Origin of the sequence: Salinicola endophyticus, from assembly GCF_040536835.1 — a bacterium.
In the GTDB taxonomy this organism is placed as follows: Bacteria; Pseudomonadota; Gammaproteobacteria; order Pseudomonadales; family Halomonadaceae; genus Salinicola; species Salinicola endophyticus_A.
In genome coordinates this window covers 1478444-1703465 of sequence record NZ_CP159578.1, presented here as the reverse complement: position 1 = coordinate 1703465, position 225022 = coordinate 1478444, and the positions used below count along the sequence as shown (strand labels likewise).

Genomic DNA, 225022 nt, shown 5'->3' with positions numbered 1-225022 from the left:
TGCGCGACAACCCGTGGACCAGCATCGGGATCGGTGCGGCTGCCGGCGTGGTACTGGGGCTGCTGCTGGGGCGGCGCTGATGGCGGGGCCCGCCGAGAATGTGATCGGCGCGGCGCGGCGGCTGATCGCCAACCTGATCGACACCGGTGAGACGCGCCTGCGTCTTGCCGTGGTCGAGTGGGAAGCCGAGCGCGAGCGTCTGCTCACGCTGCTGCTGCTGGCCGGCGCGGGGTTGATCATGCTCTCCTTCGCCGTCGGCATGCTGCTGCTGCTGATCGTGGTGATGTACTGGGAAGAGAATCGCCTGCAGGTGATCGCGATCTGTGCCGGCGCCCTGTTCGTGATCGCCGCCGGGCTGATCCTTGCGGCCCGCCGTGTGGCCCGCCGGCGCAAGCTGATGGCGGCGACCCTGCGCCACCTCGACCACGATCGCCAGGCACTGAGGCCGGAGCATGAGTGAACGCAGCCACCGTCAACGGATCGAGGCGCTGGAGCACGAGATTCTGCAACAGCGCCTGGAGATGACTGCCGCCATGCGCGAATGGCGCGATGCCACCGCCCCGATCGACAACGCCTGGGAAAAACTGGTGAGCTGGCGGGTGCCGCTGATGGCGGCCGGCAGCCTGTTCGCCCTGCGCGGCGCGCGCAAGCCCCGCGCGACCGGCCGTCTACTCCGGCGCGCGCTGACCGGGCTGATGATGTACAACCGCGGCAAGGCCCTCTACCGCGCTACTCGCGGACGTCGGCGCTGAGCCACGACCCGCACTCAGTCATGTGCCACACGCACGGCCGCCCTAATCGGCGGCTGTCGTCTCTCGCCTTACCCCGGATTCACAGCGCCTGACCGCAGGCCACCCCCGACGCCCACGCCCACTGGAAGTTGAAGCCACCCAGCTGGCCGGTGACATCCAGCACCTCACCGATGAAACGCAACTGCGGCAGCCCCTCGACGGCAAAGGTCTTGGAAGAGATGGCGCGGGTATCGATACCGCCCAGCGTGACCTCTGCCGTGCGCCAGCCCTCGGTGCCAGCGGGCTTGAACTGCCACCGTGTCAGCGCCTCGGCTAGAGCCTCGATCTGGGCATTGGAGAGATCCGCCAGCGGCGTATCCGGCCACCCCTGCCACTCACCCAGCGCCTGGGCCAGGCGACGCGGCAACTGCTCACCGAGCCAGCCAGCGAGACGCTTGCGCGGCGATTGGCGCCGACCCTGGCGCAAGGCCTCCGCCACCTCGAGCTGCGGCAGCCAGTCGATCGTCAGCGCCATGCCTGGCTCCCAGTGACTGGAGGCCTGCAGCATGGCCGGCCCGGAAAGCCCGCGGTGCGTGAACAGCAGCGGCTCGCGATAGTGGCCATCGCCACAGCTCACCGCCACCGGGCAGGAGAGCCCGGATAGCGCCGCGAGCGCCGTCTTCCACTGTGAGGTCACGGTGAACGGCACCAGCGCCGCCCGGGTCGCGGTCACCTCCAACCCGAACTGGCGCGCCAGCTCGTAACCAAAGCCGCTGGCGCCCAGGGTCGGAATCGACAGCCCGCCGCTGGCGACCACCACGGCGCCGGCGTCGAACTTGCCGGCAGAGCTCTCCAGGCGCATCCCCTCGCCCAGACGCTCGACCCGCTCGACCGTGGTCGAGAGCGAGACTTCGACCCCCGCCCAGGCGCACTCGGTGAGCAGCATCTCGACAATCGACTTGGCCGAGTCGGCGCAGAACAGCTGCCCCGGCGCCTTCTCGACATACTCGATGCCGTGACGTTCGACCAGCTCGACGAAGTGCTGTGGGGTATAGCGCTTGAGCGCCGAGATCGCGAAGTGTGGGTTGCGCGAGAAGAAGTGGCGTGGCGCGGTGGCGAGGTTGGTGAAATTGCAGCGCCCGCCGCCGGACATCAGGATCTTCTTGCCAGCCTTGTTGGCGTGGTCGATGACCCGGACCCGCTGCCCGCGGTAGCCCGCGGTGAGTGCGCACATCAGCCCGGCGGCGCCGGCACCGATCACGATGACGTCGTAGGATGGCATGACTTGGCGACTCCCGGCAGCATTGAGTGGGCGCGCATTCTAACAGGGAAACGCCGACTCTCTCGGCGGCGAAGACGAATCGGCAGGCGTCGCACCGCTGCCTTTTCGTCGCGCCCTTCTTCGTGTCGACCCTAGCGCGTCATGAAACTGCAACTACACTGAGAACGCGACGCTCTCGCCCGCGAGTCATCCACTTCGATTAAGGAAGATCCATGAGCAGACACTATCGAGACGACGCCCGTCACTACTATCGTGAGGCCAAGCAGCGCGGACGTGCCGGCGTGCAGCGTGCGCGTCAGCGCGCCGATGACATGGGCCAAGATCTGATGGAGCACGCCGAGGAGGCGTGGCGGGATACCGACGACTACGTCCACCGCAACGCCTGGAGCGGTATCGGCGTCGCGGCCCTGGCCGGCTTCGCGATCGGCTTCTTCGTCGGTCGTCGCTGATAACCGCGGCCCGACGACGAATGTCGCCGGGCTGCCGTCACCCCGCGAGCCCCAAGCGTGCGCCGTAGGATCCAACGTCAGCCGCGGACAGCGGTCACCTCTTCGTGGCTGCCTTGTCGCGGCTGGCGTCGAGCTCCGCGACCAAGCGCAGACGCAGTGCTCGCCTATCGGCGCTCTTGCAGGCGTCCGGCCATAACCACCAGTGCCGACCGTCGAGCGCCAGCCCACACACCCAGGGTGCCACGCGCAGCGGGCGACAGTGCACCTCGCGCCAGGTCCGCCCATCACCCGATATCTCCCACTGCTGCCGCCCGTGCTCATCGCGGCAGCGCAGACAGCGCCATCGTGGCTGACGGTTCCACTCCCAGACCAGCCCCGCCAACCCGGCGAGCCCCACGCCCAACGCCACGTCCGGGGCAAGAAAGCGCACGGCAAACAGCAGCAGCGCCACGACCCACCCGGCGCCGAGTGCCAGCGCCAGCCTAGAGCGCCTGACGCCGATCGCGGTCAGTGTTCTCGGCATGCTCGACGATCATCTGCACGATACGCCGCAATTCCGGGTCGCTGGGCCACTCGCGACGCATCAGCCAGACGAACAGATCCTGGTCTTCCTCGGCGATCAGCTCGCGATAGCGGGCCTGATCCTCGGCACTCAGCGCGTCGTAGCGCGCTTCGAGGAACGGCACCAGCAGAAGATCGAGCTCCCACATGCCACGACGCGAGTGCCAGTAGAGCCGCTTGCGCGCAATGTCTTCATCGTTATCGGCCACGAACGCTCCTCACTGCTGAAAATGGCCCGCCACGCCGGGGCCGCCCGACGGTGACGCGGTCTGGCGCCCCGGGCAGCGGGGTCGGGCGCCATTATAGCCGAGGCGCTGCGCACCCACTATGATCGCCACCGATACCGTCACCGGGCCACTGCCAGCAGGACAGCCACACCGGCTGGCCGCGTCGCCGCACCGGGGCTCGCGCGGGTAGCGGCCAGGCCCTGACCGCAGCGCACTTTGGGGCATTTGGTCCAACGCCCCCGGCGCCTGCTTTTTGCCGCGCGTAATGCGTTGTTTTCTCGAAACTTGCGCAGTATGCTGAAGCGACAATAATAGAGGTCGGATGCCCCTCGGGGCAGCGTCCGTCACCGCCGGGCAGACGGCTCACGGAGAGTGTCGATGACCAAGTCTGAATTGATCGAACAGATTGCTTCTCGCCGACCCGAACTATCGGCCAAGGAAGTCGAGGCGGCGGTGCGCGTCATACTCGACGATATCACCCATGCGCTGGCCGAGGGCGGACGCGTGGAGATTCGCGGCTTCGGCAGTTTTTCGCTTCACTTCCGGGAGCCGCGTACCGGCCGCAACCCCAAGACCGGCGATCCTGTCGATCTCGACGGCAAGTACGTCCCGCATTTCAAGCCGGGCAAGGAGTTGCGCGAGCAGGTCAATGCCAGCCGGGCGCTGGGCTATTGATCGATCAGTCACCGCGTCGTGACGCCGCCTACCGCCTCGACGGCGGGGGTGTCATTGCGGCTCGTCATTGGAAATCACTATGCGCTGGTTCAAAGGCGTCTTTCTCGCCATCGTTCTGATCATCGTGCTGCTGCTCGGCATCCTCTTCGCCGTCAACAACCAGCAGCCGTTACCGCTGGACCTGATCTGGGTCGAGCTGCCCCCGGCTTCGCTCTCGCTATGGCTGCTGGTGGCCCTGGCCAGCGGCGTTATCCTCGGGATGCTGGCGATGACCGGCATGTACCTGCGCCTGCGCACGCTGCTGACCCGGGCCCAGCGGCACAACCAGCAACAGCGCAAGGAACTCGATCGCCTGCGCACGCAGGAGTTCAAGGAAAGCACCTGACATGGCGAACGTTCTGCTACTGGCATTGCTGGTGGCAGCCATCGCCATTGGCTGGTGGCTGGGGCGCTGGGAGGGCAGCCGTCAACGCACGCAGCGTGCGCCGCCCGCTCACCCCCTGCCCCGCGACTACTTCGTGGGGCTCAACTATCTGCTCAACGAGCAGCCCGACCGCGCTATCGAGACCTTCACCCAGGCCCTTGAGGTCAACAGCGACACGGTCGAGACGCATATCGCACTGGGCAACCTCTACCGCTCCCGCGGCGAAGCCGACCGTGCCGTGCGCATCCATCAGAATCTACTCGCCCGCCCGGCACTGACCGCCGCCCAGAGCGGCCAGGTTCAGCTGGAGCTGTCACGCGACTTCCTCAATCTGGGCCTGCTCGACCGTGCCGAGCGGCTGCTGCTGTCGCTCAACAAGGCCAATGTCGACGACGAACAGAAACTCGCCGCCAAGCGCCTGCTGGTGGATCTGTTCCAGCGCGAGAAGGAGTGGAGCCAGGCACTCGAGATCGCCCAGCCGCAGCTGGTGCGCCAGGACCCCGACATGCGCCGCGCCGCCGCCCACTGGCTGTGCGAGCTGGCACTGCAGCACCGCCGCAACGCCAGCCCGTCGCTGGCGCGCAAGGCGTTGCGCCAAGCGCTGCACATCGACGAATCCTGCGTACGTGCCAACTGGATACTGGGTCAGCTGGAGTGGGATATCGGCCAGTACCGCAACGCGATTCGCTACTGGCAGCGCGTGCCAGAGCAGGATCCGAGCTTTACCACCCTGGTCCTGGAACCGCTGCGCGACGCCTATCGCCTGCTCGACGACGATGACGGCTGGTGGCAGTTCCTCGAGCAGCAGCTACAGCGCTCGCCACCCACCAGCGTCGTGATCATGGCCGCCGACGCACTGCATCGTCGCCAGGGTGCAGAGATCGCCTGTGCCTTCGTCAGCGATCAGCTACGCGATCACCCCAGTCTGCGCGGCGTCGACTACCTGATGGATCTCTATCTGGCCGACAGTGACCCTGGCGAGCGCGACCGCCTGGAGCTGCTCAAGCAGCACACTCACCAGTTGCTCAGCATCCGCCCACGCTACCGCTGCCATCGCTGCGGCTTCGCTGCCGAACAGCTCAACTGGCAGTGCCCCAGCTGCCATAGCTGGGGCACCAGCAAACCGATCACCGGCCTCGAAGGCGAGTGATCAGCCCGCTCCCAGCGCGCGTTCGATCTCGGCCAGCGCCGTCATCGGCTCGGCGGACTGGGTCACTGCACGACCGATCACCAGATGGGTGCTGCCTGCTGCCATGGCCGCCTCAGGCGTCATGACCCGGCGCTGATCCCCCGTCGCCGCGGTGGCCGGCCGGATACCCGGCGTGACCTTCAGAAATGTCTCGCCACAGATCGCGCGCAGCCGCTCGCTCTCACGTGCCGAGCACACCACCCCATCGAGCCCGCTCTGCTGCGTCAGCCGCGCCAGGCGTTCGACCTGGCTCATGGCGTCCCCCGCCACACCGATCTCCTGGAGTTCGTCGTCCGCCATGCTGGTGAGCACGGTAACCGCAATCAGCCGCGTCGACAGTCCGCGCTGGCGCAGCCGCTCGGCACTCGCCTCCATCATCCGGCGCCCGCCGGCGGCGTGGACGTTGACCATCCACACCCCCTGATCCGCCGCCGCCTCGACCGCACCGGCAACGGTGTTGGGGATATCATGGAACTTGAGATCCAGAAATACCTCGAAGCCGCGCCGGTGCATGGCCTCGATCGCCTGCGGCCCGACCCGAGTGAATAGCTCCTTGCCGATCTTGACCCGGCAGCGTGCCGGATCGAGCGTATCGGCGAGCGCCATCGCCGAGTTCAGGTCCGGGTAGTCCAGGGCGATGATGAGCGGCGACTGCGTGGCGGCCATGGGAGGCATCTCCGGCATTGTGAATTCGCGCCGGAGTATACCGAAGTTGTCACCGCGCTGCCGTGGCCCGGCGGTGGGGATTGGTCGCGAGTCGTAAGCCATCACGTACATCAATCGAGGGCGAATTCAACGTCAAGCGAGCGGGCGTCGCGTCGATAGCTTCATAGGCGGGGAGGCAGACTTGCCTCCCCCTCTCACGCCGGTCAGTGGGCCACGCTGACCGGCAAGCCTCGTCTTATCGACGAGATCGACACCAAGAGGAGATCGACATGAAAAAGCTGTTCGGTATCGCCCTGCTGTCGCTGTTCATGGCCGCCAGCCTGCCGGCGCTCGCCGACCCGGTGAATCTCAATCAGGCCGACGCCGAGACGCTGGCCACGCTACCGGGGATCGGTGAGGTCAAGGCCCAGGCGATCGTCGAGGATCGCAAGGCCAACGGCAAGTACGAGTCGCTCGACGACCTCACCCGCGTCAGCGGCATCGGCGAGACCACCGTCGCCAAGCTCAAGGACGACGCCACTCTCTGACCCCATCGGCAAGTCCGGTCGATCACCGCCAGGGAGCGGCGGTGCTTGTATTTCTCCGCGGTCGTCTCCATCTGAGGAAAATCGGTTTTTCCGGGAGACACCATGCCTCTGCTCTTTCTACTCGCGCTGTTTCTGCTGGCGGATGTCATCGTCCTGTTCACGCTGGGTGCCAAGCTCGGGCTGCTGCTGACCCTGCTCTGGATCGCCCTCAGCGCAGCCTTCGGCCTGCACCTGATCCGGCGCGAAAGTCTGCTCACCCTGCAACGCGCCCGCGAACGCCTGGCCCAAGGCGAACTCCCCTCGGACGACCTGCTGGCCGGTGCCACTTTCGTGCTGGCCGGCGTGCTGCTGATGGCGCCGGGCTTTCTCTCCGACCTGCTGGGCCTGGTGTGCCTGCTGCCAGGTAGCGGCCAGTTGGCGCGACGCTGGTTCCCGCGCGTCGCGGCCCCAGGCACGCACAGCGGCAGCCGTGCGCAAGGCCCCCGTGGCAGCGAGTGGGAACCCGCGGCACGCGCCTCCCACGGGGACTCATCAGCGCACGACGAGCCCGAGGTGCGCCCGCTGGAAGGCGACTATATCGGACGCGACGGCAGCGGGCGCGGTGGCGATTCGCGCTAAGCGCCACCGCGGCATGGTCTTTCCACGGACTGATCTGGACAAAAAATTTACGCTCTCCCCTTGAAAGCGTCTTGCCCGACCCAATCAAGGCAGCAGCGATAGCTTTAGGCCATCAGGCCCATTAACCGGAAGGCGCAAGCCTTCTCCCGCTGAGCAGCGCTCACCGGGAACGTGCATTTGCAACATGCAACCATCAGGAGAACGTGAGCAATGAAAATCCGTCCCTTGCACGATCGCGTCATCGTACGTCGCACAGAAGAAGAGCAGAAAACTGCTGGCGGCATCGTGCTTCCGGGCAACGCCCAGGAGAAGCCGACCCGCGGTGAAATCCTCGCCGTCGGCAACGGCCGCATCCTCGACAACGGCGAAGTTCGCGCCCTGGACGTCAAGGTCGGCGACACCGTCATCTTCAAGGAAGGCTTCGGCGTCGAGAAGCAGAAGGTCGACGGCGAAGAAGTTCTGATCATGAGCGAGAGCGACATCCTGGCCGTCGTCGAAGGCTGATCGATCGCTCGACTCGCTGATTTATCACGTTTCCACGTATCGCATTTAGGAAGATCGGACAATGGCAGCTAAACAAGTCAAGTTCTCTGATGATGCCCGCAAGCGCATGGTTCGCGGCGTCAACGTTCTCGCCGACGCCGTCAAGGCCACGCTGGGCCCGAAAGGTCGCAACGTCGTGCTCGAGAAATCCTTCGGTGCGCCGACCGTCACCAAGGACGGTGTCTCCGTCGCCAAAGAGATCGAGCTGAAGGATCGCTTCGAGAACATGGGCGCGCAGATGGTCAAGGAAGTCGCTTCCAAGACCTCCGACGCCGCCGGTGACGGCACCACCACCGCTACCGTCCTGGCCCAGTCGATCGTCAACGAAGGCCTCAAGGGCGTCGCCGCCGGCATGAACCCGATGGACCTGAAGCGCGGCATCGACAAGGCCGTCGCCGAAGCCGTCAAGCACATCCAGGCGCTCTCTGTGCCGTGCACCGACGCCAAGGCGATCGCCCAGGTCGGCACCATCTCCGCCAACGGCGATGCGCGTATCGGTGAGATCATCGCCGAAGCGATGGAGAAAGTCGGCAAGGAAGGCGTCATCACCGTCGACGAAGGTCGCGGCTTCGAAGACGAGCTGGAAGTGGTCGAAGGCATGCAGTTCGATCGCGGCTACCTCTCGCCCTACTTCGTCACCAACCAGGAAACCATGGCGGTCGAGCTCGAAGACCCCTACCTGCTGCTGGTCGACAAGAAGATCTCCAACATCCGCGAACTGCTGCCGGTGCTGGAGTCCGTCGCCAAGGCCGGCAAGCCGCTGGTGATCATCGCCGAAGACATCGAAGGCGAAGCGCTGGCCACGCTGGTGGTCAACAACATGCGCGGCATCGTCAAGGTTGCTGCAGCCAAGGCACCGGGCTTCGGCGACCGTCGCAAGGCCATGCTGCAGGACATCGCTATCCTGACCGGTGGCACCGTGATCTCCGAAGAGGTCGGTCTGAACCTCGAGCAGGCCAACCTGGACCACCTGGGCAGCGCCAAGCGCGTCACCATGTCCAAGGAGAACACCACCATCATCGACGGCGCCGGTGTCGAGTCCGACATCGAAGCTCGTGTCAGCCAGATCCGCGCACAGATCGAGGAAACTTCCTCTGACTACGACCGCGAGAAGCTGCAGGAGCGTGTCGCCAAGCTGGCTGGCGGTGTTGCCGTCATCCGCGTCGGTGCCGCCACCGAGTTCGAGATGAAAGAGAAGAAGGCCCGCGTCGAAGACGCCCTGCACTCCACTCGTGCAGCGGTCGAGGAAGGCGTCGTGCCTGGTGGCGGTACCGCCCTGGTGCGCGTGCTGACCATGGTCAACGGCCTGACCGGCGACAACGAAGACCAGACCCACGGCATCGCCATCGCGCTGCGTGCCATGGAGTCTCCGCTGCGCCAGATCGTCACCAACGCCGGTGAAGAGGCGTCGGTCATCATCAACCGCGTCAAGGACGGCGAAGGCAACTTCGGCTACAACGCGCAGACCGGCGAGTACGGCGACCTGTTCGAGATGGGCGTGCTCGACCCGGCCAAGGTGACCCGCACCGCGCTGCAGTCCGCCGCTTCCGTGGGTGGTCTGATGATCACCACCGAAGCGATGATCGCCGAGGATCCGGAAGAGAAAGCCGCCGGTGGCGGCGCGCCGGACATGGGCGGCATGGGTGGCATGGGTGGCATGATGTAAGCCTTCCCCGCCATCGCCTGAGACTTTCAGGTATCATGGAAAGCCCCGCCACTGGCGGGGCTTTTTTTGGTTCAGGGTCTTGGTTTCAGCGCGCGTTCCGCGATGCTGCCGCTCCCGCCGTCTCGTTTCAGGAGCCTTCTCGCATGCTCGAGCGTATTCGTATCGTCCTCGTCCAGACCTATCACCCCGGCAATATCGGCGCCAGCGCGCGGGCGATGAAGACCATGGGTCTGAGCGATCTGGTGCTGGTCGCGCCGCGCCAGTTTCCCGACCCCGAGGCGACCCGCCTGGCGGCCGGCGCGCTCGACCTGGTCGAGGGCTGCCGAGTGGTCGGCTCGCTGGACGAAGCGGTGGCCGACTGCGTGCAGGTGATCGGCGCCAGCGCGCGCCTGCGCAGTCTGCCGCTGCCCTGCTACCACGCCCCGGATGTCATGCTCGAGGCGGCCTGGCAGCGCCTTCCCGACGGCCCGGTGGCCGTGGTCTTCGGACGCGAGCGCTCCGGACTAACCAACGATGAGATCGGCCACTGCACGCATCAGCTCAACATCCCCGCCAACCCCGACTACGGCGTACTCAATCTCTCCCAGGCGGTCCAGATCGTCGCCTACGAGGCGTTCCGCCAGGCCAACCGTACTGCCGTCGCCGAGACGCCATCATCGCGAGAAACGATCTACCCGACGCTGGCGCAGCTCGAGCACTTCCACGCGCACCTGCATCGGGCGCTCGACAGCGCCGGCTTCCTCAATCAGCCCCACGCCAAGACCGAAGCACACCTGCGCGCCCTGTTCGCCCGCGCCGAGCCCAGCCGCAAGGAGCTCTCGATCCTGCGTGGGGTGCTCAATGCGCTCGAACGCCACGAATGACGACATCTTTTGACAGGAAGACCGAAGCCATAGAGAATGGTAATCACTCTCATCAATAGAGTGATGGCGACCGATGTCTTCAGAGCGCTCCCGACTCCACTATACCTGCGTCTTTCTGCTGGTCTCCTTTCAAGCCGTGCGTCACTCGCTGCCCACCGCCACCCCCTCGGCACCGCCCTGCTGGCTCGACGCCGAGATGCTGAAGATGCTGCTGCGCGAGCTCAAGCGCTGTCGCGAAGAGGCCTCGCCGTTCCCGCCGGTGCATGCCTCGCTGGACGTCGCCACCTACCACTGCGGCCTGCTGATGGCGCAGTGTCCGGCCGCGCTGGATCCCTCACTCTGCAGCTATCACCTGGATGCCATCATCCAGCCGCTCAGGCAGGCCATCGCCGAGCTCTCCGGCCACCAGGCCACGAGCGGGCACGCGACGCAGAGTGGACGAGGCTGGCGCGGCTGGCTCAAGCGTTGAGCGCTCATGGCCCCACCCTGTGAACATGGGCGCCGGGGGAGAGCAAAGCGAGGGTCCTTTGCCATGGATGGCAAAGGCAGCGCCCAGGGAGGGGGTCACAGCGCCCTCGTGACACCCTGCCGCCGGAGGTCTACCGGTTGAGCGAGACGCCCCTCGCCGAACACGGAGAGGCGCTGTCACCGCCCCGTCGATTGCCGAATGACAGACATAAAAAAACAGCGCCCGAAGGCGCTGTTTTTCATGGGGAGACCGAATCCGAAGGATCAGTCCTGACCCATCTGTTGCTTGATCAGATCACCGATGGTGGTCGGACCGTTGGTCTCGACATCCTGATCGCGCAGCTTGGTCATGTTGCGACGCGTGTCGACCTGATCCTTGGCCTTGATCGACAGGTTGATGGCGCGGCTCTTGCGATCGACGTTGACGATCTTGGCTTCGACGCTATCACCTTCGTTCAGCACGTTGCGCGCATCTTCGACGCGGTCGGCGCTGATCTCGGAGGCCTTGAGGATACCGATGACATCGGTGGCCAGTTCGACGTGAGCTTCCTTGGCATCGACTTCGATGATGCGGCCGGTGACCACGGAGCCCTTGTCGTTGACAGCCAGGAACTCGGAGACCGGATCGGTTTCGAGCTGCTTGATGCCCAGCGAGATGCGCTCACGCTCCGGATCGATCGAGAGGATGACGGCTTCCGCTTCGTCGCCCTTCTTGAACTGACGTACTGCTTCTTCGCCAGCTTCGCTCCAGGAGATGTCGGAGAGATGCACCAGACCATCGATGCCGCCTTCCAGACCGATGAAGATACCGAAGTCGGTGATCGACTTGATGGTACCGGCAACGCGGTCGCCCTTGTTGTAGCGTGCGTTGAAGTCTTCCCACGGGTTGGTAGTGCACTGCTTGATACCCAGGGAGATACGACGACGCTCTTCGTCGATGTCGAGAACCATGACTTCGACTTCGTCGCCGACCTGAACCACCTTGGACGGATGGATGTTCTTGTTGGTCCAGTCCATTTCAGAGACGTGAACCAGACCTTCGACACCCTCTTCCAGCTCGGCGAAGCAGCCGTAGTCGGTCAGGTTGGTGACGCGAGCGTTGACCTTGGTGCCTTCCGGGTAGCGGTCGACGATGTTGACCCAGGGGTCTTCGCCCAGCTGCTTCAGGCCCAGCGACACGCGGTTGCGCTCGCGGTCGAACTTGAGCACCTTGACATTGATCTCGTCGCCGACGGCCACGATCTCGCTCGGGTGCTTGATACGCTTCCACGCCATGTCGGTGATGTGAAGCAGACCGTCGACGCCACCGAGGTCGACGAAGGCGCCGTAGTCGGTGAGGTTCTTGACGATACCGTTGATCTGCTGGCCTTCCTGCAGGGTGGCGAGCAGTGCTTCACGCTCGGCGCTGTTCTCGGCTTCGAGCACGGCACGGCGGGAGACGACGACGTTGTTGCGCTTCGGATCGAGCTTGATGACCTTGAAGTCCAGCTCTTTGTGCTCCAGGTGCGCGGTGTCGCGAACCGGACGCACGTCGACCAGCGAACCCGGCAGGAACGCACGGATCGAGGAGACGTCGACGGTAAAGCCGCCCTTGACCTTGCCGTTGATCACGCCCTTGACGATTTCGTCTTTCTCGAAGGCCGCTTCCAGTTCTTTCCACGCTTCGGCGCGCTTGGCCTTCTCGCGCGACAGACGGGTTTCACCGAAACCGTCTTCAACGGCTTCCAGTGCGACCTTGACTTCGTCACCGACCGCGATGGTCATCTCACCGTTGTCGTCGCGGAACTGAGCCGCGGGGATCTGACCCTCGGACTTCAGACCGGCGTTGACGGTGATCCAGTCGCCTTCGATGTCGACCACGGTTGCCATGACAATGGCACCGGGCTCCATGTTGATGTCCTGGAGAGATTGTTCGAACAGTTCAGCAAAGCTTTCGCTCATGTGATTCCTACGTGATCAACGTTGATGGCGGGCGGGCCGCCTTCCTCCGTACCACCAGCGAGTACGGGCCTTATCGACATATCCCTGGGGATGTTGGCGCTGGTTCGACCTGCCGCGACTTGACTGTCGATGTCGCTGCACGTCTTCACATCTTGCCAGGGGCCCCGGGAGCGGAAGTGTGTCGTCATTCCACCGGCTGGCGCACGACCCGAGAAGCTCTCAGGTCAGGCCGCGCTCGGCCAGCAGCGTTTCGATACGCTCCACGACTTCCGGTATATCCAGCTGCGTGGTGTCCAGCTCGACGGCATCTTCTGCCGGCTTGAGCGGGGCTACCGCACGCTGCATATCGCGCGCATCGCGCGCTTGGATTTCTTCCAAAAGGGTCGCGAGTCTAGCATCTTCACCAGCCTCGCGCAATTGGCGCAGGCGACGCTGGGCACGCTCCTCGGCCGAGGCGGTGAGATAGATCTTCAGCGGCGCGTCGATGAACACCACGGTGCCCATGTCGCGACCATCCGCGACCAGCCCGGGCGCCTGGCGAAAGTCGCGCTGACGCTGCAGCAGCGCTTCGCGCACCGGCGGCAGTGCGGCTACCTGGGAAGCGGCGTTGCCCACTTCTTCGCGGCGGATCGCGCGGGTCACGTCGTCGCCCTCGAGCAGGATACGCGCCGCGCCATCCTCCACCGCGAACACCACGTCCAGCCGCTGGGCCTGGCGGGTCAGCCGCTCGAGGTCATCCAGCGCGACCTCCTTGCGCAGCGCCGCCAGCGCGGTGAGCCGGTAGAGCGCACCGGAATCGAGCAGGTGCCAGCCCAGGCGTTCGGCGATCATGCGGCTGATGGTGCCCTTGCCGGCGCCGCCGGGGCCATCGATGGTGAGTACGGGAGCGTCCAGACTCATGCCTCCACCTCCGCAAGGGTGAGCCCCACCCGCTCGGCCAGGGTCACGAAGCCGGGGAAAGAGGTCGCCACGTTGGCACAGTCGTCGATCTCGATCGGCGCACTGGCACGCAGCGCGGCCACGGTAAAGGCCATGGCGATACGGTGATCACCGAGGCTGTCGACCCGGCCGCCACCATAGTTGGCGCTCTCGCCGCCCTTGCCGACGATATCGATGCCATCCTCGAACACCGTGGCGTCGACCCCCAGGATCGCCAGGCCATCCGCCATCGCCTGAATGCGGTCGGACTCCTTGACCCGCAGCTCTTCGGCACCGCGCAGCCGGGTGGTGCCCTCGGCGTTGGCCGCGGCGACGAACAGCGCCGGGAATTCGTCGATCGCCAGCGGCACCTGGTCGACCGGAATGTCGACCCCCTTGAGCGGCGCGTAACGAATATGCAGGTCGGCCACCGGCTCGCCGCCCACCTCGCGCGGATTCTCCAGCCGCAGGTCGGCGCCCATCAGCTTGAGAATGTTGATCACACCGATGCGCGTCGGGTTGACGCCGACATGCTCGAGCACCAGATCGGCACCCGGCGTGATCGCCGCCGCGACCAGAAAGAAGGTCGCCGAAGAGATGTCCGACGGCACGTCGATCGGCGCGCTGGTGAGCTTGCCGCCGCCACTCAGGCGTGCCACGTCTCCCTCGCGAGTCACCGCGTAGCCGAAGCCGTTGAGCATGCGCTCGGTATGGTCCCGGGTCGGCGCCGGCTCGCGCACGCGGGTCTCGCCCTCGGCGTAGAGCCCCGCCAACAGCAGGCAGGACTTGACCTGGGCGCTGGCCATCGGCATGTCGTAGTCGATGCCCTTGAGCGGCTGCCCGCCATGGATCCTGAGCGGCGGACGCCCGCCCTCGGCGGTATCGATGCACGCGCCCATCAGACGCAGCGGATCGGCAACCCGCGCCATGGGACGCTTGGTCAGCGAAGCGTCGCCGGTGAGTTCGGTGTCGAAGGCCTGCCCGGCGAGCAGCCCGGCGAACAGCCGCATGGCGGTACCGGAGTTGCCCACGTAGAGCGGGCCGGCGGGCGGCTTGAGACCGTGCAGACCGACACCATGGATGGTCACACGGCCCTGGTGCGGCCCTTCGATCGCCACGCCCATGTCGCGGAACGCCTGCAACGTGGCCAGGCTATCCTCGCCCTCGAGGAAACCCTTGACCTCGGTCACCCCGTCGGCCAGAGCGCCGAGCATGATCGAGCGGTGGGAGATGGACTTGTCCCCGGGTACGCGGATACGGCCGCTGACCGACCCGCCGGGCGAGACCCGATACTGCACCTGTCGTGATTCCATGGCTTGATAACTCGTCTGATTCAACAGCGTTTCGAAATAGTGTCGGGCGTGACTGGCACGGTCGAAGGTGCCCAGCATGGCATCGCTGTCGCCCTGCTCGACCGCGCGACGCAGTCGCGCCAACCCGCTCTCGAAGTCGTCCAGCGCGCCGAGCAGCGCGTCGCGGTTGGCGGTGAAGATGTCGCGCCACATCACCGGATCGCTGCCGGCGATGCGGGTAAAGTCGCGAAAGCCGCCGGCGGCGTAGCGGAAGATCTCCAGCCGCTCGTCCTGGCGCGCCAGGGTATCGACCAGCGAAAAGGCGAGCAGATGCGGCAAGTGACTGGTGCGCGCCAGCACCTGGTCGTGGCGCGCCACCGGCATCTCCAGCACCTGGGCCCCGCACAGCTCCCATAGGCCGCGCACCGCCTGCACCGCCGCCGGATCGGTCTCCGCTTCCGGGGTCAGGATCACCTTGTGATGACGATAGAGCGTCGGATTGGCCGCAGCGACCCCGCTCTTCTCCGAGCCGGCGATCGGGTGACCGGGAACGAAGCGCGCGGGCAGCGTGCCGAAGACCCGCCGCGCGGCGTCGCACACCGCGCGCTTGGTGCTGCCGACATCGGTGACGATGCGCGACCCCAGCGCTGGGGCCAGCGCTTCGAACACCGCCGGCATCGCCAGTACCGGCACCGCCAGCACCACGATGTCGGCGCGCGCCACCAGCGGTGCCAGCATGCTGCCACCATCGTCGATCACGCCCATGGCCAGCCCGGTGGCGATCTCGTCACCATTACGGTCGCAGCCCAGCAGCGTGCCACGGTAATCTGCCGCCTTGAGCGCGGCGGCCAGCGAGCCGCCGATCATGCCCAGCCCGACGATGAGCAGCGTGGGCGCGGTCTCTCCCGACATCCTAGAGCACACCCACCGGGTAGGAGCCGAGCACTTTCATATCGGAGGCGTGCTGCTTCACCGACTCCAGCACGCCGGCGACAGCCGGGTCGTCGACATGCCCCTTGAAGTCGATGAAGAAGACATAAGTCCAGACGCCATTACGCGACGGCCGCGTCTCCAGCCGGGTGAGATCGATGGCGTGGCGATGGAAGGGTTCTAGCAGACCGTGCAGCACCCCGGGCTGGTTGCGCATGGCGACCACGATCGAGGTCTTGTCCTGGCCCGAGGGCGGCACCGACTCGTTGCCGATGATCAGAAAGCGCGTGGAGTTGTCCGGGCGATCCTCGATCTTCTCGGCGACATGGTCGAGACCGTAGAGCTGGGCGGCCATGTCACCGGCGATCGCCGCGCTGTGCCACTCGGTCTTGACCAGCCTTGCAGCCTCGGCGTTGGACGAGACCGCCACCCGCTCGGCGTGGGGATAGTGCGCATCGAGCCACTTGCGACACTGGGCGAACGACTGCGGATGCGAGTAGATCCGCGAAATCTTGTCCTGGCGCGTGATATTGGAGACCAGCAGATGGTGGTGAATACGCAGCACCACCTCGCCGCTGATGTGCAGGCCGGAGTCCATGAACGAGTCGAGCGTGTTGTTGACCACGCCCTCGGTGGAGTTCTCCACCGGCACTACCCCATAGTTGACCGCACCCGCCTCGACCTCGCGAAATACCTCGTCGATCGCCGCCATCGGCAGGCTGATCGCACTGTGGCCGAAGTGCTTGAGCGCCGCCTGCTGGGTGAAGGTACCCTCCGGCCCCAGATAGGCGACCTTGATCGGCTTTTCCAGCGCCAGACAGGCAGACATGATCTCGCGGAACAGCCGTGCCATCTCTTCGCCGTTGAGCGGCCCGGGGTTGCGCTCCATCACCCGGCGCAGCACCTGGGCCTCGCGCTCGGGGCGGTAGAACACGGCATCGGGGTCGTCGGCGGTCTTGACCTGGGCGACCTGGGCGGCGCATTCGGCGCGCTCGCTGATCAGGCGCAACAGCTCGCTGTCGATGCTGTCGATACGCTGGCGCAGGGAAGCGAGGTCCAGCGGCTTGTCGGTGTTGTCAGTCATGGGCATGTCCTGGCTGCATGCGGCCGCCACTCAGCCGCGGCGACGTTCGAAATCGGCCATGAAGGTGATCAGCGCCTGCACGTCGGCCTCGCTGACGGCATTGTAAAGGCTCGCGCGCATGCCGCCGACGCTGCGATGCCCCTTGAGATTGAGCAACCCCTCGGCTTCGGCATCCGCGAGGAAGTCGCCGTTGAGCGACGCGTCCGCCAGCGTGAACGGCACGTTCATCAGCGAGCGGTTGGCCGGCGCGATCGGGTTGGCGTAGAAGTCGCTGGCGTCGATCGCCGCGTAGAGCGCCTCGCTCTTGCGCCGGTTGATCGCTTCCATCTCGGCGACGCCGCCGATGTCGTTCTTGAGCCACTCGAACACCAGGCCGGCGAGATACCAGGCGTAGGTCGGCGGCGTGTTGATCATCGAATCGTTGTCGGCGTAGACCTTCCAGCCGAGCAGCGAGGGCGCCGAGGGCTGCGCCCGTTCGAGCAGATCCTCGCGCACGATGACCACGGTAATGCCGGCGGGGCCGATGTTCTTCTGCGCGCCGGCGTAGATCACCCCGAAGCGGCTCACGTCCAGCGGCGTGGAGAGGATCGACGACGACATGTCGCACACCAGCGGCACGTCGGCCTCGAGTTCGGGGATGTAATCGAAGGCTAGCCCGCCGATGGTCTCGTTGTGACAGTAGTGCAGGTAGGCCGCATCCGCGGAGAGCGCGATGTCGCCCTGGCGCGGCACCTGCACGTAGCCGCTCTCGCAGCTCGAAGCGGCAATGTGCGAGGCGGCCAGATGATCCGCCTCCTTGATCGCCTTGCTCGACCAGATGCCGGTATCGAGATAGTTGGGTGTCCCACCCTGCCCGAGCAGGTTGAGCGGCACGCAGGCGAACTGCATCGTGGCGCCGCCCTGCATGAACAGCACCCGGTAGTTGTCGGGGATCGCGAGCAGATCACGCAGATCGCGCTCGGCCTTGGCCGCGATTGCCTCGAAGGTCGGGCTGCGGTGACTCATCTCCATCACCGACAGACCCTGCCCCTGGTAGTCGAGCATCTCGGCGCGGGCGCGCTCCAGCACCGCCGTCGGCATGGCCGCCGGACCGGCACAGAAATTGTGCAGACGTGTCATTCTCGGAATTCCCCGTGGGCTCTTTCACTCGACCCGGGCGTTTGCGTTCGACCGGGCTTGTTCATCCAGACGTATCTTCAGGGGGTCACCACCCCCTGCATCCAATCCCATGGCACCGCCCCTGCCCGGCTCACGCATCGAGCCAGGTCGGCAATGCGCCCCCGACCCAAGGCGGGCGGGGGCGCAGCGGCCTCAGGCGTCGTCGTCCGCAGGCGGCGGCGTCTCGCCGGCCTCCGGCGGCACTTCACCTTCGGCCACCTCGGTCTCCTCCGGCGTCTCGAGCTCGTCGAGCGCTTCGTCCTGGGGCTCGTCGACCCGCACCGTCTTGACCAGGTGCTCCCCCTCGCTGGTGCGGATCAGGGTCACCCCCTGGGTATTGCGCGAGGTGATCGACACTTCGCCGACGCGGGTACGCACCAGGGTACCGCGGTCAGTGATAAGCATCATCTCGTCGCTGTCGCGAACCTGCATCGCCGCCACCAGGGCGCCGTTGCGCTCGGTGGTCTGCATCGCGATCACGCCCTGGCCGCCGCGACCACGGATCGGAAACTCCTCGAGCCGGGTGCGCTTGCCATAGCCGTGCTCGGAGGCGGTCAGAATGTAGATCTGCTCCTCGCTGCCATCCGCGCTGGTGGCGGTGTCGCCATCGAGCTCGTTGTCGGCATCGGCATCGATGGTCTGGCTCTGCGGGATGATCAGACTGATCACCTCGGCACCTGCGGCCAGACGCATGCCACGCACGCCGCGGGCAGTCCGCCCCATCGGGCGCACATGGCCCTCCTCGAAGCGGATCGCCTTGCCGTTGGACGACAGCAGCATGACGTGATCACTGCCGGAGGTAATGGCGGCGCCGATCAGGCGATCACCCTCTTCCAGGTCCAGCGCGATCAGACCGACGCTACGCGGACGCGAGAACTGGTCGAGCGAGGTCCGCTTGACCGTGCCGCTGGCGGTGGCGAAGAAGATGTAGCTCTCCGGGTTGTAGTCACGCACCGGCAGAATGGCATTGATCGACTCGCCATCGTCCAGCGGCAGCAGGTTGACCAGCGGTTTGCCGCGCGACCCGCGGCTGGCGTTGGGCATCTCGTAGGTCTTGAGCCAGTAGACCTTGCCGCGGTTGGAGAACAGCAGCATGGTGTCATGGGTCGAGGCCACCACCAGATGCTCGATGACATCCTCGTCCTTCATGCTGGTGGCCGACTTGCCACGCCCGCCGCGCTTCTGCGCCTGGTAGTCGGAGATCGGCTGGGTCTTGGCATAGCCGCCACGCGACAGCGTGACCACCATGTCCTCCTCGGCGATCAGGTCTTCCATGGTGAGATCGAGACGGCTGGTCTGGATCTCGGTCAGGCGGGCGTTGCCGTACTGATCACGGATGCCTTCGAGCTCTTCGCGAATCACCTCCAGCAGCCGGTCCGGCGAGGCCAGGATATGGTTGAGCTCGGCGATACGCTCGAGAATGCTCAGGTACTCGTCGAGCAGTTTCTCGGTCTCGAGCCCGGTCAGACGATGCAGGCGCAGCTCCAGGATCGCCTGCGCCTGGGCCGGCGAGAGCCGGTAGAGCGCGCGGTCGTCGGTGAGCCCGTAGCCCTCATCGAGATCCTCGGGCTTGCACGAGGTGGCGCCGGCACGTTCGAGCATGCCGGTCACCTGCCCCGGCTGCCAGTCGCGGGCGATCAGTTTCTCCTTCGCCTCGGCCGCGTTGGGCGAGGCCTTGATCAGCTCGATAACCTCGTCGATGTTGGAGATGGCGACCGCCAGCCCCTCGAGGATATGACCGCGCTCACGCGCCTTCTTGAGCTCGAACAGAGTGCGCCGAGTGACCACCTCACGACGGTGGCGAATGAACGCCTCCAGCAGCTCCTTGAGATTGAGCGTCTTGGGCTGACCGTCGTGAAGGGCGACGATATTGATGCCGAACACGGTCTCGAGCTGGGTGTGGGCGAACAGGTTGTTGACCACCACGTCGCCGGACTCGCCGCGCTTGATCTCGATCACCACGCGCAGGCCATCCTTGTCGGACTCGTCGCGCAGCTCGGCGATACCCTCGACCCGCTTCTCCTTGACCAGCTCGGCGATCTTCTCGATCAGCCGCGCCTTGTTGACCTGGTAAGGCAGCTCGGTGATGACGATCTGGTCGCGTCCGCTCTTCTTGTCGAACTCGACCGTGTGGCGGGCCCGCACGTAGATGCGGCCGCGCCCGGTACGATACGCCTCGAGGATGCCGGCGCGGCCGTTGATGATGCCGGCGGTGGGAAAATCGGGCCCGGGGATGTACTCCATCAGGTCGTCGACCGTCAGGGTGTAGTCCTGGATCAGTGCCAGACAGCCGCTGATCACCTCGACCATGTTATGCGGCGGAATATTGGTCGCCATCCCTACCGCGATGCCCGAGGCACCATTGATCAGCAGGTTGGGCACCTTGGTCGGCAGCACCTCGGGAATCCGCTCGGTGCCGTCGTAGTTGTCGACCCAGTCGACCGTATCCTTCTCGAGATCCGCCAGCAGCTCATGGGAGAGCCGTGCCATGCGCACCTCGGTGTAACGCATGGCGGCAGCGTTGTCGCCGTCGATGGAACCGAAGTTGCCCTGACCATCGATCAGCACGTGGCGCATGGAGAAGTGCTGCGCCATGCGTACGATGGTGTCATAGACCGCACTGTCGCCGTGGGGGTGATATTTACCGATCACATCGCCGACCACGCGCGCCGATTTCTTGTACGGCTTGTTCCAGTCGTTGCCAAGCTCGTGCATGGCGTAGAGCACGCGCCGGTGCACCGGCTTCAAGCCATCGCGGACGTCGGGCAGAGCACGCCCGATGATGACGCTCATCGCGTAGTCCAGGTAGGACTGCTTGAGTTCATCCTCGATGTTGACTGGCAGAATTTCTCTGGCGATATCACCCATGGGTCGTCAAATCCTTTGCGCCGCTGCCACGGCCGAAGGCGACCGTAGCAGCGTTAATGAAGCCCCGACAAGGCGACCGAGACCCTCGGCCGCACAATCTGTCGATCATACCATTTCAGGGCTTCCAAAGGCAGGCATTGACGTCTTTTACCCGGGTGGTGTAGCCAGCCGCTAGCGTGCTTCCGCCTCGGCGACCAGCAGCGGTTCGAGGCGCTCGCGCCACACCCCTTCGAGCGGCACCACCTCACCGCTGCGCTGATCGAGCAGCACGAAGGTCAGCAGCGCGCTCACCACCAGCTCGCCACTGTCGCGGTGCACGATACGGTGCGCCACCCGGGCGCTGCGCCCGCCGATATGCGACAGACAGGTCTCGATGTCGAGATCGTCGTTGATCACCGCGGCGCGGCGGTAATCGATGTTGAGATTGACCGCGACCAGCGCCACGCCCTCGGCCATGCCGGCGGCGAACGCGGGGTGCTCATCGGCGAAGGCCCAGCGACCCTCCTCCAGAAATTCGAGATAACGGGCGTGATTGACGTGGCCATAGCCATCCAGATGAAAGCCGCGGACGCGAACCTGGGTATGAGTGATGCGTGAATCCATGCGAATCTCCGGGTCATTGGCGACGCCGATCGCGCGCCGCTCCTGACATCGAAACATACGCTCGTTTGAAACACGGCTGCAAACGCCAATGGTCTACCTCGGTGGCAACACCTGGGTCCTTTCGACATAATGTGCCTCCTTTCAAACGGAAACACGGGCGTATGTGGTTCAAGCACTGTCATCTTTACCGCTGCCATGACGTCGAGGTTCTCGCGCTGGAGGACCTGGAGAGCGCCTTGGCAGAATTTGCGTTTCGCCCCGTCTCGCCTCGCGAGGCACGCCGGGTCGGCTGGAGCGCCCCGGCCGGCCGCGGCAGCGACCAGCGCGTACACGAGATCCAGGGCCACCGGCTGCTGTCGATGCTGCGCCAGGAGCGCCTGCTGCCCGCCTCGGTGGTCAATGAAGAGGTCGCCGAGCGCAGCGAGGCACGCGAGCAGGCCGAAGGCCAGCCGCTGCCCCGGCGCGAGCGCCAGCTGCTCAAGGAGCAGGTAATGGAGGAGCTGCTGCCGCAGGCCTTCACCCGCACCCAGCGCGTCGAGCTGTGGTGGGATACCCGTCGCCGGCTGATCGGTATCAACGCCTCCAGCCGCAAGCGCGCGGAAGAGGTGCTGGATCTGCTGCGCCAGACCCTGGGCTCACTCAAGGTCACGCCACTGGCGACCCGCACGCCGCCATCGCGCGGCATGACCCAGTGGCTGAGCGACGCCGGCAGCCGCCCGCCCAGTCTGCTGCTGGGCGATCAGGTCGAGCTGCGCGCTGCCGAGGACGACGGCGTGCTGCGTGCGCGTCAGGTCGATCTCGACAGCGAGGAGATCCAGTCGCTGCTCGAGGGCGGCCGCCAGGCCAGCAAGCTGAGCGTCGGCAGCGAGGGACAGCTGCGCACCGTGCTGCACGACGACCTGGCACTGAAGTCATTGCAGTTCGACGACGCCCTGCTCGACGAAGCCAGTCAGACCGAAGATGGCGACGACCCCGCGGTGGCGCTGGAGACCGATTTCGCGCTGATGTCCCAGGCACTCGCCACCTTCATCGAACAGCTGATCGACTGGCTCGGCGGTGAAGCCGAGACGTCGGCCCCGACACCATGACGCAGAGCTCCACCACGCCGCCCAATAGCGCCGAGGCCGCGATCGATCTCGATCGCTTCGCCGACATCCGTCCTTACCACGACGACGAGGTCGCCGGCGTGCTGGCACGCCTGGCACAGGATAGCGAGCTGCTCGACGCCATCACCCGCTACCGCCTGCCGCGCCTGGCACGTGTCGCGCCGCCGCTGGCCCGCTTTCTCGCCAGCCTGCGTCTGCGCCGTGAAGTGCGCGGGGTCGCCACCATCCGCGACTTCCAGCTGCGCATCGCCGACTACATGGCACACATGATCGCGCGCACCACGCAAGGCTTCAGCGTCGAAGGGCTCGATCGACTGTCGTCGGATCAGGCGTATCTGTTCATCGGCAACCATCGTGACATCGCCCTCGACCCCGCCTTCGTCAACTATGCGCTCTACGTCGAGGGACACGACACCGTGCGCATCGCGATCGGCGATAATCTGCTGCAGAAGCCCTTCGTCACCGACCTGATGCGGCTCAACAAGAGTTTCATCGTGCCGCGCTCGGTCAAGGGCAAGCGCGCCATGCTGGCGGCCTACCAGTCACTCTCGGGCTATATCCGCCACTCGATCAGCGACGACAACCACTCGGTCTGGCTGGCCCAGCGCGAGGGCCGCGCCAAGGACGGCGTCGATCGCACCGATAGCGCCATCGTCAAGATGCTGTGCATGGCCAGGCGCCAGGAGGAGAACGACCCCGACATCGGCCGTGCGGTGCAGGAGCTGCAGATCGTGCCGGTGTCGATCAGCTACGAGTACGACCCCTGCGATCTGCTCAAGGCGCGCGAGCTGCACGCCAAGGAGACCGCTGGCCGCTACCAGAAGGTCGAGTTCGAGGACATCCGCTCGATCGTCTCCGGCATCATCGGCAACAAGGGCCGGGTCAAGCTGGCCTTCGGCACGCCGCTGTCGGCGGACTTCGACTCCGCCGATGCGGTGGCCGCCGAGATCGACCGCCAGGTGCTGTCGAACTACCCGCTGTTCCCGAGTCATCAGCTGGCCCTGGCCGAGACCGGCCTCGCCCCCGATCTGGTCGACCTCTCTGCGGTCACCGCAGAAGATCGCGAACGCTTCCAGACGCGCCTGGCAGAGGTGCCGGCCGAGCTGCGCCCATGGTGGCTGAAGCAGTACGCCAACCCGATCCTCAACCGCGCTGGACGCCTGGATAGCGACGCTTCCTGATCGCGTCGCGTCAGACGATTTCGCCAACGACCGGTCTCAAAATCGGCGAACGCTAGACCGATAAACGCCAGGCCGGCGGCAAACGCAAAAAAGCAGACTGCCTCACACGGCCACGCCTCATTCGGCGTGGCCGTGTCTGTTTTCGCGCCCCGGCGCCCCCCCCTCCGGGCGACTTGCCCCGGCAAAGCGCCATCACTTGCGCCAGAAGAACGGCATCAGTAGCACCAGCACGGTGAGAATCTCCAGGCGACCCATCAGCATGCCGATGCAGAGAATCCACTTTGCCGCATCCGGCAGGCTGGCGAAGTTACCGGCCGGGCCGATGATCGGCCCCAGGCCGGGGCCGACGTTGGCCAGCGCGGTGGCCGCGCCGGTGGTCGCGGTGACCATGTCCAGCCCGAGGGCGGCCAGCGCCAGCGAGAGCATCGCGAAGATCAAAAAGAAGAAGAACGAGAAGGCGATGACCGCGCGCACCACCTCGTCGTTGAGCGGACGGCCGTTGTAGCGCTGGGCGAATACCCCGCTGGGGTGCACCAGATAGCGCAGTTGGTTGAGCAGCATCAGCCCACCGATCTGGAAGCGGAATATCTTCATCCCGCCGCTGGTCGAACCGCTGCAGCCGCCGACGAAGGTGATGAAGAAGAAGGTGGTCACCGCCAGCGGCCCCCACAGACTGTAGTCCTGGCTGGCATAGCCGGTGGTGGTCACCACCGAGATCACGTTGAAGGCGACCTCGGTCAGCGCGCTGAACGGCGCATCATGGAAGGCCAGCACCCGGTAGAGGGTCAGGGTGCCGATCACCACCACCAGCAGCGTGAGCAGGCCGCGCACCTGCTGGTCCTGCCACAGCGCGCCACGCGAATCACGAATCAGGCGAATATAGAGTACGAACGGCAATGCCCCGGCGAGCATGAAGGCGCAGCCCAGCCAAAGGATCAGCGGGCGACTCTCGTAGATGCCGAAGGAGGCATCGTAGTTGGCGAAGCCGCCGGTGGAGACCGAACTCATGGCGTGCACGATCGCATCCAGAGTCTGCATGCCCGCCAGCCGATAGCTGAGTATCGCCACCAGCGTCAGTCCCAGGTAGATCACTGCGGATGCCTTGGCGATCCCCCCAGCCCGCGGCAACACCTTGTCCGACCAGTCGGAGGACTCGGTCTGGAACAGCCGCATGCCCCCCACCTTGAGAAACGGCAGGATCGCAATCGCCATCACGATGATCCCGATCCCCCCCAGCCACTGCATCAGACCACGCCACAGCTTGAGGCCATCGGAGAGATGCTCGATGCCCGAGAGCACGGTCGACCCGGTGGTGGTGATTGCCGAGATCGACTCGAACACCGCATCGGTGAACGACAATTGCGGCGCGCCCAGCACCAGCGGCAGGCTGGCAAAGGCGCTGATCACCACCCAACTCGAGGTGGTCAGAATGAACATGTGCTGGGTCTTGAGCTCGACCGGCGTATGCCAGGTCCAGGCCAGCAAGCCTGCCGAGATGGCCGCGACCAGTGCCATCGACTTGAGAAAGGCCCACAGGTCGGGATCGCCCTCCAGCTTCAACAGCACGATCGGCGGGAGCATGAACACGGCCAGCACGATCAATAACAGCGCCAGAACTTTGACAATCGGCTTGGCGTCTCGCAACGTCTCTCTCCCCTTCGATGCGCCCTTCACTCACCGCCACGCCGCCATGCGTGATCGCCGGCGCGCCAAACGACTGGCGATGATAGGCCAATCGGGCACGCCGCGACACTGCCACCTGCCGCCGGAAGTACGCACCAGGCGCCGCGGGAGGGCCAGACAGGCAGCCACGACACCCGGCTCAGACGAGTACGGCGGCGCCGGCGGCTGTGCTATCGTGGCGCCATCTTCCCGACTCGAGCAAGGAGAGTGCCATGAGTTCCGCTTCGGAAATGCAGAAGGTTCGCGTCATTCACGAGCTGCGCGCCTTCATCAAGAAACTGCTGCAGGAGCCGGGCATCCTGGAAAACTCGCTGGCGATCGCCAAACGCCACTCGGATGGCAGCAACGACCCGCAGGCGTGGGCGCGTATCGCCAACGAGATCTCCGATACCACCAGCGTACATATCCCGGAAGACCCCAAGGAGCACTCCGATGCCGACCGGCTGTTCCTGGAAGTGCTGCGTGAGGTCGTGGGCGAGGAGAAGGCGCTCTACTGAGAGGCGGGCCGGCCGGCGCGCTGGAAAAGAAAAAGGCCGGCGACGGCCGGCCTTTCGCTCCGACTAAGATGGCATCAGGTGTCAGATGTGTTCTTCTTACAGCTGTCGGGCACAGAATCAAGCTCGTTATCCGTGAAATTCGTGCTGCACTGCCAACCACCATCTTTCTGCCGCTCCAGCGTAATTGCCTTGCCAGAGAAGTTCCCTCCTTGGTCGAAGGTAAAGCTGATCTCGGGATCCGCGGCATTACCGTCCGCGTCCTTGCGGCTAAAATTCGCGACGGTAATCTTACCGTTTTGAACCGCGTCGCTGGAAATCCCGAGATCCGACGGAGTTGTCACTGTATCGCCTTGCTGAAACGCCAACTCGGCAGGAGTTTGCAGCGACTTCAAGGTCGCGATGGCGGAACTGACTTCCGACCTCGCCACATAGTTCTGATACTGCGGAATAGCGATGGCGGCGAGGATGCCGATGATCGCGACCACGATCATCAGCTCGATCAGGGTAAAACCGCCCTGGCGGTATAGCGCTCGACGCTTGTGTTGCCCTTGCATGGAAATCCCCTAGTTTGTCGATGTTGTGCCGGTCGGCGTCGCCGCCCTGCCGTGCAAACCGAATCACGCCGCGCCTCCACGCGCAGCGTGCCAAAACGACACGCAACGTTACATTCGGTGACACTCAAGACGCTTATCGGCCATGTCTCAGGATTCTTAAAGAAAAAGTTGGCACTGCCGATAACGCGGGTACGACCTCCGCCTACGCTGCGGCCATTTCTATTCGCGAGAGGCGCCTCGACGTGCCGACCACCACCTCCTCCGGCATCCATCGCGGTATCGCCCGCCGGCTGATCGATCGTGGCCTGATCGAGGCGGCGACCTGCGAGCACGCGCTGCACTCGGCGAAGGAGGCCGGCCAGACACTGCTCGAGTTCCTGGTGCGCCAGGGCCGGGTCGATCCGCGCCAGGCCGGTGAGGCGGCGGCACGTGAGTATGGCCTGCCATTTCTCGATCTACAGCCCGTGGCATGGGAACGCCTACCGATCGTCGAGCCGATCGCAGAGAAGCTGATCAACCGCTTCCAGGTACTGCCGCTGGCGCGCGACGACCGCCGCCTCACGGTGGCTGTCGCCTTCCCCGCCACGCTGGCCAAGCTCGACGAGCTCCAGTTCACCACCGGGCTGGCGATCGATGGCGTGCTGGTGCCGTTCGATCAACTCGAGCGTGCCCTCGCCCGCCGCCTTCAGCACCAGGACACCTCGGGCATGCTCGAGGCGCTCGACGAGGCCAGCGATGCGGTGACGCTGGATACCAGCGAGATCGATCTGGAAGAGGAAGCCGCGGCCCTGGATGCTGGCGGCGACAACGATGCGCCTATCGTGCGCTTCGTCAACCGCGTGCTGCGCGACGCCATCCAGCGCGGCGCTTCGGACGTGCACTTCGAGCCCTACGAGTCGAGCTTTCGGGTGCGCTTTCGCATCGACGGCATGCTGCTGGAAGTGACCCGCCCGCCGCTCAACCTGCGCACCCGCATCGCCGCACGGCTCAAGGTGATGGCACGCCTGGACATCTCCGAGCGCCGCCTGCCCCAGGACGGCGCGATGAAACTGCGCCTGGAGGACCAGCGCGCCATCGACTTCCGCGTCAACAGCCTGCCCACGGTGTTCGGTGAGAAGATCGTACTGCGCCTGCTCGACGCCCGCGCCACCAGCTGGGGCATCGACGCGCTCGGCTTCTCACCGCCCCAGCGCGAGCTGTTCGAGAGTGCGTTGGCGCGCCCCCAGGGGATGATTCTGGTGACCGGCCCCACCGGTAGCGGCAAGACGGTGACCCTCTATACCGGGCTCAATCGACTCAATACCGAGGAGCGCAACATCTCCACCGCCGAGGACCCGGTGGAACTCAAGATACCGGGGATCAACCAGGTCAACGTGCAGACACGCATCGGGCTCGATTTCGCCAGCGCCCTGCGCGCCTTTCTGCGCCAGGACCCTGACGTGGTGATGGTCGGCGAGATTCGTGATCTCGAAACCGCCGAGATCGCGGTCAAGGCGGCCCAGACCGGCCACCTGGTGCTCTCCACACTGCACACCAACTCTGCCGCCGAGACGCTGACGCGGCTGCGCAACATGGGGCTGGCAAGCTTCAACATCGCCAGTTCGGTGTCACTGATCATTGCCCAGCGCCTGGCGCGTCGGCTCTGCCCACACTGCCGGGTGCCGACTCAGGTGCCTGACGAGGTGCTGCTCGGCGAAGGTATCACCCAAGCGCGCCTGGCCAGCGCCACGCTCTATCGTCCCGGCGGCTGTGACCGCTGCACGCTGGGCTACAAGGGCCGCCAGGGGATCTATGAAGTGGTCCCGATCGATGACGCCATGAGCCAATTGATCATGCGTGATGGCCACGCCCTGGAACTGGCACAGCTGGCGCGCGAACGCGGCTATCCCGGCCTGCGCCAGAGCGCCATCGAGCTGGCGCTCAGCGGCGTGACCAGCCTGGAGGAGGTCAACCGCGTGACCCTCGACTGAGCCACGCCCCACGGCGACCCACGCACCGACACCGCATACCAACCGACACGCTTCTCGACCTACCGCTTTCAGGAGTCCGACATGGCAGCAACGGCGAAGCCTCCCAAGCGACTGGTGATCCACCGCTGGCACTGGCGCGGCAAGAATCTGCGCGGCGAGACGGTCAGCGGCGAACTGATCGCCAGTGAGGTCAGCGAGGTGCGCCAGGAGCTGGCGCGCCAGAAGATCATCGTCAAGCGCATTACGCGCAAGACCAGCCCATTCGGCATCGGCCGGGTCCGCCAACGCGACATCACCCTGTTCGCGCGCCAACTGGCTACCATGATCCGGGCCGGCGTGCCGCTGCTGCAGGCGTGCAAGGTGGTCGCCGAGACGCTGCGCAACCCGGCGATGCGCAATCTGGTCGAAAACCTGGGCAACGATATCAGCGCCGGAGCCAGCTTCTCGCAGGCGCTGTCACGTCATCCGCAGCGCTTCGATCGCATGTTCGTCAACATGGTCGCCGCCGGCGAACAGTCGGGTGCGCTGGATCGCATGCTCGAACGTCTGGCCAGCTATCGCGAAAAGATCGATACCCTGAAAGGGCGCATCAAGAAAGCGCTGTACTATCCGGTCGCGGTGATTGCGGTGGGGATCGGCGTCACCGCGCTGCTGTTGATCGAGGTGGTGCCGCAGTTCGAGAGCCTGTTCGCCGGCTTCGGCGCCGAGCTGCCGGCTTTCACGCGCTTCACCATCGATCTCTCCGAGCTGGCCCAGGCGTACTGGTGGCAGGCACTGCTAGCGCTGGTGCTCACGGGTATCGGACTGCGCCGGGCGATCAAGCGCTCGCCGCGTTTCGCCTACCGGGTCGATCGGCTCCTGCTGCGCCTGCCAGTGCTCGGCAGCATCCTCGACAAGGGCTCGATCGCGCGCTTCTCACGCACCCTGGCGACGACCTTCAATGCTGGCGTTCCCCTGGTGGAAGCGCTCGAGACCGCCGCCGGTGCGACCGGCAACCGCGTGCACCAGCGCGCGATCATCGGCCTGCGCGACGATGTCGGTGACGGTCAGCAGCTCGCCTTCGCCATGCGCCGGGCGGGGATCTTCCCGATCATGGCGGTGCAGATGGTGAGCATCGGTGAAGAAGCGGGTGACCTCGACACCATGCTCGACAAGGTCGCCGACTTCTACGAAGAGGAGGTGGACAACCAGGTCGACGCGCTGACCTCGCTGCTGGAGCCGCTGATCATCGTGGTGCTGGGGGTGCTGGTGGGTGGTCTGGTGGCGTCGATGTATCTGCCGATTTTTCAGATGGGCTCGGCCATTTGAGCGAAGGCGCGCGAAGGGGCGGCCCTGATGGCGGCGATGCGTTACCCTGTGCCACCTTATCGACTGGATCAAGCGGGAGTCTGCGTTGTCCCAACTTTCCCCCTGGCTGCTGTGGCCCCTGGCATTCGTGCTCGGCGCCTGCCTGGGCAGCTTCATCAACGTGGTGATCGTACGCCTGCCGGTAATGCTGATGCGGCGCTGGCGCGCCGAGGCGCGCGCCGCGCTCGAGCTGGAAGCCGAGCCGCTGCCACGCTATGACCTGCTGCTGCCGCGCTCGCACTGCCCCGCCTGTCGCCAGTTCATTGCCTGGCACGACAACCTGCCGCTGATCGGCTGGCTCAAGCGCCGCGGCCGCTGTGCCACCTGCGCGGCACCGATCAGCCCGCAGTACCCGCTGGTCGAGCTGCTGGCGGGCGGCGTGAGCCTGGCCGCGCTGGCGATCCACGGCGCCAGCATCGAGACGCTGTGGCTGGTCGGCGCCTGCCTGGTGCTGCTGGCGCTGGCGGTGATCGACTGGCGCACCCAACTGCTGCCGGATGCGCTCACCCTGCCACTGCTATGGGCCGGCTTGCTCTACCAGTGGACTTACCACCCGCTGTGGCTCGGCAGCGCCGTGATCGGCGCGGCCGCCGGCTATCTGGTGCTGTGGGCGGTGTATTGGCTGTTCAAGCTGACCACCGGCAAGGAGGGCATGGGCCATGGTGACTTCAAGCTGATGGCGGCGCTGGGCGCCTGGCTGGGCTGGCAGAATCTGCCGCTGCTGCTGCTGCTCTCCGCCGGCGCCGGCACGCTGATCGGTATCGCGCTGATCATCGGCCGCCGCCATGAGCGCGGCCAGCCGCTACCGTTCGGCCCGTTCATCGCCCTGGCCGGTTGGGTCGCGCTGCTGGTGGGGGCGCCGCTGCAGGCCGGCTACCAGGCACTGCTGCTGGGAGGTGCAGGATGAAGGAGTCAGGCCAGCCCATCCCGGTGATCGGTGTCACCGGCGGTATCGGCTCGGGCAAGAGCGCGGTCGCCGAGGCCTTTGACGCCCTGGGGGTCCCGGGCATCGATGCCGATGCCGTGGCCCGCGAGGTGGTGATGCCGGGCGAACCGGCGCTGGCCGCGATCGTCGAGCGCTTCGGCACCGGCGTGCTCGCGGCGGATGGCAGCCTCGACCGCCGCGCCCTGCGCGCGCGGGTCTTCGCCGACCCCGCCGAGCGGCGCTGGCTCGAACACCAGACCCATCCGCGCATTCGCCAGCGCCTGCAGGCGCATCTGACCCGCCTGCGCGGCGGTGACGCACCCTACTGCCTGCTGATCTCGCCGCTGCTGATCGAGAGCGGCCAGCGCGAGATGGTCTCGCGGGTGCTGGTGATCGATGTCCCCGAGTCGCTGCAGATCGAACGCACTCTGGCCCGCGATGGCGTGCCCCGGGAACAGGTGGAAGCGATTCTCGCCGCCCAGAGTTCGCGGCAGGCGCGCCTTGCAGCCGCCGATGACGTCATCGACAATAGCGGCGACAGAGAGATGCTTCTCGATCAGGTCGCCCGCTTGGACGAACGCTATCGCCAGTGGGCGGCATCACCGCAACGACATGGCCACTCATGACCTCCGGTAACGACTCCCGCCAAGCCGATGATGGCACCACCGGCGGCGCGCTCAAGGTGCGCTGCCCGCAGTGCCAGACGCCGATCGCCTGGACCACAGACAACCCCTATCGGCCCTTCTGCTCCAAGCGCTGCAAGCTGCTCGATCTGGGCGCCTGGGCCGACGGCAGCCACCGCATTCCAGGCGAGCCGCATATGGACGAGACCCAGCTCGACGAGCTGATCGACCGCCTGGAGCGCGGCGAATAGCCGAAACCCGGCACCTGCCGAGCAGATCCAAGGCATCACCAACGCAAACGCCGCTCCTCAGGGAGCGGCGTTTGCGTGGGCAGCCAGGATCGCGCGGCCCGAGACGTCAGCGATCGTCGCGCCAGAAATCCCGGATCGAGGCGATACCCTGAGCCCCGACGCCGCGCGCCTGGTTGGCGTGATGCCGGGTCATCCCACCGAGGGCGAAGACCGGCATCGCCGCCGTCTCGACCATCTGCTGGAAATCGTGCCAGCCGATGGTGATCGCATCGGGATGCGAGGGTGTCGGCGCCAGCGGCGAGAGGGTGACGAAGTCGCAGTCGATCTGGCCGGCCTGGGTCAGTTGTTCGTCGCCGTGGGTCGACGCACCCAGCCACTTGTTGGCGGGGATCGGGCGCTGCTTGAGCGTCATCAGGCGCGCGCTGGTCAGATGGATGCCATCGGCGTCCACCCGTTCCAGCCACGCCGGGTCGGCGTTGAGCAGCAGCTTGGCCCCGTAACGCCGGCACAGCGCCAGCGTGCTCTCGGCCCGCGCCTGATAGGCGGCGTCGTCGAGAGTCTTGGCCCGCAGTTGGACCAGACGAATGTGGTCCTCGCGCAGCGCCCGCTCCAGACGCTCCTGGAACACCGCCTCGTCGGGCTCTTCGGCGGTGATCAGGTACTCCTGGGGCAACGCCACCGCACGCAGGATCGGCAGATTGGCCGCGGGGAACGGATAGTTGGGCAGGTCGTCGACCCCCACCCAGCGCACCGGCTGCCCCTCGCGGCCATAGGGCTCGCCGTCGTAGTCGCGGACCTGCCAGACGTCGAGCAGGATGTGCTTGTCGGGATACTCGTGATGCACCCGAATCAGCGGCTGAGCGCGCCGGATCTGAATACCCAGCTCTTCGCTCAGCTCGCGCTTGAGCGCCTCGAAGCCGGTTTCGTAGGGCGCCAGCTTGCCGCCGGGAAACTCCCACAGGCCGCCCTGGTCCGCGGTCGCTGGGCGCCGCGCGATCAGCACGCGCCCGTCGTCGCGGATGACGGCTGCCGCCGCTACGTGAACCCGTCTCTTCATCATCTTGCTAAATCTCTCGCACCTTGGGGTGTTGCTTCACTGAGTGTCACGTCTCGTGACGGTAGGCCGCGCTGCGGCCCGCCCTCAACTGCGGTAGTCCGCGTTGATCGAGACGTAGTCGTGGGACAGATCCGAAGTCCAGACGGTGGCCCGGGCCTCGCCCCGGCCGAGACGGATACGGATGGTGATCTCCGCTTGTGCCATCACCCGGCTACCCGCCGCTTCGGTATAGCTCTCGGCGCGCCCGCCGTGCTCGACCAGACGCACGTCGCCCAGATCGATGACGATGCGCTCGACATCGAGGGCTTCCACCGGCGCACGCCCGACCGCCGCCAGGATCCGCCCCCAGTTGGCGTCGGAGGCGTAGAGTGCGGTCTTGACCAGCGGAGAGTGGGCCACGGTGAAGGCGACTTCACGCGCCTCCTCGACGCTGGCGGCCTCCTCGACCTCCAGGGTCACGAACTTGGTCGCGCCTTCGGCATCGCGGATGATCGCCTGGGCCAGCTCGGTGAGCACCTGGGTCAGCGCAGCGCGGAAGCGCCGTTCGTCTTCCACCGAGGTCACCTGCGGTCCGCGCCCGGTAGCGATCAGCGTGCAGGCGTCGTTGGTGGAGGTGTCGGAGTCGACGGTAATGGCGTTGAACGACACCGTAACCGCCTCGCGCAGCCACTGATTCAGGGTGGCCGCGGGAATCTCGGCATCGCAGGCAACGAAGCCCAGCATGGTAGCCATGTTGGGCTTGATCATGCCCGAGCCCTTGCTGATACCGTTGAGCGTCACCGTGCCGCCGCTCAGCTCGACCTGCGCCGTGGCGCCCTTGACCCGGGTATCCGTGGTCAGGATGCCTTCGGCGGCTTCGGCCCACTGCTCGCCGTCGAGCCGCGCCAACGCCTGCGGCAGACCGGCGGCGATCTTCTCCACCGGTAGCGGCTCGCCGATGACGCCGGTGGAGAACGGCAGCACCTGCTGCGCGTCGACACCGGCGAGTTCGGCCAGCGCGCCGCAGCAGCGCTCGGCATCGGCGATCCCGCGGCTGCCGGTACCGGCGTTGGCATTGCCGGTGTTGATCAGCAGATAGCGTGGCGACGTCTGCGCCAGGTGCGCCTTGGCGACATGCACCGGTGCGGCGCAGAACGCGTTGCGGGTGAAGGTGGCCGCGACGCTGGCCCCTTCGGGAATCTCGATCACCACCAGATCACGGCGGTTGGGCTTCTTGATTCCCGCCATTGCGGCACTCAACCGCACGCCGTCGATCGCCGGCATCTGCGGAAAGCTCGCCTCGCCTACTGCCATCTCGTCTCTCCTCGCTGGCGCCGCGCAGCGCGGCGCCGTGTCATGCTCAGTTCAGTTTGCCGTGGCACTGCTTGAACTTCTTGCCCGATCCGCACGGGCAGGGGTCATTGCGCCCCACCTTGGGCCCTTCACGGCGCACCGGCGTGTTGTCGTCGGCAGACTGATCGGCGGACTCCTCGGCGCCTTCGGCGGTCTCACGCGCGGCGGCCACCGCCTCCTCGTGGAGCGACTGGCTGCCGGCCTGCTCGCGCTCCAGCGCTTCACGGCGCTGGCGCTCGAGATCCTCGACCTCTTCCTGACGGCGTACCTGAACGTGGCTCAGGATGCGCGTCACGTCGTGCTTGATGTTGTAGAGCAGCGACTGGAACAGCTCGAAGGCTTCGCGCTTGTACTCCTGCTTGGGGTTCTTCTGGGCGTAGCCGCGCAGATGGATACCCCGACGCAGGTGGTCCATCGACTGCAGGTGCTCCTTCCAGCGGGTATCCAGTACCTGCAGCATTACCTGCTTCTCGAAGCGCTGCATCATCTCGCGCCCGATCGCCTCGACCTTGGCGGTGTACTGGCCGCGGTGCTGATCCAGCAGCCGCTGGCGCAGCATCTCTTCATTGAAGTTCTGGTCCTGCTCGGCCCACTCGACGATCGGCAGGTCGAGATTGAACTCCTGCTTGAGCTGGTCCTGCAGATTGGCCAGCTCCCACTGTTCCGGCAGGCTCTGCGGCGGCACATAGGTGGAGATGGTCTGGTCGAGCACCTCATCGCGAATGCTGGCGATGTTGTCGGAGATCTCGTCGGCGGCCAGGATCTCGTCGCGCTGATCGTAGATCACCCGGCGCTGATCGTTGGAGACGTCGTCGTACTCGAGTAGCTGCTTGCGGATATCGAAGTTGCGCCCCTCGACCTTCTTCTGCGCGCGCTCGACCGCGTTCGAGACCATCTTGTGCTCGATCGCTTCGCCACGCTCCAGCCCCAGGGCACCCATCAGACGCTGCACCCGCTCGGAGCCGAACAGGCGCATCAGGTTGTCCTCCAGCGAGAGGAAGAAGCGGGTCGACCCCGGGTCACCCTGGCGCCCGGCACGCCCGCGCAGCTGGTTGTCGATACGCCGCGACTCGTGACGCTCCGAGCCGACCACGTGCAGGCCGCCGGCGGCGAGCACGGCGTCGTGACGCTGCTGCCACTCGGCCTTGATCGCTTCGATCTGGGCCTCGCTGGGCGACTCCAGCTTGGCCACGTCGGCCTCCCAGCTGCCGCCGAGCATGATGTCGGTACCGCGGCCAGCCATGTTGGTGGCGATGGTCACCGCCCCGGGGCGGCCGGCCTGGGCGATGATCTCTGCCTCGCTGTCGTGCTGCTTGGCGTTGAGCACGTTGTGCGGAATCTTCTGCGCCTGCATCAGCCGCGACAGATACTCCGAGGTCTCGATCGAAGCGGTACCCACCAGCACCGGGCGTTCGGCCTCGCGCTGGGTCTTGACGTCCTCGATGATCGCCTCGAACTTCTCCTCGGCGCTCATGAACACCAGGTCGTTGAGATCCTGGCGTGCCAGCGGGCGGTTGGTGGGGATCACCAGCACATCGAGGCCATAGATATGGTTGAACTCGAACGCCTCGGTGTCGGCAGTACCGGTCATGCCGGCCAGCTTGTCGTAAAGGCGGAAATAGTTCTGGAAGGTGGTCGAGGCGAGCGTCTGGCTCTCGCGCTGGATGGGCACCCCCTCCTTGGCCTCGACCGCCTGGTGCAGGCCTTCCGACCAGCGCCGACCCGGCATGGTACGCCCGGTGTGCTCGTCGACGATGACGATCTGGTTGTCGGCGATGATGTAGTCGACGTCGCGGTGGTAGAGGCAGCGTGCACGCAGGGCCGAGTGGATATGCTGCAGAAGCCCCAGGTTCTGTACCGCGTAGAGCGAGTCCTCTTCCTTGAGCAGGCCCGCCTCGCGCATCAGCCCCTCGACCTTCTGGTGACCCTCTTCGGTCAGCTCCACCTGCTTCTGCTTCTCGTCGATCAGGAAGTCGCCGCTGCTCGGGTCCTCCTCGTCACTGCACTGCTCGAGCCGCTGCGACAGCGTGCCGATGGTGCGGTAGAGCTCGACATCCTCTTCCACCGGACCGGAGATGATCAGCGGGGTGCGCGCCTCGTCGATCAGGATCGAGTCGACCTCGTCGATGATGGCGTAGTTGAGCGGGCGCTGGACCTTGTCCTCGAGCGAAAAGGCCATGTTGTCGCGCAGATAGTCGAAGCCGTACTCGTTGTTGGTGCCGTAGGTGATGTCGCAGGCGTAGGCCTTGCGCTTCTCCTCGTTGGGCTGCCCGGAGGCGATCACACCGACACTGAGGCCGAGGAATTCATACAGCGGGCGCATCCAGTTGGCGTCGCGGCTGGCCAGGTAGTCGTTGACCGTGACCACATGTACGCCCTTGCCCGGCAGTGCGTTGAAGTAGACCGCCAGAGTACCCACCAGGGTCTTGCCCTCACCGGTCTTCATCTCGGCGATACGCCCGTCGTGCAGCGCCATGCCGCCGACCATCTGGACGTCGAAGTGGCGCATGCCGAGCACCCGTTTGCTCGCCTCGCGCACCACGGCGAAGGCTTCGGGCAGCAGGGCGTCGTGCTTTTCACCGGCCTCTAGGCGGCTGCGGAATTCGGCGGTCTTGGCGGCGAGCGCGGCATCGTCGAGTGCGGCGATGGTCTCTTCCAGCGCATTGATCGCCGTGACCTGCTTGCGCATCCGCTTGACGTCGCGCTCGTTCTTCGAGCCGACCAGTTTCTTGACCAATACGTTCAACATGATGGAGTTCCTGCGTCATTCATGGGCGCCCCCGCGGCCTTCGGGCCGGCGATAGCGGCGCTGCGACAAACGATGAAAGTCAGGCAGGAAGCGGCGGGCCGCGGCGGGAAAAGGCATCGTGCGCCAGGCGCCGCACTGCGACCAGGGCCGGCAGCACACCGACCAGGGTCGGCAACGCCAGCCGCGGCGGCTGCGGGTGCGTGGTCGGCGCACGGGCGACACGGCGAGACTCGGCGCGGATCTCCTCCGGCGCCATCAGGTAGACCTGGGCCAGTCGCTCGGCCAGGCGCAGCGCCTCGGCCTGCACCAGTCCGGCTGGCAGCAGGCAACCCACCAGCACGCTGGCCAGCCACCAGTGCGCCCGCTGGCGCGGTCGCCAGCGGGCGCCCGTGTGGCCGGAATGCGAATGGGCCGATGTCATGCTGTCGACGAACTCCGCGTCGTGATAGGTTTGGGGGAACTTTCCCCACTGCGTGCAAGCCGATGAGTATAAAGGCTAAGCGTTTTCGAGCCCAGTCCGTTTCCCATCTGCTCGGCCAGCCCAGCGGCCTCGGCGACGTGGTGCGCATGGCCACGCTGATCGACCGTGCCCAGCGCCATCTACGCCGCCAGCTGCCGCCGGACGTGGCCGAGCACGTATTCGTCGGCGGCTATCGCGACGGCGTGCTGACCCTGATCACCGATCGCGCTGCCTGGCTCACCTGGCTGCGCTACGAGCAGCCGCGCCTGCTCAAGCTGCTGCATCAGCTGCCAGGCTTCGAAGCGGTGATGAAGCTGTCGCTCAAGGTGCGTCCGGTGCGCCCGGTCAAGGTCGCCCCGCGCCAGGTCCGACACCTGACCCCGGCCGGCGCCAACGCGCTGACCCAGTGTGCTGAGGGCATGGAGGAGTCGCCGCTGCGACGCGCGCTCACCCGCCTCGCCTCCCACGCCGAGCCAGAAGACGGCAGTGACAGCGGACACTAGGCCAGACGAGGCTGGCTCTCTCCCGTCGACGACCAGCGCTGCCTGCCCCCCCGGCCAACCGGATGAATACGCGCAATAGCTTCGAAAACGATGAAGCCGAAAACGCCGACGCCGACCCCTGGGGGTCGGCGTCGGCGTGAATCGTATCAGCTGTTGCCTGCAACTACCGGCGGCAAGGCGCTTGGTCAGGCCATCGCCGGCGCGGCGTAGGAGATCGGCGCCGGTTCGGCGGCCTCCTCGAAGGTCACGATCTCGAAAGCTTCCGGATGCGCCAGCAGCTCGCGGCACAGCTGATTGTTGAGACCATGGCCGGACTTGTAGCCACGGAACTCGCCGATCAGGCTATAGCCCAGCTGATAGAGGTCGCCGATAGCGTCGAGCATCTTGTGCTTGACGAATTCGTCCTCGTAGCGCAGACCATCCTGATTCACGATGCGGTAGTCGTCGACCACGATAGCGTTGTCGAGACTGCCGCCGAGCGCCAGATTCTGCGAGCGCAGGAACTCGAGATCGCGCATGAAACCGAAAGTACGTGCCCGCGACACTTCCTTGACGAAGGAGGTCGTGGAAAAGTCGACGCTGGCGGTCTGCTTCTGCTGGTCGAACACCGGATGATCGAAATCGATCGCGAAGCTCACCTTGAAGCCGTTGTGCGGCAGAAAGGTGGCCTGCTTGCCATCGTCGCTGACCGTCACCTCACGCTTGATGCGGATGAACTTCTTGGGTGCGGCCTGCTCGGCAATACCGGCGGACTGGATCAGGAACACGAACGGGCCGGCGCTGCCATCCATGATCGGCACTTCGGCGGCGCTCAGTTCGACATAGGCGTTGTCGATACCCAGGCCAGCGAACGCCGACATCAGATGCTCGACCGTGGCCACCTTGACCCCATCCCGTGACAGCGCGGTGCACAGTTTGGTGTCGGTGACGCGCTGGGCGTCAGCGGGGATCTGCACGACAGGGTCGAGATCGGTGCGCACGAACACGATGCCCGTATTGGGCGCCGCGGGACGCAGCGTCAGATACACTTTTTCTCCGGAGTGGAGGCCCACGCCAGTGGCGCGGATCGTGTTCTGCAACGTTCGTTGTTTGATCATCGGCATCGACCTGACAGTCAAATAGTTTGAAAACGGTGTTCACTATAACACCGAACGACCGTTTCACCAAACATATCGACGTGACAGAATGATGAGCGTCGTGTGACGCTCAGTTTTCAGTCCGCCTGGCGGCGCAGGAAGGCCGGAATGTCGAGATAGTCATCCATCTCGGCAGACTTGCGCTTCTCCTGGCTCTGCTGTTTCTTGGCTGCGGCCGCTTCCTGCTCGGCGCGGGCGGCCTGCTGGCGCATCACGGCGGGCTGCTGCAGCTTGCGGTAATCGGTCGGTTCGGGACGCGAGGCCGCACTCTCGCGCGGCAGCGCCTTTTCTTTCTGCGCATCCAGACCGGCGGCAACCACGGTCACGCGCAGCTCGTCGGACATCTCCATATCGATGGAGGTACCCACGACAATGGTGGCGTCCTGGGAGGCGAACTCCTGCACGGTCGCACCGACGTCGTTGAACTCACCGATGGAGAGATCCGGGCCGGCGGTGATGTTGACCAGGATACCGCGGGCGCCGTGCAGATCGATGTCCTCGAGCAGCGGGCTGCGGATCGCCTTCTCGGCGGCCTCGCGGGCGCGGTTCTCACCGGTCGCGGCGCCGGTACCCATCATCGCCATGCCCATCTCGGACATCACGGTGCGCACGTCGGCGAAGTCGACGTTGATGATACCCGGGCTGGTGATCAGCTCGGCGATCCCCTGCACCGCCCCGAGCAGCACGTCATTGGCGGCGCTGAACGCGGTCAGCAGGCTGGCGTTCTTGCCCAGCACCGAGAGCAGCTTCTCGTTGGGGATGGTGATCAGCGAGTCGACGTATTCGGAGAGCGCCTTCATGCCCTCTTCCGCCGCGCGCATGCGCTTGGGCCCCTCAAACGGGAACGGACGCGTGACCACCGCCACGGTCAGGATGCCAAGCTCCTTGGCCACCTGGGCAACGACCGGGGCGCCGCCGGTACCCGTGCCACCGCCCATGCCGGCAGTGATGAAGACCATGTCGGCACCCTGCAGCATTTCGGCGATGCGCTCGCGATCTTCCATCGCCGCCTGACGCCCGACTTCCGGATTGGCGCCGGCGCCCAGGCCCTTGGTGATCTCGCCACCCAGCTGAAGTACGGTCTTGGCCGCCACGCGCTTGAGCGCCTGGGCATCGGTGTTGGCGCAGATGAACTCGACGCCCTCGATGTTGCTCTCGACCATGTGGTTGACGGCATTGCCGCCACCGCCGCCGACACCGATGACTTTGATGACTGCACTACTGGAAGGTGCGTTATCTACTAGTTCGAACATTGCCCCGTCTCCAAGACCGCGTCGCGGCCTGTCAGAAATTTCCTTTAAACCAGCCTTTGAGTCGCGCCAACGCCGAAACCTCGTCCCTGGTTCCGCGTCGGGGAAGAAGCTCTTCCCGTTGAGGCTGGGCTGATACTGCGCGAGCGTGCTTGGCGTCTTGCATGCCGTAGAGTAGCAAACCTACCCCAGTCGAATAAATCGGGTTGCGCACCACGTCGGCCAGACCGCGCACATTGTGCGGGGAGGCGATACGCACCGGCATGTGGAAGATCTCCTCGGCCAGCTCGACCACCCCCTCCATGCGCGAGGTGCCACCGGTGAGCACCACGCCGGCGGCGACCAGATCCTCGTAGCCACTGCGCCTGAGCTCCTCGCGCACCAGCGTGAAGAGCTCCTCGTAGCGCGGCTCGACCACCTCGGCCAGGGCCTGGCGCGACAGGTCGCGCGAGGGGCGATCGCCGACGCTCGGCACCTTGATCATCTCGTCGCTGCTGGCCAGTTGGGTCAGCGCGCAGGCGTACTTGACCTTGATGTCTTCGGCATACTGGGTCGGCGTGCGCAGGGCCATGGCGATATCGTTGGTAACCTGGTCGCCGGCGATCGGGATCACCGCCGTGTGGCGAATCGCCCCTTCGGTGAACACCGCGATATCGGTGGTACCACCACCGATGTCGACCATGCACACGCCCAGCTCGCGCTCGTCTTCGGTGAGCACGGCGTGACTGGAAGCGATCTGCTCGAGAATGATGTCGTCGACCTCGAGACCGCAGCGGCGCACGCACTTCTCGATGTTCTGGACCGCATTGAGCGCAGCAGTCACCAGGTGCACACGCGCTTCCAGACGCACACCGGACATCCCCAGCGGCTCGCGGATCCCTTCCTGGGTATCGATCGCGAACTCCTGCGGGATGACGTGCAACACGCGCTGGCCTTCGGAGATGGCACGCGCACGGGCGGAGTCGATCACCCGCTCGATGTCACTCGGGCCGACCTCACGCTCCTTGATGGCGACCACGCCATCGGAGTTCATCGAACTGATGTGGCTGCCGGCGATACCGACATAGACGGAATGGATGTCACAGCCGGCCATCAGCTCGGCTTCCTCGACGGCACGCTGAATCGACTGCACGGTCGACTCGATGTTGATCACCACACCCTTCTTCATGCCACGCGAAGGATGCGAACCAATCCCGGCGATTTCCAACCCACCATCGTCGGTCGGTTGCCCCACGATGGCGACCACCTTGGATGTTCCGATATCCAGCCCGACCACCATATTGGAAGCGTTGGATTGTCCTGCCATAGGTCGGGATCGCTCCTCAAACACCGATAAAACCCGTCAAAAATGGGCCAATAAAGATCCTGGCTTATTATAGAAACAAGCGAGCCTTTTTCACCAGCCCATCGCTGAAACAAAAGCCACAGTAAGCCCTTTTTCTACAAAAGGGAAATCGTCACGCCAAGGGCCGCTTTTTTTGCCGCAAGTGTAGCGAGATGGCAACGCCGGTGGACATCTTGCAGCGTCTCTCGACACGAGTCGCAGAACCGTAATCAATGGGGGAAGCCAGGTCGCCAATGACCACACCGGCATCACCCCGCCACGCTAGTTGGCTCCGGCACTGGTGTCGGTCTCCCCATGCCAGGCCACCGCCACGCCATTGGGATAGCGCAGATCGATGTAGCGAATCTGCGACGCCTGCGCCCCCAACTGGCGCTGCCAGGCTGCGATGAAACGCGCCAGCCGGGCGTCGAGATCACTGCGCCCGAGAATGACCCAGACATTGTCATTGACCTGGAAGCGCCAGGCCCCACGCGCTTCCAGTCGCAGCTGGGTGACATCGAGCCCGAGATCGGAGAGCGTGCGCCGCAGCGAGTCGTAATAAGCCAGCACTTCGCGCCCGCTCCCCTCGGGACCACCGAGATCGGGCAGCCGCCGGCCGAAATCGTCGATCGGGCCGGGCAGGAACGGCTGGCCACGACTGTTGAGCAGCGCATCGTCATTCCAGCGTGCCACCGGATCCTGCTCATAGAGCTCGAAACGCAGCGCATTGGGCCACTCGCGGGTGACCTTGACCTCGCGCAGCCACTGGATCCGACGTGCCTGGTCACGCAGCGCAGGCAGATCGATGGAGAGCCAGGTATGGCCGCGTATCAGCGGTGCCAGCTGCTGCTGCAGGTAACTGGCACTGACGTACTCGAGATCGCCGCTGATCGAGACCCGGGCGATCGGCTTGTCCAGCCACAGCCACAGCGCGCGCCCCCCGGCGCCGAGCAGCACGAAGATCATCAGCACGCCGATCAGCGCACCCCGCGCATTGGCGTTCATCGCTGACGCCTCCGCACGAGGCTCGCCAGGTGGGTCGAGCTGGGGCTCAAAGCGTCACCTCGTCGAGATCGAGACCGCTACCAGCCAGCTTGAGCGCGATGCCACCGACGTCGCCGGCGCCCTGGGTGATCAGGATGTCGTCAGGACGCAACACATGGGAGAGCATATCGGGCAACGCGGCCTTGTCCTCGACGAACATCGGGTCGACCAGACCGCGCTGGCGGATCGAGCCGGCCAGCATCTTGCCTTCGGCACCGGGAATGGGCGCCTCGCCAGCGCTGTAGACATCCAGCAACAGCAGCGTATCGACCCCCGAGAGCACGCGCACGAAGTCTTCGTAGAGATCCCGGGTACGGCTATAGCGGTGCGGCTGGTAGACCATCACCAGACGGCGCTCCGGCCAGCCGGCACGCACCGCGCGGATCACCATCTCGACCTCGCGCGGATGGTGGCCGTAGTCATCCACCAGCATCACCTCGCCACCGCGCTTGAGCGGATAGTGACCATGCACCTGGAAGCGCCGGCCGACGCCGCCGAAGGAGGCCATGCCGGCGACGATATCGGCGTCGGCGACGCCGGCATCGGTGGCCACGGCGATCGCCGCCAGCGCGTTGAGCGCATTGTGCGCTCCCGGCATCGCCAACCGGATGCGCAGATCGGCATGCCCCTCGGGGCGCACCGCGACGAAGCCGATTTCCCCCGCCTCCTGCCAGAACTCGCTGACGCGAAAGTCGGCGTCCTCGCTGAAGCCATAGGTGACGAAGTGGCGCTGCACCCGCGGCAGCAGCTCACGCACGTTGTCGTCATCGATGCACAGCACCGCACGGCCGTAGAACGGCAGGTTGTGCAGGAACTCGATGAAGGTGTTCTTCAAGCGCGAGAAGTCACCATCGTAGGTCGCCATGTGGTCGGCATCGATATTGGTGACGATGGCGGTCATCGGCTGCAGATGCAGAAAGGAAGCATCCGACTCGTCGGCCTCGGCGACCAGGAACTCGCCGGCGCCGAGGCGCGCATTGGTGCCGGCACTGGTCAGCTTGCCACCGATGACGAAGGTCGGATCGAGCCCCGCCTCGCCCAGCAGTGTCGACAGCAGACTGGTGGTGGTCGTCTTGCCGTGAGTGCCAGCGACCGCGATGCCGTGGCGAAAGCGCATCAGTTCGGCCAGCATCTCGGCGCGCCGTACCACCGGCACGCGATGCTCCCGGGCCCAGGCGATCTCCGGATTGCTGGCGTCCACCGCGGTGGAGACCACCACCACGTCGGCGCCCTCGGCATTGACCTCGGCATGCCCGATCGCCACGCGGATGCCGCATTCGCGCAGATGCTGGGTGACCGTCGACTCGCGCAGATCGCTGCCGCTGACGGTATAACCCTCGTTGGCCAGCACCTCGGCGATGCCGCACATGCCGGCACCGCCGATACCGACGAAATGAATCCCGCGGATCCGCCGCATCCCCAGATGCGAGCGTACGGGGCGATTCTCGATGCTATCGCTCACTTGCCACCTCCATGCAGCCCTCGAGCATGCGCTCGACGGCGTCCAGATGAGCCACCCGGCGCGCCTGGATCGCCATCTGGGCGAGCACGTCGGGGCGCAGCAGCGCGTCGAGCGCCTGCGTCAGCCGCTGCGGCGTCAACTCGCTCTGCTGTATCAGTTCGGCGCCACCGGCCGCGACCAGATGGCGCGCATTTTGTGTCTGGTGATCGTCCACCGCATGGGGGAACGGCACCAGCAGCGACGGCTTGGCCGCCGCGCTCAGTTCGGCGATCGTCAGCGCGCCGGCACGACAGACGATCAGGTCGGCCCAGGCATAGGCCTCGGCCATGTCATCGATGAAGTCACTCACCTCGGCGGCCACCCCGGCCTCGCGGTAACCCAGCTGGGTGGCGGACTCCTTGTCGCGACCGGCCTGATGGCGTACCGCCGGGCGGGTCTCGGCAGGTAGCGCCGCCAGCGCCTCGGGCAGGCGCTCGTTGAGCGCCTGCGCCCCCAGCGAGCCGCCCAGCACCAGCAGCCGCAGCGGACGCTCGGCCATCCCCCCCGCTGCCCGCGGCGACTCGCCCAGGCGCGCGATCTCTTCGCGCACCGGATTGCCCACCACCTCGGCACGCGCAGCCGGAAAGGCACCCGGGAAGGCGGCGTAGGTGCGCGTCGCCAGGCGCGACAGGGCGCGATTGGTCAGCCCGGCCACCGCGTTCTGCTCATGCACCAGCAGCGGCTTACCGCAGAGCCGCGCGGCAAGCCCGCCGGGGCCGCTGGCGAAGCCACCCAGCCCGATCACCAGCTGCGGGTCGAAGCGCTGGATCACGCGCCGCGCCTGCGCCACGGCGCGGCTCAGGCGCCACGGGATCGCCAGCCAGCCAGCCAGACCGTTGCCGCGCAGGCCAGCCACGTCGATCTGGTGCAGCACCAGTCCGGCCGCCGGCACCAACCGATTCTCGATGCCACGCGGGCTGCCCAGCCACTCCACCGTGACGCCGCGCTGGACCAGCGCCCGCGACAGCGACAGCGCCGGCACCACGTGGCCGCCGGTACCGCCGGCCATGATCAGGACGCGCTCGAGTTGGCTCATGTCTCGCTCCCCTGCGACTGCCGCGACACGGATCCCGGCGGCGGCTCCTGCGCCGCCGCCGCAGCACGCCGCTGGCTGCGCCGCACTTCGGCGTCGACCCGGAACAGCATCGCCACCATGATGCCGCTGACGATCAGGCTCGAGCCGCCGTAGCTCAGTAGCGGCAGCGTCAGCCCCTTGGTCGGCAGCATGCCCGAACTTACCGAGATATTGATGAAGGCCTGGGCGCCGATCACCAGCGCGATGCCGTAGCACAGGTAAGCGGCGAACGGCATCCGCGCCAGCTCCGCCTTGCGCCCGATGCGAAAGGCGCGGAACACCAGCAGGGCGAACAGCAGGATCACCCCCACCGCCCCGAACAGCCCCAGCTCCTCGGCCAACACCGCGAACACGAAGTCGGTGTGCGCCTCGGGCAGATAGAAGAGCTTCTGCACGCTATTGCCCAGTCCCAGACCCAACCAGTGTCCACGCCCGAAGGCGATCAGCGCCTGGGTCAGCTGATAGCCGGTGTTGTACTGGTCCGCCCAGGGATTGGCGAAGCTGGTGATACGCTGCAGGCGATAGGGCTCGGCCACGGCCAGCATCACCGCGCCCGAGCCGACCACGATCAGGATCAGCAGAAAGCGCCACAGCGGCGCGCCCGAGAGCAGCAACATGCCCATCACGCAGCCGGTCATCACCACCACGGCGCCGTAATCCGGTTCCAGAATCAGCAGAAAGCCGATCAGCGCCATCACCGCTAGCGGCCGCATAAAGGCGCCCCAGGTGCGTCGTACCTCGGGCAGGAAGCGCTCGAGGTAGCCGGCGACATAGACGATCATGAACAGCTTGGCGACCTCGGAGGCCTGGACGTTGACGATGCCCAGCGGAATCCAGCGCCGGCTGCCGTTGATCTCGCGCCCCACCAGCAGTACCAGCACCAGCAGCACCAACCCCATAATCAGCAGCATCGGCCCCTTCTCACGCCACCACCACAGCGGCAGACGCACCGCCAGCAGCCCGACCCCGATCGCCGCGAGCACGAAGATGCCGTGGCGAATACTGAAATAGTAGGGATTGCCGGTGAGACTGGCGGCGATCTCGGTGGACGCCGAGGTGACCATGACCCAGCCGATCAGCATCAGCGCCAATGCCGATAGCAGCAGCCAGCCATCGAAGGATTGATGGCGGGTGGTAAAGCGTTGTTCCAGCCCTTTCAACATGTGGCTTCCTGCCCTTGCGCCAGAATCTCGCGGAACGCCGCGCCGCGCGCCAGATAGTTGGGGAACTGATCGAGACTGGCGCAGGCCGGTGACAACAGCACGCAGTCGCCGGGCTCGGCGATGGCGGCAGCGCGACGCATCGCCTCGGCCAGGGTCTCGACCCGAGTCACCGGCAGGTGCCCGGCCAGCGCCGCGGCCAGGCGCTCGGCATCCTGGCCGAAGACCACCGCCTCGCGCGCGTGGCGCGCCAGCGGCGGTGCCAGCGGGGTGAAATCGGCGCCCTTGCCCACGCCCCCGCCAAGCCATACCAAGCGCCCGGTGAGCCCTTCGCCGACGCCGGCGATGGCGGCCAGGGTCGCGCCCACGTTGGTGCCCTTGGAGTCATTGATCCAACGCACGCCGTGGCGCTCGACCACCACCTCTCCGCGATGTGGCAGCCCGGCGAAACGCGTCAGTACCTGACGCATCGCCGCCCACGGCAGCCCCATCGCCTCACCGATGGCCGCTGCCGCCAGCGCGTTGGCCTGATTGTGGCGCCCCGCCATGGCCAGCTCGGAGACCGGCATCAGCCCCTCGGCGCCGCGACACAGCCAGGGCGCGTCGGCACCGGCGGGCACCGCCACCCCCCACTCGTCGGCGCCGGCGGGCGCGGAGCGGGTGAAGCGCACGCAGGGCAGCTGCGGGTCGTCGGGCCAGGTGGCGCTATCTTCGGCATTGACCACCGCCCGCTCGGCGCCGCGGAAGATACGCGCCTTGGCGGCGCGATAGCCGGCCATGTCACCATGGCGGTCGAGATGATCCTCGGAGAGATTGAGAAAAGCCGCACAGGCCGCATCCAGCGTCTCCAGGCTTTCAAGCTGAAAACTCGACAGCTCGAGCACGAACCAGGCCGCCTCGGGCCGGTCGAGCAGCAGATCCAGCGCCGCTTCGCCGAGATTGCCACCCACGGCGACATCGAGCCCCGCCTGCTGTGCCATCTCTCCCACCAGCGTGGTCACCGTGGACTTGGCATTGGAGCCGGTGATCGCCACCAGCGGCGCCTGGCAGTAACGCCGGAACAGCCCGATCTCACCCACCAGCTTGTGCCCGTAGGGCGCAAGCCCGGCGCCGACGGTATCCACCCCCGGACTCACCGCGATCTCGCTGAAGGCGTCCAGATCCAGCGCCTCGAGGGCGCCCAGATGCAGCGACACCTCGGGGAAGTCGGCGCGGAAGGCTTCCAGGCCCGGCGGTGCGCTACGCGTATCCGCCATGACGAAGGCTTCGCCCCGCGCGCGCAGAAAGCGCGCGATAGCACGCCCGGAGATACCCAGGCCCACCACCAGACGCGGGCCGGCCGGCAGGTCGTTGCCACGCTGCGATATCGAGCTCATGGGATCAGCGCAGCTTGAGTGTCGCCAGCCCCAGCAGGACCAGCATCACGGTGACGATCCAGAAGCGCACGATGACGCGCGGTTCGGGCCATCCCTTGAGTTCGAAATGGTGATGCAGCGGCGCCATACGGAAGATGCGCCGTCCGGTCAGCTTGTAGGAGCCCACCTGCAGGATCACCGAGACCGTCTCCATCACGAATACCCCGCCCATGATGAACAGCACGATCTCCTGACGCACGATCACCGCGACCACGCCCAGCGCGGCTCCCAGCGCCAGCGCGCCGACGTCCCCCATGAACACCTGTGCCGGATAGGTGTTGAACCACAGAAAGCCGAGCCCGGCCCCGGCGATGGTGCCGCAGAAGACCGCCAGTTCGCCGGCGCCGGGTACCTCGGGGATGTGTAAGTAGTGGGCGAACACCGCATTGCCGCTGGCGTAGGCGAACACCGCCAGCCCCATCGACACCAGCACGGTGGGCATGATCGCCAGGCCATCGAGCCCATCGGTCAGGTTGACCGCGTTGGAGCTGCCGACGATGACCAGATAGCTGAGCACCACGAAGAAGCCGCCGAGGGGAATCACCACATCCTTGAACAGCGGCACGATCAGGCTGATCTCGACCGGGCTGGCGGCGGTGAAGTAGAGCACCAGCGCCGCGCCGAGGCCGATCACCGACTGCCAGAAGTACTTCCAGCGTGCCGGCAGGCCGCGCGGATTCTTCTCCACCACCTTACGGAAGTCATCGACCCAGCCGATCGCGCCGAAGCCCAGCGTGACCGCCAGTACCAGCCACACGTAATGGTTGGTCAGATCGCCCCACAGCAGGGTGCTCACGGCAATCGAGATCAGTATCAGCGCGCCGCCCATGGTCGGCGTGCCGGCCTTGGAGAGGTGCGACTGCGGGCCGTCGTCGCGTACCGCCTGACCGATCTGGCGCTCGACCAGACGCTTGATCATCTGCGGCCCCATCCACAGGCTCAGGAAGAGCGCCGTCAGCGTCCCCAGGATGATGCGCAGGGTAAGATATCCGAAGACGTTGAAGGCACTTTGAAAATGCGTCAGCAGTTCAGCCAGAAAAAGCAGCATGAGTCCAATTCACCTTGAGGCGTCGTCACGCAGCGCGGTCACGAGTCGTTCCATGCCGGCACTGCGCGATCCCTTGACCAGTACGCTGGCGTGGGAAGGCAACTGATCACGGGCGAAGCGTTCGAGCGCCGCCCAGTCGTCGAAATGGTGGCCTTCGTCACCGAAGGCCTCGGCTGCAGCACGTGCCGGTTCCCCGAACGTGCCCAGACAATCGATACCGAGATCGCGCGCGGTGCGTCCCACCTCGGCGTGCAGCGCGGCCGACGCCGCCCCCATCTCCCCCATCGCGCCGAGGAAGCACCAGCGCGGTGCCGGCAGGGTCGCCAGGGTCTCCAGCGCGGCGCGCATGGCGCCGGGGTTGGCATTGTAGCTGTCGTCGATCAGACGGCTGCCGCGCACGCCCGCCACCACCTGCATGCGCCCGCTCAGCGCGGTGGTGGCGACGAGCCCGGCGACGATCTCGTCCGGCGCAAAACCCAGCGCGTGGGCCGCCGCTGCGGCCACCAGCGCATTGCGTACGTTGTGGCGCCCGATCAGCACCAGCTTTACCGTCAGCGCCGGGGCGTCCGGCAGCGAGAGCGTGAAAGCATACCGCCCGGCGTCATCACAGACCAGATCGTGGGCGGTGACGGCGGCCGGGGCGTCGATGGCGATGTCGAGCACGCGAGCGCTGCCCGCCAGCGCCCGCCATACCGGAAAATAGTGCTGCTGGCGGTCGAGCACGGCGACGCCTTCGCTGCCCAGGCCAGCGAGGATCTCGCCCTTGGCCTGGGCGATCTGACCCATGCCGCCGAACTCGCCCACATGCGCGCCGGTGACGTTGGTGATGATCGCCACCTGCGGCCGGGCCAGCGCCGTGGTCCAGGCGATCTCACCGAGATGGTTGGCACCCAGTTCCACCGCGGCGTAGCGATGATTCGCGCGCAGCCCGAGCAGGGTCAGCGGCGCGCCGATGTCATTGTTGAGATTGCCGCGGGTGGCCAGGGTCGGGGCGCGTCGGGAGAGAATCGCCGCGAGCAGCTCCTTGACCGTGGTCTTGCCGCTGTTGCCGGTGACCGCCACCAGCTCGCCCGCCCAAGACAGACGGTGCGCGCGCGCCAGCAACCCCAGCGCCAGGCGGGTATCCGGCACCACGATCTGCGCCAGTGGGTCGGCCACCGGGTGGGCGACCACCGCCCCCACCGCGCCGCGCTCGCGCGCCGTGGCAAGGAAGTCGTGCGCATCGAAGCGCTCGCCCTTGAGCGCCACCAGCAGGTCCCCCGGGGCCAGCTCGCGGGTGTCGGTGACGATCCGTTCGACCGCGCGATCGGCGGCGCCATCCGGGGCAACCCCGGGCGCCCCCAGGAGCGCGGCGATGGCGTTCAGACTCAGGTTCACGCCTGGGCCTCCCGTAGCGCACACGCCGCCCGCGCCTGCTCGAGATCGTCGAACGGATGGCGCACCCCGGCGATCTCCTGATAATCCTCGTGCCCCTTGCCGGCGATCAGCACGATGTCGTGGGGTCCGGCCTCGGCGATCACCCGCCGGATCGCCTCGCCACGACCATCGATCGCCCAGACGTCGGCTGCCGCCGTGGGCGACAGGCCGGCGACGATCTCGACGCGGATGGTCGCCGGATTCTCGCTGCGCGGGTTGTCGTCGGTCACCACCAGGCGGTCGGCATGGCGCTCGGCAACTGCCGCCATCAGTGGACGCTTGCCGCTGTCACGGTCGCCGCCGCAGCCGAACACGCACCACAGCTGGCTGTCCGCCTGGGCCGGCAGGTGGTCACGCAGGGCGGTCAGGGCATTGTCCAGTGCATCCGGCGTATGCGCGTAGTCGATCACCACGCTGGGCAGCTCGCTATCCGGCTCGCGTGGCAACCGTTGCATGCGCCCGGGGACCGGCGACAGCGACTGTGCCACCGGCCACAGCGTCGCCAGCGGCACGCCCAGACCATAGAGCGTGGCCATTGCCAGCAGCGCATTGTCGAGATTGAAGCGCCCCATCAGCGGCAGTTCGAGCAGGTGCTCGTCTTCCGGCGAGGCGACCACCGCGTGGAGCCCCTGCGGCAGCATCTCGCAGCCGGCCACGCGCAGCGTGGTCGCCTCGGCCGTGCCGGTCGCCAGCACGCGCACGCCGGGGGCCAGCCCCGCCAGCATCAGCCGCGTCAGCGGATCGTCGGCGTTGACCACCGCCAGCCGCAGCCCCTCGCGGCGGAACAGCTTGGCCTTCGCCGCGGCGTAGGCGGCCATGCTGCCGTGATAGTCGAGATGGTCACGACTCAGATTGGTGAAGACCGCGACCGCAATCGGGGTATCGCCGAGACGCTCCTGGGCCAGGGCGTGGGAGGAGACCTCCATGGCCACGCTCTCGACCCCCTCGCTGGCGAGCTCGCCCAGCATCTGCTGCAGTTCGAGCGGCCCCGGCGTGGTCTGGCGCGCCGCCTTGAGCCGCTGCGGGCGGCCATAGCCGAGCGTGCCGATCACCGCTGCCGGGCGCCCCACGGCCTCCAGCAGGGTGGCGATATAGTGGGTGACCGAACTCTTGCCGTTGGTGCCGGTGACACCGATCAGCGTCAGGCTATCGGGCACCGCGAACAGCTGGCGGCCGAATTCGGACTGCCGCTCGGTGAGCCCCGGCAGCGCCAGCACGCGGGCGTCGTCCCGCCACGCAGCATCCAGCCCGTCGGCCTCGGCCAGCACCAGCGCCGCGCCCTGCTCAAGCGCCGCGGCAATGAACTCGCGCCCGTCGCATGCCACCCCGGGCAGCGCGACGAACAGCTCGCCACCGCCGCTCACCCCGCGGCTGTCGAGCGCCAGCGCCACGCTGTCGGCCTCGGCCAGACGTCGGCGCAGCGGCGCCAGGTCGGCCTCCGGCCACAGCGACGCGAGCGCCTGGATCAGACGCGGGACATCGGCTTGGAGTGTCATGGGGCCGTCTCCTCCTCGGGCTGGTCCGGCGGTACGTCGAGCAGGCGCAGGGCGCTGCCGACCACACGGCTGAACACCGGCGCGGCAACCAGCCCGCCGTAATAGTCGCCTTTCTTGGGATTGTCGATCATCACCACGGTGACGATGCGCGGATTGGTGGCCGGAGCGATACCGGCGAACAGCCCACGGTAGGCGGTCTTCTGATAGCCGGTGCTCGTGACCTTGCGCACCGTACCGGTCTTGCCCGCGATCTGATAGCCGGGAACCATTGCCAGATGGCCGCCGGCATTGGGCTTGACGATCTGCTCCATCATCTCGAGCAGCTCATGCGCCACCTTGGGAGTCATCACCTGGTCGCTCTCCGGCTCGCCGCTGAGCTTGAGCAGCGAGGGATGCAGACGCTTGCCGTCATTGGCGATCGCGGTGTAGGCGCTGGCCAGCTGCAGCGGCGTGACCGCGATCCCGTAGCCGTAGGCCATCGCTGCCTGGGCGCTGCGCGGCAGATTGGTCAGCGACGGCAGGCTGCCGCTGTTCTCGCCCGGGAAGCCGGTGCCCGGCGACTGCCCCAGACCGAGCTGGCGATAGCGATTCCAGATGGTGTCCTTGGGCAGCGACAGCGCGATATGCGCCATGCCGATGTTGGAGGAGTGCAGCAAAATGCCCGCCGGCGTGAGCTTGCCGTAATTGCGGAAGTCGCGAATGGTGTAACCGTCCACCACCATCCAGCCCGGCGAGGTATCGATGACACTCTGCGGGGTGTACTCGCCGGAGGCCAGCGCCGCCGACATCGCCAGCGGCTTCATCACCGAGCCCGGCTCGATGGCATCGGTGATCGCCTGGTTGCGCAGCCCGCGCACGTCGACGTCGGAGCGGTTGTTGGGGTTGTAGGAGGGCAAGTTGGCCATCGCCAGCACCTCGCCGGTGTGGGCGTCGAGCATCACCAGCGAGCCGCCGTCGGCGTCGTTCTCACGCACCCCGGCCGCCAGCTCGCGGTAGGCCATGTACTGCAGACGCAGGTCGATCGACAGCTTGAGGTCACCGCCGGGTCGGGCGTCCTTGATCAGGTGCAGGTCACGCACCAGCCGGCCCTTGCGGTCCTGCAGCACGCGACGCTTGCCCGGCTCGCCGGTCAGATAGCGGTTGTAGGCGAGTTCGAGCCCCTCCTGGCCGCGGTCGTCGACATTGGTCACCCCGACCAGCTGCGCCGCCACCTCGCCCGACGGGTAGTAGCGCTTGTACTCGTCACGGGCGTAGACCCCGGACATCTGCAGGTCGATCGCCGGCTGCGCCTGCGCCGGGGTGAGCTGACGCCGCAGATACATGAACTCCTTCTGGGCATAGCGGCCGACGCGATCGCGCAGCTCCTGCGGATCGAGCTTGAGCGCCTGGGCCAGCAGGGTGAGCTGGATCGGATCCGTGGGCAACTCCTGCGGGTTGGCCCACAGCGTGACCACCGGCGTCGAGATCGCCAGCGGATCGCCGTTGCGATCGCTGATCATGCCGCGGTGGGCACCAATCGACTCTACCCGCAGGGTCCGTGCATCACCCTGGTCCTGCAGGAAGCTGCGGTCGATCACCTGCAGATAGACCACCCGCCCCACCAGCGCGGCGAGCGCAACCAGAATGACGCCCAGCATGAACCAGTAGCGCCCGCCCCCCAGCGGCGCGCCGGGGGCACGCGACTTGGGTGTGGCGGTGCGTCGGCGCGTGGCGCTCATGGGGTAATGACCTTGACGTCACCCACGCTCGGCACGCGCATGTCCAGGCGCTTGCTGGCGAGCGCCTCGATACGCGCCGGCGATGACCAGGTGCTCTCCTCCAGCAGCAGGCGGCCCCACTCGGTCTGCAGCGCATCGCGCTGGTTTTCGAGCTTCTGCAGCCGGGCGTACTGCAGCCGGGTAAGGTGGGACGTGCTGATGATCGCCAGCGCGCTGGCGAGGAGAGCGACGATGAGCAGGATCAGGATGATCGAACGGGTACCCGTACGGCGGGCGAATGGCCAGTCCCCAAAGAGAGGGGGCCTGCGTCTTCCTTGAACGGCCATGGAGCTCCTTTACGCCAACTTCTCGGCGATGCGCATCACCGCGCTGCGCGCACGGGGATTGCCATCGACTTCGCGCTCACCGGGGCGCAGTGCCTTGCTCACCGGCTTGAGCCGCTTGTTGAGCTGATCCTCGCGTATCGGCATGCCGCGGGGCAAGTGGGTGTCGCCGCGGGATTGATCGCGAATGAAGCGCTTGACCAGCCGATCCTCGAGCGAGTGAAAACTGATCACCACCAGGCGTCCGCCCGGGGCGAGGGTCTCCAGCGCCGCGCTCAGCGCGCGCTCGAGCTGGCCCAGCTCGTCGTTGAGATGAATGCGGATCGCCTGGAACACCCGGGTCGCCGGATGCTTGCCCTTCTCCCAGGCAGGGTGCGCGGCCTTGACGATCTCGGCCAGCTGCTGGGTGCGCGCGATCGGGGCCTCGCGACGCGCCGCGACGATGGCCCGCGCGATACGCTTGGCGAAGCGCTCCTCGCCGTAGGTCTTGAACACCCGCGCCATCTCCTGCTCGTCGCTGTGCGCGATCCAGGCGGCGGCACCGACCCCGGAGTCGGGGTCCATGCGCATGTCGAGGGGGCCATCACGCAGGAAGCTGAAACCGCGCTCGGGGTCGTCGAGCTGCGGCGAGGAGACGCCGACGTCGAGCAGCACGCCATCGAGCCGGCCGGCCAGCCCTGCGTCTGCGGCGTGCCGATCCAGCTCGGCGAAGACCCCGGGGCAGATCTGGAAGCGCGGATCGGTGATCGCCGCGGCCGCGGCCAGCGCGGCGGGATCACGGTCGATCGCCAGCAGCCGCCCTTCGGGGGCCAGGCGCTCGAGAATCGCGCGCGAGTGGCCGCCGCGCCCGAAGGTACCATCCAGGTAGCAGCCGTGCGGCGAGCGCACCAGGGCATCGACGGCGCCATCGAGCAGCACACTGGTGTGGCGGTAGTCCGGCGAGCCGGCCGCGCCATCGTCGGGTGCCTGTGGAGCCTTGTCGCGGTGCAGCATGCGGATCTCGGTATTCGAACGGCGAAGAAAAGAGGTGGGAGTCGGCCGATAAGCCGGGTTCTGTCGAGGACAGTCATTCATCTAGGAGGCACGTCGCCATGCCTCTCGAGCAACCTACCCGGATCCAGCGCGGGCCGCGCCGAAGGATCCCTATTTGGTCTTGCTCCAGGTGGGGTTTACCGTGCCACGCACTGTTACCAGGCGCGCGGTGCGCTCTTACCGCACCCTTTCACCCTTACCGGCCGCCGAAGCGGCTTAGGCGGTCTACTCTCTGCTGCACTGGCCGTCGGCTTGCGCCGCCCAGGCATTACCTGGCACCTTGCCCTATGGAGCCCGGACTTTCCTCCCCCGGATCAACCGGCGGCGACTGTCTGGCCAACTCCCAAGCGCGCAAGAATAGCAGCACCCCCTGCCCCTCTCAACACTGGGCTTGAGCCATCGACTCAAGGCGCCCCGACTGTCGCCGAATGCCGACGCACCGAGCGTCTCTCAATATGCGTCGGACTGCTGCGCCAGGGCCAGCTGATACCACTGCTTGCGACGCCCACCGAGCACTTTCGTCGCCACCGCCGCCGCACTCTTGACGCCGACGCCTTCGGCCAGCATCGCGGCGATCAGCGCCTCGCCCTCGGCGGTGTCCGCAGCGCGCTCGGCGGGCTCGGCTCCGGCCACCATGACCACGAATTCGCCGCGGGTCTGGTCCGGGTCCGCCGCCATGCGCGCCAGCAGCTCGTCGGGTGTGCCCTCGAGCAGTGTCTCGAAGGTCTTGGTCAGCTCCCGCGCCAGCACCACCCGACGCGCGCCCAGCGTCGCTTCCAGATCGGCGAGCAGATCGCGAATCCGGTGCGGTGACTCATAGAAGACGCGCGTCTCGGTGCGCTCGGCATCCGCTTCCAGCTGGCGCCGGCGCGCCGCCGACTTGGCCGGCAGAAAGCCCTCGAACAGGAAGCGGTCAGTGGGCAGCCCGGCCACGCTGAGGGCCGCCACCAGCGCGCAGGCACCGGGCACCGGCACCACCCGGAACCCACTGCGGCGCAGCTCGCGCACCAGCACGAACCCCGGATCGGAGATCAGCGGCGTACCAGCATCGCTGACCAGCGCCAGCCGTTCGCCCGCCGCCAGCCGCTCGCGCAGCCACTCGGCACGGGCGGCCTCGTTGTGCTCGTGCAGCGAGACCAGTGGGCGCTCGATCCCCAGATGGCGCAGCAGGCGCTGAGTGTGCCGGGTATCCTCGGCGGCGATCCGGTCGACCTCGCCCAGCACCCGCGCGGCGCGGGCGCTCAAGTCCTCGAGATTCCCAATCGGCGTGGCGACCACGTACAATACGCCTTCATTTGTCTCGCTCATTCGGTAACATCCGGGTTGGGTGCATGGGGAAGATCCTGTGCCAGGTGTCGCGCGCCCGAGCTGCTCGTCGCTCGGGTCGACACCGCCTCACGTTGTCGCCGCGGGTGCCCCGCCTTCATCGCGAGCGCCCGGCAGCGAGAGTTCAGGGAGTCGTTCCGACGGCCGCCACCGCTGGCCGGCAGTCACCAGCGGAACGAGGGAACCGAGACCGGCCGCCGTCACCGCCAATGGGGCGCGACAGCGCACGGCCTCTCAGATACGGAAAAGGGACAGACACTATGCGTTACGCCCTGCGGCGACTTCTCCTGCCGGCGATGGCAGCCTTGATCCTGGCCGGCTGCGCCGGACCCGGCATGATGCCGGGCAGCAGCGGGCCCGACGCCCAGACACTGCTCGACCAGGCCCGCAGCCAGAGCGGCCAGCAGGCCGCGACCACGCGCCTCCAGGCGGCGGAGATTCTAGCACGCCAGGGGGATACCCGGCAGGCGCTGCAGATCGTGAGCCAGGTCGACGGCGCCCAGCTCGACCCCGCCCTGCGCGTGCGCTGGGCGCTGGTGATGTCGGACGCCGGCCTTGCCGAGAAGGATGGCTGGAGCGTGGTCCGCGCCACCGACATCCTCGACAGCGGCATCGCTATCCCCAGCGCCGACGCCCAGACGCTGCGCTATCGCCGCGGCATCGCGCTGGACATGATCGGCGAACCCGAGGCCGCCGCCGACCTGCTCATCGGCCTGCAGCGCGACAACGCCCCGTATGAGCTCAACGACGAGATCTGGAAACCGTTGTCACGCCTGAGCCCGGCCGGTCTCGACAAACTCGCCGCCAGCAGCAACGACACTATCACCCAGGGCTGGGTGGACCTGGCGCGCCTCTACCGCAGCGCCAGCGGCGATGTCGCAGGCCTGTTCGACCGTCTCGACCAGTGGCGCAGCCGCTATCCCGACCACCCGGCCAATCGCCGCCTGCCGCAGGAGCTCAGCGCCCTGCACCAGGTCGAGGGTCGCGATATCGACCGCGTCGCCGTGTTGCTGCCCGAGAGCGGCCCCCTGGCCAATGTCGCCAAGGCGATCCGCCAGGGCATGCAGGCGCGCCTCGACGACGCCCGCGCCCAGGGCGAGAAGGTGCCCGCGCTCACCTTCATCGATTCGAGCCAGCAGGACATCGATGCGCTCTATGCCCAGGCCACCCTCGACGGCGCCCAGGCGGTGATCGGGCCACTGAGCAAGGACACGGTCAATCAGCTGGAGACACACGCCAGCGTGCCGCTGCCGACCCTGGCCCTGAACTACGGCGAGCACGCGCGCAACCAGGCTTCCGGGCTGTTCCAGTATGGCCTCTCCGCCGAGGACGAAGCACGCCAGGTGGCCCAGCGCGCCTATCTCGACGGCCACCGCCGTGCCGGCATCATGGTCCCCGACAACGAGTGGGGCTCACGGGTACTGGCGGCGTTCCGCGACCGCTGGCAGCGCGACGGCGGCGAGATCGCCTCGGTGGTCAGCTACCCCCCCTCGGGCTCGGTTACCCAGGCCGTCAGCCAGATGCTCAAGAAAGGCCCGTCGAAACCGGACATGCTGTTCCTGCTCGCCCTGCCCAGCTACGCCCGCCAGGTGCCGCCGACGCTCGACTTCTACTACGCCAGCAAGCTGCCGGTGTATGCCACCTCGCAGATCTACGAAGGCACGCCGCAGCCGCGCGCCGACCACGATCTCAACGACGTTCAGTTCGTCGATCTGCCTTGGATGATCCCCGACGCCGCCGCCGGCGGGGTCGACGCCCTGCCCTACGCCACCACCTACCGCCAGCTGGCGACCCAGGACGACCCCGGCCTGCTCAAGCTCAACGCCATGGGCGTGGACGCGCTGGAACTGGCGCGTCGGCTGCCGCTGCTGCAAGCCCTGCCCAGCACCCAGGTGTACGGCGCCACAGGCAACCTGCAGGCGCGTGACGACGGGCGCATCCAGCGCACCCTGCCCTGGGCCGTGTTCCAGGCCGGCGTCCCTCAGCCGCTGCTCGCCTCCCCCGGTGCGACCCTGGGCGATGGCGGCCAGCAGACGCCGAGCGACGCCGGCACCAGCGGCAGCACACCGAACGCCAGCAGCGCGACCGCCGCCGGCGGCGATATTCCCGGCGACCCGCTCGGCCCGGCCGCGGGCAACACAAGCGATGCCGCGGCAGACTGACGCCCGCGCCCGCGGGCAGGCGATGGAACAAGCCGCCGCCCGCTGGTTGACCACTCGCGGCCTCACGCTGGTGGCCAGCAACCAGCACGCCAAGGGCGGCGAGATCGACCTGGTGATGCGCGACGGCGACACCCTGGTGTTCGTCGAAGTGCGCCACCGCCGGCGGTCCGACTACGGCCACCCGCTGGAGACGATCACCGCCGCCAAGCAGCGCCGCCTCGTCCGCGCGGCGCGTTTTTATCTCCAGGCACAGCGGCTATCATGTCCGTGCCGCTTCGACGTCGTCGGCGTCACCGGCAGCCAGCCCGATCTCGAATTCGACTGGATTCGTGCCGCATTCGACGCATATTAACCGTCCAATAGGCGATCCATGGACTTTCAAGCACGCATACTCGATCACTTCAACGCCAGCATCGACACCAAGACCTACGCCAGCGAGGTGCTTCCGCCCTTCATCGAGGTCGCCAGCCAGATGATGGTCCAGTGCCTGGTCAGCGAGGGCAAGATTCTGGCCTGCGGCAACGGCGGCAGCGCCGGCGACAGCCAGCACTTCTCCTCGGAGCTGCTCAACCGCTTCGAGCGCGAACGCCCCAGCCTGCCGGCCCTGGCTCTGACCACAGACACCTCGACGCTGACCTCGATCGCCAACGACTACAGCTACAACGACGTCTTCTCCAAGCAGATCCGGGCCCTGGGTCAGCCGGGCGACATCCTGCTCGCCATCTCCACCAGCGGCAACTCGGCCAACGTAGTGCAGGCGATCCAGGCCGCCCACGACCGCGAGATGAGCGTGGTCGCCCTGACCGGCCGCGACGGCGGCGACATGGCCTCACTGCTGGGCCAGGAGGATTGCGAGATCCGCGTGCCGGCGACTTCCACCGCGCGCATCCAGGAAGTCCATCTACTGGTCATCCACTGTCTATGCGACTTGATCGATCAACAACTTTTCGGCAGCAACGAGTGAACCCCATGAAGAAGACACTGATTCTCTCCGCATGCGTGATCGCCCTGCTCACCCTGGGCGGCTGTGCCAGTCAGAACACCCAGGAGAACTACGCCGAGCGCACGCCAGGGGCGAAGGTCGAGGACAGCACCATCCAGAGCAAGATCTTCGATGACCTGCAGGCGGCCGATGCGCGCTTCGGCGACGCTCACATCAACGTCGACAGCTACAACAGCAACGTACTGCTGACCGGCCAGGTGCCCAGCCAGGAGCTCAAGCAGAAGGCCAGCGAGATCGCCCAGCAGGTGCGCAGCGTGCGCCAGGTCCACAACGAGCTGATGGTCTCGGCCAACACCCCGGTCAGCCAGCGTATGACCGACACCTGGATCACCGGGCGCATCAAGGCCAACCTGGTCGCCAACGAAGATATCGACGCCAACCTGATCCGCGTGATCACCGAAAACGGCACGGTCTACCTCATGGGCCTGGTGACCCAGAAGCAGGCCGGCGAAGTGGTCAACGCCGCCTCGGGCGTCGGCGGCGTACAGCGCATCGTCAAGGTCTTCGAATACCTCAACTGAAGCCGCTAGCGTCGAGTCAGACCGGCGCGAAGCCGACTGCACCCACGCAAGCATGAAAAAACCGCCGCCGAGATCGACTCGGCGGCGGTTTTTTGTCCCTGCGCGATGGCAGGAATGGCGTCAGCCGACTACTTGACGATACGCAGCGACGGCTTGCCCTTCTCGGGGCGAGGCCCCTCGTCGACGTCAGACGCTTCGGCACTGGTCGAGGCCTCTTCGACGCTCTCGAGCGCCGGACGGCCGTCGTCTTCCAGTTCCGCTTCTTCGTCGGCGGAGAACTCGGGCATCACCGGCTCCTGCCCGAACACCATGCCGACACCGTTCTCACGCGCGTAGATAGCGATCAAGGCATCGGTCGGCACCACCACCTGCATCGGTTGGCCGCTGAAGCGGGCACCGAAGGTCAGCGCAGCGTTGTCGATCTGCAGGTCGCGCACCGCAGCCGGGGCGATATTGAGCACGATCTGGCCGTTCTGCACGAACTGCTGCGGCACGCGCACGCCAGGCTTGCCGGCGTCGACCACGATATAGGGCGTCTGATCGTTGTCGAGCAGCCATTCATACAGGGCTCGCGCCAGATAGGGACGACTGGTCAGCATGTCACCTCCTTCTCGAGCGGCTTGACCGGCGGGCGGTCTCAGCTGCGCATTTCACGTTCGGACTCGGACAGCGACGCCTTGAAGGCATCGCGCGCGAACACGCGCTCCATGTAGCTCATCAGCGGCTTGACCTGCTTCTCCGGCAGCTCCACGCCCAGCGCCGGCAGACGCCACAGAATCGGCGCGATGCAGCAGTCGACCAGGGTGAACTCTTCGCTCATGAAGTAGGGCATGTCCTCGAAGATCGGCGAAATGCCAGCCAGGCTCTCACGCAGCTCCTTGCGCGCCTTCTCGGCATCCTTCTTGGGCCCCTGCTGGATCTGTTCGACCAGCGGGCACCACTCGCGTTCGATGCGGTGCATCCACAGGCGGCTCTGCGCGCGCGCCACCGGATAGACCGGCAGCAGCGGCGGATGCGGGAAGCGCTCGTCGAGATACTCCATCATCACCTTGGACTCGTAGAGCACCAGGTCACGATCGAGCAGCGTGGGCACGCTGTTGTAGGGGTTGAGATCGGCGAGCTCGGCGTTGTGCTCGTCGGCCGAGACATCCAGGATATCGACGGCAACCCCCTTTTCGGCCAGCACGATTCTCACGCGATGACTGAAGTGATCATCGCTGCCGGAGTAGAAAGTCATCGACGATCGCTTGGCCACTACACCCATGAAACATTCCTCGCATTGATTCAGCTGTCAATGATAACACGGCGGGCAGGCCGCCAGGGGGCTCGCTGACCGCACAGCCAGCGCACCCGCATCGCCAGCAAAGGTACCAACAGCAAAACGCCCGACCATGGTGAGTCGGGCGTCGAGCGCGCGTGGGATCCGAAACGGATCAGCGCTTGGAGAACTGCGGACGACGACGGGCTTTACGCAGACCGACTTTCTTACGCTCGACTTCACGCGCATCGCGGGTCACGTAGCCGGCAGCACGCAGCGGCTTGCGCAGCTCTTCGTTGTAGTCCATCAGCGCACGGGTGATGCCGTGGCGAATGGCGCCGGCCTGGGCCGAACCGCCGCCACCCTGGACGGTGATGTAGACGTCGAACTGGCCGGTGGTCTCGGTCAGCTCGAGCGGCTGACGCACGACCATCTGCGCGGTGACGCGGCCGAAATATTCGCCCAGCTCACGGCTGTTGACGGTGATCTTGCCGGTGCCCGGCTTGAGGAACACACGAGCGGTGGAAGTCTTGCGACGCCCGGTGCCGTAGTACTGTTGTGCCATTGCGGTCTACCCTCAGATGTTCAGTTCTTGCGGCTGCTGCGCGGCGTGCGGATGTTCGGTACCGGCGTACACCTTGAGCTTGGCGTACATGGCACGACCCAGCGGGCCCTTGGGCAGCATGCCCTTGACGGCGCTCTCGATCACACGCTCGGGGGCGTGGTCGATCAGCTTCTCGAACGACATGGAGCGCAGGCCGCCCGGGTAACCGGTATGACGGTAGTAATTCTTGGCTTGCGCCTTGTTGCCGGTGACGTGCACCTTCTCGGCGTTGACCACGACGATGTAATCGCCGGTGTCGACGTGCGGGGTGTATTCCGGCTTGTGTTTGCCACGCAGGCGGCGGGCGATCTCCGTCGCCAGACGACCGAGCGTCTTGCCCGATGCATCGACGACATACCAGTCGCGCTGCACGGTTTGCGGCTTGGCACTGAACGTCTTCATGAGTGTTTCACCAAATAAGCGTATTTGGGTCTCGAAGCCAGGCTTCTCGACCATCCCTATTTTTCTTGGGTTGCCGCTTCCGGGGAAGCGGCAACGGATCGAAGAGCGCGCATTGTACACGAGCCCTCCGGGCGGCGAAAGAGGTAGACGAGCCTGTCTCCCGCCACCCCGTCATTCCCTACTCGTCAGAGGGTGTTTACAAATTCGACGAGCGAAGAAGAGACAAGGCGAAATCGGTCGAAAAAGGGACCGGGCTGGCGCTCCAGTTTACAAGGGCTAAATGAGTATTTTGAGACCGATTTCAACGCCGTATCGTCGAGCGCAGGCATTTTGTAAACATCCCTCTCAGGGCTTGTGCGCCAGCGCCAGATAGTCCCGCGACTGCATCTCCTGCAGCCGCGACAGCGTGCGCTCGAACTCGAAGCTGAGGTTGCCGCCGGTATAGAGCGACTCGACCTCGGTCTCGGCCGAGAGCAGCAGTTTCACCGCGCGATCGTAGAACTCGTCGACCATGCTGATGAAGCGCCGCGCCTGATCGTCGCTACCCGCGCCCATGCGCGGCACGTTGGAAACCAGCACCGTGTGATACTCCCGCGACAGCTCGATGTAGTCATTCTGGCTGCGCGGCCCGTCGCAGATCATCTTGAAGTCGAACCACACCACCCCTTCGCACAGCCGGCGCGCGATCAGCTCGCGATGGTTGACGGTGAGCTTGGCGTTCTCGCGTCCTTCGCTGCCGGCGACCGAACGGAAGCTCTTGGCCAGCGAGCGCTCGGCTTCGGCGTCCAGCGGCGAGTGAAAGATCTCTACCTGCTCCAGCGCGCGCAGACGGTAGTCGACCCCGGAATCGACGTTGACCACCTCGCAATTGCGCTTGAGCAGATCGATCGCCGGCAGGAAGCGGGAACGCTGCAGGCCATCCTTGTAGAGGTCGTCGGGCACGATATTGGAGGTCGCCACCAGTACCACGCCCTGGGCGAACAGCGCCTCCATCAGGTTGCCCAGAATCATGGCGTCGGTGATGTCCTTGACGTAGAACTCGTCGAAGCAGATCACCCGCGCCTCGCGTGCGAACTGCGCGGCGATCTGGGTCAGCGGGTTCTTCTCCCCCTTGTGCGCATCGAGCTCGCGGTGGACACGCTGCATGAAGCGGTTGAAATGGGTGCGCATCTTGCGCTCGAACGGCAACGACTCGAAGAACACGTCGACCAGATAGGTCTTGCCGCGCCCCACGCCACCCCAGAAGTAGAGCCCCATGACCGCCGGCTTGGCCGGCGCCTCGGGAGCGGCCGCCTTGCGCTTGCCGAACAGCCCGGCGACCTTGGACAGCGCGGACTCGCCGCCGATAACCGTCGCGGAGGGTTTGGGGGCCGGTACCCGCAGCAGATCGTCGTAGAGGCGCTGCAGATGCTTGACGGCATTTTCCTGCGCCGCGTCGTAGCTGAAGTCGTCGCGCTCGAGATCGGCGCGGTAACGCGCGATCGGCGTCTGGGCATTGGCAGCGGACGTCGCGGAGCGGGGAGCAGTCATGGCGGATCGATGGCCTCATGCAGGAACGGGTGGCGGGGGATTATAGCGCTCGACGAAAGTCTTGACAGCGTCATCCCCACACGCGAGGTTTGACCCGATCACCGAACCGATCGATATAATGGACTTGCAACGATCTCAAGCATGGTCGTGCCGGTCACGCCGAGACCGGGCACGACGTCAAAGGAGCGCATAGTGAACGAAAGCAATATCGATTGGATCCTGGCCATCGCCTGCTTCCTTGCGGGCATCGGTATCGGCGCCCTTTGCTACCATCTGCTCAACGCCAACGTGGCGCGCAATCAGAAGGTGCGCCAACGTCTGGCCGAAACCGAGCTCGAGCTCAACCAGGTCCGCGACTCACTCAACGACCACTTCGCCAAGGTCGCCGATCTCGCCTCCAGCATCCAGCGTCAGAGCCAGGAGCTCGAAAGCCACCTGGTACACGGCGCCGATCGCCTGGTCGACGATCTCCAGCTCAAGCGCCGGTTGCATGGCCAGAACGAGGAAGAGGACGCCAATATCGACGTGCCTCAGGTTCCGCGGGACTACGCCGACGGCAACCGCGGCACCCTCTCCGAGGACTACGGCGTGCGCAAGAAGCGTGACGAAGAGGAAAACGTCAACCAGCCGCCGCGCTACTGATTGCGCGGAGACTTCTGCCGCCGGCACTGCGCCCGGCGGCATACCGCGCCAACTGCCCCTTCCGCTACACCCGCACTCGCTCCTGATAGGGAGATGACCGTCCTCAAGCGGGATTGTCGATGTCCACGAAACGGTGCTCGATCCCGAACCGCGCCGCCAGCCACTCGCCCAGCGCCTCGATGCCGTCACGCTCGGTAGCATGATGCCCTGCCGCCAGATAGGTGATCCCCAGCTCCCGCGCCAGATGGGTGGTGCGCTCTGAGATCTCCCCGGAGATGAACGCCTGCGCCCCGGCCTCGGCGGCCAGCGGCAACATGTCCTGAGCACCACCGGTGCACCAGGCGATGCGCTCGAGCGGCCCCGTATGCCCCTCGATCAGCAGCGGTCGTCGCCCCAATGCCGTCTCGACACGGGTGGCGAGCGCGTGACTGTCCAACTCAGTATCGTCGACTTCAGGGTCGGGCGCGCCGTACCACAAAAGCCCCTGCCCCATGTCGCCATCCAGGCAGCGCTCGGCCACCAGCCCCAGCCGACGGCCGAGACAGGCGTTGTTGCCGAGTTCAGGGTGAGCATCCAAGGGTAGATGGTAGGCCAGCAGATTGATGTCGTGGCCCAGCAGCGTGGCGAAGCGGCGGCGCTTCATGCCGGTCACCGCCACCGGCTCGTTCTTCCAGAAATAGCCGTGGTGCACCAGCACCGCATCGGCCTCCCAGGCCACCGCCGCGTCGAGCAGCGCCTGGCACGCCGTCACCCCGGTCATCACCCGGTTGATGCGCTCGCGCCCCTCGACCTGCAGGCCGTTGACGGTATAGTCCTTGAATGCCCCAGGACGCAATTCGGCGTCGATCGCCGCCTGAAGGGCTACTCGTGAAATCATGCTCTCTCCCGCGCAAAGTCATCGATGAATGTTACACTCGCACCCGAGGGCGACGCCGTCGAGCCCCAGCGCTTGCCCACGGCCTCCCAGGCGCCGTCAGGGCATCCGGCGCCAGGCCGCAGCGCGCAGCTCGCGACCGCCATACACCCCGGACAGACACCCCGGCAGCGGCCTCTCGTGACCGCTGTCAGCCCAAGGACCCCCGCGCATGCGCCGTCACTTTGCCGCGCTATTCTGGCCCACCGTCTGCGGCATCCTGCTCGCCATCGTGCTGCTCTACGCCTTTCCGTCGCTGCTCGGCGGCGGCGCTGAACGCGCCACCCCCAGCCAGGCCCGCACCACCACCGCACACCTCCCCAGCGGGGGTGAACGCGCAGCGCCCAGCGTCGAGGAGGCACCGCCGCTGGTACGCGGCAATGCCACGGTAAGCTACGCCGAGGCTGTCAACCAGGCTGCTCCGGCCGTGGTCAACGTCTACTCCTCGAAGATCATCGACACCAGCCAGCACCCGCTGATGTCCGACCCCTTCTTCCGCCAGTTCTACGGCAAGAACCTGCCCCAGCGCCAGCGCATGCTGTCGAGTCTCGGTTCCGGCGTCATCGTCAGCAAGGATGGCTATATCCTTACCAACAATCATGTGGTCAACGACGCCGACGAGATCCAGGTCGCGCTGCGCGACGGTCGCGAGGCGATCGCCAAGGTGATCGGTACCGACCCGGAAAGCGATCTCGCAGTGCTCAGGATCGATCTTAAAGACCTGCCGGTGATCAAGCTCAGCAACTCCGAAAACGTCGCTATCGGCGACGTGGCGCTGGCGATCGGCAACCCGTTCGGGGTCGGCCAGACCGTGACCATGGGGATCATCAGTGCCACCGGGCGCGACCATATCGGGCTCAACGCCTACGAGGACTTCATCCAGACCGACGCCGCGATCAACCCCGGCAACTCCGGTGGCGCCCTGGTCAATGCCAACGGCTCGCTGGTCGGCATCAATACCGCGATCTTCTCGCGCTCCGGCGGCTCGCAGGGCATCGGCTTCGCCATCCCCACCAACCTGGCCCGCAGCATCCTCGACGACATCGTCACCCAGGGCCGAGTGATCCGCGGCTGGCTGGGCATCGACGCCCAGCAGATGACCCCCGACCTGGCCGCCTCCTTCGGGCTCAAGACCCTGAGCGGCGTGATCATCGCCAACGTGGTGGCCGGCGGCCCGGGAGCCAAGGCCGGACTCGAGCCGGGAGATATCCTGCTGGCGGTTCGCGGCAAGCCGATTCTCGACCCGCGCGAGACCATGGTCGATATCGCCGAGATCACCCCTGGCACTCAGCTGCCGATCACCATTCTGCGCAACGGCGAGAAGCGCGAGGTGACGCTCACCGTGGGCGAGCGCCCCGAACCCAGCGCCGAAGACCCCAAAGGCGATACCGACGGCACTCCTGCGCCAGACAGCGGCACGCAAAAGTCGCCATCAGAGCGCTCAGACGCCCCCAATGACAGCGCGTCGACGTCCGACGCCAGCTGACACGCCTTAGGCTTTCGCTCCCGACGCCCTCCCCACAAACCAAATCGCCGCCCTGAGGGCGGCGATCATTGGCTTTTACGCAAATGCCTACAGCGCAATAAAACGACTCAGCGCTGCCAGCGGCTCTCCGCCGAGCGCGCGTGGGCGGTGAGTGACTCACCCCGGGCCAGCACCGAGGCGGTACGCCCGAGACGGTCGGCACCCGCGGCCGAGCACTCGATCAACGACGAACGTTTCTGGAAGTCGTAGACCCCCAGCGGCGAAGAGAAACGCGCCGTGCCCGAGGTCGGCAGCACATGGTTGGGACCGGCGCAGTAGTCACCCAGCGCCTCGGCGGTGTAGCGGCCCATGAAGATGGCACCGGCGTGGCGCACCTGCTCGGCCATCTCACGCGGTGCGGCCACCGACAGCTCCAGGTGCTCGGGGGCGATACGGTCGACCAGCGCCACCGCCTGCTCGGGCCCGTCGCACAGCACCAGGGCGCCGCGCCGCGACAGCGACTGGCGAATGATCTCGGCGCGTTCCAGGGTCGGCAGCAGCCGCTCGATAGCGGCGTGCACCGCTTCCAGGTGGTCGGCATCCCAGGTCACCAGGATGGCCTGGGCATCTTCGTCGTGCTCAGCCTGGGAGAACAGATCCAGCGCCAGCCACTCGGGATCGGTGCCGCCGTCGGAGACGATCAGAATCTCCGACGGCCCGGCGATCATGTCGATACCCACCTGACCGAACACCGCGCGCTTGGCCGTGGCCACATAGATGTTGCCGGGACCGACGATCTTGTCCACCCGCGGCACGCTCTCGGTGCCGTAGGCGAGCGCCGCGACCGCCTGGGCGCCACCGACGCAGAAGACCCGGTGCACGCCGGCCAGGTGCGCCGCCGCCAGCACCAGCTCGTTGACCACGCCATCGGGGGTCGGCACTACCATGATGATCTCCGCCACCCCGGCGACCTGGGCCGGAATCGCGTTCATCAGTACCGAGGAGGGATAGGCCGCCTTGCCACCGGGCACATAGATACCCACCCGATCGAGCGGGGTGACCTTCTGCCCCAGCAGCGTGCCGTCGGCCTCCTCATAGTGCCAGGAGCCGGGCTTCTGCTGCTCGTGGTAGCTACGGATACGCTCGGCGGCGTGGCTGAGCGCGTCGCGCTGTGCGTCCGGCAGTCCGGCGTAAGCCGCCGCCAGGCGCTCGCCAGCGAGTTCGAGATCGGCAGCACTGGCGAGGGTCAGCCGGTCGAAGCGCTGGGTGTATTCGATCAGCGCGGCGTCGCCCTGCTGACGCACCGCCTTGAGGATCTCGTCGACCCGTGCCGCCACCGCCTGATCGGACACGCCCTCCCAGGCCAGCAGCGCGTCGAGGCGCGTATCGAAGTCGGCATCCCGCGTGTTCAGGCGGGCGATGGTCGGAGTTTGGCTCATCGATTCACTCTCTCGGTCATTGCCGGCACCCGGCCGCTGTCGGCGCGGGGACGCGGCACATCACTCAGGATCAGGCGCCCTCGCGGCGGGCGCTCACGGCGCCACGCAAGCGTTCGATCAGCGGTTTCAGGCGCGCGTGCTTCATGGTCATCGAGGCCTTGTTGACCACCAGCCGGGTACTGATCTCCTCGATCAGTTCGCGCGGCTCCATGCCGTTGGCGCGCAGGGTATTGCCGGTATCGACGATATCCACGATCTCGTCGGCCAGATTCATCAGCGGGGCCAGCTCCATCGCGCCATAGAGCTTGATCACCTCGGCCTGGATGCCCTGCTCGGCATAGTAGCGCCGCGCCACCTCGACGAACTTCGTCGCCACTCGGCGCCGCGCGCGCGCCGGCTCGGCGCCGACGATCCCGGCGGTCATCAGCCGGCAGCGCGAGATCTCCAGATCGAGCGGCTCGTAGAGCCCCTCGGCGCCATGCTCGAGCAGCACGTCCTTACCCGCCACGCCGAGATCGGCCGCGCCCAGCTGCACGTAGGTGGGCACGTCCACCGCGCGGATCACCACCAGCTTGACGTCGGGCAGGTTGGTGTCGAACAGCAGCTTGCGGCTCTTGCCGAAATCATCCGCCGGCACCACCCCCGCATCCGCCAGCAGCGGCAGCGTCTCTTCGAGAATACGCCCCTTGGAGAGCGCGAGAATCAGTTGATCGCTCATGGTATCTCTACACCCGGCTAGCCCGGCACGCGGCGAATCCGCGCACCCAGCAGCTGCAGTTTTTCCTCGATGCACTCGTAGCCGCGGTCGATGTGGTAGATCCGGTCGACCAGGGTCTCGCCCTGGGCCACCATCGCCGCCACCACCAGGCTTGCCGACGCGCGCAGGTCGGTCGCCATCACCGGCGCCCCGGAGAGGCGCTCGACCCCGGTGACCACGGCGGTATTGCCCTCCAGGGCAATATGCGCGCCCATGCGGTTGAGCTCCTGCACGTGCATGAAGCGGTTTTCGAAGATCGTCTCGACCACGGTGCCGGTGCCCTCGGCGACCGCATTGAGCGCCACGAACTGCGCCTGCATGTCGGTCGGGAAAGCCGGATAAGGCGCGGTACGGATGTTCACCGCCTGCGGCCGCCGCCCCTGCATGTCGAGTTCGATCCAGCCCTCGCCGGAAGTGACCTTGCCGCCCGCCTCTTCGAGCTTGCTGAGCACTGCCTCCATGATGTCGGCGCGGGTGTTGCGCACGCGCACGCGCCCGCCGGTCGCCGCCGCCGCCACCAGGAAGGTGCCGGTCTCGATGCGGTCGGGCATGACATCATAGTGACAGCCGTGCAGTCGCTCGACGCCCTCGATCACGATGGTGTCACTGCCGTGACCACGGATCTTGGCACCCATGGCGATCAGACACTCCGCCAGGTCGACCACTTCCGGTTCCCGCGCGGCATTCTCCAGCGTGGTGATGCCGTCGGCCAGGGTGGCTGCCATCAGCAGGTTCTCGGTGCCGGTCACGGTCACGGTGTCGAAGAAGATGGTGGCGCCCTTGAGCCGACCATCGACGCGGGCCCGGATGTAGCCGCCCTCGACGCGGATGTCGGCGCCCATCGCCTCGAGCCCGCGAATATGCAGGTCGACCGGACGCGAGCCGATCGCGCAGCCGCCCGGCAGCGACACGTCGGCGGTGCCGAAGTGCGCCAGCAGCGGACCCAGCACCAGGATCGAGGCGCGCATCTTCTTGACCAACTCGTAGGGTGCGTGGCTGTCGCGCACCTGGGAGCCATCGATCTGAATGCTCATCTTCTCGCCCATCACCGGCTCGATGCCCATGCGACCGAGCAGTTCGAGGGTGGTGGTGATGTCCTGCAGGTGCGGCAGATTGCCGATGGTGACGGGCTCGTCGGCGAGCAGCGTCGCCGCCAGGATCGGCAGCGCCGAATTCTTGGCCCCGCTGGCCCAGACCTCGCCGTCGAGCGGGCCGTTACCGGTAATGATCAGCTTGTCCATGGAGGTTCGCTATAGATCGAAAAGAAGTGGCCAGGTGACCGACCGTGACGAAACCGTATCCGCCGCCGCGGCGGCGGATACGATCAGAACCCCGCGTTTTCCGGCGCCTCGGCCCATTGCGCCGGGGTAAAGGTCTTGATGGTGATGGCATGCAGCGCGCCCGAGGCGATCTCGTCGGAGAGTGCGGCGTAGATCAGCTGCTGGCTCTTGACCTTGTTGAGATCGGCAAAGACCTCGCCCACGGCGACGACCTGAAAATTGCAGCCTTCACCCTGGATATGGAATTCACAGCCGTCGATTCGATCTTCGAGCAGACGTTTGACGTCGCTGGGTTGCATAGACTCGGCTCCCGTATGACTGCTGCGCCGGATGCGCAGGGAAAGCGGCATATGGTAGCGGAAAACGCCCCGCCCTGGCGACGTCATAGACAGGCAAAAACGATGCAAGCCAGATCCGTCACCAAAGCGGGGCTATCGAAAGGAGAAGATAGAGACGCGGGCGCCTCGGCGCCCGCGTCTCTATCTATCGCTCGAGCCATCACCTGAGGCTTGCTCAGGACGAGGCGGGCGTCTCGTCTTCGCGGCAGGTGGTTTCGCGGGCCGGCAGCAGCGGCCCCAACTCGGTGATGTCCATCAGCCGGCGCAGCGGACGCGAGAGCGCCACCCGTTCCAGATGCAGCGAGTGCTTCTGTACACTGCGCACCCACACCAGCAGCACGCTGAGCACGGCGCTGCTGGCCACCTCCACCGCGGTCAGATCGAACGAGACCTGAGTCTCGGCCGGCTGATCCGCCAGCCAGTGCCGACCCGCCTGAGCCAGCGGGCCGGCACTGTCGAAGTCCGCCTCGCCGCGGATGGTCAGCACGTTACCCTCGACCACCTCCAGCGTGGCGTCCTCACGCTCGAGCAGCAGACTCACGAATCGCCACCCTTCTCGAGCTGATCGGTGTCGACCTTGGGCGCCCAGTTGTCGATCACCTTGTCGAAGTCGCGATCATTGTCACGCATCGACTGATCGAACTGGTTGCGGAAGGTCAGGCCCAGGTTGATGCCGTTGACGATCACGTTGATCACCTTCCACTGGCCGTCGCTCTGGCGCAGGGTGAAGCTGACCGGATAGGTCTTGCCGGTGGTCGACACCACCTCGACCGGCACCGAGGCCTGGTCCTCGTAGCGACCGGCGTCCTCGGCGTCCTTCACGCGCAGGGTCTTGTAGTCGAAGGTGACCAGGCCCTTGGCGTAGGTATCGATCAGCGTCTTGCGGAACACCTTGACGAAGCGCGAACGCTGCTCCGGTGTCGCCGCCCGGAAGTAACGCCCCATCACGCTGGCACCGATGTAGCGGAAGTCGGCGACATCCGCCATGTTGCTATCGACCAATTGGGCCAGCGCATCCTCGTGCTGGGCGTAGTAATCCTTCTTGCCCTCGAGCTCCGACATCAGCGAATCGACGCTCTGACGGATCACCTCGGTGGGTGTCTGGGTCTGCGCCTGGGCGGTCGACACCATGGCACACAGCCCCAGCATCAGGGCGGCCACGACGCCGGCGTAGCGGCGGTAAAAGCGGATTGCGTTCATCATCGACTCCTTGTCTGCGATCACTTGGCCATGTTCGACACGAACTGCTGGATCAACTGCTCCAGCACCAGCGCCTGCTGGGTGTCGTGAATGACGTCCCCATCGTGCAACATCTTGGGCGAGCCCCCGACGGTCAGGCCGACATACTGCTCACCGAGCAGACCGGCGGTGAGAATCGACGCCGTGGTGTCGTCGGAGAACTTGCCGTCGTACTGCGAATCGATCTGCATGGTGACCTTGGCGTCGAACCATTTGGGATCGAGTTCGATATCGGTCACCTTGCCGATACGCACGCCCGACATGCTCACTTTCGCCTGCGGGCGCAGCCCACCGATATTGGCGAAGTTGGCCGTCAGCGTGAAGGTGTCCTGGGGCACACCGACCCCCAGGCCGCTGACTCGCAGCCCGAGGAACACCAACCCCAGGATGCCGGCCAGCATGAACAGACCGACACCCAGTTCGAGGACGCTATTGCGCTTCATCCGAGATCTCCAAACATCAAGGCGGTGAGCACGAAATCGAGGCCCAGTACCGCGAGCGAAGCGTAGACCACCGTACGAGTGGTCGCGCGTGAAATACCTTCCGAGGTGGGCACCAGGTCATAGCCCTGGAACACCGCGATCCAGGTCACCACCAGGCCGAACACCAGACTCTTGATCATGCCGTTGAGCACGTCACCGACGAAGTCGACACTGTCCTGCATGTTGCTCCAGTAGGAGCCGTCATACACGCCGAGCCAGTCGACGCCGACCAGGTAACCGCCCCAGATACCGACCACCGCGAAGATCACGGTGAGGATCGGCAGCGACACGAAACCGGCCCACAGCCGCGGCGCGACGATGCGGCGCAGCGGGTCGACCCCGATCATCTCCATGCTGGTGAGCTGCTCGGTGGCCTTCATCAGGCCGATCTCGGCGGTCAACGCCGAGCCGGCGCGGCCGGCGAACAGCAGCGCCGCGACCACCGGCGCCAGCTCGCGCACCAGTGACAACGCCACCATCTGCCCCAGCGCCTCATCGGCGCCGAAGCCCACCAGGATGGTGTAACCCTGCAGCGCCAGCACCATGCCGATGAACAGCCCCGATACCAGCACGATGGCCACCGACATCACGCCGACGAAGTGCATCTGGCGCAGCCACAGGTGGAAACCCTCGCGCGAGGGCAGGCAGAACACGGACTGCACCAGAAAGAGTCCGGCGCGCCCGATCGCCATGAGCACGTCGAGCGTGCCCCGGCCCAGTGCGGCGATACGATCGATCATGAAAACTGCCCCGCGGGTGCCAGGATATCGTCGTAGAAATCCGGCGCCGGATAGTGGAACGGCACCGGTCCATCGGGCTCGCCGTGGACGAACTGACGCGTGTGGGCGTCTTCGTCGACGTCCAGTGTCTGCGGCGTGCCGTGGGACATCACCTTGCCGTCGGCGATGATATAGACGTAGTCGGCGATGGAGAGCGTCTCCTTGATATCGTGAGAGACCACGATAGCAGTCAGCCCCAGCGCCTGATTGACCTTCTTGATCAGCTGCACCAGCACGCCCATCGAAATCGGGTCCTGGCCCACGAAGGGCTCGTCGTAGAGCACCAGGTCCGGGTCCAGCGCCACTGCTCGCGCCAGCGCCACGCGCCGTGCCATGCCTCCGGAGAGCTCCGACGGCATCAGGTGGCGCGCGCCGCGCAGCCCAACCGCCTGCAGCTTCATCAGCACGATGTCGCGAATCATGGCGTTGGGCAGCTCGGTGTGTACGCGCAGCGGAAAAGCCACGTTCTCGAACACATCCAGGTCGGAGAACAGCGCGCCGCTCTGGAACAGCATGCCCATACGCCGACGCAGCTTGAACAGCGAGCGTCGCGGCAGTTTGTGCACATCCTGCCCGCCGATCAGCACCTGGCCGCGGTCAGGTGTCAGCTGCCCGCCGATCAGCTTGAGCAGGGTCGTCTTGCCAGTACCGCTCGGCCCCATGATGGCGGTTATCTTGCCGAGCGGAATCTGCAGATCCACGCCGCGAAACACCTCGGTGCTGCCGCGGGCGAAATGCAGATTCTTGACCTCGATCATAATCGGGTCATTCATGCACCCTCCACCACTCAGGTTCGATAGATTATCGAACATTGTATCCTAACCTGACGGAGTGCAGCCAGCCGTGCGCGTGCTCGCCGTCAGGCGCGCTCTTGCCCCGCTGCCGCCAGCGAATGCCCAAAGTGCAGTCGATCAACGGTATACTGCTCAAACCCTAGCGTGTCCGCGCCCGGATGCCAGCCGACACCCGCGCGACAGCCGATTCTTCATCGACCACCGGCCACGCATGCGACACAGCAGAACGACAGAGCAGGACCATGACCCCAGACGCCACCTTCGATTTTCGCGCCAGCGCCCGGCGCACGCTCACCCTCGAGCAGCAGGCCCTGACTGAACTGATCGACAAGCTCGATGCCAGCTTCGACCACGCCTGCCGCACGCTGCTCGAGTGCAGTGGCCGGATCATCGTCACCGGCATGGGCAAGTCCGGACACATCGCGCGCAAGATGGCGGCCACCTTCGCCAGCACCGGCTCACCGGCCTTCTATCTGCACCCCGGCGAGGCCAGTCACGGCGACCTGGGCATGGTCACCGCGGGTGACGTGGTGATCGCGCTCTCCAACTCCGGCGAGACCCAGGAGATCACTGGACTGATCACCCTGTTCAAGCGCCTGGGCGCGCCACTGATCAGCCTCACCGGCCGCCCCCACTCGACCCTGGCCCGCTACAGCGACGTGCACATCGACACCGGCGTGTCGCGCGAGGCGTGCCCGCACGACCTCGCGCCCACCTCGTCGACCACCGCGGCCCTGGCGATGGGCGACGCCCTGGCCCTGGCGCTGCTCGAGGCGCGTGGCTTCAGCCCCGAGGACTTCGCCCTGTCGCACCCCGGCGGAACCCTGGGCAAGCGGCTGCTGCTGCGCGTCAGCGATCTGATGCACGGTGGCGAGCGGCTGCCCTGCGTGCCCGCCGGCAGCCCCCTGCGTGTAGCGCTGCTGGAGATGACACGCAAGGGCATGGGCTTCACCTGCGTGGTGGATGAACATCAGCATCTGGTCGGTGTCTACACCGACGGCGACCTGCGCCGCACGCTGGACCAGCGCGGCGATTTCGACCTGCTCAAGGTCGATGACGTGATGACCCGCGGCGGCAAGACGACGGCGCCGGACATGCTCGCCGCCGAGGCGGTGCGCATCATGGAAGACAACATGATCACCGCCCTCGCGGTGGTCGAGGCGGGACGCCCGATCGGCGCCCTGCACATGCACGACCTACTGCGCAGCGGCGTGATCTGAGATGGCCGCTGCTCGCGCCAATGCCGGCGCTCGCGTCGAACCCGATGCCCGGGTCGAACCCGATTCGAAAGGAGACCGCGTGACAGCCACGCCACGAACTCGCTCCCCCTGGTGGCGCCGCCTCGGCCTGCTGGCCCTGCTGCTGGCCCTCGGCGGCGGGCTCGCCTATCTCGACCAGCGCAACGAGCGCACCCCGGCGCCGGCGCCCAGCGATCCCGCCGGCGAACCCGACTACTTCCTCGAAGATGCGCGGATGACGCGCTTCGACGAGCAGGGCCGCGCCTATCAGCGGCTCGACACGCCGCGCATGGTGCACACCCCGGCCGACGACGTGATCCGCGCCGAGAAGCCCCACGGCTACCTGATCGACGACGATCAGCGCGAGTGGCAGATCACCGGCGACCGCGGCCAGCTGGCCGAAGATGGCAACCTGCTCACGCTCGAAGGCAACGCGCGCCTGGTGCAGCCGACCAATGCCTGGAGCCTGGAGACCCAGACGCTCCACTACGACAATCGCACTGCGCACGCCTGGAGTGACACCTCTTCCGTCTTGCGTCAGCATAACCAGACCATGCGTGGCGATCGTTTCGACGCCTGGATCAACGAGAATCGCATGCGTCTGACCGACAATGTGCAGGGCCGCCTGCCACAGCAACCTGAGGATCAAGGATCATGAGGCGAGAACTCGGCCAACTGCTGGTCTTGACCGCACTGGGACTCTCCAGCCTGCCCGCCCTGGCGCTGGAGAGCGACGCCTCGGCGCCGATCGAGATCGCCGCCGACCAGCTCGAACTCGACGATCGCCAAGGCACCGCGGTCTACACCGGCAAGGTCGACATGCAGCAGGGCAGCATGCAGCTCAAGGCCGCGCGAGTGGAGATCAAGCGCGGCAAGAACGGCGAAGTAAGCCTGGTGACCGCCACCGGCGGCGGTGATCAGCGCGCCTATCTGGAGCAGAAGCCTGCCCCCGACGAAGCCCTGGTCAAGGGCTGGGGCGACAAGATCATCTATCACGCCGCCGAGCGCCGGGTCGAGCTGATCGGCAACGCCGAGCTGCACCAGGCACGCGACACCTTCGACGGCGCCTACGTCGAGTACTATCTCAACTCGCGCCGAGTCAACGCCCGCTCCAGCACCAGTGGCGACGGCAGCGGTGATGGCCGCGTGCGCATGACGCTCACGCCACGTCAGCAGACCCAGTGACGCCCCCTTTCGCGAGGCAAGGAAGAAAGCGATGAAAACGCTAACGGCCGCCCACCTGGCCAAGAGCTACAAGGGGCGTCGAGTCGTCCACGACTTCAGCCTGACCCTGCGCCAGGGCAGCATCGTCGGCCTGCTCGGTCCCAATGGTGCCGGCAAGACCACGTCCTTCTACATGATCGTGGGCCTGGTCAAATCCGACGCCGGCAGCGTGCACATCGACGATCGTGATCTGAGCCGCGCGCCGATGCACGAACGCGCCCGCGCCGGCATCGGCTATCTGCCGCAGGAGGCCTCGATCTTCCGCAAGCTCAGTGTCGCCGACAACATCATGGCCATTCTGGAAACGCGCAAGGATCTCGACCGCGCCGGGCGCCGCGACCGCCTGGAGCAGCTGCTCGGCGATTTCCACGTCGACCATATCCGCGACAATCTGGGCATGTCGCTCTCCGGCGGCGAGCGGCGCCGGGTGGAGATCGCCCGGGCACTGGCCACCGAGCCCGCCTTCGTGCTGCTCGACGAGCCCTTCGCCGGGGTCGATCCGATCTCGGTGGGCGATATCAAGAACATCATCCGCCAGCTGCGCGATCGCGAGATCGGCGTACTGATCACCGATCACAACGTGCGCGAGACGCTCGATATCTGCGACAACGCCTATATCGTCGGCGATGGCCAGATCATCGCCGAGGGGCGCCCCGAGGCGATTCTCGACAACCAACGCGTGCGGGATGTCTATCTGGGGCACGAGTTCCGCCTCTAAGGTCGCACTGCCCCCTTCCCAGCCCGCTGCGCCACCGCGGCGGGCCGGGCCCCTCTCGAAGCCGCCGCAGGCCCCATCCGAACGCACCGTGGCATAATTCTTGCATAAAGTTAGCGCTCAAAGCGTTGCATCCCGCCGGGGCAGTCAGTAACGTAGGGTTATCCTATCGACCGGCGGCCACCGCTGCCCCATGTGTGTCCATGCCATGTCCATGAAACCTTCACTGCAACTGCGCGTCGGCGCCCAGCTGACGATGACGCCACAGCTACAGCAGGCGATCCAGCTGCTGCAGCTGTCGACGCTCGATCTGCGCCAGGAGATCCAGCAGGCGCTCGAGACCAATCCCATGCTCGAGCTGGATGAAGAGTATGCCGAGCAGGCGGTCAGCGAGACGCCCGAGGAGGACTGGGCCAGCGACATTCCCGAGGAGCTCGCCCTCGACAGCGAGTGGAGCGACACCTATCAGGACATCGCCGCCAGCGCCGCTCCGGCCGGCGCCGACGAGTGGCCGGATCTGGAGCGCAACGCCGCCGGCACCACGCTCCACGACCATCTCGCCTGGCAGCTTGCCATGGGCGAGTTCTCCTCCCGCGAACGGCTCATCGGCGAGTGTCTGATCGACGCCATCAACGCCGATGGCTATCTCGAGGGCTCCCTCGACGAGCTCGCCGCGGGGCTGCGCGCACAGCAATCCGAAGCCGTCACCAGCGCCGATGTCGAGCGTGTGCTGCTGCGACTGCAGCAGTTCGATCCCACCGGCGTGGGCGCCCGCGACCTGCGCGAATGCCTGCTGCTACAGCTCGGCGCCCTGCCCGAAGACACCCCGCTGCTGCCCCAGGCCAAGCGTCTGGTACGCCAGTTCCTGGAGGCGCTGGCCGGCGACGACCGGCGCCAGCTCAAGCGCCGCCTGCGCCTCGAGGATGCCGAGCTCGACCGCGTCATCGCCACCATCCGCACCCTCGACCCGCGCCCCGGCCAGGTCTTCGACCACGGCCAGCAGGACTACGTGATCCCCGACCTGGTGGCGCGCCTGACCCGCGACGGCTGGCGCATCGAGCTCAACGCCGAGGCACTGCCGCGGCTGCGCATCCAGCCCGACTACGCCGCCCTGATCCGGCGCGCCGACAAGAGCGACGACAACACCTTCCTGCGCCAGCACCTGCAGGAGGCACGCTGGCTGATGAAGAGCCTCTCCAGCCGTAACGACACCCTGCTGCGGGTGGGGCGCGAAATCATGGCGCGCCAGGTCGACTTCCTCGAGCGCGGCGAAGAGGCGATGAAACCGCTGATCCTGGCCGACATCGCCACCAGCGTCGACATGCACGAATCCACCATCTCGCGGGTGACCACGCAGAAGTTCATCCACACCCCGCGCGGGGTGTTCGAGCTCAAGTACTTCTTCTCCAGCCAGGTGGGCCAGCGCGGCGAGAGCGACAGCGTCTCCAGCACCGCGATTCGGGCACGCCTCAAGAAGCTGATCGGCGAGGAGTCGCCGCGCAAGCCGCTCTCCGACAGCAAGCTGGTGGAGCTATTGGCGCAGGCCGATATCAGCGTCGCCCGGCGCACCGTAGCCAAGTACCGCGAGGCCATGGGCATCCCCGCCTCCAGTGAACGCAAGCGATTGTCTTGAATGGGTTTTTAGAATTCTCGCCAGCGCAGGGCGATCAATCGTCCGCGATCCCTTTGCAGCGCGGAGAAAAGGGTTACAATCAGAGGTGCCACATAAGCCGCAACAGGAGCGCGCCATGCAAGTGAACGTCACCGGCCATCATGTCGAACTGACCGACGCCCTGCGGGACTACGTCGACGAGAAACTCGCACGTCTGGAGCGCCACTACGACAACATCACCAACGTTCAGGTGACGTTGAGCATCGAGAAAGAGCGTCAGCAAGCGGCTTGCACGCTACACGCAGCGGGCGGCGATATTCATGCCGAAGCCAGCGATATCGACATGTATGCCGCGATCGATGCCCTGACCGACAAGCTGGACCGCCAACTGGTCAAACACAAAGAGAAGGCACAGGCCCGCGCGCAAGGCGCAGGCGCCCGCTAATTCCCCGATGATCACTCTGGAAACCATCCTGCCCCCCGAGCGCACCCTCTACGGTGTGACGGGGGGCAGCAAAAAGCGTCTGCTGGAATTCTTCAGCACCTTCATCGCCCAGAATACGCCCAGCCTGGACAGTCAGGAGGTCTTCAGCCGCCTGATCGGCCGCGAGCGTCTGGGCAGCACAGGCATCGGCAACGGGGTCGCCATTCCGCACGCGCGCAGCCCGCACTGCAAGACCCCGCTGGCCGGCTTCATGCGCCTCGAGGATGCCATCGACTTCGATGCCATCGACGGCGAGCCGGTGGACCTGGTGTTCGTGCTGCTGGTGCCGGAGGAGGCAGACGATGCCCATCTTTCGCTGCTGGCCGAGGTCGCCGGCATCATGAATCAGAGCAGCGTGCGCCAGAAGCTGCGTCAGGCCGGCTCGCAGCGCGCGCTCCACGACACGCTGATCGACGCCATCCGCCATCATCAGGACAGCGAAGACGGATAGAGACTGCATGCGACTCGTCATCATCAGCGGCCGCTCGGGGTCGGGAAAGTCCATTGCGCTGCAAGCGCTCGAGGATCTCGGCTACTACGCCATCGACAACCTGCCGGCCAATCTGCTGGCGCCGCTGATCGACGAGCTCAGAGCCGCTCCGCCCTCACGACCCAACGTGGCGGTGAGCATCGATGCACGCAACCTGCCGGAGGCGCTGGAGCGCTTTCCGGTTCTGCTCGAAGGCGTGCGCGAACGCGGCATCGATACCCAGGTGGTCTATCTCACCGCCGACGCCAAGGTGCTGCTCGAACGCTACTCGGCCACGCGCCGTCGTCACCCGCTGACCCGCGGCAACGACATGACGCTGGCCGAGGCGATCGACAACGAGCAGACCTACCTGGCACCGATCCGGCGGGTCGCCGATTTGGTGATCGATACCCGCGGCCTGTCGGTCCACGACCTGCGTGCACGTATCAGCGAACAGGTGGCACGGCACAGCGGCGGCCGCCTCACGCTGACCTTCGAATCGTTCGGCTTCAAGCGCGGTGTGCCGCTGGATGCCGACATGGTGTTCGACGTGCGCTGCCTCCCCAACCCTTTCTGGGACCCGACGCTGCGCGCTTTCGACGGCCGTGACGACGAGATCGTCACCTTTCTCGAGCAGTACCCCGACGTGCACGCCATGGCCGGCGATATCCACGCTTGGCTGATCCGCTGGCTGCCGGCCTATCTGGCCAGTCACCGTAGCTATCTCACCGTCGCGGTGGGCTGCACCGGGGGCCATCACCGCTCGGTCTATCTGATCGAGCGTCTGGCGCACCACTTCCGCCATGACGACGTCGACATCCGCCTGCGCCATCGCGAGCTCGGTGTGCACACCGCCCTCTCCGATGACGTTCCGGCGGAGCGGGGTAGCGATGCCGACGCGTGAACTGCGGCTGACCAATCGCCGTGGTCTGCACGCCCGCGCCGCGACCAAACTGGTGCAGTGCTGTCAGCCGTTCGCCGCCCGGGTCGCGGTGCACCACGGCGAACGTATCGCCGACGCCGCCAATATCATGTCGCTGCTGATGCTGGCCGCCCCCTGCGGCACGCCGCTGGTGATCGTCACCGAAGGTGACGAGGCGGAATCGGCGATGGAAGCGATCACCGCGCTGTTCGAGGCCCGCTTCCACGAGGACGAGTAGGCCTCGCGACCGGGGCGCATCGATAGCGGCAGCGTCTTCGCGTCAATTTACCCGACACCTACCGTGGCCGCGCCCAGGAGCCCCGCATGAACTTCCATACTCGCAAATGGATCAAGCCCGAGGATCTCAATCCCAACGGCTCGCTGTTCGGCGGCAGTCTGCTGCGCTGGATCGACGAGGAAGCCGCGATCTACGCCATCATTCAGCTCGACAATGCCAACGTGGTCACCAAGTTCATCTCGGAGATCAACTTCGTTTCCAGTGCGCGCCAGGGTGACATCATCGAGCTGGGCCTCACTGCCACCCACTTCGGCACCAGCTCGATCACGCTCTCCTGCCAGGTCCGCAACAAGATCACCCGCAAGAGCATTCTGACCATAGATCGCATGGTGTTCGTCAATCTCGACGCCGACGGCCAACCCACGCCCCACGGCAAGACCGAGATCACCTACGTCAAGGACCGCCTCGACAGCTGATCGCCAACCTCCTCTCAGCGGCGTGCCGCAAGATCCCAGCACTCACTAGATAACAGCACTCACTCGATAACAGCGCTCACTCGGTGCCGGCACTGGCCCGGCGGATCGCCGGCAGGCAGAGCGCGAGCAGCACGCCAGCAATCAGACTCACCGTGCCCAGCGCCATGAAATAGGCCACCTCGGTACGCTGGGTATACCACTCGCCGGCACGCCCGCCGGCGGCGAAGCCCAGAGACAGCGACAGGTAGAAGAGTGCGATCATCTGGGTCTGCATCGCGCGCGGTGCCAGCCGCGTGGTGACCGACAGCCCGATCGGTGACAGGCACAGCTCGGACACCGTGAAGCCGAGTAGCAGCAGCACCAGTACCCACAGCGGCATGCCTGCCGCCTCCGCGCCCAGCCAGGGTAGATAGCCGAAGAACGACGCGCCGATTACCAGCATGGCGATCACGAACTTGGCTGCCGACGAAGGCTGGCGCTGGCCCAGGCGTGACCACAGCCAGGCAAAGACCCCGGAGAGCAGGATGATGGTGAGCGCCTGCACCGAGGTCAGCCAGCCCACCGGGATCGTCCAGCTACCCAGCTGGCGATCCACGCGCTGATCGAAGAACGCCACGATCACAGTATAGGACTGCACATAGAGCGCCCAGTAGACCGCGCTGGCGATGAACAGCGGCACGAAGGCGAGGACCCGGCGGCGCTCCAGCGCCGACACCTGGGACGAGCGCAGAATGACCACGAAATAGGCCAGCGTGGTGACCACGATCACCCCGAGGATCACATCGGTCAGCGTGTCCGCCCGCAGCCAGCCGAACACCAGCGCCGCCGCCAGCAGTACCAGCGCACCAAGTGCGCCGAACAGATAGCGCTTGGCCTCCCCCGCCGCCAGCGGCATCGGCGGATGGCGCTGCGCCTCGGCGAGATGGCGCCGGCCGAAGGCGTACTGGATCAGCCCCAGCGCCATGCCGATGGCAGCGATGCCGAAACCGTAGTGAAAGCCGGCGCTGCTCTGCAGATAGCCGGTCAGCAGCGGCCCGGCGAAGCCGCCGAGATTGATCCCCAGATAGAAGATCGAGAAGCCGGCGTCGCGCTTGGGGCTGCCCGGGGCGTAGAGCGATCCGACCAGGGCGGCGCAGGTCGCCTTGACCCCGCCGCTGCCCAGCGCCACCAGGCACAGACCCAGCGTCACCCCGGGAACCCCGGGCACCAGCGCCAGGGCGATATGCCCCGCCATCACGATCGCCCCCGAGTAGAACAGCGTGCGCTCGGGGCCGAGTACGCGGTCGGCGAACCAGCCGCCGAGGATCGTCGCCAGATAGACGCTGCTGCCGTAGGCGCCGACGATACCGAACGCCGCGCTCTCGGCGATGCCCAGCCCACCCCGTGCGCTCTCGTAGTAGAGATAGATCAGCAGGATCGCCTGCATGCCGTAGAACGAGAAGCGCTCCCACACCTCCATGCCGAAGAGCGTCGACAGCGGCCAGGGATGGCCCAGGAACTGACGCGACTCGCCCGCTTGCCGGGACTGATTCATAGCCTCACCCACTTCGTCCTTGATGCCGTGTTGCCCTGACCGCACGCCCGCCTACTGGCCGGCGAGCATCATCCCATCCACCAGCCAGCTGCCGGTATGCACGCTGCCGCGGCGATCGATGTCGTCACCCACGCCCTGCAGGGCGGCGAACATCTCACGCAGGTTACCGGCGACCGTGAACTCCTCCACCGGATGCGAAATCTCGCCGTTTTCCACCCAGAACCCGGCCGCCCCGCGCGAATAGTCGCCGGTGACCGGGTTGAGCCCCTGGCCCATCATTTCGGTGACCATCACCCCGGTGCCCATCTGACGCATCAGCGCTGCAAGCTCGGTGGTCGGCGCCTGGATGCGCACGTTGCGCGCGCCGCCGGCGTTGCCGGTGGTGTGCAGGCCGAGGCGGCGAGCGCTGTAGGCCGACAGCATGTAGCTGGCCAGACGCCCCTGATCGATGAAGACATTGTCGCGGGTGGCGACACCGTCGCCATCGAAGGCGGCACTCGCCAGGCCGCCGCGCTCGCGCGGGTGCTCGCCGAGGGAGAACCACTCGGGGAACAGCGTCGCCCCGAGCTGATCGCAGAGGAACGAGGACTCACGATAGAGCGCCCCGCCGGCGATGCTGTTGAGCAGGTTGCCCACCAGCCCGCGCGCCATCTCCGGGGCGAACAGCACAGGAAAGCGGCCGGTACGCGGGCGCCGGGCATCGAGCCGGCGCAGGGTACGCTCGGCAGCGCTGATCCCGACCTGCTCGGGGCTGGCCAGATCGCTCGCCCGGCGCGCCGTGGTGAAGTCGTGGTCACGCTGCATGCGCTCGCCGCTGCCGGCGATCAGCAGGCACGACAGCGAGTGGCGCGTACCGCGGCGGCTGCCCAGAAAACCGTGGCTGTTGGCGTAGACCGTCACCGCCTCGGTCGATGACAGGCTGGCGCCCTCCGAGTTGGTGATACCCGCGCGCTCGCGCCCGGCCTGCTCGCAGCGCAGCGCCAGCTCGATCGCCGCATCAGTATCCAGGGCCCAGGGGTGATGCAGATCGAGATCGGGCAGCTCGGTGGCCATCAGTGCGGCATCGGCGAGACCCGCGGCGGGGTCCTCGCCGGTATGCCGGGCGATCGCGATCGCCTTCTCGACCACCGCCCGCAGCGAGGCATCGCTGGCATCCGAGGACGACGCGTTGCCCTTGCGCTGGCCGACGTAGACGGTGACCGCGATGCCCTGATCGCGCGAGAGCTCGACGCTCTCGGTCTCGCCCAGGCGCACCCCCACGCCGATCCCCTGATCGACACTGGCGCCCACCTCGCAGGCGTCGGCGCCCAGCTCGGCGGCGAGCGCCAGCGCCTGGGACGCCCGCTCCTCGAGACGTGACTGCTGTTCGGCGGCATCGAAGGCCTGACTCATGGCAAACTCCTGATCGATGGTGCCCTGACCGCATCAACGGGCCTGGGCGAGCGGGCGGTGGCTGGTATACTGCGCCACCGACCCGCTGCAAATGGTAATGACATGACTTTCGAGGACGCTGCGCCCCCGAGCAAGACACAGCTCAAGAAAGAGATGCAGGAACTGCAGGCGCTGGGCGAACGCATCATCGCCCTCGACCCCGCAGTGCGCGCGCGCCTGCCGCTCTCCGACGAGATGATTGCCGCGGTGGAAGAGACCGGGCGCATCCGCTCCCACGAAGGGCGCCGGCGCCACATGCAGTACGTCGGCAAGGTGATGCGCAAGGAGGATCGCGAGGCGATCCGCGCCGCCTTCGAGGCGATCGACCAGGAACAGGTCCAGCGCAATGCCGCCTTCCACCGTCTGGAGCAGTGGCGTGACCGCCTGATCGACGACGACAGCGCGCTGGAGCCGTTCATCGAAGCGCATCCCAGTGTCGACCGCCAGACCCTGCGCCAGCTGATCCGCAACGCCCGCGCCGAGCGCCAGCGCGGCAAGCCACCGGCCAGCGCGCGCAAGCTGTTCCAGCTGATCCGCGACACCGTCGGGCTGTGAGTCGCCCGCCGCGGCCGCCCGGCGACCGCGGCCCGTGACTCACGACGCCGTGCCACCGACGGTCAGCTCGTCGAGTTTCAGCGTCGGCTGGCCCACCCCCACGGGTACGCCCTGCCCCTCCTTGCCGCACACCCCGATCCCCGTGTCCAGGGCCATGTCGTTGCCGATCATGGAGACCCGCGACATCGCCTCGGGGCCATTGCCGATCAGGGTCGCGCCCTTAACCGGCGCGGTGATACGGCCATCCTCGATCAGATAGGCCTCGGACGCCGAGAACACGAAACGGCCCGAGGTGATATCGACCTGGCCGCCGCCGAAGCTGACCGCATAGAGCCCGCGCTTGACGCTCTTGACGATCTCCTCGGGGTCATCGTTGCCCGCCAGCATGCAGGTGTTGGTCATTCGCGGCATGGTCACGTGGGCATAGGATTCGCGCCGCGCGTTGCCGGTCGGCTGCATGCCCATCAGCCGCGCGTTGAGCTTGTCCTGCATGTAGCCGGTGAGGATGCCATCCTCGATCAGCGGGGTGTACTGACCCGGCGTGCCCTCGTCGTCGATCGTCAGCGAGCCGCGGCAGTCGGCCAGGGTGGCATCGTCGACCACGGTGACACCGCGCGACGCGACCTGCTCGCCCAGGCGGCCGGCGAAGGCCGAACTGCCCTTGCGATTGAAGTCCCCCTCGAGACCGTGGCCTACCGCCTCGTGCAGCAGAATGCCGGGCCAGCCGCTGCCCAGCACCACCGGCATCTGGCCCGCCGGCGCCGCCACCGCATCGAGATTCACCAGCGCCTGGCGCACCGCCTCGCGGGCGTAGCTGGTGGCGACGCCGGCGTCGCGCAGCCGGCTCATCGCATAGCGCCCGCCGCCGCCGGCACTGCCCCGCTCGCGGCGCCCATCGCGGGCCACGATCACATTGACGTTGAGACGTACCAGCGGGCGGATATCCGCCGCCAGGGTACCGTCGCTGGCGCACACCAGGACCACTTCATGCACCCCGGTCAGCGAGGCGCTGACCTGGGAGACCGCAGGGTCGGCGGCGCGTGCCACACGGTCCGCCTCTTTGAGCATGGCAATCTTGTCTTCGGCGGAGAGCCCGCTGAGCGGGTCGATCCCGGCGTAGCGCGCGCTGGCGGCCACCGCCTGCACCGATTGCGGCGCCTGACGACTGCCGCTACGCGCGATACCCGAGGCGGTGCGGCCAGTCTCGGCGAGCGCATCGGCACTGATCTGGCTCGAGTAGGCAAACCCGGTCTTCTCGCCGGAGAGCGCGCGCACGCCGACCCCGCCGTCGATGCTATAGCTGGCGTCCTTGACCTCGCCATCCTCGAGCACCCACATCTCGTGCCAGGTGCGCTGGAAGAAGAGGTCCGCGTAGTCGATACCGGCCCCCATGGCGTGCCCCAGCCCAGCGTCCAGCGACGTCTGGTCGAGGCCACCCGGGGCCAGCAGCAGGCTCGAAGCCTGCTTCAAGGCGCTTTCGCTCATGTCTGTCATTGGGCGTTTTCCCGATTGTGGCAGCCGCGCCGCGCGCCGAGCACGCACCGGTTGCCGGATTATTGGGCGCTTTCCACGCTGATGTCCGGCGCGGACCAGGGCCCCTGTATGCGGTAGTGGACCTGGGTCACGTTGTCGATCCACTGGCCGAACAGCTGATGGAACACGAACAGCCCCAGACCCACCTGCGGCGCCCCGGCCATGATCGCGACCAGCGGCAGGTTCTGGCTCACCGGCACCGTGATGCCCAGGCGCTGATCCAGCGTCTGACGGTTGAGATCGACGCTACCCGATAGCGTGAAGCGCGTCGAGGTCCCGTCGACCACCAGCGGCCCGTCGCTCTGGATCACGCCGTTGTAGAGCGTGGCGCTACCCTTGAGCGTGTTGAAGGCGGTGCCACTGCTGGTGACGTCGGAGAAGTCGAGCTTGAGCCGGCGCAGGATATTGTCGAGGTTGAAAAGTCCCACCAGCTTGGCCGAGGGGGAATGGACCTGGCGCAGACGGCCATTGCCCAGATCCAGCGCCAGCCGGCCACTCGTCAGCGGCAGCGCGAACTGCCACGGCGCCCCGGGCCAGGCCAGCTGCAACCGCCCCTGGGCGCGTTCGCTGGTGATCGGCACCTGCTGGTCCAGCGCGGCGAAGGCACTGCCCAGATTTTTCCCCTCGGCCTGCAGGTTGGCGCGGGTGAGGCTGGCACTCCCCGAGGCTTCCCAGCGCAGGTTGCCGGAGATGCCCATATCCCCCAGCGTCAGCTTCAGCGGGTCAAGCGTCAGGCCGCGATCATCGGCACGCCAGCGCGTCTCCAGCGGCCCGAACTGCTGACCCTGACGCTCAAAACGCGCGATCTTCACCTGCCCCGCTGGCACCCGGGCCAGCCCGTCAGGCAGGGCGATCGGCCGCGGCGCGGTCTCGATCTGGTTCAACAGCGTCTGCCCCATCTCCCCCTCTTTATCGCCCTTCGCCGGCTTGGGCGTCAGTGCATCGAGATTCAGACGCGCCAGCGACACGTCGATGGGCACCTCGGCGCGCGGCTGCCAGCGCGCTCGGCCCGCGGCGATCTCGCCATCCAGCGATAGCTGCCAGCCGCCGCCGGAGAGAGGCGAGGCATCGGCCTGCATGCCGCCAAGGCAGCGGCCCTCGACCAGGATGCACGGCGTCGCCAGCGCCACCCGTTTCAATCCACCGCCATCGTTGACCGGCACCGCCGCGGGCTTGTCCAGGTCGTCGGTGATCGCGGTGGGCACCTCGCGCTTCTGCGCGGCATCGTCGGGGGCCGCCTGCAGTGACGTCAGCGCGCTGGCCCAGCGCCGGGTATCGAGCCGGTTGGGCCGCCACAGCACGTACCAGCCGGGCTCACTGGGCCAAGCCGCGTCGGCCCCGGGCCAGCCCTCGAGCCATACCTGCCCCTGCACCTGCTCGCCCAGCGTCCGCCAGCGCGCACGCCCCCAATCGGCCAGGGTGACCGTACCCGAGCCAGCCGCGATATCGGCATCGATGGCCAGCGGCTCGCGGTGCCCGGCCGCCTTGCCGAACGGCGCGGGCAGCTGAATGGCCAGCCCCTCGAGATCGCTGCGCACGGCGAGGCTGGCATTATTCTGGGCATCGAAGGAGATCTGTGCCCGATACGGAAAGAAGCCGCTGGCCAGCCCACCGACCCGCGCAAGCCCCGCCCAGCCGAGCAGCCCGCGGGCCAGGGCGCGGCCCTCGAAAGTGATACCCGAGCCCTTGGCGCCGCCGATATCGAAGGTCGCCAGCAGCGGGCCATCGAAGGCGCGGGCGCCGAGCTGGCCCTGGAGATAATCCTCGCCCTGCTGATGCCGGTAGTGCAGCGGGCCGTTGATCCCGCCGAGGGTCAACTGCAGCTCCGGGAAGGTCAGCGACTCGACGTCGGCGTGCCCCTGAACGTCGACACTCAGGTCTTTCTCGGCATCGCTGTCCGGCGTCATCGGCAGGGCGATGCTAAGCGCGGCGTCGACCTTGCCCTGGCTGCGCCACAGACCAAAGGTGCGGCTGAGGTCGTCGAGTGGCGCCTGGGACAGAAAGTCGAGCAGGCCCGCACTGTTGCCACTGACGTCACCGTTTATCGCCAACTGCCGGTCGGCCAGCGTGACCTCGGCATCGCGGGTGGTCAGGCCGTGGCTGGTGGCATGGTCGATCTGCGCCTGCAGGTTCATGTTGTGCATCTGCAGATGGCCATAGACCTGCTCCAGCGCAGGCCAGTCGGGGGCATACTGCAGCCGCCCATCGGCGATATCCAGCGCCAGCGTGAAGCGATCGTCGGGGTTGGAGAACATCTGCCCCTCGGGCGCCTCCTTGTCGCTCAGGGTGAGCGACAGTCCCAAGCGGCCCTGGGTGACCACGCCGCCGAGGTCGCCCCCCAGCCACTGCATCAGTTCAGGGTCATCGAGCGCGCGTGTCGGCAGCCACGGCAACAGCCGCGTACGCCGCGCATCGGCATCGGCGAAGCTGAGATCGAGCATGAAGGCGCCGGGCTTGTGCTCGGCATGGTAGAGGGTCAACCCGAAGCGCCCGCGGGCACTGGCCCCGCGCCACCCGGCACGCAGGTGCTCGCCGCTGAGCACGACGCCATCGTGGGTCAGGTGCCAGTCGATCACCCCGCTGGCGGCGGACAGATCGAGCGGCTCGGCATACACCGAGGGAATCACGAAGCGGGTATCCGCACCGCCGGCGAACGTCACCCGGCCACCGCGCCCGCGGAAGGTCGCCCAGGCGTCGAAGGGCCCGCCACCCGGGGCGTCGTCCCAGGCCGAGACCGCGACCCGGGTAAGCGCCGCCTGGGCATACCACTCGCCGGCATCGCGCCCAACCTCCAGGCCATTCACCCGACCCTGCGGTTCGAGCTTGCGCAGCGCCTTGAGCAGCGCTTCGGGCATTGGCAACTGGCGCAGCGACGCCGCCATGCCGCCGAGGGCGAAGGGCGTGGTGCGCAACCACCAGCCCTGGGGCGTCGAGCGCGCCTGCAGACGCTGCGGCCAGCTCGGCAGCGGCGTGGCATCCGTGGCAAGGTCCGCGCCGCTGGCGTTGCCGCCAGTGCTCGCCGCCGGCGCGCCATCTGCCTGGGCCAGACGCAGGTCATCGGCCCAGGCCTGCCACTGGCCATCGGCATCCCGGGTCAGCCCGCCCTTGACGCCGATATCGTGCAAGCCATGGGTCTTGCCATCGCTGCTGTCGACGACCTGCAGCGTGGGCACATCGAGAGCCAGGTGTGCCTGGCGCAGGCCACCGTCGCGCCACTCGCCGCCGGCCGAGAGCTCGCCGTCGAGTGTCGTCAGCGTGCGCGGATAGGTCTGTGTCAGCAGGTTCAGCAGCGGCGTCAGCGCCCCCAGGTCGAGCCGGCTCTCGAAGCGCGCCACGGGCCCCGGGCTCCCATCACTGGCGCCCGCCCCACCGGTCTCGATGGAGAGATGCAGCCGCCCCGCGTCCGGGGCATCCGTTGGCGTCGCCTCGTTCGACTCCGCTCCCGAAGCCCCGTCCCGGTGATCTCCCTCCGCCCCGGCCAGGCGAGCGACCAGCGATGCCTTGCCGTCGCGGCTGCTCAGATCGAGCTGCGCCAGCGTCAGCGCGCGGGTCTCATCCTCGGCGTGCAGTATCAGGGTCAGATCGTCGAGCGTCGCCTGTTGCTGGGCCAACCAGGTGAGCCAGCGGTCGAGGTCGGGCGTCGTCGCCCCAGCATTCTCGCCGCCGCCGAACCAGCGACTGCCGGCACCGTCGGGCCACCCCCAGCCACCATCGGCACGACGGTAGAGATGCAGCGTGAGGCCATTGAGCGTCGCCGGCGCCAAGACCGGGGCGCGCTGATGCCAGCTGGCAACGCTGTCGAGGCGCGCCTGGGCATGCGCCACCTGCAGCAGCGGCTGGCCGCCCTGGCTCTCGAGATCGAGATCGTCGATGCCCAGGGTCGGGTCGAGGCGGGCCAGCGAGAGCGACAGCCCCCCGAGGCTGCTCTGGGTCTCCAGGCTCGAATCGAGCCAATCCATCAGCGGCGGCGCCAGACGCTCGCTCTGCCAGGCCAGCAGCCGCACCCCGCTGACCACCAGCGCCAGCATCAGGACCAGCACGGCGACCAGCGTGAGCAGCCAGCGGAGGGTGACGCGCAGCGGGCTCATCGGGTTACATCAACACGATGTCGTACTGTTCCTGGGAGTAGTGCGCCTCGACCTGGAACCGGATCGTCTTGCCGATGAAGGATTCGAGATCCGCCACCGCCGCCGACTCCTCGTCGAGCAGGCGGTCGACCACGGACTGCGAGGCCAGCACCATGTAGGTCTCGGGCGAGTAGGCCCGCTCCTCGCGCAGGATCTCGCGAAAGATTTCGTAGCATATGGTTTCCGGTGTCTTCAGCGTGCCGCGCCCATGACAGGTAGGACAGGGTTCGCACAGCGTCTGTTCCAGACTTTCGCGGGTGCGCTTGCGGGTCAGCTGCACCAGGCCGAGCTCGGTGACACCGGTCAGCTTGTTCTTGGCGTGGTCACGCTCGAGCGCCTTCTCCAGCACGCGCAGTACCTGGCGCTGATGCTCGAGCTCTTCCATGTCGATGAAGTCGATGATGATGATGCCGCCGAGATTGCGCAGCCGCAGCTGCCGGGCAATCGCCGTGGCGGCCTCGAGATTGGTCTTGAAGATCGTCTCTTCGAGATTGCGATGGCCGACATAGCCACCGGTGTTGACATCGATGGTGGTCATCGCCTCGGTCTGGTCGATCACCAGATAGCCGCCGGACTTGAGCTGCACCTTGCGCCCCAGCGCCTTCTGGATCTCGTCCTCGACGCTGTAGAGGTCGAAGATCGGACGCTCGCCGGGGTAGTACTCGATGCAAGACTCCACCGTGGGCATGAACTCGCGGGCGAACTCCTTGAGCTTGAAGTAGTTCTCGCGCGAGTCGATGCGGATCTTCTCGATCTGGTCGCGCATCACGTCGCGTAGCGTACGCACGAACAGCGGCAGGTCATCGTAGATCGGGCTCGGCGTGGGCGCGCTGATCCGCCGTTCGGCGACCTTCAGCCACAGCCGCTGCAAAAACACGATGTCAGCGAGCAGCTCATCGCGGCCCACCCCCTCCGCGGCGGTGCGGATGATGAAGCCGCCCTGCTGCGCGTCCTCCAGCTCGGACTGGCCGCCTGCGACCAGCGCCTTGAGGCGCTCGCGCTCGGCGTCGTCCTCGATCCGCTGGGAGACGCCGATATGCGGCGAGTCCGGCATATAGACCAGATAGCGCGACGGAATCGAGAGATGGGTGGTCAGGCGGGCCCCCTTGGAACCGATCGGGTCCTTGGTGACCTGCACCACCAGCGACTGCCCGGCATGCAGCAGATGGCTGATCGAGGCGGGCTCGGCCTGCGGCGAATCGGGCGCCACCACCTCGTTGACATGGATGAAGGCGGCGCGCTCCAGCCCGATGTCGACGAACGCCGCCTGCATCCCCGGCAGCACCCGCACCACCTTGCCCTTGTAGATATTACCGACGATACCCCGGCGCCGACTGCGCTCGATGAAGGCTTCCTGCAGCACGCCGTTCTCGACCACCGCCACGCGGGTCTCCATCGGCGTCAGATTGATCAAAACCTCACCGCTCATGCGGGCATCCTTGTCACGGGTTGTCGGGCGCGGGTGGAATCCCTCGTCAGTTGCCGGTCCTGCTGCTGGCGATGTCTATCTCGCTGCCAGGATTATGACACAGGCCCGGCATCCTCCCACAAGGCAGGCCCACTCGGGCGCCCGAGGCGAGCAGCGCGCTACGATGCCCAGCTGCGCTACAGCACCCGAATGCCCTGCGCCTCCAGGAGTTCCGCGGTCTCGTGGAGCGGTAGCCCGACCACCGCGGAGTAACTGCCCTCGAGGCGCTCGACGAAAATCGCCGCCCGCCCCTGCACCGCGTAGCCGCCGGCCTTGTCGGCCGGCTCACCGGTAGCCCAGTAGGCGGCCATCTCCGCTTCGCTGAGCGTGCGCAGCCACACCCGGGTCACCACCCGGCACTCGAGCAGCCCGCGGGGTCCGATCAGCGCCACCGCCGAGAGCACCCGGTGCTCGCGCCCGGAGAGCGCACGCCACATCGTGCAGGCGTGCGCCAGATCGCGCGGCTTGCCGAACACCTCGTCGTCACACACCACCACGGTATCCGCGCCCAGGGTCGGTAATGCACTACCTGCGTGCCCCGCCAGCGCCTTTTCCCGCGCCAGCCGGCTGACGAAGGTCTCCGGGGTCTCGTCGTGATCGCGCGACTCGTCGATATCCGCCGGCGCGACCTCGACCGCGATGCCGATGCTGGCGAGGAGCTCGCGCCGGCGCGGCGAGGCCGATGCCAGCCGCAGTACCGGCGTGGTGACGTGGGGTGAACAAGATGGGGACGACATTGACATGGACTCCTGACACCTTTGGCTCAGCCGATACCCAGGCGCCGCCTCACGGCCTGCATCATGGTGAACAGCCACGGCCACAGCAGCGCGCCGATCAGCGCCGGAATCAGAAACTCCAGACTCACCGAGATCGGGCCGAAGATGGTGCGCAGCCACTGCTCCACCAGCTGCCCGATGCCCAGCAGCACGAACACCAGTACCGCCTGCTGCCAGATCGAATAGACCCGGAAGCGCTGATAGAGCAGCAGGAAGAGGTAGGCCAGCAGCGACAGCGTCAGCGCATTCTGCCCCAGAGGGGCGCCCTCGATCAGATCCAGCAGCAGGCCGAGCACGAACCCGTGAATCACCCCCACGCGCTGCGGCGTGGCCACGCACCAGTAGGCAAGCAGCACGCCGAGCCAGTCCGGGCGCCACACCAGCCAGGCATCGGGCAGCGGCATCACCTGCAGGCAGAGCGCCAGCAGCAGGGTGAACCAGACGAACAGATAACCGAAGAGCCCCATACTCACGGCGCCCCCTCCGCTTGCAGACGCAGCGCCGCTTTCAGCGCCTCTTCACTGATCCGATGCGCGTCGGGATGCGCCGGATCCCCCGGCCACATGACCTGTCGCGCCATGCTCTCGGGGTCGCCCAGCCCACTCGCATCCGGCGCCGAAGGCGGAAACAGCAGCAGGAAGTAGCGCGACCGCTCGGGCTGCGCGATCGGCTCGGCGGTCACTTCCATGAACGCCTGGCTCGACTCGCGCTTGACCCCGGTGACCCGTGCCACCGGATAGCCCTGCGGAAAGCGCCCGCCCAGCCCGGAGGTGACCAGCAGATCGCCCTCGCGGATGTCGGCGGTGGCCGGCACGCTGGGGATATCCAGCGTATCCAGCTGGCCGGTGCCCTGAGCGATGAAGCGCAGACCGTTGCGATTGATCTCCACCGGCACCGCATGGTTGGCATCGGCCACCATCAGCACGCGGCTGGTGTAGGCGGAAACCGAGACCACCTGACCGATCAGCCCCGAGGCGTCCATCACCGGCTGGCCGATATAGACACCATCACGCCGCCCGCGGTTGATCACCATCTGCTGGGTGAACGGATCGGAATCCAGCGACAGCAGCTCCGCAGTGATGTAGGGCACGTCATCGGGATTGGGCGCGTTGAGGAGTTCGCGCAGATGCACGTTCTCAGCGGTCAGGCTGGCCATACGCTGGACCCGGTTGGAGAGCGTCAGCAACTGCTCGCGCAGGCGCCGGTTCTCGTCGATCAGGCTCTGCTTGTCGGAGAACGCCATGGCGCCCCAGCGCACGCCCTCACTGGGCAGGCTCACCAGCCACTGAATGGGCGCGACAATGGAGGTCATGTGGGAACGTGCCGACTCCACCGCACTGAAGCGGTGTTCGGCAAACATCAGCCCGAATGCGAGCACCGCACACAGCAGCATGCGGTACGTCGGCACCGGGCCGTAAGAGAACAGCGGTTTGATAGGCCTCACTCCCGCCTACCGGTGACCGGGCCGCAGGCGCGGCGCCGGTCGCGGATGGCCTCAATCGCTGGAGAGCAGTTCGAAGGTGTGCTGGTCGATCATCTCCAGCGCCTTGCCGCCACCACGCGCCACGCAGGTGAGCGGGTCCTCGGCGATGATCACCGGCAGGCCGGTCTCCTCGGCGATCAGCTTGTCGATGTCGCGCAGCAAGGCCCCACCGCCGGTGAGCACCAGACCGCGCTCGGCGATATCCGAGGCCAGCTCCGGCGGAGACTGCTCCAGCGCGCTCTTGACCGCAGCGACGATCGCCGCCAGCGGCTCCTGCAGCGCGTCCAGAATCTCGTGGGAGTTGAGCGTGAAGCTGCGCGGAATGCCTTCGGCCAGATTGCGCCCGCGCACGTCGATCTCGCGCAGCTCGCCGCCGGGGTAGGCACAGCCCACCTCCTCCTTGATCCGCTCCGCGGTGGCTTCGCCGATCAGGCTGCCGTAGTGGCGGCGTACGTAGGAGGTGATCGCCTCGTCGAAGCGGTCGCCGCCGATACGCACGGACTCGGAGTAGACCACCCCGTTGAGCGAGATGATCGCGATCTCGGTGGTACCACCACCGATGTCCACGACCATCGAACCCTGCGCCTCCTCGACCGGCAGGCCGGCGCCGATGGCCGCAGCCATCGGCTCTTCGATCAGATAGACATCGCGGGCGCCGGCGCCCTCTGCCGACTCCTTGATCGCGCGGCGCTCGACCTGCGTCGACATGCAGGGAACGCACACCAGCACGCGAGGGCTGGGCGTGAGGAAGGTGCTCTGATGCACTTTGCGAATGAAGTGCTGCAGCATCTGCTCGGTAACGGTGAAATCGGCGATGACACCATCCTTCATCGGCCGGATGGCGGTGATGTTACCGGGCGTGCGCCCCAGCATCCGCTTGGCGTCGAGACCGACGGCGGCGACGCTACGCATGTTACCGGATTGGCGAATCGCCACGACGGAGGGTTCGTCCAGGACGATACCGCGACCGCGGACATAAATCAGCGTGTTGGCAGTTCCCAGGTCGATCGACAGATCGCTCGAGAACAGCCCCCGTAAACGTTTAAACATGGAAACTTTTACCTAGTCCAGACCGGAACCCTGTGCGGACGCAAACGGTATCATCGTGGGGGGGAAGCAGCAAGCGCGCGCCTGCCAGTTCGGGGCCGAATATGCTAAGGTTCGCTCCATTTCTCGGCCTATCTCAACGGCACGTTTTTTGGGCCCCGTTTTCCACCCCATTTCGAGACGAGGAACGACACTCATGGCAATCGAACATGCGGACGTATTGAGAGCCGCGCATCTGGCACGTCTGGGCATCAACAGCGATGCCGAGGCGGCCGGCTACGTCGACGATCTGTCGCGCATTCTGGAGATGGTCGACCGCCTCCAGGCCGTCGATACCCAGGGCATCGAACCGCTGTCGCACCCGCTCGACACCACCCAGCGCCTGCGCGCCGACGAGGTGACCGAGGAGAATCAGCGCGAGCGCTTCCAGGCCTGCGCGCCGGCCACCGCCGAGGGCCTCTATCTGGTCCCCCGTGTGGTCGAGTAAAACGCCCGCGCAGCACACTTCTTTCCAGGCCGGCGCCGCGCGCCGCCCACGGTTCCATAGCCAGACCCGTATCTAGACAGGGACTCTCTCCATGCACGAGATGACGCTCACGGAACTCGCCAAGGGCCTCAAGGCCGGCGATTTTTCCAGCCGCGAGCTCACGACCAGCCTGCTCGACCGCATCGAGCGCCTGGATGGCGAACTCAACACCTTCATCACCGTGACCCGCGATCAGGCACTGGCCGCGGCCGATGCCGCCGACCAGGCCCGGGCGCGCGGTGACGAGCGCCCGCTGGCCGGGCTGCCGCTGGCCCTCAAGGACATCTTCTGTACCCGCGGCGTGCGCACCAGCTGCGGCTCTAAGATGCTCGACAACTTCGTCTCGCCCTATGACGCCACGGTGGTCGAAAAACTCGAGGCGGCCGGTATGGTCAGCCTGGGCAAGACCAATATGGACGAGTTCGCGATGGGCTCCTCCAACGAAAACAGTTTCTATGGGGCGGTCAAGAACCCGTGGGACAAGAGCGCCGTGCCCGGTGGCTCCTCCGGCGGCAGCGCCGCCGCGGTCGCCGCCGGCTTCACCCCGGCGGCGCTGGGCACCGATACCGGCGGTTCGATCCGCCAGCCCGCCGCCTTCTGCGGCGTGACCGGACTCAAGCCGACCTACGGCCGCGTCTCGCGCTACGGCATGATCGCCTACGCCTCGAGTCTCGATCAGGGCGGGCCGATGGCGCGCAGCGCGGAAGACTGCGCGCATCTGCTCGGCGCCATCGCCGGTCACGACCTGCGCGACTCCACCAGCGTGGCCCGGGTGGTGCCCGACTACCTGGCCGAGCTCGACACGCCGCTGGCCGGGCTCAAGATCGGTCTGCCCAAGGAGTATTTCGGCGACGGCCTCGATCCGGAAGTGGAGCGCGCGGTGCGCGAAGCGATCGGCGTCTACGAGTCGCTCGGGGCCAAGGTGTGCGAGGTGAGCCTGCCGCACACCCACCTGGCGATCCCGGCCTACTACGTCATCGCCCCGGCGGAAGCCTCCTCGAACCTCTCGCGCTACGACGGTGTGCGCTTCGGCCACCGCTGCAACGCCCCGGCGGATCTCGAGGATCTCTACAAGCGCTCCCGCGCCGAAGGTTTCGGTGACGAGGTCAAGCGGCGCATCCTGATCGGCACCCACACCCTCTCCGAGGGCTTCTTCGACGCCTATTACCGCAAGGCCCAGCAGGTCCGCCGGCTGATCCGCCAGGACTTCCTCGACGCCTTCGACGAGGTCGACGTGCTGATGGGCCCGGCCGCGCCGACCCCGGCGTTCGATCTCGGCGCCAAGAAAGACCCGGTGTCGATGTATCTGCAGGACATCTACACCATCGCCATCAACCTGGCCGGCATCCCGGGCATCAGCGTACCCGCCGGATTCTCCGGCCAGGGCCAGCGGCCGATCGGCCTGCAGATTCTGGGCCAGCACTTCGCCGAAGCGCAGTTGCTCAACGTGGCGCATCAATTCCAGCAGGCGACCGATTGGCATCGCCGCCACCCGAGCCTCGACCAGGAGACGATCTAATGCAGTGGGAAACCGTCATCGGGTTGGAAGTGCACGTGCAGCTGGCGACCCAATCCAAGATCTTTTCCGGCGCCTCCACCGCCTTCGGTGCCGAGCCCAACACCCAGGCCTGCGCCATCGACCTGGGGCTGCCCGGGGTGCTGCCGGTGCTCAACGAAGGCGCGGTGGCGATGGCGGTCCAGTTCGGGCTCGCCATCGACGCGCACATTCCCGACACTTCGCTGTTCGAGCGCAAGAACTACTTCTACCCCGACCTGCCCAAGGGCTATCAGACCAGCCAGATGGCCCAGCCCATCGTCGGCAAGGGTGAAGTCGAGATCGTGCTGGATGACGACGTGCGCAAGCGGATCCGCATCCACCACGCCCACCTGGAAGAGGACGCCGGCAAGTCGCTGCATGAAGACTTCCACGGCATGAGCGGCATCGATCTCAACCGGGCCGGCACGCCGCTGCTGGAGATCGTCTCCGAACCCGACATGCGTTCGGCCAAGGAAGCGGTCGCCTATCTGCGCGCGATCCACGCCATCGTCACCTATCTGGGCATCTCCGACGGCAACATGGCCGAGGGCTCGATGCGCTGCGACGTCAACGTCTCGGTACGCCCCAAGGGCCAGGAAGCCTTCGGCACCCGCGCCGAGATCAAGAACGTCAACTCCTTCCGCTTCGTCGAGCGCGCGATCGAGTTCGAGGTCGAACGCCAGATCGAGCTGATCGAGGATGGCGGCAAGGTCGTGCAGGAGACCCGGCTCTACGATCCGGACCAGGACGAGACCCGCAGCATGCGCACCAAGGAGGAAGCCAACGACTACCGTTACTTCCCCTGCCCCGACCTGCTGCCGGTGATGCTCGACAGCGCCTATATCGAGCACCAGCGCGCCACCCTGCCGGAACTACCCACCGAAAAGCGCCACCGTTTCGAGAACAGCCTGGGGCTCTCGGCCTACGACGCTGGCGTGCTCTCCGCCACCCGCCCCACCGCCGAATACTTCGAAGCGGTGCTCGCGGTGTGCGGCAACGCCAAGCAGGCGGCCAACTGGGTGCAAGGCGAACTCTCCGGCCATCTCAACCGTGAGAACATCGACATCAGCAACAGCCCGGTCACCCCGGAGCAGCTCGGCGGCCTGGTCAGCCGCGTGCTCGACGACACCATCAACGGCAAGGCGGCCAAGCAGGTCTTCGCGGCACTCTGGAACAACGAAGGCCAGAGCGCCGACGAGATCATCGAGGCACGCGGGCTCAAGCAGGTCACCGACACCGGCGCCATCGAAGCGATGATCGACCAGGTCATCGCGGACAGCCCTGTGCAGGTCGCCCAGTACCGCGACGCCGACCCGGAGAAGCGCGGCAAGATGATCGGCTACTTCGTCGGCCAGGTGATGAAAGCTTCCCGCGGCACCGCCAACCCGCAACAGGTCAACGGTCTGCTCAAGCAGAAGCTGGACGAGGCCTGAGTCGGCAACGTCTGACAGACCAGCCCTGCCCCAATGCAAACGCCCATGGCCAAGGCCATGGGCGTTTGTGTGTTGGTGATGCCATCGGCCTAGGCCGCCTCGGTGCGCACCCGCTGCCGCAAGGCCAACGTGCACCGCTCGCGATCCTCTCTGGCTAGGCTCTTGAGCGGGATCTTGAGCTTGCCTTCGCCGGAACTGTCTTTGCGGTAGTAAAGCACACACTCGCGCGGGGTCGCTTCGACGCGCGCTAACTGGTCGAGCGCAAGGGTCGTACGCGGACGGATGATCGCCAGTTTGACCGAGACATGCTCATCCGTGAGCCGGACGATAGGATTGAACTGGAACCAGAGCCCAGCCACGATCAGGGCACAAGCGACGAGGATCGGAGCCCCTGGAAAAACCGGCGAGCTGGAGATCGCCACCAGCGACGCTAGCAATAATCCACCCCCGCCGCAAAGCGCGATAAGCGAGGAGATCTTGGCGTAAAAAGCTTGATCCGGACTTCCTTGGTCTGGCATAAAAATCATCCCTTAGCGTCAGACAGCCTGGCGTCAACTTATGACTTATCACCACACACCAGCACCTACATGAAAGCTTCAGTTGGCGCGTCGAATAAAACCGCCACCGACCTGAACGTTATGTTCTTTCTGCCACTCTTGAGATTTACGAATGGCTTCGTCGATCTGCTCTTGAGTCATTTCCTCGGCAACGCGTTGCTTCCCTTCCACACCGGCAGACCCGCTAAGATCGTAATACTTATATGCTTGCACTAGGTCTTTATCAGTACCAACACCTTTTTCATAGAACTCCGCCAACTTTAAAAACTGCACAAACCGAGAGTTACCATATTTAGCTGAAGCAGCCCTCTTCTTCCATTCAAAAGATTTTTTTTCATCGTGCAGCACACCATCGCCACCATAAATCACAGAGAGATTGGCAGCTGAAAGTTGATCACCATTTATCGCAGCCTTTTCAAACCAAAAAATAGATTTCTCGATATCTTTATCGAACACACTCTGCAACACATCACCTTTGTAAGCAAGTCCAAGGGTTCTTTGCGACTTTATGTAGCCATTTTCCCCGGACTTCAAGACAAAACTTCGAACCTTGGCAAGATCTTTATCTACACCCAACCCTTTATAATACATCGTTGAAAGTGCGTAGCCAGCATCAAAAACATCATCGCACCAGGCACGATGTAACAGAGAAAAAGCTTTTTTATAATCAGGCTGAACTCCCCAAGCCGCATCTCCACTCAGGTATATCATCCCCATCATATATTCAGCCGATGGCAACCCCTCCTCAACTTGACTTTCAAGCTCGACCCTACTGGTTTTTGAATAAGCAGCATTCAAGCCATCGCCAGTTGGATCGGGAAACAGAACCTCACCGACAGCAGTTAGCGGAACAAACAACAAAAACACAAGAAAGAAGAAATGTTTTTTAAACACTATCAAACTCCATTTTAAAAACATCGTGAACATTCGCCCCAACAGTACGAGAGGAATTAAAACTCACGTCCAGAACAACCTCATCAGCAAGAAGCTCTCTAGCAAAAACTCTATTCACCTCCACGGAGTACCCCTTTTCACTAGATGTAATAACAGGACGCCCATCACCCCCCTCTTCGAAATCAATATCAGCGGTCTCTCTATCTACCACCGGGGCTCTAGAATCAGCAAGCTTAACGACCTTATGACTATACAACTCTCTATTACCATCAGCGCAAAAAAGAGAAAACGCAACCTCGAACCTACTCAACCGAGGAAAACTTAACGTCAACTCTACTTCTCTTTCTACACTAGGCCCTGGCCCAGGATGACCCACCTCTCTCCAAGATAGCTGCACCAACACCCCCTGAAACACCATCTCCAGGGAACTCTGCTCCGACGCCATATCGTCGAACGGCAGGACCTGCATATCTTCTCGTTCCGATGGCTTACCGAGAATGCTGCGGTTCACCCACATCTGTACCGCCGGGGATACCATGGCCACGAATGCATAACCCAGCAGTAGCGTCAGAATCCCGAAAAACACGCCCACCACGAGCCCGACACCCGTGCTCGCACTGATCACGACGATCGAAGCAATACCGGCGAGAACCCCAACACCGCCGACGATCATGCCATAGTGGCCGTTAAGACTCTGGCCTGTCTTGTTGGCCTCGTTGGCTTCCGTCAACTTCTTCAGGCCATCCCAGATGAAGAGGGTGTTGCCGATATCGCGGGCGTTCTGCGCCAGATCACCCAGGCGCTGCTGTTCATCCTCCGGCGTATAGCTGCCTGGCAGGGGGGGGGCGCCACTCTCCCCCGTCACCGCGTTGATATCCACGTAGACCGGCAAGGCAGTCCGTACCGTTCTGTTGCTCTCCGCAACCGGGGCGGAGAGATCCCAATAAAAAACCCATGACCAATGCCATGGGTCTTAATTCTAAAGTCACACGCCACAATCTTGGCAAAACAACAGTCTCAATTGGCGCGACGAATAAAACCACCACCCACCTGAACATTGTGCTCTTTCTGCCACTCGTTGGACTGACGAAGAGCTTCGTCGATCTGCTCTTGAGTCATTTCCTTGGCAATGCGTTTTTTATCATCAGCACCAGCACTTCCACTCAGATCATAGTACTTATAGGCTTCCACAAGATCCCTCTCCACCCCTATACCCTTCTCGTAATACTCAGCCAAGTAAGGGAAGTTTATTATCTGACCTGGCTCAAACTTAGAACACGCCGACTTTTTGGCCCAATAAAAAGATTTTGCCTCATCCACTCCCACACCAACACCCTTGCGGTAAAGATAGGAAAGATTACCAGCAGACTGAGTATCACCTGCCTCACCAGCCTTGCTTAACCAAAAAACGGCCTTATTCATGTTTTTAGAATACAGACCCTGCCAATCACGCCCCCAATAGGCTCTACCAAGCATTCTTTGGGAGAGAATGTAGCCTTCTTCTGCTGTCTCGGTGGCAAGCTGTCTCACCTCATCTAGATTCTTACTTACGCAGACGCCATAGTAATACATAGTTGCAAGGGTATAGCCAGCATCAACCACATCAGCCTGCCATGCTTCCTTTAACAAGCCAACTGCTTTATCACAGTTTTTTGCAACACCAAATCCATCATCTCCTTTTACATAAAGCAATCCCAACATATACTTGTATTTGTACTCATTGACACCATCCGCAGACTTCAGCCCCTCTATAGTCAGGTCGTCATACGCTTCATTAAGCGACCTTCCAGTGGGATCCTGAAAAAAAACTTCCGCATGTGCAGATCGCGCAAATATAGACAACGCAACAAAAACAAAAACAAAAATATTTTTCATTAACCCAGCCTCATTTCCAGTATGTCACGCCTCATAAAACCCAAGCTCGCGTCCCCCACGAGGACACTCAACTCGGCCTTATCTCCAACTTCATCTATGGAATAATCGCCCTGCCACTCCAGAACGTATGATTCGTCAATACATTCAAAAGCAGGTTGATCAGAAAGGTGTACGCCTTGTGAGTGCGAACCTCCAGAAATGGGCAACATTTGATTGCCACCTTCAACCTTTTTGTAACGCCAATCAAAAACATAATCTCTCGTTTCAGAAACCCTTAAACGAGCCTCCAAATCAACAGCACGAAGGACTGGCAAACTTATTTTTACAGCAATCCTCAACAGATTTCTTGCTGGCGCAGACATATCGGTAAGATCGCTAGTACTAAATCCCAGCAGGCCATCACTGACACCAGCATCATTAGCGCCAGAAACAACACGGCTCCACGAGAACTCCACCAAGACCCCCTCAAACACCATCTCCAGCGAGCTTTGCTCGGACGCCATGTCGTCGAACGGCAGGACCTGCATATCTTCTCGTTCCGATGGCTTACCGAGAATGCTGCGGTTCACCCACATCTGCACCGCCGGGGATACCATGGCCACGAATGCATAACCCAGCAGTAGCGTCAGAATCCCGAAAAACACGCCCACCACGAGCCCGACACCCGTGCTCGCGCTGATCACGACGATCGAAGCAATGCCGGCGAGAACCCCAACACCGCCGACGATCATGCCATAGTGGCCGGTAAGACTCTGGCCTGTCTTGTTGGCCTCGTTGGCTTCCGTCAACTTCTTCAGGCCATCCCAGACCGAGATCATGCCACCCGCCGCGCCGAGCACGTCACTGACAAAGGCCCATTTAATCCCACCGATCACCGCGCCTTCTGTCGAGAGGCCCAGGCTCGCCATGCGGATCTTGTGGTAGCCTTCGATCCCCGCCATCGCGCCACTCGCCACGCTGACACCCGAGCCGATGATCTTGCTCCAGTCAGCGCCCTCTTCATCGTCCACGAAGGCGCCTTCTTGCCAGGAGACGATCAGGCTCCATAGCACCAGGCACGCACCGGCGACTTGGCCACTGCCCTTGTGGGCGCTGAAGAGGGTGTTGCCGATATCGCGGGCGTTCTGCGCCAGATCACCCAGGCGCTGCTGTTCATCCTCCGGCGTATAGCTGCCTGGCAGGGCGGGAGGTTCGCCACTCTCCCCCGTCACCGCTTTGATATCCACGTAGACCGGCAAGGCAATGCGTACCGTTCTGTCGCTATCGGCCATAGGGGCGGAAAAGTTGCCGACCATCCCGTCCAGAGACTTCATTGCCTCGCTGGTATCGGCACCTTGATTCGGCTTTTTGGCACTCGCTTGCGAGACGACGCGTAGCCACTGATAGAGTTCGGAGAGCTTGATCTCCCGCTCGACCATGGTGGGCGCCGGCTGCTCGCCGTCCAGCGCTTGCGGGTCGGCCATGAAGGCTAGTTGGTGGTAGCGCACGAACTGAGATAGCGCCGGCTTATAGTCCGGCGCGGGAACACCAGCGGCTCGGTACAGTACCAGCGAGGCAATCGAGTTGCCGATCGTGGTTGCCAGTAGGTCCTGGATCGGGCGCCAGCGGCTGATGATCTGGTCGCTTGTCGGCGCGCGCCCGTCAGGCTTTTGCGTGCGTGCACGTACCTGCTGAAAGCGCTCACCCCATGACTTTAGCGTCTGCGCCGATAGCTGTGACCCAGCGGCCAAGCTACCTAGACGCTCCCGGGCCTGCGCGATAAGTTCGGCGTCATTGGCAAAGAGCGCCGCGAGTAGCGGCGACTCACTCGACTCGAGGTCGTCGGCCAACAGCTTCCATAGGCCACCACTGGAAGGCGACATGATACCGCCACGCAGTGCATTACCTATCAGGCCACTGAGCCCCAGCCCGGTCCAGTAGTCGGACTGGCTGTAACGGCCAATCACGGCGGGCAGACCATGCCTCGCCCAGATGGCATAGTCATCGTCGAATACGGCGGCCAGACTCTGGCAATGTGCCGTATTGTCCTCGTAGGCTTGCTTGAAAGCATTGAGCGCATCGACATCGTACATGCGATGCAACTGCTCCAAGTGCTGCTCGCTAGCCAACTCCGCATCAGATTTCAGACGATTGATGCGGTTACTCAGATCTATCTTTTTCGCATCGCTGGCAGGGCCTTGAGAAGAATTCAATTCATTCAACTCTTTTTCCAACCGGTCCCTTTCGGCTTTATCTTCCTCGGATACTTGGAACAACTCGTCGCGTTCGCGTTGCGCCTGCTCGACGGCACGGTTCAAACGGCCCTCCTCAGCAAACTCAAAAGCGTGCGCGGGTGAAAAATTCTGATCTAAAATCTCGCGATTTTTCTCGACAAACTCATCCCTGGCATTTTTGGCATCCTCGACGGCTTTATCGGCATCCGCTTGCTGCTGGGCCCTGTAGCCTTGTTCGAAGCGTTTTTGAAAGGCATCGATGGCCTGCATGCAGAGCAGCTTGCGACGACGCACATCGTGTATCTGCGCCTCGTCGTCCTCTTCCTCCTTGTTGTAGAAGAATTCTTCGACGCTGGCCAACGCCTGATGCCGATAGGCGTTCAACTCGTCGATGATGCCGATCTCGTCCTTGACCGCGAGAATGAGTCCCTTGCCCTGGTATTCACTGCCGGCGTGGTCGAGCCGGCGTTGCATGGCTTCCCTGAGTTCACCGGGTTTGAATAGCGATCGCGCCGGGCCGCTGGACCAGAACTGTTCATCCAGATTTCCTGCTGCCGCGCTGTACTCGGCGACTTTCTCCAGCTCATCGATGCCAAAGGCGCAAGATTGCCGCTGCCCACTCACCCATGCCGGGATGTTCACCTGCTGCATGTGGGCCTTGCGCCACGCCTCATCACTGCCGATCATCTGGATGTGGGCGTTGGACCAGGGGTGTTCGCTGAAGGCGTAGTAAAGCGTGCCCGACTTCTCGGGAAACGGCAGGGTGACAATAGAAGCATCCAGGACATCGCCGGGCTTGGCCTGACAGCTTTCGGGAAACTTGATTTCGTCCAGCGCCCGCGGCTGTAACACAGGGAACTGATAGTATTTGCCGTCGCTGGTGATCGCGTAGGCGTACCAATGATTCTGGTCGGGGTTGTCCTGATCGTAGAAGTAGAGATACCCCTGGCGTAACTGGCGCAGAATGTACTTGTTGACCTGGCTGCCGGTGCTCTGCGTCAGCTCCGCCCTGACCTCGTCGGGCACACTTCTCGCCTGCTCTTCGCCGCCTACCAGACTCTTGTCCAGCAGGATGTCGGTGAACTCCTGGATTCTCGAGGTCTCGAGTTCCGGTATATCGCCATTGCGGTCGTTACGCTGGCAGACGGCGTAGCGCACGGGAAGGATCGGTAATCCCTTGCGTTCACAGAACTGGCAGCGCCCGCTCTCCTGGCCCGTCGCCTCATTTTCCGCTGCGTGAGCGCCCGCTTGAGATGGTGCCGTCATACTATGTCATCTCCCCCATGTCCGATATCGCTTCCCAGTCAGCGTCGGAAAGCTGATTCGACAATCCAATGTAATTCAACCGTCCGCCCAGGCGGCCCAGCAGCGCCTGCATGATCGGGTGGCGATGAAAATCGATCCGCGTGATCAGCCCGTGAAGTACGAAGGTGGCCACGTCTGCTCGGTCTCGCAGACCGAGGTCGTGCGCGGCGACCAACAAGGCGTCGACGCTGTTCGCGGGCGCTGCCGAGAGTCCCGCCGAGCCAGGGAGCGTGCGATAGAGCTCCCGGCAGCGATTGATCTGTCCGATGCGCTGTATGGCACGCCACTGCTCGGCGCTGGGTTTCAGGCCGCCGAGCCGGCGCACCTCTCCGTGTGGGTCGAGCGCGCGCAGCTGCATCTCGGTATCGAGATAGACCCAGCGATCGATGGGCCCCAGCAGCGCCGAAAGCTGCCAGCGCTCGAGAATGCGCGGCAGGTGCTCCAGCACCCGGGGGTCGTAGAAGCGCAGCAGGGCTGGCTTCCCTTCCGGCGTCATCTGCTTGAGCTGGCGGCCGAGATAGGTGGCAATGCTGGTGCTGGCATGGTGAGAGATCAGCCAGCCGCAGAGCGGCACAGGGCCGAGCAGCCCAGCACCACGCTCGGCGCGCTGGTGATCGAGTTGCGACGCCAGCGCCGCGGCGCGGCGTTGGTCCATCCGTTCGAGATAGAGACGCTGGGCCGGGGTCTGGGCCAGTAGCGGGTGGCGAATCAGCGTCGCCCGCTGGCGAGCCTCGCCGCTCAGCGCCCAGTCCGGTGACTCCGAAGGGTCCACCAGACGGTAAAGCCGCCCTTCCCTGGCGGCCTCATTGGCTTCGGCCATCCACGCCGCATCGCTCACGCTGCGCATTGCTAGCTTTCCACGCTACCATCACCGCTGCCTGCCGCAGCCTGGCTCTTGCTGGCACAGAGCACGTCTTCCCCCTCAGGCAGCTCGGGCGGGGTGGCGTTCAGGCTCGCCGGCCCGCCGAAGTTCTTCGTCGCGCCCTTGACGGTGACCTTGCCGGGGGCGTGCAGCTCGATATCTCCGCCCTTGATGCGCACGTAGGCACCGCCGCTGACCAGCAGAATCTCCTTGGCGGCAGCGAAGTCGATCTTGTCTTCCGTGGAGGTCACGCCGAGATCCCGCCGCGCGGTGGCTTCCAGGTTGTCCGACTGCGCCTGCATCTCTACCTTGCCGCGGGCCGCGAACAGTTTGATGCCGGCTTTCTGCACGAACAGCGAGAGCTTCTCGGAGATCGAGGCGACCAGACTCTTGCCGGTGGCCACGTTGACGTCCTCGCCGCTGGAGACGCTCAGCGAGCGGCCCTGGGCCAGGTGGGTCGATTCCGGCGTGCTCAGGGTGATGCCGGCGGGCGAGGCCATATGCAGCCACGGCGCTTTCATGCGTGCCGCTTCGCCGCGGCCGCCGCTGTCGGTGGCGCCACGGGCGTTGTCCTGCTTGGCATCCGCGAGCTGTTCGCTGTTGCCGTAGGTGTCGTCGGCGTCTTCGCCCGCCTGCTTGAGGTGCTCGCGGGCGTCGAGGGCGTCGGCGTTGTGGTCCGCCGCGCTCTGGCTGAGGCTGTCGCTGAGCTGGTAGGCGCTGTCGAGCTGCTGCTTGGCCGGCGTCAAATCGAGCTGGTCACCGCTGGCGCCGAGCTGGCCCCAGCTGGTGAGGTAGAGCCCCTGATTGGCGCGGATGGCGCCATAGGCATCGGTGCGCAGCTCGAACCCGGTGCCGCGGAAGGCGCCACGGGTGTTGCCGGTCTGGTGGATCAGGTAGCCGAGGTTGAGCTGGCTCTTCTCCGCTTCGGAGTTGAGACGGACGCGTTCCTGGTCGGTGGCGTCGTCGAACACCAGCTCGTTGTACTTGCTGCCGCGGTAGGTCTTGCTCTTGAACCCGGAGAGCAGGCCGTGGCTGTGCCAGTCCGGGGTCTGTTCGCCGTTGTAGACCCGGCCGGTGATCAGCGGGCGGTCGGCATCGCCTTCGAGGAAGTCGACCAGCACTTCCTGGCCGATACGCGGCACGAACACGCTGCCCCAGCCGGCGCCGGCGTTGGGCTGGGAGACCCGCAACCAGACGCTTGAGTTCTCATCGTTTTGCCCCTGGCGGTCCCAGTGGAACTGCACCCGCACGCGGTTGAGGTGGTCGGTGTGGATCTCTTCATTAGCCGGGCCGACCACGGTGGCGGTCTGCGGCCCGCCAATCACCGGGCGGCGGTGGGTCAGCGGGTGGCGGTAGGGTTGGCTGAGGCGCTGGGCTTCGAGGTCGACCAGAAAGTGACCGGTGCCGCCGCTGGCATAGTCGGAGAGACGCTCACCAGTAGGATCTGCGGTATCAGCTTCCAGCCCGTGCGCCTGCTTGGCGGCGTCGAGCTGGGGCTGCAGGCTGCCCGGCAGCGCCTGGAGCTGGGCCGAGACCGGCAGCGCGTTCTCGGCGTGGACGGTAACACCCAGCAGCAGGAACTGGCGCTCGGGCTCACCGCCGGTGTCGTGCAGCGGGTGCTGGGTGAGTTCGAACCAGCGCCCGGCCTGGAGCTGACGCGCACCGCCGCTGCCGCGGAAGCGCTTGGCGCGGGACTCATGGGCTTCCAGGCGGTTCTCGGTCAGCCGTTCGCCGCGCTCATGGCCGTGGTAGTAGTACTCGCCGGCGTAGTCGTAGAGCTCGGTCCGCGGCAGGTTGCCCTGGTCGCTGAGGGTGTCGAGCCCAGTGCGCTTGGTCAGCGAGGGCTGCTTGTAGTCGAAGGTGCCGACGCTGACACGGGTGGGCTGCTGGGTACGCACGCCGCCCCACTGGGTGAGGGCGTCCTCACGCTCGGTGGCCGCCTGGCGGTGGAAGCGGATCGCCTGGGGGCTGACCGGTTGGGTGGTATCGACATCGTCGGTGATGACAATACGGTGGCCCGCATAATCATCGTCTTCGCCGGCAAATTCGGCGTAGTAGAACAGGCCCTCTTCCTGCATCAGCCGGCTGACGAAGTTCAGATCGCTCTCGCGGTACTGCACGCAGTAGCTGCGCGCCGGGTAGTCGCGGCGCAGGTCGAAGCGGTAGCGGCCCTGGGCCAACTCATAACCGTCGAACACGGCGGTGAGTACATCGACAACGCTACGGTCCTGGAAGATGCGGCTGTCGCGGCCCAGGCCGAGCATGGCGAGCCACGGCACCAGGGTGAGCTGGTAGTAGGTAACACCGCCATCCTCGCCCAGCAGCGCGGCCTCGGAGACCAGCCCGTGCAGCGGGCGATAGCTGCCATCGGCCTGCAGGATCGAGAGCCGCGCCGGCTGCGCCATCAGCGTCTTGAGCTCGATATCGCCCTGCTGGGAGATGCAGTCCAGCGTGTAGGTGAAAGGCGCGCTGACGCGCTCTTCGCCCACCAGCCGGTGGGGCACGAGCGCGGTGCCGGCAACGTCGAGAGTCAGCAGCCGCTGCGACTGCGACAGGTCGATATCGAACGTCTCGCGCAGCGCGTCGAGGGTGATGTCTGCCATGTTACCTCCGCAGCCTCTCGCCGGCGGGTGCTTGTTCCCGCGTCGGGTCGGTGGCTAAATTAACGCTCGCCGGCTCGCCGAAACGAGCCCGCTCCTTTTCACCCTTGCCAGGAAGCCCTGACCGATGAAAGGCATCGTTGTACTCGGTGACGCCACGAGCCATGGCGGCAAAGTCATTACCGCACAGAGCAGCTACCTGATCGATGGCAAGCCGGTGGCCTGCGTTGGCGACAAGGTCACCTGCCCCAAGGATGGCCATGGCAGCACCACGGTGATCGTCGAAGGTCATCCGACCATGAAGGTCAACGGCAAGCCGGTGGCGCTGCACGGCCACAAGACCGCCTGCGGGGCGACCCTGATCTCTTCGCACAACGGCGACAGCGGTCACGACTGAGCCTCCACCGGCTGCGCGGCCGAGGTTACGGCCATCGCCGCGCAGCTTTTCAGCGCCCAGGCCTGGGTGCTCTGCTCCGCCTGCAGCGTGAGTACCAGCGCATGCTGCTCGGGGGTGCAGGCCGCCACCGCCAGCACGAACGGCAATACGCGGGTGGCTTCGCCGCTCCAGCCGCACAGCGTATCGACACCCAGTCCATCCTCGACCGTATCCAGATCGGGCCAGCGCTCGACTACCGCACCACCCAGCTCCACTGCCCGCCCGGGCAGGCCCAGCGCATCGACCACCAGGCGCGAAGGCGCCACGGGCAACGCCTCTTCGCCATCCGCCGACTCATCTGCCCCAGACGATGGCCAAAGCTCGTCGAGCAGCGTGATCAGCGCCTGGCGCTTGTCGTGGTCACGCCGCGTCGCCCGCGGCGCATGCTCCCGCCGGATGCCAGCCTCCAGATACCAGCCGCTGTCGAACGTAGCGTTCTCCGCCGTCAACCGCTGCAGCAGCAGCGCCGCCACCGCCTCACCGGGATAGAGCCCTCCGCCGCGCGACGTGCGCGTCAGCAGATCGCGATAGCGCAGCGAGCCCACGTCGCTGTCGTTGACCAGCGAATCCGCACCGATCCACAGCACATAGGGCATACCGCCCTGCTCGCCGACCGCGAGCGTGGCGTGCGGGTCCGCCCCTTCCGGGGCCAGCCGCACCTCGCCCAGGCAGGCGCCGTACTGAGTCTCGGCGATGGCGTCACGCAGGCGTGACTGCACGATGTCGGCGGCTTCCCGCGAGCGAAACGGCGCGCTGAGCAGCACATCGAAGTGGCTCTCCTCGGGCAGCACTTCGAGCATCATCAGCGCTTCGATCACCACCGTCTGGATCAACTGATGCAGCCGCAGCGCCTTGGCGTCGAGCCGGCCCAGGCGCGGCTCGTTCACGCTCATGGCATCGCCCACCCGGTGCACCAGTAGGCGATAGCCGTCGGCGCCGTAGAGCGTCGACGACAGCTCCGGCGTGGCCGGTTCGGGGATCTCGCCGCTGCGGATGAACCCGGCGGCCGTCAGCGCCAGGCCATCGATGATCCGAAGCCGGTCAGGGAGATAGTCGCTGCGGATCGCGACCGGTTCCTCGACCGGCTCACTGACGACCTGGCGCTGATGCAGGAGATCGAATATCGAGGCGCGGGACATGGTCAGTAGTCATCATCCTTCGGCTGCGTACCCAGGGTGTCGCGGATGTTGTCGATCACGCCGTGATCCTTGATCACATCCTTGAGCCACTCTTCCAGCGGCATACGGCCCCACTTCACCGCTCGCTCGATCAGGTAAGGCACCGGGCTGTGGGGCTCGCGCTCCTTGAAGTAGCGCGCCACACCGTTGAGCATCTCGAACGCTTCGTCGCGGCTCTGGGGCTTGGTGCGCAACGCCCCCGCCGGCTCGGCCGCCGCGGGCGCCGACAGGCTCGGCTCGACCCGGGTCGCGGCGGGCTCTTCCGCCTTCACCTCGGCGGCAGCCTCGGCATCGGCGCTGGCAGAGACGTCGGCCCCGCGCTCGCGCAACAGTTTTTCGGTCAGGTCGCGGCACTGCACCAGCACTTTCTGCAACCCGGCGAAGCTCGGCGCGTCACGGCCGAAGCGCTGATCGCCGATATCTTCCAGCTGCTCCAGCGCCACCAGAGTGGCGGCAATCACGGCGTGGCGCTGCTGCAGGAAGTCGGTACTGGTGAGCACCACCGAGCGCTGGAAGATCTCGTCGTTGATCTTGCCATCGCTGAGGGCGCGATCCATGGCATCGGGGTCGTTGCGCGCCTGGTTCTCGACCTGGCGCGACTCGTCGTAGTCGGCCAGCCCGTAGCCGTCACCGTCGAGCAACGGCAGCGTGCGCACCACGCCGATCAGCGTATCGCCCAGCCAACTCAGCCGTGCCGAGCGCTCTTCGAGGTCATCCTCGTCGAGTTCGGGATAAAGGGTCTCCCAGTATTCGTCGAGCAAGCGGGCTTCGAGAGTCAGGCCGAAGGCGATACCGTCGAAGCCCTCGCGATGCGCCAGCCCCTCGCACAGCCAGCCGGCGAGCTGGAGATCCTTGCTCTGCGCGATCAGCGCCTCGCTGGTGAGGTTGATCACCTGGCCCCAGTCGGACTGCTTGAGTTCGGTCTGCCACTCACCCTGGGGCAGGTAGGTGGGGTCGGCGCGGCGCGCCTCCTTGATCTGGTCGAACAGCAGCGAGAAGGTCAGATCCTCGCCGCCGGCGTGGCTGGCGCCCTCGATGGGGGCGAGCAACGCCTCGATGGAAAGTTCGCCGAGTTGATCCATGTCGTCCCTCGTCAACGGCTCGGGCCGCGGCGGCTATCGGCGCAACGCTCGCCCCGGCAATGAAATGGCAGTAACGCAGTCTCTTGATCCAGTAGTCTTTCGGCCCAGTAGCCTCTCGACTAAGCAGTTTCCAGAACGAGATGACTGACGACCGCGATGACTGACCGGGAGCGGCGCGGGAACGCTGCCCCACCGCTCCCGGTCAGTCGACGCGTCATGCTTGGCAACCGGTCACCGGCAGTGAATGCCAGCAACGCAAACGCCCGCGCGGCTCCCACAGGAGAGCCGCCGGGCGTCGGCGCCACACGCTCACCCGCCGCCACGGGTGAGCGCTGTGCCGCTCGGCCGCTCGCGCAGAGCGGCCGTCGCAACTCGGGCGCGAGCCCGATATCAGGCGTAGACCTTGTTGCGGGTGCGGTCCCAGCCGCCGGCGACGTTGCCGCCACCCTGGCCGTCGGAACGCTTCTGCTGGGTGTAGGTGATCTTGATCCGCGCGTAGTTGAACTTGACGGTCTCGTACGGCAGGTCGTGACGATCTTCGCTCTCGTTCTGCTCGAAGCCGGTCGACACGGAGGTGCCTTCCATTTCGGTCGAGGAGACGATCACCTCTTCCAGCTTGACCTCCATGTAACGCACCTTGTCACCACCGGCGCGGTTCACGTGCAGCACGACTTCCTTGATGTGCTGACCTTTACAGCAGGACTCGAACAGCTTGGCGGACGCCTTGTCGACGAACTTCTGAATGCGGAATTCGCTCAGGTTGACGCGCTCGGCCGAGGCACCGCCGGCTGAACTGGCGGTGGCCGAAGTGGCCTGGCTAGCGCCGAAGTCGAAGCTCTTCAGTTCGATCCAGTCAACGTGCTTGTCGTCCAGGCTTTCACCGGGGATGCCGTCGATCTTGAGATACGCATCGAATGCCATGTGCTCTGTTCTCCTATTTACTCACTCGCGAATAGCCGCTCCTGATGCGCGATGGCAATCGACCTCGCGCATGCCGGGCGACCCCTGGCCCACTTGACGACCATCGAAAAACGCGACGGCCGAAAAGCATACAAATCTCAACTGACTGATCTTGTTAGGTAAAGCAGCAACGCCAACAAATAACGAAGTTTAATTAGACAATATCAAAACCCGTGCATACGCCTTTTTTTGTAAGAGATTGCCGACAAAGGCATGGTCAATCTCTTACATGATCGCAGCCGGTTTCAAAATGCCTCCGACACGCTGCAAAACCTCACACGATTCGGGTGAACCTCAATTATATCCACCCATCTTAAACTTTAAAGACAATCTCTACATTTAAACACACTTTACATATTTCGTTACATTTCAGGAAAACAGCAGTGCACGCTATCACTGCTGCTTCTTGACTTCGATCTCTACCCGGCGGTTCGGCGCCAGGCACTCGATCAGCTGCGCCCGCGGCTGATTGGGGTCACAGGTCACCAGCGGACGCTCGCTGCCCGCCCCCTTGGCCTCGATCAAGCCCGCCGGCACGCCCTTGCCCACCAGGTACTGGCGCACGGTCATCGCCCGCTGCAGCGAGAGCTGCTGGTTCACCGTCTCGTTGCCGATCGGGTCGGCGTGACCGGTGATCAGGATCTGCCCCAGGTCCTGGGTGTTGAGCAGGCGCTGTGCCAGCTCGTCCAGCTCCTTCTGCCCTGCCTGCTGCAGGCCGGCGTAGTCGCCGCGGCCAAAGGCGAACAGGGTGTCGGATTCGAGCACGATGGTCTCGGTGCTGGTCAGGGTCTGCTCCAGCAGGCTGTCGATGTAGTTGCGGCTGCTCGACACCAGGAAAGCGTTGGAGGTGATCCGCGGCACGTCCGGCTCGTGGATCTGCTCGCTGTAGAAGTCGATCTGGCGCCCGGCGTAGCGGTAATCGGCGCGGTCCTCGTCGATCTTCGCCCCGGTACGCTGCTGGATCGCCGGATACCAGAACGCCGGCAGGCGGTTGCGCAGGGCCTCGCTGTCGATATCGTCACGGTCCATGTCCGACAGCATCAGATAGGTATCCAGCGTATTGCGCCCGAACTTGGCCAGCGACTCCGCGGTGTTGTCCCGCGGGCGGGCATAGGGCGCCACGGTGTCGGGCCCGTCCACCGCGTGCAGCTCGTCGGTGGTGCGTTTGTAGACACCGATGGTGGTGAGCGAGAACAGCGAGCGGGTCAGGTTCTGCTCCACCGGCTCCAGCATCACCGTGCGCAGGCGCTCGAAGTAGTGCTCGCGGATCGCTGGTTCTATCGCATCGCCCTGGTAGAGCCCCCAGCCCATCGACCAGGGCACGCCGTCGCCGTGCTCGCGCTGATAGTAGTGGCTTCCCCAGTCGCGCAGCGCGTCCAGGCTGTGCCAGCGGGCGTACTGGGTCGGCTGCTGATCGTCCTCGGCCGTGGCCTCGGCGAAGGTGTGCGACATCGCTTCGATCTCGCCGTGGTTGCGCACCGCCGAGGTGATCCACAGGGTACAGGCGACGATCCCCAGCGCGGCAGCCGCGAGCCCCCAGCGCAGCTTGCGCCGTTTGCCGCGCACGTCCGTCGAATAGAGCCCGGCCAGATGGCGGTCGGCGATGATCACCTGACGGAACAGGTTGCCGATGAAGAAGGCGTGATTGACGCGCTCTTCCGAGAGCTGCCCGGGCTTGGCCAGGGCAAAGTGACGGCCCACGCGGCTGGCGTGCTCACCTTCGATGGCATCACCCTCCTGCAGGGCGCTGACGAAGTAGAAGCCGCGCAGCAGCGGTGCACTCTGGTAGGGGTTGGCATTGGTCAGCGCATCGACGAAGCGCGTCAGCGAGTCGCGCAGCGCCGCCAGCTCCAGCGGGAAGCGGAAGGCCGCCACGTCGCGGCGGGTGTCGACCACGTCACGCTGGACGATTTCGTCGTCACCCACCTGTAGCCAGTGATGGCACAGCGCCTGCAGCGCGCTGTCGAACTGCTGCCCCCAGTTGACATCGCTGGGCTGCTGATGCGGGAAGGTATGCCCGAGCACGTCGCTGCGGTGCTGCGGGTCGAGGCGCTCGAAGAAGGTGGTGAAGCCTTCGATCAGGTCGCACTTGGTGAACACCAGATAGATCGGCAGCCGCGCCTCCAGCTGCTCACGCGCCTCCTGAATGCGCTCGCGCAGACGCCGCGCCAGGTTGTTGCGCTGGGTATCGCTGGCCTGCACCACGTCGCTGATATTGACCGCGACGATTAGACCGTTGAGCGGGCAGTGGCGGCGATGCGACTTGAGCAGGGCGAGAAAGCCCTTCCACTTGCCGACCTCCTCTTCGCTGTTCATGTAGCGCCCGGCGGTATCCAGCAGGATGGCGTCGGAGCTGAAGAACCAGTCGCAGTGGCGGGTACCGCCCATGCCGGCGACCCGAGCGTTCTCGCGCTCGGCGAACGGGAAATTGAGCCCGGACTCGTAGACCATGGTGCTTTTGCCGGCCGCCGGCTGCCCCACGATCATGTACCAGGGCAGCGCATAGAGCGCATCGTTGCCGCGCTGGCCCTTACGCTTGCCACTCTGCTTGAGGCGTTCGATGGTCTTGAGCAGGCGCTCGCGCAGCAGGCTGATCTCTTCGCGGTCCTGGGGGCTCGCCTCGAGCACAGCAGCGTCGGCGTCCTCCATCAGCAAATGCTCGAGATTGCGCTTCTGCCCCACCCCGCGGTAGAGCAGCAGCACGTAGAGCGCTGACGCCAGCAGGAACAGCACGATCCCGCTGAGCAGGCTGGCCAGCGACGAAAAGCCCAGTGCGACGCCCAGCCGCCAGACCAGAAAGATGGCGGCGAAGAACAAGAGCCCCAGGATGTAGGGCTGATACTTGAAGAAGGCGTACTTCAGATAAGCGATTTTGAAACGTTTCATCGATGCGATCTGCTCATGCTCGGGTGTCTACCGTGCGTCGCACGGAAATTGCGCCATGAAATCGGCCAGACTCAACCGGGTATCCGGGAGCGGCAAGGTACCGGGATGCGGCTCGTCGTCCGCAAAGGGCGACAGCACGTCGATGCACAGACGCCTGTCGTCCGGGTTCGAGAGCACCTCGAAGAACTGTTCCGCGCTCTGCCAGACCGGCATCAGCAACAGCCGCGGGCGCATGAAGTCGTCGACCAGCAGGCTCATCACCGGCGTGCCGCCGGGGCAGGCAGCCCCCAGCCACTGCTGCCAGAGATCGGCGACCGGGCGCTTGAGCCCGCGCTCCGCTGGTAGCGGCAGCATCACGGCCTGGGTACTGCCGGCGCGCCAGCGCATCAGCGCATAGTGCAGGCGATGCAGGCAGCCGCCGCTGACGAACTCCGGCCAGCCCCACTCCAGCGCCTTGGCCACGTCGGCGAAGCTGTAGTCGAGCAAAAAGCGCTGATGGATGCGCTGATACAGCGCGATGTCCTGATCGTTGAGCTGGCGCAGCTCGCCGATCGCCGCCACCGGGTCGATCGGCGACGCGCCATGCACGGAGTCGGTGAGGATCGTCCGTGCCTGGGCGGCGAAGATTTCGCCCAGGGTGTTGATGCAGGGCAGCACCGCGGGGCGCCCTTCCGCCTTCAGCGTCTGGAAGACGAAGAACGGATAGCGCCGCCCGGAGGCGTCTGCCGAGCTGATCATGGCCCCGGTGACATCGCTGCCGTTGCGCGCGTGATAGTTGAAGAAGCACACCGGCAGCGCATCGAAGCGACGCTGCCAGTCGTCGTGGTCGAGAAACTGCAACAGCGCACTCTGTAACCACTGGTCGAGCTCCTGGATCACTGCTCCGGTGGCGTTCACGCCTACGAAGTCGGCCTGCGTGGGAATCTTGCCAAAGCAGCCGATCATGCCGACACCCTCTTCATTACCCGCTCATGCCCTGTTCCATGTCTTGCCCGGCCGCTGCCGCGCCCCGCCGGCCCGTACCGCCGAGCCCCGGCCTGCCGGCCTCGGCGGCTGCAGGCTCACTGTCCAGCCCCGCCGAGCTGCGGAATGCGCAGCGACTTGATCCGCTGTAGGTCGGAGATCTTCACCCCACCGAAGTTGCGTACGTCGAAGCTGACCGTGCCCATGTAGGTGTTCCAGCTGAAGCGCTGGCGCGCCTTGTCGATCGGGGTGATCCGGGCACTCTCGATCATGCGCAGGAAGCCCCAGCGGTTGGGATAGTCGAACACCGTATGGCGCTGGCCATTGCGGTTGACGATATCCAGGCGCGCGCCAAAGGCCTCGCCGTTGCCCGGCCAGGTCAGCCGCTCCCACGACTGGGTATTGTTGCGGTAGTGCAGCCGCTGGCCGTCGATGGTCAGAATGATGTCGGTCAGCCCCGCAGTGGGGTTGATCTGCAGCTCGAAGCCGTTCTGCAGGTCCGACAGGCTGTCGATGACCCGGCCGAGGGCGGTGGCATCGTCGATGCTCGAGAGCATGCGCGGGTCGACCATCGTCGAGCGCTGGCCGCTGCCGGAGCCGGCCAGGTCGCCGATCTCTTCCTTGCGGAACTGCGACATCACCCCCTTGTCGGGATCGATGAAGTACTCCATGTCGCGCACCGAGGCTTCGTTGACCGAGTCGCTGACCGGATAGCGGCCGGCGACCATCTGGTCCCACGGCGTGACGATCTTGTCGTCCCAGGCGGCGTTGAGCTGCTGGCGTGCCGGGGCGTTGAGCGCCTTCCAGGTGTCCTCGACCGGCTCACGGAACAGCGGTTCGAGCGCGCGGATCAACGGCGTGCGCGAGGTATCCACGCGTGAGGCGACGAAGTTGCGCAGGGTGTTGATCTCAGTCGGCTGGCCGGAGAGCGTCGCCATGATCAGCGACTTGCTGCTGCGGCCCACGTCCTGGGCGCTGCGCACGTTGTCCACCCGCACCTTGAGCTGGCGCAGATCGAGCAGGTACTGGTTGAGCACCGAGTTGTCGCTGCCGGTGGCATCGTCCGCCGCCAGCAGTCGCGTCACCGGGCGGAAGTGCTGAGTCAGCAGGCCGTCGTTGAGTCGCGGCAGCGTATTGATATCCACCGCCGCGGCGCCACCCGCGCCGTTGAACACGCTCATCACTCGGCCCCAGAAGCTCTGGTCCTTGGCCTTGCCGCTGGCCTCGTCCTCGGTCTGCGCCTTGGGGTCGTCCCAGGTGGTGTTGTCCTTGACCGCTTCCAGCACCTGGCGCAGCGGCGAGCCCTGCAGGTCGCTGAGCTGGGACAGACGCACGCTGGCCTGATCCAGGGTCTCGAAGTCGGCGACGTGGGTGTTGTCGAGGAAGCGCTCCCAGGCGATCGCGTAGTCACGCTTGTAGCGCGCCATCAGCTGGCTGACGAAGCGCGCCTTCGACTGCACCGCATCGTCGACGTTCTCGTCGTCGAGCACCCAGTCCGATTCCCGCTGGAGATCGCCAGAGACGGTCTCGATGATCGCCGGACGCAGGTACTGGTTCCACACCTCGCGGGTATAGAAGGCCGGTACCGCGCGGCTGGAGTAGAACAGCCGGCCTTCCATGTCGGGGGCCATGCGCGACAGCGTCAGCGGTTCGAAGCGCTGCTCCACCTCCAGCTGGTAGCGCAGGTATTCGCGGTCGACCAGGCTCGAATCGATCAGGAAGGCGTTGAGCCGGTCGCGGCTGTCGGCGACCAGCTTGTCATCGCGCTTGAGCGCCGGCGCCTTGCCCTCCTGCAGGTAGTGCACGTAGAGCGCGGCGTTGTCCATGATGCTGTCGCGGGACGTCTCCAGCCCGCGGCGCGCCACGTAGTCGGCCCACAGTCGCGGCAGCGCGGAGGCGACGAAGTCGCCCTGATCCGCATGGGCGTCCGGGTCGGTCAGAATCAGATAGAGCTTGAGCGAGGAGTAGCTCTCGATCAGCTGCTCGACATCCGCCTGAGAGAGCTTGGTCAGCATCTCCTCGGAGAGCGAGGGGCCCTGCTCACCGGACAGCGTGAGCGTGGACTCGTCGCCATCGGCATTGCCCACGGCGCTGCCCAGTTGGCTGGTACGATCACGCAGCCCCTCTTCCAGCGAGGTTTCGGCGCTGCTGCGGGCCGAATACCAGGCATCACGGGCGCTGTCGGTGGTACGCGAACGCAGCTCACTGCGCGCACGGCTGCCGATCTCGGAGGCGCTGGTGGGCACGCTGCCCAGGGTCGGCCGCGAGGTCGAACGCTCGCGCATGCGCGCCATGGCGTCTTCGCCGATCTGGCGGCCCTGGTCCCGCGCCGCGCCGGCGGCATTCGCCTGCGTACCTGCCTGCGCCGTCGCGTCGGCGGCCGTTCCGCCTTCCCCGTTACCGGTATCGATACCGTCGGCCGGATCACCGAAGGCGGCCAGCGAACGCAGCTGTCGTGCCAGACGCCAGGAGAGCGGCGTCAGCACGTCACGCGTGAACAGCGTGGCCCAGGCCTCCTTCAGCGGCGCGCGCAGCGCATCGCCCTGATACAGGCCCAGGTCGAGACGCAGCGGCACGCCGGTCTCGCGGTGACGCTCGATCGCTGTCAACTGCTGCTCTAAATCGTCGCGCAGCGCCCGGCGCTGGTCCGGCTGGAGGCTGGCATCCGTGCCGAGAGGCGCGATGCGCTCGCGGATATGCTCGAGCCACTGCTTGTTGTTGTAGGCCGACCAGCCCTGGGCGGCAATGGCCGCCACCCCGAGTGCACCGACCGCGCCGATCATGAACGGCGGCAGCGAGCGGCGGTCACCGCGCTGGGAGTAGTAGAGGCTCAGGTTGCGGTCGGGGAAGACCACACGGCGGAAGGTATCGGTGATGAAGTAGCTACGCTCACCGTTGCGCGGCGCCGCTGCGGTCGCCGACGTCGGCGCCAGGGCGAAGGCGTCGCGGGTCTGCTCGTCGATCAGCGCCGGCAGCGCGGGGCCGCTCTGCAGCGCGCTGGTGAAGTAGAGACCGCGCAGGATCGGTGCGCGCTCGGCGTTCTGCTGGGCATCGAACTGTTCGAGGAAGTCGCTGAGCACGCCATAGAGCTCGGCGAAGTAGTCGGGGAAGCGCAGCAGCTCGCTGTCGGCATCGCTGCCCTCTTCCACCACGCGGGCGTCGACCCGCGCGCGCAGCGTGGCCACCAGCCCCGGAAAGCGCTGCTGGAAGGCCCGGGTCACGCCCTGGCGACGCAGCTCGTCGAGCGAAAAGGTCAGGCCCCAGGGCTGCTGGCGCTCAGTGGCATCGAGCGCTTCGAAGGTACGGGTGAAGCCGGGCAGCAGGTCCGCCTTGCTGAAGAACAGATAGACCGGCGGATTGATCCCCAGGCAGGCGCGGTACTCGCTCACCCGGCTGACCAGCTGCTCGGCCAGCGCGTGGGCATCCTGACGCGACTGTTGGAGCAGCTCGGGCAGGCTGACCACCAGCACCAGGCCGTTGATCGCCGGCTTGCGCCGCTGCTTGCGCAGGGTCTTGAGGAAGTCGGCGAACTCGCTCGCCGGCCGATCCTCGACCAGGTAGCGGCCGGCGGTGTCGATCATCACCGCCTCGCGGCTGAAGTACCAGTCGCAGTGCTGGGTGCCGCTCACCGCGGAGAGATTGCTGCCCCCGGCCATGGTCGCCGAGAGCGAAGAGCGGGTCAGCAGCGAGGTCTTGCCCGAGGCCGCCATGCCCACCACCAGATACCACGGCAGCTCGTAGAGCGAGGCCTTGCCACCATCCACCGAGCGCGCCGCTCGCTGCATCGCCATGGCGTGTTTGAGCCGCTCGCTCAGCACCTGATAGTCGCCGGGCTCGCTCTCGGCGGCCTCGCGGTGCACCTCGAGCTCGACCAGATTCTCGATGTTGCGCTCGGCGCGGATGCGGTGGTACTGCCGCATCACCACGACCAGCAGCCAAAGCGCGGTGACCAGCGCCATGGCGATGAAGATGAGCTCGCGCTCCTGGGTCACCAGCGGCAGTAGCAGCACGCAAAGTGCCAGCCCCAGCAGCCAGAGTACGATCGAGAGCGGCCAGAAGCCTTTGAGCGAGCGCAGGAATCGCAGAAAACGCATGGTCACCTCGCCCCTCAACCCTGGCTATCGAACAGCTGACGAATCTGCTCGATCAGCGCGTCGGTCTCACTGCCCAGCCACCAGCGCAGGCCACCATAGACCAGCAGGCAGACCACCACGATGATCAGCAGGTAGACCCACAGCGGGATCTCGTAGCGCAGCAGCTGGCCGACCTGATCCGGCAGCTTCCAGCTCTCGCGACCGTCGATCTCACGCTTGCGGTAGCGCGCGATGTCCTGGCCCAGGGTATTGGCGATATAGCGCAGCTGATCGCGGTTCTCGAGGCTGTACTTGCCCTCGAACCCCAGCGCCAGACAGAGGTGATAGACCTCGAGCACGTCCAGGTTGCCACGCACGTCGCTGCGCAGGCTGTCGAGACGGTCGTAGAAGCCCTCCCCCGCCAGATGCACACCGAAGTAGCGGTACTGAAACGGATGCAGCTCGACGTGCTCGCGGATATTGCCCACACCACCCTTGAGCACGCTCTCGTCGAGGAAGGCACACAGCGCGTACTGGGCATCCTTCACCGCTTCGGCGCTGTAGTTCTCGGCCCGCGCCTTCTCCTCGAACTCGCGCAGCCACTGGTCCACCCGCTCGAGGAAGCGCTCGACGCTCTCGGCCTGCTGGCCACGACGCACCATCAGCACCATGGAGATGAAGTCGCGCGACAGCGTCTTGAGCGTGCGCGGCTCGGCGATATCGGAAGGGTGAGCAAGGGCTTCGGTCATTTCATCACCGCCATCAATTCGATACTGAGGTTCTTGAATCCGCTGGGTACGTAGAAGGCGATCGCCTGGGCTTCCATCATCCGCTCATACACCGCGCCGTGGGGCTCGAGGGCGAAGTAGTGGTTGTCCAGGCGCACCGGAATGGCGCTGGGCAGGCGCGCGGCATGAGTCAGGGTGCCGCCGGGCATGGCGGTGTTGACCACCACCTCGATATCCTCCGGCGAGCCCACCTTGAACGCCCGCGGCACCAGTTCGAGGATCTGGGAGCCGGGCATGTCGGCGTGAACGCAGATATAGAAGTCCGCTTCCTTGAGGCGCGCATCGTTGAGCCGCCCCACGTAGTAGGAGGGGCGCGTCTGTTCGAGCGGAATCGGGATGTACTGGTTGGGCACCACGATCTCGAGCAGCTCGCGCACCACCTTTTCCAGACCCAGCAGCGCCGGCGCCGGGTCGCGGTGGTCGTACTCGGGGATGTCGGCCAGCCGGTGCGACATCGAGAAGGTCATCAGGCCGGCCGCCAGCTCGGCGAGGAAGCGATAGAGCGTCTCCGGGTGCAGCCGCGGATGGTTCAGCATATGCGCCAGCTGCGGATAGGCGCGATTGATGGTGTAGAGCAGCCAGAACAGGGTGACATCGCTGGAGCCGAACTCGGCGACCTGATCCGCGCGCTCGCGCCGGCGTCCGGAGAGCGCCTCGCTGCGCGCCTGCAGCATGCCGATCAAGCGGTTGGCGATCTCCAGCGGCAGCGACACCGCATCGAGATGCAGCGCCGGGGGCATGAACTGCTCGCTGTCGAGACTGAAGCCGCCAGCGGCATTGCGCTTGAGCAGCGCGATCGGGCAGTGGGTGAAGCCATCCAGGCTGTCACCCTCCATCAGCAGAGTGGCATTGAGTTCGAGCGTGCCCAGCTCGTTCTCCAGCGACCCTTCGTTCAGATCGGGCAGGGTCTCGAAGCGCTGCACGAAACGGCGCCCGCCGTGACGCGCCGCGTCCTGGTCGAGGTAGCTCGGCGACCACGGCTCCAGCGTGCGCAGGGCAGCGTAGATCTTCACCTCGCCATTGCGGGCCAGCTCGTCGAGACTGCGCCCCGGCGGCAGTGGGTCATGCTGCGGTGCGTCGAACAGGGTGCCGTCCGGAAACACCAGCTTGAGCCGGGTCAGGCGCAGCATGCCTTGATCGAGCGCGCCAATGTCGACCTCAAGCGCCTGCACGCCCCACTGGAACGGATGCTGGCTGTGGCGTGACTCGGCCAGCTGACGCTGGTGGAACTCATCCTGATACTGAAAATGCTGGGGCAGGAGGAACATGCCCTCCGACCACATGATGCGATTGTGTTTACTCACGTCCCTGTCCCGAACCCTGATTGCTGTCGTCATCGCGGCGCCGAGAGGTAGCGCTGGCGCCGCGGGTCTCAGTCGCCAAGCAGATCATGACCGCGATCGACCTCGATCCGGTCATCGACCAGATGCAGGCGGACCCCTTCGGAGGCGCTCAAGAGGCCATCGTTGCGCAGCTCGTTGGCGTCGAAGATCACGTGCCAGTCGTCGCTGACGGTGTTGCGGAAGAATGCCGCCACGCCGACGAATTGAGTGCTGGGGTCCAACGCGGCGGTATCGACCTTCTGTGTACCGGGGAGCAGCGTCAGCTCGCGCTGCGACACCAGGCTGTTGCCCAGCACGCCGCGGGCGTTGGCCCACAGCTGGCGTGGTGAAGCGGTGGCGAACGGCGCACGCTCGGTCAACTGATAGATCCGCACGACCACGGAGAGCGGCTCGCCGTCGACGTCGGGGTTGAGCGCGCTGTCGCTGTCGATAGTGACGCGCACCCGCTCGCTGTTGCCGAACAGATCGCCGGCCCAGGTATCGTCGAAGCGCTTGCCGACCCGATCGGCCACGCCGCACCCCGCCAGCAGCACCGCCAGCCATCCCACCAGGAGAAACGCGCTCACGCGGCGCAGCGTTACCCTCATCGACTTCTCGCTCCATTCTTCTTTTAGGCAATCCCCGGGGCATTGAATGCGCTGCCCGAGGCCGAACTCAACCCGTGCAATGGCCGCGCAGCAACGTTCAGCGAGAGCGTGCTTCAAACGTTCAGCGGAAACGACCCTATATAGCACTGCGCCGATTACCGGCGCAGAACTAAGAAAACTTAGACTTCTCTCAGACAGTGACCACCTTAACAGATTTAGTCGCTATAATAGGGCACAAGTTTAACAAACGCTTACCCATTAACATTAATTTACACAAAGGCCGACCAAGACACATGCGAGTATCGAAGCTGAAACGTCTCTCGGTTGTCGGATGCCTGGCGCTGAGTGCCTGCGCCAGCGGTCCGCAAACAGCGGTCGATTATGTCAAAGTGACCGAGCGCTTCACCGGCACCCTGCCCTGCCAGGACTGCAGTGGCGTCGACACCGACCTGATCCTCAAGCGCGACCCGATCACCGGCGCCCCGGCGGGATTCTACCTGCACGAGATCCGGATCGATGCGCCCGGGGGTGAGCGAGTCAACACCGCTTGGGGGAAATGGTCACTACATCGCGACGTTAACGACTTCCACCGCCAGCTCTACGCGCTCCAGCCCGAGGTCGGTCAGACGCGGATCTTCCAGCCGGTGGACGACACGGCACTCGAACCGTTGGACGCTCAGGGCACCCCGGTGCACGACAGCGAAGGCGAGCCGGCACGTCTCGAACGCGTCACGCCAGACCTGACGCCGGCCAATAGCGCCGCTGACGATTAGGTCTCAGAACGTGCTACAGTGCAACGATAAGTTTGATTACATCACGTTGTAAGAGATCTCTTACAAGATGCATGGCGGATCGCTGTAAAAGACCGTCAGTACATTCCGATACACGCATATAGCGTTTTCTGGCATCCTCGCAAGTTGACGTATGCCGGGCGCCGAGTGCATTAACGAATGTGCCTAACCGACGTGATAATGGATGACGCCGGGGTACTCCCGAGCAACGCTCGAGCCGTTCCAGGAATCGATCATGACGCAGTCTTTCGATGTCGATAGTTTCATCCGCTCGCGCAAACAGACGCGCGCGGTTTCCGATCTGCTCAAGGCGCAGGCATCGGACTATCTGGCCACGCTCTCTCCGCTGGTTCGTCCGCAGCCGCTGTTCGGCGAGTATCTGCAGGGCGCACCGCGCGGCAGCGGTCGCGAGACCCAGCATCACTTCAAGGAGTTCCGCACGCTGTTCGACAAGCATGCCGGCGCGCGACCCTTCAATCTGATGAACGAGCTCGAAGTGCCGCTCAACATCATCAACTCGACCCCGGAGCTCTATCCGCTCGAGTATGACCACACCCTGGACAACGGTACGCGGGTGCGCGTCACCAGCCCGACCCGCTGGGTGGTGGGCTACAGCTCGTTCGAGCTCAGCCGCTTTCGCCAGGTGGTCGGCGACCCCAACCGCAGCGGCTCCGAGCTGCACCGTTTCGTGGTGCACTACCTGATGCTGTTCCACTGTTTCAGCCGTGCCGGTGGCCTGGGGCGGCTGTTCAAGGGGCTGCGCTTTCCGGTGGGGTTCCAGTGCCTGGACGATTTCGGTGACCTGCCCTTCTGCGTCATCAGCTCGCCGGTGTCGTCGACGCTGCCGAGCGACCCGGTGATTCGTCACAGCACCGAGATCTCGGGCAGCCGCAGCTTCGAGGAGCTGATCTCCGACGCCGAGATCGAGGCGATGCGCGACGGTCTGCGCGAGCAGCTCACCGAGGCGCTGGCGGCCGCCAGCGCAGAGTGATCGGCGCCGCCGTCGATCTCGCCGAGACGGCACTGCCAAAACACGACATCGCCTGAACGACATCGACTGAACGACATCGCCACCAAGACATTCGTCACCCGGACACTCGACATCTCAACAAGAGGACGACCTCATGGCCAAGAACGAAAGTACCCAGCACAAACTCTCGCGTGTCAGAGCGCCCCGCGTACACCTCACCTACGACGTCGAGATCGGCGACAGCATCGAGAAGAAAGAGCTGCCGTTCGTGGTCGGGGTGATGGGCGACTACTCCGGCAACCCGCTCGAGCCGCTGCCGCGACTGAAGGATCGCAAGTTCGTCAATATCGACCGCGACAACTTCGACAGCGTGATGAAAGGGGTCAAGCCGCGCCTGAGCTACCGCGTCGACAACACCCTGGCCAATGACGGCTCGCAGCTGCCGGTCGAGCTCAACTTCAAGCGCATGGAAGATTTCGAGCCCCAGGAAGTGGTGCGTCAGGTGGAGCCGCTGCGCAAGCTGCTCGACGTGCGCAACAAGCTCGCCGATCTGCGCAACAAGATGGGCGGCAACGACAAGCTCGAAGAGCTGTTGATGGATGTGCTGCAGAACACCGAGAAGCTCAAGGCGCTGGGCGAAGAGCTCGGCCGCGAAGCCGCTGCCAAACCGCAGGACGAGAAGGAATAACAGGAGTCACTCATGGCCGAGAATCAGACCGACAACCAGCCCCAGAGCGAAACCCAGGAGGTCTTCGCTCCAGAGACTTCGCTGCTCGACAGCATCATCTCCGAGAGCCGCGTGGCACGTTCGGAGACCGAGCGTACCCGCACCCGTGACCTGATCGACGAGCTGGTGCATCAGGTGCTCGAGGGCGAGGTGACCCCGAGCAAGGATCTGATCGCGGTGCTGGATTCGCGCATCGCCGAGATCGACTCGCTGCTCTCCGACCAGCTCAACGAGATCATGCACGCCAGCGAGTTCCAGCAGCTGGAAGCCTCCTGGCGCGGGCTGAAGTACCTGACCGACCAGTCCGAGACCAGCACCAACATGAAGATCCACATGTTGAATGCGTCGAAGAAGGATCTGGTCAAGGATCTCAAGTCGGCGTCCGAGTTCGACCAGAGCGCGCTGTTCAAGAAGATCTACGAGGAGGAGTACGGCACCTTCGGTGGCGCCCCCTACGGCATGCTGATCGGTGACTACGAGTTCGGCCGTCACCCGCAGGACATGTACCTGCTGGAGCAGGTCTCGCACGTCGCCGCCGCGGCCCACGCCCCGTTCATCTCCTCGGCCTCGCCGGAGCTGTTCGGCTGGGACTCGTTCACCGACATGACCGGCCCGCGCGACCTGTCGAAGATCTTCGACACCGTCGAGTACGCCAAGTGGAAGTCGTTCCGCAATTCGGAAGATGCCCGCTACGTCGGCCTCACCCTGCCCCACGTGCTGGGTCGCCTGCCCTACGGGGAAGAGACCACCCCGGTGGAGGAGTTCAACTTCACCGAGAACGTCGACGGCCGCGACCACAACAAGTACTTGTGGATGAACGCCGCCTACACCATGGGCGCCCGCGTCACCGACGCCTTCTCCCAGTACGGCTGGTGCGTGGCGATCCGCGGGGTCGAAGGCGGCGGTCTGGTCGAGGACCTGCCGACCCACACCTTCCAGACCGACGACGGCGAGGTGGCGCTGAAGTGCCCCACCGAGATCTCGATCACCGACCGCCGCGAGAAGGAGCTCTCCGACCTCGGCTTCATTCCGCTGGTGCACTGCAAGGGCACCGACTACGCCGCTTTCTTCGGCACCCAGTCGGCCCAGCTGCCCAAGCAGTACAACACCGACGTCGCCAACGCCAACGCGCGCCTGTCGTCGCAGCTGCAGTACATCTTCGCCACCTCGCGCATCGCCCACTTCATGAAGGCGATCATGCGCGACAAGGTGGGCAGCTTCGCCTCGCGCCAGAACGTCGAGGACTACCTCAACGAGTGGCTGTCGCAGTACGTGCTGCTGGACGACAACGCCGGCCAGGAAGCCAAGGCCAAGTACCCGCTGCGTGAAGCGCGGGTCGAGGTCGCCGAGGTGCCGGGCAAGCCGGGCGCCTACAAGGCGGTCACCTTCCTGCGTCCGCACTACCAGCTCGACGAGCTGACCGCGTCGCTGCGCCTGGTCTCCGAGCTGCCGCAGTCGACTCGCGGCTCTTGAGTCCGAGCGGGGCGGCTCGCCGCCCCGACCTGCGCGTCAGTCGCGTCGCCGCTCCGGCGGCGGCGCGATCGACGTCATCCACCCGCCAAGGTCATTCACCCCCCTCAGGGAGCGTTCCGGCATGAGCGACACGATGCAGATGGTCCCGACGCTGCTCGACCGTCTACTCGACGACGAGCCGCAGCACACCACCGAAGCGCAGCCCGGGCACCGCTGCTCGGTGAGCGCTTACAAGGCCTCGGTGGTACGCGACCTGGAGCTTCTGGTGAATACCCGCCGCGAGCTGATCGCCGGCGAGCTGGATGCCTGGCCGGGGCTGCAGGGCACGCTGCTCGACTACGGCCTGCCTGACTTCATCAGCCGTGGCGTGCGCAGCACCGAAGACCGACGCCTGATCCAGCGCCAGCTCGAACGCACCATCGAGCACGGCGACAAGCGTTTCAGCAGCGTCCGCGTGGAGCTGCTCAACCAGGACACCCATGACCGCATCCTGCAGTTCCGCATCGAAGCCGTGCTGTCGTTGAGCGAAGCCAGCCAGCGCGTCGCCTTCGATGCCGTATTGCAAGTCAATACCCGCCAATACAAGGTGCAGAACCTGATCTAATGCTCGACGACCTGCTGCCCTACTACGAGAAGGAACTCTCGCACCTGCGTTTTCTGGGGCAAGAGTTCGCCACGCGCTATCCCAAGATCGCCTCCCGCCTGCTGCTGGAGGGGGATTACTGCGAAGATCCCCACGCCGAGCGCATGATCGAGTCGTTCGCGTTCCTGAGCGCGCGCGTGCACAAGAAGCTCGATGACGACTTCCCCGAGATCGTCGAGGCGTTTCTCGACGTGCTCTATCCGCACTATCTGCGGCCGACGCCGTCGCTGTCGATCGTCGAATTCGACCCCGGCCCCCAGACCTCGCTCACCGGGCGCTACCACTTGCCGCGGCATACCGCGCTGCACTCGCGCCCGGTAGAGGACGCCGTGTGCCGCTTCCGCACCTGTTACCCGGTCGATGTCTGGCCGGTGGCGCTGACTGGCGCCGAGCTGACCCGGCTGGAGCGCTCCTCGTTCAACGCCCACGGCAACGACCACGTGGCCAAGCTGAGCCTGAGCCTGGAGACACTGGGCAACACCGATTTCGGCAAGCTCGGCCTCGACCGCCTGCGGCTGTTCCTGGATGGCGAAGGCAGCCTGATGCATCCGCTCTACGAGATGCTGTTCAACAACGTCGCGCGGGTCTCGGTGAGCTTCGTCGAGGGCGGCCAGACCCGCGAGATCGGACTGCCCCCGGACGCCATCACCCCGGTCGGCTTCGGCCCGGACGAGGGGCTGATCGACTACTCCGAGCGCTCCTTCATCGGCTACCGCCTGCTGCACGAATACTTCACCTTCCCCGAGAAGTTCCTGTTCTTCGATCTCTCGGGGCTGGCGCGGCCGCTGGCCGACAAGCCGGTGACCCGGGTCCAGATTCATTTCCTGTTCCGCGACTACGACCAGCACGAGCGCCTGGCGCGTCTGGCCCAGACCCTGGGCCGGCACAACTTCCGCCTCGGCTGCACGCCGGTGGTCAACCTGTTCTCGCAGCAGGCCGAGCCGATCAAGCTGACCCACACCCGCCACGAGTACCCGGTAGTGCCCGACGTGCGCCACTCGCGCTCCACCGAGATCGTCTCGATCGACGAGGTGACCCGGGTGATCCGTACCGCGACACGCGATGAAGTCGCCCCCTGCCTGCCCTTCTTCGAACCTCGTGACAGCGAGAAGCAGGCGCGTCAGAGCTACTGGATCGCGCGCCGGGTCGGCGCGGAGAACGCCCGCGATCCGGGCACCGAGATGCGCCTGCGGGTGGTCGACCGCGAGCTGGAGCTGCTCGACGGCAGCAGCGACACCCTGAGCCTCAGGCTCACCTGCAGCAACCGCGATCTGCCCCAGCTGATGACCTTCGGCCACCCGCAGGGCGACTTCACCCTGGAGCGCGAGCAGGTGGTGCAGCAGATCCGCTGCCTGCGCAAGCCGACCTCGCCGGTACGCCCGCCCATGGGCAAAGGGGTGATCTGGCGGCTGGTTTCGCATCTCTCGCTCAATCATCTGTCGCTGGTCAGCGATGGCCGCGAGGCGCTGATGGAGCTGCTGTCGCTCTACAATTACCGCCAGGCCTCGGCGATCCGCAAGCAGATCAACGGGATCACCGCGATCGCGAGCGAACCGGTGATGACGCGCATCGGCCACCCGCGCCCGGCGTTCGTGCGCGGTACCGGCATCACCCTGGAGCTGGACGAGAGCCAGTTCACCGGTAGCGGTATCTATCTGTTCGGCAAGGTGCTGGATCACTTTTTCGGTCAGTACTGCAGCCTCAACAGCTTCACCCAACTCACGCTGCGCTCACGCCAGCGCGAACAGCGAGTCGTCCAATGGCCGCCGAGAACCGGTACTCAGCCCCTGGTCTGATCGACCAGGCGCGCGCGGAGCCCTGGCGTTTCGGGTTCTTCCAGCTCGTGCGTCTGCTGCGCCTGCACTACAGCCGCACCGGACGCATCGACCCCGAGAACCGGCCGCATCAGGACCCGCTGCGCTTTCGCTCGCTGCTCTCGCTCAATTTCCCCCCCAGCGAGATCAGCGATCTGTCGTTCGAGAACGCCAAGCTGCGCTCGGCAAGCGGCGAGCCGCTGAGTGAGATCCAGATCACCTTCATGGGGCTGGTCGGCCCCTCCGGCGTGCTGCCAAGGCCGTACACCGAGCTGCTGATCAATCGCCACATGGAGAAGCGCGACGACGCCGCCCACGCCTTCATGGACTTCTTCTCCCACCGCATGACGGCGCTGTTCTACGAGGCGTGGCAGAAGTACCGCTTCCATATCGAGTACGAGCGCAAGGGCAGCGCCGATTTCGAGAACTGGCTTTTGCATCTGGTCGGCTTCACCCCGACCACCCAGACGCAGGTGCTCGACCGCCCGGAGCAGACGGGCACCCTGCGCCGCGAGCTGTTCAGCTGGTTCTCGGGCCTGTGGAGCCAGCGCCCGCGCAACGTCGGCAACCTGCAGTCGATCCTGACCTACACCTTCGGCCAGCCGTGCCAGGTAGTGCCCTTCAGCGGGCGCTGGATTCGTCTCGCCCCCGATCAGTACACCCGTCTGGGCCAGGCCAACGCGCGCCTCGGCCAGAGTGCCGTGGCAGGCACCCGGGTGCGCGACTACCAGTCCACGTTTCGCGTGCGCTTCGGCCCCCTCGACCTGGACGCCTACCGTGAGCTGCTGCCGGGCACCGAGCGTCACCGCCAGCTGGTCAAGCTGCTGCGCTTCTATGCCGGCATCGAACTCGACTTCGAGATCGAGCTGATCCTCGACAAGCACCAGATACCGTCGCCCCAGATAGGCCAGGGCAGCGCCCTGGCGCTGGGTCGGCTGGGCTGGCTCAAGCCGCCGGAGCGGCCAGCCAGCGCCCATGGACATGCACTCTTCGCAATCACCTACGATGGAGCCACGGCGTGAGTCTCAAATCCCTCTTCGACAAGCTCAACGATCCCTGCCGCGAGGCCACCGAGGGCGCCGCGGCGCTGTGCCTGGCCGAGCGCCAGTACGACGTGGACATCGAACACCTGCTGCTCAAGCTGCTCGACAGTGACGACAACGACGTGCTGCGTATCGCACGCCACTACGATGTCGCCCTCGACCGCCTGGCGAGCCAGCTCGAGGAGACGGTCGCCACCTTCAAGACCGGCAACACGCGCACGCCGGCACTCTCGCCGCGGATCACCCGTCTGATCGAGCGCGCCTGGGTGATCGCCTCGATCGACCACGGCGAAGCCCAGATCCGCAGCGGCTACCTGCTGCTGGCGCTGCTCAAGGATGACGAGCTGCGCCGGGTGATCGTCGACGGTGCGCGCGAGCTGGAACGCATCCAGGTCGACGACCTGCAGGCGCACCTCAGCGACCTGATCGGCGGCAGCAGTGAAGATCAGCACGTGCGCGAGCTCGGCGAGGCGAACGCCGCCGCCGGCCCTGCGGCCAATGCCGCCGGCGGCGAAGGCGAGAAGCGCGGCAAGTCGAAGACCCCGGCCCTCGACCAGTACACCATCGATCTGACCGGCAATGCCCGCGCCGGGCGTATCGATCCGGTACTGGGGCGCGAGGAGGAGGTGCGCCAGATGGTCGACATCCTCACCCGGCGGCGCCAGAACAACCCGATCCTCACCGGCGAGGCCGGGGTAGGCAAGACCGCCGTGGTCGAGGGCCTGGCCCTGCGCATCGTCAACGGCGACGTGCCGCCGCCGCTCGCCCAGGTCGAGCTGCGTACCCTCGACCTGGGCCTGCTGCAGGCCGGCGCCGGGGTCAAGGGGGAGTTCGAGAACCGGCTCAAGAACGTGATCGAGGAGACCAAGCGCAGCCTGCACCCGATCATCCTGTTCATCGACGAGGCCCACACCCTGATCGGCAGCGGCGGTCAGGCCGGCCAGGGCGATGCCGCCAACCTGCTCAAGCCGGCCCTGGCCCGCGGTGAGCTGCGTACCATCGCCGCCACCACCTGGGCCGAGTACAAGAAGTACTTCGAAAAGGATGCCGCTCTGGCGCGGCGCTTCCAGGTGGTCAAGATCGAGGAGCCCGCCGAGCCGGTGGCGATTGCCATGCTGCGCGGCCTCAATCAGCGCATGCAGGACCACCACAAGGTCAGCATCCTCGATGATGCCATCGTCCAGGCGGTGCGCCTCTCCCACCGCTACATCACCGGGCGCCAGCTGCCGGACAAGGCGGTCAGCGTGCTCGATACCGCCTGCGCCCGGGTCGCGCTGGCCCAATCCTCGCAGCCGGCGGCGCTGGAGGACGCCCACCGCCGGGTCGACAACCTGGAGAGCGAGATCGCGATCCTCGAGCGCGAGCAGCGTGAAGGCAGCGACCATGCCGAGACGCTCGCCGCCCTGGGCGAGCGCCTGGAAGCGACCCGCGCCGAGATCGCCGATCTCGATGCGCGCTGGTCGCGGGAGCAGGAGATCGTGACCCGGCTCAAGGCGCTGGAAACCGAGCGCAGCGCGGTCGAGGCGGGTGAACAGGCCGGCGACGTCGATGCCCTGAGCCGCCAGGTCGGCGACACCCGCCGCGAGCTGGCCGAGGTCCAGGGCGAGCACGCGCTGGTGCATGGCCATGTCGACGGCAACGTGATCGGCGAAGTGATCTCCAACTGGACCGGCATTCCGCTGGGCAAGATGCTACGCGACGAGATCACCACCGTACGCGAGCTGCCCCAGCTGCTCGGCGAGCGCGTGCTGGGTCAGGATCACGCCCTGGCCGAGATCGGCAAGCGCATCGCCATTTCGCGGGCGCGGATGGAGGACCCCAACAAGCCGATCGGGGTCTTCCTGCTGCTCGGCCCCAGCGGGGTGGGCAAGACCGAGACCGCGCTGTCGCTGGCCGATGTGCTCTACGGCGGCGAGCGCAACGTCATCACCATCAACATGTCGGAGTACCAGGAGGCGCACACCGTCTCCAGCCTCAAGGGCTCGCCGCCGGGCTATGTCGGCTATGGCGAGGGCGGCGTGCTGACCGAGGCGGTGCGGCGCAAGCCCTACAGCGTGGTCCTCCTGGACGAAGTGGAGAAGGCCCACCCGGACGTGCTGGAGCTGTTCTTCCAGGTGTTCGACAAGGGCGTGCTCGACGACGGCGAAGGACGCGAGATCAACTTCCGCAACACCGTGATCCTGCTCACCTCCAACGTCGGCACCGACGACATCATGCGCCAGTGCCTCGGCGCGGACGAGCTGCCGGCACCGGAGGCGATCGTCGAGAGCCTGCGCGATCAGCTCAACGCGGTTTTCAAGCCGGCCTTCCTCGGGCGTCTCAACATCATCCCCTACTACCCGGTGCAGAAAGAGATCCTCAACAACATCGTGCGGCTCAAGCTCGAGCGCATCAAACAGCGCTTCGAGTACAACCACCGGGCCCGCTTCGACTACGACCCGGCGATCGTCGACGCCGTCGCCGCCCGCTGCACCGACAGCGACAGCGGCGCGCGCAACATCGACAACATCCTCTCCGGCAGCCTGATGCCGACCATCGCCGCCCAGGTGCTCGACCGCATGGCCGCGGGCGAGCCGATCGAGCGGCTGGCGATCAGCCTCGACGACCAGGGCGAGTTCGCCTACGACCTGAGCTGACTCGCCACCGCCGCCCGGAAGGCCCTATATTTCCGGGCGGCGGCTCTCATCGCTGCCGCCTCCTCACCCAGCATGTCAAACGCAGCCGATGGGTAATCCCACCTGTAAGGGTTTGCTGCCGCCGCGCCAGGCGCTAGGCTGCAGTCGCCACCGAGTGTCTCGCCCGAGCGAATGCCGGGCTCCCCAAGGAGAACGCGATGTCCGACGATGTCGGCCCCCGACTGCGCAGCCTGCGCAACCTGCGCGGCATTTCCCAACGCGAGCTGGCCAAGCGCTGCGGCGTCACCCACTCCAGCCTGTCGCTGATCGAGCAGGGCAAGGTCAGCCCCTCGGTGAGCTCGTTGAAGAAGATCCTCGACGCCATCCCGATCAGCGTCGGCGACTTCTTCACCTTCGAGCTGGAGAGTCGCGATCAGGTCTTCTACAGCGTCGACGAGCTGCCCAACGTCGCCACCAACGCGGTGATCTACCGCCTGGTCGGCGCCAATCGCGAGCATCGCGCTCTCTCCTTCATGATCGAGACCTATCCGCCCGGCGCCGATACCGGACGCGAGATGATTGCCCACCGCGGCGAGGAGGCCGGCGTGGTGCTGGAGGGGCGGATCGAGATCACCATCGGCGCCCAGGTACGCGAGCTCTGCCCCGGTGACGCCTACTACTTCGATACCCACGTGCCCCATCGCTTTCGCAACGCCAGCGACGAGCCGTGCAGGCTGGTGAGTTGCTGTACCCCTGCGAGCCAGTTCTAGCCCCGAGTCACGAGCCCGACCAAAGTCGTATTCGGCAAAACCGAACGCCCCCGTCCGCAATGCCAGATTCTCGTCGCCGGCGGGAGACGACATGCTGAGCCCACTCACTCCTCTGGTGCGTGGACCCTCTCATGTCGACAGACCCACTGGCTCCCTGGCTCGAGCGCCGCGAACAGTGCCGGGATCGCCTCGATAGCGCCCTGGTCGCGCGCCTCGCGGCCACCCTCGGCGCTCCCTGCCCCGCCGATCAAGCTGCGCTGCCGCCGCTGTGGCACTGGGCCTTCTTTCAACTACCGACACCGCCGGAGGGCATCGGCGCAGACGGCCACCCGACCCGCGGCGGCTTCCTGCCGCCGGCCGAGGGCCGCCAGCGCATGTGGGCCGGCGGCGAACTCGAGTTTCTCAGCCCCCTGCGGGTGGCCTGTGATGCCGAGCGCCACTCACGGGTGGCATCGATCGAGGAGAAGTCCGGGCGCAGCGGCTCGCTGCTGTTCGTCGCGGTCGAGCACGAATACCACCAGGCGGGCAGCGTGGCGATCCGCGAGACCCAGCGGATCGTCTATCGCCAGCCCAGCGCCCCCAAGCTGGCGCTGGAGGAGCCGATGCCGCCAGCGGACTGGTCACGGACCGTTCAGCCCGATCCGGTACTGCTGTTCCGCTACTCCGCGGCCACCTTCAACGGCCACCGCATCCACTACGACTGGCCCTACGCCACCGCCACCGAGGGTTACCCCGGTCTGGTGGTCCACGGCCCGCTGATCGCCACCCTGCTGCTGCACGCCTTCAGCCAGGTCCACCCCGAGGCGACACCGCGCCGCCTGCGCTATCGCGGCCTGCGCCCGCTGTTCGCCGACCGCCCCTTCGAGGTCGGCGGCCGACTCGTCGGTGCCGGCCAGGCCGAGCTGAGCGCCGGCAATACCGACGGCCCGGCCCAGCGCGCCACGCTCGAATTCGACACCCCTGCCGACCCGGAGGCCGTACGCCCATGATGTCACCCATCGACCACGACGCCCTGGAAGCCATTCGCGATGGCGTGCGCAGCCTGTGCAAGCCCTATGGCGGCGACTACTGGCGTGCCATCGATGCAAGCCAAGGGTTTCCCGAGCAGTTCGTCGACGAGCTGACCCGCGCCGGCTGGCTGGCCGCCATGATCCCCGAAGCCTATGGCGGCTCCGGCCTGGGCCTGGCGGAAGCCAGCGTGATTCTGGAAGAGGTCAATCGCTGCGGCGGAAATGCCGGCTTCGTGCACGGCCAGATGTACAACATGGCGACCCTGCTCAAGCACGGCAGCGAGGCGCAGAAAGCGGCGATTCTGCCACGCCTGGCCAGCGGCGAGCTGCGCCTGCAGTCGATGGGCGTCACCGAGCCGAGCACCGGCACTGACACCACCAAGATCAAGACCACCGCGGTCAAACGCGGCGACCGCTACGTGGTCAACGGCCAGAAGGTGTGGATCTCGCGGGTCCAGCACTCCGATCTGATGATTCTGCTGGCGCGTACCACGCCGCTCGCCGAGGTCCAGCGCAAGGCCGATGGGATGTCGATCTTCCTGGTCGACCTGCATCAGGCGATCGGTCAGGGTATGCGCGTGCAGCCGATCGACAATATGGTGGGCCACGAGACCAACGAGCTGTTCTTCGACGACCTCGAACTGCCCGTCGACACCCTGATCGGTGAAGAGGGCAAGGGCTTTCGCTATATCCTCGACGGGCTCAATGCCGAACGTACCCTGATCGCCGCGGAGTGCATTGGCGATGGCCGCTGGTTCATCGACAAGGCCAGCCGCTACGCCGGCGAGCGGGTCGTGTTCGATCGCCCCATCGGCCAGAACCAGGGGGTGCAGTTCCCCATCGCCGAGGCCCACATCGAGGTCGAGGCCGCCGATCTGATGCGCTGGCAGGCGTGCCAGGCGTTCGATACCGGCCTGCCCGCCGGCGCCAGCGCCAATATGGCCAAGTACCTGGCGGCCAAAGCGTCGTGGGAGGCGGCCAACGTCTGCCTGCAGACCCACGGTGGTTTCGGCTTCGCCACCGAGTACGACATCGAGCGCAAGTTCCGCGAGACACGGCTCTATCAGGTCGCGCCGATCTCCACCAATCTGATTCTTTCCTACGTCGCCGAGCACCAGCTGGGGCTGCCGCGCTCGTTCTGATGCCGCGGCTCGCATCGATCCCGCTATCCCGCATCAGCCATCCGCTATCGGAGACCGCCATGACCCAAGCCCCGCGCCCGCTCGACGGCATCACCGTGCTGAGTCTGGAACACGCCATCGCCGCGCCCTTCTGCACCCGCCAGCTCGCCGACCAGGGCGCCCGGGTGATCAAGATCGAGCGCCCCGCCGTGGGTGACTTCGCCCGCGGCTACGACACCCGTGTCGCCGGGCTCTCGTCACACTTTGTGTGGACCAACCGCGGCAAGGAGAGCCTGGCGCTCGACCTCAAGCAAGCCGCGGCGCAGCCGATTCTCGATGCCCTGCTGGCCGAGACCGACGTGCTGGTGCAGAACCTGGCGCCGGGGGCGGCGGCGCGCATGGGGCTCGACTTCGACACCCTGCATACGCGCTACCCGGGGCTGATCGTGTGCGATATCTCCGGCTACGGCGAAGGCGGGCCCTACGCCAGCAAGAAAGCCTACGATCTGCTGATTCAGAGCGAGGCGGGCTTTCTCTCGGTGACCGGGGGGCCGGCGCCGGACGCGCTGGCCAAGGCGGGCTGCTCGGTGGCCGACATCGCCGCCGGCATGTACGCCTACACCAGCATTCTCAACGCCCTGCTGCTGCGCGGGCGCAGCGGCGAGGGCTCGCGGATCGAGGTCTCGATGCTCGAGAGCCTGGTCGAGTGGATGGGCTATCCGCTCTACTACGCCTACGACGGTGCCCCACCGCCGCCCCGGGCCGGCGCTTCCCATTCGACCATCTATCCCTACGGTCCCTTTCCCGCCGGCGACGGCGGCACGGTGATGCTGGGGCTGCAGAACGAGCGCGAGTGGCAACTGTTCTGCGACCAGGTGCTATGCCGCCCCGAGCTGGCCACGGATGCGCGCTTCGACGCCAATGCCAGGCGCTCGCAGCACCGCGAGGCCCTGCGCACGATCATCGAGGCGGTGTTCGCCGAGCTGAGCGCGGCCGAAGTGATCGCACGTCTGGATGCGGCGCAGATCGCCAACGCCCACGTCAACGACATGGCCGGCGTGTGGCAGCATCCCCAGCTCGCCGCCCGCAACGCCTGGCGCGAGGTGCCAAGCCCCAGCGGCCCGCTGCCGGCGCTGCTGCCACCGGGGCGCAACAGCGCCTACACTGCACGCATGGCGGCAGTTCCGGCGCTGGGCGAGCACACCGACACCATCCTCGCCGGGCTCGGCTACGATGCCGAGACGCTGGCGATGCTGCGCGAACGCGGTACGATCTGAGTGCACCTCGAGCCTACGCGATTTTGATTCATTCCCCTTGCCGGAGACACCGATGCCCTCTCGCCCTGATGCCGACCCGCGCTCCCGACCCGGCCTGCGCTCGGCGCTGTTCGTGCCCGCCAATCGCCCGGAGCGCATTCCCAAGGCACTGGCGAGCGGCGCTGACGCTGTGATCGTCGATCTCGAGGATGCTGTCGCCGGTGCCGCCAAGGCGGACGCGCGCCGCGCTCTGCGCGAGGCGCTGGCGGCGCTGCCGCAAGCGCGCGTATGGGTGCGCGTCAACGCCCCGGAGAGCGCCGACTTCGCCGCCGACCTGGCGCTGTGTGGCGACCTCCCGGGCATCGTCGGACTGGTGATCCCCAAGGCCGAGACCCCCGAATCGCTCATCCAGGCGGCCAGCCTCGGGCAGCCTCTGCTCCCGCTGATCGAGAGCGCGGCGGGGCTGGCGGCACTCGCCGCGCTGAGCCGGGTGGCAGGTGTCGAACGGCTCAGCTTCGGCGCCCTGGACCTGAGCGTCGACCTGGGCAGCGAGCCGGACACCGAGGGCGGCGAGATGTTGCTCGACCAGACCCGCTACCAGCTCGTGCTCCACTCGCGCCTGGCCGGGCTGGCGCCACCGCTGGAGACGGTGCTGCCGGCGTTCGGCGATCCGGCACGCGTCGAGCGGGTCGCCCGCCGTGCCGCGGGCATGGGCTTCGGCGGCATGCTGTGCATTCATCCGGCGCAGATCGCTCCAGTCCATCGCGGGCTGGCGCCGTCTCCGGACACCCTCGACTGGGCACGGCGGGTGATGACGGCAGCGGCCCAGGGCGACGACGCCGCCCAGGTCGACGGCGCCATGATCGACGCCCCGGTGGTGGAGCGCGCCCGGCGGCTGCTGGCCCGCGCCGCCGAGCACGGCTGACGGCGCAGAACCACGGAAGATAGTGCAGCGCAAGCGGGCCACGGAAGTGAACGGAGAGAGGCGGCTGACTCACCCTCAGACGCGCTCTCTCCACCGGTGACAGCGCGTTAACTTGTGTCAACCGCCCATCTTTTCCCTGAGCGACCTCGAACGTCACCCCAATCTCTGCTGTGTGACGATCGCGGCCTTTTTTGCCCGCCCTGTCACCGCGCCGATCACCCGACACGATCTCCGTCATTCATGCAAATGATTGTATTTATTTGATTTTCACCAGACGAGGCGAGAAATGAGCGCGCGACCGGCTCCATCATTTTCTACTTTTTAAACTTATTAAACCAAAAATAAACTTTCTAAATCACGCGCTTGTTTACTTTCTTTTCCACCAAAGATTGATATACGCAGATACAAATCACTGCGCATAATTCACGGGCATCGCCGTCGAGATGCCGGCCCGGCTTCGGCGCAGCGCGACACACAACAATCCAGGAGTGACAAGTGCCATGTCTCTGATCAATCGAAAAACACTGGCAGGCGCCATCGGCTTCGCCATTCTGCTGGGCGGTGCCACCGGCGCCCAGGCCCAGGACCCCATCGTGATCAAGTTCTCCCACGTGGTCGCCAACGACACGCCCAAGGGTGAAGGCGCCCAGCTGCTGCAGAAACTGGTCCAGGAGCGCCTGGGCGACAAGGTCAAGATCGAGGTTTACCCCAACTCTTCGCTCTACGACGACACCAAGGGCCTCAACGCGCTGCTCACCGGCGACGTCCAGCTGCTCGCCCCCTCCATGGCCAAGCTCGGCGAATACAGCCCCAGCGTCCAGCTGATGGACCTGCCGTTTCTGTTCGATGACATGAATGCGGTCACCCGTTTCGAACAGGGCCCGGGCGGCAAGCAGATTCTCGAATCGATGCAGGACCACGACATCCTGGGTCTGGCCTACTGGCACAACGGCATGCGCCAGCTGACCGCCGACAAGCCGCTGATCGAACCGCGCGACGCCCGCGGCCTGAAGCTGCGCGTCGAGCCCTCCGACGTGCTCGCCGCACAGATCAAGGAGCTCCACGCGATTCCGCGCAAGATGGCCTTCGGTGAGGTCTACCAGGGCATGCAGACCGGCGTCATCGACGGTCAGGGCGGCAACACCTGGTCCAACATCTACACCCAGAAGTGGAACGAAGTGCAGAGCGACATGACCGAGTCCAACAACGGCGTGCTCGACTACATGCTGATCACCAACGCCAAGTTTTGGAACGGCCTGCCCGACGACGTGCGCACCACGCTGAACGAGATCATCGCCGAAGTGACCACCTCGGTGAACGAGAAGGCCGACCAGCTCAACGAAGAGGCCAAGCAGAGCATCGCCAAGAGCGGCACCACCAAGATCCACGAGCTCAGCCCGGAGCAGGTCAAGGCCTGGCGCGACGCCATGGCACCGGTGATCGACGAGTTCCGCGACGAGATCGGCAGCGACCTGATCGACGCGGCACAGCAGTCCAACAACGCCAACTGAGCGCCGATTCCCCATGCTCCTACGCATCTGGAATTCACTCGAGGAGGGCCTGGTGGCCCTCCTGCTGGCGGTGATGACCCTGCTCACCTTCTTCTACGTGGTCGTCACCAACCTCTATAACGTCTTCTACGACCTCGGCGATGCCTACCCGGCGCTGGAGACGCCGGCCTTCGCCGTGGGCGACTGGCTGCTGGGCATCGGCCAGGAGATGACCTGGAGCCTGGCGATGACCACCACCATCTTCGCCTGGCTGATCTTCCTGGGCATCGCCTACGGCGTGCGCGTCGGCGCCCACATCGGCGTCGATCTGCTGGTGCGCCTGCTGCCCCGGCCCTGGCAGCGCGTCTGCGGCGTGCTCAGCTGCCTGATCTTCATGGCCTACGCCGGCCTGCTGATGGTGTCGAGCGCACAGTGGGTCGACTCGCTGCAAGTCACCGGCATCGGCGCCGAGGATCTGGGCATGTTCGGACTCAAGGAGTGGCACGTGGCGCTGATCGAGCCGCTCGGTTTCGGTCTGATCATCGCGCGGCTGATCGAAGTACTGGTGCGCATCCTGCGTGGCCAGCAGCTGGGGCTCGAGCAGAGCAGCGAAGTCAGCGACGCGCTGGCGCTGGCTCAGGAATCCGACGCGGACAGCGACACCCGGAGAACCAAGCCGTGACTATCGCCTTTCTGTTCATCTCCCTGTTCGTCTTCATGTTCATCGGCGTGCCGATCGCGGTCTCCCTGGGGCTGTCGAGCGCGCTGACGATTCTGCTGTTCAGCCAGGACTCGCTGCAGTCGCTGGCGATCAAGCTGTTCGCCACCGCGGATCACTACACCCTGCTGGCGATCCCGTTCTTCCTGCTCTCCGGGGCCTTCATGACCAGCGGCGGTGTAGCCCGGCGGCTGATCGACTTCGCCAACGCCAGCGTCGGCCACTTGCGCGGCGGCCTGCCGATCGCCTCGGTGCTGGCGTGCGTGCTGTTCGCCGCCCTCTCCGGCTCCTCCCCCGCCACCGTGGCGGCGGTGGGCTCGATCGTGATCGCGGGCATGGTGCGCTCCGGCTATACCCGCAGCTTCGCTACCGGCATCGTCTGTAACGCCGGTACCCTGGGTATCCTGATCCCGCCGTCGATCGTCATGGTGGTCTACGCCGCCGCGACCTCGACCTCGGTGGGCAAGCTGTTCATGGCTGGCGTGGTGCCCGGGCTGCTGCTGGGCTTTCTGCTGATGCTGGCAATCTATGTCATCGCGCGGATCAAGAAGATGCCGGCCCAGCCCCGGGTCAGCGTGAGCGAATGGCTGCGTGCCGCGCGCAAGTCGCTGTGGGGCCTGCTGCTGATCGTGGTGATTCTCGGCGGGATCTACTCGGGCATCTTCACCCCGACCGAGGCTGCCGCGGTGGCCGCCGTCTATGCCGCCTTCGTCTCGCTGGTGATCTATCGCGACATCGGCATCCGCGAGTGTCCGCGGGTGATCCTCGACGCCGCGCGCCTGAGTATCGTGCTGATGTTCATCATCGCCAACGCGATGCTGTTCGCCCACGTGCTGACCACCGAGCAGATCCCCCAGACCATCACCCAGTGGGTGGTCGAACAGGGCTTCTCGCCGATCACCTTCCTGCTGGTGCTCAACGTGGTGCTGCTGATCGCCGGCAGCTTCATGGAGCCCTCGGCGATCATTCTGATCCTGGCGCCCATCCTGTTCCCGATCGCCATGCAACTGGGGATCGACCCGATCCATCTGGGCGTGATCATGGTGGTCAACATGGAGATCGGCATGCTGACGCCGCCTACCGGGCTCAACCTGTTCGTCGCCTCGGCGGTGACCGGACAGCCGCTGACCACGGTGATCCGCGCGTCGGCGCCGTGGCTGATCCTGCTGGTGTCGTTCCTGTTGCTGATCACCTACGTGCCGTTCATCTCACTGGGCCTGCCCAACCTGCTGGGCATGCCGGGCTGATAAGGCACCGATGGACCCAAGCCGGAGATCGGATCGCCGGCTGTCACACCCGAGGGCCCCGGCGCATGGCGCGCCGGGGCTCTCTGTCGTCGAGGCCCGTCGTCATCGAGGCCATCGCCTCAGCCCTCGCTTCACCGACCGCTGCTTAGAGCCCGCCCCCCCCCCTGACGATGGGCGCCGGAGGCAGGGCTCAGCGAGGGTCCTTTGCCAGGGATGGCAAAGGTAGCGCCCAGGGAGGGGTTCAAGGCGCCCTCGCGACGCCCTGTCACCGGAGCGTCCAGCGGTTGTGAAAAGCGTTTTCAGTCGCTACGTAGACCGCCTTTCAGCCGCGACTTCAGCCGCTATTTTAACCACCAGGAGAGGATCAGCAGCAGCAGCAGCACCGTAGCGATCGCCTGCCATACGTTGGCCGGCTCGCGCCACGGCGGGCGCCGGTCATCGGTCTGGGCGCGCGGCTTGGGCCGCAGGCGATAGGCGAATTCGGAAATGCGCCGGAAGCGCAGGGCGCGCAGCGGATCGAGCGAGCGCCGCAGGGCATCGTCGAGATCCTCGCTGATGGCGGGGTTGCTCAAGCGCGCGCGGCGATAGGTCATCTGCTCCAGATCGGTATGGCTGCGCAGATGATTGGGTAGCTGGGTGTAAGGCAGGTGCCCGGTGAGCATCCAGTAGATGGTGGAGGCCAGCGAGTACTGGTCGCTGCGCCGCCCCACCTCGGTATCGAGGGCATACTCGGGCGCGCTGTGCTCGGTCAGCCCCACCTGGCGCGCCAGCTCCCGCGCTACGCCCTGGCTATCGCTGTCGCGCCGATGGCAGGCGCCGAAGTCGGTCAGCACCAGATTGCCATGGCGATCGATCAGGATATTGTCGGGGTGCAGGTGCTGATGCAGCACCTCATGACGATGCAGCGCCTGCACCGCCTTGACCAGTTGGCGCGCGATCTCCAGACGCTGAGCCAGGCTGGTCTGCGGATGCCGCCGCAGCCACTCACTGAGCGACTGCCCCTCGACGTAGGCCATCAGATAGTAGAGATAGCGCCGCGGCCGCTCGGCCTCGACCACCTTGACCACGAACGGCGAGTTGATGCGCTCCACCACCCGCTGCTGCAGCCCGAAGTGCTCGAGATAGACGTTGCGCGGCGACAGCTCCGGGCTCGGCGCCTTCATCACCATCTCGCGCCCGCTGCGCGCGTCGCGTACGTGGTAGACCCGGGCGCGCGGGGTGCGTGAGAGCACCGCGACGATCTCCAGGCCGTCGAGGCGATCCCCCGGGCTCACCTCCGGCGGCACCGGCAGATGGTGAAATAGCCGCGTCGGCTCATCCGTCCCGGCTTCCGGCAGGCGGTCGACCCGTACCAGCTGGAAGCAGAACTGGTTGGCATTGTAGCCGCGCTCGCTGGCGCGCTGGTTGGCCGCCGCGGTCAGTCGCTCGCAGGCCGCATCGAGATCGCTGACATCGGCGCGGATCAGCTGCACGTACTCGGAGGGCACCAGAGTGCCACGCACCGCCTGGGTCATGAACAGGAACAGATCGCCCTGCTTGAGGGTAAAGGTCGAGTAGTCGATATCGACATGACCATCCATGCCCAGCGCCCGCGAAGGGTAGCGATAGCCGCCGAGGTCGGTGACGTGGTCGCGGGTCAACTGCTCGAACTCGGCACCGCGGATGCGATACACCAGGGTATCGCCCATGTGGAACAGGTGCGCCTGGCGCTGGTGGAAGATCATCGCCGACAGCGAGCAGATATAGCTGCCGCCCTCGATATAGCCGCTCTGGCTGTAGCACCAGCTGTTGAGGGCCCGCAGTACCCGGGTCGCCGAGGTCTTGACGTCCCAGTGCTCGGGGGTGGAGTAGTAGTCGGCAAGAAAGCCGCGCACGCTGAGATCGCCGGCCTGCTTGGCGATCGAGTTGCGCCAGGTGGAGTCGCTGATCAACGCGCACCCGCCCTTGGCCTGCAGTGCTTCGCCCTGCGGGATCTGCACCGACATCGAGCTGCGGTGGCGGTGCAGATCCGGCGCCACGAAGGCCTGACCGTAGGTCAGCGACAGCGAGCTATTCGACAACGATCTTCTCCCCACGGGTGGTCTGTGCCGGCGACGGCCGCTTCCCGACATGCGGGCGCCGGGGACGGATTGGTAATCGGCCTAGCCTATTCGTATAATCCGTGGGATTTTCGCCCGCTGGTGTTCAACCTGCAAACCGCAAGGACTCGATGATGAGTTTCGACAAGATTCCCGCCGGAAAGGATCTCCCCAACGACGTGTACGTGGCGATCGAGATTCCCGCCAACCACGCGCCGATCAAGTACGAAATCGACAAGGACATGGATGCCCTGGTGGTGGATCGCTTCATGGCCACGCCGATGTTCTATCCGGCCAACTACGGTTTCATCCCCCACACCCTGGCCGATGACGGCGACCCGCTCGACGCCCTGGTGGTCACGCCCTACCCGGTACAGCCCGGCAGCGTGATCCGCGCGCGCCCGGTCGGCGTTCTCAACATGTCGGATGAAGCCGGTGAAGATGCCAAGCTGGTCTGCGTGCCGCACCAGAAACTCACCGCGCTCTACGACGACGTCCACGAAGTGACCGACCTGCCCGAGCTGCTGCGCCAGCAGATCGCCCACTTCTTCGAGAACTACAAGGATCTCGAGAAGGGCAAATGGGTCAAGATCGACTCATGGGACGGCGCCGATGCCGCGCGCAAGGCGATCGAGAAGGCTGTCGCCGCCTACGCCAGCGAATAAGCCACGCCTCCCCGGGCGCCGCGATCGCGGCCTGCCCAACCACAAGCGCCGCCCCCAGGGGCGGCGCTTGTGTTTTAAGCGGAAGTATTCGTCAGCGCTTGTGCGCTGCGGCCTGACGATTTATAGAGCGCTGCGGATCTGCCCAATCAACTGCGTCGCCCGCACGGTGTAGTTGGCCATCATCAGCGAGTGGTTGGCGAAGAAGCCGAAACCCGAGCCGTTGAGGATCACCGGGCTCCACACCTGCGCCTGGGACGCCTTGAGTTCGGCGATCAGCTGATCGAAGGCCTTGCCCTGCCCGGCCTGCTCGATCGCTTCGGCGTAGTCGATGCGCGCCGCCTGCACCAGTTGCAGCAGCGCCCAGGTGGTGCCACGGGTCTTGAAGAAGACGTTGTCGATACGGAACCACGGGGTGCTCTCGACCGCCTGGCCGCCGCCCGGCGAGCGCCCGACACTGGCCGCCAGTGCCTGCGTCTGGGTCTCGAGCTGGCGCTGCACCTGGGCCAGCCAGGCCTTCAGGGTCTCGGCGTCGAGCGCTCTGGGGGCCTGGGTCGGCGTCGAGGCTGCCGCGTCCTGGGTCGGAGTACCGGCACCGCTGTTGTCGAGCGCCGAAAAGGCTTCGCCGAGATTGTTACGCGCCGCGCGCAGCAGCGTCTCGGACTCGGGCCAGCGCCAGCTGTCGAGATCGCCGGCGAGCGCTTCGTCGGCGGCCTTGAGCGGCGCCTGGCCGACCTCGAGCGCGCTGCCGAGCGAGGCCACCGAGCTCTGCACCTGCTGGGTCACGCCGGCTTCCCAGTTGGGCATGTTGTCGAGCCACAGACCCGGCGGCATGACGTCATTGCGCAGATAACCACCGGGCTTGTCGAGCAGGGCGTCGAGCAGTTCGATATTGGTCGCCAGCAACGCCTCGCCGGGCTTGATCGCCGCTTGTTGGTTGTGACCAGCGCTCTCCGGTACGCCACGCTGCAGCGCCACCGCCTGGCGCGGGTCGACCGGTGACGGCGTCCAGCTCCACCAGATGCCCAGCACGATGCAGATCAGCAGGTAGATCGCCACCAGCGCCACCAAGGGCTTCCAGATCCAGCCGTACTGCGGTGTTTCGAGGACCTCGGTGCGCGACAGCGGCGCCTTCTTGCGAAACAGAGCCATGGACGATCCTTGTCTTGACATAGTTGAGGGCGTCGAGAGACGTTCATTGGGAGACGTGCGTCACTTATCCTATCATGCTCCCGGCGGCGCGCAGCCCGCCTTTCGCTGCATACCGGGATGATCCGTCGGGCCCCTGTCCCGGCTCCGATCATGGCACTTTTGCCGCGCTGCACACTCCAACGGCTGCGGCCTGCCTTCTGGCCTGCAACCCCACAGCGGCGCTCCGCTACGCCAACCCGATCAGGATTCCGTGTCACGCATGTCGTTCTCTTCGCGCTGCTTGCTCATCCTCGCTCTCTGCCTGCTGACATCGCTGGCGCAGGCCCAGAGCTCGTTCTCCGTCTCCCGTGACACGTCACCCTTCGCCAGCGCCGAACCGGCCGAGTTCCTGCCGGTGACCGAGGCTTTCCACGCCTACGCCTGGCATGACGCCGAGCGCGTCTACGTCGGCCTGCGCGCCCGCCCCGGACACTATCTCTATCGCCAGCGCTTCGCCCTGGCCGATGCCAACGGCGAGGCGCTGACGCCGCTGACGATACCGCCGGGAACCTTCAAGCAGGACCCCTATCTGGGTCCGGTGCACATCTTTCGCGACAGCGTGGTGCTGAGCGCGCCCTTGCCCGAGACCAGCGCCCGGGCGAGCGGCACGCCCCTGGCACTGACACTGAGTTTCCAGGGCTGCGCCGATGCCGGCCTCTGCTATCCGCCGGAGCACTGGCGCCTCGCAGCCCGCGCCGGGGGCGCCCCGGCGGCGTTCACCGATGCCAGCGACGACGCCCAGGCGTCACCGCTGGCCGCCAGCGACGCTCGCGCTGGCGATCCGCGCGCGCTATTCGCCGCGCCATCTCAGCCCGATTCGCTATCTCGAACCGATCAACGGCCCCAGGCCGATCCGCTACCTCAGGCCAATTCAGGGCCCCAGGCCGATCCGTTCCCCGATCAGACACCCGGCAGCGATATCGCGCCGTCCGGCCAGCCTGCCAATGACACCGCCTCCAACCCGCCCACCGCCGAGCCGGGCGGCTCAGCCAAAGACATCGGCGACGGCGCGCTGCCACTCAGCGCCGACGCCCGTTTCCAGACGCTGCTCGGTCAGGGGCTGGGGCTGGGCACCCTGGCGCTGTTCTTTCTAGCCGGGGTGGGCCTGACCTTCACCCCCTGCGTGCTGCCGATGCTGCCCATCCTGACCGCTATCATCGTCGGCCAGAACGCCTCGCGACGGCGCGCCCTGGGGCTCTCGCTCAGCTATGTCGCGGGCATGGCCGCCACCTTCACCCTGCTCGGTACCCTGATGGGGCTGTTCGGCGCCTCGCTCAACCTGCAGGCGCGGCTGCAGTCGGCCTGGGTGCTGGTCCCGCTGGCACTGCTCTTCGCGGCCTTTGCCGCCGCGCTGTTCGGCGCCTTCGAGCTGCGTCTGCCGAACCGCCTGCGTCAGCGTGCGGATACCTGGCAGCAGCGCCTGCAGCGCAGCGGCCCGCTGGGCCTGGCCGCCGCCGGTGCGCTGTCGGTGCTGGTGGTCTCACCCTGCGTCTCGGCGCCCCTGGCCGGCGCCCTGGTGTTCATCTCAACCACCGGCGACGTCCTTGGCGGCGCCCTCGCCCTGCTCGCCCTGGGGCTGGGCATGGGTCTGCCGCTGGTCGTGGCCGGCACCTTCGGCGCCCGGCTGCTGCCGCAGGCCGGTGCCTGGATGAACGGGGTCAAGGCGCTGTTCGGCGTGCTGCTGCTGGGCCTGGCCATCTGGCTGCTGGCGCGGCTGCTGCCCGGGTCGCTGACGCTGCTGCTGTGGGCGCTGCTGGCGCTCGCCTGCGCGCTGGCGCTGGGCGCGCTCGATCTGCGCACGCCGCCCGGCTGGCCGCGGCTGCGTCAAGCGTTGGGCTGGCTGCTGCTGGTGTGGGGCGTAGCGCTGGCGTGGGGCGCGGCCCAGGGCGGCGGTGACCCGCTGCGCCCGCTCGCGCCCGGCGTCGGAAGCCCCACCCAGAGCAGCCCTACGGCGCCACAGTTCGCCACCGTCACCAGCAACGCTCAGTTGCAGGCGGCGCTGGACGAGGCCAGGCGCGCCGACCGTCCGGTGATGATCGATGTCAGCGCCGACTGGTGTATCGCCTGTCAGGTGATGGAGCACCAGGTATTCCCCGCCCCCGCGGTGGCCGAGCGCCTGGCCGGGTTCACGCTGATTCGGGCCGATGTCAGCGCCGATAGCCCGGCAAGCCGCGCCCTGCTCTCGCGCTACGGGCTCTTCGGCCCGCCGGCACTGCTGTTTTTCGATGGCGATGGCGAAAGACGCGCCGCGCGTATCCAGGGCGAGATCGGCGCTGCGGCACTGGCCACTCACCTCGACGCGCTCATGTCCTCGCGCTCGCGGGGGTGACCCGCATTGCCGGCTCGGGCCAATCACACCCCGCCGAGGTGAGCCTAGCGCGCCCGGGCCAGAGCGGGCGGTTAGCGAACATCGTTCGCGTCCCAGGCTAGACACTCTGGGCTTTTTTCGGCAAACTCCTGCAGCAGCGCAAATGAGTCGCCCGTGCTGCCATCTTGCATGAAAGTGACGTCATCTCAGCGAAGTACGACAGGGTTAACAGCGCAAGGACAGGCATGGCTAGACTACTGGTTCTCAACGGCCCCAATCTCAACCTGCTGGGTACCCGCGAGCCCGAGGTCTACGGGACCACGACCCTCGACGATATCCGCGTGACGCTGACCCAGCGCGCGCTGTCCGCCGGACACCAGCTCGAGTGGCTGCAATCCAACGCCGAGCACGAGCTGGTCGAGCGCGTTCATCGTGCCCGCGAGGAGCGGATCGATTTCATCCTGCTCAATCCGGCCGCCTTCACGCATACCAGCGTGGCGCTGCGCGATGCCCTCACCGGTGTCGCCATTCCGTTCATCGAGCTGCACCTGTCGAACGTGCACGCGCGCGAGCCGTTCCGCGCTCACTCCTACTTCACCGACGTCGCGCGCGGCGTCATCGCCGGTTTCGGTGCCGACAGCTACAGTCTGGCGCTGGACGCGGCCCTGGCCCAGCTGGCGCGCGACTGAACACCCCGTCGGCGCGGAAACAGCCTTTCCACGGTGGCCTCGTGCTGGCCACCACAGACATTCATCAAGACTTCTTCCACCCTCACGGAGCCGAGACATCACCATGGATATCCGCAAAGTCAAGAAACTCATCGAACTGCTCGAAGAGTCCAACATCAGCGAAATCGAGATCCAGGAAGGCGAAGAGTCGGTGCGCATCAGCCGTCATCCCCACGGTTTCGGCGCTGCCCAGCAGCCGATGATGATGCCCCAGTCGATGCACTACGCACCGCAGCACACCGCCGAGCCGAGCGCACCCGCCGCCGATCCGGCCGAGCCGGCGCCGGTCCAGCCGCTGGGCCACGCGGTCACCTCGCCGATGGTCGGCACCTTCTACCGCTCGCCGGCGCCGGGTGCCAAGGCGTTCGTCGAAGTCGGTCAGAGCATCAAGAAAGGCGATACCGTGTGCATCGTCGAAGCGATGAAAATGATGAACCAGATCGAAGCCGACAAAGACGGCGTGGTCGAGGCAATCCTGGTCGAGGATGGCGAGCCGGTCGAGTTCGACCAGCCGATGATCATCATCAACTAAGGCGACACGGGCGAAACCATCATGTTGGACAAGGTACTCATCGCCAACCGAGGCGAGATTGCACTGCGCGTCCTGCGCGCGTGCAAGGAGCTGGGGATCAAGACCGTGGCGGTCCACTCCAAGGCCGACCGCGACCTGATGCACGTGCGACTGGCGGACGAAGCGGTCTGTATCGGCCCGGCGTCATCCGCGCAGTCCTATCTCAATATCCCGGCACTGATCAGCGCCGCCGAAGTCACCGACTCGACCGCGATCCACCCCGGCTACGGCTTTCTCTCGGAGAACGCCAATTTTGCCGAACAGGTCGAGCGCTCGGGCTTCGTGTTCGTCGGCCCGCGCGCCGAGACCATCCGCCTGATGGGCGACAAGGTCAGCGCGATCAACGCCATGAAGGAAGCCGGCGTCCCCACGGTGCCGGGCTCCGATGGCCCGCTGCCGGAAGATGGCGAAGAGATTCGCCGGATCGCCGCGCGTATCGGCTATCCGGTGATCATCAAGGCCGCGGCCGGCGGCGGTGGCCGCGGCATGCGCGTGGTACGCAACGACGACGAAGTGGCCAAGGCGGTCAGCGTGACCCGTGCCGAGGCGGCTGCGGCGTTCGGCGACGGCACCGTCTACATGGAGAAGTTCCTGGAGAACCCGCGCCACGTGGAAGTCCAGGTGATCGCCGACGGTCAGGGCAACGCCATCCACCTCTATGACCGCGACTGCTCGCTGCAGCGGCGCCACCAGAAGGTGCTGGAGGAGGCCCCCGCGCCGCACCTCGATCCCGAAGCGCGCGCCCAGGTGCTCAAGGCGTGTACCGACGCCTGTATCGAGATCAACTACCGCGGCGCCGGCACCTTCGAGTTCCTCTACGAGAACGGCCAGTTCTTCTTCATCGAGATGAACACGCGCGTCCAGGTCGAGCATCCGGTCACCGAGATGGTCACCGGGGTGGATATCGTGAAGGAGCAGCTGCGCATCGCCAGCGGTCTGCCGCTGTCGATCCGCCAGGAGGAGGTCCAGCTCAACGGCCACGCCTTCGAGTGCCGCATCAACGCCGAGGACTCGCGCACCTTCATGCCCTCGCCCGGCAAGATCGACCTCTACCACCCGCCGGGTGGCCTGGGCGTACGCATGGATTCGCACATCTATACCGGCTACACCGTACCGCCCCACTACGACTCGCTGATCGGCAAGCTGATCACCTGGGGCGCGGATCGCGAGATCGCCCTGGTGCGCATGCGCAACGCCCTCGACGAGCTGCTGGTGGAAGGCATCAAGACCAATACCGACCTGCAGAAGGATCTGGTGCGTGACAGCGCCTTCCAGAAAGGTGGGGTCAACATCCACTACCTCGAGAAGAAGCTCGGCCTGAGCTGATTCGCGGCGCGTCACGACGGGGCGGTCATGCTCTGGGGATCTGTCTCAAGCCCCTCGGGATGACCGCCCCGTCTGCGTTCGCCCCCACCGACGAGATCAAGGAGAGCCGCCATGGCGTGGCTACAACTCAAGGCGCATATCGCCCCCGAACAGGCCGAGTGGCTCGAGGAGCTGCTGCTGGCCGAGGGCGCCAGCGCGATCACCCTGCAGGATGCCCACGACGACCCGGTCTTCGAGCCCGACCGCGGCACCACGCCGCTGTGGCAGGAGACGGTCCTGACCGGCCTCTACGACGATCTCGAGGGGGTCGAGGCGATGATCGAGCGGGTCCAGCGCGCCTGGGCCGAACAGGCGCCGGAAGACCCCGCGCCGCAGATCGAGTATGAACTCCTCGCCGACCGTGACTGGGAGCGCGAGTGGATGGACGGCTTCGAGCCGCTGCGCATGGGCGAGCGGCTGTGGATCGTGCCCAGCTGGCACGCCGCCCCCGATCCTCAGGCGGTCAATCTGCTGCTCGATCCGGGCCTTGCCTTCGGCACCGGCACCCACCCCACCACCGCGCTGTGTCTCGGCTGGCTCGACGCCCAGCCGCTAGACGCCGTGCAGGTGCTCGACTACGGCTGCGGCTCGGGCATTCTCGCCATCGCTGCTCTCAAGCTGGGGGCGGATACCGCGGTCGGCGTGGATATCGACCCCCAGGCGCTGCAGGCCAGCCGCGACAACGCCGAGCGTAACCAGCTCGATGACAGCCGTCTGCTGCTGGAGTACCCGGAGCGCCTCGGCCAGGGCCGCTTCGAAGTGGTCGTGGCCAATATCCTCGCCGGCCCGCTGATCGAGCTCGCCGCCGAGATCGCCGGCCGCGTCGCGCCCGGTGGGCGCCTGGCGCTCTCCGGCATTCTCGCCGCCCAGGCCGAGAGCGTGCTCGACGCCTATCGCGACCAGGGCCTGCGCATGGCTCCGCCACAGGAGAAAGAGGGCTGGGTGCTGCTGAGCGGCGAGCGCCCCGCCGCCTGAGCCCCACCGTCTGAGCAACGGCGGCGAGGCCCGGGCCCCGCCGCCGACGCCCTTCTGCCGCGTTTGTGCGACCAAACAGCGCTTCAACAAAGCCGGAGCGCCCGGTATCATAGCTTCCCGTTTTCCCCGAGCCTCTGTAACCATGCGTGAAGCCGTGTCCGCGCAGCCCGAGCGTGCGTTGCCCCGCATCGGCTGCCACACACTGCCCAACCGGGTCATTCTGGCGCCCATGGCCGGCGTGACCGATCGCCCCTTCCGCCAGCTCTGTCGCGAGCTCGGCGCAGGTCTGGTGGTGTCGGAAATGGTGACCTCGGACAGCCGGCTCTGGCACACCCGCAAGTCGCGTCAGCGCCTGATCCACCGTGGCGAGCCCGGCCCGCGTTCGGTCCAGATCGCCGGCGGCGATCCGCAGATGCTAGCCGAGGCCGCGCGCATGAACGCCGAGGCCGGGGCCGAGATCATCGATATCAACATGGGCTGCCCGGCGAAGAAGGTGTGCAACAAGGCGGCCGGCTCGGCCCTGCTGCGCGACGAGCGCCTGGTCGGCGAGATTCTCGCTGCGGTGGTCGCCGCGGTGGAGATTCCGGTGACGCTCAAGATCCGCACCGGCTGGTGTGAGCAGAGCCGCAATGCGCTGCATGTCGCGCGCCTGGCCGAGAACGCCGGCATCGCCGCCCTGGCAGTCCACGGGCGGACCCGCGAGCAGCGCTACAGCGGCAGTGCCGAGTACGACACCATCGCCGCGATCAAGCAGCAGGTATCGATCCCGGTGTTCGCCAACGGCGATATTACCACGCCGCAGCGCGCCGCCGAGGTGCTCGCCTATACCGGCGCCGACGCGGTGATGATCGGCCGCGGCGCCCAGGGCAACCCGTGGCTGTTTCGCGAGATCGAGCACTACCTGCGCACCGGTCGCGAGCATGCGCCACCCAGCCTCGCGGAAGTCGAGAGCACCATGCGCCGGCATCTGACCGCGCTGCACGCCCACTACGGCGACTATCTCGGGGTCCGCGTGGCGCGCAAGCATATCGGCTGGTACCTCGCCGCCCGCGATCCGCGGCGCGAGCATCGCGCGCGATTCAACCGGCTCGAGCAGAGCGCGGAGCAGTTCGCTTTTCTTCATGAACTCTTTCGTGGCGACACCGCGATCGACAACGGAATTCACGCAGCATGAACAGTCGGCAGCCTCTGGACCTCGACGGCAATGCGCCGCTGGAGGTCGAATCCCTTCACATGGCCGAGCAGAGCTCCCAAGTCACGCTGCGCGAGTGCGTCGAGCAAGTGATGGAGCGCTACTTCACCCACCTCGAGGGTGAATCGGTGTCGCATCTCTACACCATGGTACTGGCCGAGGTAGAGGCGCCGCTGCTCGACGTCGTGATGCGCCATGTCGAAGGTAACCAGACCCGCGCCGCCGAGCTGCTGGGCCTCAACCGAGGCACCCTGCGCAAGAAGCTCAAGCAGTACGATCTGATCTGATTCTCCCCCTCGCCTCGCCCATGCGGGGCACCACCGAACGCCCGCCGCTCGGACTCTCAAGCCCTCCAGCGCGCGTTCGATCGACCGACAAGAGTGGATTGGCATGTCTCAAAACTCCGCATCCTCCTCCCGCCCCGTCAGCCGCGCCCTGCTCAGCGTGTCCGACAAGACCGGTATCGTCGACTTCGCCCGCGAGCTCGTCGGCCGCGGCGTCGAGCTGCTCTCCACCGGCGGCACCTACCGTCTGCTGCAGGAGAACGCCATCGCGGTGACCGAAGTCTCCGCGCATACCGGTTTCCCCGAGATCATGGATGGCCGCGTCAAGACGCTGCATCCCAAGATCCACGGCGGCATCCTCGGCCGCCGCGGCGAGGACGATGCGGTGATGGCCGAGCACGACATCGCGCCGATCGACCTGGTGGTGGTCAATCTCTATCCGTTCGAGCGCACCGTCGCCAACCCCGACTGCAGCCTCGCCGACGCGGTCGAGAACATCGACATCGGCGGCCCGACCATGGTCCGCGCCTGCGCCAAGAACCATGCCCATACCACCATCGTGGTGGATGCCGACGACTACTCCCGCGTGCTCAAGGACATGGCCAGCCATGACGGCGCCGTGAGTCAGGCGACCCGCTTCGACCTGGCGATCAAGGCGTTCGAGCACACCGCCGCTTACGACGCTGCGATCGCCAACTACTTCGGCCAGCGGGTGGGCAGCGGCGAGCCCGACTTCCCGCGCACGCTGTCGCTGCAGTTCACCAAGAAGCAGGGCATGCGCTACGGCGAGAACCCGCACCAGAAAGCGGCCTTCTATGTCGAGCGTAACGCGGTCGAGACGGGCACTCGCGAAGCCAGCATCGCCACCGCCAACCAGCTCCAGGGCAAGGCGCTGTCGTTCAACAACGTCGCCGACACCGACGCCGCGCTGGAGTGCGTCAAGTCATTCACCAAGCCCGCCTGCGTAATCGTCAAGCATGCCAATCCGTGCGGCGTGGCGGTGGTGCCAGAGGATGAGGGCGGCATCCGCAAGGCCTACGAACTGGCCTTCGCCACCGACAGCGAATCGGCCTTCGGCGGCATCATCGCCTTCAACCGCGAGCTGGATGGCGAGACCGCTGCGGCGATCGTCGCACGCCAGTTCGTCGAGGTGATCATCGCCCCGGCGATCTCCGCCGCAGCGCGTGACGCGGTCGCCAGCAAGGCCAACGTGCGCCTGCTCGAGTGCGGCGAGCTGCCGCCACGCAGCGGCGATGGCTGGGATTACAAGCGCGTCAACGGCGGCCTGCTGGTGCAGAGCCGGGATACCGGCATGATCACCGCCGACGAGCTCAAGGTGGTGACCCGCCGCGCCCCCAGCGAACGCGAGCTGCATGACCTGGTGTTCGCCTGGAAGGTGGCCAAGTTCGTCAAGTCCAACGCCATCGTCTATGCCCGCGACCGCCAGACCGTGGGTGTCGGCGCCGGCCAGATGAGCCGCGTCAACTCCGCGCGCATCGCCGGTATCAAGGCCGAGCACGCCGGTCTCCAGGTGGCCGGCTCGGTGATGGCCTCCGACGCCTTCTTCCCCTTCCGTGACGGCCTCGACAACGCCGCCGCCGCTGGTATCACCGCGGTCATCCAGCCCGGCGGCTCGATGCGTGACGACGAAGTGATCGCCGCCGCCAACGAAGCCGACATCGCCATGGTGTTCACCGGGATGCGCCACTTCCGCCACTGAATACGGCTCCCCCGGCCACGCAAAAAAAGCCCACGACAGCGTCTGTCGTGGGCTTTTTCGATGCCGGGCGGCGGTGGAACTCAGCTGCCCGGGTGAATCATGCCTGCGCCTGACCCAGGTCGATGCACAGATACTTGACCTCGAGATACTCGTCGAGACCGTACTTGGAGCCTTCACGCCCCAGCCCGGACGCCTTGACGCCGCCGAAGGGCGCACTGGCATTGGAGATCAGCCCGGTGTTGATGCCGACCATGCCGTACTCGAGCGCTTCCGCCACCCGCCAGACACGCCCCAGATCCCGCGAGTAGAAGTACGAGGCCAGCCCGAACTGGGTGTCATTGGCCAGGCGCACCGCTTCCTCTTCGGTCTCGAACGGGAACACCGCCGCCAGCGGACCGAAGGTTTCCTCGCTCGCCACCTTCATCTCCGGCGTCGCATGGCTGATCAGCGTCGGCGAGAAGAAGCGCCCGCCCAGGGAGTGCTCGTGACCGCCGAGCAGCAGCTGGGCCCCCTTGTCGGTGGCGTCCTTGACGTGCTCGCTCACCTTGGCCACCGCATCCTCATCGATCAGCGGCCCGATATTGACGCCGTCCTGGAAGCCGTCGCCGACCTTCAGCTCGCTGTTCATCGCCGCCGCGAGCTTCTCGCTGAAGGCGTTGATCACGCTCGACTGGACCAGAAAACGGTTGGTGCAGACACAGGTCTGGCCGGCATTGCGGAACTTGGAAGCGATGGCACCCTCGACCGCGGCGTCCAGGTCGGCGTCCTCGAACACCAGGAAGGGCGCGTTGCCGCCGAGCTCCAGCGAAATCTTCTGAATGTGCTGGGCGGCGCCGGCCATCAGCGAACTACCGACTTCGGTGGACCCGGTGAAGGTGACCTTGCGCACTACCGGCGATTCGGTCATCGCCTTGGCGATCTCGCTGGCCTTGCCCGGCACCACGTTGAACACGCCACGCGGCACCCCGGCCTGCTCGGCCAGCGCCGCCAGTGCAGTGGCCGAGAACGGTGTCTGGCTGGCCGGCTTGATCACGATGGTGCAGCCGGCGGCGAGCGCCGCCGCGGCCTTGCGCGTGATCATCGAGGAGGGGAAGTTCCATGGCGTGATCGCCCCGACCACGCCCACCGGCTGCTTGGTCACCACGATACGCTGCTGACTGCTGGCCGCCGGGATGGTATCACCGTAGATACGCCGCGCTTCCTCGGCGAACCAGCGCATGAAGCTCGCGGCGTAGACGATCTCCCCCGCTGCTTCCTTGACCGGCTTGCCCTGCTCGGCGGTCATGATCGCGGCCAGCTCATCCTTGTGCTCGAGCATCAGCTCGTACCACTTCATCAGTATGTCGGCACGTTCCAGCGCGGTATGGTTGCGCCAGCCCGGCAGTGCCGCCTCGGCGGCCTCGATCGCGCGCTCGGTCTCGGCGCGACCGAGGCGCGGCATGCGCCCCAGGATCTCGCCGCTGGCGGGGTTGTCGACGTCGATCTGTTCACCGCTGTCGGCGGCCACCCAGTTGCCATCGATATAGGCATAGGGCCTGAACAGCGCGCTCTCTTTGACGGATTGCATGAGTCACTCCTTCCTTGATGTGCCTGCCGTCGACCGCGCCGAAACCGCGCGGCCGACGGTGATTGCCGGCGCGCCGCCAGGACTCGGGCGACGCGTCTGAAACGGGCAAGGTGTCGGAAGAAAGGATGGCGCTTTCGATGCGTTGGCGCCAGTGACAATCGGTATGACAGCAGCCGGGGCGCCAAACCGCCGCAGCCGGTTACACCACGCCCTGGGACCAGAGCGTCACGCCGACCGCGATCACCAGAGCCAGTGCCGCCACCACCTGGCCGTTGAAGCGCTGCGGCGCGCGATGCACATGGCGCAGGCCCAGCCAGGCGAGCACCAGCGCGACCACCTCGACCACCGGTGCATAGCGCCCGGCGCCGACACCGGCACAGGCCACCACGAAGGCCGCCAGCGCCCAGTGCGACAGCTGCTTGCGCTGCACCTTGCCACTGGCATCGCGGGTGCTGCGCGCGGGCTTTTGCGCCTCGGGACGATTGAACACGCGCACCGCGCGCCCCTCGACCACGTCGAAGCGCACCGCCTGGCCCGCCGCCGGCAGACCGCGCCCGCGCCACTGACCGAATTCGAAGGCGTAGCGCTGGCCATCCTGTCCCACGATCTCGCCGCGCTGGGTGTCGTCATCGAAGCTGTCGAGTCGGCCATCCATGTATCGCGCTCCTGCCTCAGCGGCCGTTGACCAGCATCAGGAACTCCTGCCGCGTGGTCTGGTTCTTGCGGAAGCTGCCGAGCATCACCGACGTCTTCATGCACGAGTTCTGCTTCTCGACCCCGCGCATCATCATGCACATGTGCTGGGCCTCGACCACCACACCGACGCCGCGGGCGCCGGTCACTTGCATTACCGCTTCGGCGATCTCCCGGGTGAGGTTCTCCTGAATCTGCAGCCGCCGGGCGTACATGTCGACGATGCGGGCGAACTTGGACAGTCCCAGCACCCGGCCCTGGGGCAGGTAGGCGATATGGCACTTGCCGATGAACGGCAGCACATGGTGCTCGCACATCGAGTACATCTCGATGTCCTTGACCAGCACCATTTCGTCGGTGTCGGAGGCGAACACGGCGCCGTTGACCAGTTCTTCCAGAGACTGATGGTAACCCTGGGTCAGAAACTGCATCGCTTTGGCGGCCCGCTGCGGCGTATTGCGCAGCCCCTCGCGCTGGGGGTCCTCTCCCAGGTGTTCGAGAATGCCGCGAAAATGGCCTGCCAATTGCTCTGTCATGATGCTGCCTTGATCCTGTCGCTTGCGGGCGCTGACGCCGAATACCGGTCACCGGCACCGCGCTGATGGGAAGAGGAAGACGCAGGCCGCGAAAGCCGACGCACGCTGAATGGGGATTCTAGCGAAACTCGCCCCCGCGCTCTATCGCCGCCGCGCACCGGGCGTGCCCGCGCCCGCCGCCCTCAGGCCAGCCAGCGCGGCGAGTCCAGTGCCAACCGCTGCTGCTCCAGGGTGCGGATGTGCTGGTCCCAGTAGCCGCTGTCGGCCACGTAGGGGAACGCGCGCGGGAACGCCGGATCCTGCCAGCGGTTGGCCAGCCAGGCGCTATGGCGGACCAGGCGCAGCGTGCGTAGCACTTCGATCCACTCGAGCTGGCGCCGATCGAAGTCGAGCGACTCCTCGTAGCCATCGATCACCTCGGAGAGCTGCATCTGCCACTCCCCCGGCGACTGCGCGGTGAGCAGCATCCACAGATCCTGCACCGCCGGTGCCATGGCACAGTCGTCGAAGTCGACCAGGGCGAAGTGGTCGTCGCGGCCGAGCATGTTGCCCAGGTGGCAGTCGCCGTGAACGCGCTGCAGCGCCTGATGCGGCCAGGCGTGCTCGGCGAGCAGCCCCAGCAGGGCGTCGGTCACGCGGGTATAGGCGCTCTGCTGCCGCGCGCTCATCCAGGGGGCGGCGAGCACGCGCTCGCGGCTCTCCTCGACCAGCCGCAGCGGCTCGAACACCGGCCGGTGCTGGAAGGCATGCCGCCGGCCGACGGCATGCACCTGCCCGATCAGCTGGCCAAGGGCAAAGAGATGCGCGGGATTGTCGAGCTCCGGCGCCTGCCCCGGCACGTGGGCGAACAGCGCAAAGCGAAAGCCCCCCGCCTCGAACAGCGTCTCACCCTGGGCGTTCTGCCACGGCGCGCCGACCGCGACCTCGGCGGCGGCGAGTTCACCCAGAAAGGCGTGCTCCTCGAGAATCTGCGCCGTGCTCAAGCGCTCGGGGCGGTAGAACTTGGCGACCCAGCGCTGGCGCTCATCGTCGCTCAAGGCATAGACCCGGTTCTCGTAACTGTTGAGCGCGAACGGCTCGCCCGGCAGCCAGAAGCCCTGGGATTCGACCGCTTCGACCACGCGTTGGGGCGTCAGGGTCTCGAACGGATGCGGCGTTGCGGCACTCATGGCTTACCTCGACAGACGAAGGCTATGGCGGCGCATGCTATCAGATTCGGCCCGCTGGCGTGCGGGCCAGCGCCACCACCCCGATATGGCGTGCACCGGCACGACGGCAGGCCAGGGCCAGCGACTCCAGGGTGGCGCCGGTGGTCATGACGTCATCCAGCAGCAGCACCGACCCGGGCAGCGGCCCCTCGATCCCGAAGGCGTTCTTGACGTTACGCTGGCGCGCGGCGCGATCGAGCCCGCGCTGGCTCGACGAGTCGCGCTGGCGTAGCGCTGCCCGCTGCGGCAACTGCCAGCGCGCGGCGAGCGAGCTGCCCAGCCAGGCGACGGGATCGAACCCCCGCTCGCGGGTGCGTGTCCATGACCCGGGAACACCGATCAGCAACTCGCCGCACGGCGCGGTGGTGCCCATAGCATGGATCAACAGCTCCACCAGCAGCGTCCCGGCGCGCGGGTCTGCGGAGAACTTGAAGCGCTGCATCAGCCGTATCAGCGATCCTTCGTAACGCAGCGGTACCCAGGCCGCATCGAATGCCGGAGGGCGCCGCAGGCAACGCCCGCAGAGATGGTTACCGCCCGCGTCGGGCATGGGTTCGGCGCAGCGCTCACAGGCCGCGACGTTCCACGGCAGCTCGCCATCGCAGTCGGGGCACCAGGGGAGATCGCCGGCGAGACGGGCATAGCAGAACGCGCAGTAGCCGGGCAACGCCCGGCGCAGCCAGCGCTCGAGCTGCCAGCGTAGCCCACCACCTGCGATCACTCGGCCCAAGGCGCAACGCATGAACATGCTCCTACTCCTCCGCGCTTCCGCTCAGCTCTCTCCCGGCATGCGCCACGCCGGCACGCCCCCACAGGGAGATCGGCGGCCAGCGCCGCTGGCTTGAACGCCGTCACGCCGCCCTCGTCAACCTTGGCTACACTGAGATCGATCCGCCGACATACCGGAAAGAGGGCCTGCCACGGCCGCTGGGTGCCCTCACTCCGGCCTGTCCCCGTATCTGATCGAGGAGGCGTTTGCGATGCCACTGGCCGAACAGGAAGCTGCACAGCTACTGGAAGCAGGATTGAAACCGTATCGCGTGCGCGCCTCTTTCAAGGAGGCATCACCCCACGTCAGCGTCAGAGTGAGCCATGATCGCGGCGCCTTCGTGCGTACCATTCCCATGAGTATCTGCAGCAATCGTCGCACGCTGATTAGACGCATCGACCTGCTACGCTCCGAAGCAGAGAATCGCTTCGGTGTCCCCTGTGAGAGATGGCCACAGGGGGATGAGATCAAAGCAGAAAAGCGCATCTATCTATAGCGGCAGCTTCACCAGCAAAACCGGCTGCCCATGCGGTCTCGCCTTCGTACAGGCCCGAACCCGGGTACAGACATCCGCCATCCGACGCTCGACCAGATGCCTATCACCTGGCCGCATCGGCTTCCCCAGCCCATGACGCCTTCATACCTTCTCGCGCTACCTCGCAGTCGTCCATCTTGATTGATTCTCTGGGGCCATCAGTCTCCTCTTCGAAACATGAACGTCCACGACACGTTGAATCACTTCTCATCCTGCCGGAAACGTACAGCGCATGCTTTCGAACACGATATTAGCCTCATGGCATAAAGCTCACACAGGCCTAATATCAAAAAAATCTAACATAAAAAACTCAGAAAAATCCTCCTCCTCTTACTCGACTCATACGCCCCCTAGAAACCACTTACACCAGAGAAATAAAAACCCAAAGAACGCTAACAAAAAGGCTTTTTAGATCATCATCCCTGTGAAGACCTGGCTCCAGAGGCCGCAAACATAGAGCCCATCATCAATTCATGGGGCAAAATAAACCCAATTACATTAGATACATCTAAAATAAATATCAGCTTTGATAAGAAAAGAAAAATTCACCGATAATCATCGCACCGCAAGGGAAGATCGCGCCGATTGCACGTCTATCAGAGCACATCTACGGCGGGATCGATGCAGCTCATCGATGCCATTTCACCGTCCATCATTTCCGGGAGCCATACGAACAACATGTCACTCTACGAGCGTTTTCAGAGCCGAATGTCGGCTGTCGACAAGCTTGTGAACATGTACAGGGAGCTGTGCAGCGCACGCGGCATTCTGCCTCGCGGACGGCTGGACGAGGCACACAGCGACCTGCTCTGGCTACCGCGCTCGGCGGTTGCCTTCTCGCTGGCGGCCATGGATGCCTACGTCGACGAAGTCGTCACCGACAAGTTGGGAGATTATCGCGCCTGCATTTCGCTCTACGTGCCGATGAAGAACGTGCTCGAGCAGCCGGTCAGCACCATGGAATCAGGCTTGTGCATGCATCGCCAACCGACCAGCGACACGCACCGCGGCACGCGAACCTGGATAGACCCCTCCAAGCCCAGCGGCCGCACGTCGCTTTCCTTCAAGTCACCGGAGGAACTGATTGCCGCTTATCGTCTACTGGGGCATGCCGATATCATCGAATCGATTGCCGCCATCTGGCCGGGGCCCGCCTGCACTCCCACCGACATCAAGCAGAAACTCGACGTACTGATCCAGAGACGCAACCAGATCACCTACGAAGGCGACCGCGATCCCGAAGGGCATATAAGACAGATCCATCCGCACTATGCGACCCGCTGCAAGTCGTTCATCGAGAACGTGGTGATCAGACTGCATCGTGTCGCCTACGAACCTTAGCTGACGACACAGAGGAGGAGGTTTGGGCTGATCGCGCACTGGCCTCTTCCCGGGGCCACGAGAGACGATCGAGGTATTCAGAGGCCACGCTATGGCCACACTGGACAATCAGGAGGATCGACCGAAGCGATTCACCAATAGCCGAAGGCGTCGTGAATCAAGCTGGTGCGGATGGGGAGACTCGAACTCCCACGCCTTGCGGCACTAGAACCTAAATCTAGCGTGTCTACCAATTCCACCACATCCGCCGGATGAAGAGCGCGCTCATTTTACGGACGAGCGCCCCAAAGTCAATTCGCTATCCGGCCCCTGCCATACCGGAACGACGCGGGATCGCCTCCGGAGGCATCTCGCCCCGACGCCCAGGGCCGAGCGTCGCTATTCATGGGCTGCACAAAATGCGGGAGTGGATGACACAAAGATGGCGTCATGGGCGACACAAAAATAGAGGGTCCGCGTACGAACCCCCTAATCGGTGACGGCTTCCTGCCGAATGCCATGGCGTCCTGCCAAACCTCCCTGTGCCGGCCGCTTCCTGCGGCCTCGCTTCCTGATGTCGTCTCCCTGACGACATGCACACTGTGGACCCCTGACGGATCAGATAATTTGATACAGGTGAAGAAGTACCAAAGTAATTGTATCGTTATGTATCCAGACGCTGCCGAAGAGACGGTGTCATGCCACAAAAAAGCGCCCCGCAGGGCGCTTTTCGAGAGAGACTGTTCGCCTATCACTGGGACTTCTGTGCGTCCGCAGCAGCGTCGCTCTGGCCCTGAGCGTTGATCGAGTCGAGATCCTCGGCATTCTTGATATCGGTCTTGCCATCGGTCTCCTCTTGCATGGCATCGATGGCATCATCGGTCGCCGCGCTGTGACCGCTTTCATCCATGCCCTGATGCTCGCTTTCGCCGCTCATCATGTCCTGCTGCGACTCGGTCACGCCGTCACCTTTCTTGAGCGGCTCCTGGTTGGCCTGCTCGGCTTCCTTCATCGCGGCGCTGTCGGCATAGACCATGCCCGCCCCGCCGAGCAGCATAAGAGCGGTAGCGGTGACGACTGCAATACCTTTTTTCATGGCAAGTCCCTTGTCTCTTTGGTTGACAGACACGCTGCGCCTCGGGCGCATGGCGTTTCTTCAGCATAGCGCAAATGGCGCTTTCTGCCTGCCTACGGGGGCGGGGATGTCGCCGCTTCGACATTCACGGCCGGTATCACCATCGACACGTCAAGCCGGGTCAGACGTAGATAGCCATGAGGAGAGGCCAGAAACACGAAAGGCGAGCCCGAGGGCCCGCCTTTGTCAGGTCCGCCTGCGCCGGGGACTTCCTGTCCTGAAAAGAGTCATCCTGACCCCTGCCGGCGTGCGGTGCTGTGCAATCAAGCCACAAGGTCACTTTCCTGGTGCCATGCAGCCATACGATCTTCCATGATCGCAGCCAAGATTCACCTGTTGTCCCTAGACTCCATCCTTGAAGCCGGTGAATCGACCAACGAGTGCAAAGTTATACAAAACCTTTCTCTAGGTCAAGCGTCTGCCGTGCATGAGCGATACCTGATGCCACCGCCAGCGACGCCATAACCGGCAGGTGCGCCATGAAATGAGGAAAGGGAGACGATGGAAGGACATCGACTCCCCGAAAGCAGGATGCGCTCCAGCCCGTCTGCCGGGGCTGCGAGAGCAACGCCGATAGCGCCCAGAACGCGACTCGCTCTCGACTCTCAACGGTACCTGAGCCTATCGGCCCGTTCCCTGGCCATGCCGCTAACCAGCGCATCACGCAAGTCCCTTGGTCACGTCCCTGCGGCAGCCTTCACGAAGAGAATCGAGCCGATGTTAGATCAATACATTACAAACGACAAAGGCTCGTACAAAATATTCCGCCGTCTGCCAGGTATCGGCGAGCTCGTCGCTAGCGACGACGCCATAGCCCCAAACAAAATGGCATATAAAATTTTTCTCTTATTCCGGCAAAAAATTTTGCGCTATGCTACACCCATTCACGATAGCGCGGCCGGACCCCGCGCTGACCCTATCGACGAGGAGATCAACCGCATGGCTCGATACGCACACTCTCTGGCTGGCCGTATGCTGCGCAGTGGCGCCCTGGCCCTGGGTCTTGGACTGGTTTCGCTGGGCGGTATGGCGCACGCCGATACGCTGCGCGTGGGCATGTCCGGCGGCTACTATCCGTTCACCTTCGTCGACCATGACGTGCTCAAGGGCTTCGAGGTCGATCTGATGAACGCCATCGGCGAAGAGACCGGCGATGACATCGATTTCGTCACCGCCAGTTTCTCCGGGCTTGCCGGGATGCTCGACTCCGGGCGCATCGACACCATCGCCAACCAGATCACCATCACCCCTGAGCGTGAGAAGAAATATCTGTTCAGCACGCCCTACGTCTATGACGGCGCCCAGGTCGTGGTGCGCAAGGGCAACGACACCATTCACGGCGTCGAAGATCTAAAAGGCAAGACCGTCGCGGTCAACCTCGGCTCCAACTACGAGGCGCTGCTCGAGGAGCTGCCCTACGCCGATCAGATCAATATCAAGACCTACGACTCCAATATCGAGCAGGACGTGGCCCTCGGCCGTGCCGATGCCTTCGTCATGGACCGTGTCAGCGCGACCCAGGTGATCAAGGACAAGCCGCTGCCGCTCGAGCTTGCCGGCCAGCCCTTCTCGCAGATCCAGAACGCCTACCCCTTCCGCGACGACGAAGCCGGCGCAGCCCTGCGTGATCGTGTCAACGCGGCGCTGGCCAAGCTGCGTGATAGCGGCAAGCTGAAGGCGATCTCCGAGAAGTGGTTCGGTACCGATATCACCCAACCCTGATACTCTGATCCCACGCCGCCCTCGGGTCTTGCCCTGCGTCCTGCACGCAGGGCTGCGCCGGGGCGACACGGCCCATGACGCTCGCCGGCTTCATGGGCCTTTCTGTTATCCACGGCCGCGCTGCGCGGCGTAGTGACCTCTATGCACGCACTCAATGTCGACTACATGCTGGGCCTGGTGCCCATTCTTCTGGGCTACCTGCCGTTGACCCTGGGCATGGCCGCCGCAGGCATGCTGTGCGCCCTGCTCCTGGCTTCGCTGCTGGCGGTGATCCGGGTGACCCAGCTACCCGGGCTCAACGCTTTCGCCCTGCTGTTCATCTCGTTCTTCCGCGGCACGCCGCTGCTGGTGCAGCTGTTTCTGTTCTACTACGGGCTGCCGCAGGTACTCACCTTCCTGGTCTCGATCAACGGCATCACCGCCACCATTCTCGGTCTGACGCTGCACTTCTCGGCCTACATGGCGGAGTCGATCCGCGCCGCCATCGTCGGGATCGACCGCAGCCAGACCGAAGCCGCGCTCTCGGTGGGCATGACCCAGGGCCAGCTGATGCGGCGCATCGTGCTGCCCCAGGCGACCCGCGTCGCCACGCCGACGCTGATGAACTACTTCATCGACATGATCAAGTCGACCTCGCTCGCCTTCACCCTGGGTGTCACCGAGCTGATGGGAGCGACTCAGAAGGAAGCCGCCAGCAGCTTTCTCTACTTCGAAGCCTTTCTGGTCGTCGCCGTGATCTACTGGGTCGTGGTGGAAGCCCTGTCGTGGGTACAGAAATGGCTGGAGCAACGACTCAACCGGGCCTATCAGCGATGATCGAACTCAAGGGTATCCGCAAGCAGTTCGGCGACCAGGTGGTCTTCGACGCCATCGACTTGAAACTCGAGCGCGGCGAGATCATCGTCGTGGTCGGCCCCTCCGGCACCGGCAAGTCGACCCTGCTGCGCTGCATCAACTTCCTCGAGCACCCGGATGCCGGCCAGCTCACGGTGGGCGATCTCCAGGTCGATGCCACTCGCGCTACCCAGGCGCAGATTCTCGCCCTGCGCCGACGCACCGCCTTCGTCTTCCAGAACTACGCCCTGTTCGCCAACAAGACCGCGCTTCAGAACATCGCCGAGGGCATGATCGTCGTCGACGGTCTCTCCAAGCGCGAGGCGCATGCCCGGGCGCGCAAGATCCTCGAGCGCATCGGCCTGGCCGACAAAGCCGATGCCTATCCCGCCTCGCTCTCGGGGGGGCAGCAGCAGCGCGTCGGTATCGGCCGAGCCATGGCGGCCAACGCCGAAGTGATCCTGTTCGATGAGCCGACCTCGGCCCTCGACCCGCAATGGGTCGAGGAGGTGCTGGGACTGATGAAGCAGCTCGCGGCGGAGCACCAGACCATGATCGTAGTGACTCACGAGATGCAGTTCGCCCGCGAAGTCGCCGACCGCGTGGTATTCATGGACGAGGGGCGGATCATCGAGCAGGGGCCGCCGGCGACGCTGTTCAGCCAGCCCCGCGACGAGCGCACCCAGCGCTTCCTGAAGAAGATCCTCGCCGCCAACCCCGGCTGAGCCCGCCCGCACATCAGCCGCGATCGCGGCCCGGCGCGCTGACGGCGAAGAAGCGCTCGACCACGTCGTCGCGCACCGGCCGCGTCAGCAGCGACACGCCCACGAACAGCGGCAGGTTGACCAGCAGCCCCCAGAAGCCGGCATGCACGCCGAGGGGGTTGCGCCAGATCAGGGTGAAGGCAAGGGTCACGCAGAAGCCGGCGACAATGCCGGCGATCACCCCGGCGGTGGAGGCGCGGGTCCACACGAACATGCCGATGAAGGCCGGCAGCACCTGAGTGGCGAAGCCGAGCCCCACCAGCAGGATCATCACCAGGTTGCTGGGTTCGCTGATCGCCACCGGGGCCACGATCAGCGCCATGATCGGGATCAGCAGGCACCGCGCCAGACGCGCCGTGGCGCGGTCGCCCAGGCGCCATAGCGGCTGGGCGATATCCCGCGCATAGGCCATCGCCACCGAGTGCAGAAACGGCTCGCACGAGGACATCGCCGCCGCCAGGGTGCCCGCCCCCAGCAGTCCCACCAGCCACACCGGCAGATGGCCGAGGGCGTAGCTCAGGGCCACGGTGTCGGCGCGTTCGAGCTGTGGCAGCGCCAGGATGCCGATGAAGCCTACCACCACCATCGGCAGCACCACGATGTAGTAGGTCGGCAGCCAGGTCGCGCTGCGGCGGATGGTGTCGGCGGAGCGAGCGCTCATCCACTGGCTCCACACCGGCGGCATGAAAGAGAGCATCGAGACGATGATCGAGGTGGTCCAGAAGGCGAAGCTCATGTCGCCGCCCGCCCCCGGCAGGGTCAGGAAGTCGGGGCGCTCGGCCTGCAGGCGCGCGAAGATGGCGCCGAAACCCAGTTCGCCGCTGGCGGTGTGGGCCGACCACAGCCCGACACTCCACGCCACCACCAGCATCAGTACGCCCTGGAAGGCGTTGGTCAGGCCGATGGCGTGCTGCCCGCTGACGTAGAGATAGAGCGCCATCGCCGCCAGGATCAGGATCACGCCCGCCCAGACCGGAATACGCCCGCCGCTCATCACCGCCAGAATGTAGGCCGACCCCATGGTCTGCAGCACCGCGTAGGCCAGTGAGCCGATCGACATCACCAGCGCCGCCAGGCCACCCAGCAGCGGACTCTGGTAACGGTCGGCAATGGCCGCCCCCTGGGTGACGTGACCAAAGCGCCGGCCGAACTCCCACACCCGCGGCCCGCAATACCACGCCACCAGCGCCAGGTAGGAGAGATAGATCACCACGTAGAAGACCGCGACCCCCTTGCTGTAGGCCCAGCCGGGCGCCCCCATGAAGGTATAGGCGCTGATGCTGCCGGCGGCGATCAGCAGATAGAGCGTCACGCCGCCCATGCTGCGCCCGGCCACGCCCCACTCCTCCAAGCTGTCCATGATGCGGCCACGGCGCGCGCGCAGGCCGATCACCAGCGCCACCGCGACATAGCCCAGGGTGATCCACAAAGGCATCAGGCTGCGCGTCGCGAGTTCACTCATCGCCGCGCCCCCGCCGCGCCAGCCAGCGGTTGCCCAGCAGCATGGCGACCCAGCAGCCGGCCACGATCGCATAGGCCCACAGCGCCAGCCACGGCAGCCCGAACGCCAGCCGCGCCCGATTGACGCCGGCCACCACCGGCCACAGGCCCATACCGATCAGGCCCAGGAACAGCAGCAACAGCCCCCAGCCCGCCGCCGAACGCGGGCGTACCACGAAATGCTTCATCGATATTCCCACAGTATGTCACGCGTGCTTCACGAGTTTTCACCGCCCCACCCGGCGACCAGCGACAGGATAGCGTATCGCATTGGGCATCGGCGCCGAACCCGGCGAGCTGCTAGGCTGCAGGGATCACTCGCGTTCAAGGACCTCCATGCCGCCACGACACTCTCGACTCCGCGACGGGCTGCGCTTCAGCGCATCCGTCGGCTATACCGCCAAGGGCCTGATCTATGTCGCGGTGGGCTGGCTCGCCCTGCTCACCACCATTGGTCTGGGCGGCAGCGAGAGTGGCACCAGCGAGGTGATCCGCAAGATCGCGCTGTGGCCCTTCGGCAGCGTGCTGCTGGTGCTGCTCGGCCTGGGCCTGGTCGCCTATGTCGCCTGGCGCCTGGGCCAGGCGATCTGGGACACCGAGCACAAGGGTAACGACTGGAAGGGTTGGCTGCAGCGGCTGGGGTTCGCCCTCAGCGCTGGCCTCTACGCCACCCTGGCGTGGCAGTGCGCGACCCTGCTGCTGCACAGCGTATCGAGCTCATCCCAGGAGGATAACAGCCGTCGCACCGAGTGGCTGCTGGGTATCCCGGGCGGGCGCTGGCTGCTGCTGGCGGTGGGATTGGGCTTCGTCGCGGTGGGCGTGCATCAGCTCGTGCGCGCCTGGCGGCGCGCCTACCGCAAGAACTGGCATCTCGACCAGCGCCCCAACCCACCGCTGCCGCTGCTCGAGGGCATCGCCAGAGTCGGGCTGGCCGCCCGCGGCGTGACCTTCATCCTGATCGGCGGCCTGCTCGGCCTGGCCGCCTGGCAGCTCTCGCCCAGCCAGACCCAGGGTCTGGGCGGCGCCCTCGATCTGCTGGCCCACCAGCCCTACGGCGACTTCCTGCTGGGCGGGGTCGCCTGCGGCCTGATCGCCTACGGCGGCTACTGCTTCATCAATGCGGGCTATCGCCGCGTGCGCCATCCGCGCTGAGCGTATATGAGGCCCCGATACTGGCCTTGTGCGAGCCCCAAGCCCCCGAAAGCTGACCTTCGACGAAACCCAAAAAAGGCCGTGGAAGCGGCCTGGAAGGATCGTAACAGCGCACCGGCAGAACCAGCCGGCGCCGCGATCAGGGCCGCAGCGCCGAGTCACCTGCCCGGCCATGCAGCGCCGGCAGGTAACCAAGGTACGCAGCCGATACCGAGCCGGATGCGCAAGAGAGCTGACGGGGCGGAGAACTCAGCCCAGCATCAGCGCCCCGCCGGCCGCAGCGATGGCGGCACCGATGCCGCGCAGCCAGCGGCTGTCACGCTGGGCCAGCCAGGCACCGGCGTGGCGCCCGACAAGGGTGATCGCCACGCTGGTGACCACGAAGCCCAGCGCATAGAGCAGCGCCGAGGCGCCCGGCGCCAGTTCGCTGCCGTGAGCGTGACCGTGCAGCAGGATGAAGGCGAACACCAGTGTGCCACCCACCGCGCTGGGCAGCTTGACCAGCGTCGCCAGCAGCACCCCCGCCAGCAGCACGCTGGAGGCGATGCCGAACTCCACCCCCAGCAGCGGCACCCCGGCCCAGGCCAGGCCAGCACCGCAGACCATGCCCAGCGCGATCAGCGCAGGCATCGCCCGGCGCAGCGTGGGCGCCTGGCGGCAGCTCCACAGCCCGATCGCCAGCATCGCCAGCAGATGGTCGAGCCCGGTCAGCGGGTGCATCAGGCCGGCCAGAAAACTGCCGCCATGGGTATGCGGCAGCTGCCCCGGGTGAGCGTAGGCCGCCGAGGCCAGCAGCAGCGCCAGCGGGGCGCCGAGCCAGGCCAGACGGCGTGCGGTGCGACGAGAGGGTCGAGCTTGCATGGTGTACTCCTTGGGTGGTGGATGGTGGGTGATGGGTAGCGGCTTGGATGTGAAAGCGTCGATATCAGTGTGAACAGGACCGATTCACTCGGCACACAGCAGCGCCTGATCGGCCCGCGCTCGCTGCGCCTCGCCGCGGCGCTCCGGCAGCATCCCGCGGTCGAGGATGAAGCGCACGATGGTCTCGACGCCGACCCCGTCATAGAGGTTGGCGAAGACGAAGGGGCGCGGGCCGCGCATCATCTTGGCGTCGCGTTCCATGACCTCGAGCGAGGCGTGGACGCGCTCGGCGATATCGATCTTGTTGATGATCAGCAGATCCGACTTGGTGATCCCCGGCCCGCCCTTGCGCGGAATCTTGTCACCGGCGGAGACATCGATCACGTAGAGGGTCAGGTCGGAGAGCTCGGGGCTGAAGGTCGCGGCGAGGTTGTCGCCCCCCGACTCCACCAGCACCAGCTCCAGCGTCGGGTGCCGCGCATGGAGGTCGTCGATCGCCGCCAGATTCATCGAGGCGTCCTCGCGGATCGCGGTGTGCGGGCAGCCACCGGTCTCGACGCCGATGATGCGGTCGGCATCCAGCGCGTCGTGGCGCAGCAGGAAGTCCGCGTCCTCGCGGGTATAGATGTCGTTGGTGACCACCGCGATATCGTAGTGCTCGCGCAGCGCCAGGCAGAGCTGCTTGAGCAGAGCGGTCTTGCCGGACCCGACCGGGCCGCCGACGCCCACTCGCAGACAGTGTTGCATATCCCTCTCTCCTTTCGTCTTCGCGCCGACCGATCCCGCCCCGGCGCGGATGCCTATTGCGTATGAAAGCTCAGTGTGGCGCTGTCATCGGTCTCGCTCGGCGATGATGCCGTCACGTCCACCGGTCAGCTGCGAAACAGCCGCGAGTACTGCGTCTCGTGCAGCGCACTGGCCAGGGCCAGCCCCGGCAGCGCCGGGCCCAAATCCTCGTCGTCGAGCTCGGCGGCGCGCGTCACCGCGACCGCCAGCGCCGGACGCAGCCGCTCCACCAGCCGCTGGGCCGCGGTCTGCCCCAGCGGTAGCGCCTTGCACGCCGCCGCCAGCTGGTTCTCGAGCCAGGCCCAGGCGAATCCCAGTTGGGCATCCGTCAGCGCGATACCGCGCCGCTGCGCCGCCCAGGCGAACAGCGTGACGTAGGTGGGCGTCGGCGGCAGCCAGCCATCTTCCGGCAGCAGCCCCAGGTCGCCGAGCAGGCGCGCCAGCGACTGCCCCAGACGCAGATCCTCCTCGGCCAGCTCATGGGTCTCGCGGTTGGCCAGCAGCCAGTCGTTCCAGGCCGCCAGCGCCGCGCGATCCCCGCGCTCCCAGGCCTGCCACAGGCGTTCGAGCAGCGGCAGCTCACAGCGGGTCAGGCCGTCATCGAGGACACCGTCGAGCCAGGCGCCGAGGGTTGCTTCGTCCGTCACCCAGCCGAGCTCGAAGGCACTCTCCAGCCCCTGCGACCAGGCGAAGGCGCCGATCGGCAGCGCCGGGCTCACCAACTGCATCAGACCCAGCAACGCCAGCGGCGAGCGTGTCGACTCCCCCTCCATGCTCAATCCTCGTGACCGCGACCGCGCGGCACGAAGTCGTAGACCAGGGCGCCCCCGCGCTCGGACGCGTGAGCGTGCGTGTGGCCGTGTTCATGTCCATGCCCATGTCCATGGCTGTGACCGTGGCCATGGACGTGCCCCTCGGCATAGGCGCCGGACTCGGGGTCGAAGGGCGCACGGTGACGCTCCAGTGTCGCCCCCAATCGGGTCGCCAGTGCCTCCAGCACGTGATCGGGGGGAAAGCGCACCCAGCCGCGCTCGCCCTCGGCACCCAGCGCCAGCTGCACATGGCGGTTGCCCAGGTGGTAGCAGAGCCGAGCCAGCGCCAGGCTGCCCTCGACCCGAGCGGTGACCACCGGCTCGTCGGCGGCGCGCACCGCGATCACCTCACCGCTCTCCGCGCGCAGCAGCGCACCGTGGCGCAGCACCGGGCCGCGGTCGAGAAACAGCCCCAGCTCGCGCCCGCCATCGCTGGTGGCCTTGAGGCGCCCGCGGCAGCGCAGCTCGAAGGGGAGCGTGACGCTATCGTCGGCGGTCATGTCGCAGGCCGCGTCGAGGCGCTCGATCAACTTCAACATCGTGTCGTCCTTCTCATTCTCATCAGAACAAACCGCCTGTCAGAACAGATGGTAGCGCTGGGCCAGCGGCAGCGTGACCGCGGGCTCGCAGGTGAGCAGTTGACCATCGGCGCGCACCTCGTAGGTCTGCGGGTCGACCTCGAGCTGCGGACAGGCATCGTTGAGTTTCATGTCACGCTTGCGCACACCGCGCACGTCCTGCACCGCGACCAGCCGACTGGCCAGGCCCAGGCGCTCGCCCACCCCGGCCGCCAGCGCCGCCTGGCTGACGAAACTCACTCGGGTGGCGCTGGCGGCGCGGCCGAAGGCGCCGAACATCGGCCGATAGTGCACCGGCTGCGGGGTCGGAATCGAGGCGTTGGGATCGCCCATGGGCGCCGCCGCAATCATCCCGCCCTTGAGTATCAGCGCCGGCTTGACGCCGAAGAAGGCCGGGTCCCACAGCACCAGATCGGCCAGCTTGCCGACCTCCACCGATCCCACCTCATGGCCCAGGCCGTGGGTGAGCGCCGGGTTGATGGTGTACTTGGCGATATAGCGCCGGGCACGGAAATTGTCACAGCCACGCTCGGCATCCTCCGCCAGCAGACCGCGCTGCACCTTCATCTTGTGCGCGGTCTGCCAGGTGCGGCAGACCACCTCGCCGACCCGACCCATGGCCTGGGAGTCGGAGGCGATCATCGAGATCACGCCGAGATCGTGGAGGATATCCTCGGCGGCGATGGTCTCGCGGCGGATGCGCGAATCGGCGAAGGCCACGTCCTCGGGGATATTGGGGTCGAGGTGGTGGCACACCATCAGCATGTCGAGATGCTCGTCGACGGTGTTCACGGTGTAGGGCCGCGTCGGGTTGGTCGACGACGGCAGCACGTAATCCTTGGAACAGGCGGTGATGATGTCCGGCGCATGGCCGCCCCCGGCACCCTCGGTGTGATAGGTGTGGATACCGCGCTCCTTGAACGCGGCCAGGGTGTCCTCGACGAAGCCGGACTCGTTGAGGGTATCGGTATGGATCGCCACCTGGACGTCGTAGCGCTCGGCCACGCTCAGGCAGGTGTCGATGGAAGCCGGCGTGGTACCCCAGTCCTCGTGCAGCTTGAGCCCGATCGCCCCGGCCACGATCTGCGCTTCGAGCGCCTCGGGCTGGCTGGCGTTGCCCTTGCCGAGCAGGCCGATGTTCATCGGCAGGGTGTCGATCGCCTGGAGCATCTTGCCCAGGTGCCACTCCCCGGGGGTACAGGTGGTGGCGTTGGAGCCGGTGGCCGGCCCGGTCCCCCCGCCGAGCATGGTGGTGACCCCGCTCATCAGCGCCTCCTCCACCTGCTGCGGGCAGATGAAGTGGATGTGTGCGTCGATCGCGCCGGCGGTGAGAATCTTGCCCTCACCGGCGATCACCTCGGTGCCCGGGCCGATCACGATGGTCACCGCCGGCTGCACGTCGGGGTTGCCGGCCTTGCCGATGGCGGCGATTCGCCCCGCCTTGAGGCCGACATCGGCCTTGACGATCCCCCACCAGTCGAGGATCAGCGCATTGGTGATCACCGTGTCCATCACCGCCTCGTCGCAGCGCTGGCTCTGGCCCATGCCGTCACGGATCACCTTGCCGCCGCCGAACTTCACCTCGTCGCCGTAGTGGGTATGATCCTGCTCCACCTCGATCCACAGCTCGGTATCGGCGAGGCGCACCCGATCGCCCACGGTGGGGCCATACATGTCGGCATAGGCCTGACGTGAAATTTTCATGCTTCATCCTCCACGGCATCATCCAGCCCACCCATGACTTCGCCGCGGAAGCCGTAGACGTGCCGCCGGCCGGCAAACGGCACCAGCGTCACCGCCCGGCGCTGACCCGGCTCGAAACGGATCGCCGAGCCCGCCGGAACGTCGAGCCGGTAACCTCGCGCGGCGCCACGATCGAACTCGAGCGCCGGGTTGGTCTCGGCGAAGTGGTAGTGCGAGCCGACCTGGATCGGGCGGTCGCCGCGGTTGCCCACCGTCAGGGTGATCGTGTCGCCCCCTGCGTTGAGCTCGATCTCGCCGTCCTGCAACTGGTATTCACCGGGAATCATGGCCGCCCCTCATACGATGGGTGAATGCACGGTCACCAGCTTGGTGCCGTCGGGAAAGGTCGCCTCAACCTGCACCTCGGGGATCATCTCGGCGACCCCCTCCATCACGTCGTCGCGGGTCAGGATCTCGCGACCGTAGCCCATCAGCTCGGCCACGCTGCGCCCGTCGCGGGCGCCTTCGAGGATCTCGAAGCTGATCAGCGCCACCGCTTCCGGGTAGTTGAGCTTGAGCCCGCGCGCGCGGCGGCGCTCGGCCAACTGGGCGGCGGAGAACAGCAGCAGCTTGTCTTTGTCTCGGGGTGTCAGTTCCATCGCCTCGTCTCCTGGGCTTGCGGGCGCCGGGCGCCCTTGATCGTTGTCTCAGGTGCGCCAGATGCGCGGCTCGCACGCCTCGCGCTCGGCCAGCAGCGGGCGCAGCGTGTGCCAGGCGGCCTGGCAGTAGTCCCAGGCCTGATTGCGCGAATCGCCCAGATAGCGCAGCAGCAATACGCCGAGACGCTGGGTGACGGCCCACTGCGGGGCCGCCGGCAGCGCCTCGCGCAGCGCCGCCACCGCCACCTCGGGGGCCGCTAGCCCGGCCGCCCACAGGGTCGCCTGGACGCTCGCCCCGCCCTGCCCCCAGCGACCCTGGAAGCGCGCGTGATGTGGGTCGAGCGGCTGGCGCTCGAGCCACAGCGGGCGGCCGTCGCGGGTCAGCCGAAAGCGCTGCTCGATGGCACCGCTGACGAACGGCAGCGCGCCCACCGGACGCCCCAGCGCCATCACCTCCCACCCCAGGCAGCGGGCATCGCCAGTGAGCTCGACCGTGGTGCTCTGCGCCCCGCGCGAGCCGTCGAAGGCGATGGTCTCCTGGGGCAGCCACTCGAGCAGACCGCCAGCGTCCACCTGCAGGTGATTGCGCTGCTGCCAGGTCACGCCCTGGCTGTCGGCGCGGTAGAGCTTGGTCGCCGCCGGCGTGGTCAACAGCGCGTGGGCGTCGGCCTCCACCGCGATCTCCAGCGCCAGGGCGTCACCGCTGACCAGCCCGCCCGGCGGGTGCAGCAGATAGACGTGGCAGGGCTCGACCAGCGCCGGCTGCAGCGGCTCGGGGTAGAACGGCCGCTGCACCCGCAGCGGCCCGCTGTGGTGCGCCCGGGTCAAACGGGTACGCCCGGCATGGGCGGTCTCGCGGCGGTCGAAGGCGAGCGCCAGCCGCGCCTCCCAGCGGCGCCCGGCGTCGAAACGGTGACCGGAGTCCGCGGGGGGCGGATGGCTTGGCGGTGCGGGGTCTGCGCTCATACCGTGAGATGTCGCCGAATCAGGTCGTCGTCGAGATCGGAGATGTCGCCGTTGGCCACGGCCTGGCCCCGATCCATGATCATGAAGCCGTCGGCGTAGCGGCGCGCGAACGGCAGTTTCTGCTCGACCAGCAGTACGGTCAGCCCGGCCTCGCGGTTGAGCCGCCGGATCACCTCGCCGATCTGGGCCACGATATTGGGCTGGATGCCCTCCCCCGGCTCGTCGAGAATCAGCAGCCGCGGGTCGAGCACCAGCGCGCGCCCGATCGCCAGCTGCTGCTGCTGGCCGCCGGAGAGGTCGCCTCCGCGACGATAGCGCATCTCGCGCAGCACCGGGAACAGTTCATAGATGCGCTCGGGAATGCGCCGCTGGCGATCGCGCCGTGCCGGCAAGCCGATGCGCAGATTCTCCTCCACTGTGAGCGTGGCGAAGATTTGCCGCCCCTGGGGCACATAGCCGATCCCCAGACCGGCACGCGCCTCGGCGCGCTTGGGCAGCAGCGGCTCACCGTCGAAGTGGATGGTGCCGGCGCGGGCGCTCACCTCCCCCATGATGGTCTTCAACAGCGTGGTCTTGCCGACCCCGTTGCGCCCCATCACGCAGGTGCAGCGCCCGGCCGGCACCGTCAGCGACAGGCCGCGCAGGATATGGCTCTCGCCGTAGTACTGATCGAGGTTGTCCACGCTCAGCATGCGTTCGTCTCCTCGTCGCCGCCCAGATAGACCTCCACCACCCGCGGATCACTGGACACCTGGTCCAGGCTGCCCTCGGCCAACACGCTGCCCTGGTGCAGCACCGTGACCTTGCGCGCGATCTCGCGCACGAAGCCCATATCGTGCTCGACCACCACCACCGACTGCTGCCCCGCCAGCCGCGTCAGCAGCTCGGCGGTGCGCTGCATCTCCGGCTCGGTCATCCCGGCCACCGGCTCGTCCACCAGCAGCAGGCGCGGGCGCTGCATCAGCAGCATGCCGATCTCCAGCCACTGCTTCTGGCCGTGGGAGAGCACGCCGGCGAGCCGGTGCCGCTCGCCGGTCAGGCCGATGGTCTCCAGCACCTCGTCGATGCGCGCCCGACCAGCGCGGTCGAGCCGCGCCAGCAGAGTCCGCCACACGCGGCGGTCACCCGCCATCGCCAGCTCCAGGTTCTCGCTCACGTCGAGCGCCTCGAACACCGTCGGCTTCTGGAACTTGCGCCCGATGCCGAGATTGGCGATCCGCGGCTCGTCCAGGGTCAGCAGGTTGTGCCGGCTGCCGAACCACACCTGGCCGCTGTCCGGACGCGTCTTGCCGGTGATGATATCCATCATGGTGGTCTTGCCGGCGCCGTTGGGACCGATGATGCAGCGCAGCTCGCCGTCGTCGATCGTGAGGTTGAGCCGATCAATGGCGCGGAAGCCGTCGAAGCTGACGCTGACATCCTCCATGTAAAGAATCGGCCCGTGGCGGACGTCCACCGGCGACTGCGCCGGCAGCATGAAGTCGAACACCCGGTCGGGGCGCGACAGCTCGCGCAGCTGCTGCACCCGGGTGCGTGCGCCCTGGTTCATGTCGCGCCCTCCTGCCGACGCCGCCATGCCAGCACGCCGGCGATCCCCCGCGGCAGCGCCATGGTCAACACCACGAACAGGCCGCCGAGCAGGAACAGCCAGGCGTCCGGCATCGCGCCGGTGAGCACGGTCTTGAGATAGTTGACCACCAGCGCCCCGAGCAGCGCACCGAACAGCGTGGCGCGTCCGCCCAGCGCCACCCACACCACCACCTCGATCGAGAACAGCGGCGCGAAGGTGCTGGGGTTGATGATCCCGACCTGCGGCACGTAGAGCGCCCCGGCGACCCCGGCGAGCATCGCCGAGACCACGAACAGCGACAGCTTGACGTGCTCGACCCGATAACCGAGAAAGCGCACCCGCGCCTCGGCGTCACGGGTCGCCACGGCGACCCGCCCCAGCCGTGAGACCACGATCGCCCGACACAGCCAGAACGCCAGCAGTACGGCAATACCGGAGGCCAGGAACAGCGCCACGGTCATGCCGTCACTGGCCAGCCGAAAACCGAGCAGCTCGCTGAAGCGCGTCAGTCCGGTGCTGCCGCCCATCCCCATCTCGTTGCGGTTGAATGCCAGCATCAGGGCAAAGGTCAGCGCCTGGGTGATGATCGAGAAGTAGACCCCGGTCACCCGGGAGCGGAAGGCGAGCCAGCCGAACGCCAGTGCCAATAACCCCGGCGCCAGCACCACCGCCAGCGCCGCCAGCGGGAAGCTCGCCAGCAGCCCTTGCCAGCCGGGCAGCGCCGTGCCCTGGGCATTGAGATAGAGCCCCATGGCGTAGCCGCCGAGGGCGAAGAAGGCACCGTGGCCGAGACTCAAGATGCCCAGGTAGCCCCAGATCAGATCCACCGCCAGCGCCAGCAGCATGTAGGTGAAGTACTTGCCCAGCAGTGCCACCGTGGCACCGCTCACATGCAGCGGATGGGCCATGGGCAGCGCATGCAGGACCAGCACCAGCGCCATGCCGACGATCAGCAGCGCCGAGGTGATCAGCGTGGCGCGGGAGAGAAACGCCTGGCCCGAGCGATCCCGGTTGGGGTCGAGGGTTGCGTGGCTCATGACACCCTCCCCTTGGGCGCGAAGATCCCCTGCGGGCGCTTCTGGATGAACAGGATCACCCCGACCAGCACGATGATCTTGGCCAGCACCGCCCCGACCCACGGCTGCAGCACCTGATTGATCACCCCCAGCGACATGCCGGCGACCAGGGTACCCCACAGATTGCCGACGCCGCCGAACACCACCACCAGGAAGGAGTCGACGATATAGCCCTGGCCCAGGTTCGGCCCCACGTTGGTGAGCTGCGACAGCGCCACCCCGGCGAGCCCCGCGACCCCGGCACCGAGCCCGAAGGTGAGCATGTCGACCCGCGCCGCGCGCACGCCCATGGCCCGCGCCATGGCGCGGTTCTGGGTCACTGCGCGCACCTCCAGGCCGAGCCGGGTGTAGCGCATCAGCGCCCACAGCGCGGCGAACACCAGCAGACAGAAGCCGAGCACGCCGAGACGATTCAGGGTCAGCGACAGCGCATCGTTGATCTGCCAGGCACCCTGCAGCCACGCCGGCGACTCCACCCGTCGGTTGAGCGGCGAGAACAGCGTGCGCACCAGCTGCTGCAGGATCAGGCTCAGGCCGAAGGTCGCCAGCAGCGTCTCCAGCGGCCGCCCCTTGAGGAAGCGGATCACGCAGCGCTCGATGACGATGCCGAAGGCCGCGGCCACCAGGAAGCCGCCGGGGATCGCCAGCAGCAGCGCCAGCCCCGGCTGCCCCGGCAGCGCCTGCTGGATCAGCCAGGTGGTGTAGGCACCGAGCATGATCAGCTCACCGTGGGCCATGTTGATTACCCCCATGACGCCGAAGGTGATCGCCAGACCGATCGCCGCCAGCACCAGGATCGAGCCCGCGCTCAAGCCGAAGAACAGGGTCTGCGCGCGGTCGTACCAGGCGCGCTTGCGCTCGATGCCGTCGAGCACACGCTGTGCCTGGGCAGCGAGTTCGCCGTCACCCGCCGCCAGCGTGGTCAGGCCATTGCGCACTCGCGTGTCGAGATTGCCGGCGAGGGTGTCGAGGGCCTCGGCGTCGCCCTGCTGCGCGGCATACAGCGCCAGCGCCACGTCGAGGTGGTCACGCACCTCAGAGCTCTCTTCCTGCTCGCGGCTGGCGCGTACGCTCGCGACATTGTCGGCGTTCACCTCTCCGATCAGCCGATCCGCAGCCGCTAGACGTGCACCCGCGTCACCCTCGGCCAGCGAGAGCGAGGCGATCATGCCCTGGAGCTGGGTGCGCAGATCGTTGTTGATCTTGAAGATATCCACCGTGCGCCGGGAACCGCTGCCAGCCTCGGCGAAGGTGATCGCATCGATCAGCGGCCACTCACGACCGCTGTCGTCGGTGACGATATAGAACTGCTCGCCGCGGCGCGCCTTGCCCAGACGGCCATCGAGCAGCGCCTGAAGCCAGCGCGTCTTCTGACTTGCCTGGCTGTCGGCGATCGCCTGGGCGGCCTCGCCCTTGGCCGCGAAACTGCGCGTATCCAGCGCCTGCAACAGCGCTCTGGCCTGGGGCTCGCTGACCGCCGCCGAGGCCGGGGTGGCCAGCGCGGCGCAGATCAGCAGCAGGCCGAACAACAACCCGTGCCTGAGCCGGCGGGCGCACTGGCAGCCTCCGGCGTGGGAATGCATCATCATGATGGAACGCTCATGCTGCGTTGCCGTTGGCCCCGCGCCATCCGCTCGGCGGCGCGGGCACGTGCTCGGGCGGTGAGCGCCGCGGCATGGCCGCGGCCAGGCACCGCCCACCGATCAGTTCGTTCCTGCGCCGTCTTCGCAGACCATGCGCTCGACATCGAGCTTTCCGCAGCGCAGCGGCGCGCGCCAATCGCTGATCAGGTGCTGCGACGCCGGCAGATAGTCGGACCAGGCGTCACCGGCTACCGTGGTCGGGGTCTGCCACACCACGCTGAACTGACCGTCATCCTGGATCTCGCCGATCATCACCGGCTTGGTGATGTGGTGGTTGGGCATCATCGTCGCCGCACCGCCGGAGAGATTGGGCACGGTCACGCCGATGATCGCGTCCTTGACCGCATCGACGTCGGTGGTACCGGCCTCCTCGACCGCCTTGAGCCACATGTTGAAGCCGATGTAGTGGGCTTCCATGGGGTCGTTGACCACTGCATCCTGATTGCCGGTGTAGGCGACCCAGGCATCGATGAAGTCGTAGTTGGCGTCGCTGTCGACACTCATGAAGTAGTTCCAGGCCGCCAGATGACCGACCAGCGGCGCGGTGTCGATCCCGGTCAGCTCCTGCTCGCCGACCGAGAACGCCACCACCGGAATGTCGGCAGCCTTGACCCCCTGGTTGGCGAGCTCGTTGTAGAACGGCACGTTGGCATCGCCATTGATGGTCGAGACCACCGCGGTCTTCTTGCCCTGACTACCGAAATCCTTGACCCGGGAGACGATCGACTGCCAGTCGCTGAAGCCGAACGGGGTGTAGTTGACCATGATGTCGTCGTCCGCCACGCCGTGAGCCTTGAGATAGGCCTCGAGGATCTCGTTGGTGGTGCGCGGATAGACGTAGTCGGTACCCAGCAGCGCCCAGCGCTCGACCCCCTGCCCCATTAGATAGTCGACCGCGGGGATCGCCTGCTGGTTGGGCGCGGCGCCGGTGTAGAAGATGTTCTCGGAGGATTCCTGACCCTCATACTGCACCGGATAGAACAGCAGTCCATCGAGCTCCTCGACCACCGGCAGCACCGCCTTGCGCGAGGCCGAGGTCCAGTTGCCGAAGATGACGTCGACCCGCTGGTCACCGGTGAGCAGGGTGCGCGCCTGCTCGGCGTAGCGCGACCAGTCAGAGGCCGGATCCATCACCACCGGCTCCAGCTGGCGCCCGAGCAGACCGCCGGCCTTGTTCTGCTGATCGATCAGCATCAGCATCTCGTCTTTCAGCGTCGATTCGCTGATCGCCATGGTGCCGGAGAGGGAGTGAAGGATACCGACGCGGATCGGGCCATCGTCGGCGGCCAGCAGCGGCGCCGAGACCCCCGCCAGCGTGGTGGTGAGCACGGATGCTGCGATCAGTTTGCGTAGGGCTGTTGTTGTCATGAGACGCTCCTGAAGAATCCCTGGGTGGGTGTCCGGCGCCGCCGGCGCACCCCTCCCTAGCCCTCATGCATTTTTCGTGCCCTTTTTAATCGAGCCCGGGTCTTTGTATACAAAAAACCACCCTTATCGCACCGCCAGCGCGCGCCGCGGCCACGCAGGACGCGCTCCGAGAGGCTCAGTTGAGCACGTAACGTCCGCTTCGGTATTAGATTCATGAGCCAGGTCAAGACGTTGGGGTCGCCACCCGACGTAGATGGACATGCACCAGAATGGATACAAAAAAAGGCGCCCGTGTCACGGGCGCCCCAAAAGCGTGCAAACCACCGATCGAAACTCGCTGACGTCACCTCGCCAGTTCATCAAAAACGCAGTTCATCCATGGCCATCAACCCAGTCGCCGCCGCCTCGAGCTGGCGCGCGTGGGCCTCGCTGCGCGGCAGAAGACGCTCGAGGAAGTGCTGCCCCACGATCAGCTTGTCGCGATAGTCGGCCTCCCCCAGAGCCCCGTCTTGATCGAGCCCACGCACCGCCGCGCGTGCCGCCTTCCACCACATCCAGGCGTAGACGCTGAGCCCGGTCAATTGCAGGTAGTCGTGGGCCGCCGCGCCGGCCTCGGCCGGATCCTGCGCCGCGCGCTCGAGCAGTTGACGGGTCGCCTGTTCCAGCCGCGTTGCGGCAGCCTCGGCAGCGGCATGGAAGGGCCGCAGGCGCGTGTCATCGGCGGCGCCATCCTCCAGGTCCGCGCGCAGACGTGCCAGCAGACGCTCGACATAGGCGCCGCCGTTACGCACCAGCTTGCGCCCGACCAGGTCCATCGCCTGGATGCCGTTGGTGCCTTCATAGATCATGGCGATACGCGCATCGCGCACGAACTGCTCGGCGCCCCACTCGACGCAGTAGCCGCTGCCGCCGTAGAGCTGCTGGGCCTCCACCGTGGCCTCGAAGCCGCGGTCGGTCAGAAAGGCCTTGGCTACCGGGGTCAGCAGCGCGACCATCTCCTCGGCACCGGCGCGGGTCTCGGCCTCCGGATGGTAGCGCGCGCGGTCGAGCTCGCGGGCGACGAAGGCCGCGAATAGCCGTCCGCCCTCGTTCCAGGCGCGCACGTCCAGCGCCATGCGGCGCACGTCCGGGTGTACCAGAATCGGGTCGGCGGGCTTCTCCGGCGCCGCCGCGCCGCCGGGGGCACGGCTCTGCAGGCGCTCGCGAGCGAAGTCGATCGCGCTCTGGTAGGCGATCTCGCCAAGGCCCAGACCCTGCATACCGATCGACAGCCGCTCGTAGTTCATCATCGTGAACATCGTCGCCAGACCCTGGTGCGGCTCGCCGATCAGCTCGCCCCGTGCCGCCTCGAAGTGCATCACGCAGGTGGCGCTGGCCTTGATCCCCATCTTGTGTTCGAGACCGCCGCACACCACACCGTTGGCCTCGCCGGCCTGCCCCTCGTCATCGACCACGCGCTTGGGCACCAGAAACAGCGAGATGCCCTTGGCGCCCGGTGGCGCGTCGGGCAGCTTGGCCAGCACCAGGTGAACGATGTTGTCGGTGAGATCGTGCTCGCCGCCGGTGATCCAGATCTTGCTGCCGGTGATGGCGTAGCTGCCGTCGTCGTTGGGGGTCGCGCGGGTCTTGATCAGCCCCAGGTCGGTGCCGCAGTGGGGCTCCGTCAAGCACATCGTGCCCAGCCATTCGCCGGCGTAGAGTCGCGGCAGGTAGCGCGCTCGAGTCGCTTCGTCGGCGTACTGGTCGAGCAGCAGCGCGGCGCCGTTATTGAGCGCCAGATAGAGCGCAAAACTCGAGTTGCTGGCGTAGAGCATCTCGTCGAAGGCCAGCGTGAGCAGCTTGGGCAGGCCCTGACCGCCCAGCGCCGGGTCACCGGCGAGCCCGCACCAGCCGCCCTCGGCGAACTCGGCGAATGCCTCGCGGAAGCCCGCCGGCGTGGTCACCCGGGCGCCGTCGAACTGACAACCCTCGGCATCGCCGCTGGCATTGAGCGGCAGCAGCTCGGCGCTGACCAGCCTCCCGGCTTCTTCCATCACCGCGTCGGCGAGTTCGGCGTTGAGCTCGGCGGTGGCCGGCATCGCCGCCCATTCACGCTCGGCGGCGAAGACCTCTTCACGCACGAAACGCAGATCGTTCAGCGGGGCTCGATAGTGTGCCATGACCTCTCCTGCGGCGAATGTCGAATGCAGCCATTTTCAAACGTTCGTTTCAATATACGTCGAATGCCGCCCGACGTGCACTCTGACCTTGGTCTAGCAGGCTGCGCGAGCGCCGCTATCCAGACAATCGCGGGCTCGTTCCACACGCCCTGCGACCTTGGTATAGACGCTGTGCGGCCCGGCGTCGCGGGCAGATACGTCGCGCGCGCGCCGGGGACGGTTGGAAGCACCGACTTGATTCAGGATAATTACAAAACTTGCACGTTCGTGACGATACGCCAGACTAGAGGCGCAATGGCGCATCGCCACCACCGCCAGCAAGTCAATAACGGGACGCGATCTCGCCACGCCCTGAAGGCGCGGCCTGGTCCGTCATGTGGTAATCATTAGGGAGACGGCTAGTGGCTCAAGAAGATCCTAACAACCAGCCGGCCGCGCCGCAGGAAGGCGTACCGGCCCCCGAGGGACCCTCCAATCTGATCGATACCGACTACGTGATCGGTCAGGACAACATCAGGACCAACAAATTCGGCTTCGACGTCGACCTGCACGGCAAGGTCTTCTCGATCTCGTCGCTGATGATCCTGTTCTTCGTCATCATCACTCTGGCCCTGCCAGAGCAGATGGGGCCGATCTTCAACGGGGCAAGGAGCTTTCTCACCGACAACCTGAGCTGGCTGTTCCTGTTAGCCGCCAACGTCTTCGTACTGGTCTCGGTGGGGCTGATCTTCACCCCCCTGGGCAAGGTGCGCATCGGCGGTATGCACGCCAAGCCCGACTTCAGCTATGCCGGCTGGTTCGCGATGCTGTTCGCCGCGGGCATGGGCATCGGCCTGATGTTCTATGGCGTCTCCGAACCGATCACCCACTTCGGCACCTCGCTGGCCGGCGACTCCTGGGCGCCGCTGGGCGGCGCCGCGGGTAACGACGCTGCCTCCCAGTCGCTGGCCATGGCCGCGACGATCTTCCACTGGGGCCTGCACCCCTGGGGCATCTACGCGGTGGTCGCGCTGTCGCTGGCGCTGTTCTCCTTCAACAAGGGGCTGCCGCTGACCATGCGTTCGATCTTCTACCCGATCCTGGGTGAGCGCATCTGGGGCTGGCCCGGCCATATCATCGACATCCTGGCGGTCTTCGCCACGCTGTTCGGCCTGGCCACCTCGCTGGGTCTGGGCGCCTCCCAGGCGGCCGCCGGTCTGCACTATCTGTTCGACGTGCCCAACACCAACGTGACCATGGTCCTGCTGATCATCGGTATCACCCTGGTGGCACTGGGTTCGGTCATGCTGGGCGTGGACAAGGGCGTGCAGCGGCTGTCGCAGATCAACATGGCGCTGGCCTTCATTCTGCTGGTGTTCGTGATCTTCGTCGGCCCGACCCTGCTGCTCGCCACCGGCTTCGTCGAGAACATCGTCTCCTACCTGAAGTATCTGCCGGCACTGTCCAATCCGTTCGGCCGCGAAGACACCAACTTCGTCCACGGCTGGACCGCCTTCTACTGGGCCTGGTGGATCTCCTGGTCGCCGTTCGTCGGCATGTTCATCGCCCGCGTCAGCCGCGGCCGCACCGTGCGCGAATTCCTGATCGCGGTACTGCTGGTGCCCACGCTGGTCTCGGTGATCTGGATGACCGCCTTCGGCGATACCGCCATCCATCAGCTGGTCGGCGATGGCTTCCAGGGGGTCAAGGATGCGGCACTGGAGCTGCAGCTCTTCACCATGCTGGGCCAACTGCCGCTGACCGCGATCACCTCGTTCCTCGGCATCGTGCTGGTGATGGTGTTCTTCATCACCTCCTCCGACTCCGGGTCGCTGGTGATCGACTCGATCACTGCCGGCGGCAAGGTCGACGCGCCCAAGCCGCAGCGCGTGTTCTGGGCACTGATCGAAGGCGCGATCGCCATCGCCCTGCTGCTGGGCGGCGGTCTGACCGCACTGCAGGCGGCGGTGATCACTACCGGCCTACCCTTCACCATCGTCTTGCTGGCGGCGTGCTACGCCATCATCCAGGGTCTGCGCTCCGAACCGCGCACCTGAAGCCAGTGCTGTAAACGCAACGAGCGGCCCAAGGGCCGCTCGTTGTCGTTCTGCTACTCCTTTGCCGTTTCCGGCCGACGAAAGAACGCTTCGCCTCACCGCACCTGTCCCGCTCTACCCGCCGTCACCGTCCTGCACTGCACCCGCCTAGGTTTCCCCGACACAGGCTTCACCGCCCCACACGTCATCTCACCACACGTCATTCATCGCCAGAGCGCACCGACCGGCGTCTCCCAGCTGTAGTGATAGAGAATCTGTGCCTGCAGCAGCTCCGCCGTGGCCAGCGAATCGATCAGCGCATGGTGACCGGTATACGCCGGCAGATTGTAGCGCTGACGGCTCTCGTGCAGGCGGATCGAGGCCACCGGGCGTCCCGCCCAGCGGCGCAGACGCGCCCACCATGACTGGCGATGGATGCGCGCCTCCAGCGACATGGTATCGAGCATCGGAAACAGCAGCCCTTCGCCGAGGCGTTCTCGGATCGCGGCATCGAGGAAGCTGCGTTCGAGCTGGCGGTAGTGCACTACCACCAGCCGCCCGTGAAGCGCCGCCAGCAGCTCGTCGATGATGGCGGAGAAGTCGGGCGCGTTCTCCACTTCAGCGTGGGTGATATGGTGGAAGGTCACCGACTCGTCACTCAGCCGCCGCCGTGGCGACAGCACCCAGTAGCGCCCCTGGGCGGGTCGGATCCGCGCCAGCGTGAACGGCACCACGCCGACACTGACGATATCGTGGCGCCCTGCGTCGAGCCCGGTGGTCTCGAAGTCCATGGCCACCAGCGGCGCCTCGCCGATCGGCATCTCGGGGTCGAGTCCACCGCCGGCGAAAAAGCCTGCCAGGCGCGCATCCTTGGCCTCGGCAGCGCGCGCGGCGAGGTAGCGTGGCCAGGCTTCGAGCTGGCGGCGGCGCACCTTCGGCACCCGCCTCACGATGCGCTCTCGCCGCGCTCGTTACCCTGACTCCGCGACGCCCCCTTGCCGGGCAGGGTATAGCGGAAGGAGAGAAACTTCTGGGCGTGGCTGATCGCTTCGAAGGCGTCCTTGAGGTGGTGACGCTCGCGGCTGCCCACGTGCTCGGGATCGACGCTGTTGTCCGGCTCCTGCCCGTGCTCGATCGCCTCGGCCTGATGCCGGATACGCACCATCGACAGGAACTCGAAGGCGTAGCGCAGCCGTTCGGCGACCCCCTGTCCCACCAGCTTGGTAGCAGCGATATCGTCGAGACGGGCAAAGGTGTTCTGGGCCTTGGAACCGCAGGCCAGCGCGTGCACGCGCACCAGATCGGTCAGCGGCGCGGTGCCACGACGCTTCAAGTTGATCGATTTGCGATGCTCGCCATCCTGCTCCATCACGAACTTGCGGAAGAAGCCCAGCGGCGGCGTGCGGTTCTTGGCGTTGCGCGCCAGCGCGGCGAGGAACAGCTCGCTGCGCGGCGCCTGCTCGGCGATCAGATCCTGCAGCGCCTCGACCATCGGTGACTCACCGTGGACCGGCGCCAGGTCGAAGAAGATCGAACTGTGCAGCAGACGCTCCGGGTTGGGCTCGCGCATCCACTTCTCGAAATAGCGCTTCCACACCGCCAGCGGCTGGCGCCAGCGCGGGTTTGTGGCCATGACGTCGCCCTTGCAGTAGGCGTAGCCACAGCCGGCGAGACCGTCGCAGACGAACTTGGCCAGCGCTTCGAAATAGTCGCCGTGCTGCTCGGGATCGTAGGCGTCGTCGAGCACCAGGGCGTTGTCCTGGTCGGCGTTGATGGTCGGCTCTTCCCGCGCCATCGACCCCAGCACCATGAAGCAGTAAGGCACCGGCGGCGGCCCCAGCTCGGCCTCGGCGAGCTCCAGCAGACGCTGGGTGAAACCGCGCCCGATGGTCGCCAGGGCGCGGCTGATCATCTCGGAGTTGGCGCCATCGGCGACCATGCGCACGAAGCCGTTGCGCACCTCGGTGGAGAGTCGGGAGAGCTGGGTCGGGGTGTTCTGGACGAAGATATTGTTGACCAGGAACAGGCTGCTGTGGGTTTCGTGGCGCACGATGTCCGAGAGGTGCAGGATGCCCATGGGCTGGCGGCGGTGCAGCACCGGCAGGTGGTGCACCTGGTTGCGCAACATGCACAGCATCGCCTCGTAGACCGACTCGTCGGACTGGATCACGATCGGCCGCGACGACATCACCTCGCCCACCGGCGTCTGTGGCGACTTGCCCTCGGCCAGCACGCGGGTGCAGAAATCGCGGTCGGTGAGGATACCGTTGAGCTTCCAGTGACGACCGTCGCGGCCGACGAAGGTATACGGCGATTGCGATTCGGTGAGGTCCACCACCAGCACGCAGGTGGTGTTCTCGTCACGCATGCGCTGAGCCGCTGCCTGCAGCGTGGTGTCGGCCTCCACCATCTGCGGCTGGCGCGTGATCAGCTTGCGCACGCGGGTGGTCATGAGGCCACTGTCGTCGCGCTGCTGCTGCACCGTTACCTTGAGCCGCCCACCGGTGTCGACGAACTCGGAGAAGTCGTCATCCACCTCGCAGATCTCGTCGAAGATATCCGCCGGCACGAAGTAGATCAGGGTATCCTCGATCGCCCGCACCGGATAGCGCACCCGGCGCTGATGCAGCAGATCCGAGTAACCGAAGATGTCACCCTCGCCCAGCCGGTTGAACAGCCGCCCGCTGCGCTGGTACATCTCCACCGCGCCGCTGCGGATATACCACAGCGAATCGATCGGCTGATCCTTGGAGAGCAGCTCGCTGCCGGCCTGGAAATAGCGAATCTCGATCGATCCGGCGATACGGTCGAGCAGATCGTCCGAGAGATGATCGAAGGGCGCGAACTGTGCCAGATGGCCGCGGATGTCCAACTGCTCGATATTCATGGCGGCCTCCCGGCCCAACAACGTCGACTGTCTGCATTTTCGAAGCGCCGGGCAGTGGCGTCAACGCGCAGTGGCCGATGGCCCGGTGGCTCAGAGGGTATTTACAAATTCGACGAGCGAAGCCGAGACAAGGCGAAATCGACCGAAAACGCGGAGTTTACACGGGGTAAATGAGTATTTTGACCGGGCTCGCGTACGAGGTCGATTTCAACGCCGTATCGTCGAGCGCAGTCATTTTGTGAATACGCTCTCAGGCGCTGTCCGCGCGGGAGAGCGGTGTCGGATGCTTGCCCTCGACCCAACCCAGGGCACCGCTGGCGGTGGGCTGGAACCAGGCGAGGCGCGACGCCAGCGTGACCACGCTGCCGATCACGATCAGCGTCGGCGGGCGCGGCGGGTCGTCGGCGAGGCTCACCGGCAGGCTATGCAGAGTGCCCAGGTGCACGCGCTGGCTGGCAGTGGTGCCCTGCTCGACCAGCGCCAACGGGGTCTGGGCGTCGAGACCGTGGGCGATGAGCTGATGGCGGATCAGATCGAGGGCGCCCAGGCCCATGTAGAACACCAGTGTCTGATCACCGCGGGCCAGCGCCGGCCAGTCGAGATCGCAGCTGCCGTTCTTGAGATGGCCGGTGACGAAGCGCACCGACTGGGCATGGTCGCGGTGGGTCAGCGGAATGCCGGCGTAGGCGGCACAGCCCGAAGCCGCGGTGATGCCGGGCACCACCTCGAAGTCGATCCCGGCCTCGGCCAGCGTCTCGAGTTCCTCGCCGCCGCGACCGAAGATGAACGGATCGCCCCCCTTGAGACGCACCACCTCGTGCCCCGCCTGCGCCCACTCGACCAGCGCTTGATTGATCCCCTCCTGGGGCACGCTGTGCCGCGAACGCGCCTTGCCCACGTAGAAGCGCCGCGCCTCGGGGTTGGCCAGCGCCAGAATCTCCTGGCTCACCAGCCGATCGTGGACGATCACGCTGGCGCGCTGCAGACGCTTGAGCGCGCGCAGGGTCAGAAGCTCCGGGTCACCCGGACCCGCCCCCACCAGCGCCACCCGACCGCGCCCCCAGGGCACGTCCGCCCGATGCTCGGCGACGGCGTCGACATCGATGCGCGGCGGCAGCCGCGCACTGGAGAGCGCCGGCCAGCCACGCACGTGGACCAGCGCCCCGGCCGCCCGTGCCGCCTCGGCGAGCTGACGATCCAGGGCATGCTCGCCGGAGGCGATCAGCCACAGCTCTCCCGCCGCCGGTGCCGGCACCGCCGCCGCGTGAGACCAATCCTGCTGCGCGCACAGCGCGGCCAACGCCGGCATCGGCGCGGCGGCGTGCAGCGTCAGGCCCACGCCGCTGCCGGCCACCTGGCGGGCGAGTGCGAGCGCCTCGCTGCCGCCACCGATCAGGCGTAGCGTCAACTGGGAGGGATCTAACTGGAGCGTCAGAGAGGGCGTCACGAATCACCGTCGGGTCGAGTGGAGCCGGGCCAGGATGGCCGGGGTCGGCGCGGCTCCGTTCAGCCGGCGCCGCAGCGCCTTAGAACCGGACACACCATTTGACCCCAATGCTTATAGCCAAATTCTAGGGGTGCCTCGAAGGATCCCGAAGGAACGCTTTCTTGTAGCGTTATAACCAACTTGCCATATCATCGCCGACGATCCACGTGGCAAGCGGCGGCCAGTCACCGACCGCCAGCGTCCCCGGGCCGGAACCCAGGAACCATGGCCCTGCAACCCGCCCAGCCGCCTGCCCCGCGGCGCCTGCCGGGGCAGGCGATCACGGGCGGTATCGAGTCGTCACTCGGCGTTGATCTGTGCGATGCCGCCAAGGTACGGGCGGAGCACCTCGGGCACATCGATGCTGCCGTCGGCGTTCTGGTAGTTCTCCATCACCGCCAACAGGCAGCGCCCCACCGCCAGCCCCGAGCCGTTGAGGGTGTGCACCAGCTGTGGCTTCTTCTGCTGCGGATGACGGAAGCGCGCCTGCATGCGCCGGGCCTGGAAGTCCTCGCAGTTGGAGACCGAGGAGATCTCGCGGTAGGTCTCCTGGCTCGGCAGCCACACCTCGAGGTCGTAGGTCTTGGTCGCGCCAAAGCCCATGTCGCCGGCACACAGGGTGACCACCCGGTAGGGCAGCGCCAGCGCCTGCAGGATCGCTTCGGCGTGGCCGCGCATGGTCTCCAGCGCGTCGTAGCTGGTCTCGGGATCGACCACCTGGACCATCTCGACCTTGTCGAACTGGTGCTGGCGGATCATGCCGCGGGTATCCCGGCCATAGGCACCGGCTTCGCTGCGGAAACAGGGGGTATGGGCGGTGAGCTTGAGCGGCAGCTGGGTGTGGTCGAGAATCTCGTCACGCACGAAGTTGGTCAGCGGCACCTCGGCGGTCGGGATCAGGTGGTAACCGCTATCCTCGAGGCGGAACAGATCCTCGCCGAACTTGGGCAACTGGCCGGTGCCCATCAGCGAATCGGCGTTGACCATGTAGGGCACGTAGCACTCTTCGTAGCCGTGCTCGAGGGTCTGCTTGTCGAGCATGAACTGTGAAAGCGCCCGGTGCAGACGCGCGATCGGCCCGCGCATCACGGCGAACCGCGAGCCCGTGAGCTTGGTCGCCAGCTCGAAGTCGAGATAGCCGAAACGTGCGCCCAGGTCGACGTGATCGCGCACCTCGAAATCGAAGGCCCGCGGCGTGCCCCAGCGGTGCAGCTCGACGTTGTCGTCTTCGTCGGCGCCTTCGGGTACGCTAGCGTGCGGCAGGTTGGGCAGCCCCGCGATCAGCGCATCCCACTCGCTCTGCACCTCGGCCAGCTGGGTCTTGGCGCGGTCGAGCTCGTCGCCGAGCTGGCCGACCTCGTCGAGCAGCGGCTGGATATCCTCGCCCGCCGCCTTGGCCTTGCCGATCGCCTTGGAGCGCACGTTACGCTCGTTCTGCAGCTGCTCGGTTGCGGTCTGCAGTTCGCGGCGCCGGGACTCGAGCGACTCGAGCGACGCGGTATCGAGCGTGAAGCCGCGCAGGGCCAGACGTTGAGCGACGAACTGCGGATCACTCCGCAACAGCTTGGGATCGAGCATGGTGGCGTTCCGTTGATTGACGTCTTCGAGGGTCAGCACGACACGTGTGGCCCCATGGGCACCCGCCTCGCCTGAGCGATCGTTTATTGTAAGGAAAAGCCCCGACCGGCACCATGACCCCTCGCCGCCGCGAGGCCGTGGCGCCCGAGCCATGATGCGACTCGCGCTCGCCAAGGCGCGAATCTCCGAATAGATAGCGTGTGCCGCCCGCCGGCCGCCGTGACAGCTTGATGACCATGATGATCGAACGCCTTGACCCGGCCGGCGACGCCTCGGCCCTGAACGCGCACTACCGCCGCTTCCTCGACGACCTAGAGCAAGCTGGCTTCAGCGGCGAGATCGCACCGGAGCTGGCCGACCGCAGCGTGCTGGCCACCGACAACTCGATCTACCAGCGCCTGCCGCAGGCGGTGCTCTACCCCCGCGACGCCGAAGACCTCGAGCGCATCGCGCGGCTGATCGCCCGCGACGAGCACCGTAGCATCGTGCTCGCCCCCCGCGGCGGCGGCACCGGTACCAACGGCCAGTCGCTGACCGACGGTCTGGTGGTGGATCTCTCCCGCCACATGAATCGGATTCTGGAGATCGACGTCGAGCGTCGCCGCGTGCGCGTTCAGGCCGGGGTGGTCAAGGATCAGCTCAACGCCGCGCTCAAGCCTCACGGGCTGTTCTTCGCCCCGGAGCTCTCGACCTCCAACCGCGCCACCATCGGCGGCATGATCTCCACCGACGCCAGCGGCCAGGGCAGCTGCGAGTACGGCAAGACCCGCGATCACGTGCTCGAGCTCGACGTCGTCCTGCATGGCGGCACGCGCCTGCACAGCCAGCCGCTGGCGGAAGAGGCACTCGCCACCGCCTGCGCCCGCGACGACGCGGTCGGTCGTGTCCACCGTGAAGCCCAGGCGGTGGCCACCGAGCAGGCCGAGCTGATCGCAGCCAAGTTTCCGCCGCTGAACCGCTGCCTCACCGGCTACGACCTCGCCCATCTGATCGATGCCGAGGGGCGCTGCGACCTCAACAGCCTGCTGTGCGGCGCCGAGGGCACGCTTGCCCTGCTCAACGAGGCGACCCTCAACGTGCTGCCGCTGCCCGCGCATTCGACCCTGGTCAACGTGCGCTACGCCGGCTTCATGGACGCCCTGCGCGACGCCAAGGCGCTGATGAACGTCGCGTTGCCGGATCAGCCGCAGCCGCTGCGGCCGACCTCGATCGAGACGGTCGACGACAAGGTGCTGATGCTGGCGATGGACGACTTCGTCTGGGACAGCGTGGCCGAGTTCTTCCCCGCTGACGCCGAGGGCACGCCGATCCGTGGCATCAATCTGGTCGAGTTCAACGACGACGACCCCGACCGTCTGGCCGAGCGCGTGCGGGCGTTCGTCGACCACCTCGGCGCGGATACCAGCGTCGAGCGTCTCGGTTATACCCTGGCCGAGGGTCGCGCCCAGATCGCGCGCGTCTATGCCATGCGCAAGCGTGCGGTGGGCCTGCTCGGCAACGTCAAGGGCGAGCGCCGCCCGATCCCCTTCGTCGAGGACACCGCGGTGCCGCCGGAGCGGCTCGCCGACTATATCGCCGAGTTCCGCGCCCTGCTCGACGCCCATGACCTCGACTACGGCATGTTCGGTCACGTCGACGCCGGCGTGCTCCACGTGCGCCCGGCGATCGATATGAAGGACCCGGCCCAGGCGCGCCTGATCCGCGAACTCTCCGACGCCGTGGCCGCACTGACCCAGCGTTACGGCGGCCTGCTGTGGGGTGAGCATGGCAAGGGGGTCCGCTCGGAGTACTCGCCGCGCTTCTTCGGTGAGCTCTATCCGGCGCTGCAACGAATCAAGGCCGCCTTCGATCCGTACAACCAGTTCAACCCGGGCAAGATCGCCACGCCGCTGTCTATCCGGCCCGAAGACGCCGGAAACGCAACCCCGTCTGCCATCCGGCCCGACAACGCCGGAAACGCAACCCCGTCTGCCATCCGGCCCGACAACGCCGAAAACGCAACCCCGTCTGCCATCCGCCCCGAAGACGCCGGAAACGCAACCCCGTCTGCCATCCGCCCCGAAGACGCCGGAAACGCAACCCCGTCTGCCATCCGGCCCGAAGACGCCGGCGACGCGAATCCGTCGTCTGCCAGCCGGCCCGACGACGCCGGAAACGCGATTTCGGTCCGCGCCGAGGAGGAAGACGCCGGCACACGCGGCAAAACCGGCGAGCGGGCGGCAATCGAGGTCGACCCCGGCCTGCTGACGGTGGATGGCGTACCCACCCGCGGCGAGCTGGACCGCCAGATCGACGAGCGCGTGTGGCAGGAGAATGCCAGTGCGGTCTACTGCAACGGTAACGGCGCCTGCTACAACTACGATCCCGCGGACGCCATGTGCCCATCGTGGAAGGCGACCCGCGACCGCGTGCACTCGCCCAAAGGGCGCGCCAGTCTGATGCGCGAGTGGCTCAGGCGCCAGGGCAACGCCGGGGTCGACGTGGTCGAACTCTCCCGACGCACCCGCCAGGAAGGCACTCTGGCGTGGCTGCGCGACCAGCCCGGCAAGCTCCGCCGCGGGTTGGCCCGACGCCGCGGCGAGGCGGACTTCTCGCATCAGGTGTATGACGCCATGGCCGGCTGCCTGGCGTGTAAATCGTGCGCCGGCCAGTGTCCGATCAAGGTCGACGTACCCGACTTCCGCTCGCGCTTTCTGGAGAGCTACCACAGCCGCTATGCGCGGCCGCTGCGCGACTACGTGATCGGCGGTCTCGAGTTCGTGGTGCCCCATCTGCCGCGGGTGGCACCGCTCTACAATGCGCTGCTCGACAACCGCCTGATCGACCGCCTGCTGACCCGCACCCTGGGCATGGTCGACAGCCCGCGTCTCTCGCGCACCCATCTCAAGAAGGTGCTACGCGCCTGGGGCGTGGTCGAGGCCACGCCCACCAGCCTGGCCCAGCTGATGCCCGAGGAGCGTGCCCGCAGCGTCGTGCTGGTGCAGGACGCCTTCACCAGTCACTTCGAGTCGCAGCTGGTGCTCGACATCATCGAACTGCTCACGCGGCTGGGTCTGCGCGTCTTCGTCGCCCCCTTCCAGCCCAACGGCAAGCCGCTGCACGTGCAGGGCTTCATCGGCCGCTTCCAGCGGGTGGCGGCCCGGCAGGCCGCGCGGCTCAAGACCCTGGCCGAGTTCGGTGTACCGCTGGTGGGGATCGACCCGGCGATGACCCTGACCTATCGCCAGGAGTACGTGAAGCTGCTGGGGCCGGCGGCGGTGCCCGAGGTGCTGCTGCTGCAGGAGTGGCTGCTCGCCCGCGGCCCGTCGCTGCTGCCGGCGCGCTGGCAGGGCCGGACGGTCGATGACGCCGACCCCGGCTATCGGCTGCTGTCGCACTGCACCGAGAAGACCAACGCCCCGGGCAGCCCCAAGGCGTGGCAGCAGCTCTTCGCCCACTTCGGGCTCGCCCTGGAAAACGTCGCCAGCGGCTGCTGCGGCATGTCCGGCACCTACGGTCACGAAGCGCGCAATCGCGCCACCTCGGAGGCGATCTACGACCTCTCCTGGCGCGAACCGGTAGAAGACGACACCGCCGGCCCGCTGCTGGCTACCGGCTACTCCTGCCGCAGCCAGGCCAAGCGTCTGTCGCAACGCCAGCTGCTGCATCCGCTCCAGGCACTGCTGCAGATCGCCCGCCGCCGCGACCAGACGAGCTGAGACGCACCAAGGCCCACCGCGCAAGACGACGCCACATGGCCTATGCTCTGCGACCCGCACGCAGCGGTGTCGCAGGCATTGCATCGCCGCCTCGGCGCCGCTAGTCTGCGCGCCTTTCGAACCGCCACTGGAATCGCCTCGGAGAGCCTGGCCATGGAAAACGCTGCCCTTGCCCTGACCGGCATCGGTCTGCTGGCACTGATCTGTCAGTGGCTGGCATGGCAGTTGCGCCTGCCCGCCATCCTGCCGTTGCTGCTCGGCGGCGTGCTCGTCGGCCCCATCACCGGTTGGCTGCAGCCGGACGCCGTGTTGGGCGATCTGCTGTTCCCGCTGGTCTCACTGGCGGTGGCGGTGATCCTGTTCGAGGGCAGCCTGACGCTCGACTTCCGCGAACTGCGCGGCCACGGACGCACGGTCAGCCGACTGGTCACCTGGGGCGCACTGATCACCGCGCTGATCGGGATCGCTGCGGCACACCTGGTGCTGGGGCTATCGTGGGAGATGTCCAGCGTGCTCGGCGCGCTGCTGGTGGTCACCGGCCCCACCGTGGTACTGCCGCTGCTGCAGACCCTGCGCGCCCGCGAGCACGTCAGCCAGATCCTGCGCTGGGAGGGGATCCTGATCGACCCGATCGGCGCCATCGGCGCGGTTCTGGTCTATGAGTTCGTGGCGCTGGGCGCCTCCAACGGCGCCGCCACCCATACCCTGATCAGCTTTGCCCAGACCGCGGTGATCGGCTTCGGTCTAGGTATCGCCGGAGGCTATCTCTGGGGCAGCGTGCTGCGCCACCACTGGCTGCCGCAGCGGCTGCACAGCTTCGGCACGCTGATGGTCATGCTCACCCTGTTCACGCTCTCCAACCTGCTTTTCCATGAGTCGGGGCTGCTCACGGTGACGGTGATGGGCGTGTGGATGGCCAACATGCGCGGGGTACCGACCCAGCCGATTCTGGAGTTCAAGGAGACGCTGTCGATCCTCTTGATCTCGGGCCTGTTCATCCTGCTCGCGGCACGCCTGAGTCTGGAACAGCTGGGTCTGCTGTCGTGGGAGGCGTGGGCCTTCCTCGCCATTCTGGTGTGGGTCGCGCGGCCGCTGACGGTGTGGCTGTGCACCCTGGGTAGTTCGCTCAACTGGCGCGAGAAGGCGCTGCTGGCCTGGCTTTCGCCGCGCGGCATCGTCGCCGCGGCGGTGGCCTCGCTGTTCGCCATCCGCCTGGAGACGCTGGAGGTGCCGGGGGCCGAGCTGCTGGTGCCGGTGACCTTCCTGGTGATCATCAGCACGGTGGTGGTGCAAAGCCTCTTCTCGCGCCCCCTGGCACGCCTGCTGCGGGTCAGCGAACCGACACCGTCGGGCTTTCTGATCATCGGCGCCAACCCGGTTGCCCGCGCCTTCGGCCAGGTACTGCAGGAGGCCGGCTTCGTGGTCCGCCTGTGCGACCACAACTGGGATGCGGTGCAGGAAGCCCGCATGGCCAACCTGCCCACCTACTACGGCAACCCACTGTCGGAGCACGCCGCCCAGCATCTGGAGCTCACCGGTATCGGCCATCTGCTACCGCTGTCGCCCTACCGCGAGCTGAACAATCTCGCCGCACTGCACTTCGAGCACATCCTCGGGCACGGCAAGGTATTCCGCCTGGCCGTGGAGTCCAGCCGCAGCGCCAAGCGCCACCACCAGCAGGCCCTCGCTCATCTGCCGCTGCTGTTCGACGGCAACACCAGCTTCACCCGGCTGTCGAGCCTGATCGGCCAGGGCGCGGTGTTGCGCCAGGCCAAGATCAGCGAGAACTTCGACATCGAGGACTATCGGCGCATCCATCAGGATCGCCTGCTGACCCTGTTCACCCTCTCCGCCAACGGCCGTATCCGCACCGCGACCGCGGAGAAGCCACTGATGCCCAAGGCGGGAGACACCCTGATCAGCCTGATCTTCCCCGACTCGCCGGAGTTCTGACCAGAGCTCTGACCAGCGCTCTGAGACGCCGCGAACAGCGCCTTTGAATGACGGAAATAGACCCTGAACGACGAACACCGCCTCGAGGGCGGTGTTCGTCGTTCAGGGCAGGCGTTGCCTGCCGGGGCGCTCGAGCGGCGGGCTCAGAAGAACAGACGGCGCAGCGCGCTGCCCGGCTCGGCTTCACGCATGAACGCCTCGCCGACCAGGAAGGCGTTGACGTCGTACTCGCGCATGCGTTCGACGTCGTCGCGGGTATGGATGCCCGACTCGGTGACCACGGTCACCCCAGCCGGCACCCGCTTGAGCAGCTCGAAGGTGGTATCCAGCGACGTGGCGAAGGTGTGCAGGTCGCGGTTGTTGATACCCACCAGCGGCAGATCGAGCGTCAGCGCGCGCTCCAGCTCGAACACATCGTGGACCTCGACCAGCACGTCCATCCCCAGCTCCCGCGCCTGGCGGTAGAGGTCCTTGAGCTGGACGTCATCCAGCGCTGCCACGATCAGCAGAATGCAGTCGGCACCGATGCCGCGCGCTTCGGCAATCTGATAGCCATCGATGATGAAGTCCTTGCGGATCACCGGCAGCGCGCAGGCCTCGCGCGCAGCGATCAAGTAGGACTCATCGCCCTGGAAGTAGTCGGCATCGGTCAGCACCGACAGGCAGCTGGCGCCGGCGGCGGCATAGTCGGCGGCGATCTCGGCCGGGCGGAAATCCTCGCGGATCACGCCCTTCGAGGGCGATGCCTTCTTGATCTCGGCGATCACCGCCGGGTCGCCTCCCTCGATGCAGCGCCTGAGCGCGGCGACGAAGCCCCGCGGCGCGCTCTGCGCCTGAGCGCGCTGCAGCCACGCCTGCTCGCTGGTGCGCGGGCGGCGCTCGCTGATTTCCTCGCGCTTGCGCGCCAGAATCTTGGCCAGAATGGTCGGCAACGCCTTGTCCTGTGATTCACTCATGCGCGGAGCTCTCGGTGTCGGGATGAAGGGATATCGGGGTGAATGGATGTCGAGGTGAAACGTGCCACCCAGCCAGGATCAGTCAGCGAAGACCCGCGTGAAGTCGGCCAGCTCCTTGAGCTTCTCCAGCGGCAGCTTGGAGGCCTGGGCATCCTGCGCCATCAGCACCCCCTCCTGCAGCGAATCGGAGACACCCGACGCATAGAGCGCAGCGCCGGCATTCAACGCCACGATATCACCCGCCGCGCCCTTGCCGACCAGCGCCTCCTTGACCAGCTTGAGGCTATCTTCGGCGGTCACTACCTTGAGTGGCGCCAGCGCCTGGCGTTCGATGCCCAGCGACTCGGGGGTCAGCGTGTACTCGCGAATTTCACCGTCACGCAGCTCAGCCACCCGGGTCGGCGCCGCCAGCGAGATCTCGTCGAGACCATCCTCGGCGTGCACCACCAGCACATGGCGACTGCCGAGCTTGCGCAGCGACTCCGCCACCAGCGGCACCAGATGCGGCGCATAGACGCCGAGCAGCTGGTTGGGCGCGCCGGCGGGGTTGGTCAGCGGCCCCAGGATATTGAACACCGTGCGCACGCCCATCTCACGACGCGGGCCGATGGCGTGGCGCATCGCCTGATGGTGGCGCGGCGCGAACATGAAGCCGACACCGACCTGTTCGATACAGCGCGCGATCGTGGCGGCATCCAGGTCGAGATAGATGCCAGCGACATCGAACAGATCAGCGCTGCCCGCCGACGACGAAACACCGCGATTGCCATGCTTGGCCACGTGCCCACCGGCGGCAGCGACGACGAAGCTCGATGCCGTGGAGACATTGAACAGGTTGGCACCATCGCCCCCGGTGCCGACGATATCGACCACGTTGTCACACTCGAGCACCACCGGCTGCATCAGCTCACGCATGACCTGCGCCGCAGCGGTGATCTCCTCGGCGGTCTCGCCCTTCATCGCCAATGCGATCAGAAAGCCGGCGATCTGGGCATCGGTGGCCTCGCCGGTCATGATCGTCTGCATGATCGCGTGGGTATGGTCGTAGCTCAGATTCTCGTGGCGCAGCAGCGCTCCGATCGCCTCACGCATTTGCATGTGTCTCTCCCTGCGGTTGCGACGCGGTTTGGCGCTTGAGGAAATTGTCCAGCAGCTCGTGGCCCTGGCGCGACAGGATCGACTCGGGGTGGAACTGCACGCCCTCGATGTCCAGGGTACGGTGTCGGAGCCCCATGATCAGCCCCGGCGTGACGTCGCTCTCGTCGGTATAGGCGGTCACTTCCAGGCACTCCGGCAGGGTCGCAGCGTCCACCACCAGAGAGTGGTAGCGCGTCACCTCCAGCGGATCCTCGAGACCGGCGAAAACGCCCTGGCCGGCGTGACGGATACGTGAGGTCTTGCCATGCATCACCTGCGGCGCACGAATCACCTGGCCGCCATAGACCTGACCAATCGCCTGATGCCCCAGACAGACGCCGAGAATCGGGATACGCCCGGCGAAATGACGAATGGCGGCCATCGAAATCCCCGCCTCGTTGGGCGTGCAGGGGCCGGGCGAGACGACAAGGTGCGAGGGCGCATGGCGTTCGAGCCCGGCCAAGTCTATCTCGTCATTGCGCAGGGTGACGACATCGGCCCCCAATTCGCCCAGATACTGGACGATATTGAAGGTAAAACTGTCGTAGTTATCGATCATGAGGACTGGCATGGCAATAAGCTCCTGATGTTCATACGTGATCGCGTCATGACTGTGGTTCCCTGCCCCAGCCGGGCTAGGTCCGGGTCTGTGCCAGCCTCACGGAGCCATCGCTCAAACGAAAAAATGCCGCCCCGTGGGGCGGCATCTTCTACAGACGTCAGCAGGCCGCCCTTGAATCAAAGGCGCCACCACCACTGGATCGGTCTGTACGTCGGAATCTTCATGTCGCCAGTCTGCGTTTGGTGACGATAGCTGTCAAGCGGCCGCGCTCAAACGTCGAGCAGCGACTCATCGCCCCCCGCGACCTCGACGTCGAACAGCGTCTCGATATCGGGAAAGATCACCTCGACGGCACACTGCCCTGCCTTGAGCGGACCCAGGCGCACGCACAGGAACTGCCACAGCACCAGACCATGATCCTGCAAGTAGACGCCGGCGCGGGGCTGCTCCGGAATGGCCAGCCCCTGCTGCAGGCGCGCGGCCAGATGCGGCACGATCGTCTCGGCCAGCCGAGCAGCAGCGTCGAGGTCGCTCTCCCCCACCGCAAGAAGTGCCGGCAGCGCCGGCGCGAAGGCCTCCCACCGCGCATCACCGGCCCGGGGACGAATCGCGACATCGAAGATACGCTCGTTCATCGGCATCTGTTTTCTCGTCTAGCCCTCGCCATCGTTCGCCCTCTTGCCCATTGCGCCCCGCTTAACCCGTTGCGCCTGGAGAGCAAACCACGCGCGCCACCGCCACAGCGGCATTGTGACCGCGAGCCAGGCCACCAAAGGACCGAATAGTACGACCAGCCAGGGCCATTTATGGCCATGATTGCCGCGCGGCGTAGGCGACAGCTTCATGAAACTTAGTGTAGGGTCGGCGGATTCATGGAAGGTATCTCGGCATCGAACGTCATACTGCTTGTCACGAGCGATCGCGTGGATAATGCCAACGATCGTGGAGAGCTGCATGAAATTGACCAAACGGGGAAAGGAAACTCCCCTGATGAAGCGACGCGAGCAGAGAGTGCTGCGCGCCGATAGCCTCAACTCCCTGTCGCGCCAGTCGGGTATTCCCCTGAGCACCCTCAAGACGCGCATCAGGACCTTGATGGCGCGAGGAATCACCCGCGAGCGGGCCATCGAAATCGCCCTGAGTCGCCCCGTCGGGCCCCAGGGCAGACCCCGCGCCGACGACCACTGATACGCGGCCGCATCGGCCACTAAGAGCAGGACTCACCGCCTGGGCTTCCCGTGCTCGTCGTGGTGGCGGGAGAGCTCACGCTCGATCGTCTCGTCGATGGCGTGGCTGACGTAAGCCTCTTCACGCTCCAGTAATTCCTGCGCCGTGGGCGAATGCGCGTCACGCTTGGCGTCGCACTGCGGACACCGCTCGACGCCCCCGGCATTGGCCGGTGCGTCAGTCTGATCGTGGCCGCAGCGCGGGCACTGGGTAGTCTCTGCACACATGATCCACTCCTTCTTTTCGGTGACATCATGTCAAGTTTAGCGGCTCTGTGTCACACCTGCGTAACCCGAATCCACTACCGATGGTCGGGGTATCTCCGCTCCCCGATTATCGGCTAGGCTGCAAGTGAGGCGGCACCAGTGACCGGGTGCACAACCTCGCCGAACTGCACGGAGTAGCGCGCGATGACACGTTTTGTGGCCAGACCCCTCACCCCCTCCAACGATGGCGCCGGTGCGGAGTGGATCGTGGTAGATACCGCACCCACCCGGGAAGGCGATGGCGCCCCCGGCATCATCAGTCACCACGCGGGTCAGGAAGCGGCACGTAAACTGGCGGAGAAGCTGAACCAGCGCCAGCATTGACACCCGAACCGGCACCGCTTCAGCTCTGACCCAGGCGCGTCTTGTGCGACGTGGCATAGACCTGCGAGCCGACGATCGTGCTGCCAGGCGGCTGCGTCACCAGAAAGAGTGGCACCTCGACACCTCCTCGCGGCGGCAAGTACTGCCTCGCGTGCCCCAGCGAGCGCAGGCGCACGGGCTGCCCATCTTCCCCCTCGAGCACCTCGGCACACTCCCCCATGACCACCCGATAGGAGAACGTCTGCGAATCGAGCGACTCCACCTGGAGCTCGGTCACGCGACCTTCACCGAGAAGCTGTACAAGTTCTGTGTATCGCATACCGCCTCCCTGGCCAGATGGTCACTAAAATGCAGAACCAACCCTGCATAAAAGCTGTACACGTCATAAATACTTGTACAAAAAATTTGCCACCACCATGCGACCTTGGTCGCTGATCGGGCGTCTCGGCCCGGGCGAAACGGGCATCACGACAGCACAGCCACCGACATGCGCATGCCGACACCGGAGCTGCTCCACGCTAGCAGTTTGTGAACGAGGGCCATGAACAGAACAGTTTGCAGGCATGAAAAAAGCCGCCGGCACAAAGTGCGCCAGGCGGCTTCTTCCAGGATAAAGATTGGTGGAGCCTAGCGGGATCGAACCGCTGACCTCAACACTGCCAGTGTTGCGCTCTCCCAGCTGAGCTAAGGCCCCGTACCGTGTTCGCCAAGGAACGCGGCGTAATTTACGGACGAATGCGAAGACTGTCAACGTTTTTCGTCGATTTAGTGCCAAGCAGCGCTCTCACCGCACTCCCTCGCCAACACGCACCGCGCGGGTTTGCCGGTGGCAAGATTCTTGTCAACTCGGCGCATCGTGTCTGTTAACATGCGGACGCAACAGGCGTGGGGCGTGATCGACCAGGGTTGGTCGACGCTCCCGCTACGGATATACCGGCAGCACCCAGGCGGTCGCTGATCCGGCCGATACGTGAGGGCAGAGGGCAGGAGTCGTCTTGATCAAGGTATTGCTAGCCGATGATCATCATCTGGTTCGCACCAGTATCGCCCGCGTACTGGACGAGGAGTCCGACATCGAGATCGTCGCTGAGGTCGATAGCGGCGAAGCGGCGCTGAGTGCCTGCCGTAACCGGCTCCCCGACATCGCACTGATGGATATTCGCATGCCCGGCATGGGCGGGCTCGAGGCGATCCTCAAGCTCCTCCGTGAACAGCCCCAGGTCAGCATCGTGGTACTGACCGGCCAGGTCGAGGAAACCACGGCACAGCGTCTGATCGATGCCGGCGTGGCAGGATTCATCAGCAAGGGCACGCCACTCGACCAGATGATCGAAGCGGTCAGGCGGGTCGCCGCCGGCGAGCGCTTCATCAGCCCCGATATCGCCCAGCGCGTGGTACTGGCTCGTCGCGAGGGCGAAGGCAATCCGTTCGACCAGCTCTCCCACCGCGAGCTGCAGATCGCACTGATGATCATCAACTGCCAACGCGTCAGCCTGATCTCCCAGCAGCTCGGGCTCAGCTCCAAGACGGTCAACACCTACCGCTATCGCATCTTCGACAAGCTCAAGGTTCAGTCCGACGTCGAACTCACCCACCTGGGTCTCAAGCACGGCCTGGTCGACGGTTTCGACACGCATTGAAGCATCGCCGGCCGGCACCCGAATCACGGTGCGCCGGCGGGTTTTTGATATACTCTCGGCATGAGTGATAGCCCCAGCGATTCCCCGGCACCCTTCGATGCCAAGCACTTTCTCAAATCCGTCTCCGAGTCGCCCGGCGTGTACCGCATGCTCGACGCCCAGGCCAACGTGCTCTACGTCGGCAAGGCGAAGCGTCTCAAGGCGCGCCTGGCCAGCTACTTCCGTGGCGCGCTGAATACCAAGACCCAGGCGCTGGTGGCACGCATCCAGGACGTCCAGGTGACCATCACCCGCAGCGAGACGGAAGCGCTGCTGCTCGAGCAGACGCTGATCAAGGAGCTGCGTCCGCCCTACAACATTCTGCTGCGCGACGACAAATCCTACCCTTACGTCTTCGTCACCGACCGCCACCCCTATCCGGCGCTGGAGTTCAAGCGCGCGCGCCAGAAGCGTGCCGACGGGCGCTACCTGGGCCCCTACCCCAGCGCCACCGCGGTGCGCGAGAGCCTCTCGCTGATGCAGAAGATCTTCCGTATCCGCAACTGCGAGGACAGCGTCTTCGCCCATCGCCAGCGGCCCTGTCTGCAGTACCAGATCAAGCGCTGCAGCGCACCCTGCGTCGACTACATCAGTCAGGCGGATTACCAGCGTGACATCGAACACGCCGTGATGTGTCTCGAGGGGCGCAGCGAACAGGTCACCCAGCAGTTGACCGAGGCCATGGAACAGGCGAGCCAGACACTCGATTTCGAAGAGGCCGCACGACTCCGCGATCAGATCCAGCAGTTGCGACGGCTGCAGGAAAAGCAGTTCGTCGACAATGCCGAGGGCGACGCCGATGTCTTCGCCCTCGCTCAGCAGCCGGGGGGGCTCTGCATCAGCGTGCTGGCGATCCGCCAGGGCCGCATGCTCGGCGCGCGTCATCACCAACCCCAGAACGGCCTCGATCTGGGCACCGAAGAGCTCATCAGCGAGTTCGTCAGCCAGTTCTACCTGGGGCAGTCGAAAGAGATTCCGCAGGAGGTCATCACCTCCCACCCGCTGGCCGACAGCGAGCTGGTGCAGAGCGCGCTGAGCGAACGCGCCGGACGCCGCGTGCGTGTCACCGCCCAGGTCCGCGGCCATCGCGCCCAGTGGCAGCGCCTGGCGCTGACCAACGCCGAACAGCACCTGGCAACGCAGCTGGCCAACCGCAGCCAGCTCAGCCGGCGCTTCGAGTCCCTGCGTGAGGCGCTCTCGCTGGAGAGCCCCCCAGCCCGGCTGGAGTGCTTCGACATCAGTCACAGCCACGGCGAGGCGACGGTCGCTTCCTGCGTGGTGTTCGACGGCGATGGCCCGGTCAAGTCGGACTATCGCCGCTTCAATATCGAGGGTGTCGCCGCGGGCGACGACTACGCCGCCATGCGCCAGGCGCTCACACGACGTTTCAAGCGGCTGCAGAAAGGCGAAGGCAAGCTGCCGGACATCCTGATCGTCGACGGCGGTAAGGGCCAGCTCAACATGGCGCGGGAAGTGATCGCCGAGCTCGAAGTCATCGGCGTAACCCTGATCGGGGTGGCCAAGGGCACCACCCGCAAGGCGGGGCTCGAGACGCTGTTCATCGAGACCGTCGACCGCACCCTCGATCTCGACACCAGCTCGCCGGCGCTGCACCTGATCCAGCATATTCGTGACGAAGCCCACCGTTTCGCCATCACCGGGCACCGCCAACGCCGAGACAAGCAGCGCCGCACTTCGTCGCTGCAGGACATTCCCGGTGTCGGCCCCAAACGCCGCCGCGAGCTGCTACGCTTCTTCGGCGGTCTGCAGGGGGTGCGCAAGGCCACCCGCGACGATCTGGCACGTGTGCCGGGAATCAATGAACAGATGGCGACGACCATTCACCAGGCTCTACATGGATGAGCGTTGCCGAGCGGCGTAAAATGCCCCCACCTTCACCTCAAGCAAGGATGCTAGCGGCTCGATGAACATCCCCAACATGCTCACTCTGGCAAGAATCGTGTTCATACCGCTGCTGGTGGTGCTGTTCTACCTGCCCTACAGCTGGAGTTTACCGGTGACTGCCGGCCTGTTCGGCCTGGCGGCGATCACCGACTGGCTGGACGGCTACCTGGCCCGGCGCTGGAACCAGAGCACGCCGTTCGGCGCCTTCCTCGACCCGGTCGCCGACAAGGTGATGGTCGGCGTTGCCCTGGCCCTGTTGATCGAGCGCTACGAAGTCTTCTGGCTGACCCTGCCGGCACTGGTCATCATCGGTCGCGAGATCGTCATCTCGGCGCTGCGCGAGTGGATGGCCGAGATCGGCCAGCGCAAGCGCGTGGCGGTCTCCTGGATCGGCAAGTCCAAGACCACGCTGCAGATGATCGCATTGGTGCTGCTGCTCGGCTTCCACCCCGGCACCCACATTGCGGCTCTCGGCGTGGTGCTGCTCTACGCCGCCGCCGTGCTCACGTTGTGGTCGATGATGCAGTATCTGCGCGCGGCCTGGCCCGAGCTGACGCGCTCCATGTGAGCAAAAAAATGCTATAAGCGTTTGACAGTTACGGACTTATCCTTATAATGCGTCGGCGAGTTGAGCGGGAATAGCTCAGTGGTAGAGCATCGCCTTGCCAAGGCGAGGGTCGGGAGTTCGAATCTCCTTTCCCGCTCCATAACTCGCAGAGTTGTCGGTAGGATCGAGAGTAGTAGCCGGAACGCCGGTTCGATCGATCTCCTTCCCACTCAATGACTCGATTTTTCGGAACATTCGCATCGCTTCCGAATCTGTAAGGCTGGATGGCAGAGTGGTTATGCAGCGGACTGCAACTCCGTGTACGCCGGTTCGATTCCGACTCCAGCCTCCACTTCCCGAGCTTCAGACCCCCTCGGTTTGTTGACCTCCTGTATCTCCCTACGTCGTCGGCCCGGATGGCGAAATTGGTAGACGCAAGGGACTTAAAATCCCTCGGTGGCAACACCGTGCCGGTTCGAGCCCGGCTCCGGGCACCATATCTCAGCTTGCCCCCCCTTCCCAGAACCAAGGCACGTTGCCTACAGAGTCCAGTCATAGTGGCAGGACGCAGCCCCCTTCTCCTTCTGGATGATTGAGCCCAGACGCCTATCGCTCAGGCGCTGACACACCGCGAACGTGAACCTTTGTGAACTCCCCCCACAAACGGCAAAACTCGCGATATAATCCGAGGTATACTTAGCGGACCACCCAAGGACGCGGGGGAGTACTACATGAACAAAGAAAACTACCTGACCGAACTCGAGGCACTCCAGGCCGCAATCGCCGAAGAGCGCCTGGCGCATCAGCGTACCAAGCGGATACTGGAGACACGCCTGTCGGCCTCCAACGCCCTGCTTGGTGAAGCGCTCGACAGGCAAGACACTGCCGAGGCGCGGCTGGCGGCGCTGGCAGCGGAGAACCGCACGCTCAAGCACCGTCTCGAGCTGGACCACTCGATGATGGCCGCCGCCTCCTGGAGCAACCATCGCCAGTCCGCGGGCAGCACTTCGATGCCACTCTTCTTCTGCTGATCTTCTGCTGAAGTGCCGGTGTCACCCCGGCGGGCCAGCAACGCCCGCCGTCGGTGTCTCGACCCGTCATCCCACGTCGATTCGCGAGCGGGGCTGGGCATGCACAGCTTACCGCAGTCGAAGCCACGAGCTGGGAACCCTGCACGTTCTTCCGTACAATGCGCGCCACTGCCATCGGGCGGGGCCGACATGCCCCGCCGAGACCGAGCCGCCAGGCTCAGCCAACCTGATTCACCCAGCCGATATGCCGACTCAAAGCCCCGCAGACTGCGCCCGCCGCTTTTCAGTGGCGCCCATGATGGATGGGACAACAAGCCCCACAGCCGCGGGCTTTGTAGCCTGCTTGGTACACTAGCGGTACAGCACGACCAAAAATCAGTAAAAGCACACGTCCCCGCCCCCGCCGCCGCGTATCCTCGTTCAAAATGCAACATTCCGCATCAAAAAACGTCGCCTTATAACCACCGCGCAGACCAGCAGTAGCGCGGCATGGGACCGCCTGCAACGCTGCAATAAAACCGACCCATTTAGCGCGCAGGCGGGGCGGGGAGTCGACGGCGCGCCGAGGGGGAGAAAGGGGCCGGCAGGGGGTCAGCGGGACCGCGTGAAGGGCGCGCGGCATGAATGCGACCCGGTGACCGTCGAGCGGCAGCGAGGCGTAAGCGAGCGCGTTGGCCGCGTAGCGTCTACAAATGCGGATGCTAAAGCTAATGCGTATCAACAGCGATACATGCCATGGGCGTAAAAAAGCCGCCCAGGTGGGCGGCTCGATCGACACGGTGTCAGGTCAGACCAGCGGCGGTGATTCCTGCGCGGTAGAGCCCAGCTCATACGGCCGGAACTTCACCACCTCTTCACCCACGAGGTCGTTAATCTCGAAGAACACCGCTTGAAGCGGTTCGAGTTCGTTGACGACAAACACCCGCGCCGCTTTCTCCACGTCCCCGAAGCCGCCGACGTTGTCAGGCATCACGCCCATGAGCTGGGGCGGTACGCGATGGCCGGCGAGCGCGTCGTCGCGGGTCGTTTTCTTGATGCCGGCGAACTCGTCCTTGGCAGCGACCTCGCTCAGCGGGATTACCTGAATACCGTCTTTCTTGCCATCCGGCGAGTGCATGAACAGGTTGCGGAAGTTGCCCATGCCGCGGCTGTCCTTCAGTGCCGAGCGCATGGCGTCGACGTCATCCTGATTCACGTTCGGGTCGCTCACGTACATGATGAAACCCGCATGTGAGCCATTGAGGTAGTAGCGCCGGCGAAACAGCGTGGCGTTTTCATTGAGCAGGATCGACTGCAACGCACCGAGATAATCCGGCACGCCGTAGAGTTCCTGATTGATGTCGGGCTCCATGAGATGAATGATCGAGTCGCGCTCGAACTCCACCGGCTGACGCCAGTCGCAAGCCCACCAATACTGCCCCGGCTCGACCCCACGTCGAACGTACCGCGCCTGAGCGGGGCGGATCTCGAGCAGCCGCCCAAGCCGGCCATAGACCTGCTCGGGGTAGGCGTTGCCGAAAATTAGATAGTCGTTGACTAACGCCCGGAACGCCTTCCGACTCAGCAGCGGGTGCGGGATAAATGAACGAGTCAAGATGTTGCGCTTCACCTGCAGGCTACTGCCGTGATGTGCGGTCGCGCGGTAAGTCCGTGCCAGCGCCGGCAGGTCAATCGGTGGCTCATACCAGCGCGAACCCAGCATCCAGCAGCCGGTATATAGGAAATCCTGCATGTCGATGACCGGCACCGGGTCTCCGAATGTAAATGCCTGGGCGCGTGCCGGCGCTGGTGCCGGTGCTGGTGCCTGTGCGGATAGCGTTGCTGGAACCCTAACGCGCGGTTTATCCGCCGTTGCTGTCATCGGTTGATCTCCATAGTCGAGCCGCCGCGCTCGCCGGCGGCGAGAACGTCGATCGGCTCATTGCTGAGGGCATGCATCGTCGCCCACGCGAGATCCGCGTGGCCGGTGGTGGCGTTGCGGCCACCGGAGTAGGTGAGCTGGCCGCCGCTGGCCGTCAGCTCGCGCCGGATCGCCGAAAACGACTGCGCGACGATCACGTCACGGGCGTCGAACTCAAGCCGGCCGTGGCTGATGATGTGCTGCGCCTGGCGAACCAGCGCGGCTTTGCTGTCAAGGGTGTAGCGATGACGTGTGACGCGCGGGAACCAGCGTGCGACGAGCTGCGCGACCGCCTCGCCCATGCCGGTGGTGTCGATGTCGATGTGCTGGACGTTGTAGCGGCTGGCGACGGTCTTGATGAAATCGGCCTGTTCCTCGTAGTCGCTGCCCTTGATACGGGTCTGCTCGAGGATTCGGTGACGGTCGTTGCGGTTCTTCGCGGGGGCCAGCACCACAAGGCCAGCGCCGTCGCTATTCACGCCGTCGCCCGACGGGTCATAGCCGATCCATACCGGCGCCTGACCGAAGGGCCGCGCCGCAAACGGTTTCCAGTCGCGCCACAGATCCCAGCTATCCACCATGCAACGCTGCATGGTCATCATCGGGAACGCCGACTGACTGTCGTCGACGAACTCGCACATCAGCAGGTTCGCGAACTCGTCGTCCGAATATTCGAGCTGGAGCTGATCGAGGTCGAAAAGATCGCAGCCGCCGGCGATGGCATCCTCGATCGTCACGATCTGTCGCCACTGCCCATCGGCGCAGCGAGCCCCACCGGAAAGCGCGGAATGGCTCACGTCGATCTCGACTCGCTTGGCTTTCGCGCGGCGCTTGTTGAATCGCTCGCCGGTCCAGAACGGATACGCCTCATGAGCCACGGATGACGGGGTGCTGAAATAGGTTTGGCGCCACTTCTTGTGCATCGCCATGCCCGACGTGACCTTGCGGAACTGCTCGAAACCAACGATCCAGAAATATTCGTCGAGGTAGGTGTCGCCGTGGTAGCCCTGGGCGGTCTTGGCGTTGGTGCCGAGAAAATGCAGCTCAGCGCCATTGGCCAGGACGATCGGGTCGCCCTTCAGCTCTACCCCGGTGGTCTCTTTCACGAACTGAACGATGTAGTTGCGGAAAATGTGCGCCTGGGCCTTCGAAGCGGACATAAAAATCTTGTTCTTGCCGGTCTCGAGCGCGTCGGCGATGGCCTCGCGCGCGAAAAACCAGGTCGCCCCGATCTGGCGAGACTTGAGGATGTTTCGGATGCGCTCATGCTGCCCGGCGCGATACCAGTGCCGCTGGTAGAGGAACAGCGACGCCTCGAAAGCCTCGACGATCTGAATCACGCCCTCTTCGCCGACGTCGTTCCGTTTGGGCTTGCGCTTCTCGCCAGCGTTGCGCCGCTCGATATTCGGGTTGAGGTCCGATTCGCTGCCGCTGCCCTGGTACTTGTGAACCCGGGCCAAGCGCTCGATCTGTCGGCCGAGCAGGTCGATTTCCTTGAAATCCCGCCCTTCCTTGGCGTCTTTCGTGATCAGTTGAACCATGCGCGCCTCGAGCGCGCCCTCGACCCGTTGCGTCGGGCTGGCCTCGTCCCATTTCTCGCGCTGTTTCCAGCTCTGAATCGTGGCGCGGGGCTGATCGAGAAATTCGGCGATACGCGAGATGCGCCACCCCATCCAGTAGAGGTGGCGGGCGCTAGCGCGGTTACCATCGACAATATCGAGCGTAGCGTCGATGGCGGCGGGCGAGTCGGGGGCGGGTGTCGGCGGTGTTTTCATGCGGCCAGCGTACCGGCGCGCCGAGCGCCATTATCTGGGCACGACTTGTTATCACCCGTTCTACAACGCGGATTCGTTGAGAGTCCCCGCCGGGACGCGGAACCTGACGCCCATACAGTAGTCAGCCCGCCCGCTCCCCGGAGAACGCTCAATGCCCTGGCACCGCATCGCCACCGAAGGCGCCACCACCGATGGCCGCAAAATCAGCGCCGCCTGGCTCGAACAGATGGCCGCCAATTTCGACCCCGAGAAATACGGCTGCCGGGTCAATCTCGAGCACATCCGCGGCGTACTGCCGGATAGCCCGTTCAAGAGTTACGGCGATGTGACGGCGCTCAAGACCGAGAAGAACGCCGACGGCAAAGTGCAGTTGCTCGCCGAGATCGACCCGACCGACGAGCTGAAGGCGCTCAACAAGCAGCGCCAGAAGGTCTACACCTCGATGGAAGTCGATCCCGAGTTCGCGGACACCGGTGAGGCGTATCTCGTCGGCCTGGCCGTGACCGACTCCCCCGCCTCTCTCGGGACGTCGATGCTCCAATTCGCGGCAGGCGCGGGTGACGCTTCACCGCTGCGCGATCGCAAGCAGCGCCCGGAGAACCTGTTCTCCGAAGCGGTCGAGACCGAGTTCGATTTCTCCGAAGAGACGCCGAAAGGCCCCTCGCTGGCCGAGAAATTCCGCTCAATGTTCGCCAAGAACGACGCCAAGACCGAGGCCGGTTTCGCGGCATTCCGCACCGACCTCGAGGAAACCCTCGGCATGTTCATGCAGCGCCATCAGGAGATGGCCGCCGACCTCGCCGCGCGCCCCACCGCCGCTGCCTTCACCGAGCTGAAGACGGCGCACGACGATCTGCAGGCCAAGTTCGACGCGCTTTACACCAAGCTCGACACCACACCCCGACACCAGCGCCGCCAAGAGTCCACCGGCGGTAACGATTCCATCGAAACGGATTGCTGAGAGAGACCATGCGCAACGACACCCGAAAGCAGCTAAACGCCTACGCCGCGCGGCTCGCTCAGATCAACGGCACCGCCGACGCGTTCGCTCAGTTCGAGGTTGATCCGACGGTTCAACAGACACTCGAGACCAAGATTCAGGAATCGAGCGAGTTCCTGAACCGCATCAACATGACCGGCGTGCGTGACCTCAAGGGGCAGAAACTCGGCCTTGGCATCAGTGGCCCCATCGCCGGCCGCACCGACGTCAGCCAGCGCGATCGTGTCCCGGTCGACCCCACCAACCTCGAGCCGCAGGACTACGAGTGTCACTCCACCGAGTTCGACACCTTCATCACCTGGGCCAAGCTCGACGCCTGGTCGAAATTCCCGGATTTCCAGGCCCGCGTGCGCGACGCCATCGTTCGCCAGCAGGCGCTGGACCGCATCATGATCGGATTCCATGGCAAGACTGCCGCCAAGCAAACCGACCGCGTCGCCAACCCGATGCTCGAGGACGTCAACATCGGCTGGCTGCAACAGTACCGCGACAACGCCAGCGCGCGGGTGATCGACGGCATGACGATCGGCAAGGGCCAGGAATTCCAGAACCTCGATGCCCTGATCTACGAGGCCGTCAACTCGCTGATCGACCCCTGGTACCGCGAGAACACCGACCTGGTCGCGCTGGTCGGCCGCTCGATGATGACCGAGAAGTACCTGCCCAAGATCAACGAATGGGAGCAGCCCACCGAGGCCCGCGCCCTGGACCTGATCATGGCGGCCAAGCGCATGGGTGGACAGACCGCGATGCAGGTGCCGTTCATGCCGGAGAACGCGATCTTCATCACGTCGACCGACAACCTGTCGATCTACTGGCAAGAGGGGTCACGTCGTCGCCACCTGATCGACAAGCCGGAACGCAAGCGCATCGTCAACTACGAATCCAGCAATGACGCCTACGTCATCGAGGATTACGGGTTCGGCTGCCTGATCGAAGGCATCACTTTCGAAGACGCCGACGCAGCCGCCGACGACGCCACCGCCGGAGCCTGATGATCATGGTCAGCTCGATCCGTAAGCACTTCGAGCGCGTATCGGCCGCCCAAGCGGCGGCCGATGCGGGCGAGGCGCCGATGCAGGGCGCCGAGTATGAGCTGAAGATGGCGCAGTATTTCGAGGACTATCGCCGGCTGAAATCGATTCAGTCGGTCGAGCGCAAGATCGAGGTCAAGCGCGAGATCCTGCCGAATTACGCCGAGTACGTCGCCGGCGTGCTCGAGACCGGCCAGGGTGCGCAGGATGAAGTCATCATGCGCGTGATGCTGTGGCGTATCGACGTCGGCGACATCGCTGGCGCGCTGGACATCGCCCGCTATGCGATCAAGCACAAGCTCGACCCCGGCGAGGAGTTCAAGCGGCCGACGGCGGCGATTCTCGTCGAAGAGTCCGCCGACCAGGCGCTCGCCCTGGCCGACGATGATGATTCGCTGCTGGATACGCTGCGTGAGATCGACACCCTCACCCAGGGTGCGGACATGCACGACCAGATCCGCGCCAAGCTGCACAAGGCACTGGGCAACGGGCACCGCGCCCGCGGCGAGCTGCCCGAGGCCATCGCCGAATACCAGCGCGCCCGGGAGCTGAATGAGCGAGTGGGCGTGAAGAAAGACATCGAACGCCTGGAACGCGAACTCAAGAACGCCACGCCCGCGACCGAGCCCGACAGCAACACGCCGTCGACCGAGCCCAACAGCGGCGCGACCGCCGAGACGCAAACCAATACCAGCCAGGCGCCTGACGCCACCGGCTGACACCGAGTCGACCGCCGACGCCAGGGGGCACGACGGAGACGGAAAGCCCAGGCTCTCCCGCATCCGTCGTCCACCCCCTGATTTATGAGGTGCGCTATGTCCAGCTTCGTCGCCGCCGGCAACGCCAGCGCCACCCCGGCGGAACCGATACCCAACGCGACGTTTTACCCTGACATCGACCCGGCCGCCTTCCGCGATGCCCACCGCATCGACGGCACGGTCACGCCCCAGCGCATCGCCGACGTGCTGCTGACCGCGATCGCCGCGACCAACCGCGTGCTGCGCGAGTGGCAGGCCCGGCAGGTCGAGGCCGGCTATCCGGTCATCGATGCCGTGCCAGCCCCGGACTGGCAGCCGGCGGGCATCTACCCGGCGCTATATCAGCGCGCGGTATTCGCCGAAGCGCACGCGCAGTTGCTCGAGCGCTACCGGGACTATGACGCCACCGCCGCGACCCGGGACCGCGGAGACCTGCACGAAGACACCGCCGGCACCTACAGGCGCGACGCCCGTTGGGCGGTGAGCCAGATTTGCGGCCGGCCCAATGTGACGGTCGAGCTGATATGAACGACATCCCTGTCGTCCACCCTACGGGCCAGCGCTGCGCGCTGTTCCAATCCTCTCCGGGAGGATTGGTCTGATGCCGCGCACGATTCGCAGCGTCCAGGGCGACACGCTCGACCGCATCTGTCACCGGGTCTATGGCCAGACCGCTGGCATCACCGAGCAGGTGCTAGAAGCCAACCCCGGCATTGCCGACCTCGGCCCGGTGCTCCCAAGCGCGACGGTCGTCGCGCTGCCCGACATCGCCACCCAGTCGCCCAGCACCGCAACCGTCCAGCTCTGGGACTGATGCCATGCGAACGACTCAACGACACAGCAGGCACAACAACCGCACGCCCGATCCGATGATCGTGCTGATCACGCTACTCATCGTCTACGCAGGGACGAACATGGCCCAGCAACTCAGCATCACCACCGAAGCGATCAAGACCACGCCGCCCGCGCTCGTCTCGCTGCTACACGCCGGCGGCATGACGCCGTCCGACTGGGTAACCGTCCTGACGCTGGCGTATCTCGCGCTGCAGATCGGGCTGATCCTGCCCAAGTATCTCGGCAACCTGCGCGACTGGTGGGACCGCATCCGGGGGCGCGACTGATGAAAAACTGGAAGCGGTGGATGGGCGGCGCCGGCATCGGCGGCGCCTGCGGCCTGGCGCTGTCGCTCTCGATCAACGTGGTGAAGCACTACGAAGGCACCGAGCTGCAAGCGTATCCCGACCCCGTCGGCATCCCGACGATCTGCACCGGCCACACCGGCCCGACGGTCGAGCTGAACCAGACCCGGACCACCCAAGAGTGCGAGGCACTGCTCGCCGGCGACCTGGGCGAGGCGTTCGAGGCCATCGACCGCAACGTCGCCCCGGAGATCAACGCCACGATGCCGCCGACCCGCCGGGCGGCGCTGGCCTCGTTCATCTTCAACGTCGGCGCCGGGGCGTTCCGCGACTCGACCCTGCTGGCCAGGCTGAACGCCGGCGACACGCGCGCCGCCTGCGATCAGCTCTCGCGCTGGGTCTACGCCGGTGGCCGGAAGCTCGCCGGCCTGGTCAAGCGCCGGGCGGCAGAACGCGAGCTGTGTCTGGCGGGGCTGGAATGACGGCGCGCACGCTCGCCCTGGTCATCGTGCTGGTCATCGCCGCCGGCGGTGGCTGGCTCAGCCGCGGCTGGTTCGAGGATGCTCAGCGCCTCACCGCCCTCGAAGCCGCCCAGGCGGCGGCCAGCCAGGCGCTGGCGCGGGAGTCCGTCATCGCCGGCGTGGTCGAGGCGCGGCTTGCCACCCTCGACGCCAATCAACGGGTCATCGACCGCGGAGTGATTCGTGAGATCCAGAAACCGATTTACCGCCGCGTCTGCCTTGAGCCTGACGCTGTGCGCCTGCTCAACGACGCCGCCGCCGGCCGCGCCCCCGATCCAGCAGACGCTGCTGACCCGCTGCCCGGAGACGCTGCCGGCGCTGGCTGACGGCACCGGCGCCACCGTGGTGCTGACCCTGCGCGACTGGGCCGCGCAGTACCACGACTGCGCAACCCGGCATAACGGACTGGTGGAGACCCTGAATGCGCAAGCTCAACGCCCTGCGTCAACACCTGATTGACGCCGTACCCGCCCTACAGCACGACCCCGGCCGCCTACTGACATTCGTCGAGGACGGCTCTATCGAATTCGCGCGCGGCGGCAATCTCAGCCACGGCTACAGCTACACCGCCCAGCTTGTGCTGACCGACTACGCCGACGCCATCGACGCCATCATGATCCCGCTACTCGACTGGCTCGCGGCGTATCAACCCGACCTGCCCCATGAACAGGCCGTCTCGTTCGAGGCGGAAATCCTCAGCAACAGCGCCGTCGATGTCGCGCTGCGCGTCCAGCTCAGCGAGCGCGTCGTCGCCCGCCGCGACTGTGCCACCGGCCAGATTCTCGCCGAACACCGCATGCCCCGATTAGACACCGAGGAATGCCCCGCCGAGCGCTGGCAGCTACTGCTGCGAGACGCCGACGCCGGCGGCGACTACACCCTGATTGCAGAATGGGACGGGCCACGCGATGGCCTCTGACGACCTCAGCCAGCTCGATGACTGGCTCGCCCCCCTGCTCGCGCGTCTCGAGGCGCACGAACGCCGCCGGCTCGCCCGGCTGGTCGCGACCGACCTGCGCCGCTCCCAGCGCGAACGCATCAAAGCCCAGCGCAACCCCGACGGCAGCAACTACGCGCCCCGCCGCTCGCGCGATCGCCAGGGCGCCATCCGGCGCAAGGCCATGTTTGCGAAGCTGCGCACGGCCAAATACCTGCGCGTCCGCACCAGCGCGGGCGGCGCCGAGGTCGGATTTTTCGGCCGCGTGGCCAGCATCGCACGCACCCACCAGTACGGCCTGCGCGACCGCGTCGCCGAGAACGGCCCGCGCGTGAAATACGCCGAGCGCGAGCTGATCGGATTCACCGACGCCGACCGCGAGCGCGTGCGCGACGGCGTGCTCGACTACCTCGCAGGGATGTGAGCCCGCGTTCTACAACGCGCGCCGGCAGACGCCGCGCCGCGCGTTGTGGACGATGGCCAGACGACACCCAACCGCCACCGGTGCCCCATGTCCGCCGAACTCGCCCGCCTGCTCGAAAACCTGATCCGCATCGGCACGGTCGCCCAGATCGACCACGCCGCTGTGCGCGTCCGCGTGCAGTGCGGCGAGCTGCTGACCGACTGGCTACCGTGGTTGACGGCCCGCGCCGGGCAAACCCGAACCTGGAACCCGCCCACCCTGGGCGAGCAAGTGCTGCTGCTGGCCCCCGGCGGTGAGCTGCGCGGCGCCGTGGTGCTCTCTGCGATCAACTCGGACACCGTGCCGGCGCCGAGCCACGCCCCCAACATCACCATGGTCGAGCTGCCCGACGGCGCCGTGCTCAGCTACGACCACGCGGCCAGCCATCTCAGCGCCACCCTGCCCGGCTCGGCCAGCCTCGACGCCCAGGGCGCGGTGAGCGTCACCACCGCCGCCGCCCTTACCGCCACCGCCGCGGGCGGCGCCACGCTCAACGCCAATACCGTCATCAACGGCAATCTCACCTTGAACGGCAACTTCACCCAGCCCAGCGGCCAAACCGCGACCATGGCCGGCGATACGCATTTCACCGGCGCGGTGACCAGCAACGGCCGCGACATCAGCGCCAGCCACACCCACGGCGGCGTGCAACGCGGCGGCGACAAGACGGACGGGGTGAGCTGATGGCCGGCATGAACCGCACCAGCGGCGCGGCGCTGGATGGCGTCGAGCACATCCGCCAATCCGTCGCCGACATTCTCACCACGCCGATCGGCTCGCGCGTCATGCGCCGAGACTACGGCTCGCTGCTGCCCGAGCTGATCGACCAGCCGCTCGATGGCGCTACCGCCCTGCGCGCCTACTCGGCCACCGTGGTGGCGCTGATGCGCTGGGAACCGCGCATTCGCGTGAAGCAGATCACCCGCAACGTCTCCACCACGCGCCCCGGGCGGCTCGATCTGACGATCAGCGCCCGCCGCGTCGACACCGGCGACGACGTCGAGCTAGGCGTCGCGCTGACCGGGGGGCGCTGATGGCCGGCGGATTCACGGCGGTAGACCTCTCGCGCCTGCCGGCGCCGGACGTGATCGAAGCGCTCGACTTCGAAGCGATATTCGCCGCCATGCTCGACGATCTGCGCACGCGCGATCCCGACTTCGACGTCAGCGTCGAGTCAGACCCGGCCTACAAGATTCTGCAGGTGGCGGCCTACCGTGAGCTGCTGCTGCGCCAGCGGATCAACGAGGCCGCCAAGGGCGTCATGCTCGCCTATGCCCGCGGCGCGGACCTCGATCAGCTCGGCGCGCTCTACGGGGTCGCCCGCCAAATGCTGGACGCCGGCGACGCCGACGCCGTGCCGCCGGTGCCGGCCACCTACGAGACGGACGCCGACTTTCGCCGGCGCATCCAGCTCTCGCTGGAAGGCTTCTCCACCGCCGGCCCCGAGGGTGCCTATGTCTTCCATGCGCTCTCTGCCGATGGCCAGGTGCTGGATGCCAGCGCCACCAGCCCGGCGCCGGGCGAGGTGGTGGTGACGGTGCTATCGCGCGAGGCCGACGGCACCGCACCGGCCGACCTGCTCGCGCGCGTCGAGTCCACGTTGTCTGCCGAGGACGTGCGCCCGCTCACCGATCACGTCAGCGTGCGGAGCGCCGAGATCGTCGACTATCGCATCGACGCGACGCTCTACTTCTACGCCGGCCCAGATCGCGAAGTGGTCATGCGCGCCGCGCGCCAGGCGGCGGCGGACTACGCCGAGAGTCAGCACCGCATCGGCCTCGACGTCACCCTGTCAGGGCTCTACGCCTCGCTGCACCAGCCCGGCGTGCAGCGGGTCGAACTCGCCGCGCCCACGGCAAGCCTGGTAGTCGACCGCACCCAGGCGACCTACTGCACCGAGATCGCGCTGACCGATGGGGGCCTGGATGAGTAGCGACAGCCTGCTGCCGCCCAACGCCACCGAGGCAGAGCGCACCCTCGAAGCGACCACGGCGTTGGCCAGCGATTTGCCGGTGCAGCTGCGCTCGCTGTGGAACCCAGACACCTGCCCCGCCGAGCTGCTGCCGTGGCTCGCCTGGGCGCTCTCGCTGGACGCCTGGCAGCCCTACTGGCCCGAGCGCATCAAGCGCCAGCGCATCCGCGATGCCGTCGAGATCCAGCGCCGCAAGGGCACCGCCAAGAGCGTGCGGGACGTGGTCCGCTCGTTCGGCTCGAGCCTGGCCCTACGCGAGTGGTGGCAGAAAGACGAGCCGGGCGAGCCGCACACCTTCGACGTGGTGCTGACCCTCGGCGCAGAGGTGCCAAACAGCGCCGAGTTTCAGCAGGACATCGTCGACGAGATCAGCCGTACCAAGCCGGTGCGCTCTCACTTCACCTTAACCGCCGGGCTCAGCGGGTCCGGCGGCCTGGGCGTCGCCGGCGCCGGTCGCACGTTCGTTTACCGCCGACTCTCGGCCACCGCCGACTAGAGGAACCCCGATGGCCATCGTCTTTACCATCACCGATGCCGGCCGCGCCGCGCTGATCGACGCAGACCACGACGGCACCAACGCCCTGACCATCAGCGAGATCGGGCTGGGCGGCGAGCGCTACGCGCCGGCCAAGGATCAGACCGACCTGCGCGCGCCGATCAAGCGCCTCGACACCATCGCCGGGCGCGCCGTCGCCGCCGATACGCTGCACGTCACCGTGCAGGACGAGAGCAGCGATGCCTACGCCGTCGGCGAGATCGGTCTCTTCACCGATGCCGGCGTGCTCTTCGCGGTCTACTCGCAGAGCGACTGGATCATCGAGAAGGCCGCCCCGGCCACCCTGCTGCTGGCCACCGATCTGGTGGTCGAATCCCTCGACGTCTCCTCGATCACCTTCGGCGACGCTGCCTTTCTCAACCCGCCGGCCACCACCGAGGTCGCCGGGGTGCTCGAGATCGCCACCCAGGCCGAGGTCGACGCCGGCAGCGACGCCCGCCGCGGCGTCGTCCCGCGCACGCTGAAAGCCTTCATCGACAAGGTGCTCGCCGCCTATGCCACGGTAAAGCAACTCACCGACCACGCTGCGAGCCGCGACCATCCGGCGGCCAGCACTTACCAGCAGGGCATGATCGAGCTGGCGACCTATGCTGAAGTCCGCGATGGTGTCGATCACGCCCGCGCCGTCACCCCGGCAGGGCTCAACGCCCGCACCGCGACCACAACCTCGACCGGACTGATTGAGAAAGCCACCGAAGACGAGGCCAAGACAGGGGCGTCCGGTGTCTACCCCGACGCGGCCGGGGTGCGCCTGGCTTTCGAGCAGTACGGCCTCGGGCTCAAGGCCGGGCTCCCTTATCCGTCGTCGTCAATCAATGACCACGTCGCAAACGGTATCTATCGCGTTTCGTCATCCGTGTCCGGGTACGGGAATAACAGCGGCGCGTCGCTGATTGCGGCAGCCTGGGACGACAGCAACTGGGGAAAAATTCTGATCGATGGCGGTGGCCAGGAAGCCAATAAACCGCTGAATGTCGTGGTTTTCGCCAAAAACTTTGGACATCTCAGAACCCCGGCAAAGCTCTGGCATGACGGCAACGACGGCGCGGGGTCCGGTCTCGACGCCGATACGCTCGATGGCATGCAGGGCAGCGAATACCGCAACGCGGGCAGCCTCAACGCCGGCACCCTGCCCACAGCGCGGCTATCCGGTAGCTACGACATCGACATCACCGGCGATGCCCGGACGCTACGCGGCCTAAAGCCGGCTGACTTCGTGACAGCGTCTTATGGCATGGCTACCAATATGCGCCACGATCAGTACACCTCGTGGCTGGATTACGACGAGCCGGGTGACACCTCACAAGGGATTCGAAGCTATGTCCGAGACGGCGTGCTCAACCTCACCGCGGCGCCGAACGAGACGCACGCGATTCGGGTACGCATCCAAGGGGCTGACGTGTGGCACTCGGGTAACGACGGCGCGGGGTCTGGTCTCGATGCCGACAAGCTCGACGGGCTCGAGTCGAGCGCATTTCTGCGCAGCGATGAAACGACGGTATGGCGCCGTGGCGATGCGGGTCTGAGGCTCACGACATCGGGCGACAAAGCTTACATTCAGTCTGGGTATGGCGAGGACGCAAACGGCACCAGTTCCCCGTTGTTGTTCACCGGCTGGTACGGCACTGCATCTCCGCTGGTGCGATTCATCACTGATGCCGTGCAGTTCGATACCGGCAACGTGACTGCCGCGGGCAACAAGATGTGGCACGCCGGCAACCAGGGTTCGGGCTCGGGTCTGGATGCTGACAAGCTCGACGGCCTGCACGGCAGCGAGTACCGCAACGCGGGCAACCTCAACGCCGGCACCCTGCCCAAAGCGCGGCTATCCGGTAGCTACGACATCGACATCACCGGCGATGCCCGGACGCTCGGCGGCAACTATCCCGGCAACTTCGTTGCATCGTCCAGTGGCGTCGCGAACAACATTTCGCTATCGCGCTACTTCTCATTGCTGGACTACGACGAGCCGGGCGATACCGAGCAGGGCGTGAGGGCCTATGTCCGAGATGGGGCGATCAATCTCAACCCAGCGGGGAACGAGCAGCACCCGATTCGGCTGGTCGTCCAGGGGTCAGACGTTTGGCATGCCGGCAACGACGGCCCCGGGTCTGGTCTCGATGCCGACAAGCTCGACGGCATGCAGGGCTGGGAGTATCGCAACGCGGGCAATCTCAACGCGGGTACGCTGCCGACTGCCCGGCTGGGCAACGGTGCCAGCGATCGGGACTGGGTGCTGGGCCATATCGGCAATGCCGGCGGCTATGTCGTCGGAACCTACGCGTTCGCCTACTACGGAGCCCAGGTCAAAACCTCGGACATCATATCGGGCGGATCGCTAACGGCGTCGTCGATTTCACAGGACGCCAACGGCACCCTCACAACCACGGACACCGGCACACGGCTGCCCGGCACCTGGCGCGCGTGCGGCGGCGGCGATGTAGTCAGCGTTCAGCGTGTTCTGACGCTATTTCGGAGGATTTCCTAATGCCAGCCGACGAGATCAACTGGCGCAACCCCACTCGCCATGCCGACGGCACCCTCGACTGCGAGATCGAGCACCCCACGCTGGGCTGGATACCCTTCACCGCCTCGCCGGATGACCCCGAGCCGCTGGGCCACGAGATTCACGCCGCGATCCTCGCTAGCGGTGAAGACCTCCCCGAAAAGAGCGAGCCCATCGCCACGCTGGCCGCACGCCAGCGCGCGGCCATAGAGACCGCCCTGGCCACCGAGCTGCGCGCCGGCATGCCCTACACCCTACCGGACGGTAGCGAGGACGTGATTCAGACCCGGCCGGACGAGGACGAGGCCAACCTGCTCGGGCTGGCCATCGAGGCCCGCGACCGCCGCGCCGCCGGCGACAGCGACGCCACCATGGCGCTGCGCGCTCGCTCGAACACGGTCTATACGCTCACGCCCGAGCAGATGATCGCGCTGACCGATGCCGCGAAGGGGTTCAAGCAGGCGTTGCTGGCCACATCCTGGCAGCTCAAGGACGCCATCACCGCCGCTGAGGCCGCCGGCGACCGTGAGGCGATCCAGGCGGTGGCATGGGACGCCACCGATAGCGCAGACGCCGACACGAGCACCACCGAGGGCAGCGAATGAACCGCACGAACTGGGAGCACGCCGGCATCGCCGCCGGCCTGATGCTCGCCGTCTTCCTGCCGCTGGCTCTGCTCGCGGTGCCCGGCGCCTCGATTGCGAAGCGCTGCGGGCCGCGGTTGCAAATCGAGCGGTAGGGATCGCCAAAACGAGACAGCCCGCCGGGTGGCGGGCTCAAACTTACATTGATCGGAATTTGCCTTTTGGGATTTCTAATATGATTTTCTTGAACTTACCCACAGAGAGCTTTAAATCTCTCGGAATGGAACCCGGCCTTGCCCAAGGCAATACACACTGTCTATAGCACGAAAAGGCAATGTAATAATGGCTTCTCCCAAACTTAGACATGGCTGATAGATCTACCCGTTCAGCATCGGGGTGGGCGAAGTGCTTGTTCCGAATTTTGACTAGGGACTCTACGAAGCTATCAGACCAATCAACTTTGGCATCTCGCGACGGCTCGTCATTTTCAAAGGCTCTTTTGGCTCCCTCCCCCACCATTTCGTTGACTTTCTCCGAGATCAATCGATGATCTTTAAGTTTGAACTCCCTCCTGATCCAATTTTTTAGCCCACCCGGCTCCAACCCTTGATCACGCTCAACGCACAGCTTCATCGATTCATATAAATGAGCCACCCATGAAACACAGTGTTGTTGAAGTACAAACCAGTAAAGATCTCCTCGCGTTTCTTCAGCAACAAACTCTCCTTCTAAAAGATTAGTAAACGACTCATAGGCAACACGACATCTGAGTGCTTCGAGGCTCAATTGAACTCTTAGAGATGCATCGATCTGCTCTGCAGTGAAATCATTCACCTTCCTCTCCTTTTGTCACCCCAAGTTCTACAACCCCAACCGCTCGCCCCACTCTACCAGCCGCCACACCATTGAGCCCTGACCCTTTGCCCCTCGCTCCCCTGATCAGGACTCGACATGGCTCTCGACCAATACCACCACGGCGTGCGCGTCTCGGAAGTCAACGACGGCACCCGCACCATTCGCACCATCTCCACCGCCGTCATCGGCATCGTGGCCACCGCGTCCGATGCCGATGCATCGGCGTTTCCGCTCAATCAGCCCGCCCTGGTCACCAACGTGGCCACCGCCATCGGCCAGGCCGGCACCACCGGCACGCTGAAAGACGCCCTCACCGCCATCGGCAACCAGGCGCGCCCGATCATCGTCGTGGTGCGCGTCGCCGAGGGCGAGGACGAGACCGACACCCGCGCCAACGTCATCGGCACCACCCTCGACACCGGCCAGCGTACCGGCCTGCAAGCGCTGATGACCGCCAAGCAAAAGCTCGGCGTGACCCCGCGCCTGATCGGCTGCCCGGAGCTCGACACGCAGGAGGTGGTCACCGCCATGGTGCCGGTGCTGCAGGCGCTGCGCGCCTTCGGCTACGCCTACGCCCACGGCTGCGAGACGCTGACCGACGTCACCACCTACCGCGACCAATTCGGCGCGCGCGAGCTGATGCTGATCTGGCCCCAGTTCGAAGCCTTCGACACCGACACCGCCGAGACCGTCAGCCTCTCCCCGGTCGCCGTCGCGCTCGGCCTGCGCGCCAAGCTCGACCAGGAGATTGGCTGGCACAAGACGCTATCCAACGTGGTCATCAACGGCGTCACCGGCATCGATCGTGACGTGTTCTGGGATCTGCAATCGCCCAACACCGACGCCGGCATCCTCAACGCCGCCGATGTCACCACGCTGGTCAACCAGGGCGGCTTTCGCTTCTGGGGCTCGCGTACCTGCGCCGGGCCGCAATCGCTGTTCCCGTTCGAGAACTACACCCGCACCGCGCAGATCCTCGCCGACACCATCGCCGAGGCCCACCTCTGGGCGGTGGATAAGCCGCTGCACGCCTCGCTGGCCCGCGACATCATCGAAGGCATCAACGCCAAGTTTGCCGAACTCAAGGCCCTGGGCCTGATCGTCGACGGCACCGCGTGGCTGAACGAAGACCTCAACACCGCGGGCAGCCTCAAGGCCGGCAAGCTGCGCATCGACTACGACTACACCCCGGTTCCGCCGCTGGAAGACCTCGGGTTTCAGCAGCGCATCACCGACACCTATCTCGCCGACTTCGCCGAGCGCGTCGCCGCCACTGCCTAACGGCGGCCGGTATCGGGAACCCAAAGGAGCATTGAACGATGGCACTCCCCAAGAAACTCAAGGGCCTGAACCTGTTCGGCAACGGCGACAGCTACCAGGGCCAGGTGCAGTCGGTCACGCTGCCCACGCTCACGCGCAAAATCGAGGAATGGCGCGGCGGCGGTATGGACGGCACGGTCGGCATCGATATGGGCATGGATGGCCTGATGACTTGCCAATGGACGGTGGGCGGGCTGATCGAATCGATCTTCGACAACTTCGGCACCTCGCGCATCGACGCCGACCTGCTGCGCATGACCGGCAGCTATGAGCGCGATGACGTAGACGAGGTGGTCGCGGTGGAAGTGGTCATGCGCGGGCGTCACACCGAGATCGACATGGGCGACGCCCAGGACGGCGAGAACACCGAGCACAGCATCACCACCACCCTGAGCTATTACAAGCTCGTCATCGACGGCGCGACCAAGATCGAGGTCGACATCCCCAATGCCGTCTTCAAGGTCAACGGCGACGACCGCCTCGCCAAACGGCGCCAGGCCCTCGGCATCTAAGCCGCGCGCCTCTAGCCCGTGCACTACGTCACCCCCGACAGAATCCCGCCACCCCCGCCGGGGTGGTATGACCTCACCAGCAGAGAGCAGACCATGACCGAGAAAACCGCCAAGGCGACCACCCAGCCGACCACCGCCACCGTCGCGCTCGATACGCCCGTAGTACGCGGCGAGCAGACCATCGCCGAGATCGCCTTGCGCAAGCCCAGCGCCGGCGAGCTGCGCGGGGTCAACCTGGCCGACGTGCTGCAGATGCAGACCGACGCCCTGATCAAGCTGATCCCGCGCCTCTCCCAGCCCAGCCTGACCGACCACGAAGCGCGCCAGATGGACCCGGCCGATCTGGTGCAGTGCGGCAGCGAGATCGCCGGTTTTTTGCTCTCGAAGCGGGCACGGGGCGAGACCGAGTAAGTCTCCCGAGCGACGTAGAAGACGCGATGGCCGACTTGGCCATCGTGTTTCACTGGACCCCCGCCGACTGCGCGGCATTCAGCCTGCGCGAACTGATGGAGTGGCGCGAGCGCGCCCGCAAACGCTCATCCCCCGAGGACACCCATGGCGCGCGATCTCAAGCTGCAGGTCATCCTAGACGCCGTCGATAAAACGACCGGCAAGCTCAAGAAGATCACCCAGGGCAGTGGCGAAACCGCCAAGGCGTTGAAGGCCAGCCGCGACCAGCTGCGCAACCTCGAGCGCGCCCAGAAAGACCTCCAATCGTTCAAGACGATGAAGCGCCAGGTATCGGAGAGCGCCGACGCGCTCAAGGCGCAGCGCGAGCGCGTCAAGGAGCTATCGCGCCAACTGCGCACGACGGAAGGCGATACCGCCGCGCTCAATCGCGAGCGCGATGCTGCCATCAAAAAAGCGCAAGAGCTGTCGCGGAAGTACGCCGAACAAACCGACAAAGCGCAGCGCCTGAAAACCTCTCTACGTGAGACCCACGGAATTACCGGAAAACTCGCCGGTACCGAAGACTCCCTGACGCGGAAAATGCGCAACGCCAACGCGCAGATCACCGAGCAGAAAGAGCGCCTACGTAGCCTCGCCGAAGCGCAGCGCCGCGCCCAACAGGCATCCGACCAGTTTCACCGTGGCGTCGGGCGTGCCAACGCCATCCGTGGCGCCGGAATGAC

At 65.8% G+C, this 225022-nt stretch carries 214 protein-coding genes, 5 tRNA genes and 1 other RNA gene (2 of these 220 cut by a window edge); 108 read left to right on the top strand and 112 right to left on the bottom strand.

The features are described from left to right. The 3 genes in view from ABV408_RS07800 to ABV408_RS07790 are tightly spaced (each overlapping or abutting the next) and all read left to right on the top strand, a layout consistent with a single transcriptional unit that may run on beyond the window. Positions 1-80: the end of a YqjD family protein gene (locus ABV408_RS07800; protein ID WP_035473675.1), read on the top strand. 262 nt of this gene lie to the left of the window's left edge; only the last 80 of its 342 coding nucleotides appear in the window; its start codon lies off the left edge, out of view; it ends in the stop codon at positions 78-80. Further along, a complete protein-coding gene (locus ABV408_RS07795) occupies positions 80-460 on the top strand; it encodes a phage holin family protein (protein ID WP_353981858.1) in 381 nt (126 codons plus the stop codon). Before ABV408_RS07800 ends, ABV408_RS07795 begins: the two co-directional genes overlap by 1 nt. Further along, a complete protein-coding gene (locus ABV408_RS07790) occupies positions 453-752 on the top strand; it encodes a YqjK-like family protein (RefSeq protein ID WP_353981857.1) in 300 nt (99 codons plus the stop codon). Before ABV408_RS07795 ends, ABV408_RS07790 begins: the two co-directional genes overlap by 8 nt. Before the next feature lie 79 nt (positions 753-831). Here the strand turns inward: ABV408_RS07790 and ABV408_RS07785 are convergent, their stop codons facing one another. Continuing rightward, complete coding sequence (locus ABV408_RS07785; protein ID WP_353981856.1) at positions 832-2013, bottom strand: NAD(P)/FAD-dependent oxidoreductase; 1182 nt, start codon at positions 2011-2013, stop codon at positions 832-834. 212 nt (positions 2014-2225) lie between these two features. On the opposite strand from ABV408_RS07785, the gene ABV408_RS07780 reads away from it, so the two are divergent. After that, positions 2226-2462 (top strand): YqjD family protein, encoded by a 237-nt coding sequence (locus ABV408_RS07780; protein ID WP_051895978.1) that lies wholly within the window; start codon positions 2226-2228, stop codon positions 2460-2462. A gap of 94 nt (positions 2463-2556) precedes the next feature. Here ABV408_RS07780 and ABV408_RS07775 read toward each other — a convergent pair whose 3' ends face one another. Next, a complete protein-coding gene (locus ABV408_RS07775) occupies positions 2557-2985 on the bottom strand; it encodes a hypothetical protein (protein WP_353981855.1) in 429 nt (142 codons plus the stop codon). Next, complete coding sequence (locus tag ABV408_RS07770; RefSeq protein WP_051895987.1) at positions 2945-3172, bottom strand: succinate dehydrogenase assembly factor 2; 228 nt, start codon at positions 3170-3172, stop codon at positions 2945-2947. The genes ABV408_RS07775 and ABV408_RS07770 overlap by 41 nt, the downstream gene beginning before the upstream one ends. A gap of 456 nt (positions 3173-3628) precedes the next feature. Between ABV408_RS07770 and ABV408_RS07765 the strand changes: the two genes are divergently transcribed. The 3 genes from ABV408_RS07765 (at position 3629) to lapB (ending at position 5499) form a co-directional block, all read left to right on the top strand. Then, the gene (locus ABV408_RS07765; protein WP_035473690.1) at positions 3629-3925 is read left to right on the top strand and encodes an integration host factor subunit beta; all 297 of its coding nucleotides are present in this window, start codon (positions 3629-3631) and stop codon (positions 3923-3925) included. Positions 3926-4004: 79 nt separating this feature from the next. Then, positions 4005-4310, top strand: coding sequence for a lipopolysaccharide assembly protein LapA domain-containing protein (locus ABV408_RS07760; RefSeq protein WP_035473692.1), 306 nt, complete (start codon positions 4005-4007; stop codon positions 4308-4310). A gap of 1 nt (position 4311) precedes the next feature. Further along, a complete protein-coding gene (lapB, locus tag ABV408_RS07755; protein ID WP_353981854.1) occupies positions 4312-5499 on the top strand; it encodes a lipopolysaccharide assembly protein LapB in 1188 nt (395 codons plus the stop codon). On the opposite strand, the gene pyrF is transcribed toward lapB, so the two are convergent. After that, positions 5500-6204, bottom strand: coding sequence for an orotidine-5'-phosphate decarboxylase (gene pyrF / locus ABV408_RS07750; RefSeq protein ID WP_353981853.1), 705 nt, complete (start codon positions 6202-6204; stop codon positions 5500-5502). A gap of 269 nt (positions 6205-6473) precedes the next feature. On the opposite strand from pyrF, the gene ABV408_RS07745 reads away from it, so the two are divergent. The 6 genes from ABV408_RS07745 to ABV408_RS07720 all read left to right on the top strand — a co-directional run bounded on the left by ABV408_RS07745 (position 6474) and on the right by ABV408_RS07720 (position 10890). Continuing rightward, positions 6474-6731 carry a ComEA family DNA-binding protein gene (locus ABV408_RS07745; protein ID WP_353981852.1) on the top strand — a complete coding sequence of 86 codons (258 nt, stop codon included), beginning with the start codon at positions 6474-6476 and terminating at the stop codon, positions 6729-6731. A gap of 102 nt (positions 6732-6833) precedes the next feature. After that, entirely contained in the window at positions 6834-7349 is a 516-nt protein-coding gene (locus tag ABV408_RS07740) for an FxsA family protein (protein WP_353981851.1), read from the top strand. A gap of 210 nt (positions 7350-7559) precedes the next feature. Continuing rightward, on the top strand, positions 7560-7853 hold the full coding sequence (locus ABV408_RS07735; protein ID WP_035473701.1) for a co-chaperone GroES: 294 nt from the start codon (positions 7560-7562) through the stop codon (positions 7851-7853). A 61-nt stretch (positions 7854-7914) separates the two neighbouring features. Beyond that, the gene (groL, locus tag ABV408_RS07730) at positions 7915-9558 is read left to right on the top strand and encodes a chaperonin GroEL (RefSeq protein ID WP_353981850.1); all 1644 of its coding nucleotides are present in this window, start codon (positions 7915-7917) and stop codon (positions 9556-9558) included. Positions 9559-9701: 143 nt separating this feature from the next. Next, positions 9702-10421 carry an RNA methyltransferase gene (locus ABV408_RS07725; protein ID WP_353981849.1) on the top strand — a complete coding sequence of 240 codons (720 nt, stop codon included), beginning with the start codon at positions 9702-9704 and terminating at the stop codon, positions 10419-10421. A gap of 73 nt (positions 10422-10494) precedes the next feature. After that, positions 10495-10890: a hypothetical protein gene (locus ABV408_RS07720; protein WP_353981848.1), complete on the top strand. Its 396-nt coding sequence runs from the start codon at positions 10495-10497 to the stop codon at positions 10888-10890. A gap of 263 nt (positions 10891-11153) precedes the next feature. On the opposite strand, the gene rpsA is transcribed toward ABV408_RS07720, so the two are convergent. The 7 genes from rpsA to ABV408_RS07685 form a co-directional block, all read right to left on the bottom strand. Next, positions 11154-12830, bottom strand: coding sequence for a 30S ribosomal protein S1 (gene rpsA / locus ABV408_RS07715; RefSeq protein WP_110676223.1), 1677 nt, complete (start codon positions 12828-12830; stop codon positions 11154-11156). 219 nt (positions 12831-13049) lie between these two features. Further along, on the bottom strand, positions 13050-13730 hold the full coding sequence (gene cmk / locus ABV408_RS07710) for a (d)CMP kinase (protein ID WP_353981847.1): 681 nt from the start codon (positions 13728-13730) through the stop codon (positions 13050-13052). Further along, positions 13727-15952: a bifunctional prephenate dehydrogenase/3-phosphoshikimate 1-carboxyvinyltransferase gene (locus ABV408_RS07705; RefSeq protein ID WP_353981846.1), complete on the bottom strand. Its 2226-nt coding sequence runs from the start codon at positions 15950-15952 to the stop codon at positions 13727-13729. The genes cmk and ABV408_RS07705 overlap by 4 nt, the downstream gene beginning before the upstream one ends. Position 15953: 1 nt before the next feature. Next, positions 15954-17054 (bottom strand): prephenate dehydratase, encoded by a 1101-nt coding sequence (pheA, locus tag ABV408_RS07700; RefSeq protein WP_035473721.1) that lies wholly within the window; start codon positions 17052-17054, stop codon positions 15954-15956. Between the two features lie 30 nt (positions 17055-17084). Then, a complete protein-coding gene (serC, locus tag ABV408_RS07695) occupies positions 17085-18173 on the bottom strand; it encodes a 3-phosphoserine/phosphohydroxythreonine transaminase (RefSeq protein WP_353981845.1) in 1089 nt (362 codons plus the stop codon). A gap of 192 nt (positions 18174-18365) precedes the next feature. Continuing rightward, complete coding sequence (gyrA, locus tag ABV408_RS07690; protein ID WP_353981844.1) at positions 18366-21080, bottom strand: DNA gyrase subunit A; 2715 nt, start codon at positions 21078-21080, stop codon at positions 18366-18368. Between the two features lie 171 nt (positions 21081-21251). Next, the gene (locus ABV408_RS07685) at positions 21252-21683 is read right to left on the bottom strand and encodes a thioesterase family protein (protein ID WP_353981843.1); all 432 of its coding nucleotides are present in this window, start codon (positions 21681-21683) and stop codon (positions 21252-21254) included. 161 nt (positions 21684-21844) lie between these two features. Here ABV408_RS07685 and ABV408_RS07680 point away from each other — a divergent pair, with 161 nt between their 5' ends. Further along, complete coding sequence (locus tag ABV408_RS07680) at positions 21845-22771, top strand: recombination-associated protein RdgC (protein WP_353981842.1); 927 nt, start codon at positions 21845-21847, stop codon at positions 22769-22771. Further along, entirely contained in the window at positions 22768-23970 is a 1203-nt protein-coding gene (locus tag ABV408_RS07675; protein ID WP_353981841.1) for a 1-acyl-sn-glycerol-3-phosphate acyltransferase, read from the top strand. Before ABV408_RS07680 ends, ABV408_RS07675 begins: the two co-directional genes overlap by 4 nt. A 192-nt stretch (positions 23971-24162) precedes the next feature. Here the strand turns inward: ABV408_RS07675 and ABV408_RS07670 are convergent, their stop codons facing one another. Further along, the gene (locus ABV408_RS07670) at positions 24163-25614 is read right to left on the bottom strand and encodes a TrkH family potassium uptake protein (protein ID WP_353981840.1); all 1452 of its coding nucleotides are present in this window, start codon (positions 25612-25614) and stop codon (positions 24163-24165) included. Positions 25615-25865: 251 nt separating this feature from the next. Between ABV408_RS07670 and ABV408_RS07665 the strand changes: the two genes are divergently transcribed. Further along, complete coding sequence (locus tag ABV408_RS07665; RefSeq protein ID WP_035473735.1) at positions 25866-26150, top strand: hypothetical protein; 285 nt, start codon at positions 25866-25868, stop codon at positions 26148-26150. Between the two features lie 74 nt (positions 26151-26224). On the opposite strand, the gene ABV408_RS07660 is transcribed toward ABV408_RS07665, so the two are convergent. Next, the gene (locus ABV408_RS07660) at positions 26225-26704 is read right to left on the bottom strand and encodes a pilin (RefSeq protein WP_353981839.1); all 480 of its coding nucleotides are present in this window, start codon (positions 26702-26704) and stop codon (positions 26225-26227) included. Between the two features lie 242 nt (positions 26705-26946). On the opposite strand from ABV408_RS07660, the gene pilB reads away from it, so the two are divergent. The 5 genes from pilB (at position 26947) to yacG (ending at position 31820) form a co-directional block, all read left to right on the top strand. Beyond that, positions 26947-28674 carry a type IV-A pilus assembly ATPase PilB gene (gene pilB / locus ABV408_RS07655; protein ID WP_353981838.1) on the top strand — a complete coding sequence of 576 codons (1728 nt, stop codon included), beginning with the start codon at positions 26947-26949 and terminating at the stop codon, positions 28672-28674. Positions 28675-28755: 81 nt separating this feature from the next. Then, positions 28756-29982 carry a type II secretion system F family protein gene (locus tag ABV408_RS07650; RefSeq protein ID WP_353981837.1) on the top strand — a complete coding sequence of 409 codons (1227 nt, stop codon included), beginning with the start codon at positions 28756-28758 and terminating at the stop codon, positions 29980-29982. A gap of 85 nt (positions 29983-30067) precedes the next feature. After that, positions 30068-30928 (top strand): A24 family peptidase, encoded by an 861-nt coding sequence (locus ABV408_RS07645; RefSeq protein ID WP_353981836.1) that lies wholly within the window; start codon positions 30068-30070, stop codon positions 30926-30928. Continuing rightward, complete coding sequence (gene coaE, locus ABV408_RS07640; protein WP_353981835.1) at positions 30925-31572, top strand: dephospho-CoA kinase; 648 nt, start codon at positions 30925-30927, stop codon at positions 31570-31572. The genes ABV408_RS07645 and coaE overlap by 4 nt, the downstream gene beginning before the upstream one ends. Next, entirely contained in the window at positions 31569-31820 is a 252-nt protein-coding gene (gene yacG, locus ABV408_RS07635) for a DNA gyrase inhibitor YacG (RefSeq protein ID WP_353981834.1), read from the top strand. The genes coaE and yacG overlap by 4 nt, the downstream gene beginning before the upstream one ends. A gap of 106 nt (positions 31821-31926) precedes the next feature. Here yacG and ABV408_RS07630 read toward each other — a convergent pair whose 3' ends face one another. From ABV408_RS07630 to ABV408_RS07615, 4 genes are all read right to left on the bottom strand, one after another. Next, complete coding sequence (locus ABV408_RS07630) at positions 31927-32880, bottom strand: Nudix family hydrolase (protein ID WP_353981833.1); 954 nt, start codon at positions 32878-32880, stop codon at positions 31927-31929. An 81-nt stretch (positions 32881-32961) separates the two neighbouring features. Beyond that, positions 32962-34170: a bifunctional glutamate N-acetyltransferase/amino-acid acetyltransferase ArgJ gene (gene argJ, locus ABV408_RS07625; RefSeq protein ID WP_353981832.1), complete on the bottom strand. Its 1209-nt coding sequence runs from the start codon at positions 34168-34170 to the stop codon at positions 32962-32964. Positions 34171-34216: 46 nt separating this feature from the next. Beyond that, positions 34217-36958 carry a preprotein translocase subunit SecA gene (gene secA / locus ABV408_RS07620; RefSeq protein ID WP_353981831.1) on the bottom strand — a complete coding sequence of 914 codons (2742 nt, stop codon included), beginning with the start codon at positions 36956-36958 and terminating at the stop codon, positions 34217-34219. 79 nt (positions 36959-37037) lie between these two features. Then, positions 37038-37379: a hypothetical protein gene (locus ABV408_RS07615; protein WP_188115178.1), complete on the bottom strand. Its 342-nt coding sequence runs from the start codon at positions 37377-37379 to the stop codon at positions 37038-37040. A gap of 62 nt (positions 37380-37441) precedes the next feature. On the opposite strand from ABV408_RS07615, the gene ABV408_RS07610 reads away from it, so the two are divergent. Next, positions 37442-37921 carry a DUF721 domain-containing protein gene (locus tag ABV408_RS07610; RefSeq protein ID WP_353981830.1) on the top strand — a complete coding sequence of 160 codons (480 nt, stop codon included), beginning with the start codon at positions 37442-37444 and terminating at the stop codon, positions 37919-37921. Between the two features lie 185 nt (positions 37922-38106). On the opposite strand, the gene lpxC is transcribed toward ABV408_RS07610, so the two are convergent. From lpxC to rsmI, 16 genes are all read right to left on the bottom strand, one after another. Further along, entirely contained in the window at positions 38107-39018 is a 912-nt protein-coding gene (gene lpxC / locus ABV408_RS07605) for a UDP-3-O-acyl-N-acetylglucosamine deacetylase (RefSeq protein ID WP_353981829.1), read from the bottom strand. Positions 39019-39134: 116 nt separating this feature from the next. Then, on the bottom strand, positions 39135-40310 hold the full coding sequence (gene ftsZ / locus ABV408_RS07600; RefSeq protein ID WP_353981828.1) for a cell division protein FtsZ: 1176 nt from the start codon (positions 40308-40310) through the stop codon (positions 39135-39137). 31 nt (positions 40311-40341) lie between these two features. After that, positions 40342-41613 (bottom strand): cell division protein FtsA, encoded by a 1272-nt coding sequence (ftsA, locus tag ABV408_RS07595; protein WP_207037357.1) that lies wholly within the window; start codon positions 41611-41613, stop codon positions 40342-40344. A gap of 300 nt (positions 41614-41913) precedes the next feature. Next, positions 41914-42636, bottom strand: a complete 723-nt coding sequence (locus ABV408_RS07590) for a cell division protein FtsQ/DivIB (protein ID WP_353981827.1) — start codon at positions 42634-42636, stop codon at positions 41914-41916. 46 nt (positions 42637-42682) lie between these two features. Next, positions 42683-44092: a UDP-N-acetylmuramate--L-alanine ligase gene (murC, locus tag ABV408_RS07585; protein ID WP_353982209.1), complete on the bottom strand. Its 1410-nt coding sequence runs from the start codon at positions 44090-44092 to the stop codon at positions 42683-42685. A 34-nt stretch (positions 44093-44126) separates the two neighbouring features. Continuing rightward, positions 44127-45212 carry an undecaprenyldiphospho-muramoylpentapeptide beta-N-acetylglucosaminyltransferase gene (gene murG, locus ABV408_RS07580; protein WP_353981826.1) on the bottom strand — a complete coding sequence of 362 codons (1086 nt, stop codon included), beginning with the start codon at positions 45210-45212 and terminating at the stop codon, positions 44127-44129. Then, a complete protein-coding gene (gene ftsW / locus ABV408_RS07575; RefSeq protein WP_353981825.1) occupies positions 45209-46414 on the bottom strand; it encodes a putative lipid II flippase FtsW in 1206 nt (401 codons plus the stop codon). Before ftsW ends, murG begins: the two co-directional genes overlap by 4 nt. After that, complete coding sequence (gene murD, locus ABV408_RS07570) at positions 46408-47787, bottom strand: UDP-N-acetylmuramoyl-L-alanine--D-glutamate ligase (RefSeq protein ID WP_353981824.1); 1380 nt, start codon at positions 47785-47787, stop codon at positions 46408-46410. The genes ftsW and murD overlap by 7 nt, the downstream gene beginning before the upstream one ends. A gap of 4 nt (positions 47788-47791) precedes the next feature. Next, positions 47792-48874, bottom strand: a complete 1083-nt coding sequence (gene mraY / locus ABV408_RS07565) for a phospho-N-acetylmuramoyl-pentapeptide-transferase (protein ID WP_110676267.1) — start codon at positions 48872-48874, stop codon at positions 47792-47794. Between the two features lie 9 nt (positions 48875-48883). Further along, positions 48884-50251 (bottom strand): UDP-N-acetylmuramoyl-tripeptide--D-alanyl-D-alanine ligase, encoded by a 1368-nt coding sequence (murF, locus tag ABV408_RS07560; RefSeq protein ID WP_353981823.1) that lies wholly within the window; start codon positions 50249-50251, stop codon positions 48884-48886. Then, positions 50248-51786: a UDP-N-acetylmuramoyl-L-alanyl-D-glutamate--2,6-diaminopimelate ligase gene (locus tag ABV408_RS07555; RefSeq protein ID WP_353981822.1), complete on the bottom strand. Its 1539-nt coding sequence runs from the start codon at positions 51784-51786 to the stop codon at positions 50248-50250. The genes murF and ABV408_RS07555 overlap by 4 nt, the downstream gene beginning before the upstream one ends. Continuing rightward, positions 51783-53504, bottom strand: coding sequence for a penicillin-binding protein 2 (locus ABV408_RS07550; protein ID WP_353981821.1), 1722 nt, complete (start codon positions 53502-53504; stop codon positions 51783-51785). Before ABV408_RS07550 ends, ABV408_RS07555 begins: the two co-directional genes overlap by 4 nt. Then, complete coding sequence (gene ftsL, locus ABV408_RS07545) at positions 53501-53830, bottom strand: cell division protein FtsL (protein ID WP_207037349.1); 330 nt, start codon at positions 53828-53830, stop codon at positions 53501-53503. The genes ABV408_RS07550 and ftsL overlap by 4 nt, the downstream gene beginning before the upstream one ends. A 9-nt stretch (positions 53831-53839) precedes the next feature. Further along, positions 53840-54820, bottom strand: a complete 981-nt coding sequence (gene rsmH / locus ABV408_RS07540) for a 16S rRNA (cytosine(1402)-N(4))-methyltransferase RsmH (RefSeq protein ID WP_353981820.1) — start codon at positions 54818-54820, stop codon at positions 53840-53842. 33 nt (positions 54821-54853) lie between these two features. After that, positions 54854-55203, bottom strand: an RNA gene (gene rnpB, locus ABV408_RS07535) — RNase P RNA component class A. A gap of 106 nt (positions 55204-55309) precedes the next feature. Next, the gene (gene rsmI / locus ABV408_RS07530) at positions 55310-56167 is read right to left on the bottom strand and encodes a 16S rRNA (cytidine(1402)-2'-O)-methyltransferase (RefSeq protein ID WP_353981819.1); all 858 of its coding nucleotides are present in this window, start codon (positions 56165-56167) and stop codon (positions 55310-55312) included. 278 nt (positions 56168-56445) lie between these two features. Here rsmI and ABV408_RS07525 point away from each other — a divergent pair, with 278 nt between their 5' ends. The 4 genes from ABV408_RS07525 to ABV408_RS07510 are packed head-to-tail and all read left to right on the top strand — an operon-like array spanning position 56446 to position 59871. Further along, complete coding sequence (locus ABV408_RS07525; protein WP_353981818.1) at positions 56446-58347, top strand: penicillin-binding protein activator; 1902 nt, start codon at positions 56446-56448, stop codon at positions 58345-58347. Further along, on the top strand, positions 58331-58699 hold the full coding sequence (locus ABV408_RS07520) for a YraN family protein (RefSeq protein WP_353981817.1): 369 nt from the start codon (positions 58331-58333) through the stop codon (positions 58697-58699). Before ABV408_RS07525 ends, ABV408_RS07520 begins: the two co-directional genes overlap by 17 nt. A gap of 18 nt (positions 58700-58717) precedes the next feature. Further along, positions 58718-59311: a phosphoheptose isomerase gene (locus tag ABV408_RS07515; RefSeq protein ID WP_035473784.1), complete on the top strand. Its 594-nt coding sequence runs from the start codon at positions 58718-58720 to the stop codon at positions 59309-59311. Positions 59312-59316: 5 nt separating this feature from the next. Then, positions 59317-59871, top strand: coding sequence for a BON domain-containing protein (locus ABV408_RS07510; RefSeq protein WP_353981816.1), 555 nt, complete (start codon positions 59317-59319; stop codon positions 59869-59871). 128 nt (positions 59872-59999) lie between these two features. On the opposite strand, the gene ABV408_RS07505 is transcribed toward ABV408_RS07510, so the two are convergent. The 5 genes from ABV408_RS07505 to zapE form a co-directional block, all read right to left on the bottom strand. Then, positions 60000-60470 (bottom strand): ClpXP protease specificity-enhancing factor, encoded by a 471-nt coding sequence (locus ABV408_RS07505; RefSeq protein WP_353981815.1) that lies wholly within the window; start codon positions 60468-60470, stop codon positions 60000-60002. Between the two features lie 38 nt (positions 60471-60508). Next, positions 60509-61135: a stringent starvation protein SspA gene (sspA, locus tag ABV408_RS07500; RefSeq protein ID WP_106420484.1), complete on the bottom strand. Its 627-nt coding sequence runs from the start codon at positions 61133-61135 to the stop codon at positions 60509-60511. A 169-nt stretch (positions 61136-61304) separates the two neighbouring features. Next, positions 61305-61694 (bottom strand): 30S ribosomal protein S9, encoded by a 390-nt coding sequence (gene rpsI, locus ABV408_RS07495; protein WP_035473793.1) that lies wholly within the window; start codon positions 61692-61694, stop codon positions 61305-61307. Positions 61695-61706: 12 nt separating this feature from the next. Further along, positions 61707-62135, bottom strand: coding sequence for a 50S ribosomal protein L13 (rplM, locus tag ABV408_RS07490; protein WP_035473795.1), 429 nt, complete (start codon positions 62133-62135; stop codon positions 61707-61709). A gap of 345 nt (positions 62136-62480) precedes the next feature. Next, positions 62481-63665 (bottom strand): cell division protein ZapE, encoded by a 1185-nt coding sequence (gene zapE / locus ABV408_RS07485; protein ID WP_353981814.1) that lies wholly within the window; start codon positions 63663-63665, stop codon positions 62481-62483. Between the two features lie 192 nt (positions 63666-63857). Between zapE and ABV408_RS07480 the strand changes: the two genes are divergently transcribed. Next, positions 63858-64307, top strand: a complete 450-nt coding sequence (locus ABV408_RS07480; protein ID WP_353981813.1) for a ZapG family protein — start codon at positions 63858-63860, stop codon at positions 64305-64307. A 103-nt stretch (positions 64308-64410) separates the two neighbouring features. On the opposite strand, the gene ABV408_RS07475 is transcribed toward ABV408_RS07480, so the two are convergent. After that, positions 64411-65184, bottom strand: a complete 774-nt coding sequence (locus tag ABV408_RS07475) for a Nif3-like dinuclear metal center hexameric protein (RefSeq protein WP_353981812.1) — start codon at positions 65182-65184, stop codon at positions 64411-64413. A gap of 208 nt (positions 65185-65392) precedes the next feature. Between ABV408_RS07475 and ABV408_RS07470 the strand changes: the two genes are divergently transcribed. Then, a complete protein-coding gene (locus ABV408_RS07470) occupies positions 65393-66706 on the top strand; it encodes a Do family serine endopeptidase (protein WP_353981811.1) in 1314 nt (437 codons plus the stop codon). A 107-nt stretch (positions 66707-66813) separates the two neighbouring features. On the opposite strand, the gene hisD is transcribed toward ABV408_RS07470, so the two are convergent. The 9 genes from hisD to ABV408_RS07425 form a co-directional block, all read right to left on the bottom strand. Further along, complete coding sequence (gene hisD / locus ABV408_RS07465) at positions 66814-68124, bottom strand: histidinol dehydrogenase (RefSeq protein ID WP_353981810.1); 1311 nt, start codon at positions 68122-68124, stop codon at positions 66814-66816. Positions 68125-68194: 70 nt separating this feature from the next. After that, positions 68195-68842 carry an ATP phosphoribosyltransferase gene (hisG, locus tag ABV408_RS07460; RefSeq protein WP_353981809.1) on the bottom strand — a complete coding sequence of 216 codons (648 nt, stop codon included), beginning with the start codon at positions 68840-68842 and terminating at the stop codon, positions 68195-68197. A gap of 17 nt (positions 68843-68859) precedes the next feature. Then, positions 68860-70122, bottom strand: a complete 1263-nt coding sequence (murA, locus tag ABV408_RS07455; protein ID WP_353981808.1) for a UDP-N-acetylglucosamine 1-carboxyvinyltransferase — start codon at positions 70120-70122, stop codon at positions 68860-68862. An 83-nt stretch (positions 70123-70205) separates the two neighbouring features. Beyond that, positions 70206-70460 (bottom strand): BolA family protein, encoded by a 255-nt coding sequence (locus ABV408_RS07450; RefSeq protein WP_106420490.1) that lies wholly within the window; start codon positions 70458-70460, stop codon positions 70206-70208. Positions 70461-70674: 214 nt separating this feature from the next. Beyond that, positions 70675-71040: an STAS domain-containing protein gene (locus ABV408_RS07445; RefSeq protein ID WP_353981807.1), complete on the bottom strand. Its 366-nt coding sequence runs from the start codon at positions 71038-71040 to the stop codon at positions 70675-70677. Beyond that, on the bottom strand, positions 71037-71699 hold the full coding sequence (locus tag ABV408_RS07440) for an ABC transporter substrate-binding protein (protein ID WP_353981806.1): 663 nt from the start codon (positions 71697-71699) through the stop codon (positions 71037-71039). Before ABV408_RS07440 ends, ABV408_RS07445 begins: the two co-directional genes overlap by 4 nt. 20 nt (positions 71700-71719) lie before the next feature. After that, the gene (mlaD, locus tag ABV408_RS07435) at positions 71720-72181 is read right to left on the bottom strand and encodes an outer membrane lipid asymmetry maintenance protein MlaD (RefSeq protein WP_353981805.1); all 462 of its coding nucleotides are present in this window, start codon (positions 72179-72181) and stop codon (positions 71720-71722) included. Next, positions 72178-72960, bottom strand: a complete 783-nt coding sequence (gene mlaE, locus ABV408_RS07430) for a lipid asymmetry maintenance ABC transporter permease subunit MlaE (protein ID WP_353981804.1) — start codon at positions 72958-72960, stop codon at positions 72178-72180. The genes mlaD and mlaE overlap by 4 nt, the downstream gene beginning before the upstream one ends. Next, complete coding sequence (locus ABV408_RS07425) at positions 72957-73772, bottom strand: ATP-binding cassette domain-containing protein (RefSeq protein WP_353981803.1); 816 nt, start codon at positions 73770-73772, stop codon at positions 72957-72959. The genes mlaE and ABV408_RS07425 overlap by 4 nt, the downstream gene beginning before the upstream one ends. 263 nt (positions 73773-74035) lie before the next feature. On the opposite strand from ABV408_RS07425, the gene ABV408_RS07420 reads away from it, so the two are divergent. From ABV408_RS07420 to ABV408_RS07375, 10 genes are all read left to right on the top strand, one after another. Then, a complete protein-coding gene (locus ABV408_RS07420) occupies positions 74036-75013 on the top strand; it encodes a KpsF/GutQ family sugar-phosphate isomerase (protein WP_353981802.1) in 978 nt (325 codons plus the stop codon). A gap of 79 nt (positions 75014-75092) precedes the next feature. Continuing rightward, entirely contained in the window at positions 75093-75689 is a 597-nt protein-coding gene (gene lptC / locus ABV408_RS07415; protein WP_353981801.1) for an LPS export ABC transporter periplasmic protein LptC, read from the top strand. Continuing rightward, positions 75686-76216: a lipopolysaccharide transport periplasmic protein LptA gene (gene lptA, locus ABV408_RS07410; RefSeq protein WP_353981799.1), complete on the top strand. Its 531-nt coding sequence runs from the start codon at positions 75686-75688 to the stop codon at positions 76214-76216. The genes lptC and lptA overlap by 4 nt, the downstream gene beginning before the upstream one ends. 31 nt (positions 76217-76247) lie before the next feature. Continuing rightward, positions 76248-76973 carry an LPS export ABC transporter ATP-binding protein gene (gene lptB, locus ABV408_RS07405; protein ID WP_353981798.1) on the top strand — a complete coding sequence of 242 codons (726 nt, stop codon included), beginning with the start codon at positions 76248-76250 and terminating at the stop codon, positions 76971-76973. Between the two features lie 205 nt (positions 76974-77178). Then, complete coding sequence (locus tag ABV408_RS07400) at positions 77179-78603, top strand: RNA polymerase factor sigma-54 (RefSeq protein ID WP_353981796.1); 1425 nt, start codon at positions 77179-77181, stop codon at positions 78601-78603. Positions 78604-78718: 115 nt separating this feature from the next. Beyond that, positions 78719-79027 (top strand): ribosome hibernation-promoting factor, HPF/YfiA family, encoded by a 309-nt coding sequence (gene hpf / locus ABV408_RS07395; RefSeq protein ID WP_035473830.1) that lies wholly within the window; start codon positions 78719-78721, stop codon positions 79025-79027. A gap of 10 nt (positions 79028-79037) precedes the next feature. Continuing rightward, the gene (locus ABV408_RS07390) at positions 79038-79517 is read left to right on the top strand and encodes a PTS sugar transporter subunit IIA (RefSeq protein ID WP_353982208.1); all 480 of its coding nucleotides are present in this window, start codon (positions 79038-79040) and stop codon (positions 79515-79517) included. A 7-nt stretch (positions 79518-79524) separates the two neighbouring features. Next, entirely contained in the window at positions 79525-80439 is a 915-nt protein-coding gene (gene rapZ, locus ABV408_RS07385) for an RNase adapter RapZ (protein ID WP_353981795.1), read from the top strand. Then, positions 80426-80695, top strand: a complete 270-nt coding sequence (locus tag ABV408_RS07380; RefSeq protein WP_353981794.1) for an HPr family phosphocarrier protein — start codon at positions 80426-80428, stop codon at positions 80693-80695. Before rapZ ends, ABV408_RS07380 begins: the two co-directional genes overlap by 14 nt. A gap of 86 nt (positions 80696-80781) precedes the next feature. Then, positions 80782-81171, top strand: a complete 390-nt coding sequence (locus tag ABV408_RS07375) for a hotdog domain-containing protein (RefSeq protein ID WP_353981793.1) — start codon at positions 80782-80784, stop codon at positions 81169-81171. Positions 81172-81247: 76 nt separating this feature from the next. Here ABV408_RS07375 and ABV408_RS07370 read toward each other — a convergent pair whose 3' ends face one another. After that, positions 81248-82705, bottom strand: coding sequence for an oligopeptide:H+ symporter (locus ABV408_RS07370; RefSeq protein ID WP_353981792.1), 1458 nt, complete (start codon positions 82703-82705; stop codon positions 81248-81250). Between the two features lie 51 nt (positions 82706-82756). Further along, a complete protein-coding gene (pmbA, locus tag ABV408_RS07365; RefSeq protein ID WP_353981791.1) occupies positions 82757-84097 on the bottom strand; it encodes a metalloprotease PmbA in 1341 nt (446 codons plus the stop codon). A 102-nt stretch (positions 84098-84199) separates the two neighbouring features. On the opposite strand from pmbA, the gene yjgA reads away from it, so the two are divergent. Then, positions 84200-84691 carry a ribosome biogenesis factor YjgA gene (yjgA, locus tag ABV408_RS07360; RefSeq protein WP_353981790.1) on the top strand — a complete coding sequence of 164 codons (492 nt, stop codon included), beginning with the start codon at positions 84200-84202 and terminating at the stop codon, positions 84689-84691. Between the two features lie 39 nt (positions 84692-84730). On the opposite strand, the gene tldD is transcribed toward yjgA, so the two are convergent. From tldD to ABV408_RS07325, 7 genes are all read right to left on the bottom strand, one after another. Continuing rightward, positions 84731-86185: a metalloprotease TldD gene (gene tldD, locus ABV408_RS07355; RefSeq protein ID WP_353981789.1), complete on the bottom strand. Its 1455-nt coding sequence runs from the start codon at positions 86183-86185 to the stop codon at positions 84731-84733. Between the two features lie 59 nt (positions 86186-86244). Then, positions 86245-90312 (bottom strand): AsmA-like C-terminal region-containing protein, encoded by a 4068-nt coding sequence (locus tag ABV408_RS07350; protein ID WP_353981788.1) that lies wholly within the window; start codon positions 90310-90312, stop codon positions 86245-86247. 4 nt (positions 90313-90316) lie between these two features. Beyond that, on the bottom strand, positions 90317-91780 hold the full coding sequence (gene rng / locus ABV408_RS07345; protein ID WP_353981787.1) for a ribonuclease G: 1464 nt from the start codon (positions 91778-91780) through the stop codon (positions 90317-90319). Between the two features lie 176 nt (positions 91781-91956). After that, positions 91957-92562: a Maf family protein gene (locus tag ABV408_RS07340; RefSeq protein WP_405049929.1), complete on the bottom strand. Its 606-nt coding sequence runs from the start codon at positions 92560-92562 to the stop codon at positions 91957-91959. Positions 92563-92582: 20 nt separating this feature from the next. Beyond that, positions 92583-93062 (bottom strand): rod shape-determining protein MreD, encoded by a 480-nt coding sequence (mreD, locus tag ABV408_RS07335; protein WP_035473850.1) that lies wholly within the window; start codon positions 93060-93062, stop codon positions 92583-92585. A gap of 2 nt (positions 93063-93064) precedes the next feature. After that, on the bottom strand, positions 93065-93988 hold the full coding sequence (gene mreC, locus ABV408_RS07330; protein WP_353982207.1) for a rod shape-determining protein MreC: 924 nt from the start codon (positions 93986-93988) through the stop codon (positions 93065-93067). A gap of 102 nt (positions 93989-94090) precedes the next feature. Beyond that, positions 94091-95128 (bottom strand): rod shape-determining protein, encoded by a 1038-nt coding sequence (locus ABV408_RS07325; protein WP_035473851.1) that lies wholly within the window; start codon positions 95126-95128, stop codon positions 94091-94093. Between the two features lie 193 nt (positions 95129-95321). Between ABV408_RS07325 and gatC the strand changes: the two genes are divergently transcribed. The 3 genes from gatC to gatB all read left to right on the top strand — a co-directional run bounded on the left by gatC (position 95322) and on the right by gatB (position 98621). Continuing rightward, positions 95322-95612 (top strand): Asp-tRNA(Asn)/Glu-tRNA(Gln) amidotransferase subunit GatC, encoded by a 291-nt coding sequence (gatC, locus tag ABV408_RS07320; RefSeq protein ID WP_035473853.1) that lies wholly within the window; start codon positions 95322-95324, stop codon positions 95610-95612. 91 nt (positions 95613-95703) lie between these two features. Then, positions 95704-97170: an Asp-tRNA(Asn)/Glu-tRNA(Gln) amidotransferase subunit GatA gene (gatA, locus tag ABV408_RS07315; RefSeq protein WP_035473855.1), complete on the top strand. Its 1467-nt coding sequence runs from the start codon at positions 95704-95706 to the stop codon at positions 97168-97170. Further along, positions 97170-98621: an Asp-tRNA(Asn)/Glu-tRNA(Gln) amidotransferase subunit GatB gene (gene gatB, locus ABV408_RS07310; protein WP_353981785.1), complete on the top strand. Its 1452-nt coding sequence runs from the start codon at positions 97170-97172 to the stop codon at positions 98619-98621. The genes gatA and gatB overlap by 1 nt, the downstream gene beginning before the upstream one ends. An 89-nt stretch (positions 98622-98710) precedes the next feature. On the opposite strand, the gene ABV408_RS07305 is transcribed toward gatB, so the two are convergent. The 7 genes from ABV408_RS07305 to ABV408_RS07275 all read right to left on the bottom strand — a co-directional run bounded on the left by ABV408_RS07305 (position 98711) and on the right by ABV408_RS07275 (position 108930). Continuing rightward, a complete protein-coding gene (locus ABV408_RS07305; protein WP_353981784.1) occupies positions 98711-99139 on the bottom strand; it encodes a hypothetical protein in 429 nt (142 codons plus the stop codon). A gap of 78 nt (positions 99140-99217) precedes the next feature. Then, the gene (locus ABV408_RS07300) at positions 99218-100096 is read right to left on the bottom strand and encodes a tetratricopeptide repeat protein (RefSeq protein ID WP_353981783.1); all 879 of its coding nucleotides are present in this window, start codon (positions 100094-100096) and stop codon (positions 99218-99220) included. Then, positions 100065-100964, bottom strand: coding sequence for a hypothetical protein (locus ABV408_RS07295; protein ID WP_353981782.1), 900 nt, complete (start codon positions 100962-100964; stop codon positions 100065-100067). Before ABV408_RS07295 ends, ABV408_RS07300 begins: the two co-directional genes overlap by 32 nt. Positions 100965-101089: 125 nt before the next feature. After that, on the bottom strand, positions 101090-101947 hold the full coding sequence (locus tag ABV408_RS07290; protein ID WP_353981781.1) for a tetratricopeptide repeat protein: 858 nt from the start codon (positions 101945-101947) through the stop codon (positions 101090-101092). Continuing rightward, entirely contained in the window at positions 101947-105426 is a 3480-nt protein-coding gene (locus ABV408_RS07285) for a T6SS effector BTH_I2691 family protein (RefSeq protein ID WP_353981780.1), read from the bottom strand. The genes ABV408_RS07290 and ABV408_RS07285 overlap by 1 nt, the downstream gene beginning before the upstream one ends. A 1-nt stretch (position 105427) precedes the next feature. Further along, positions 105428-106312 carry a DUF4123 domain-containing protein gene (locus ABV408_RS07280; RefSeq protein ID WP_353981779.1) on the bottom strand — a complete coding sequence of 295 codons (885 nt, stop codon included), beginning with the start codon at positions 106310-106312 and terminating at the stop codon, positions 105428-105430. Between the two features lie 2 nt (positions 106313-106314). Beyond that, on the bottom strand, positions 106315-108930 hold the full coding sequence (locus ABV408_RS07275) for a type VI secretion system tip protein TssI/VgrG (protein WP_353981778.1): 2616 nt from the start codon (positions 108928-108930) through the stop codon (positions 106315-106317). A gap of 124 nt (positions 108931-109054) precedes the next feature. Between ABV408_RS07275 and ABV408_RS07270 the strand changes: the two genes are divergently transcribed. Further along, positions 109055-109324: a PAAR domain-containing protein gene (locus tag ABV408_RS07270; protein WP_035469462.1), complete on the top strand. Its 270-nt coding sequence runs from the start codon at positions 109055-109057 to the stop codon at positions 109322-109324. Here the strand turns inward: ABV408_RS07270 and ABV408_RS07265 are convergent. The 9 genes from ABV408_RS07265 to tssJ all read right to left on the bottom strand — a co-directional run bounded on the left by ABV408_RS07265 (position 109315) and on the right by tssJ (position 123223). Further along, positions 109315-110502, bottom strand: a complete 1188-nt coding sequence (locus ABV408_RS07265; RefSeq protein ID WP_353981777.1) for a hypothetical protein — start codon at positions 110500-110502, stop codon at positions 109315-109317. The genes ABV408_RS07270 and ABV408_RS07265 overlap by 10 nt on opposite strands. A 2-nt stretch (positions 110503-110504) precedes the next feature. Continuing rightward, complete coding sequence (gene tssA, locus ABV408_RS07260) at positions 110505-111623, bottom strand: type VI secretion system protein TssA (protein ID WP_353981776.1); 1119 nt, start codon at positions 111621-111623, stop codon at positions 110505-110507. Between the two features lie 390 nt (positions 111624-112013). After that, positions 112014-112544 carry a type VI secretion system tube protein Hcp gene (locus tag ABV408_RS07255; protein ID WP_035469455.1) on the bottom strand — a complete coding sequence of 177 codons (531 nt, stop codon included), beginning with the start codon at positions 112542-112544 and terminating at the stop codon, positions 112014-112016. Positions 112545-112976: 432 nt separating this feature from the next. Further along, positions 112977-115469 (bottom strand): type VI secretion system membrane subunit TssM, encoded by a 2493-nt coding sequence (gene tssM, locus ABV408_RS07250; RefSeq protein WP_353981775.1) that lies wholly within the window; start codon positions 115467-115469, stop codon positions 112977-112979. A gap of 27 nt (positions 115470-115496) precedes the next feature. Further along, positions 115497-116414, bottom strand: a complete 918-nt coding sequence (tagF, locus tag ABV408_RS07245) for a type VI secretion system-associated protein TagF (protein ID WP_353981774.1) — start codon at positions 116412-116414, stop codon at positions 115497-115499. 116 nt (positions 116415-116530) lie between these two features. Then, complete coding sequence (locus ABV408_RS07240; RefSeq protein WP_353981773.1) at positions 116531-120526, bottom strand: type VI secretion protein IcmF/TssM N-terminal domain-containing protein; 3996 nt, start codon at positions 120524-120526, stop codon at positions 116531-116533. A 14-nt stretch (positions 120527-120540) separates the two neighbouring features. Then, the gene (icmH, locus tag ABV408_RS07235; protein ID WP_207034726.1) at positions 120541-121254 is read right to left on the bottom strand and encodes a type IVB secretion system protein IcmH/DotU; all 714 of its coding nucleotides are present in this window, start codon (positions 121252-121254) and stop codon (positions 120541-120543) included. Next, complete coding sequence (gene tssK / locus ABV408_RS07230) at positions 121251-122597, bottom strand: type VI secretion system baseplate subunit TssK (protein ID WP_353981772.1); 1347 nt, start codon at positions 122595-122597, stop codon at positions 121251-121253. Before tssK ends, icmH begins: the two co-directional genes overlap by 4 nt. A 68-nt stretch (positions 122598-122665) precedes the next feature. After that, on the bottom strand, positions 122666-123223 hold the full coding sequence (gene tssJ / locus ABV408_RS07225) for a type VI secretion system lipoprotein TssJ (RefSeq protein ID WP_353981771.1): 558 nt from the start codon (positions 123221-123223) through the stop codon (positions 122666-122668). Between the two features lie 293 nt (positions 123224-123516). Here tssJ and ABV408_RS07220 point away from each other — a divergent pair, with 293 nt between their 5' ends. From ABV408_RS07220 to ABV408_RS07145, 16 genes are all read left to right on the top strand, one after another. Beyond that, complete coding sequence (locus tag ABV408_RS07220; protein ID WP_353981770.1) at positions 123517-123996, top strand: copper resistance protein NlpE N-terminal domain-containing protein; 480 nt, start codon at positions 123517-123519, stop codon at positions 123994-123996. A gap of 253 nt (positions 123997-124249) precedes the next feature. Then, positions 124250-125005: a hypothetical protein gene (locus tag ABV408_RS07215; RefSeq protein ID WP_035469442.1), complete on the top strand. Its 756-nt coding sequence runs from the start codon at positions 124250-124252 to the stop codon at positions 125003-125005. Positions 125006-125138: 133 nt separating this feature from the next. Continuing rightward, entirely contained in the window at positions 125139-125672 is a 534-nt protein-coding gene (tssB, locus tag ABV408_RS07210; RefSeq protein WP_035469440.1) for a type VI secretion system contractile sheath small subunit, read from the top strand. A gap of 12 nt (positions 125673-125684) precedes the next feature. Further along, positions 125685-127184, top strand: coding sequence for a type VI secretion system contractile sheath large subunit (gene tssC, locus ABV408_RS07205; protein WP_035469437.1), 1500 nt, complete (start codon positions 125685-125687; stop codon positions 127182-127184). Between the two features lie 121 nt (positions 127185-127305). Next, positions 127306-127788, top strand: a complete 483-nt coding sequence (gene tssE / locus ABV408_RS07200) for a type VI secretion system baseplate subunit TssE (RefSeq protein ID WP_035469434.1) — start codon at positions 127306-127308, stop codon at positions 127786-127788. Continuing rightward, on the top strand, positions 127788-129623 hold the full coding sequence (gene tssF, locus ABV408_RS07195) for a type VI secretion system baseplate subunit TssF (protein ID WP_353981769.1): 1836 nt from the start codon (positions 127788-127790) through the stop codon (positions 129621-129623). Before tssE ends, tssF begins: the two co-directional genes overlap by 1 nt. Then, positions 129587-130663 (top strand): type VI secretion system baseplate subunit TssG, encoded by a 1077-nt coding sequence (gene tssG, locus ABV408_RS07190; protein WP_353981767.1) that lies wholly within the window; start codon positions 129587-129589, stop codon positions 130661-130663. The genes tssF and tssG overlap by 37 nt, the downstream gene beginning before the upstream one ends. Next, on the top strand, positions 130660-133320 hold the full coding sequence (gene tssH / locus ABV408_RS07185) for a type VI secretion system ATPase TssH (protein WP_353981766.1): 2661 nt from the start codon (positions 130660-130662) through the stop codon (positions 133318-133320). The genes tssG and tssH overlap by 4 nt, the downstream gene beginning before the upstream one ends. 197 nt (positions 133321-133517) lie before the next feature. Beyond that, entirely contained in the window at positions 133518-134069 is a 552-nt protein-coding gene (locus tag ABV408_RS07180) for a cupin domain-containing protein (RefSeq protein ID WP_035469427.1), read from the top strand. Positions 134070-134200: 131 nt separating this feature from the next. After that, positions 134201-135058: an itaconyl-CoA hydratase gene (locus ABV408_RS07175; RefSeq protein ID WP_353981765.1), complete on the top strand. Its 858-nt coding sequence runs from the start codon at positions 134201-134203 to the stop codon at positions 135056-135058. After that, a complete protein-coding gene (locus ABV408_RS07170) occupies positions 135055-136221 on the top strand; it encodes an acyl-CoA dehydrogenase family protein (RefSeq protein WP_353981764.1) in 1167 nt (388 codons plus the stop codon). Before ABV408_RS07175 ends, ABV408_RS07170 begins: the two co-directional genes overlap by 4 nt. A 59-nt stretch (positions 136222-136280) precedes the next feature. After that, positions 136281-137477 carry a CaiB/BaiF CoA-transferase family protein gene (locus ABV408_RS07165; protein ID WP_353981763.1) on the top strand — a complete coding sequence of 399 codons (1197 nt, stop codon included), beginning with the start codon at positions 136281-136283 and terminating at the stop codon, positions 137475-137477. Positions 137478-137529: 52 nt separating this feature from the next. Continuing rightward, a complete protein-coding gene (locus ABV408_RS07160; RefSeq protein WP_353981761.1) occupies positions 137530-138381 on the top strand; it encodes a CoA ester lyase in 852 nt (283 codons plus the stop codon). Positions 138382-138881: 500 nt separating this feature from the next. Next, a complete protein-coding gene (locus ABV408_RS07155; RefSeq protein ID WP_353981760.1) occupies positions 138882-139892 on the top strand; it encodes a TRAP transporter substrate-binding protein in 1011 nt (336 codons plus the stop codon). Between the two features lie 13 nt (positions 139893-139905). Next, positions 139906-140553, top strand: a complete 648-nt coding sequence (locus ABV408_RS07150) for a TRAP transporter small permease (protein ID WP_353981759.1) — start codon at positions 139906-139908, stop codon at positions 140551-140553. Then, positions 140550-141836: a TRAP transporter large permease gene (locus ABV408_RS07145; RefSeq protein ID WP_353981758.1), complete on the top strand. Its 1287-nt coding sequence runs from the start codon at positions 140550-140552 to the stop codon at positions 141834-141836. The genes ABV408_RS07150 and ABV408_RS07145 overlap by 4 nt, the downstream gene beginning before the upstream one ends. A gap of 341 nt (positions 141837-142177) precedes the next feature. Here ABV408_RS07145 and ABV408_RS07140 read toward each other — a convergent pair whose 3' ends face one another. Further along, positions 142178-143821, bottom strand: coding sequence for a protein kinase domain-containing protein (locus ABV408_RS07140; protein ID WP_405049940.1), 1644 nt, complete (start codon positions 143819-143821; stop codon positions 142178-142180). Positions 143822-144048: 227 nt separating this feature from the next. Between ABV408_RS07140 and ppa the strand changes: the two genes are divergently transcribed. Next, positions 144049-144579: an inorganic diphosphatase gene (ppa, locus tag ABV408_RS07135; RefSeq protein ID WP_035469412.1), complete on the top strand. Its 531-nt coding sequence runs from the start codon at positions 144049-144051 to the stop codon at positions 144577-144579. Between the two features lie 120 nt (positions 144580-144699). On the opposite strand, the gene ABV408_RS07130 is transcribed toward ppa, so the two are convergent. Beyond that, positions 144700-145728: a DUF2333 family protein gene (locus ABV408_RS07130; RefSeq protein ID WP_353981756.1), complete on the bottom strand. Its 1029-nt coding sequence runs from the start codon at positions 145726-145728 to the stop codon at positions 144700-144702. 259 nt (positions 145729-145987) lie between these two features. On the opposite strand from ABV408_RS07130, the gene dsbD reads away from it, so the two are divergent. From dsbD to purH, 8 genes are all read left to right on the top strand, one after another. Beyond that, complete coding sequence (gene dsbD / locus ABV408_RS07125) at positions 145988-148096, top strand: protein-disulfide reductase DsbD (protein WP_353981755.1); 2109 nt, start codon at positions 145988-145990, stop codon at positions 148094-148096. Between the two features lie 224 nt (positions 148097-148320). Further along, positions 148321-148764, top strand: coding sequence for a type II 3-dehydroquinate dehydratase (aroQ, locus tag ABV408_RS07120; RefSeq protein ID WP_207034758.1), 444 nt, complete (start codon positions 148321-148323; stop codon positions 148762-148764). Positions 148765-148867: 103 nt separating this feature from the next. After that, the gene (accB, locus tag ABV408_RS07115; protein WP_035469406.1) at positions 148868-149335 is read left to right on the top strand and encodes an acetyl-CoA carboxylase biotin carboxyl carrier protein; all 468 of its coding nucleotides are present in this window, start codon (positions 148868-148870) and stop codon (positions 149333-149335) included. Between the two features lie 21 nt (positions 149336-149356). Next, positions 149357-150700 carry an acetyl-CoA carboxylase biotin carboxylase subunit gene (accC, locus tag ABV408_RS07110; RefSeq protein WP_207034760.1) on the top strand — a complete coding sequence of 448 codons (1344 nt, stop codon included), beginning with the start codon at positions 149357-149359 and terminating at the stop codon, positions 150698-150700. 111 nt (positions 150701-150811) lie between these two features. Beyond that, on the top strand, positions 150812-151714 hold the full coding sequence (gene prmA / locus ABV408_RS07105) for a 50S ribosomal protein L11 methyltransferase (RefSeq protein WP_285952150.1): 903 nt from the start codon (positions 150812-150814) through the stop codon (positions 151712-151714). Positions 151715-151856: 142 nt separating this feature from the next. Next, positions 151857-152888 (top strand): tRNA dihydrouridine synthase DusB, encoded by a 1032-nt coding sequence (gene dusB, locus ABV408_RS07100; protein ID WP_353981754.1) that lies wholly within the window; start codon positions 151857-151859, stop codon positions 152886-152888. Between the two features lie 59 nt (positions 152889-152947). Continuing rightward, positions 152948-153193 (top strand): DNA-binding transcriptional regulator Fis, encoded by a 246-nt coding sequence (gene fis, locus ABV408_RS07095; protein WP_232825216.1) that lies wholly within the window; start codon positions 152948-152950, stop codon positions 153191-153193. 103 nt (positions 153194-153296) lie between these two features. Next, positions 153297-154910, top strand: a complete 1614-nt coding sequence (purH, locus tag ABV408_RS07090) for a bifunctional phosphoribosylaminoimidazolecarboxamide formyltransferase/IMP cyclohydrolase (RefSeq protein WP_353981753.1) — start codon at positions 153297-153299, stop codon at positions 154908-154910. A gap of 97 nt (positions 154911-155007) precedes the next feature. Here purH and ABV408_RS07085 read toward each other — a convergent pair whose 3' ends face one another. The 5 genes from ABV408_RS07085 to ABV408_RS07065 all read right to left on the bottom strand — a co-directional run bounded on the left by ABV408_RS07085 (position 155008) and on the right by ABV408_RS07065 (position 159662). Further along, positions 155008-156477, bottom strand: coding sequence for an NAD-dependent succinate-semialdehyde dehydrogenase (locus tag ABV408_RS07085; protein ID WP_207034767.1), 1470 nt, complete (start codon positions 156475-156477; stop codon positions 155008-155010). Between the two features lie 199 nt (positions 156478-156676). Continuing rightward, complete coding sequence (locus ABV408_RS07080) at positions 156677-157132, bottom strand: hypothetical protein (protein ID WP_353981752.1); 456 nt, start codon at positions 157130-157132, stop codon at positions 156677-156679. Between the two features lie 16 nt (positions 157133-157148). Further along, on the bottom strand, positions 157149-157706 hold the full coding sequence (folE, locus tag ABV408_RS07075) for a GTP cyclohydrolase I FolE (protein ID WP_106418160.1): 558 nt from the start codon (positions 157704-157706) through the stop codon (positions 157149-157151). Positions 157707-157888: 182 nt separating this feature from the next. Beyond that, positions 157889-158875, bottom strand: a complete 987-nt coding sequence (locus tag ABV408_RS07070) for a serine/threonine protein kinase (RefSeq protein ID WP_353981751.1) — start codon at positions 158873-158875, stop codon at positions 157889-157891. A gap of 40 nt (positions 158876-158915) precedes the next feature. Then, the gene (locus ABV408_RS07065; protein WP_353981749.1) at positions 158916-159662 is read right to left on the bottom strand and encodes a ComF family protein; all 747 of its coding nucleotides are present in this window, start codon (positions 159660-159662) and stop codon (positions 158916-158918) included. Between the two features lie 232 nt (positions 159663-159894). Between ABV408_RS07065 and ABV408_RS07060 the strand changes: the two genes are divergently transcribed. Next, a complete protein-coding gene (locus ABV408_RS07060) occupies positions 159895-160179 on the top strand; it encodes a hypothetical protein (protein ID WP_353981748.1) in 285 nt (94 codons plus the stop codon). A 660-nt stretch (positions 160180-160839) separates the two neighbouring features. Beyond that, a complete protein-coding gene (locus ABV408_RS07055; RefSeq protein WP_353981747.1) occupies positions 160840-161559 on the top strand; it encodes a hypothetical protein in 720 nt (239 codons plus the stop codon). A gap of 163 nt (positions 161560-161722) precedes the next feature. On the opposite strand, the gene ABV408_RS07050 is transcribed toward ABV408_RS07055, so the two are convergent. Next, positions 161723-161807 (bottom strand) — tRNA-Leu (locus tag ABV408_RS07050). 482 nt (positions 161808-162289) lie between these two features. Further along, positions 162290-162634: a hypothetical protein gene (locus ABV408_RS07045; protein ID WP_353981746.1), complete on the bottom strand. Its 345-nt coding sequence runs from the start codon at positions 162632-162634 to the stop codon at positions 162290-162292. A 978-nt stretch (positions 162635-163612) separates the two neighbouring features. On the opposite strand from ABV408_RS07045, the gene ABV408_RS07040 reads away from it, so the two are divergent. From ABV408_RS07040 to ABV408_RS07030, 3 genes are all read left to right on the top strand, one after another. Beyond that, positions 163613-164395, top strand: a complete 783-nt coding sequence (locus ABV408_RS07040; protein WP_405049928.1) for an amino acid ABC transporter substrate-binding protein — start codon at positions 163613-163615, stop codon at positions 164393-164395. 141 nt (positions 164396-164536) lie between these two features. After that, positions 164537-165211 carry an amino acid ABC transporter permease gene (locus ABV408_RS07035; protein WP_353981745.1) on the top strand — a complete coding sequence of 225 codons (675 nt, stop codon included), beginning with the start codon at positions 164537-164539 and terminating at the stop codon, positions 165209-165211. Next, positions 165208-165954, top strand: a complete 747-nt coding sequence (locus ABV408_RS07030; protein ID WP_353981744.1) for an amino acid ABC transporter ATP-binding protein — start codon at positions 165208-165210, stop codon at positions 165952-165954. The genes ABV408_RS07035 and ABV408_RS07030 overlap by 4 nt, the downstream gene beginning before the upstream one ends. Positions 165955-165967: 13 nt before the next feature. Here the strand turns inward: ABV408_RS07030 and ABV408_RS07025 are convergent, their stop codons facing one another. Beyond that, positions 165968-167455 (bottom strand): sodium:solute symporter family protein, encoded by a 1488-nt coding sequence (locus tag ABV408_RS07025; protein ID WP_353981743.1) that lies wholly within the window; start codon positions 167453-167455, stop codon positions 165968-165970. After that, on the bottom strand, positions 167448-167681 hold the full coding sequence (locus tag ABV408_RS07020) for a hypothetical protein (protein WP_353981742.1): 234 nt from the start codon (positions 167679-167681) through the stop codon (positions 167448-167450). Before ABV408_RS07020 ends, ABV408_RS07025 begins: the two co-directional genes overlap by 8 nt. A 148-nt stretch (positions 167682-167829) precedes the next feature. Here ABV408_RS07020 and ABV408_RS07015 point away from each other — a divergent pair, with 148 nt between their 5' ends. Next, positions 167830-168645: a DUF1206 domain-containing protein gene (locus ABV408_RS07015; RefSeq protein WP_353981741.1), complete on the top strand. Its 816-nt coding sequence runs from the start codon at positions 167830-167832 to the stop codon at positions 168643-168645. A gap of 249 nt (positions 168646-168894) precedes the next feature. Here ABV408_RS07015 and ABV408_RS07010 read toward each other — a convergent pair whose 3' ends face one another. The 14 genes from ABV408_RS07010 to ABV408_RS06945 all read right to left on the bottom strand — a co-directional run bounded on the left by ABV408_RS07010 (position 168895) and on the right by ABV408_RS06945 (position 182806). Then, complete coding sequence (locus tag ABV408_RS07010; protein WP_353981740.1) at positions 168895-169506, bottom strand: HupE/UreJ family protein; 612 nt, start codon at positions 169504-169506, stop codon at positions 168895-168897. A gap of 84 nt (positions 169507-169590) precedes the next feature. After that, positions 169591-170253 carry an urease accessory protein UreG gene (ureG, locus tag ABV408_RS07005; RefSeq protein ID WP_353981739.1) on the bottom strand — a complete coding sequence of 221 codons (663 nt, stop codon included), beginning with the start codon at positions 170251-170253 and terminating at the stop codon, positions 169591-169593. Between the two features lie 125 nt (positions 170254-170378). Further along, positions 170379-171065 (bottom strand): urease accessory protein UreF, encoded by a 687-nt coding sequence (locus tag ABV408_RS07000; RefSeq protein WP_353981738.1) that lies wholly within the window; start codon positions 171063-171065, stop codon positions 170379-170381. 2 nt (positions 171066-171067) lie between these two features. Further along, entirely contained in the window at positions 171068-171643 is a 576-nt protein-coding gene (gene ureE / locus ABV408_RS06995) for an urease accessory protein UreE (RefSeq protein ID WP_353981737.1), read from the bottom strand. Positions 171644-171682: 39 nt separating this feature from the next. Next, a complete protein-coding gene (gene ureC, locus ABV408_RS06990; protein WP_353981735.1) occupies positions 171683-173386 on the bottom strand; it encodes an urease subunit alpha in 1704 nt (567 codons plus the stop codon). Continuing rightward, entirely contained in the window at positions 173383-173712 is a 330-nt protein-coding gene (locus tag ABV408_RS06985; protein ID WP_353981734.1) for an urease subunit beta, read from the bottom strand. Before ABV408_RS06985 ends, ureC begins: the two co-directional genes overlap by 4 nt. A 9-nt stretch (positions 173713-173721) precedes the next feature. After that, a complete protein-coding gene (locus ABV408_RS06980) occupies positions 173722-174024 on the bottom strand; it encodes an urease subunit gamma (RefSeq protein WP_035469373.1) in 303 nt (100 codons plus the stop codon). A gap of 48 nt (positions 174025-174072) precedes the next feature. Continuing rightward, a complete protein-coding gene (locus tag ABV408_RS06975; protein ID WP_353981733.1) occupies positions 174073-174990 on the bottom strand; it encodes an urease accessory protein UreD in 918 nt (305 codons plus the stop codon). Next, positions 174987-175682 carry an urea ABC transporter ATP-binding subunit UrtE gene (gene urtE, locus ABV408_RS06970; RefSeq protein WP_353981732.1) on the bottom strand — a complete coding sequence of 232 codons (696 nt, stop codon included), beginning with the start codon at positions 175680-175682 and terminating at the stop codon, positions 174987-174989. The genes ABV408_RS06975 and urtE overlap by 4 nt, the downstream gene beginning before the upstream one ends. Next, positions 175676-176539 (bottom strand): urea ABC transporter ATP-binding protein UrtD, encoded by an 864-nt coding sequence (urtD, locus tag ABV408_RS06965; RefSeq protein WP_405049927.1) that lies wholly within the window; start codon positions 176537-176539, stop codon positions 175676-175678. The genes urtE and urtD overlap by 7 nt, the downstream gene beginning before the upstream one ends. After that, complete coding sequence (urtC, locus tag ABV408_RS06960; RefSeq protein WP_353981731.1) at positions 176536-177597, bottom strand: urea ABC transporter permease subunit UrtC; 1062 nt, start codon at positions 177595-177597, stop codon at positions 176536-176538. Before urtC ends, urtD begins: the two co-directional genes overlap by 4 nt. Beyond that, entirely contained in the window at positions 177594-179225 is a 1632-nt protein-coding gene (urtB, locus tag ABV408_RS06955; protein WP_353981730.1) for an urea ABC transporter permease subunit UrtB, read from the bottom strand. Before urtB ends, urtC begins: the two co-directional genes overlap by 4 nt. Positions 179226-179339: 114 nt before the next feature. Further along, positions 179340-180647 (bottom strand): urea ABC transporter substrate-binding protein, encoded by a 1308-nt coding sequence (gene urtA, locus ABV408_RS06950; protein WP_353981729.1) that lies wholly within the window; start codon positions 180645-180647, stop codon positions 179340-179342. Positions 180648-181006: 359 nt separating this feature from the next. Beyond that, complete coding sequence (locus ABV408_RS06945) at positions 181007-182806, bottom strand: acyl-CoA dehydrogenase C-terminal domain-containing protein (RefSeq protein WP_353981728.1); 1800 nt, start codon at positions 182804-182806, stop codon at positions 181007-181009. A gap of 401 nt (positions 182807-183207) precedes the next feature. On the opposite strand from ABV408_RS06945, the gene ABV408_RS06940 reads away from it, so the two are divergent. Continuing rightward, a complete protein-coding gene (locus ABV408_RS06940; RefSeq protein ID WP_353981727.1) occupies positions 183208-184842 on the top strand; it encodes a BCCT family transporter in 1635 nt (544 codons plus the stop codon). A gap of 203 nt (positions 184843-185045) precedes the next feature. Here ABV408_RS06940 and ABV408_RS06935 read toward each other — a convergent pair whose 3' ends face one another. The 4 genes from ABV408_RS06935 to serS form a co-directional block, all read right to left on the bottom strand. Next, positions 185046-185771 (bottom strand): 3'-5' exonuclease, encoded by a 726-nt coding sequence (locus tag ABV408_RS06935; RefSeq protein WP_405049926.1) that lies wholly within the window; start codon positions 185769-185771, stop codon positions 185046-185048. Continuing rightward, positions 185768-187708 carry a putative nucleotidyltransferase substrate binding domain-containing protein gene (locus tag ABV408_RS06930; RefSeq protein WP_353981726.1) on the bottom strand — a complete coding sequence of 647 codons (1941 nt, stop codon included), beginning with the start codon at positions 187706-187708 and terminating at the stop codon, positions 185768-185770. The genes ABV408_RS06935 and ABV408_RS06930 overlap by 4 nt, the downstream gene beginning before the upstream one ends. A gap of 250 nt (positions 187709-187958) precedes the next feature. Continuing rightward, positions 187959-189155 (bottom strand): uroporphyrinogen-III C-methyltransferase, encoded by a 1197-nt coding sequence (gene cobA, locus ABV408_RS06925; RefSeq protein WP_353981725.1) that lies wholly within the window; start codon positions 189153-189155, stop codon positions 187959-187961. 339 nt (positions 189156-189494) lie between these two features. Continuing rightward, the gene (gene serS, locus ABV408_RS06920; RefSeq protein WP_353981724.1) at positions 189495-190772 is read right to left on the bottom strand and encodes a serine--tRNA ligase; all 1278 of its coding nucleotides are present in this window, start codon (positions 190770-190772) and stop codon (positions 189495-189497) included. A 239-nt stretch (positions 190773-191011) separates the two neighbouring features. Here serS and ABV408_RS06915 point away from each other — a divergent pair, with 239 nt between their 5' ends. Both ABV408_RS06915 and ABV408_RS06910 read left to right on the top strand, forming a co-directional pair. Continuing rightward, on the top strand, positions 191012-194470 hold the full coding sequence (locus tag ABV408_RS06915) for an FAD-binding and (Fe-S)-binding domain-containing protein (RefSeq protein WP_353982203.1): 3459 nt from the start codon (positions 191012-191014) through the stop codon (positions 194468-194470). Between the two features lie 153 nt (positions 194471-194623). Continuing rightward, positions 194624-196423 (top strand): sodium:proton antiporter, encoded by a 1800-nt coding sequence (locus ABV408_RS06910; RefSeq protein ID WP_353981722.1) that lies wholly within the window; start codon positions 194624-194626, stop codon positions 196421-196423. 143 nt (positions 196424-196566) lie between these two features. Here ABV408_RS06910 and trpC read toward each other — a convergent pair whose 3' ends face one another. From trpC to ABV408_RS06890, 4 genes are all read right to left on the bottom strand, one after another. Then, on the bottom strand, positions 196567-197379 hold the full coding sequence (gene trpC, locus ABV408_RS06905; protein ID WP_353981721.1) for an indole-3-glycerol phosphate synthase TrpC: 813 nt from the start codon (positions 197377-197379) through the stop codon (positions 196567-196569). A gap of 78 nt (positions 197380-197457) precedes the next feature. Then, positions 197458-198477, bottom strand: a complete 1020-nt coding sequence (gene trpD / locus ABV408_RS06900; RefSeq protein WP_353981720.1) for an anthranilate phosphoribosyltransferase — start codon at positions 198475-198477, stop codon at positions 197458-197460. Continuing rightward, on the bottom strand, positions 198464-199087 hold the full coding sequence (locus ABV408_RS06895) for an aminodeoxychorismate/anthranilate synthase component II (protein WP_353981719.1): 624 nt from the start codon (positions 199085-199087) through the stop codon (positions 198464-198466). Before ABV408_RS06895 ends, trpD begins: the two co-directional genes overlap by 14 nt. A 260-nt stretch (positions 199088-199347) precedes the next feature. Then, positions 199348-199719 carry a hypothetical protein gene (locus ABV408_RS06890; RefSeq protein WP_353981718.1) on the bottom strand — a complete coding sequence of 124 codons (372 nt, stop codon included), beginning with the start codon at positions 199717-199719 and terminating at the stop codon, positions 199348-199350. A 313-nt stretch (positions 199720-200032) separates the two neighbouring features. On the opposite strand from ABV408_RS06890, the gene ABV408_RS06885 reads away from it, so the two are divergent. Further along, positions 200033-200266, top strand: coding sequence for a hypothetical protein (locus tag ABV408_RS06885; protein ID WP_353981717.1), 234 nt, complete (start codon positions 200033-200035; stop codon positions 200264-200266). A gap of 32 nt (positions 200267-200298) precedes the next feature. On the opposite strand, the gene ABV408_RS06880 is transcribed toward ABV408_RS06885, so the two are convergent. After that, positions 200299-200532 carry a hypothetical protein gene (locus tag ABV408_RS06880; protein WP_353981716.1) on the bottom strand — a complete coding sequence of 78 codons (234 nt, stop codon included), beginning with the start codon at positions 200530-200532 and terminating at the stop codon, positions 200299-200301. A gap of 183 nt (positions 200533-200715) precedes the next feature. On the opposite strand from ABV408_RS06880, the gene ABV408_RS06875 reads away from it, so the two are divergent. Continuing rightward, entirely contained in the window at positions 200716-200895 is a 180-nt protein-coding gene (locus ABV408_RS06875; RefSeq protein ID WP_353981715.1) for a hypothetical protein, read from the top strand. A 19-nt stretch (positions 200896-200914) separates the two neighbouring features. On the opposite strand, the gene ABV408_RS06870 is transcribed toward ABV408_RS06875, so the two are convergent. Together ABV408_RS06870 and ABV408_RS06865 are read right to left on the bottom strand one after the other, a co-directional pair. Next, complete coding sequence (locus ABV408_RS06870) at positions 200915-201172, bottom strand: hypothetical protein (protein ID WP_353981714.1); 258 nt, start codon at positions 201170-201172, stop codon at positions 200915-200917. Between the two features lie 341 nt (positions 201173-201513). Further along, positions 201514-201589, bottom strand: a tRNA-Ala gene (locus ABV408_RS06865). A gap of 301 nt (positions 201590-201890) precedes the next feature. On the opposite strand from ABV408_RS06865, the gene ABV408_RS06860 reads away from it, so the two are divergent. The 7 genes from ABV408_RS06860 (at position 201891) to ABV408_RS06830 (ending at position 206057) form a co-directional block, all read left to right on the top strand. Then, positions 201891-202535: a response regulator gene (locus ABV408_RS06860; RefSeq protein WP_353981713.1), complete on the top strand. Its 645-nt coding sequence runs from the start codon at positions 201891-201893 to the stop codon at positions 202533-202535. 60 nt (positions 202536-202595) lie between these two features. Next, complete coding sequence (uvrC, locus tag ABV408_RS06855) at positions 202596-204437, top strand: excinuclease ABC subunit UvrC (protein ID WP_353981711.1); 1842 nt, start codon at positions 202596-202598, stop codon at positions 204435-204437. Positions 204438-204498: 61 nt separating this feature from the next. Then, a complete protein-coding gene (pgsA, locus tag ABV408_RS06850; RefSeq protein ID WP_353981710.1) occupies positions 204499-205047 on the top strand; it encodes a CDP-diacylglycerol--glycerol-3-phosphate 3-phosphatidyltransferase in 549 nt (182 codons plus the stop codon). 64 nt (positions 205048-205111) lie between these two features. Next, positions 205112-205186, top strand: a tRNA-Gly gene (locus tag ABV408_RS06845). Positions 205187-205304: 118 nt separating this feature from the next. Beyond that, a tRNA-Cys gene (locus ABV408_RS06840) sits at positions 205305-205378 on the top strand. A 58-nt stretch (positions 205379-205436) separates the two neighbouring features. Then, positions 205437-205523, top strand: a tRNA-Leu gene (locus ABV408_RS06835). Between the two features lie 234 nt (positions 205524-205757). Beyond that, positions 205758-206057: a hypothetical protein gene (locus ABV408_RS06830; protein ID WP_353981709.1), complete on the top strand. Its 300-nt coding sequence runs from the start codon at positions 205758-205760 to the stop codon at positions 206055-206057. Positions 206058-206844: 787 nt separating this feature from the next. Here the strand turns inward: ABV408_RS06830 and ABV408_RS06825 are convergent. Both ABV408_RS06825 and ABV408_RS06820 read right to left on the bottom strand, forming a co-directional pair. Further along, complete coding sequence (locus tag ABV408_RS06825; RefSeq protein ID WP_353981708.1) at positions 206845-207918, bottom strand: phage portal protein; 1074 nt, start codon at positions 207916-207918, stop codon at positions 206845-206847. Then, positions 207915-209690: a terminase large subunit domain-containing protein gene (locus ABV408_RS06820; protein WP_405049939.1), complete on the bottom strand. Its 1776-nt coding sequence runs from the start codon at positions 209688-209690 to the stop codon at positions 207915-207917. Before ABV408_RS06820 ends, ABV408_RS06825 begins: the two co-directional genes overlap by 4 nt. A gap of 193 nt (positions 209691-209883) precedes the next feature. On the opposite strand from ABV408_RS06820, the gene ABV408_RS06815 reads away from it, so the two are divergent. The 17 genes from ABV408_RS06815 (at position 209884) to ABV408_RS06735 (ending at position 221357) form a co-directional block, all read left to right on the top strand. After that, positions 209884-210693: a GPO family capsid scaffolding protein gene (locus ABV408_RS06815; protein ID WP_353981706.1), complete on the top strand. Its 810-nt coding sequence runs from the start codon at positions 209884-209886 to the stop codon at positions 210691-210693. 8 nt (positions 210694-210701) lie between these two features. After that, positions 210702-211727: a phage major capsid protein, P2 family gene (locus ABV408_RS06810; RefSeq protein WP_353981705.1), complete on the top strand. Its 1026-nt coding sequence runs from the start codon at positions 210702-210704 to the stop codon at positions 211725-211727. Further along, positions 211727-212485 (top strand): phage terminase small subunit, encoded by a 759-nt coding sequence (gpM, locus tag ABV408_RS06805; RefSeq protein ID WP_353981704.1) that lies wholly within the window; start codon positions 211727-211729, stop codon positions 212483-212485. The genes ABV408_RS06810 and gpM overlap by 1 nt, the downstream gene beginning before the upstream one ends. Before the next feature lie 96 nt (positions 212486-212581). Continuing rightward, on the top strand, positions 212582-213052 hold the full coding sequence (locus tag ABV408_RS06800; RefSeq protein ID WP_353981702.1) for a head completion/stabilization protein: 471 nt from the start codon (positions 212582-212584) through the stop codon (positions 213050-213052). A gap of 73 nt (positions 213053-213125) precedes the next feature. Further along, positions 213126-213338 (top strand): tail protein X, encoded by a 213-nt coding sequence (locus ABV408_RS06795; protein WP_353981701.1) that lies wholly within the window; start codon positions 213126-213128, stop codon positions 213336-213338. A 4-nt stretch (positions 213339-213342) separates the two neighbouring features. Next, positions 213343-213645, top strand: coding sequence for a hypothetical protein (locus tag ABV408_RS06790; RefSeq protein WP_353981700.1), 303 nt, complete (start codon positions 213343-213345; stop codon positions 213643-213645). Beyond that, complete coding sequence (locus ABV408_RS06785) at positions 213645-214145, top strand: lysozyme (protein ID WP_353981699.1); 501 nt, start codon at positions 213645-213647, stop codon at positions 214143-214145. The genes ABV408_RS06790 and ABV408_RS06785 overlap by 1 nt, the downstream gene beginning before the upstream one ends. After that, positions 214142-214510: a hypothetical protein gene (locus ABV408_RS06780; RefSeq protein WP_353981698.1), complete on the top strand. Its 369-nt coding sequence runs from the start codon at positions 214142-214144 to the stop codon at positions 214508-214510. The genes ABV408_RS06785 and ABV408_RS06780 overlap by 4 nt, the downstream gene beginning before the upstream one ends. A gap of 95 nt (positions 214511-214605) precedes the next feature. Then, entirely contained in the window at positions 214606-215103 is a 498-nt protein-coding gene (locus ABV408_RS06775) for a phage tail protein (protein WP_353981697.1), read from the top strand. Then, entirely contained in the window at positions 215093-215545 is a 453-nt protein-coding gene (locus tag ABV408_RS06770) for a phage virion morphogenesis protein (RefSeq protein ID WP_353981696.1), read from the top strand. Before ABV408_RS06775 ends, ABV408_RS06770 begins: the two co-directional genes overlap by 11 nt. Positions 215546-215632: 87 nt before the next feature. Beyond that, positions 215633-216268, top strand: a complete 636-nt coding sequence (locus ABV408_RS06765; protein ID WP_353981695.1) for a phage baseplate assembly protein V — start codon at positions 215633-215635, stop codon at positions 216266-216268. Further along, positions 216268-216618 carry a GPW/gp25 family protein gene (locus tag ABV408_RS06760; RefSeq protein WP_353981694.1) on the top strand — a complete coding sequence of 117 codons (351 nt, stop codon included), beginning with the start codon at positions 216268-216270 and terminating at the stop codon, positions 216616-216618. Before ABV408_RS06765 ends, ABV408_RS06760 begins: the two co-directional genes overlap by 1 nt. Next, complete coding sequence (locus tag ABV408_RS06755; protein WP_353981692.1) at positions 216618-217517, top strand: baseplate J/gp47 family protein; 900 nt, start codon at positions 216618-216620, stop codon at positions 217515-217517. The genes ABV408_RS06760 and ABV408_RS06755 overlap by 1 nt, the downstream gene beginning before the upstream one ends. Further along, the gene (locus ABV408_RS06750) at positions 217510-218052 is read left to right on the top strand and encodes a phage tail protein I (protein ID WP_353981691.1); all 543 of its coding nucleotides are present in this window, start codon (positions 217510-217512) and stop codon (positions 218050-218052) included. Before ABV408_RS06755 ends, ABV408_RS06750 begins: the two co-directional genes overlap by 8 nt. A gap of 10 nt (positions 218053-218062) precedes the next feature. Then, the gene (locus ABV408_RS06745) at positions 218063-220600 is read left to right on the top strand and encodes a hypothetical protein (RefSeq protein ID WP_353981690.1); all 2538 of its coding nucleotides are present in this window, start codon (positions 218063-218065) and stop codon (positions 220598-220600) included. Beyond that, entirely contained in the window at positions 220600-221223 is a 624-nt protein-coding gene (locus ABV408_RS06740) for a DUF4376 domain-containing protein (RefSeq protein WP_353981688.1), read from the top strand. Before ABV408_RS06745 ends, ABV408_RS06740 begins: the two co-directional genes overlap by 1 nt. Then, the gene (locus tag ABV408_RS06735) at positions 221220-221357 is read left to right on the top strand and encodes a hypothetical protein (RefSeq protein ID WP_353981687.1); all 138 of its coding nucleotides are present in this window, start codon (positions 221220-221222) and stop codon (positions 221355-221357) included. Before ABV408_RS06740 ends, ABV408_RS06735 begins: the two co-directional genes overlap by 4 nt. A 43-nt stretch (positions 221358-221400) precedes the next feature. Here ABV408_RS06735 and ABV408_RS06730 read toward each other — a convergent pair whose 3' ends face one another. After that, entirely contained in the window at positions 221401-222036 is a 636-nt protein-coding gene (locus ABV408_RS06730) for a hypothetical protein (RefSeq protein ID WP_353981686.1), read from the bottom strand. Between the two features lie 117 nt (positions 222037-222153). On the opposite strand from ABV408_RS06730, the gene ABV408_RS06725 reads away from it, so the two are divergent. The 5 genes from ABV408_RS06725 to ABV408_RS06705 form a co-directional block, all read left to right on the top strand. Next, on the top strand, positions 222154-223338 hold the full coding sequence (locus tag ABV408_RS06725) for a phage tail sheath protein (protein ID WP_353981685.1): 1185 nt from the start codon (positions 222154-222156) through the stop codon (positions 223336-223338). Between the two features lie 38 nt (positions 223339-223376). After that, on the top strand, positions 223377-223889 hold the full coding sequence (locus ABV408_RS06720; RefSeq protein WP_110675912.1) for a phage major tail tube protein: 513 nt from the start codon (positions 223377-223379) through the stop codon (positions 223887-223889). A 93-nt stretch (positions 223890-223982) separates the two neighbouring features. Next, positions 223983-224300 carry a phage tail assembly protein gene (locus ABV408_RS06715; protein WP_353981684.1) on the top strand — a complete coding sequence of 106 codons (318 nt, stop codon included), beginning with the start codon at positions 223983-223985 and terminating at the stop codon, positions 224298-224300. A gap of 26 nt (positions 224301-224326) precedes the next feature. Beyond that, entirely contained in the window at positions 224327-224491 is a 165-nt protein-coding gene (locus ABV408_RS06710) for a GpE family phage tail protein (protein WP_353981683.1), read from the top strand. After that, positions 224445-225022 carry the 5' end (the start) of a phage tail tape measure protein gene (locus ABV408_RS06705; protein WP_353981682.1) on the top strand. Its footprint extends 2437 nt past the window's final position, so only the first 578 of its 3015 coding nucleotides appear in the window; the start codon lies at positions 224445-224447; its stop codon lies beyond the right edge, outside the window. The genes ABV408_RS06710 and ABV408_RS06705 overlap by 47 nt, the downstream gene beginning before the upstream one ends.

Excerpts from the sequence above, each read along its gene's own strand:
- serS (WP_353981724.1), bottom strand. The coding sequence starts at position 190,772 with ATGCTCGATCCCAAGCTGTTGCGGAGTGATCCGCAGTTCGTCGCTCAA.
- rplM (WP_035473795.1), bottom strand. The coding sequence starts at position 62,135 with ATGAAGACGTTCAGTGCCAAGCCGCAAACCGTGCAGCGCGACTGGTAT.
- ABV408_RS07775 (WP_353981855.1), bottom strand. The coding sequence starts at position 2,985 with ATGCCGAGAACACTGACCGCGATCGGCGTCAGGCGCTCTAGGCTGGCG.
- ABV408_RS06765 (WP_353981695.1), top strand. The coding sequence starts at position 215,633 with ATGTCCGCCGAACTCGCCCGCCTGCTCGAAAACCTGATCCGCATCGGC.
- ABV408_RS07220 (WP_353981770.1), top strand. The coding sequence starts at position 123,517 with ATGCGAGTATCGAAGCTGAAACGTCTCTCGGTTGTCGGATGCCTGGCG.
- ABV408_RS07275 (WP_353981778.1), bottom strand. The coding sequence starts at position 108,930 with ATGGCAGACATCACCCTCGACGCGCTGCGCGAGACGTTCGATATCGAC.
- murA (WP_353981808.1), bottom strand. The coding sequence starts at position 70,122 with ATGGACAAGCTGATCATTACCGGTAACGGCCCGCTCGACGGCGAGGTC.
- coaE (WP_353981835.1), top strand. The coding sequence starts at position 30,925 with ATGAAGGAGTCAGGCCAGCCCATCCCGGTGATCGGTGTCACCGGCGGT.
- sspA (WP_106420484.1), bottom strand. The coding sequence starts at position 61,135 with ATGGGTGTAGTGGCCAAGCGATCGTCGATGACTTTCTACTCCGGCAGC.
- ftsA (WP_207037357.1), bottom strand. The coding sequence starts at position 41,613 with ATGGCAGGACAATCCAACGCTTCCAATATGGTGGTCGGGCTGGATATC.
- urtB (WP_353981730.1), bottom strand. The coding sequence starts at position 179,225 with ATGATGATGCATTCCCACGCCGGAGGCTGCCAGTGCGCCCGCCGGCTC.
- ABV408_RS07680 (WP_353981842.1), top strand. The coding sequence starts at position 21,845 with ATGTGGTTCAAGCACTGTCATCTTTACCGCTGCCATGACGTCGAGGTT.
- tssJ (WP_353981771.1), bottom strand. The coding sequence starts at position 123,223 with ATGAGGGTAACGCTGCGCCGCGTGAGCGCGTTTCTCCTGGTGGGATGG.
- rsmI (WP_353981819.1), bottom strand. The coding sequence starts at position 56,167 with ATGAGCGAGACAAATGAAGGCGTATTGTACGTGGTCGCCACGCCGATT.
- ABV408_RS06915 (WP_353982203.1), top strand. The coding sequence starts at position 191,012 with ATGATCGAACGCCTTGACCCGGCCGGCGACGCCTCGGCCCTGAACGCG.
- ABV408_RS07785 (WP_353981856.1), bottom strand. The coding sequence starts at position 2,013 with ATGCCATCCTACGACGTCATCGTGATCGGTGCCGGCGCCGCCGGGCTG.
- ABV408_RS06790 (WP_353981700.1), top strand. The coding sequence starts at position 213,343 with ATGCGAACGACTCAACGACACAGCAGGCACAACAACCGCACGCCCGAT.
- ABV408_RS06740 (WP_353981688.1), top strand. The coding sequence starts at position 220,600 with ATGCCAGCCGACGAGATCAACTGGCGCAACCCCACTCGCCATGCCGAC.
- rpsA (WP_110676223.1), bottom strand. The coding sequence starts at position 12,830 with ATGAGCGAAAGCTTTGCTGAACTGTTCGAACAATCTCTCCAGGACATC.
- ureC (WP_353981735.1), bottom strand. The coding sequence starts at position 173,386 with ATGAAAATTTCACGTCAGGCCTATGCCGACATGTATGGCCCCACCGTG.
- ABV408_RS07790 (WP_353981857.1), top strand. The coding sequence starts at position 453 with ATGAGTGAACGCAGCCACCGTCAACGGATCGAGGCGCTGGAGCACGAG.
- fis (WP_232825216.1), top strand. The coding sequence starts at position 152,948 with ATGGCCGAGCAGAGCTCCCAAGTCACGCTGCGCGAGTGCGTCGAGCAA.
- ABV408_RS07450 (WP_106420490.1), bottom strand. The coding sequence starts at position 70,460 with ATGCAACCCAGCGACGTCAAACGTCTGCTCGAAGATCGAATCGACGGC.
- ABV408_RS06770 (WP_353981696.1), top strand. The coding sequence starts at position 215,093 with ATGGCCTCTGACGACCTCAGCCAGCTCGATGACTGGCTCGCCCCCCTG.
- ppa (WP_035469412.1), top strand. The coding sequence starts at position 144,049 with ATGAGTTTCGACAAGATTCCCGCCGGAAAGGATCTCCCCAACGACGTG.
- argJ (WP_353981832.1), bottom strand. The coding sequence starts at position 34,170 with ATGGCAGTAGGCGAGGCGAGCTTTCCGCAGATGCCGGCGATCGACGGC.
- ABV408_RS07030 (WP_353981744.1), top strand. The coding sequence starts at position 165,208 with ATGATCGAACTCAAGGGTATCCGCAAGCAGTTCGGCGACCAGGTGGTC.
- ABV408_RS07350 (WP_353981788.1), bottom strand. The coding sequence starts at position 90,312 with ATGAGCCCGCTGCGCGTCACCCTCCGCTGGCTGCTCACGCTGGTCGCC.
- ABV408_RS07615 (WP_188115178.1), bottom strand. The coding sequence starts at position 37,379 with ATGACATCGGCCCATTCGCATTCCGGCCACACGGGCGCCCGCTGGCGA.
- ABV408_RS07420 (WP_353981802.1), top strand. The coding sequence starts at position 74,036 with ATGACCCCAGACGCCACCTTCGATTTTCGCGCCAGCGCCCGGCGCACG.
- ABV408_RS07000 (WP_353981738.1), bottom strand. The coding sequence starts at position 171,065 with ATGGAGGGGGAGTCGACACGCTCGCCGCTGGCGTTGCTGGGTCTGATG.
- mreD (WP_035473850.1), bottom strand. The coding sequence starts at position 93,062 with ATGGGGCTCTTCGGTTATCTGTTCGTCTGGTTCACCCTGCTGCTGGCG.
- rpsI (WP_035473793.1), bottom strand. The coding sequence starts at position 61,694 with ATGGCACAACAGTACTACGGCACCGGGCGTCGCAAGACTTCCACCGCT.
- ABV408_RS07510 (WP_353981816.1), top strand. The coding sequence starts at position 59,317 with ATGAAGAAGACACTGATTCTCTCCGCATGCGTGATCGCCCTGCTCACC.
- tssA (WP_353981776.1), bottom strand. The coding sequence starts at position 111,623 with ATGGATCAACTCGGCGAACTTTCCATCGAGGCGTTGCTCGCCCCCATC.
- ABV408_RS07370 (WP_353981792.1), bottom strand. The coding sequence starts at position 82,705 with ATGAATCAGTCCCGGCAAGCGGGCGAGTCGCGTCAGTTCCTGGGCCAT.
- ABV408_RS07550 (WP_353981821.1), bottom strand. The coding sequence starts at position 53,504 with ATGAGCGCCACGCGCCGACGCACCGCCACACCCAAGTCGCGTGCCCCC.
- ABV408_RS07085 (WP_207034767.1), bottom strand. The coding sequence starts at position 156,477 with ATGCAATCCGTCAAAGAGAGCGCGCTGTTCAGGCCCTATGCCTATATC.
- ABV408_RS06815 (WP_353981706.1), top strand. The coding sequence starts at position 209,884 with ATGCCCTGGCACCGCATCGCCACCGAAGGCGCCACCACCGATGGCCGC.
- hpf (WP_035473830.1), top strand. The coding sequence starts at position 78,719 with ATGCAAGTGAACGTCACCGGCCATCATGTCGAACTGACCGACGCCCTG.
- ABV408_RS07650 (WP_353981837.1), top strand. The coding sequence starts at position 28,756 with ATGGCAGCAACGGCGAAGCCTCCCAAGCGACTGGTGATCCACCGCTGG.
- serC (WP_353981845.1), bottom strand. The coding sequence starts at position 18,173 with ATGACACGTCTGCACAATTTCTGTGCCGGTCCGGCGGCCATGCCGACG.
- ABV408_RS07305 (WP_353981784.1), bottom strand. The coding sequence starts at position 99,139 with ATGCCAGACCAAGGAAGTCCGGATCAAGCTTTTTACGCCAAGATCTCC.
- gatC (WP_035473853.1), top strand. The coding sequence starts at position 95,322 with ATGGCAATCGAACATGCGGACGTATTGAGAGCCGCGCATCTGGCACGT.
- ABV408_RS06980 (WP_035469373.1), bottom strand. The coding sequence starts at position 174,024 with ATGGAACTGACACCCCGAGACAAAGACAAGCTGCTGCTGTTCTCCGCC.
- ABV408_RS07015 (WP_353981741.1), top strand. The coding sequence starts at position 167,830 with ATGCCGCCACGACACTCTCGACTCCGCGACGGGCTGCGCTTCAGCGCA.
- ABV408_RS07280 (WP_353981779.1), bottom strand. The coding sequence starts at position 106,312 with ATGCGCAGCGTGAGCGATGCGGCGTGGATGGCCGAAGCCAATGAGGCC.
- ABV408_RS07735 (WP_035473701.1), top strand. The coding sequence starts at position 7,560 with ATGAAAATCCGTCCCTTGCACGATCGCGTCATCGTACGTCGCACAGAA.
- ABV408_RS07610 (WP_353981830.1), top strand. The coding sequence starts at position 37,442 with ATGAGTATAAAGGCTAAGCGTTTTCGAGCCCAGTCCGTTTCCCATCTG.
- gyrA (WP_353981844.1), bottom strand. The coding sequence starts at position 21,080 with ATGGGTGATATCGCCAGAGAAATTCTGCCAGTCAACATCGAGGATGAA.
- dsbD (WP_353981755.1), top strand. The coding sequence starts at position 145,988 with ATGTCGTTCTCTTCGCGCTGCTTGCTCATCCTCGCTCTCTGCCTGCTG.
- ABV408_RS06885 (WP_353981717.1), top strand. The coding sequence starts at position 200,033 with ATGAAATTGACCAAACGGGGAAAGGAAACTCCCCTGATGAAGCGACGC.
- hisD (WP_353981810.1), bottom strand. The coding sequence starts at position 68,124 with ATGAGCCAAACTCCGACCATCGCCCGCCTGAACACGCGGGATGCCGAC.
- ABV408_RS07515 (WP_035473784.1), top strand. The coding sequence starts at position 58,718 with ATGGACTTTCAAGCACGCATACTCGATCACTTCAACGCCAGCATCGAC.
- accB (WP_035469406.1), top strand. The coding sequence starts at position 148,868 with ATGGATATCCGCAAAGTCAAGAAACTCATCGAACTGCTCGAAGAGTCC.
- ABV408_RS06750 (WP_353981691.1), top strand. The coding sequence starts at position 217,510 with ATGAGTAGCGACAGCCTGCTGCCGCCCAACGCCACCGAGGCAGAGCGC.
- ABV408_RS06975 (WP_353981733.1), bottom strand. The coding sequence starts at position 174,990 with ATGAGCGCAGACCCCGCACCGCCAAGCCATCCGCCCCCCGCGGACTCC.
- ABV408_RS06780 (WP_353981698.1), top strand. The coding sequence starts at position 214,142 with ATGACGGCGCGCACGCTCGCCCTGGTCATCGTGCTGGTCATCGCCGCC.
- yacG (WP_353981834.1), top strand. The coding sequence starts at position 31,569 with ATGACCTCCGGTAACGACTCCCGCCAAGCCGATGATGGCACCACCGGC.
- gatA (WP_035473855.1), top strand. The coding sequence starts at position 95,704 with ATGCACGAGATGACGCTCACGGAACTCGCCAAGGGCCTCAAGGCCGGC.
- ABV408_RS07745 (WP_353981852.1), top strand. The coding sequence starts at position 6,474 with ATGAAAAAGCTGTTCGGTATCGCCCTGCTGTCGCTGTTCATGGCCGCC.
- ABV408_RS07780 (WP_051895978.1), top strand. The coding sequence starts at position 2,226 with ATGAGCAGACACTATCGAGACGACGCCCGTCACTACTATCGTGAGGCC.
- ABV408_RS07300 (WP_353981783.1), bottom strand. The coding sequence starts at position 100,096 with ATGTTTTTAAAATGGAGTTTGATAGTGTTTAAAAAACATTTCTTCTTT.
- ABV408_RS07440 (WP_353981806.1), bottom strand. The coding sequence starts at position 71,699 with ATGAACGCAATCCGCTTTTACCGCCGCTACGCCGGCGTCGTGGCCGCC.
- murG (WP_353981826.1), bottom strand. The coding sequence starts at position 45,212 with ATGAGCCAACTCGAGCGCGTCCTGATCATGGCCGGCGGTACCGGCGGC.
- ABV408_RS06880 (WP_353981716.1), bottom strand. The coding sequence starts at position 200,532 with ATGTGTGCAGAGACTACCCAGTGCCCGCGCTGCGGCCACGATCAGACT.
- ABV408_RS07375 (WP_353981793.1), top strand. The coding sequence starts at position 80,782 with ATGAACTTCCATACTCGCAAATGGATCAAGCCCGAGGATCTCAATCCC.
- mraY (WP_110676267.1), bottom strand. The coding sequence starts at position 48,874 with ATGCTGCTTTTTCTGGCTGAACTGCTGACGCATTTTCAAAGTGCCTTC.
- ABV408_RS07045 (WP_353981746.1), bottom strand. The coding sequence starts at position 162,634 with ATGAAAAAAGGTATTGCAGTCGTCACCGCTACCGCTCTTATGCTGCTC.
- ABV408_RS06735 (WP_353981687.1), top strand. The coding sequence starts at position 221,220 with ATGAACCGCACGAACTGGGAGCACGCCGGCATCGCCGCCGGCCTGATG.
- tssC (WP_035469437.1), top strand. The coding sequence starts at position 125,685 with ATGGCCGAGAATCAGACCGACAACCAGCCCCAGAGCGAAACCCAGGAG.
- pyrF (WP_353981853.1), bottom strand. The coding sequence starts at position 6,204 with ATGGCCGCCACGCAGTCGCCGCTCATCATCGCCCTGGACTACCCGGAC.
- ABV408_RS07325 (WP_035473851.1), bottom strand. The coding sequence starts at position 95,128 with ATGTTTAAACGTTTACGGGGGCTGTTCTCGAGCGATCTGTCGATCGAC.
- ABV408_RS07270 (WP_035469462.1), top strand. The coding sequence starts at position 109,055 with ATGAAAGGCATCGTTGTACTCGGTGACGCCACGAGCCATGGCGGCAAA.
- ABV408_RS06985 (WP_353981734.1), bottom strand. The coding sequence starts at position 173,712 with ATGATTCCCGGTGAATACCAGTTGCAGGACGGCGAGATCGAGCTCAAC.
- ABV408_RS07080 (WP_353981752.1), bottom strand. The coding sequence starts at position 157,132 with ATGGATGGCCGACTCGACAGCTTCGATGACGACACCCAGCGCGGCGAG.
- ABV408_RS07040 (WP_405049928.1), top strand. The coding sequence starts at position 163,613 with ATGGCTCGATACGCACACTCTCTGGCTGGCCGTATGCTGCGCAGTGGC.
- pgsA (WP_353981710.1), top strand. The coding sequence starts at position 204,499 with ATGAACATCCCCAACATGCTCACTCTGGCAAGAATCGTGTTCATACCG.
- hisG (WP_353981809.1), bottom strand. The coding sequence starts at position 68,842 with ATGAGCGATCAACTGATTCTCGCGCTCTCCAAGGGGCGTATTCTCGAA.
- ABV408_RS07020 (WP_353981742.1), bottom strand. The coding sequence starts at position 167,681 with ATGAAGCATTTCGTGGTACGCCCGCGTTCGGCGGCGGGCTGGGGGCTG.
- ABV408_RS07705 (WP_353981846.1), bottom strand. The coding sequence starts at position 15,952 with ATGTCGGGAGAGACCGCGCCCACGCTGCTCATCGTCGGGCTGGGCATG.
- ABV408_RS07760 (WP_035473692.1), top strand. The coding sequence starts at position 4,005 with ATGCGCTGGTTCAAAGGCGTCTTTCTCGCCATCGTTCTGATCATCGTG.
- ABV408_RS07765 (WP_035473690.1), top strand. The coding sequence starts at position 3,629 with ATGACCAAGTCTGAATTGATCGAACAGATTGCTTCTCGCCGACCCGAA.
- yjgA (WP_353981790.1), top strand. The coding sequence starts at position 84,200 with ATGACTTTCGAGGACGCTGCGCCCCCGAGCAAGACACAGCTCAAGAAA.
- pmbA (WP_353981791.1), bottom strand. The coding sequence starts at position 84,097 with ATGAGTCAGGCCTTCGATGCCGCCGAACAGCAGTCACGTCTCGAGGAG.
- ABV408_RS06890 (WP_353981718.1), bottom strand. The coding sequence starts at position 199,719 with ATGCCGATGAACGAGCGTATCTTCGATGTCGCGATTCGTCCCCGGGCC.
- mreC (WP_353982207.1), bottom strand. The coding sequence starts at position 93,988 with ATGCTGCTGTGTGCGGTGCTCGCATTCGGGCTGATGTTTGCCGAACAC.
- ABV408_RS07060 (WP_353981748.1), top strand. The coding sequence starts at position 159,895 with ATGCCACTGGCCGAACAGGAAGCTGCACAGCTACTGGAAGCAGGATTG.
- ABV408_RS06825 (WP_353981708.1), bottom strand. The coding sequence starts at position 207,918 with ATGACAGCAACGGCGGATAAACCGCGCGTTAGGGTTCCAGCAACGCTA.
- cmk (WP_353981847.1), bottom strand. The coding sequence starts at position 13,730 with ATGAGTCTGGACGCTCCCGTACTCACCATCGATGGCCCCGGCGGCGCC.
- gpM (WP_353981704.1), top strand. The coding sequence starts at position 211,727 with ATGATCATGGTCAGCTCGATCCGTAAGCACTTCGAGCGCGTATCGGCC.
- ABV408_RS06760 (WP_353981694.1), top strand. The coding sequence starts at position 216,268 with ATGGCCGGCATGAACCGCACCAGCGGCGCGGCGCTGGATGGCGTCGAG.
- ABV408_RS06830 (WP_353981709.1), top strand. The coding sequence starts at position 205,758 with ATGAACAAAGAAAACTACCTGACCGAACTCGAGGCACTCCAGGCCGCA.
- groL (WP_353981850.1), top strand. The coding sequence starts at position 7,915 with ATGGCAGCTAAACAAGTCAAGTTCTCTGATGATGCCCGCAAGCGCATG.
- trpD (WP_353981720.1), bottom strand. The coding sequence starts at position 198,477 with ATGCAAATGCGTGAGGCGATCGGAGCGCTGCTGCGCCACGAGAATCTG.
- ABV408_RS07010 (WP_353981740.1), bottom strand. The coding sequence starts at position 169,506 with ATGCAAGCTCGACCCTCTCGTCGCACCGCACGCCGTCTGGCCTGGCTC.
- ABV408_RS06795 (WP_353981701.1), top strand. The coding sequence starts at position 213,126 with ATGCCGCGCACGATTCGCAGCGTCCAGGGCGACACGCTCGACCGCATC.
- ABV408_RS07685 (WP_353981843.1), bottom strand. The coding sequence starts at position 21,683 with ATGGATTCACGCATCACTCATACCCAGGTTCGCGTCCGCGGCTTTCAT.
- lpxC (WP_353981829.1), bottom strand. The coding sequence starts at position 39,018 with ATGATCAAACAACGAACGTTGCAGAACACGATCCGCGCCACTGGCGTG.
- dusB (WP_353981754.1), top strand. The coding sequence starts at position 151,857 with ATGCGTGAAGCCGTGTCCGCGCAGCCCGAGCGTGCGTTGCCCCGCATC.
- ABV408_RS07170 (WP_353981764.1), top strand. The coding sequence starts at position 135,055 with ATGATGTCACCCATCGACCACGACGCCCTGGAAGCCATTCGCGATGGC.
- ABV408_RS06775 (WP_353981697.1), top strand. The coding sequence starts at position 214,606 with ATGCGCAAGCTCAACGCCCTGCGTCAACACCTGATTGACGCCGTACCC.
- ABV408_RS07140 (WP_405049940.1), bottom strand. The coding sequence starts at position 143,821 with ATGTCGGTGCAGATCCCGCAGGGCGAAGCACTGCAGGCCAAGGGCGGG.
- ABV408_RS06945 (WP_353981728.1), bottom strand. The coding sequence starts at position 182,806 with ATGGCACACTATCGAGCCCCGCTGAACGATCTGCGTTTCGTGCGTGAA.
- ABV408_RS07425 (WP_353981803.1), bottom strand. The coding sequence starts at position 73,772 with ATGAATGACCCGATTATGATCGAGGTCAAGAATCTGCATTTCGCCCGC.
- urtC (WP_353981731.1), bottom strand. The coding sequence starts at position 177,597 with ATGAGCCACGCAACCCTCGACCCCAACCGGGATCGCTCGGGCCAGGCG.
- ABV408_RS07770 (WP_051895987.1), bottom strand. The coding sequence starts at position 3,172 with ATGTGGGAGCTCGATCTTCTGCTGGTGCCGTTCCTCGAAGCGCGCTAC.
- ABV408_RS06745 (WP_353981690.1), top strand. The coding sequence starts at position 218,063 with ATGGCCATCGTCTTTACCATCACCGATGCCGGCCGCGCCGCGCTGATC.
- ABV408_RS07525 (WP_353981818.1), top strand. The coding sequence starts at position 56,446 with ATGCGTTACGCCCTGCGGCGACTTCTCCTGCCGGCGATGGCAGCCTTG.
- ABV408_RS07240 (WP_353981773.1), bottom strand. The coding sequence starts at position 120,526 with ATGCGTTTTCTGCGATTCCTGCGCTCGCTCAAAGGCTTCTGGCCGCTC.
- ABV408_RS06910 (WP_353981722.1), top strand. The coding sequence starts at position 194,624 with ATGGAAAACGCTGCCCTTGCCCTGACCGGCATCGGTCTGCTGGCACTG.
- trpC (WP_353981721.1), bottom strand. The coding sequence starts at position 197,379 with ATGAGTGAATCACAGGACAAGGCGTTGCCGACCATTCTGGCCAAGATT.
- ABV408_RS06800 (WP_353981702.1), top strand. The coding sequence starts at position 212,582 with ATGTCCAGCTTCGTCGCCGCCGGCAACGCCAGCGCCACCCCGGCGGAA.
- rsmH (WP_353981820.1), bottom strand. The coding sequence starts at position 54,820 with ATGCTGCACCGCGACAAGGCTCCACAGGCACCCGACGATGGCGCGGCC.
- ABV408_RS07175 (WP_353981765.1), top strand. The coding sequence starts at position 134,201 with ATGTCGACAGACCCACTGGCTCCCTGGCTCGAGCGCCGCGAACAGTGC.
- ABV408_RS06715 (WP_353981684.1), top strand. The coding sequence starts at position 223,983 with ATGACCGAGAAAACCGCCAAGGCGACCACCCAGCCGACCACCGCCACC.
- ABV408_RS07290 (WP_353981781.1), bottom strand. The coding sequence starts at position 101,947 with ATGAAAAATATTTTTGTTTTTGTTTTTGTTGCGTTGTCTATATTTGCG.
- ABV408_RS06875 (WP_353981715.1), top strand. The coding sequence starts at position 200,716 with ATGACACGTTTTGTGGCCAGACCCCTCACCCCCTCCAACGATGGCGCC.
- gatB (WP_353981785.1), top strand. The coding sequence starts at position 97,170 with ATGCAGTGGGAAACCGTCATCGGGTTGGAAGTGCACGTGCAGCTGGCG.
- rapZ (WP_353981795.1), top strand. The coding sequence starts at position 79,525 with ATGCGACTCGTCATCATCAGCGGCCGCTCGGGGTCGGGAAAGTCCATT.
- accC (WP_207034760.1), top strand. The coding sequence starts at position 149,357 with ATGTTGGACAAGGTACTCATCGCCAACCGAGGCGAGATTGCACTGCGC.
- ureG (WP_353981739.1), bottom strand. The coding sequence starts at position 170,253 with ATGCAACACTGTCTGCGAGTGGGCGTCGGCGGCCCGGTCGGGTCCGGC.
- ABV408_RS06725 (WP_353981685.1), top strand. The coding sequence starts at position 222,154 with ATGGCTCTCGACCAATACCACCACGGCGTGCGCGTCTCGGAAGTCAAC.
- tldD (WP_353981789.1), bottom strand. The coding sequence starts at position 86,185 with ATGACAGACATGAGCGAAAGCGCCTTGAAGCAGGCTTCGAGCCTGCTG.
- lapB (WP_353981854.1), top strand. The coding sequence starts at position 4,312 with ATGGCGAACGTTCTGCTACTGGCATTGCTGGTGGCAGCCATCGCCATT.
- ABV408_RS07470 (WP_353981811.1), top strand. The coding sequence starts at position 65,393 with ATGCGCCGTCACTTTGCCGCGCTATTCTGGCCCACCGTCTGCGGCATC.
- ABV408_RS07590 (WP_353981827.1), bottom strand. The coding sequence starts at position 42,636 with ATGAACGCCAATGCGCGGGGTGCGCTGATCGGCGTGCTGATGATCTTC.
- urtE (WP_353981732.1), bottom strand. The coding sequence starts at position 175,682 with ATGCTGAGCGTGGACAACCTCGATCAGTACTACGGCGAGAGCCATATC.
- ABV408_RS07675 (WP_353981841.1), top strand. The coding sequence starts at position 22,768 with ATGACGCAGAGCTCCACCACGCCGCCCAATAGCGCCGAGGCCGCGATC.
- ABV408_RS07285 (WP_353981780.1), bottom strand. The coding sequence starts at position 105,426 with ATGACGGCACCATCTCAAGCGGGCGCTCACGCAGCGGAAAATGAGGCG.
- ABV408_RS07630 (WP_353981833.1), bottom strand. The coding sequence starts at position 32,880 with ATGATGAAGAGACGGGTTCACGTAGCGGCGGCAGCCGTCATCCGCGAC.
- ABV408_RS07795 (WP_353981858.1), top strand. The coding sequence starts at position 80 with ATGGCGGGGCCCGCCGAGAATGTGATCGGCGCGGCGCGGCGGCTGATC.
- ABV408_RS06930 (WP_353981726.1), bottom strand. The coding sequence starts at position 187,708 with ATGAATATCGAGCAGTTGGACATCCGCGGCCATCTGGCACAGTTCGCG.
- icmH (WP_207034726.1), bottom strand. The coding sequence starts at position 121,254 with ATGACCGAAGCCCTTGCTCACCCTTCCGATATCGCCGAGCCGCGCACG.
- ABV408_RS07380 (WP_353981794.1), top strand. The coding sequence starts at position 80,426 with ATGCCGACGCGTGAACTGCGGCTGACCAATCGCCGTGGTCTGCACGCC.
- ABV408_RS07400 (WP_353981796.1), top strand. The coding sequence starts at position 77,179 with ATGTCCATGAAACCTTCACTGCAACTGCGCGTCGGCGCCCAGCTGACG.
- folE (WP_106418160.1), bottom strand. The coding sequence starts at position 157,706 with ATGACAGAGCAATTGGCAGGCCATTTTCGCGGCATTCTCGAACACCTG.
- tssE (WP_035469434.1), top strand. The coding sequence starts at position 127,306 with ATGAGCGACACGATGCAGATGGTCCCGACGCTGCTCGACCGTCTACTC.
- aroQ (WP_207034758.1), top strand. The coding sequence starts at position 148,321 with ATGGCTAGACTACTGGTTCTCAACGGCCCCAATCTCAACCTGCTGGGT.
- ABV408_RS06710 (WP_353981683.1), top strand. The coding sequence starts at position 224,327 with ATGGCCGACTTGGCCATCGTGTTTCACTGGACCCCCGCCGACTGCGCG.
- ABV408_RS07155 (WP_353981760.1), top strand. The coding sequence starts at position 138,882 with ATGTCTCTGATCAATCGAAAAACACTGGCAGGCGCCATCGGCTTCGCC.
- pheA (WP_035473721.1), bottom strand. The coding sequence starts at position 17,054 with ATGACTGACAACACCGACAAGCCGCTGGACCTCGCTTCCCTGCGCCAG.
- rng (WP_353981787.1), bottom strand. The coding sequence starts at position 91,780 with ATGAGCGGTGAGGTTTTGATCAATCTGACGCCGATGGAGACCCGCGTG.
- ABV408_RS07340 (WP_405049929.1), bottom strand. The coding sequence starts at position 92,562 with ATGTCAATGTCGTCCCCATCTTGTTCACCCCACGTCACCACGCCGGTA.
- ABV408_RS07065 (WP_353981749.1), bottom strand. The coding sequence starts at position 159,662 with ATGTTCATGCGTTGCGCCTTGGGCCGAGTGATCGCAGGTGGTGGGCTA.
- tssM (WP_353981775.1), bottom strand. The coding sequence starts at position 115,469 with ATGAAACGTTTCAAAATCGCTTATCTGAAGTACGCCTTCTTCAAGTAT.
- ABV408_RS07255 (WP_035469455.1), bottom strand. The coding sequence starts at position 112,544 with ATGGCATTCGATGCGTATCTCAAGATCGACGGCATCCCCGGTGAAAGC.
- ABV408_RS06895 (WP_353981719.1), bottom strand. The coding sequence starts at position 199,087 with ATGCCAGTCCTCATGATCGATAACTACGACAGTTTTACCTTCAATATC.
- tssF (WP_353981769.1), top strand. The coding sequence starts at position 127,788 with ATGCTCGACGACCTGCTGCCCTACTACGAGAAGGAACTCTCGCACCTG.
- ABV408_RS07025 (WP_353981743.1), bottom strand. The coding sequence starts at position 167,455 with ATGAGTGAACTCGCGACGCGCAGCCTGATGCCTTTGTGGATCACCCTG.
- ftsL (WP_207037349.1), bottom strand. The coding sequence starts at position 53,830 with ATGGCCGTTCAAGGAAGACGCAGGCCCCCTCTCTTTGGGGACTGGCCA.
- murC (WP_353982209.1), bottom strand. The coding sequence starts at position 44,092 with ATGCGGCGGATCCGCGGGATTCATTTCGTCGGTATCGGCGGTGCCGGC.
- mlaD (WP_353981805.1), bottom strand. The coding sequence starts at position 72,181 with ATGAAGCGCAATAGCGTCCTCGAACTGGGTGTCGGTCTGTTCATGCTG.
- ABV408_RS06720 (WP_110675912.1), top strand. The coding sequence starts at position 223,377 with ATGGCACTCCCCAAGAAACTCAAGGGCCTGAACCTGTTCGGCAACGGC.
- uvrC (WP_353981711.1), top strand. The coding sequence starts at position 202,596 with ATGAGTGATAGCCCCAGCGATTCCCCGGCACCCTTCGATGCCAAGCAC.
- ABV408_RS07180 (WP_035469427.1), top strand. The coding sequence starts at position 133,518 with ATGTCCGACGATGTCGGCCCCCGACTGCGCAGCCTGCGCAACCTGCGC.
- ABV408_RS07055 (WP_353981747.1), top strand. The coding sequence starts at position 160,840 with ATGCAGCTCATCGATGCCATTTCACCGTCCATCATTTCCGGGAGCCAT.
- ABV408_RS07505 (WP_353981815.1), bottom strand. The coding sequence starts at position 60,470 with ATGCTGACCAGTCGTCCCTATCTGGCGCGAGCCCTGTATGAATGGCTG.
- urtD (WP_405049927.1), bottom strand. The coding sequence starts at position 176,539 with ATGAACCAGGGCGCACGCACCCGGGTGCAGCAGCTGCGCGAGCTGTCG.
- lptA (WP_353981799.1), top strand. The coding sequence starts at position 75,686 with ATGAGGCGAGAACTCGGCCAACTGCTGGTCTTGACCGCACTGGGACTC.
- ABV408_RS07720 (WP_353981848.1), top strand. The coding sequence starts at position 10,495 with ATGTCTTCAGAGCGCTCCCGACTCCACTATACCTGCGTCTTTCTGCTG.
- ABV408_RS07265 (WP_353981777.1), bottom strand. The coding sequence starts at position 110,502 with ATGTCCCGCGCCTCGATATTCGATCTCCTGCATCAGCGCCAGGTCGTC.
- ABV408_RS06810 (WP_353981705.1), top strand. The coding sequence starts at position 210,702 with ATGCGCAACGACACCCGAAAGCAGCTAAACGCCTACGCCGCGCGGCTC.
- ABV408_RS07035 (WP_353981745.1), top strand. The coding sequence starts at position 164,537 with ATGCACGCACTCAATGTCGACTACATGCTGGGCCTGGTGCCCATTCTT.
- ABV408_RS07130 (WP_353981756.1), bottom strand. The coding sequence starts at position 145,728 with ATGGCTCTGTTTCGCAAGAAGGCGCCGCTGTCGCGCACCGAGGTCCTC.
- ABV408_RS07665 (WP_035473735.1), top strand. The coding sequence starts at position 25,866 with ATGAGTTCCGCTTCGGAAATGCAGAAGGTTCGCGTCATTCACGAGCTG.
- ABV408_RS07725 (WP_353981849.1), top strand. The coding sequence starts at position 9,702 with ATGCTCGAGCGTATTCGTATCGTCCTCGTCCAGACCTATCACCCCGGC.
- ABV408_RS07475 (WP_353981812.1), bottom strand. The coding sequence starts at position 65,184 with ATGATTTCACGAGTAGCCCTTCAGGCGGCGATCGACGCCGAATTGCGT.
- ABV408_RS06785 (WP_353981699.1), top strand. The coding sequence starts at position 213,645 with ATGAAAAACTGGAAGCGGTGGATGGGCGGCGCCGGCATCGGCGGCGCC.
- ABV408_RS07660 (WP_353981839.1), bottom strand. The coding sequence starts at position 26,704 with ATGCAAGGGCAACACAAGCGTCGAGCGCTATACCGCCAGGGCGGTTTT.
- tagF (WP_353981774.1), bottom strand. The coding sequence starts at position 116,414 with ATGATCGGCTGCTTTGGCAAGATTCCCACGCAGGCCGACTTCGTAGGC.
- urtA (WP_353981729.1), bottom strand. The coding sequence starts at position 180,647 with ATGACAACAACAGCCCTACGCAAACTGATCGCAGCATCCGTGCTCACC.
- ftsW (WP_353981825.1), bottom strand. The coding sequence starts at position 46,414 with ATGTTGAAAGGGCTGGAACAACGCTTTACCACCCGCCATCAATCCTTC.
- mlaE (WP_353981804.1), bottom strand. The coding sequence starts at position 72,960 with ATGATCGATCGTATCGCCGCACTGGGCCGGGGCACGCTCGACGTGCTC.
- secA (WP_353981831.1), bottom strand. The coding sequence starts at position 36,958 with ATGTTGAACGTATTGGTCAAGAAACTGGTCGGCTCGAAGAACGAGCGC.
- murD (WP_353981824.1), bottom strand. The coding sequence starts at position 47,787 with ATGAGCTCGATATCGCAGCGTGGCAACGACCTGCCGGCCGGCCCGCGT.
- ABV408_RS07740 (WP_353981851.1), top strand. The coding sequence starts at position 6,834 with ATGCCTCTGCTCTTTCTACTCGCGCTGTTTCTGCTGGCGGATGTCATC.
- tssB (WP_035469440.1), top strand. The coding sequence starts at position 125,139 with ATGGCCAAGAACGAAAGTACCCAGCACAAACTCTCGCGTGTCAGAGCG.
- ftsZ (WP_353981828.1), bottom strand. The coding sequence starts at position 40,310 with ATGTTCGAACTAGTAGATAACGCACCTTCCAGTAGTGCAGTCATCAAA.
- ABV408_RS07150 (WP_353981759.1), top strand. The coding sequence starts at position 139,906 with ATGCTCCTACGCATCTGGAATTCACTCGAGGAGGGCCTGGTGGCCCTC.
- ureE (WP_353981737.1), bottom strand. The coding sequence starts at position 171,643 with ATGTTGAAGTTGATCGAGCGCCTCGACGCGGCCTGCGACATGACCGCC.
- ABV408_RS07165 (WP_353981763.1), top strand. The coding sequence starts at position 136,281 with ATGACCCAAGCCCCGCGCCCGCTCGACGGCATCACCGTGCTGAGTCTG.
- ABV408_RS07520 (WP_353981817.1), top strand. The coding sequence starts at position 58,331 with ATGCCGCGGCAGACTGACGCCCGCGCCCGCGGGCAGGCGATGGAACAA.
- zapE (WP_353981814.1), bottom strand. The coding sequence starts at position 63,665 with ATGACTGCTCCCCGCTCCGCGACGTCCGCTGCCAATGCCCAGACGCCG.
- ABV408_RS07215 (WP_035469442.1), top strand. The coding sequence starts at position 124,250 with ATGACGCAGTCTTTCGATGTCGATAGTTTCATCCGCTCGCGCAAACAG.
- ABV408_RS07555 (WP_353981822.1), bottom strand. The coding sequence starts at position 51,786 with ATGACACTCCAAGCCGATGTCCCGCGTCTGATCCAGGCGCTCGCGTCG.
- purH (WP_353981753.1), top strand. The coding sequence starts at position 153,297 with ATGTCTCAAAACTCCGCATCCTCCTCCCGCCCCGTCAGCCGCGCCCTG.
- ABV408_RS06755 (WP_353981692.1), top strand. The coding sequence starts at position 216,618 with ATGGCCGGCGGATTCACGGCGGTAGACCTCTCGCGCCTGCCGGCGCCG.
- ABV408_RS07160 (WP_353981761.1), top strand. The coding sequence starts at position 137,530 with ATGCCCTCTCGCCCTGATGCCGACCCGCGCTCCCGACCCGGCCTGCGC.
- tssG (WP_353981767.1), top strand. The coding sequence starts at position 129,587 with ATGGCCGCCGAGAACCGGTACTCAGCCCCTGGTCTGATCGACCAGGCG.
- lptB (WP_353981798.1), top strand. The coding sequence starts at position 76,248 with ATGAAAACGCTAACGGCCGCCCACCTGGCCAAGAGCTACAAGGGGCGT.
- ABV408_RS07070 (WP_353981751.1), bottom strand. The coding sequence starts at position 158,875 with ATGAGTGCCGCAACGCCGCATCCGTTCGAGACCCTGACGCCCCAACGC.
- prmA (WP_285952150.1), top strand. The coding sequence starts at position 150,812 with ATGGCGTGGCTACAACTCAAGGCGCATATCGCCCCCGAACAGGCCGAG.